This is a genomic window from Ruegeria sp. THAF57 (assembly GCF_903914075.1).
Classification (GTDB): Bacteria; Pseudomonadota; Alphaproteobacteria; order Rhodobacterales; family Rhodobacteraceae; genus Ruegeria.
Genome location: NZ_CAIWNQ010000008.1, coordinates 1 through 210,695, shown reverse-complemented (window position 1 = coordinate 210,695; position 210,695 = coordinate 1). Strand labels below are relative to the sequence as shown.

At 57.5% G+C, this 210,695-nt stretch carries 201 protein-coding genes, 1 tRNA gene and 1 pseudogene; 121 read left to right on the top strand and 82 right to left on the bottom strand.

Features of this window, described 5'->3' with window-relative positions:
• The first annotated feature begins 667 nt into the window (after positions 1-667).
• From RUESEDTHA_RS17695 to RUESEDTHA_RS17670, 6 genes are all read left to right on the top strand, one after another.
• Entirely contained in the window at positions 668-1,168 is a 501-nt protein-coding gene (locus RUESEDTHA_RS17695; protein WP_255431811.1) for a hypothetical protein, read from the top strand.
• A 111-nt stretch (positions 1,169-1,279) separates the two neighbouring features.
• Positions 1,280-2,011 (top strand): metallophosphoesterase family protein, encoded by a 732-nt coding sequence (locus tag RUESEDTHA_RS17690; RefSeq protein ID WP_255431810.1) that lies wholly within the window; start codon positions 1,280-1,282, stop codon positions 2,009-2,011.
• Between the two features lie 232 nt (positions 2,012-2,243).
• Positions 2,244-3,692, top strand: coding sequence for a mannose-1-phosphate guanylyltransferase/mannose-6-phosphate isomerase (locus tag RUESEDTHA_RS17685; protein WP_180887994.1), 1,449 nt, complete (start codon positions 2,244-2,246; stop codon positions 3,690-3,692).
• A 5-nt stretch (positions 3,693-3,697) separates the two neighbouring features.
• The gene (locus RUESEDTHA_RS17680) at positions 3,698-4,792 is read left to right on the top strand and encodes a glycosyltransferase (protein ID WP_180887993.1); all 1,095 of its coding nucleotides are present in this window, start codon (positions 3,698-3,700) and stop codon (positions 4,790-4,792) included.
• A gap of 85 nt (positions 4,793-4,877) precedes the next feature.
• Positions 4,878-5,144, top strand: coding sequence for a hypothetical protein (locus RUESEDTHA_RS17675; protein WP_180887992.1), 267 nt, complete (start codon positions 4,878-4,880; stop codon positions 5,142-5,144).
• Positions 5,141-6,028, top strand: coding sequence for a hypothetical protein (locus RUESEDTHA_RS17670; RefSeq protein ID WP_180887991.1), 888 nt, complete (start codon positions 5,141-5,143; stop codon positions 6,026-6,028). The genes RUESEDTHA_RS17675 and RUESEDTHA_RS17670 overlap by 4 nt, the downstream gene beginning before the upstream one ends.
• Here the strand turns inward: RUESEDTHA_RS17670 and RUESEDTHA_RS17665 are convergent.
• From RUESEDTHA_RS17665 to RUESEDTHA_RS17635, 7 genes are read right to left on the bottom strand one after another with little or no spacing between them, the layout of a single operon-like run.
• On the bottom strand, positions 5,987-7,192 hold the full coding sequence (locus RUESEDTHA_RS17665) for a hypothetical protein (protein WP_180887990.1): 1,206 nt from the start codon (positions 7,190-7,192) through the stop codon (positions 5,987-5,989). The genes RUESEDTHA_RS17670 and RUESEDTHA_RS17665 overlap by 42 nt on opposite strands.
• Positions 7,193-7,200: 8 nt before the next feature.
• Positions 7,201-8,265, bottom strand: a complete 1,065-nt coding sequence (locus RUESEDTHA_RS17660) for a glycosyltransferase (protein ID WP_180887989.1) — start codon at positions 8,263-8,265, stop codon at positions 7,201-7,203.
• On the bottom strand, positions 8,262-9,182 hold the full coding sequence (locus tag RUESEDTHA_RS17655) for a sulfotransferase domain-containing protein (protein WP_180887988.1): 921 nt from the start codon (positions 9,180-9,182) through the stop codon (positions 8,262-8,264). The genes RUESEDTHA_RS17660 and RUESEDTHA_RS17655 overlap by 4 nt, the downstream gene beginning before the upstream one ends.
• Positions 9,179-10,492, bottom strand: a complete 1,314-nt coding sequence (locus RUESEDTHA_RS17650) for a lipopolysaccharide biosynthesis protein (RefSeq protein WP_180887987.1) — start codon at positions 10,490-10,492, stop codon at positions 9,179-9,181. The genes RUESEDTHA_RS17655 and RUESEDTHA_RS17650 overlap by 4 nt, the downstream gene beginning before the upstream one ends.
• 41 nt (positions 10,493-10,533) lie before the next feature.
• Entirely contained in the window at positions 10,534-11,949 is a 1,416-nt protein-coding gene (locus tag RUESEDTHA_RS17645) for a polysaccharide biosynthesis/export family protein (RefSeq protein WP_180887986.1), read from the bottom strand.
• Positions 11,939-12,580, bottom strand: a complete 642-nt coding sequence (locus RUESEDTHA_RS17640) for a YjbF family lipoprotein (RefSeq protein ID WP_180887985.1) — start codon at positions 12,578-12,580, stop codon at positions 11,939-11,941. The genes RUESEDTHA_RS17645 and RUESEDTHA_RS17640 overlap by 11 nt, the downstream gene beginning before the upstream one ends.
• The gene (locus RUESEDTHA_RS17635; protein WP_370456812.1) at positions 12,577-14,679 is read right to left on the bottom strand and encodes a YjbH domain-containing protein; all 2,103 of its coding nucleotides are present in this window, start codon (positions 14,677-14,679) and stop codon (positions 12,577-12,579) included. The genes RUESEDTHA_RS17640 and RUESEDTHA_RS17635 overlap by 4 nt, the downstream gene beginning before the upstream one ends.
• A 322-nt stretch (positions 14,680-15,001) precedes the next feature.
• Here RUESEDTHA_RS17635 and RUESEDTHA_RS17630 point away from each other — a divergent pair, with 322 nt between their 5' ends.
• Positions 15,002-15,274, top strand: coding sequence for a hypothetical protein (locus RUESEDTHA_RS17630; RefSeq protein ID WP_180887984.1), 273 nt, complete (start codon positions 15,002-15,004; stop codon positions 15,272-15,274).
• Positions 15,275-15,354: 80 nt separating this feature from the next.
• On the opposite strand, the gene RUESEDTHA_RS17625 is transcribed toward RUESEDTHA_RS17630, so the two are convergent.
• Positions 15,355-17,490 carry a polysaccharide biosynthesis tyrosine autokinase gene (locus tag RUESEDTHA_RS17625; RefSeq protein WP_180887983.1) on the bottom strand — a complete coding sequence of 712 codons (2,136 nt, stop codon included), beginning with the start codon at positions 17,488-17,490 and terminating at the stop codon, positions 15,355-15,357.
• Between the two features lie 96 nt (positions 17,491-17,586).
• A complete protein-coding gene (locus RUESEDTHA_RS17620; protein WP_180887982.1) occupies positions 17,587-18,273 on the bottom strand; it encodes a sugar transferase in 687 nt (228 codons plus the stop codon).
• Between the two features lie 498 nt (positions 18,274-18,771).
• On the opposite strand from RUESEDTHA_RS17620, the gene RUESEDTHA_RS17615 reads away from it, so the two are divergent.
• The 19 genes from RUESEDTHA_RS17615 (at position 18,772) to RUESEDTHA_RS17525 (ending at position 41,633) form a co-directional block, all read left to right on the top strand.
• Positions 18,772-20,343, top strand: coding sequence for an acyl CoA:acetate/3-ketoacid CoA transferase (locus RUESEDTHA_RS17615; RefSeq protein WP_180887981.1), 1,572 nt, complete (start codon positions 18,772-18,774; stop codon positions 20,341-20,343).
• Positions 20,340-21,107: an enoyl-CoA hydratase/isomerase family protein gene (locus RUESEDTHA_RS17610; protein WP_180887980.1), complete on the top strand. Its 768-nt coding sequence runs from the start codon at positions 20,340-20,342 to the stop codon at positions 21,105-21,107. The genes RUESEDTHA_RS17615 and RUESEDTHA_RS17610 overlap by 4 nt, the downstream gene beginning before the upstream one ends.
• A gap of 4 nt (positions 21,108-21,111) precedes the next feature.
• Positions 21,112-22,635, top strand: coding sequence for an aldehyde dehydrogenase family protein (locus RUESEDTHA_RS17605; protein WP_180887979.1), 1,524 nt, complete (start codon positions 21,112-21,114; stop codon positions 22,633-22,635).
• A gap of 59 nt (positions 22,636-22,694) precedes the next feature.
• Positions 22,695-23,945 carry an ABC transporter substrate-binding protein gene (locus RUESEDTHA_RS17600; protein ID WP_171125772.1) on the top strand — a complete coding sequence of 417 codons (1,251 nt, stop codon included), beginning with the start codon at positions 22,695-22,697 and terminating at the stop codon, positions 23,943-23,945.
• A 91-nt stretch (positions 23,946-24,036) separates the two neighbouring features.
• Positions 24,037-24,930: a carbohydrate ABC transporter permease gene (locus RUESEDTHA_RS17595; protein ID WP_171125774.1), complete on the top strand. Its 894-nt coding sequence runs from the start codon at positions 24,037-24,039 to the stop codon at positions 24,928-24,930.
• Entirely contained in the window at positions 24,930-25,811 is an 882-nt protein-coding gene (locus RUESEDTHA_RS17590; protein ID WP_171125776.1) for a carbohydrate ABC transporter permease, read from the top strand. Before RUESEDTHA_RS17595 ends, RUESEDTHA_RS17590 begins: the two co-directional genes overlap by 1 nt.
• 6 nt (positions 25,812-25,817) lie before the next feature.
• Entirely contained in the window at positions 25,818-26,930 is a 1,113-nt protein-coding gene (locus RUESEDTHA_RS17585; RefSeq protein WP_171125778.1) for an ABC transporter ATP-binding protein, read from the top strand.
• A complete protein-coding gene (locus RUESEDTHA_RS17580; protein ID WP_180887978.1) occupies positions 26,930-28,426 on the top strand; it encodes a GMC oxidoreductase in 1,497 nt (498 codons plus the stop codon). Before RUESEDTHA_RS17585 ends, RUESEDTHA_RS17580 begins: the two co-directional genes overlap by 1 nt.
• Entirely contained in the window at positions 28,414-30,015 is a 1,602-nt protein-coding gene (locus tag RUESEDTHA_RS17575; protein WP_255431808.1) for a GMC family oxidoreductase, read from the top strand. The genes RUESEDTHA_RS17580 and RUESEDTHA_RS17575 overlap by 13 nt, the downstream gene beginning before the upstream one ends.
• On the top strand, positions 30,012-30,320 hold the full coding sequence (locus RUESEDTHA_RS17570; protein ID WP_180887977.1) for a Dabb family protein: 309 nt from the start codon (positions 30,012-30,014) through the stop codon (positions 30,318-30,320). Before RUESEDTHA_RS17575 ends, RUESEDTHA_RS17570 begins: the two co-directional genes overlap by 4 nt.
• A gap of 66 nt (positions 30,321-30,386) precedes the next feature.
• A complete protein-coding gene (locus RUESEDTHA_RS17565; RefSeq protein WP_255431807.1) occupies positions 30,387-31,364 on the top strand; it encodes a LacI family DNA-binding transcriptional regulator in 978 nt (325 codons plus the stop codon).
• A gap of 35 nt (positions 31,365-31,399) precedes the next feature.
• On the top strand, positions 31,400-32,563 hold the full coding sequence (locus RUESEDTHA_RS17560; protein ID WP_180887975.1) for a Gfo/Idh/MocA family protein: 1,164 nt from the start codon (positions 31,400-31,402) through the stop codon (positions 32,561-32,563).
• A gap of 22 nt (positions 32,564-32,585) precedes the next feature.
• On the top strand, positions 32,586-34,670 hold the full coding sequence (locus RUESEDTHA_RS17555) for an FAD-binding protein (protein WP_180887974.1): 2,085 nt from the start codon (positions 32,586-32,588) through the stop codon (positions 34,668-34,670).
• Positions 34,664-35,596, top strand: coding sequence for a sugar kinase (locus RUESEDTHA_RS17550; RefSeq protein ID WP_180887973.1), 933 nt, complete (start codon positions 34,664-34,666; stop codon positions 35,594-35,596). Before RUESEDTHA_RS17555 ends, RUESEDTHA_RS17550 begins: the two co-directional genes overlap by 7 nt.
• 191 nt (positions 35,597-35,787) lie before the next feature.
• Positions 35,788-36,777, top strand: coding sequence for a BMP family protein (locus RUESEDTHA_RS17545; protein WP_180887972.1), 990 nt, complete (start codon positions 35,788-35,790; stop codon positions 36,775-36,777).
• 39 nt (positions 36,778-36,816) lie between these two features.
• Entirely contained in the window at positions 36,817-38,334 is a 1,518-nt protein-coding gene (locus RUESEDTHA_RS17540) for an ABC transporter ATP-binding protein (protein ID WP_180887971.1), read from the top strand.
• Positions 38,331-39,404, top strand: a complete 1,074-nt coding sequence (locus RUESEDTHA_RS17535; RefSeq protein ID WP_180887970.1) for an ABC transporter permease — start codon at positions 38,331-38,333, stop codon at positions 39,402-39,404. Before RUESEDTHA_RS17540 ends, RUESEDTHA_RS17535 begins: the two co-directional genes overlap by 4 nt.
• On the top strand, positions 39,404-40,345 hold the full coding sequence (locus tag RUESEDTHA_RS17530) for an ABC transporter permease (RefSeq protein ID WP_180888000.1): 942 nt from the start codon (positions 39,404-39,406) through the stop codon (positions 40,343-40,345). Before RUESEDTHA_RS17535 ends, RUESEDTHA_RS17530 begins: the two co-directional genes overlap by 1 nt.
• 1 nt (position 40,346) lies before the next feature.
• A complete protein-coding gene (locus RUESEDTHA_RS17525; protein ID WP_180887969.1) occupies positions 40,347-41,633 on the top strand; it encodes an amidohydrolase family protein in 1,287 nt (428 codons plus the stop codon).
• Positions 41,634-41,635: 2 nt separating this feature from the next.
• Here RUESEDTHA_RS17525 and RUESEDTHA_RS17520 read toward each other — a convergent pair whose 3' ends face one another.
• Genes RUESEDTHA_RS17520 through RUESEDTHA_RS17500 form a run of 5 tightly spaced genes read right to left on the bottom strand, consistent with a single transcriptional unit; the run spans position 41,636 to position 45,842 of the window.
• Positions 41,636-41,926: a hypothetical protein gene (locus tag RUESEDTHA_RS17520; RefSeq protein ID WP_180887968.1), complete on the bottom strand. Its 291-nt coding sequence runs from the start codon at positions 41,924-41,926 to the stop codon at positions 41,636-41,638.
• The gene (locus RUESEDTHA_RS17515; RefSeq protein WP_180887967.1) at positions 41,916-42,962 is read right to left on the bottom strand and encodes a hypothetical protein; all 1,047 of its coding nucleotides are present in this window, start codon (positions 42,960-42,962) and stop codon (positions 41,916-41,918) included. Before RUESEDTHA_RS17515 ends, RUESEDTHA_RS17520 begins: the two co-directional genes overlap by 11 nt.
• A complete protein-coding gene (locus tag RUESEDTHA_RS17510; RefSeq protein WP_180887966.1) occupies positions 42,959-43,369 on the bottom strand; it encodes a DUF4383 domain-containing protein in 411 nt (136 codons plus the stop codon). Before RUESEDTHA_RS17510 ends, RUESEDTHA_RS17515 begins: the two co-directional genes overlap by 4 nt.
• On the bottom strand, positions 43,366-44,853 hold the full coding sequence (locus RUESEDTHA_RS17505; protein ID WP_180887965.1) for an FAD-binding oxidoreductase: 1,488 nt from the start codon (positions 44,851-44,853) through the stop codon (positions 43,366-43,368). Before RUESEDTHA_RS17505 ends, RUESEDTHA_RS17510 begins: the two co-directional genes overlap by 4 nt.
• Positions 44,850-45,842 carry an alpha/beta fold hydrolase gene (locus RUESEDTHA_RS17500; RefSeq protein ID WP_180887964.1) on the bottom strand — a complete coding sequence of 331 codons (993 nt, stop codon included), beginning with the start codon at positions 45,840-45,842 and terminating at the stop codon, positions 44,850-44,852. The genes RUESEDTHA_RS17505 and RUESEDTHA_RS17500 overlap by 4 nt, the downstream gene beginning before the upstream one ends.
• A gap of 352 nt (positions 45,843-46,194) precedes the next feature.
• Between RUESEDTHA_RS17500 and RUESEDTHA_RS17495 the strand changes: the two genes are divergently transcribed.
• The 8 genes from RUESEDTHA_RS17495 (at position 46,195) to RUESEDTHA_RS17460 (ending at position 58,678) form a co-directional block, all read left to right on the top strand.
• Positions 46,195-47,775: an ABC transporter substrate-binding protein gene (locus RUESEDTHA_RS17495; RefSeq protein WP_180887963.1), complete on the top strand. Its 1,581-nt coding sequence runs from the start codon at positions 46,195-46,197 to the stop codon at positions 47,773-47,775.
• A 128-nt stretch (positions 47,776-47,903) separates the two neighbouring features.
• On the top strand, positions 47,904-49,469 hold the full coding sequence (locus RUESEDTHA_RS17490; RefSeq protein ID WP_180887962.1) for an ABC transporter substrate-binding protein: 1,566 nt from the start codon (positions 47,904-47,906) through the stop codon (positions 49,467-49,469).
• 4 nt (positions 49,470-49,473) lie between these two features.
• A complete protein-coding gene (locus RUESEDTHA_RS17485) occupies positions 49,474-50,421 on the top strand; it encodes a glutathione S-transferase family protein (RefSeq protein ID WP_180887961.1) in 948 nt (315 codons plus the stop codon).
• Between the two features lie 48 nt (positions 50,422-50,469).
• On the top strand, positions 50,470-51,450 hold the full coding sequence (locus RUESEDTHA_RS17480; protein WP_180887960.1) for an ABC transporter permease: 981 nt from the start codon (positions 50,470-50,472) through the stop codon (positions 51,448-51,450).
• Positions 51,447-52,397 (top strand): ABC transporter permease, encoded by a 951-nt coding sequence (locus RUESEDTHA_RS17475; protein WP_180887959.1) that lies wholly within the window; start codon positions 51,447-51,449, stop codon positions 52,395-52,397. Before RUESEDTHA_RS17480 ends, RUESEDTHA_RS17475 begins: the two co-directional genes overlap by 4 nt.
• 4 nt (positions 52,398-52,401) lie before the next feature.
• The gene (locus RUESEDTHA_RS17470; RefSeq protein WP_180887958.1) at positions 52,402-54,111 is read left to right on the top strand and encodes an ABC transporter ATP-binding protein; all 1,710 of its coding nucleotides are present in this window, start codon (positions 52,402-52,404) and stop codon (positions 54,109-54,111) included.
• Positions 54,112-54,234: 123 nt separating this feature from the next.
• Complete coding sequence (locus RUESEDTHA_RS17465) at positions 54,235-57,504, top strand: adenylate/guanylate cyclase domain-containing protein (protein WP_180887957.1); 3,270 nt, start codon at positions 54,235-54,237, stop codon at positions 57,502-57,504.
• Positions 57,505-57,514: 10 nt separating this feature from the next.
• Positions 57,515-58,678 (top strand): hypothetical protein, encoded by a 1,164-nt coding sequence (locus tag RUESEDTHA_RS17460; protein WP_180887956.1) that lies wholly within the window; start codon positions 57,515-57,517, stop codon positions 58,676-58,678.
• Here the strand turns inward: RUESEDTHA_RS17460 and RUESEDTHA_RS17455 are convergent.
• Entirely contained in the window at positions 58,671-62,303 is a 3,633-nt protein-coding gene (locus RUESEDTHA_RS17455) for a flavoprotein (protein ID WP_180887955.1), read from the bottom strand. The genes RUESEDTHA_RS17460 and RUESEDTHA_RS17455 overlap by 8 nt on opposite strands.
• A gap of 373 nt (positions 62,304-62,676) precedes the next feature.
• On the opposite strand from RUESEDTHA_RS17455, the gene RUESEDTHA_RS17450 reads away from it, so the two are divergent.
• Both RUESEDTHA_RS17450 and RUESEDTHA_RS17445 read left to right on the top strand, forming a co-directional pair.
• The gene (locus RUESEDTHA_RS17450; RefSeq protein WP_370456813.1) at positions 62,677-63,840 is read left to right on the top strand and encodes a saccharopine dehydrogenase family protein; all 1,164 of its coding nucleotides are present in this window, start codon (positions 62,677-62,679) and stop codon (positions 63,838-63,840) included.
• 18 nt (positions 63,841-63,858) lie between these two features.
• Positions 63,859-65,355, top strand: coding sequence for an aldehyde dehydrogenase family protein (locus RUESEDTHA_RS17445; RefSeq protein ID WP_180887953.1), 1,497 nt, complete (start codon positions 63,859-63,861; stop codon positions 65,353-65,355).
• Positions 65,356-65,393: 38 nt separating this feature from the next.
• Here the strand turns inward: RUESEDTHA_RS17445 and RUESEDTHA_RS17440 are convergent, their stop codons facing one another.
• Positions 65,394-66,971 carry a DUF5928 domain-containing protein gene (locus tag RUESEDTHA_RS17440; RefSeq protein ID WP_180887952.1) on the bottom strand — a complete coding sequence of 526 codons (1,578 nt, stop codon included), beginning with the start codon at positions 66,969-66,971 and terminating at the stop codon, positions 65,394-65,396.
• A gap of 142 nt (positions 66,972-67,113) precedes the next feature.
• Here RUESEDTHA_RS17440 and RUESEDTHA_RS17435 point away from each other — a divergent pair, with 142 nt between their 5' ends.
• Entirely contained in the window at positions 67,114-67,932 is an 819-nt protein-coding gene (locus tag RUESEDTHA_RS17435; RefSeq protein ID WP_180887951.1) for a sulfotransferase family protein, read from the top strand.
• Between the two features lie 198 nt (positions 67,933-68,130).
• Here RUESEDTHA_RS17435 and ilvD read toward each other — a convergent pair whose 3' ends face one another.
• Positions 68,131-69,963, bottom strand: a complete 1,833-nt coding sequence (gene ilvD, locus RUESEDTHA_RS17430) for a dihydroxy-acid dehydratase (protein ID WP_180887950.1) — start codon at positions 69,961-69,963, stop codon at positions 68,131-68,133.
• Between the two features lie 106 nt (positions 69,964-70,069).
• On the opposite strand from ilvD, the gene RUESEDTHA_RS17425 reads away from it, so the two are divergent.
• From RUESEDTHA_RS17425 to RUESEDTHA_RS17415, 3 genes are all read left to right on the top strand, one after another.
• Complete coding sequence (locus RUESEDTHA_RS17425; RefSeq protein ID WP_180887949.1) at positions 70,070-70,615, top strand: helix-turn-helix domain-containing protein; 546 nt, start codon at positions 70,070-70,072, stop codon at positions 70,613-70,615.
• A gap of 82 nt (positions 70,616-70,697) precedes the next feature.
• Positions 70,698-71,552, top strand: a complete 855-nt coding sequence (sseA, locus tag RUESEDTHA_RS17420) for a 3-mercaptopyruvate sulfurtransferase (protein ID WP_180887948.1) — start codon at positions 70,698-70,700, stop codon at positions 71,550-71,552.
• Positions 71,552-72,736: an amino acid aminotransferase gene (locus RUESEDTHA_RS17415; protein WP_180887947.1), complete on the top strand. Its 1,185-nt coding sequence runs from the start codon at positions 71,552-71,554 to the stop codon at positions 72,734-72,736. Before sseA ends, RUESEDTHA_RS17415 begins: the two co-directional genes overlap by 1 nt.
• 116 nt (positions 72,737-72,852) lie before the next feature.
• Here RUESEDTHA_RS17415 and RUESEDTHA_RS17410 read toward each other — a convergent pair whose 3' ends face one another.
• Together RUESEDTHA_RS17410 and RUESEDTHA_RS17405 are read right to left on the bottom strand one after the other, a co-directional pair.
• Positions 72,853-74,163, bottom strand: a complete 1,311-nt coding sequence (locus RUESEDTHA_RS17410) for an ammonium transporter (protein WP_180887946.1) — start codon at positions 74,161-74,163, stop codon at positions 72,853-72,855.
• A 33-nt stretch (positions 74,164-74,196) separates the two neighbouring features.
• Positions 74,197-74,535, bottom strand: coding sequence for a P-II family nitrogen regulator (locus tag RUESEDTHA_RS17405; protein ID WP_171125856.1), 339 nt, complete (start codon positions 74,533-74,535; stop codon positions 74,197-74,199).
• Between the two features lie 258 nt (positions 74,536-74,793).
• Between RUESEDTHA_RS17405 and RUESEDTHA_RS17395 the strand changes: the two genes are divergently transcribed.
• Positions 74,794-76,980, top strand: a complete 2,187-nt coding sequence (locus tag RUESEDTHA_RS17395; protein ID WP_180887945.1) for a transglycosylase domain-containing protein — start codon at positions 74,794-74,796, stop codon at positions 76,978-76,980.
• A 60-nt stretch (positions 76,981-77,040) separates the two neighbouring features.
• Here the strand turns inward: RUESEDTHA_RS17395 and leuB are convergent, their stop codons facing one another.
• Positions 77,041-78,144, bottom strand: coding sequence for a 3-isopropylmalate dehydrogenase (leuB, locus tag RUESEDTHA_RS17390; RefSeq protein WP_170388668.1), 1,104 nt, complete (start codon positions 78,142-78,144; stop codon positions 77,041-77,043).
• A 153-nt stretch (positions 78,145-78,297) separates the two neighbouring features.
• A complete protein-coding gene (locus RUESEDTHA_RS17385; RefSeq protein ID WP_180887944.1) occupies positions 78,298-79,152 on the bottom strand; it encodes a LysR family transcriptional regulator in 855 nt (284 codons plus the stop codon).
• 194 nt (positions 79,153-79,346) lie between these two features.
• On the opposite strand from RUESEDTHA_RS17385, the gene RUESEDTHA_RS17380 reads away from it, so the two are divergent.
• Entirely contained in the window at positions 79,347-79,838 is a 492-nt protein-coding gene (locus RUESEDTHA_RS17380; RefSeq protein WP_180887943.1) for a hypothetical protein, read from the top strand.
• Between the two features lie 92 nt (positions 79,839-79,930).
• On the opposite strand, the gene RUESEDTHA_RS17375 is transcribed toward RUESEDTHA_RS17380, so the two are convergent.
• The 6 genes from RUESEDTHA_RS17375 to RUESEDTHA_RS17350 form a co-directional block, all read right to left on the bottom strand.
• Positions 79,931-80,959 carry an endonuclease/exonuclease/phosphatase family protein gene (locus RUESEDTHA_RS17375; protein ID WP_180887942.1) on the bottom strand — a complete coding sequence of 343 codons (1,029 nt, stop codon included), beginning with the start codon at positions 80,957-80,959 and terminating at the stop codon, positions 79,931-79,933.
• On the bottom strand, positions 80,956-81,786 hold the full coding sequence (locus tag RUESEDTHA_RS17370) for a hypothetical protein (RefSeq protein ID WP_180887941.1): 831 nt from the start codon (positions 81,784-81,786) through the stop codon (positions 80,956-80,958). Before RUESEDTHA_RS17370 ends, RUESEDTHA_RS17375 begins: the two co-directional genes overlap by 4 nt.
• 328 nt (positions 81,787-82,114) lie before the next feature.
• A complete protein-coding gene (leuD, locus tag RUESEDTHA_RS17365) occupies positions 82,115-82,720 on the bottom strand; it encodes a 3-isopropylmalate dehydratase small subunit (protein ID WP_180887940.1) in 606 nt (201 codons plus the stop codon).
• Positions 82,721-82,762: 42 nt separating this feature from the next.
• Positions 82,763-83,317, bottom strand: coding sequence for an HdeD family acid-resistance protein (locus tag RUESEDTHA_RS17360; protein WP_171126650.1), 555 nt, complete (start codon positions 83,315-83,317; stop codon positions 82,763-82,765).
• A 38-nt stretch (positions 83,318-83,355) separates the two neighbouring features.
• The gene (gene leuC, locus RUESEDTHA_RS17355; RefSeq protein ID WP_180887939.1) at positions 83,356-84,759 is read right to left on the bottom strand and encodes a 3-isopropylmalate dehydratase large subunit; all 1,404 of its coding nucleotides are present in this window, start codon (positions 84,757-84,759) and stop codon (positions 83,356-83,358) included.
• Between the two features lie 43 nt (positions 84,760-84,802).
• Positions 84,803-84,898, bottom strand: coding sequence for an isopropylmalate isomerase (locus RUESEDTHA_RS17350; RefSeq protein WP_254428854.1), 96 nt, complete (start codon positions 84,896-84,898; stop codon positions 84,803-84,805).
• 115 nt (positions 84,899-85,013) lie between these two features.
• On the opposite strand from RUESEDTHA_RS17350, the gene RUESEDTHA_RS17345 reads away from it, so the two are divergent.
• The 4 genes from RUESEDTHA_RS17345 to RUESEDTHA_RS17330 all read left to right on the top strand — a co-directional run bounded on the left by RUESEDTHA_RS17345 (position 85,014) and on the right by RUESEDTHA_RS17330 (position 87,881).
• Positions 85,014-86,363 (top strand): mechanosensitive ion channel family protein, encoded by a 1,350-nt coding sequence (locus tag RUESEDTHA_RS17345; RefSeq protein WP_180887938.1) that lies wholly within the window; start codon positions 85,014-85,016, stop codon positions 86,361-86,363.
• 155 nt (positions 86,364-86,518) lie between these two features.
• Positions 86,519-86,878 (top strand): ribosome silencing factor, encoded by a 360-nt coding sequence (gene rsfS, locus RUESEDTHA_RS17340; RefSeq protein ID WP_180887937.1) that lies wholly within the window; start codon positions 86,519-86,521, stop codon positions 86,876-86,878.
• A gap of 44 nt (positions 86,879-86,922) precedes the next feature.
• The gene (rlmH, locus tag RUESEDTHA_RS17335; RefSeq protein ID WP_171212460.1) at positions 86,923-87,393 is read left to right on the top strand and encodes a 23S rRNA (pseudouridine(1915)-N(3))-methyltransferase RlmH; all 471 of its coding nucleotides are present in this window, start codon (positions 86,923-86,925) and stop codon (positions 87,391-87,393) included.
• 2 nt (positions 87,394-87,395) lie between these two features.
• Positions 87,396-87,881, top strand: a complete 486-nt coding sequence (locus RUESEDTHA_RS17330) for a flavodoxin family protein (RefSeq protein WP_180887936.1) — start codon at positions 87,396-87,398, stop codon at positions 87,879-87,881.
• A gap of 2 nt (positions 87,882-87,883) precedes the next feature.
• On the opposite strand, the gene RUESEDTHA_RS17325 is transcribed toward RUESEDTHA_RS17330, so the two are convergent.
• Both RUESEDTHA_RS17325 and RUESEDTHA_RS17320 read right to left on the bottom strand, forming a co-directional pair.
• Entirely contained in the window at positions 87,884-88,231 is a 348-nt protein-coding gene (locus RUESEDTHA_RS17325) for a hypothetical protein (protein ID WP_180887935.1), read from the bottom strand.
• A gap of 35 nt (positions 88,232-88,266) precedes the next feature.
• Entirely contained in the window at positions 88,267-88,965 is a 699-nt protein-coding gene (locus RUESEDTHA_RS17320) for a DUF599 domain-containing protein (RefSeq protein WP_180887934.1), read from the bottom strand.
• 81 nt (positions 88,966-89,046) lie between these two features.
• Here RUESEDTHA_RS17320 and RUESEDTHA_RS17315 point away from each other — a divergent pair, with 81 nt between their 5' ends.
• The 7 genes from RUESEDTHA_RS17315 to RUESEDTHA_RS17285 all read left to right on the top strand — a co-directional run bounded on the left by RUESEDTHA_RS17315 (position 89,047) and on the right by RUESEDTHA_RS17285 (position 96,121).
• The gene (locus RUESEDTHA_RS17315) at positions 89,047-90,486 is read left to right on the top strand and encodes an FAD-linked oxidase C-terminal domain-containing protein (RefSeq protein WP_180887933.1); all 1,440 of its coding nucleotides are present in this window, start codon (positions 89,047-89,049) and stop codon (positions 90,484-90,486) included.
• A 65-nt stretch (positions 90,487-90,551) separates the two neighbouring features.
• Positions 90,552-91,652 carry an FAD-binding protein gene (locus RUESEDTHA_RS17310; RefSeq protein ID WP_180887932.1) on the top strand — a complete coding sequence of 367 codons (1,101 nt, stop codon included), beginning with the start codon at positions 90,552-90,554 and terminating at the stop codon, positions 91,650-91,652.
• Positions 91,653-91,656: 4 nt separating this feature from the next.
• Positions 91,657-92,979 carry a glycolate oxidase subunit GlcF gene (gene glcF, locus RUESEDTHA_RS17305; RefSeq protein WP_180887931.1) on the top strand — a complete coding sequence of 441 codons (1,323 nt, stop codon included), beginning with the start codon at positions 91,657-91,659 and terminating at the stop codon, positions 92,977-92,979.
• Between the two features lie 159 nt (positions 92,980-93,138).
• Positions 93,139-93,888 carry a serine protease gene (locus RUESEDTHA_RS17300; protein ID WP_180887930.1) on the top strand — a complete coding sequence of 250 codons (750 nt, stop codon included), beginning with the start codon at positions 93,139-93,141 and terminating at the stop codon, positions 93,886-93,888.
• Positions 93,885-94,697 (top strand): serine protease, encoded by an 813-nt coding sequence (locus RUESEDTHA_RS17295; RefSeq protein ID WP_180887929.1) that lies wholly within the window; start codon positions 93,885-93,887, stop codon positions 94,695-94,697. The genes RUESEDTHA_RS17300 and RUESEDTHA_RS17295 overlap by 4 nt, the downstream gene beginning before the upstream one ends.
• A gap of 121 nt (positions 94,698-94,818) precedes the next feature.
• Entirely contained in the window at positions 94,819-95,286 is a 468-nt protein-coding gene (locus RUESEDTHA_RS17290) for an Hsp20 family protein (RefSeq protein WP_180887928.1), read from the top strand.
• Between the two features lie 202 nt (positions 95,287-95,488).
• Complete coding sequence (locus RUESEDTHA_RS17285) at positions 95,489-96,121, top strand: hypothetical protein (RefSeq protein ID WP_180887927.1); 633 nt, start codon at positions 95,489-95,491, stop codon at positions 96,119-96,121.
• Positions 96,122-96,208: 87 nt separating this feature from the next.
• On the opposite strand, the gene RUESEDTHA_RS17280 is transcribed toward RUESEDTHA_RS17285, so the two are convergent.
• Positions 96,209-98,392 (bottom strand): esterase-like activity of phytase family protein, encoded by a 2,184-nt coding sequence (locus tag RUESEDTHA_RS17280; protein ID WP_180887926.1) that lies wholly within the window; start codon positions 98,390-98,392, stop codon positions 96,209-96,211.
• A 123-nt stretch (positions 98,393-98,515) separates the two neighbouring features.
• Positions 98,516-99,991: an NAD-dependent succinate-semialdehyde dehydrogenase gene (locus RUESEDTHA_RS17275; RefSeq protein ID WP_180887925.1), complete on the bottom strand. Its 1,476-nt coding sequence runs from the start codon at positions 99,989-99,991 to the stop codon at positions 98,516-98,518.
• 249 nt (positions 99,992-100,240) lie between these two features.
• Here RUESEDTHA_RS17275 and RUESEDTHA_RS17270 point away from each other — a divergent pair, with 249 nt between their 5' ends.
• The 8 genes from RUESEDTHA_RS17270 (at position 100,241) to RUESEDTHA_RS17235 (ending at position 107,913) form a co-directional block, all read left to right on the top strand.
• Positions 100,241-101,320, top strand: coding sequence for a hypothetical protein (locus RUESEDTHA_RS17270; RefSeq protein WP_180887924.1), 1,080 nt, complete (start codon positions 100,241-100,243; stop codon positions 101,318-101,320).
• Positions 101,321-101,328: 8 nt separating this feature from the next.
• Positions 101,329-101,823: a DUF4279 domain-containing protein gene (locus RUESEDTHA_RS17265; protein ID WP_180887923.1), complete on the top strand. Its 495-nt coding sequence runs from the start codon at positions 101,329-101,331 to the stop codon at positions 101,821-101,823.
• Complete coding sequence (locus RUESEDTHA_RS17260; protein ID WP_180887922.1) at positions 101,823-102,950, top strand: hypothetical protein; 1,128 nt, start codon at positions 101,823-101,825, stop codon at positions 102,948-102,950. The genes RUESEDTHA_RS17265 and RUESEDTHA_RS17260 overlap by 1 nt, the downstream gene beginning before the upstream one ends.
• A 75-nt stretch (positions 102,951-103,025) precedes the next feature.
• Entirely contained in the window at positions 103,026-104,957 is a 1,932-nt protein-coding gene (locus tag RUESEDTHA_RS17255; protein WP_180887921.1) for an ATP-binding protein, read from the top strand.
• 154 nt (positions 104,958-105,111) lie between these two features.
• Positions 105,112-105,408 (top strand): hypothetical protein, encoded by a 297-nt coding sequence (locus RUESEDTHA_RS17250; protein ID WP_180887920.1) that lies wholly within the window; start codon positions 105,112-105,114, stop codon positions 105,406-105,408.
• Positions 105,409-105,649: 241 nt separating this feature from the next.
• The gene (locus tag RUESEDTHA_RS17245; RefSeq protein WP_180887919.1) at positions 105,650-106,987 is read left to right on the top strand and encodes a DUF6638 family protein; all 1,338 of its coding nucleotides are present in this window, start codon (positions 105,650-105,652) and stop codon (positions 106,985-106,987) included.
• The gene (locus tag RUESEDTHA_RS17240; RefSeq protein ID WP_171125914.1) at positions 106,988-107,254 is read left to right on the top strand and encodes a hypothetical protein; all 267 of its coding nucleotides are present in this window, start codon (positions 106,988-106,990) and stop codon (positions 107,252-107,254) included.
• A gap of 11 nt (positions 107,255-107,265) precedes the next feature.
• Positions 107,266-107,913 (top strand): DUF1523 family protein, encoded by a 648-nt coding sequence (locus RUESEDTHA_RS17235; protein WP_171125916.1) that lies wholly within the window; start codon positions 107,266-107,268, stop codon positions 107,911-107,913.
• A gap of 41 nt (positions 107,914-107,954) precedes the next feature.
• On the opposite strand, the gene RUESEDTHA_RS17230 is transcribed toward RUESEDTHA_RS17235, so the two are convergent.
• The 6 genes from RUESEDTHA_RS17230 to RUESEDTHA_RS17205 form a co-directional block, all read right to left on the bottom strand.
• On the bottom strand, positions 107,955-109,049 hold the full coding sequence (locus RUESEDTHA_RS17230) for a flagellar basal body P-ring protein FlgI (protein WP_180887918.1): 1,095 nt from the start codon (positions 109,047-109,049) through the stop codon (positions 107,955-107,957).
• The gene (locus RUESEDTHA_RS17225; RefSeq protein ID WP_180887999.1) at positions 109,046-110,053 is read right to left on the bottom strand and encodes a flagellin; all 1,008 of its coding nucleotides are present in this window, start codon (positions 110,051-110,053) and stop codon (positions 109,046-109,048) included. The genes RUESEDTHA_RS17230 and RUESEDTHA_RS17225 overlap by 4 nt, the downstream gene beginning before the upstream one ends.
• 2 nt (positions 110,054-110,055) lie before the next feature.
• A complete protein-coding gene (gene flgK, locus RUESEDTHA_RS17220; RefSeq protein ID WP_180887917.1) occupies positions 110,056-111,507 on the bottom strand; it encodes a flagellar hook-associated protein FlgK in 1,452 nt (483 codons plus the stop codon).
• Positions 111,508-111,540: 33 nt separating this feature from the next.
• Positions 111,541-112,836 (bottom strand): flagellar hook protein FlgE, encoded by a 1,296-nt coding sequence (locus tag RUESEDTHA_RS17215; RefSeq protein ID WP_180887916.1) that lies wholly within the window; start codon positions 112,834-112,836, stop codon positions 111,541-111,543.
• A 97-nt stretch (positions 112,837-112,933) separates the two neighbouring features.
• Positions 112,934-113,770, bottom strand: coding sequence for a flagellar motor protein MotB (locus tag RUESEDTHA_RS17210; RefSeq protein ID WP_180887915.1), 837 nt, complete (start codon positions 113,768-113,770; stop codon positions 112,934-112,936).
• An 84-nt stretch (positions 113,771-113,854) separates the two neighbouring features.
• On the bottom strand, positions 113,855-115,195 hold the full coding sequence (locus RUESEDTHA_RS17205; protein WP_180887914.1) for a FliI/YscN family ATPase: 1,341 nt from the start codon (positions 115,193-115,195) through the stop codon (positions 113,855-113,857).
• A gap of 87 nt (positions 115,196-115,282) precedes the next feature.
• Here RUESEDTHA_RS17205 and RUESEDTHA_RS17200 point away from each other — a divergent pair, with 87 nt between their 5' ends.
• Genes RUESEDTHA_RS17200 through RUESEDTHA_RS17160 form a run of 9 tightly spaced genes read left to right on the top strand, consistent with a single transcriptional unit; the run spans position 115,283 to position 119,840 of the window.
• Positions 115,283-115,669, top strand: coding sequence for a FlgB family protein (locus tag RUESEDTHA_RS17200; protein ID WP_180887998.1), 387 nt, complete (start codon positions 115,283-115,285; stop codon positions 115,667-115,669).
• Positions 115,670-115,681: 12 nt separating this feature from the next.
• Positions 115,682-116,068, top strand: coding sequence for a flagellar basal body rod protein FlgC (flgC, locus tag RUESEDTHA_RS17195; protein WP_180887913.1), 387 nt, complete (start codon positions 115,682-115,684; stop codon positions 116,066-116,068).
• Positions 116,069-116,079: 11 nt separating this feature from the next.
• Positions 116,080-116,370: a flagellar hook-basal body complex protein FliE gene (fliE, locus tag RUESEDTHA_RS17190; RefSeq protein ID WP_180887912.1), complete on the top strand. Its 291-nt coding sequence runs from the start codon at positions 116,080-116,082 to the stop codon at positions 116,368-116,370.
• A 4-nt stretch (positions 116,371-116,374) separates the two neighbouring features.
• Entirely contained in the window at positions 116,375-116,647 is a 273-nt protein-coding gene (locus RUESEDTHA_RS17185; RefSeq protein WP_170353788.1) for a flagellar biosynthetic protein FliQ, read from the top strand.
• Complete coding sequence (locus RUESEDTHA_RS17180; RefSeq protein WP_180887911.1) at positions 116,647-117,357, top strand: flagellar hook-basal body complex protein; 711 nt, start codon at positions 116,647-116,649, stop codon at positions 117,355-117,357. Before RUESEDTHA_RS17185 ends, RUESEDTHA_RS17180 begins: the two co-directional genes overlap by 1 nt.
• 19 nt (positions 117,358-117,376) lie before the next feature.
• A complete protein-coding gene (gene flgG / locus RUESEDTHA_RS17175; protein WP_180887910.1) occupies positions 117,377-118,162 on the top strand; it encodes a flagellar basal-body rod protein FlgG in 786 nt (261 codons plus the stop codon).
• A complete protein-coding gene (gene flgA, locus RUESEDTHA_RS17170; protein WP_180887909.1) occupies positions 118,162-118,572 on the top strand; it encodes a flagellar basal body P-ring formation chaperone FlgA in 411 nt (136 codons plus the stop codon). Before flgG ends, flgA begins: the two co-directional genes overlap by 1 nt.
• Positions 118,572-119,303, top strand: coding sequence for a flagellar basal body L-ring protein FlgH (gene flgH / locus RUESEDTHA_RS17165; protein WP_370456810.1), 732 nt, complete (start codon positions 118,572-118,574; stop codon positions 119,301-119,303). Before flgA ends, flgH begins: the two co-directional genes overlap by 1 nt.
• Before the next feature lie 9 nt (positions 119,304-119,312).
• Positions 119,313-119,840 carry a flagellar basal body-associated FliL family protein gene (locus RUESEDTHA_RS17160; protein WP_180887907.1) on the top strand — a complete coding sequence of 176 codons (528 nt, stop codon included), beginning with the start codon at positions 119,313-119,315 and terminating at the stop codon, positions 119,838-119,840.
• Positions 119,841-119,874: 34 nt separating this feature from the next.
• Here RUESEDTHA_RS17160 and RUESEDTHA_RS17155 read toward each other — a convergent pair whose 3' ends face one another.
• The 7 genes and pseudogenes from RUESEDTHA_RS17155 to RUESEDTHA_RS17125 form a co-directional block, all read right to left on the bottom strand.
• Positions 119,875-120,255, bottom strand: a complete 381-nt coding sequence (locus RUESEDTHA_RS17155; RefSeq protein ID WP_180887906.1) for a hypothetical protein — start codon at positions 120,253-120,255, stop codon at positions 119,875-119,877.
• Positions 120,255-121,340 carry a flagellar biosynthesis protein FlhB gene (locus RUESEDTHA_RS17150; RefSeq protein WP_180887905.1) on the bottom strand — a complete coding sequence of 362 codons (1,086 nt, stop codon included), beginning with the start codon at positions 121,338-121,340 and terminating at the stop codon, positions 120,255-120,257. Before RUESEDTHA_RS17150 ends, RUESEDTHA_RS17155 begins: the two co-directional genes overlap by 1 nt.
• Complete coding sequence (locus RUESEDTHA_RS17145; RefSeq protein WP_180887904.1) at positions 121,337-122,110, bottom strand: flagellar biosynthetic protein FliR; 774 nt, start codon at positions 122,108-122,110, stop codon at positions 121,337-121,339. The genes RUESEDTHA_RS17150 and RUESEDTHA_RS17145 overlap by 4 nt, the downstream gene beginning before the upstream one ends.
• Positions 122,107-124,134 (bottom strand): annotated as a pseudogene (gene flhA, locus RUESEDTHA_RS17140) (flagellar biosynthesis protein FlhA). Before flhA ends, RUESEDTHA_RS17145 begins: the two are co-directional and overlap by 4 nt.
• Before the next feature lie 69 nt (positions 124,135-124,203).
• A complete protein-coding gene (locus RUESEDTHA_RS17135) occupies positions 124,204-124,890 on the bottom strand; it encodes a transglycosylase SLT domain-containing protein (RefSeq protein ID WP_180887903.1) in 687 nt (228 codons plus the stop codon).
• A gap of 73 nt (positions 124,891-124,963) precedes the next feature.
• Entirely contained in the window at positions 124,964-125,392 is a 429-nt protein-coding gene (locus tag RUESEDTHA_RS17130; RefSeq protein ID WP_171125918.1) for an Lrp/AsnC family transcriptional regulator, read from the bottom strand.
• 34 nt (positions 125,393-125,426) lie between these two features.
• The gene (locus RUESEDTHA_RS17125; protein WP_180887902.1) at positions 125,427-126,659 is read right to left on the bottom strand and encodes an MFS transporter; all 1,233 of its coding nucleotides are present in this window, start codon (positions 126,657-126,659) and stop codon (positions 125,427-125,429) included.
• A gap of 186 nt (positions 126,660-126,845) precedes the next feature.
• Between RUESEDTHA_RS17125 and RUESEDTHA_RS17120 the strand changes: the two genes are divergently transcribed.
• The 7 genes from RUESEDTHA_RS17120 to RUESEDTHA_RS17090 all read left to right on the top strand — a co-directional run bounded on the left by RUESEDTHA_RS17120 (position 126,846) and on the right by RUESEDTHA_RS17090 (position 131,633).
• Positions 126,846-127,460 (top strand): ribonuclease D, encoded by a 615-nt coding sequence (locus RUESEDTHA_RS17120; RefSeq protein ID WP_180887901.1) that lies wholly within the window; start codon positions 126,846-126,848, stop codon positions 127,458-127,460.
• Complete coding sequence (locus RUESEDTHA_RS17115; RefSeq protein ID WP_180887900.1) at positions 127,457-128,425, top strand: SIS domain-containing protein; 969 nt, start codon at positions 127,457-127,459, stop codon at positions 128,423-128,425. Before RUESEDTHA_RS17120 ends, RUESEDTHA_RS17115 begins: the two co-directional genes overlap by 4 nt.
• Positions 128,426-128,437: 12 nt before the next feature.
• Positions 128,438-129,037: an LPS export ABC transporter periplasmic protein LptC gene (lptC, locus tag RUESEDTHA_RS17110; protein WP_180887899.1), complete on the top strand. Its 600-nt coding sequence runs from the start codon at positions 128,438-128,440 to the stop codon at positions 129,035-129,037.
• 3 nt (positions 129,038-129,040) lie between these two features.
• On the top strand, positions 129,041-129,532 hold the full coding sequence (locus tag RUESEDTHA_RS17105; RefSeq protein WP_180887898.1) for an LptA/OstA family protein: 492 nt from the start codon (positions 129,041-129,043) through the stop codon (positions 129,530-129,532).
• Positions 129,532-130,290, top strand: coding sequence for an LPS export ABC transporter ATP-binding protein (gene lptB, locus RUESEDTHA_RS17100; RefSeq protein ID WP_171125929.1), 759 nt, complete (start codon positions 129,532-129,534; stop codon positions 130,288-130,290). The genes RUESEDTHA_RS17105 and lptB overlap by 1 nt, the downstream gene beginning before the upstream one ends.
• A gap of 253 nt (positions 130,291-130,543) precedes the next feature.
• On the top strand, positions 130,544-131,107 hold the full coding sequence (hpf, locus tag RUESEDTHA_RS17095) for a ribosome hibernation-promoting factor, HPF/YfiA family (RefSeq protein ID WP_171125931.1): 564 nt from the start codon (positions 130,544-130,546) through the stop codon (positions 131,105-131,107).
• A gap of 61 nt (positions 131,108-131,168) precedes the next feature.
• Complete coding sequence (locus RUESEDTHA_RS17090) at positions 131,169-131,633, top strand: PTS sugar transporter subunit IIA (RefSeq protein ID WP_180887897.1); 465 nt, start codon at positions 131,169-131,171, stop codon at positions 131,631-131,633.
• 68 nt (positions 131,634-131,701) lie between these two features.
• Here RUESEDTHA_RS17090 and RUESEDTHA_RS17085 read toward each other — a convergent pair whose 3' ends face one another.
• Positions 131,702-132,217, bottom strand: a complete 516-nt coding sequence (locus RUESEDTHA_RS17085) for a CAP domain-containing protein (protein WP_171125935.1) — start codon at positions 132,215-132,217, stop codon at positions 131,702-131,704.
• 169 nt (positions 132,218-132,386) lie between these two features.
• Between RUESEDTHA_RS17085 and RUESEDTHA_RS17080 the strand changes: the two genes are divergently transcribed.
• A complete protein-coding gene (locus RUESEDTHA_RS17080) occupies positions 132,387-132,986 on the top strand; it encodes a L,D-transpeptidase (RefSeq protein ID WP_171125937.1) in 600 nt (199 codons plus the stop codon).
• Positions 132,987-133,125: 139 nt separating this feature from the next.
• Complete coding sequence (locus RUESEDTHA_RS17075; RefSeq protein WP_108861641.1) at positions 133,126-133,308, top strand: hypothetical protein; 183 nt, start codon at positions 133,126-133,128, stop codon at positions 133,306-133,308.
• A 75-nt stretch (positions 133,309-133,383) separates the two neighbouring features.
• Here RUESEDTHA_RS17075 and hemH read toward each other — a convergent pair whose 3' ends face one another.
• Together hemH and RUESEDTHA_RS17065 are read right to left on the bottom strand one after the other, a co-directional pair.
• Complete coding sequence (hemH, locus tag RUESEDTHA_RS17070; RefSeq protein WP_180887896.1) at positions 133,384-134,433, bottom strand: ferrochelatase; 1,050 nt, start codon at positions 134,431-134,433, stop codon at positions 133,384-133,386.
• Between the two features lie 57 nt (positions 134,434-134,490).
• The gene (locus RUESEDTHA_RS17065; protein WP_180887895.1) at positions 134,491-135,321 is read right to left on the bottom strand and encodes a methyltransferase domain-containing protein; all 831 of its coding nucleotides are present in this window, start codon (positions 135,319-135,321) and stop codon (positions 134,491-134,493) included.
• On the opposite strand from RUESEDTHA_RS17065, the gene RUESEDTHA_RS17060 reads away from it, so the two are divergent.
• The 5 genes from RUESEDTHA_RS17060 to RUESEDTHA_RS20925 all read left to right on the top strand — a co-directional run bounded on the left by RUESEDTHA_RS17060 (position 135,302) and on the right by RUESEDTHA_RS20925 (position 138,268).
• Positions 135,302-136,066: a ComF family protein gene (locus RUESEDTHA_RS17060; protein ID WP_219635879.1), complete on the top strand. Its 765-nt coding sequence runs from the start codon at positions 135,302-135,304 to the stop codon at positions 136,064-136,066. The genes RUESEDTHA_RS17065 and RUESEDTHA_RS17060 overlap by 20 nt on opposite strands.
• 37 nt (positions 136,067-136,103) lie before the next feature.
• Positions 136,104-136,361, top strand: coding sequence for a glutaredoxin 3 (gene grxC / locus RUESEDTHA_RS17055; protein ID WP_180887894.1), 258 nt, complete (start codon positions 136,104-136,106; stop codon positions 136,359-136,361).
• The gene (locus RUESEDTHA_RS17050) at positions 136,361-137,191 is read left to right on the top strand and encodes a carbon-nitrogen hydrolase family protein (RefSeq protein ID WP_180887893.1); all 831 of its coding nucleotides are present in this window, start codon (positions 136,361-136,363) and stop codon (positions 137,189-137,191) included. Before grxC ends, RUESEDTHA_RS17050 begins: the two co-directional genes overlap by 1 nt.
• A gap of 16 nt (positions 137,192-137,207) precedes the next feature.
• Positions 137,208-137,648 (top strand): MarR family winged helix-turn-helix transcriptional regulator, encoded by a 441-nt coding sequence (locus RUESEDTHA_RS17045; protein WP_170353764.1) that lies wholly within the window; start codon positions 137,208-137,210, stop codon positions 137,646-137,648.
• A 431-nt stretch (positions 137,649-138,079) separates the two neighbouring features.
• Positions 138,080-138,268 carry a hypothetical protein gene (locus RUESEDTHA_RS20925; RefSeq protein WP_255431799.1) on the top strand — a complete coding sequence of 63 codons (189 nt, stop codon included), beginning with the start codon at positions 138,080-138,082 and terminating at the stop codon, positions 138,266-138,268.
• Positions 138,269-138,298: 30 nt separating this feature from the next.
• Here the strand turns inward: RUESEDTHA_RS20925 and ubiG are convergent, their stop codons facing one another.
• Entirely contained in the window at positions 138,299-139,045 is a 747-nt protein-coding gene (gene ubiG / locus RUESEDTHA_RS17035; protein WP_180887892.1) for a bifunctional 2-polyprenyl-6-hydroxyphenol methylase/3-demethylubiquinol 3-O-methyltransferase UbiG, read from the bottom strand.
• Positions 139,046-139,093: 48 nt separating this feature from the next.
• On the opposite strand from ubiG, the gene pip reads away from it, so the two are divergent.
• The 6 genes from pip to infB all read left to right on the top strand — a co-directional run bounded on the left by pip (position 139,094) and on the right by infB (position 146,374).
• On the top strand, positions 139,094-140,071 hold the full coding sequence (gene pip, locus RUESEDTHA_RS17030; protein WP_180887891.1) for a prolyl aminopeptidase: 978 nt from the start codon (positions 139,094-139,096) through the stop codon (positions 140,069-140,071).
• Complete coding sequence (locus tag RUESEDTHA_RS17025) at positions 140,068-140,889, top strand: ABC transporter substrate-binding protein (RefSeq protein ID WP_180887890.1); 822 nt, start codon at positions 140,068-140,070, stop codon at positions 140,887-140,889. The genes pip and RUESEDTHA_RS17025 overlap by 4 nt, the downstream gene beginning before the upstream one ends.
• A 147-nt stretch (positions 140,890-141,036) precedes the next feature.
• Positions 141,037-141,627 (top strand): ribosome maturation factor RimP, encoded by a 591-nt coding sequence (rimP, locus tag RUESEDTHA_RS17020; protein ID WP_171126679.1) that lies wholly within the window; start codon positions 141,037-141,039, stop codon positions 141,625-141,627.
• On the top strand, positions 141,627-143,243 hold the full coding sequence (gene nusA, locus RUESEDTHA_RS17015; RefSeq protein ID WP_180887889.1) for a transcription termination factor NusA: 1,617 nt from the start codon (positions 141,627-141,629) through the stop codon (positions 143,241-143,243). Before rimP ends, nusA begins: the two co-directional genes overlap by 1 nt.
• A 24-nt stretch (positions 143,244-143,267) precedes the next feature.
• Positions 143,268-143,891: an RNA-binding protein gene (locus RUESEDTHA_RS17010; RefSeq protein ID WP_180887888.1), complete on the top strand. Its 624-nt coding sequence runs from the start codon at positions 143,268-143,270 to the stop codon at positions 143,889-143,891.
• Positions 143,892-143,899: 8 nt separating this feature from the next.
• Complete coding sequence (gene infB / locus RUESEDTHA_RS17005; RefSeq protein ID WP_180887887.1) at positions 143,900-146,374, top strand: translation initiation factor IF-2; 2,475 nt, start codon at positions 143,900-143,902, stop codon at positions 146,372-146,374.
• Between the two features lie 110 nt (positions 146,375-146,484).
• Here the strand turns inward: infB and RUESEDTHA_RS17000 are convergent, their stop codons facing one another.
• From RUESEDTHA_RS17000 to RUESEDTHA_RS16975, 6 genes are all read right to left on the bottom strand, one after another.
• Positions 146,485-147,534 carry a GFA family protein gene (locus tag RUESEDTHA_RS17000; protein ID WP_180887886.1) on the bottom strand — a complete coding sequence of 350 codons (1,050 nt, stop codon included), beginning with the start codon at positions 147,532-147,534 and terminating at the stop codon, positions 146,485-146,487.
• 160 nt (positions 147,535-147,694) lie between these two features.
• Positions 147,695-148,522, bottom strand: coding sequence for an alpha/beta hydrolase (locus RUESEDTHA_RS16995; RefSeq protein ID WP_180887885.1), 828 nt, complete (start codon positions 148,520-148,522; stop codon positions 147,695-147,697).
• 3 nt (positions 148,523-148,525) lie between these two features.
• Positions 148,526-149,404 (bottom strand): tryptophan 2,3-dioxygenase, encoded by an 879-nt coding sequence (locus RUESEDTHA_RS16990; protein ID WP_180887884.1) that lies wholly within the window; start codon positions 149,402-149,404, stop codon positions 148,526-148,528.
• Positions 149,405-149,467: 63 nt separating this feature from the next.
• Positions 149,468-150,496 carry an L-threonine 3-dehydrogenase gene (gene tdh, locus RUESEDTHA_RS16985; RefSeq protein ID WP_180887996.1) on the bottom strand — a complete coding sequence of 343 codons (1,029 nt, stop codon included), beginning with the start codon at positions 150,494-150,496 and terminating at the stop codon, positions 149,468-149,470.
• Between the two features lie 14 nt (positions 150,497-150,510).
• Positions 150,511-151,695, bottom strand: a complete 1,185-nt coding sequence (locus RUESEDTHA_RS16980; protein ID WP_180887883.1) for a glycine C-acetyltransferase — start codon at positions 151,693-151,695, stop codon at positions 150,511-150,513.
• A 108-nt stretch (positions 151,696-151,803) separates the two neighbouring features.
• Positions 151,804-152,367, bottom strand: coding sequence for a helix-turn-helix domain-containing protein (locus RUESEDTHA_RS16975; protein ID WP_180887882.1), 564 nt, complete (start codon positions 152,365-152,367; stop codon positions 151,804-151,806).
• A gap of 118 nt (positions 152,368-152,485) precedes the next feature.
• Here RUESEDTHA_RS16975 and RUESEDTHA_RS16970 point away from each other — a divergent pair, with 118 nt between their 5' ends.
• Positions 152,486-153,661, top strand: coding sequence for an acetyl-CoA C-acyltransferase family protein (locus tag RUESEDTHA_RS16970; protein WP_180887881.1), 1,176 nt, complete (start codon positions 152,486-152,488; stop codon positions 153,659-153,661).
• 98 nt (positions 153,662-153,759) lie between these two features.
• Here RUESEDTHA_RS16970 and ubiB read toward each other — a convergent pair whose 3' ends face one another.
• Both ubiB and ubiE read right to left on the bottom strand, forming a co-directional pair.
• Positions 153,760-155,289, bottom strand: coding sequence for a 2-polyprenylphenol 6-hydroxylase (ubiB, locus tag RUESEDTHA_RS16965; protein WP_180887880.1), 1,530 nt, complete (start codon positions 155,287-155,289; stop codon positions 153,760-153,762).
• Entirely contained in the window at positions 155,289-156,041 is a 753-nt protein-coding gene (gene ubiE / locus RUESEDTHA_RS16960; protein ID WP_180887879.1) for a bifunctional demethylmenaquinone methyltransferase/2-methoxy-6-polyprenyl-1,4-benzoquinol methylase UbiE, read from the bottom strand. Before ubiE ends, ubiB begins: the two co-directional genes overlap by 1 nt.
• An 86-nt stretch (positions 156,042-156,127) precedes the next feature.
• On the opposite strand from ubiE, the gene mutM reads away from it, so the two are divergent.
• From mutM to recF, 6 genes are all read left to right on the top strand, one after another.
• Positions 156,128-156,979 (top strand): bifunctional DNA-formamidopyrimidine glycosylase/DNA-(apurinic or apyrimidinic site) lyase, encoded by an 852-nt coding sequence (gene mutM / locus RUESEDTHA_RS16955; RefSeq protein ID WP_180887878.1) that lies wholly within the window; start codon positions 156,128-156,130, stop codon positions 156,977-156,979.
• A gap of 66 nt (positions 156,980-157,045) precedes the next feature.
• On the top strand, positions 157,046-157,822 hold the full coding sequence (locus RUESEDTHA_RS16950; RefSeq protein WP_180887877.1) for an enoyl-CoA hydratase: 777 nt from the start codon (positions 157,046-157,048) through the stop codon (positions 157,820-157,822).
• Between the two features lie 225 nt (positions 157,823-158,047).
• Positions 158,048-158,311 (top strand): 30S ribosomal protein S20, encoded by a 264-nt coding sequence (gene rpsT / locus RUESEDTHA_RS16945; protein WP_152459792.1) that lies wholly within the window; start codon positions 158,048-158,050, stop codon positions 158,309-158,311.
• A gap of 554 nt (positions 158,312-158,865) precedes the next feature.
• Complete coding sequence (gene dnaA, locus RUESEDTHA_RS16940) at positions 158,866-160,251, top strand: chromosomal replication initiator protein DnaA (protein WP_180887876.1); 1,386 nt, start codon at positions 158,866-158,868, stop codon at positions 160,249-160,251.
• Positions 160,252-160,477: 226 nt separating this feature from the next.
• On the top strand, positions 160,478-161,599 hold the full coding sequence (dnaN, locus tag RUESEDTHA_RS16935) for a DNA polymerase III subunit beta (protein WP_180887875.1): 1,122 nt from the start codon (positions 160,478-160,480) through the stop codon (positions 161,597-161,599).
• 59 nt (positions 161,600-161,658) lie between these two features.
• Positions 161,659-162,756 carry a DNA replication/repair protein RecF gene (gene recF, locus RUESEDTHA_RS16930; protein WP_180887874.1) on the top strand — a complete coding sequence of 366 codons (1,098 nt, stop codon included), beginning with the start codon at positions 161,659-161,661 and terminating at the stop codon, positions 162,754-162,756.
• Here recF and RUESEDTHA_RS16925 read toward each other — a convergent pair.
• On the bottom strand, positions 162,753-163,319 hold the full coding sequence (locus RUESEDTHA_RS16925; protein ID WP_180887873.1) for a carboxymuconolactone decarboxylase family protein: 567 nt from the start codon (positions 163,317-163,319) through the stop codon (positions 162,753-162,755). The two genes, recF and RUESEDTHA_RS16925, sit on opposite strands and share 4 nt — an antisense overlap.
• A 100-nt stretch (positions 163,320-163,419) precedes the next feature.
• On the opposite strand from RUESEDTHA_RS16925, the gene RUESEDTHA_RS16920 reads away from it, so the two are divergent.
• The 3 genes from RUESEDTHA_RS16920 (at position 163,420) to RUESEDTHA_RS16910 (ending at position 167,500) form a co-directional block, all read left to right on the top strand.
• Positions 163,420-163,992 carry a TetR/AcrR family transcriptional regulator gene (locus tag RUESEDTHA_RS16920; RefSeq protein WP_180887872.1) on the top strand — a complete coding sequence of 191 codons (573 nt, stop codon included), beginning with the start codon at positions 163,420-163,422 and terminating at the stop codon, positions 163,990-163,992.
• 102 nt (positions 163,993-164,094) lie between these two features.
• Positions 164,095-166,512, top strand: coding sequence for a DNA topoisomerase (ATP-hydrolyzing) subunit B (gene gyrB, locus RUESEDTHA_RS16915; protein ID WP_180887871.1), 2,418 nt, complete (start codon positions 164,095-164,097; stop codon positions 166,510-166,512).
• A 34-nt stretch (positions 166,513-166,546) separates the two neighbouring features.
• Positions 166,547-167,500 (top strand): hypothetical protein, encoded by a 954-nt coding sequence (locus RUESEDTHA_RS16910; RefSeq protein WP_180887870.1) that lies wholly within the window; start codon positions 166,547-166,549, stop codon positions 167,498-167,500.
• A gap of 193 nt (positions 167,501-167,693) precedes the next feature.
• Here RUESEDTHA_RS16910 and RUESEDTHA_RS16905 read toward each other — a convergent pair whose 3' ends face one another.
• Positions 167,694-168,242, bottom strand: a complete 549-nt coding sequence (locus RUESEDTHA_RS16905) for a TetR/AcrR family transcriptional regulator (protein WP_180887869.1) — start codon at positions 168,240-168,242, stop codon at positions 167,694-167,696.
• Between the two features lie 99 nt (positions 168,243-168,341).
• Between RUESEDTHA_RS16905 and RUESEDTHA_RS16900 the strand changes: the two genes are divergently transcribed.
• Genes RUESEDTHA_RS16900 through RUESEDTHA_RS16885 form a run of 4 tightly spaced genes read left to right on the top strand, consistent with a single transcriptional unit; the run spans position 168,342 to position 171,162 of the window.
• Positions 168,342-169,241: a S9 family peptidase gene (locus RUESEDTHA_RS16900; RefSeq protein ID WP_180887868.1), complete on the top strand. Its 900-nt coding sequence runs from the start codon at positions 168,342-168,344 to the stop codon at positions 169,239-169,241.
• Between the two features lie 9 nt (positions 169,242-169,250).
• Positions 169,251-169,775, top strand: coding sequence for a nuclear transport factor 2 family protein (locus RUESEDTHA_RS16895; RefSeq protein WP_180887867.1), 525 nt, complete (start codon positions 169,251-169,253; stop codon positions 169,773-169,775).
• A 5-nt stretch (positions 169,776-169,780) separates the two neighbouring features.
• On the top strand, positions 169,781-170,674 hold the full coding sequence (locus RUESEDTHA_RS16890; RefSeq protein ID WP_180887866.1) for an alpha/beta hydrolase: 894 nt from the start codon (positions 169,781-169,783) through the stop codon (positions 170,672-170,674).
• The gene (locus RUESEDTHA_RS16885) at positions 170,674-171,162 is read left to right on the top strand and encodes an SRPBCC domain-containing protein (RefSeq protein WP_180887865.1); all 489 of its coding nucleotides are present in this window, start codon (positions 170,674-170,676) and stop codon (positions 171,160-171,162) included. The genes RUESEDTHA_RS16890 and RUESEDTHA_RS16885 overlap by 1 nt, the downstream gene beginning before the upstream one ends.
• 383 nt (positions 171,163-171,545) lie before the next feature.
• Here RUESEDTHA_RS16885 and RUESEDTHA_RS16880 read toward each other — a convergent pair whose 3' ends face one another.
• The 5 genes from RUESEDTHA_RS16880 to RUESEDTHA_RS16860 form a co-directional block, all read right to left on the bottom strand.
• A complete protein-coding gene (locus tag RUESEDTHA_RS16880; RefSeq protein WP_180887864.1) occupies positions 171,546-172,997 on the bottom strand; it encodes a DUF2779 domain-containing protein in 1,452 nt (483 codons plus the stop codon).
• Positions 172,998-173,126: 129 nt separating this feature from the next.
• Complete coding sequence (locus RUESEDTHA_RS16875; protein WP_180887863.1) at positions 173,127-173,942, bottom strand: 2-keto-4-pentenoate hydratase; 816 nt, start codon at positions 173,940-173,942, stop codon at positions 173,127-173,129.
• Positions 173,943-174,026: 84 nt separating this feature from the next.
• Entirely contained in the window at positions 174,027-174,704 is a 678-nt protein-coding gene (locus tag RUESEDTHA_RS16870) for a GntR family transcriptional regulator (RefSeq protein WP_180887862.1), read from the bottom strand.
• Positions 174,701-175,732: a Gfo/Idh/MocA family protein gene (locus RUESEDTHA_RS16865; RefSeq protein WP_180887861.1), complete on the bottom strand. Its 1,032-nt coding sequence runs from the start codon at positions 175,730-175,732 to the stop codon at positions 174,701-174,703. The genes RUESEDTHA_RS16870 and RUESEDTHA_RS16865 overlap by 4 nt, the downstream gene beginning before the upstream one ends.
• Positions 175,729-176,817 carry an isocitrate/isopropylmalate dehydrogenase family protein gene (locus tag RUESEDTHA_RS16860; protein WP_180887860.1) on the bottom strand — a complete coding sequence of 363 codons (1,089 nt, stop codon included), beginning with the start codon at positions 176,815-176,817 and terminating at the stop codon, positions 175,729-175,731. The genes RUESEDTHA_RS16865 and RUESEDTHA_RS16860 overlap by 4 nt, the downstream gene beginning before the upstream one ends.
• A 136-nt stretch (positions 176,818-176,953) precedes the next feature.
• Here RUESEDTHA_RS16860 and RUESEDTHA_RS16855 point away from each other — a divergent pair, with 136 nt between their 5' ends.
• From RUESEDTHA_RS16855 to otnC, 7 genes are read left to right on the top strand one after another with little or no spacing between them, the layout of a single operon-like run.
• Complete coding sequence (locus tag RUESEDTHA_RS16855; RefSeq protein ID WP_180887859.1) at positions 176,954-177,961, top strand: tripartite tricarboxylate transporter substrate binding protein; 1,008 nt, start codon at positions 176,954-176,956, stop codon at positions 177,959-177,961.
• A 57-nt stretch (positions 177,962-178,018) separates the two neighbouring features.
• Positions 178,019-178,768: a hypothetical protein gene (locus RUESEDTHA_RS16850; RefSeq protein WP_170694208.1), complete on the top strand. Its 750-nt coding sequence runs from the start codon at positions 178,019-178,021 to the stop codon at positions 178,766-178,768.
• A gap of 4 nt (positions 178,769-178,772) precedes the next feature.
• Positions 178,773-180,284: a tripartite tricarboxylate transporter permease gene (locus RUESEDTHA_RS16845; protein ID WP_170804843.1), complete on the top strand. Its 1,512-nt coding sequence runs from the start codon at positions 178,773-178,775 to the stop codon at positions 180,282-180,284.
• Positions 180,284-180,571 carry a putative quinol monooxygenase gene (locus RUESEDTHA_RS16840; RefSeq protein WP_170804842.1) on the top strand — a complete coding sequence of 96 codons (288 nt, stop codon included), beginning with the start codon at positions 180,284-180,286 and terminating at the stop codon, positions 180,569-180,571. The genes RUESEDTHA_RS16845 and RUESEDTHA_RS16840 overlap by 1 nt, the downstream gene beginning before the upstream one ends.
• A complete protein-coding gene (locus tag RUESEDTHA_RS16835) occupies positions 180,568-181,365 on the top strand; it encodes an N-acyl homoserine lactonase family protein (RefSeq protein WP_170804841.1) in 798 nt (265 codons plus the stop codon). The genes RUESEDTHA_RS16840 and RUESEDTHA_RS16835 overlap by 4 nt, the downstream gene beginning before the upstream one ends.
• Positions 181,362-182,639 carry a 3-oxo-tetronate kinase gene (otnK, locus tag RUESEDTHA_RS16830; protein WP_180887858.1) on the top strand — a complete coding sequence of 426 codons (1,278 nt, stop codon included), beginning with the start codon at positions 181,362-181,364 and terminating at the stop codon, positions 182,637-182,639. The genes RUESEDTHA_RS16835 and otnK overlap by 4 nt, the downstream gene beginning before the upstream one ends.
• A complete protein-coding gene (otnC, locus tag RUESEDTHA_RS16825; protein WP_180887857.1) occupies positions 182,636-183,277 on the top strand; it encodes a 3-oxo-tetronate 4-phosphate decarboxylase in 642 nt (213 codons plus the stop codon). The genes otnK and otnC overlap by 4 nt, the downstream gene beginning before the upstream one ends.
• 366 nt (positions 183,278-183,643) lie before the next feature.
• Here otnC and RUESEDTHA_RS16820 read toward each other — a convergent pair whose 3' ends face one another.
• Positions 183,644-184,438, bottom strand: a complete 795-nt coding sequence (locus RUESEDTHA_RS16820) for an SdiA-regulated domain-containing protein (protein WP_180887856.1) — start codon at positions 184,436-184,438, stop codon at positions 183,644-183,646.
• Positions 184,439-184,791: 353 nt separating this feature from the next.
• Here RUESEDTHA_RS16820 and RUESEDTHA_RS16815 point away from each other — a divergent pair, with 353 nt between their 5' ends.
• Positions 184,792-185,550, top strand: a complete 759-nt coding sequence (locus tag RUESEDTHA_RS16815; RefSeq protein WP_180887855.1) for a hypothetical protein — start codon at positions 184,792-184,794, stop codon at positions 185,548-185,550.
• Here the strand turns inward: RUESEDTHA_RS16815 and RUESEDTHA_RS16810 are convergent, their stop codons facing one another.
• The 5 genes from RUESEDTHA_RS16810 to RUESEDTHA_RS16790 all read right to left on the bottom strand — a co-directional run bounded on the left by RUESEDTHA_RS16810 (position 185,551) and on the right by RUESEDTHA_RS16790 (position 190,907).
• Positions 185,551-186,420, bottom strand: coding sequence for a metallophosphoesterase (locus RUESEDTHA_RS16810; protein WP_180887854.1), 870 nt, complete (start codon positions 186,418-186,420; stop codon positions 185,551-185,553).
• A 61-nt stretch (positions 186,421-186,481) separates the two neighbouring features.
• The gene (locus tag RUESEDTHA_RS16805) at positions 186,482-187,915 is read right to left on the bottom strand and encodes a hypothetical protein (RefSeq protein WP_180887853.1); all 1,434 of its coding nucleotides are present in this window, start codon (positions 187,913-187,915) and stop codon (positions 186,482-186,484) included.
• A gap of 1,359 nt (positions 187,916-189,274) precedes the next feature.
• The gene (locus RUESEDTHA_RS16800; protein WP_180887852.1) at positions 189,275-189,889 is read right to left on the bottom strand and encodes a hypothetical protein; all 615 of its coding nucleotides are present in this window, start codon (positions 189,887-189,889) and stop codon (positions 189,275-189,277) included.
• Between the two features lie 55 nt (positions 189,890-189,944).
• Complete coding sequence (locus RUESEDTHA_RS16795) at positions 189,945-190,364, bottom strand: hypothetical protein (RefSeq protein WP_180887851.1); 420 nt, start codon at positions 190,362-190,364, stop codon at positions 189,945-189,947.
• Between the two features lie 243 nt (positions 190,365-190,607).
• Positions 190,608-190,907, bottom strand: coding sequence for a hypothetical protein (locus RUESEDTHA_RS16790; RefSeq protein ID WP_180887850.1), 300 nt, complete (start codon positions 190,905-190,907; stop codon positions 190,608-190,610).
• 549 nt (positions 190,908-191,456) lie between these two features.
• Here RUESEDTHA_RS16790 and RUESEDTHA_RS16785 point away from each other — a divergent pair.
• The 3 genes from RUESEDTHA_RS16785 to RUESEDTHA_RS16775 all read left to right on the top strand — a co-directional run bounded on the left by RUESEDTHA_RS16785 (position 191,457) and on the right by RUESEDTHA_RS16775 (position 193,336).
• Positions 191,457-191,972, top strand: coding sequence for a DUF805 domain-containing protein (locus RUESEDTHA_RS16785; RefSeq protein WP_180887849.1), 516 nt, complete (start codon positions 191,457-191,459; stop codon positions 191,970-191,972).
• 73 nt (positions 191,973-192,045) lie between these two features.
• The gene (locus tag RUESEDTHA_RS16780; RefSeq protein WP_180887848.1) at positions 192,046-192,816 is read left to right on the top strand and encodes a hypothetical protein; all 771 of its coding nucleotides are present in this window, start codon (positions 192,046-192,048) and stop codon (positions 192,814-192,816) included.
• Entirely contained in the window at positions 192,800-193,336 is a 537-nt protein-coding gene (locus RUESEDTHA_RS16775; RefSeq protein WP_180887847.1) for a hypothetical protein, read from the top strand. The genes RUESEDTHA_RS16780 and RUESEDTHA_RS16775 overlap by 17 nt, the downstream gene beginning before the upstream one ends.
• 466 nt (positions 193,337-193,802) lie before the next feature.
• Here RUESEDTHA_RS16775 and RUESEDTHA_RS16770 read toward each other — a convergent pair whose 3' ends face one another.
• The 7 genes from RUESEDTHA_RS16770 to RUESEDTHA_RS16740 all read right to left on the bottom strand — a co-directional run bounded on the left by RUESEDTHA_RS16770 (position 193,803) and on the right by RUESEDTHA_RS16740 (position 200,158).
• On the bottom strand, positions 193,803-194,222 hold the full coding sequence (locus RUESEDTHA_RS16770; RefSeq protein WP_180887846.1) for a hypothetical protein: 420 nt from the start codon (positions 194,220-194,222) through the stop codon (positions 193,803-193,805).
• 184 nt (positions 194,223-194,406) lie between these two features.
• Positions 194,407-195,798: an alpha/beta fold hydrolase gene (locus tag RUESEDTHA_RS16765; RefSeq protein ID WP_180887845.1), complete on the bottom strand. Its 1,392-nt coding sequence runs from the start codon at positions 195,796-195,798 to the stop codon at positions 194,407-194,409.
• 95 nt (positions 195,799-195,893) lie between these two features.
• Positions 195,894-196,259: a cupin gene (locus RUESEDTHA_RS16760; RefSeq protein ID WP_180887844.1), complete on the bottom strand. Its 366-nt coding sequence runs from the start codon at positions 196,257-196,259 to the stop codon at positions 195,894-195,896.
• Between the two features lie 48 nt (positions 196,260-196,307).
• On the bottom strand, positions 196,308-197,840 hold the full coding sequence (locus tag RUESEDTHA_RS16755; RefSeq protein WP_180887843.1) for a phospholipase D family protein: 1,533 nt from the start codon (positions 197,838-197,840) through the stop codon (positions 196,308-196,310).
• 117 nt (positions 197,841-197,957) lie between these two features.
• Positions 197,958-198,476, bottom strand: coding sequence for a GNAT family N-acetyltransferase (locus RUESEDTHA_RS16750; protein WP_180887842.1), 519 nt, complete (start codon positions 198,474-198,476; stop codon positions 197,958-197,960).
• Positions 198,473-199,027, bottom strand: coding sequence for a helix-turn-helix transcriptional regulator (locus RUESEDTHA_RS16745; protein WP_180887841.1), 555 nt, complete (start codon positions 199,025-199,027; stop codon positions 198,473-198,475). Before RUESEDTHA_RS16745 ends, RUESEDTHA_RS16750 begins: the two co-directional genes overlap by 4 nt.
• A gap of 114 nt (positions 199,028-199,141) precedes the next feature.
• Positions 199,142-200,158 (bottom strand): Fe(3+) ABC transporter substrate-binding protein, encoded by a 1,017-nt coding sequence (locus RUESEDTHA_RS16740; RefSeq protein ID WP_180887840.1) that lies wholly within the window; start codon positions 200,156-200,158, stop codon positions 199,142-199,144.
• A gap of 251 nt (positions 200,159-200,409) precedes the next feature.
• Between RUESEDTHA_RS16740 and RUESEDTHA_RS16735 the strand changes: the two genes are divergently transcribed.
• Entirely contained in the window at positions 200,410-200,733 is a 324-nt protein-coding gene (locus RUESEDTHA_RS16735) for a SemiSWEET transporter (RefSeq protein ID WP_171126128.1), read from the top strand.
• A gap of 60 nt (positions 200,734-200,793) precedes the next feature.
• Here the strand turns inward: RUESEDTHA_RS16735 and ykgO are convergent, their stop codons facing one another.
• On the bottom strand, positions 200,794-200,919 hold the full coding sequence (gene ykgO, locus RUESEDTHA_RS16730; RefSeq protein ID WP_008755722.1) for a type B 50S ribosomal protein L36: 126 nt from the start codon (positions 200,917-200,919) through the stop codon (positions 200,794-200,796).
• A 91-nt stretch (positions 200,920-201,010) separates the two neighbouring features.
• Positions 201,011-201,085, bottom strand: a tRNA-Val gene (locus RUESEDTHA_RS16725).
• A 147-nt stretch (positions 201,086-201,232) separates the two neighbouring features.
• Between RUESEDTHA_RS16725 and RUESEDTHA_RS16720 the strand changes: the two genes are divergently transcribed.
• Complete coding sequence (locus tag RUESEDTHA_RS16720; RefSeq protein WP_180887839.1) at positions 201,233-202,093, top strand: N-formylglutamate amidohydrolase; 861 nt, start codon at positions 201,233-201,235, stop codon at positions 202,091-202,093.
• A 2-nt stretch (positions 202,094-202,095) separates the two neighbouring features.
• Here RUESEDTHA_RS16720 and RUESEDTHA_RS16715 read toward each other — a convergent pair whose 3' ends face one another.
• Together RUESEDTHA_RS16715 and pyrF are read right to left on the bottom strand one after the other, a co-directional pair.
• Positions 202,096-203,349 carry a DNA polymerase IV gene (locus tag RUESEDTHA_RS16715; protein ID WP_180887838.1) on the bottom strand — a complete coding sequence of 418 codons (1,254 nt, stop codon included), beginning with the start codon at positions 203,347-203,349 and terminating at the stop codon, positions 202,096-202,098.
• 430 nt (positions 203,350-203,779) lie between these two features.
• Positions 203,780-204,469, bottom strand: a complete 690-nt coding sequence (gene pyrF, locus RUESEDTHA_RS16710) for an orotidine-5'-phosphate decarboxylase (protein ID WP_180887837.1) — start codon at positions 204,467-204,469, stop codon at positions 203,780-203,782.
• Between the two features lie 141 nt (positions 204,470-204,610).
• On the opposite strand from pyrF, the gene RUESEDTHA_RS16705 reads away from it, so the two are divergent.
• A complete protein-coding gene (locus tag RUESEDTHA_RS16705; RefSeq protein ID WP_255431794.1) occupies positions 204,611-204,943 on the top strand; it encodes a hypothetical protein in 333 nt (110 codons plus the stop codon).
• A 125-nt stretch (positions 204,944-205,068) separates the two neighbouring features.
• A complete protein-coding gene (gene clpB, locus RUESEDTHA_RS16700) occupies positions 205,069-207,687 on the top strand; it encodes an ATP-dependent chaperone ClpB (protein WP_180887836.1) in 2,619 nt (872 codons plus the stop codon).
• A 166-nt stretch (positions 207,688-207,853) separates the two neighbouring features.
• Here clpB and RUESEDTHA_RS20920 read toward each other — a convergent pair whose 3' ends face one another.
• The gene (locus RUESEDTHA_RS20920) at positions 207,854-208,015 is read right to left on the bottom strand and encodes a cyclase family protein (protein WP_255431793.1); all 162 of its coding nucleotides are present in this window, start codon (positions 208,013-208,015) and stop codon (positions 207,854-207,856) included.
• 318 nt (positions 208,016-208,333) lie between these two features.
• On the bottom strand, positions 208,334-208,525 hold the full coding sequence (locus RUESEDTHA_RS16690; RefSeq protein ID WP_171126118.1) for a hypothetical protein: 192 nt from the start codon (positions 208,523-208,525) through the stop codon (positions 208,334-208,336).
• 383 nt (positions 208,526-208,908) lie between these two features.
• Here RUESEDTHA_RS16690 and msrP point away from each other — a divergent pair, with 383 nt between their 5' ends.
• Positions 208,909-209,811, top strand: a complete 903-nt coding sequence (gene msrP, locus RUESEDTHA_RS16685) for a protein-methionine-sulfoxide reductase catalytic subunit MsrP (RefSeq protein WP_180887835.1) — start codon at positions 208,909-208,911, stop codon at positions 209,809-209,811.
• Between the two features lie 4 nt (positions 209,812-209,815).
• Complete coding sequence (gene msrQ, locus RUESEDTHA_RS16680; RefSeq protein WP_180887834.1) at positions 209,816-210,430, top strand: protein-methionine-sulfoxide reductase heme-binding subunit MsrQ; 615 nt, start codon at positions 209,816-209,818, stop codon at positions 210,428-210,430.
• Positions 210,431-210,695 lie beyond the last annotated feature (265 nt).

Below are 210,695 nucleotides of genomic sequence, written 5' to 3'. Positions count from 1 at the left end.
GGGATGGAGCAGCCCGGTAGCTCGTCAGGCTCATAACCTGAAGGTCGTAGGTTCAAATCCTACTCCCGCAACCAGGTCGGAAACCTTCAAAGCAGCCCGCATCACTAAAATTGATCCACTCGATCAATCGCCTAACGATCAAACCGCGTCAGCCTCTTAACCTCAAGGGCAGACGAGGAATAATGATCCATCCAGCAGATCAATCACCCGACGAACGCGCAACGCGCCGGGCCGAAGGTGAAAAGACAAATCTCTGAAACCAACTTTAGCGAACCAGCCGCCACAGGGCGGCGTTTGTCGTTCTGGGCCTATCCCGCTGTAAGCACTGTGGAAGCACCCCGGGTAGGAAATCCAGCCTTGATTGCCACAGTTGCAAAGTATCTCACCAGATACCAATAACCGATCAAATCGCCAAAACGAAAATCTGTCCAACGGATAGTCGTAAAGCCGATCGTAACAGCGATTTCTCATGTTCTCGTTATACGCCAGCGCGTTCGTAGCAACGGGCTGTGAAACATTTGCCGTTGCCAAGAAATTTATTCATTTATTAGAAAAAATCAAATTAAATAATTGATTTAAAACATAAAAATGACACGCTCAGCCCGCGTGATCTGCAATACATCTTTCTAGTTCCACCCAGACCGCAACTGGAGCTGGAGATGTCGTTATGTCGGGATTGGGTGTTTCGCCGCGCTTAAGTGTAAGAGGATCTCGTGCACGGATATTGGTGATTTTTCTGGTCATTAGTGCCTTGGTTTTTGGTATGGATTTCCAGGCCGCTGCTAATACCCAAAATCCGTATGTTGTCGGCAACGATCGGGGTGGATACTTGCACGACCGGTTGATCGAGTTGGAGAACTTACAGCGGAACCGTGTCTTGGTTGAAATACGCGGCCGGGTCTGTTTTTCAACATGTACGATGTTTCTTGGGTTGCCGGGCACTTGTGTCGATGCCGAAACAATCTTTGGTTTTCACGGACCATCGCGAACTGGTCGCAAACTTCCAAAGAAAGATTTTGACTATTTCAGCCGCGTTATGGCGGACTATTATCCCGAACCGTTGAAGTCATGGTTCATGAACAAGGCTCGGAACCGTATCAGTGGTGTGTATAAAGTTAAAGGCGCCGAGCTTATTCGAATGGGGATATCCCCTTGTAGAGAGGTGTGATCGGTCCTTGCTTGCTCATAGGCGTACGCGCGGCTATCACTCACAAGCCGGAGCGCGTACCGGCCAAGCCCACAAGTTTGTGCACTAAAGGTCAAAGGGAATGCTGCGATAGTGCTGTCTTCGTTGCTCAAACGATTTAATCGACCAGCGGCTTTTTCGACGCCCGATCCGAATACTCCGGTTTGCATAATCGGGGACGTCCATGGGTGCATTGCCCAGTTGGAAAAAATGCTATTCCAAGTTCCGCAGGATCATCGCGTCATCCTTGTAGGGGACTATGTAGACAGGGGAGAGCACAGCGCCGAGGTGCTGCGTCTTGTCAGCGAGCGTTCAGACTTTACCTGTCTCAAGGGAAATCACGAACAGATGTTGCTGAAGTTTCTGAACGATCCCACCAGTCATGGACCACGGTGGTTGCGGTATGGTGGATTACAAACACTGTCCTCTTTCGGCGTTCGCGGCGTGAGATCAGAAATGAACGATGCCGAGTTGCAGGACTGCCGCGATAGGTTGGAAGACGTCATGGGCCAAGACATGCGCCGTTGGCTTGAGCAACTTCCCACATCGGACTTGTCGGGCAACGTCCTTGTGACCCACGCCGGTGCGGACCCTAATGTTCCGGTCGATCAGCAAAAAGAAGAAACTTTGATCTGGGGGCACCCGTCTTTTCAGAAGTCGGATCGCAGCGATGGGGTCTGGGTCGTGCATGGCCATACAATAGTTGATGCGCCGAGCGCTAAACGTGGTCGCATTGCTGTTGATACCGGAGCATTTGCAACTGGCACCCTTAGCGCCGTATGCCTTGACGGAAGTGAACCCAGGTTTGTTTCGGTAGCTCACTGATGACAGAAGCAAACGACGCAATTGGCCGCTAGTTTCCTGTTTACCTTTGGCGACAGAAAGACCCACCGCATTGTAAAACTGCACTGAAGACGCAGCGCAGGCTCAAAGATTGGGCGGTGCTTATTGTTTCATCCTGATTGCGCGTGAATTCTACCTCCTGCAATTCATACCCTTGTCAGCACCAGCCTCATTTATTAGGACCACCCCAAGTAAATCAAATTTCGAGCTTTTTATGTTGATAACACCTGTCCTTCTCTGCGGTGGTTCCGGTACTCGGTTGTGGCCTTTGTCCCGGAAAAGCTATCCAAAACAATTTGTTCCGCTTGTTGGCGAGGAAACTTTGTTTCAAGCGTCGGCGCGGCGTCTGTCTGGGAAAACCGCAGATTTGCAATTTGCGGCACCAGTCGTTCTTACCAATTCGGACTTTCGATTCATCGTTGCCGAGCAACTGCAATCAATTGGTATTGATCCAGGCAAAATTCTGATCGAGCCGGAAGGGCGCAATACCGCCCCTGCAGTTTTGGCCGCTGCGATTCAGACATTCAACGAAGACGAGAATGCGGTTCTTTTGGTCGCTCCGTCCGATCATGTGGTGCCAGACTCCGATGCATTTCAGGCCGCCGTCGCCCGTGGATTGGATGCAGTGGCAAAGGGTCAACTGGTGACGTTTGGCATTACTCCGACGCACGCGGAAACAGCCTATGGGTATCTGGAGCTTGCCTCGGCGCCGGACAGTGATGGATCACCGGTCCCGCTGAAACAGTTTGTCGAAAAACCGGATTTGGCCCGCGCGACCGAGATGCTGGCCGCCGGGAATTTCAAATGGAACGCTGGTATTTTCCTGTTCCGCTCTGCCGACATCATAGCGGCATTCCGGCAGTACGCCCCAGAGCTTATAGAGCCTGTTCAGGAATCGGTTGAAACCGCAACGCCCGATCTTGGCTTTTTGCGTTTGAACCCGGAGCATTGGCAAAAAGCCAAGGATATCTCCATCGATTATGCCGTGATGGAAAAAGCCGACAACCTGTCTGTTGTTCCTTTTGACTCGGCGTGGTCTGATTTGGGTGGCTGGGATGCGGTCTGGCGTGAAAGCGGCCCCGACGAACAGGGTGTTGTCACGAATGACGGCGCCACAGCGATTGACTGTCACAACACGCTGTTGCGGTCGGACAGTGAACAGCTTGAAATCGTCGGTATCGGCCTGGAAAATATCATCGCGGTTGCGATGAATGATGCGGTTCTAGTGGCGGATGCTTCGCGGGCTCAGGACGTAAAACAAGCGGTGTCTGCGCTGAAGAAGAAAAACGTTCCTCAGGCCACCGCATTTCCAAAAGACCACCGTCCCTGGGGATGGTTCGAAAGCCTTGTTGTTGGCGATCGTTTTCAGGTGAAACGCATTTGTGTGCATCCGGGCGCATCCCTTAGCCTGCAAAGCCATTTTCATCGGTCCGAACACTGGATCGTGGTTGAGGGCACGGCGCGTGTCATCATCGACGACACTGATCAATTGGTGACTGAAAATCAGTCAGTCTATATCCCGCTGGGTGCTGTCCACCGTATGGAAAACCCGGGCAAGGTACCGATGGTCCTGATCGAGGTGCAAACGGGCGTGTATGTCGGCGAGGACGACATCGTCCGGTACGAGGACAAATACGCGCGCGGCCAGGGCGCTAAGGGCTGACCCTCGTGAAAGTCGCGATTGTTCATTATTGGCTTGTCGGTATGCGCGGCGGCGAAAAGGTGCTTGAGGCGTTCTTGGACATGTATCCGGACGCCGTCATCATCACCCATGTCTACGACCCCGAAAAAGTCAGTGCAAAGGTACGGCAGCACGAAGTTCGCGAGACTTTCATCGGCCGGTTGCCGGGGGCGAAGAAGCACTATCAAAAGTACCTTCCGTTCATGCCCATGGCGCTGGAGCTTATGGACATGCAAGAGTTCGATCTGATCCTGTCCAGTGAGTCCGGACCTGCAAAGGGGATCATCCCGCGCCCTGATGCGACGCATATCAGCTACTGTCATTCACCGATGCGATATATCTGGGATCACTACCATGTGTACCGCGCGCAGGCCGGACGTGTCACGCGGCTGGCAATGCCTATCATGGCCCATAAACTGCGTATCTGGGATGTGTCGACTGCCGCTCGGGTCGATCAGTTCATCGCCAACTCGTCCTTTATCCGTCAGCGTATCGGCAAATACTACAGGCGGGATGCGGACGTAATTTTTCCTCCGGTCGATACCGAAGAATTCCAGATCTCGAATAAGGTTGGTGAGCACTATCTGCTGGCCGGGGAAATGGTGTCGTACAAACGGGCTGATCTTGCGATTGATGCGTTCAACCAATCGGGCAGAAAGCTGGTCGTCGTGGGCGACGGCGAGATGCGAGAAACGCTTGAGCGTAAGTCGGGGCCGAACATCACCTTCTTGGGACGGGTCCCGTTTCCTGAGCTTAAGAAGCAATTCGCAAATTGCCGCGCGCTGATTTTCCCCGGTGAAGAGGATTTTGGGATCATCCCGGTCGAAGTCATGGCCAGCGGGCGTCCGGTGATCGCTTATGGGCGCGGTGGTGCGCTGGACACCGTGGCCGAGGGCGTCAGCGGTTTGCTTTTCAATGACCAGACCGTCGAAGCACTGAATGCCGCGATCGACAGGTTTGAAAAGGATCCGTCCCTGGTTGGTTCGCCACAGGACATTCGCGCGCTTGCGCAAGGCTTTGATACCTCCGTTTTCAAGGAAAAGATGTCGGGGCTGATTACCCGAACCCTACAGGATGCCTGAACCCGCAACGCACGTAGTGCTTTGAGGTCGTTAACTGGTCTTCCCTAGTGTCCCGCTGATTGAATAACACAGCGAGATCTGAACCATGACGAACCCCTTCACCAACCGCGTCTCCAGCTTGTCCGGTCCCGCGCGCGATATTGCGCCGGTCACGCCTTCCGACACCGCAGACCTGCCGGATGCGGCCATCGGGCTGTATGTCGAAGCGGGCGGCACTGTGGTGTTGACCACCGTTCGCGGGCAGATGCGCACGGTTGATGTGGCGGATTTCACGATCCTGCCGGTCGGTGTTCTGCGCGTCCACGCAACCGGCACGACGGCGGCAGGCATCCACGCAATGGTGCTGGCATGAAGCTGACTCAGGATATTTCCGTGACGTCGCATCCGTCCCGCAGAAGGCCCGCCGCGGCCCTGTCGCTTGATTTCAAGCGGCAGGTCTATCGGCGGTCCGGCACGCCTGTCGCGCTGGGGTCGGTCCTGACCTTTGCGCGGGGAACTGCGGCGCTGCAGGTGAACGCGTCGGGCGCTTTGGAAACCGTTGCCGCGGACGTGTTGCGGCGCGAACACGCGTTTAGCACAGGGGAATTCCAAGGGGCGCTGTTCGAGCCTGAGGCGACGAACCTCCTGCTCTATTCAAATGACTTTGCCCAGCCCTATTGGGCTGGCTACGCCGCCAAGCCCAGTTTCACCGGGGGGCAACCGGCGCCCGACGGGTCCCTGACCGCGATGAAGTGGAACTGCGCGGATACGACCGGAGGGGCGGGCGGCAAGCGCGGGGGCATTCTGAAACCCGACACCGCCCCGGCCGGAGTCGCCACGGCCAGCGTCTGGCTACGCGCCAGCGCGCCGGTCACGATGCGCTTTGGACATTCGGATGGGACGTCAAAGACCATCTCGGTCACGACCCAATGGCAGCGGTTCACCTATACTGAAACGCTTCCCAACAACCAAAACCGCATATTCATGCTGTATGAGGACGTGAACGCGGATATCGACGTCTATATCTGGGGCGCTCAGGTGGAATACGGCAGCGCGGCCACATCGAACATCGCCACCAACGGCAGCACCACCACCCGCCTAGCGGATCAGCCCGGCCTGACCGGATTGACCGGCGTGTTTGACCTAACCGTCACCTATGATGATGACAGCACGGATCGGTTTGATGGAGAAGGTGTGAACGAAGGGTGGTGGCCTCTAATGCGGCGCATACGTATCAAACGTATTTTGTTGTCGTAAGTTAGTTTGGCGTCGTGACTTGGCAATTGCCTGTCTGCTTTCCACCGTCGTTGAAAGACCAAGCAGCAGCCAGACATAGGGCCGAAATATCGAACTCATCCCCATCATTACCAACATCATGATTACGAGGCTTGACGACAGTTCCCAATGGCCGCGGCTATGAACGCGCCAAATTGTTCTGAGGAAGAAGGCAAAAAGAAACGCGGTTGGAATAACGCCAACATCAACGGCAAGTTCCAAAAAGACGTTCGTTATGGGCTTGTCGTCAAGTCTCATCCACCAACGGTCGCCAATGTACTGCGCCAGATCGCGTTCAGATAGGACTTGGGATACTTGGCCGGGTCCAATTCCCCAAAGCAAATTTTCGGTCAACAAGTCCCAGCCGATCAAGAGGCGAGGCCAACGGTTTCCTCCTCGTTCAAGGAAAAATCGAATTTTGTCGGGGCTTTCGATAAACCCGAAGATTGTTGAAGAAAGTAAGTTGTCGCTGCCAGTAACAAGAATTGAAGGCAGAAACAGAATAACTGGGAGAAGGCACAACAGAACCAAAAGCGCGGAATTTGGTCTTTTGATGAAATTGGCAGCGAAAGCCAAACCAACCGTAGCCAGTAGAGTTGCCGACTGAGTAATTATCAAAAATGCGAGTATGAAAAGAGCGTCAACTGAAGTTACTTTTCTCAGAACATTTCGCGCGGCTATCACCAAGTAAGGCACTGAGGCCAGAACGAAGTAGGAAGGCTCGTAATAAAAAAGATCAATTCGACCGCCAACTAACAGCCAGAGTAGAAGTCCAACTCCAATTTGGACCCGGAATGCTATCGCGTAACCTTCGTACACTGCGGGCCAAGAAATTTTCTTTCCAACAATCTGTCCAGCAAAATAGAAGCTGACGATTATCGAGATCCAGTGGCCATACTCCAGCACTGATCGAAAGCTGAAGTGCACCGCGCAGGCAAGGAAAGACAACAACAGAAAAACAAGTAAAAGACGGCTGGGGTTAAAAACCTCCTTCTGCAGAAGGACAGGCAAACGAGTTATAACGAAGCCCAGCAATACCACGATGCTCAAACGAAGGCTTCCGCCGCCGACTGAAACGGCGACAACGTCAAAGCCAGCGGCAATGACAAAAACGACTAAATAAGCCTTCCACTTATATAGTGCCATTCTTCTATTCACTTCGCTTGCTCAAAATAGCCAATCGTCTTCGCGGCTGCCTCAGACCATTGATAAGCCTGTGCAGCTTGCATGTTCGCCCGTATCTCGGGCGTTTCTGCCGTTGGCAGGGGTAACGCCTGCGTCTTGCGTATCGCCTCTGTCCAGGCGGTCTTGTCGTCGGGGTCCAGAAAGGGCACGTCCATGTCCTTTGCCACTTCGCGCAGGGCATCCGCTGTCGAGGACAGGATACGCGCGCCGTTCAATGCGGCCTCGATGATGGGAAAGCCAAAGCCTTCGTATTTCGTTGGAAACAGGACAATCGACGCCTCACGGTAAAGGCGGGCGAGCTCTTGGTTTGGGATGGCCGAGCGGAACTCTACCGTCCCGGTGGCCCTGCCCAAAGCGACCGAGCTGCGCAGCTCGTCCCCGGGGGACACCACGATCAGGCGCCATGGCGAGGCGGGGCTTGCCGCCGCCCATGCCTCGATCGCCAGCTCCATGTTCTTGTGCAGCTTGGGCGCGCCCACAATCAGCGCGGTTTTGGTTTTCGTGAAGGGCGGCTGCGCCATCGGGAAATGGTCAGAGCCGTGGTGGATGACCTGAATGGATTTCGGCGTTCCGATCTGGCGCAGGAATTCTTGCCGGGTGAAATCCGAAACACAGATAATCCCGCGTGCGTTCCGGCGCAGGTGTTCCATCATCAACCGGCTTGCCACCCGCTTGGGGCCCGGTGTCGGAAACAGGTCTTTCCTCAGGTGCAGCAGATCGTGCACGGTCACCACGAAAGGGCCGCGCCAGACGAACGGAACCCAGTAATTCGTGAACCAAGCCAAGTCACATGGACCGACAGCGCGCCTGAGATGCCGCTGTTCGTCCAGACTGAACGGCGCGATTTCCAGCCGCAACAATTCGACGTTTTCATAGGCGGCTAGCAGGTCAAGATCGGGGTGATCGTTGTCGGACCGCACACCCAAAACGAAGGTCCAGCCCGGTCGGTTAGCCACCATATGCGGCAGGATCGATGCGATATATCGGCCAATGCCCGATCCCCAAGGCAATCGTGCGTCTATATAAAGCCTCATCCCGTCGACCCCTTCCACGCGGACAGATCGCGGTTCAGCAGGGCCTCGAGCCGGTCAATGTCGGGGCGGAAGGCGGTTGTCATCTCGGCACGCAGTTCGGGGCTTAGCTCGGCGCGGGGGCGTTTGACGTTCAGAAACCGTTTGAGGGAGGCGACCAGCTTGCTGTCACGGGCCAGCAGGGTCTTTCTGAGCGACGTGACAAGCGGCGCAATGGGTTTCGGCGGCGCCAGAAGGAAGTGCGACAGGCGCGGAAACCGTTGGGCGTGGGCGGCATTGCGCGGGGAAAAATCAACCCGCTCGTCATCGTCAAGGCCGAGGAAGCCCAATACCTCAAGCCAGACAGTGCGCGGGTCATCGCGGAAGTCGTCAAAGATGATCACCATGCGCTGTTCCTCGGGGATGAGCGCGAAGAACCTGTCGATCTGATCCGCGAAAGACGCGATGCGCCGATAAAGTAGACTGTCGGGGCGGTCGTCGCTGGCCGCGTCCCAATCGGCCTCGCGCCGGGTCTGATCCGCCCAAGCGGTTGCGAAATCCTTTTGCTTTTCCAGACCGGTATAAAGTTGCTCCATATGAAAGGCGTGGGCGACCTCGACCGGGCTGCGCAGGATGGCGATGTATTTGGCGTCTGGGGAATAGGCCAGGCTTTGCCGGATTGCCTGTTCCGACCTTAGATAGGATGTCGTCCCCTCGGCGATGATGCGGTGTTTGGCGGGGTCAGCCGGGGCAAACAGCGCCTCGTACTCCTCGACCGTTTCCGCGCGCAGGGCATGTGGTTCGATGCCCAGGTCGGTGCACCAGAACAAGGGCTCCTTGGGTTTCGAGAAATAGACATCCGCGCGTTCGGACAGGTATTCGGCAATGGCCGTGGTGCCGCATTTGGGCGCGCCGATCAGAAACAGGTTGGGTTTGGTCATCTTGCTTTTTGCCAAAGGGAAAATATGGACGGATCAATTCCAAGTCGGTTTTTAACCGTGAAAAGAAGCGTGATGTGGCCGGCGGCGCGCAATCCGGCCGAGCACACGGCAGCGCCCATCATGCCAAAATACTGGGTCGCCGGAACAAGCGCGATCAGGCACACAAGGTTGAACCAGATTAGGCGTCGGAACAGCAGGTTTTCCTGTCCGGCAAGCTCTAGGATATTTGGAGCGGGGCCGCACAAAACGGCAATTAGAAAACCAAGACCAAGGACCGTCAGGGCCGGGGCTGCGCTGGCGAAATCCGGGTTCATCAGCGTAAGGATATCACCGCCAAAGAATACGATGATCAGGAAACAAGCCATCGTCGCCGCGCTGACCAGAAAGACTGAGTACCGCAGCGATGCCTGCATATCTTCGTATTGGCCGTTGGCGTGGCCTTTGGCGACCAGAGGTGCCACAACCATGGCCGAGGCCAATGTGAAAAGATCCAGCACAAGCGCAATGCGAAAGGCGGCAAAAAATGGGCCGACCGCGTCTGGGGACATCATAACGCCCAGAATGACCGGGGCCAGTACTGGCCCGCTGACGGTCTGGATCATGGACGTTCCCCAAAACGGTAGTCCGTTTCGCACGCGTCGGCGGGATTCTGACATCAGACTGCGAAAGGAAGGTCTGCGGCGTAGAATTGGATCGCTGACCAATTGCGCACCGATCAAACCCAAAAGCGGCAGTCCAAGTATCCACAAAGCAGCCGTGGCTGAAACGGTGAAAGACGCAATCAAGGCAATCGCGCACAGGGTCATTACCGCTAGCCGCCAGATTAAGTCTCTCGGGATCAGGGCAAAGGCTATGGACCGGTACCCGCGAAAAAAGTGAACCGTGTTTTCCGCCAGGGCAAGGGTGACAGCCAAACCCGCCATCGCGACAAAAACCTTCGGATCAAGCTCGATCCATCCCATGTTTCGGGCTGGCCAAAGCAACAGCACGAAAAGAAACGTACCAAGGCAGACAATCACCGTGCTGGATTGCCCGGTCAGGGCTAGCCTTGAATCATCAGCATTGCCATGAGCAATTGCCGCGTCTTTCAGCGACATCATGCGCTGACCAAATGATCCGGCGACGGCCAGCAGGGTTGCCAGCGAAAAGCAAAACCCGATGATCCCGAAACTTTCGGTGTCGGTGACCCACGCAAGGACGGCGAACATGGCTAAAGACAACCCAGCGGCCGAGCCTTTGATCAGCACTCCGACAAAACCGCCTCCGAGAAGGCGCATCAGTCGTTTGTTGCCATTGATCCGCTTAAGCATTGACATATCCGTCGTTCTTTACCCCTTGGAATTCGCGTTGCTTAATCCACGGCCGCGACCAGAGGTGTGGTGATCAGCGAAGGTGTAATCTGGCTGATGGTACGGCCCCAACGCGTGACAGGGTTTTCGGCGATGAAGATGATGTCATTGTTGCGCAGCTCGAACTGCGCCGCCATCGTCAGTTGTGCCGCGTTGCGGATATCAAGGTGCCAGGCGGTTACAGCGCCGAATTCGCGGGCATCCTGCGAGGCGCGCAGGACATAGACCTCGGACGCATCGCCGGTTTCTTTTGCGATCCCGCCGCCGGTATCAAATAGGGCATCCGCCAAGGTCGCAGAGTGACCGAACGGCAGCGCGTACCGACCCTGGGTTCTCACCTCGCCGCTGAGATAGACATAGTCGCGGTCCACGGCGTCCAGCTCAACCGATTGGATGAAGTTGTCGCGGCGCTCGTCCAGATCGTCCCGGCGCAGATTGACGGCAGTCGACAGTTCCTGCAACGCGGTTTGACGCCCTTCCAGAACCGTTTCCCGCAGTTGGATCTGCTGCGCAAAATAGCGCTCGGCGCGGTCCAGATCATAGTCGGTATCCACAAAGACCGAGTCATCTGCGATCAGGTTCAGGTTCTGCAGATCGGTGCGGGTATAGAGATCCTCCATCGGGATCTGATACATGCGGCCATCGCGGTAAATCCGCACTGAGCTGTTGTCGATATCGCTGACCGAGACCGATCCCGCAGCAGACAGTGCCTCGTTCAACGTCAGTTGTGTCAGGGTGATCGGTTGCACGCCCGGCTGACCGACAGCCCCCCCGACTGAGACACGGCGGGAGTTGAACTCGGCAATCTCAAGGCTGAAGGTCGGGTCGATCTGGTTTTCGACCAGACGCTGGAACAACAGCGCCTCGGCTTCGTCCACCGTCAGACCAACCAGCCTGACGCGGCCGACGTCGGGGATGTTGATCGACCCGTCGTCCTGTACGGTGTAGCCATTGCGGCTGTTCTGGGCGGCAAGCAGGCCCGACAACTCACCCGCCGTGCCTTGTGTGGAGGGGGTCGACAGAACCAGAACGTCGCCAATCCCGATAGTATAGGGGCCCGGGTTTACCTGCGGGGGCGGGTCCAGTTGCAGACCGGCACGCGATCCGTCTTGCGTTGACGGTGCGTCGGGCAGGGGCCCGAGACCGCGCTGGCTGGCGCTGGATCCCGACCCGGCCGAAAGCTGAAAGACCGATGGCAGGGTCTTTGGCGAATAAGGCGACCGGTTGGCAACAAGAACGGTCTCGGGTGTGACTGGCACCACCCGCACTTTGCCGTTGTCTGAGACACCGGCAGTCACAGATGAACTGCGATAGATGGTCGAGCATCCTGCGATCAGACTGCCAAGCGCCAATGCGCTGAGGATGAGTGGAAAGCGACGCACGCTGTGTCCTCCGCTGTTCAGGGGTTTACGTTTCATCCGGCACGACCTTCATGACTAAGTTTCCAAGAAATGCGCCCGTCCATTGCGAAGACTGGACGATTGTGCCGCTGCTGTTTTGCACCCAGTAGGTGTTTGTGAAGTTGTCTGCCAGCCCATTACAGCGCTCTTGTTTCTTTATTGTGGCAACTGGAACGCCAAGCAGGAAAATCTCTTCGGACCGGATCGTCGTGACCTGGCAAACATAGGCATGAAGCTCGATCTCATCGTTGCCATTCAGAAAGCTGTGGAAACGCTCGGCCTTGCCGTCGACGCCACCAAGGATCAAGTCGGCGCTTTGGCGGATGTCCGACCCCGCCATGCCAGAGCCAAACCCTTTGGTCGAGGTCAGAAACCCTTGTTCCAAGGTGATCGTGGCCCCGTCTGCCGTCAGCCATGTTTGAACGCCATCCCGTTCAATCTCAAGCAACATGACACCGCTGAGGTCGCGCGACGGGAACCCAACTTCAAGCCGGGGTGGGATTGGACGGCGGGCTGCTAGCGTGTTGGCGCGGGGGTGGAAGCGGGGTGCGTTGGGTTGCAATGCGCCAAGCAACAGATCCATATCCTGTTGCGCTTCACCGCAAGAGGTCAGAAACAGCCCGGCAAGGACGGCGCGCAATACCTTCATCGCCAGAACCTTCCCCAGCCGCGGGACAATTGTTGCGAGCGGGCCTCGCGTGTCACCTCGTACAAACGGTTGCGCACATGCAGCCGTGCGCCGCCATCCCGCAGAACCGGGCGGATCGTCTGGCTGAGCTTGTTACGAGAGGGGCGGCCTGTCAGCCACGAAACGGGAATTTCCAGCCGGACGCCCTTGTCGAACGAACCCTCGCCGAAATCCTCGAAACTGACGTCGGTTAAGGTAAAGAAAGCGCCGACGGTGAAGCCGTTGTTGAATTCCCGGTCCAGGGTGAAGGTCGCGCCGTAATCACCGGCCAAATAGCGGCCGGCATCCACCTGCGCGTGGAATTCTCCGGGCAGGTCGTAATAGGCAGACACGTGTCCGGTCGCGACCGAGTAGTCCTGAAACCCAAACAGCACATCAAAGTCGCGCTGCGCCACGTAATTAGCCTCGACCCCAAGGGCCAGACGGCTGTCGGTTGGATACCACAGCAATTCCGCCGACACGCCACCAAACATGGTTTCCAGATAGCCCAGCGTGGTGCGCGCATAGAGGTTTTCAGCGGGGCGCCACAGGTATTCAGCGGTCATATGTTCGACGCGCAGATTGGATTCCTGTGCATAGATCGGCCAGTCGGACCGAACGCGCGGCAGCACCGAATCCGAGACGCGGGTGGTGTCGTCAAGCGTACTGATGATCGGTTGCCGCAGCCCCGTCGACAGGGTGAAGCCGGGAGACAGAGTATAATCCAGCCCCAGTGCCGCGCCGATTTCATATCTCAGCGGGTCATCGGGATCAAAAAAAGAGAAGTTCAGGTAAGGTCCGAAGCGATAGGAAAAATGCGGGTAGGCGTCGGTGATAACGCCCCCTTCGACCAGCGGAATTGTGTCCGAGATTTCGGCCCGCGAAAAACTGCGCCAGGCGTTGTCGGGATCATGCTCAAGTTCGTAAAGATCGTCCCTGTCGACCCGCACGGCACTGAGTGGCACGCCGTTGGACATCAGCGCAATATCGAAGTGTTTGGTTTGGGCGGGTTGTTCGTTGGCCAGAACCCGTGCCGTTCGTCCAAGTGCCTGCGCCGCCTGACCATAGGCTTTGTTCTCGACCCCAACCTGAACGGTCTCGCCCGTTTCAGATAGGTAGACCAGCCTCAGCCCTTCCTTCTGCAGCGCAGATTGCAACTGGTCTCGGACATCCGTCTGATTGCGTGGCGCGCGCGCATTTACCTGTTCGGGCGGCAGCAAAGGCGGCGGTGACGCCCCTTGCCCACCCGGCGCGACAGTTTTCCGAGGGTCGATGAAATAGCTATAAGTCAGGCCCAGTGTGGTGCCGTAAAGAACAGAGGTTGTGAGCTGCGAACCGTTTCGAAACCTGTATTGAACACCCAGATTGATCGGGGATCGGACCTTGAAGTCAATCCGGTCCCGTTCCTTCTGGTAAAGGTCCGGAGAATATTCCGCCAGAAACGTCAGCCGGTCATTGTATTGCCAGCTCGCCCCTCCGAACAGTGCCGCGTCCCCCTGAAACCAGTTGCCGAAATCCAGACGACCGGTTTCCTCGATCGTTCCGGCGCGGGGATCGTCACGGGTATCAAATCGGCTGCTGATCAGACTGAGTGGGTTTTCAAAACTGCCTCGGCCCGCTAGTCGGCCCCAGCCGATCCCGCCGGTCAGCTTGAACCGATCGCGTATCGTCTTGGTTGCGACAAGATATTCAGCGGCGTAAATGCCGGTGCCGCCAAAATCCCTTAGACCGACGACAACGGCGGGGCTGTGCCTGCTTTCTTCTCTCAGACGAAAATGAAGGTCGAAACTGCGATCATAGCGATCGCCCTGTTCGCCATCATACCCCTGAATATAGGCGTAGCGGAAACTGCCGTGGACCCACGGCAGGATCTGAAAGGTCATCGTCGCCCTGAACGTGTCACGTAACCCCGCACCAGTGAACACAAGGCTGCCGTCGTCAAACATTTCGGCGGTCGGAATCTCAAGCAATCCCGGGGTTCCATAGGTCGAAACCGACTGCGCTTGTGCCACGCTTGCGACGCCAGCACACACCAAAGCCAACAGGCCGGATCGTCCTTGTGAAACCGCTCGAATCTTCACGTCAATGAATCGCTTTTTTCTCTGGCTCTGCTTAGCCGCTTTTAAATACAGGGTCTTTGTTCAATTCTATTTCGGAAGAATTCGTTCGCCTTTATCGGGAATCTGCAAATTCCTTGGCCGGTTAGCGTAGTTTTTGAGCACTTAAAAGCGCCTATTGATCACTTTACGTTACGCAACCTTCGTGTGTTGGTGGCAAATTTTGTACAAGTAACTGAAAAAGTATCATTCTTTTTGATTTTGATATTATTTGTGTAACGCGGCATTCTCAGCGCCGATTGGGTGTGATAGCGTCCGCTCAACAGTTTCTTTAAGGAGATTCACGATGATCAGAATGTCTCTTCTGGTACTAACCCTCTCAACCACAGGGCTGTATGCCCAAACTGCGACCCCGACCCCACCAGCAGCCGAGGCTGCAGGCAACGATGCAGCGGTGGTAGGTGATGCAGCCGACGCTGCCGAGGAGGCCGGTGTGACCGGTTTCGTCCCTCTTGTCGCTCCTGCGCTGGGTGCGCTGGCTGCTGCGGCAGGATTGGCAGCAGCGGCTGGCGGCGGAGGTGGGTCTTCTCCGTCGACAAGCACCACGGGCACCAACTGACCAACGGCCCTTATTGATGAAAAAGCGCGCGAAATTTCGCGCGCTTTTTTCGTTTGCAGCGGTATCGCTGATCTAATGCGTCAATTGCTGTAATATTTCGATGCGTAGTTGCCGTATGAATAGCCATAGTGCTTGGCGCCACGGACATTGATCTGGCCCAATACAATACCGGTCAAACGCTGATTGTCGGTGTGGAACAGGCGCATGGCCTCAGCGACGTCCTGCTCGGCGGTGTCATTCCACTTGATTGTCAAAAGCACAGCATCCGCGCTTTTTGCGATCAGCCTTGCATCCGAAACCAGAAGGGTCGGCGGTGTGTCGATCAGGATGACATCATAGATGTCCCGCATGTCTTCAAGAAAATTACGGAACCGTTCCGAGGCGAACAAGTCCGCGGCGTTTGCCGAGGTTTCCTCGCCCGCGAGGATGTCACAGCCAAGAAGCGGATCCTGAAAAATCGCCTCTTGCGCCGTTGCGTCCCCGGCCAAAACCGAAACGATGCCTTTGGATGGCACGTTTTTCAGTTGCGCGGTCATGGTCAGACGACGGATATCTCCTTCGACCAGCAGAACTTTCTTGCCGATTCCAACGAAATTCTGCGCCAACGCCAGTGAGTTGGTCGTTTTCCCCTCGCCCGGCAGCGATGATGTCATCACGACCACTTTCGGGGGGCGGTCAACGTTGGACAGCATAAGGGATGTGCGCAGGTTGCGCACGGCCTCTGCCGTTGCCGAGGAAGGCTTTGAGGCAAGGTATTCCAGAACCTTGCGACGCCCCTTTGCAGGAAAGATCGGTATCTGGCCAAGAACGCTGTACCCTGTCTTGCGCTCAAGCTCCTGAGCAGACCGGAACCCTTTGCGCCTTGCTTCGATCAACAGAACGATAGCCGTTCCCAGAAAGACACCGAGGATGGCCGAGATCGCAAGGTTCAACGCGTTCTTCGGCGATGACGGATCCGTCGGAATTACAGCTTGCGAAAGCTGACGGCTGTCGGCCTTCTGAATGCCTTCCTGTGCCGAAGTCTCTTTCAGGCGCGCCAGAAAATACTCGTAAAGCAGGCGAACCGCTTCAGCCTCACGCGCCAGTTGCTGCAGCGTGATCAAATCCGCGTTCTGCTGCGCAATCTGTTGCCCCAACTCTTCGGATGACCGTGTCAAAGCCTGAACCTGCTGCGTCGCGCGCTGTGCCTCTAATGCGGTACGGGCCAGCAGCCGTTTAAACGCGGTGTCGAACGCGGCCTCGTTTGATCCACTATCCTTGAACTGTGCGTACAGACGCTGAAGCTGGGGGTCCTGGCTGATTTCAGCCTGCATCTTTCGGTCTTCTGCGCCGTTCAAAGCGTCAAACCGGGTTTGTGCTGCTGCCCGAGTTGCTTCGGCGGACACCCTGCGTTCGCGCAGATCCTTGAGCTGAACTTCCTGAAGCTGAAGCGCCTCGGGCGAGATCAGGGCGGTAGATGCGTTGAATTCCGTGACTTTGGCCTCGGATGTCTCTAATTCGATCTGTAATTCCGCGACGCGTTCAGTCAGCCACGTGGTTGCCTGTTCGGTGGCGTCGAATTTCACTTCGATCTGGTTCAGGATGTACAGTTCGACAATCGTATCCGCGATCAGCGCCGATTTGCGTGCGTTCTCCGTCTCGGCGGTCACTTCGAAGACAAGGCTTTGCGGAACATTGCGTACCGATACCTGTGACAGCAGGGCTGAAATAACATCATCGCGGGTCTGTTGCCGCGCGAGTTCGGAGGAAAGGGCCTCGGGCTCATCCGCGCCGCCAAACACGGATTTCAGGCCCTGCTTCAACGCGGCAAGCGTCGAGGCTGGCAGAAGCGCTTCGTTGAATTCGGGGTCAGAGGTCAAGTCCAGCCTGTCCACGACCTTTCCCATCAAGCCGCGGGACTTCAAAACCTCCAGCTCGGAATTGACTTCGGTTGTATCGCCAGCCAATCCACCGACCACGCTTTGCAGGTCGATGACACTTTCCTGTTTGGTTTCCAGCATGACCACGGCACTGGACCGATACATTGGAACAGCGGCAACAAAACTGTAATACGCGCCCAGCAAGACCGTGACAGCGGTGGCCAAAGCAATAATCCACTTGCCGCGCCACAGCGTTCCCAGCAAGGCACCCAGATCAAGGATGTCGTCGTCGGGCGTTTCAGCCACGGTGCCTCGGACCGAGTTGAACTGCGCGTCGTGTATCGGAGTTTGCTTCATAATCAGCCCGGAATCCTTTTGCCCCGCGCACGTCAGACGGGTGCGCAGGCGCTCCTTACATGCCATTTTACCGACATTAAAGGGCTGCGGACCCAGTTATCGGCCAGTTCTTAGAAAAACCGCAGAAGCGGTAAGCGAGATGATTTTAACGTCCTTCAGAAAGCTTCTTGCGGCCAAATATGCTACGTCCATTTCTACCCGCTCGCGATAGCTGATGTCGTTCCGGCCCGAAACCTGCCACAACCCGGTGATGCCCGGTTTTTGCGCAAGATAGGCTGATGCCGAGCTGCCGTATTTGATCAGTTCGACAGCAACTACGGGCCGTGGGCCGACAAAGCTCATCTCACCCTTCAGGACGTTCCAGATCTGAGGAAGCTCGTCCAAACTGGTCTTGCGCAGAATGTCACCCAGCCGGTTGATTCGCGGATCGATTGTCAGTTTGTGATCCCGCTCCCACTCGGCTGCCGCGTCGGGATTTGCATCCAGATAAGCCTGAAGCTTTTCTTCTGCGTCTACGACCATGCTGCGGATTTTCCAGCATTTAAAGGGTTTACCCCCTTTTCCGATACGCGTATGACCAAAAAAACCCGGCCCACCGTCGCGGCGGACCAGACACCAAAGAACAAAGATGACGGGTGCAAGGGCCGGCAGAAGCAGAAGGGCAAGGGAAACGTCAAAAACACGTTTGCCAATGCCTGTATAAAACCCGTTTGGGGTTGTCTGCGCCGCGGGTTCTTGGGTCTTGCTGCCTTGGAAACGGGACGGGTGAGAAAAATCAAGCATAAAAACAAACCCTGAAACTTAGTCAGCGCTAGTTAATGCAGCGCTAAGAGGAGTGACTGGGTCTTCTGTTAAACTTAGAAGGTCAAAACTTTAATATTAAAAATGATATTTTTGTGAATTTTTTAGCCCCCTGTTTATTTGTTGAGCGAGGGATATGAAATAGTCGCAAAAAGAAAAAGTTACCTAACGTTATTTTACACGTATAAGACGATCATTACCGCTCCCCTTCATACCGCGCAATTAGGAGAGAGCCAACACGCTTCGTTGCGTTCAGTGTGTCGACCTGACGTAAAGCGACTAGGTGACTTGTGGCACCCACGTGGGCAACCTCGTGGTTTCGCGCTGCGCGAAATTGCAGTGTGCTTCCCCTTGTTGAAGATGGTGTTGGACTTGGTGCAGGCGCAGGGTTGGTTTTTCCTGTTGCAAGTTTTGGATCGTTCCAGTAACGATTGGATCGTTCCAGTACATCCGTGAATCGCTGGAATCGGGGAGGTCGTCATGAAGAAACTGGTATCAGCCGGGCAAGCTGCCGAAGTGGTCCCTGATGGGGCTGTTGTCTCGGTTTCGTCCTCGTCGGCCTTGGGCTGCCCCGACGCTGTCCTAAAAGCCATTGGCGACCGGTTTCAGCAGGACGGCCATCCGCGCGACATCACCTCGCTTCACCCTATCGCGGCTGGCGACATGTATGGTGTAAAGGGGATGGAGTATCTGGCGCAGGACGGGTTGCTGACGCGGGTATTGGCGGGGTCATATCCGTCGGGGCCGTCCAGCCTTGAGATGCCGGAAATCTGGAAAATGATCGTCGAAGATCGCGTCGCGGCTTATAATGTGCCGTCCGGTATCATGTTCGACATGCAGCGCGAGGCGGCGGCGCATCGGCCCGGCGTGCTGACGCAAGTGGGTCTGGATACTTTTGTCGACCCGATCCGCGAAGGATGCGCGATGAACGCGCGCGGGGCTGCGGCCCCGATTGTCGCGCGCGTCGAGTTTGGCGACCAGACATGGCTGCATTTTCCGAATATCATTCCCAATGTCTGTATTCTGCGTGCCACCACAGCAGATGAATTTGGCAACCTGACCTATGAGCACGAGGGTGCTTATCTGGGTGGGTTGGAGCAGGCAATTTGCGTGCGAAATCACGGCGGGATCGTGATTGCTCAGGTTCAGCGGGTAACAGCGGAAGGCAGCCTGCGCCCCCACGATGTCCGCGTACCGGGGCATCTGGTGGACCTGATCGTCGAAGATCCGGACCAGAAGCAGACCACCGAAACGCCCTATGATCCCGCGATTTCGGGTCAGGTCATGCGGCCCTGGGACAGTTTCTCGCTTGCCGAGCACGGCGTTGAAAAGGTTATCGCACGCCGGGCGGCCATGGAGTTGCGCTCGGGCATGAGCGCAAATCTGGGGTTCGGGATCAGTGCCATGGTCCCCCGGATCTTGCTAGAGGAAGGGCACCCCAAAGCCGTGACTTGGGCGATCGAGCAGGGCGCGGTGGGCGGCGTCCCCCTGACCGGGTTCGCATTTGGCTGTGCATCAAACGCTCATGCCTTTGTGCCGTCGCCGCAGCAGTTCATCTATTTTCAAGGGGGTGGGTTCGACATGTCGTTCCTCTCGTTCCTTGAGGTCGATGTGGACGGCAATGTGAACGTGTCGAAGCTTGGCAAAAAACCCTATCTGACCGCAGGGTGCGGCGGTTTCGTGGATATCACGGCGCGGGCCAAGCGGATCGTGTTCTCGGGCTGGTTCGAGGCTGGCGCGAAGATTGATCTGGGAAGTGACGGCATCCGGGTCACCGCGCCCGGTAAGTTTACCAAGATGGTGGACAAGGTTGAACACGTCACCTTCTCGGGGCGTCGTGCGCGCGAAACCGGGCAAGAGGTGATCTATGTGACCGAGCGCTGTGTGATCCGTCTGACGGATGAGGGGCTGGTTGCCACTGAAATCATGCCGGGGATCGACGCGCAGCGCGACATTGTTGCGGCCTCGGGCGGGCGCGTGACAGTGGCTGAAAACGCAACGCTGATGCCTGCCTCTCTGTTCCTTGAAGGACCGATGGGACTGCAGCTGTGAGCAGTGTTGCCTTTGATATCCAGGGCCACGCGGCGATTGTCACTTTGGACAATGTCGCCAAGTTGAACGCCCTGACGATCCCAATGCTGGACGCGTTGGAGGCCCGCGTGCGCGAGGTTGAGCGTGATGCAGCAATCCGGTGTCTGATCCTGACCGGAGCTGGCGAAAAGGCGTTCTGTTGCGGGGCCGATATCGGCGCGTGGGGTGGACTCAGCCCCGCCGAATTCGCGCGTCATTGGGTGCGGGACGGGCATCGTATCTTTGACCGGTTGGCGCGGTTGGGCAAACCCACCATCGCGGCCATGAACGGGCACGCCTTTGGCGGCGGCCTGGAACTGGCAAGCTGCTGTGATCTTCGCCTACTGGCCCCAAGTGCAACCCTCGCCCTTCCCGAAGCAAGGGTCGGCATTGTTCCGGGGTGGTCCGGCACGCAACGCCTGACCCGGCTCATCCCCGAAGGGGCTGTTAAGGAAATGGCCCTGTTTGGACGTCGGATCGGGGCAGACCGCGCGGTGTCGCTGGGTTTTGCAGCTGAAGTGGCCGAAGACGTATTGGGCCGCGCGCTGGAACTGGCTGCTGATCTGGCGGGCCTGTCACCCCGCGCCACTGAAATCGCCAAGAACATGATCCACGCGGCCGTAGGCGAAGACCGGGATGCAGCCGTCGAAGCGCTTGGAAGCGCGGCCATTGCCGCCTCAGCGGACCGTGACGAAGGCGTGAATGCCTTTTTGGAAAAACGTAACCCTCAATACTCGGGCCTGTAGCGTAATGAAAGATATGACGATCAACCCAGCCATCCCGTTCGACCTGCCGCCGCTGTTCGAAGGCCAGCATATGATCAACGGAACCTGGCAGGACAGCGCGTCGGGCGAGACGTTCGAGCGTCGCTCACCCTCGCACGGGCACACCGTCAGCCGGTCCGCCCTAGGGGGCGAGGCCGAAGCTGAGGCGGCCATTCAAGCCGCCCGCACTGCGTTCGACAGCGGGGCTTGGAGCCGCGCATCGGGCAAAGAGCGTGCCACTGTTCTCTTGAAGGTCGCTGACCTGATTGAACAGAATGTAGATCGGATCGCCGTTATCGAAACGCTGGAAAGCGGCAAGCCGATCAGCCAAGCCAGAGGTGAGGTCGGTGGAGCGGCCGACCTCTGGCGATATGCCGCGTCACTGGCGCGCAGCACCCATGGCGACAGTCACAACACGCTGGGCGCCGACATGATGGGTGTGGTTCTGAAAGAGCCTATTGGTGTGGTGTCGATCATCACCCCTTGGAACTTCCCGTTCTGGATTCTCAGCCAGAAACTGCCCTTTGCACTGGCGGCGGGATGCACGGTTGTCGTGAAACCCTCGGAAATGACCCCCTCCACCACCCTGATGCTGGGCGAGTTGCTGATCGAGGCCGGGCTTCCGGCAGGCGTGTGCAACATTGTTCTGGGCCATGGCGTGCCGGTCGGCAGCGTATTGTCCACGCATCAGGCGGTAGACATGGTCAGCTTCACCGGCTCGACCGCAGTCGGCAAGACAATCAGTTCGGTGGCCTCGGATACGCTCAAGAAAGTTGCGCTGGAACTGGGCGGCAAGAACCCTCAGGTGATCTTCCCGGACGCGGATCTGGAATCGGCGGCGGACGCGGTCGTGTTTGGGGTCTATTTCAATGTGGGCCAATGCTGTAACTCGAGCAGCCGCATCATCGTGCACGAGGACATTGCCGAAGCCTTCACCAAGCGGGTTGTGGACTTGTCCCGCAAGGTGAAATTCGGTGATCCGATGGACCCGACAACACAGGTCGGTGCTATCGTCACGCCGGAACATAACGCCAAGATCGACGCCTATGTCAAAGACGCGCAGGCCGCCGGTGCCGAGATTGCCATGGGCGGCGATCGCCTGCAGGTCGAGGGGCTTGGCGATCAGTTCTACCAGCCTACCATCGTCACCAATGTTCAACCGGACATGCCGATTGCGCGGGATGAGGTGTTTGGCCCGGTTCTGACGGTCCTGACATTCAAAACACTGGACGAAGCCGTCGCACTGACCAATGATAGCATTTACGGTCTGTCGGCTGGGGTCTGGAGTACCAACGTCCACACCTGCCTTGAATTCGCCCGCCGCGCAGAAGCGGGAACGGTCTGGACCAATACCTGGATGGACGGATTCCCCGAGGTTGCGTTCGGTGGGGTCAAGCAATCCGGGCAGGGGCGGGAAATCGGACAATATGGGTTCGAGGAATTCTTCGAAGTGAAATCCGTGGTTATGCGCATCGGCGACAGCCGTGCGCCATGGGTGTCGCAAGACTGAACGGCGCATCAAACATCAATAAGCGCCAGAAAAAGATCGCATTTAGGGAGGAAACAACAATGCGTAAACTTTTGAAAACGAAATCGGTAATTGTGGCAGGGCTGCTGTGCACCACCAGCCTGGCGCATGCCGAAGAGGTTGAGGTTCTGCACTGGTGGACCTCGGGCGGTGAAGCCGCGGCGCTGAATGTTCTGAAAGACGACCTTTCGGGTCAGGGCGTTGGCTGGACGGACATGCCGGTCGCCGGCGGCGGCGGTGAGCAGGCAATGACTGTTCTGCGCGCGCGTGTCACCGCAGGCAACGCTCCCACAGCCGTTCAGGGTCTGGGGTTCGATATTCAGGACTGGGCCGCGCAGGGCGCGCTGGCTGATCTGAACGACGTGGCGGCCAAGGAAGGCTGGGACGATGTGGTTCCGGACGCGCTCAAGGCATTTGCAAAGTTTGACGGCAAATGGGTTTCGGCTCCGGTCAACGTGCATTCGACCAACTGGGTTTGGGCGAACAAGTCGGTGCTGGACGCAAACGGTATCGCCCAGCCGACCAACTGGGACGAGTTCGTTGCCGCTGTTGAAGCGCTGAAAGCGGCAGGTGTGACACCGATTGCGCATGGTGGTCAGGCGTGGCAGGACGCGACCGTTTTCGACGCCGTGGCAATGTCGACGCTTGGCCCGGACGGATACAAAGCTGCCTTTATTGATCTGGATGAGGGCACTTTGGGCGGAGACGCCATGAAAGAGGCGTTCGATCGCATGGCCTTTATCCGCGACAATGTTGACGAGAACTTCTCAGGTCGCGACTGGAACCTGGCGACGGCGATGGTCATCAATGGCGAAGCTGGTTTCCAGATGATGGGTGACTGGGCCAAGGGCGAGTTCCTGAACGCAGGAAAAGTTCCGGGTCAGGATTTCCTGTGCTTCCGCTTCCCCGGTACCGCAGATCAGGTGACCTTCAACGCCGACCAGTTCATGATGTTCGATCAGGGTGGATCGGTTTCGGCAGAGCAGGCAGCGCTTGCGAGCGCGATCTTGTCACCCTCGTTCCAATCGGCGTTCAACGTGGTCAAGGGCTCGGTCCCGGCGCGGACCGATGTCAGCGATGCGGATTTCGACGACTGCGGCAAGCAGGGCATGAAAGATCTGGCTGCGGCTGCGGCTTCGGGCAATCTGTTCGGCTCGATGGCGCATGGCCACGCGGCGCCCGCATCGGTCAAAAACGCGGTTTATGACGTCGTAACGGCGCATTTCAACGGCGAATATGACAGCGAAACCGCAGTGGCCGAACTGGTCGACGCGGTGTCGATTGCCAAGTGATCAGTGATCCTCGTGACGGGGCGGCGGTTTAGCCGCCCTGTCCAAAGAGGGCGCTCAACGCCTTAAAACACAACTCGCAGGAGGGCGCGCCATGGCTGCTTCAGCCGACGCGGATTTCAAGACTCGCCTTCAGAACTGGATACCCAAGCTGGTCCTGTCACCGTCGCTGGCGATGATGCTGGTCTTTGTGTACGGGTTTATCCTGTTCTCGGTCTACCTGTCGTTTACCGACAGCCGCATCCTGCCGACCTTTGGCTGGGTCGGATGGGAAAACTACGACAAGCTGTGGCGTCTGAGCCATTGGGAAACCTCGCTGATCAACATGGGGATTTTCGCAGGTCTCTATATCGTGATCTGCACCTGTATCGGGCTGGGACTGGCGATCTTCCTTGATCAGAAGATCCGCGGCGAAGGGCTGTTGCGCCCGATCTACCTGTACCCGATGGCGTTGAGTTTCATCGTCACCGGCACGGCGTGGAAATGGTTTCTGGATCCGGGTATCGGGCTGGAAAACGTCATGCACACATGGGGTTGGACCAGTTTCGAATTCGACTGGATCAAGAACCGCGATTACGCGATCTACACGGTCGTCCTGGCGGCAGTCTGGCAGACCAGCGGGTTTGTCATGGCGATGTTTCTGGCCGGTCTGCGCGGCATCGACAATGAAATCCTGCGCGCGGCACAAATGGATGGGGCGTCGAACTGGAACCTATATCGTCGGATCATCATCCCGCAGCTGCGGCCTGCATTCCTGTCGGCCTTCGTGATCCTCAGCCACCTTGCGATCAAGACCTTTGACCTTGTAATCGCGCTAACGGGTGGCGGACCTGGACGGGCCACCGAACTGCCCGCAACCTTCATGTATTCCTATACGTTTACGCGGAACCAGATGGGGATCGGCGCGGCCTCAGCGACGATCATGCTGATGACCATTGCGGCAATCATGATCCCCTACTTGTACGCCGAATTGCGGGAGAAACGCTGATGTCTCAGGCCTCGCAAGATACCGCGATCCGAACGGGCCGCGTTGCCCGCACGCTGATCTATCTGGTGCTGCTGCTGTTTGCGCTGTTCTACCTGCTGCCGCTTTACGTGATGCTGGTGAACTCGGTCAAACCGCTGGAGGAAATCACCGGTGGCGGCATGATGAATCTGCCGCAGGTGTTCACGCTTGAGCCGTGGTTCAAGGCGTGGTCCTCGGCCCAGATCGGGGTCGATCCTACGGGATTGAAGCCCTACTTCTGGAACTCGATCAAGATGGTGGTTCCGGCTGTTATCGTGTCGACCGTCCTTGGCGCGCTGAACGGTTATGTGCTGACCAAGTGGCGATTTAAATACGACACCATCCTGTTCGGGCTGATGCTGTTTGCCTGTTTCATCCCGTTCCAGATCGTGCTGATCCCGATGGCGCGGATGCTAGGCATTATTGGGCTGGCGGGCACGACTTGGGGTCTGGCGCTGGTGCATGTGGTCTATGGGATCGGTTTCACCACGCTGTATTTCCGCAACTACTATGCCGTGTTCCCGACCGAGCTGATCCGCGCGGCGCAGATCGACGGGGCGGGGTTCTTTCAGATTTTCTGGCGCATCCTGCTGCCCAGCTCGGGCCCGATTGCGGTGGTGTCGATCATCTGGCAGTTCACCAACATCTGGAATGACTTCCTGTTCGGCGCGTCGTTTGCCGATGCCAATAGCCAGCCGATGACTGTCGCACTCAACAATCTGGTGCAGTCATCGACGGGTGTTAAGGAATACAACGTACATTTTGCTGGCGCCATTCTGGCCGCCATGCCAACTCTGCTCGTCTATATCGTGGCCGGTCGTTACTTCGTCCGCGGCCTGATGGCGGGTTCCGTGAAAGGATAAGGCGTCATGGGCTTTCTCGATATCGACAACGCGACCAAGTCATACGGCTCGGTTGAAGTGCTGCACAAGGTCGACATCTCGGTGCAGGAAGGAGAGTTCCTCGTTCTGGTCGGGCCCTCGGGCTGTGGCAAGTCCACCTTGCTGAACATGATTGCAGGGTTGGAAGAGATCACCAGCGGTGAGATCCGCATCAAGGATCAGGTGATGAACGGGGTGCACCCGTCAAACCGCAACATCGCCATGGTGTTCCAAAGCTACGCGCTGTACCCCAACATGACCGTGGGCCAGAACATCACCTTTGGACTTGAGATGCACGGTGTCCCCAAGCCCGAGCGAGAAAAGGCCATGGCCGAGGTCGCCAAGCTGTTGCAGATCGAACAGTTGCTGGACCGCAAGCCGGGGCAGCTTTCGGGCGGTCAGCGGCAGCGCGTGGCCATGGGGCGGGCCCTGGTGCGTGAGCCGGATGTGTTTCTGTTCGACGAACCCTTGTCCAACCTTGACGCAAAGCTGCGCGTGGACATGCGGACCGAGATCAAGAAGCTGCACCAGAACCTTGGCACCACCATCGTCTACGTGACCCACGACCAGATCGAGGCGATGACCCTGTCCAGCCGTATCGCCGTGATGAATGGCGGCTACGTGCAGCAACTGGGCACCCCGCAAGAGATCTATGACACCCCCGCCAATATCTTTGTGGCGACCTTCATGGGCTCGCCCGCGATGAACGTGCTGCCTGCAAAGGTGGTGATGTTGAACGGGCGGCCCCACGCCGAAGTCGCCTTGTTTGACGGGTCGATGGCGCAACTGCCCTTCAGTCAGGACAACCTGTCCCATTGGGACGGGCGTGACATCCTGTTGGGCATACGGCCCGAGACCATCACGGATATGGATGGCGCGGATCGAAAATCCTCGAACATTGCGACAATGACCAACCGGATCGTAGTGACCGAGCCGGCCGGGTCAGACACATTTGTCTCAATGCAATTGGGCGGGCGCGATGTGATTGCGCGGATGCGCTCGGATGCAGAGGTTGCGCCGGGGCAGGATTTCACCTTCGCTGTGAACATGGAAAAGGCTGTGGCCTTCGATCCTGAAACCGAGAACCGCATTCAGGGGTAATGCAACCCGACATCCTCATAATCGGGTCCGGCATGGGCGGCGCGACCCTTGCGGCTGCGTTGGCCCCGTCCGGTCGCCGCATCCTGATCCTTGAGCGCGGCGACAGGTTAGAACCGTCTGCGCAGGACCGGGATGCAAAAGCGATCTTTGGTGATGGCGTGTTTCGTCCTGATGAAACCTGGTTGGACGGACATGATCAGCCGTTCAATCCCGGAAACTATTACTTTGTCGGCGGCAATTCGAAATTCTACGGCGCGGCCTTGATCCGGTACCGGGCCGAAGACTTTGCCCCAATGCGGCACCGCGACGGTACGACACCGGGCTGGCCGGTCACGTATGATGATCTGGAACCGGATTATCAGGCCGCCGAAGACCTGTATTGCGTACGTGGTGATCCCAGCCAAGACCCGACCGAGCCACCGCATTCCGGCGCTTACCCGTTCGGTCCGGTGGCGCATGAGCCGGATATACAGGATTTGTTTGTACGGCTCCGGTCCGTTGGCCTGTCGCCGTCCACCATCCCGCTGGGTCTGGATCTGGACAGATGGCTGGCCGGAGGCGACACAACGTGGGACGCTTTTCCCAACACGTGCGGCGGCAAGATGGATGCCGAAACCTGCGGACTGGCCGAGGCGCTGAAACATGAAAACGTGGCCCTGAAGACCAACGCCCGTGCGCTGCGACTTGTTGCAGAAGTGGATGGTAGCGTGAGCGGGGTAGTGGTTGAGGTGGATGGCGGGCAGGAAACTCTGACCGCGTCGGTTGTGGTGCTGGCGGCGGGCGCGGTTCAGACCGCATCTTTGTTGTTGGCTTCGGCGGATGCTTCGCGCCCTTCGGGTCTGGCCAATCGTTCGGACCAGGTGGGGCGGAACTTTATGAACCACAACTGCTCGGCCGTGCTGGCCTTACATCCGCTGCGTCGCAACAGGTCGGTCTATCAGAAAACCCTGATGGTGAATGATTATTACCTGACAAACGGTCAGGGCGGGGCACCGCTGGGTAATATCCAGATGCTGGGCAAGATCACCGGCCCGATCCTTGCGGCGACGACGCCTTTGCCGGATTGGATTTCCACCTTGATTGCGGACCGCAGTTTCGATTTCTACGCCATGTCCGAGGACCTGCCCAACCCCGACAGTCGCGTGACGCTGAAGGATGGGCAGATCAGGCTGGACTGGCAGCGGTCAAACTGGGACGCGCATTCGGAGCTGGTGCGCGTGCTGAAGCGCAAGCTTCGTAAGGCCGGTTTTCCCGTTGTTTTGTCCAGGCCCTTTGACCGTCGCACCCCGTCGCATCAATGCGGCACCGCACGGATGGGCGCGGACCCGGCCACAAGTGTGGTGGACACGTTCTGCCGCAGCCACGATCACCCGAACCTGTTCATCGTCGACGCCTCGGTCCTGCCGACCTCGGCCGCTGTGAACCCCGCATTGACCATCGCGGCGCTGGCCTTTCGTGCCGGACGCCACATCCAGGAAAGAGAATGGGCCGCATGACTGCTGGTTACGACTTTATTGTTATCGGAGGCGGTTCGGCCGGATCAGCCATCGCCGCCCGCCTGTCGGAAAACCCCGACGCGCGCGTTCTGCTGCTTGAGGCCGGCGGTGGCGACCGCAACCCCCTGTTTCACCTTCCTGCAGGGTTTGCCAAGATGACCAAAGGCATCGGGTCTTGGGGGTGGAGCACGGTTCCGCAACGCTCGATGCAGGACAAGGTTTTCACCTACACTCAGGCCAAGGTGATCGGCGGCGGCTCGGCCATCAATGCGCAGATCTATACGCGGGGCGCGGCGCAGGATTATGACGAATGGCGTCAGATGGGGTGCGAAGGGTGGGGCTACAAGGACGTTCTGCCCTATTTCAAGAAGTCCGAAGACAACGATACCTATGGCGGGGAATTTCACGGTCAGGGCGGTCCGTTGGGCGTTTCGATGCCCGCCGCGCCGCTGCCGATCTGTGATGCATTTATCGAGGCCGCTGGGCAGGTGGGCATTCCTAAAACCACTGATGTGAACGGGGAAAGGCAGGACGGGGCAGGTTATTATCAGCTAACCCAGCGCAACGCGCGCCGATCATCCTCGGCCATGGCGTTTCTTGCGCCCGCGCGGTCGCGGTCCAACCTGACGATCCAGACCAATGCACAGGTGCGCCGGATCACCGTCGAAGGTGGTCGGGCCACAGGGGTCGAGATGGCCGATGGCAGCAAGATCACCGCGGATCAAGAGGTGATCCTGTCCTCGGGCGCGATCGGTTCGCCGCGCCTGCTGCAACTGTCGGGGATTGGCCCGGCGGACGGGTTAAGGGCGCTGGGGATCGACGTCGTGTTCGACCAGCCCAACGTGGGCGCGAACCTTCAAGATCATCTGGACCTGTATGCGATCTGCGAAGTCACGGGCCCGCACACCTATGACCGCTATGCCAAGCTGCACCTGTCGGCGCTGGCGGGTCTGCAATATCTGCTTACACGTAAAGGGCCTGTCGCCTCGAGCCTGTTTGAGACTGGCGGGTTCTGGTACGCGGACGAAAACGCCCGTTCGCCCGATATTCAGATGCATCTGGGTCTGGGTACGGGGATCGAGGCCGGAGTCGAGGCGATGCCCAATGGCGGTGTGACGCTGAACGCGTGCCATCTGCGGCCACGGTCCCGAGGTTCGGTCCGGCTGCGCAGCGACAACCCGGCAGATATCCCCTTGATCGACCCCAATTACCTGTCGGACCCCTATGACCGCGAGATGTCCATTCGTGGCCTGAAGCTGGTGCAGCAGATTTTGGCGCAGGACGCGCTGAAACCCTATGTTTTGGCCGAGCGTTTGCCGGGGCCGGATGTGCGTACCGACGAAGATTATTTCAACTTCATCTGCGTCCACTCCAAAACCTCGCACCATTGTGCCGGAACCTGCCGCATGGGGAGCGACGATCAGGCGGTCCTGGACCCGCGCCTGCGGTTCAACGGGATCGAGCGATTACGGGTCGCCGATGCCTCGGTGATGCCGACGGTGAACTCGTCCAACACCAACGCGCCGTCGATCATGATCGGTGAAAAAGCGGCAGACATGATCAAACAGGATAACGGATACGCGACATGATCCGACATATCGTACTGACCAAATTCAAACCCGACGTACCGGAAGACACTATCCGGGGCATTTATGACGGTTTGGCCGCCGTGACCGAAAAATTGCGCGGCGCGCGGAATTTCACAGGTGGCCGCTCGGAAAGCCCCGAGCAGATTGAGCGGGGCTATATGCACGGCTTTGTCATCGACTTTGACGACTGGGATGCGCTGCAAAATTACACCGACAATTCCGAGCATAAGGCATTGGGCCGTCAGCTTGTTGAAAACGCGGTCGGAGGGATTGACGGCATTCTGGTGCTGGATTTGAACGTGTAGGCAAATATTCGGGGTAAACAGAACAGGGCGACATAGAATATGGGCCAGAGACCAACGATCTTAGACGTGGCAAAGCAGGCAGGCGTTTCAAAGTCGACTGTCAGCCTTGTTTTGCAGGGCAGCGACTCGGTCAAGGCTGAAACGCGCGACGCCGTCCGCAAGGCGATGGCTGAGATTGGCTATGTCTACAACCGTTCTGCCGCAACGCTTCGATCATCGTCATCCGGTTTGATCGGATTGGTGATCAATGATCTGCGCAACCCCTTTTTCACCGAGTTTGCGGCCCTGTTCCAGATGGAATTGGCGCGAAACGGCTTTGCCACGGTCATGGCCAACACCGACGAAGACCCCGAACTGCAAAAAAGCATGATCTCGACCCTGACCGAGCATGGGGTTTCGGGGTTTGTGATCTCTCCGGCGTATGGCGATGTTGAACACACGCTGGCCCTGTTTGCTGCGTCCGGTACACCGACGTTGCAAGTGTTCAGAACCCTTGATGCGCAGGCGCAAAGCCTGCCGTTTTTCGCGCCGGATTATCATCTTGGCAGCCGTATGGCGACGGAACATCTGTTAGAGAAAGGGTGCAAACGCATCGCCTTTCTGGGTGGTTTGGAAGGGCGTCCTGTCACGCAGGAACGCATGAGCGGCTATCTGGAAATTCTAAACGAAAAGGGTTTGCCGCCCTTGGTTCTGACCGGCGAGGCCACACGCTCTTTCGGGAAGTCCATTGCGGGTCAGTTGCGGCGCGACCATCCGGATGTGGATGCCGCGATCTGTTTCAACGATCTGGTGGCTTTGGGCGTTATGTCTGCGTCGCACCAGTTGGGGGTCGAAATTGGCACCGATCTGCGTGTGGTTGGGTTTGACGATATCGAAGACAGCAGGGACAGCCACCCCCCCTTGTCGTCAGTTTGCTGTGACATTCCCGACTTTGCCAAGTCCACGGCGGAACAGATCCTGAATTGGGTCAAGAACGGAACGAAACCCAGCAGCCTGAATCGCAGCCCGGTGCGCCTGATCGCGCGCGCCTCAAGCGATCTTTAGTCAGGCGAGACTTGCTGAAGAAAAAGGAGAAGATCATGTCTGAGGTAAGAGTTGCTGTTCTGGGTGCATCGGGCTGGATGGGCCGCGTTCATACGATGGCGTTCCAGACCTTCCCGCATTTCTTTGGCAATAGCTTTGGTACGGCCCGTGTTACGGCGCTGGTGTCCTCGAATCCCAACGCCGGGCAAGAGCTTGCGTTTCGCGCCCCTGACGCCAAGATTCTGAAGACTTGGCAAGAGGCCGTGGCCGACCCTGAGATCGACCTGATCGACATCTGCCTGCCTGACAATCTACATTACGAGGTGGCCAAGGCTGCGCTCTTGGCGGGCAAGCACGTGTTTTGTGAAAAGCCCCTTGCCGACACCGCGGCCGAAGCGCTGGAGTTGGCCCAGATCGCGCGGGAAAAGGGCGTGATCACCCGCGTTGGCCACGCCTTTCCCCGCAACCCGGTGCATGACCGCGCGAAAGAGATTATCGAGGCGGGCGAGATCGGAGAGATTACCCTGTTCAAGGGCTGTCAGCATGTCGACATGTACGGCAATCCGCAGACGCCTTATATGTGGCGCGCCGACGGGGAACTTGCGCCCACCGGGATTGTTGGGGACACGGGCTCTCATGTCTTCAGCTTCATGGATTTTCTGGTCGGGCCGGTAACAACCTTGATCGCGGACACTTATGTCGTGACCGACAAACGCCCGGTGGTGGAAGGTCTCGGCCTTGGTGAAGTTCCCGAACTGACCGGGAATGAAGAATGGAAGCCCATCACCAACCCGGACGGCGCGAATGTCCTGTGCCATTTCGCCAACGGAGCCCGCGGCATGGTCGATTTCAGCCGCACCGCAACGGGCCGCAAATTCATGCAAAGCTATGAGGTTTACGGCACCAAGGGCAGTCTGGCTTACAATTATGACGAACTGAGCCGTCTGAGATTCTACACTAATGATGATCCGACCGGTCGGCGCGGCTATCGCGAGATTGATGTTGGTCCCGAGCACGACACTTATGGCGCGTTTCTGCCGCTGCCCAATTTTGGGCTGGGCTATAACGAAAGCAAAATCATCGAAGCCGCCGAAGTCATTAAATCCATCACCACAGGCGAACCGATGTGGCCCACTTTCGATGCGGGTCATCGCATTTGCCAAATCGTCGACGCCTGCATGTCATCATCGCGCCTGAAGCGCTGGGTCGATATCGACTGATACGCCATAAGGACCGATCTTCATGAGCACCACTGTCCCTCAGGATATTCTAGATGCGCTGACCGATGTGGCCATGCCGCGCCTGCGGCCGGAACCGGAATTGTCGAACACAGTCCAGATCGGCGGGTATGACATTCCGGTCCACGCCTGCGGAGGTCTTGTGATCGGCAGCGGAGCCGCCGGGTTGCGCGCAGCCGTCGAGATGAAAAGGCGCGACGTGGACGTGACCATCATTAGCCAAAGCGCGTGGGGCGGGACCTCGGCCTGTTCTGGTTCTGACAAGCAGACTCTGCACACGGCAAATACGAAAGATCATGGCGATGACTTTCAGGATATGGCGGCGTCGATTGGGGCAGGCGGGGCAATGGACGAGGACACGGCTTATATCGAAGCCGTCGGCTCGATCCGCGCGATGGCATCCCTGCAATATCTTGGGCTGCCCCTGCCGCAGGATGCGCTGGGCGGTACGTTGCGTTACCAGACGGATCATGACGAGGTCGGGCGTGCCACAAGCTGCGGCCCCCGCACCTCGCGATTGATGGTGCAGGTGCTGGCGTCAGAGGCGATCCGGCTGGATATCCCCTTCTTTAACCATACGACGGCCGTAAACGTTCTGACCCAAGATGACCGCGTGGTTGGCCTGTTGGCGATCCGCCCCAAGGCCAGTTCTGACGCAAACCCCTATGGTCTGATGCTGTTCACCTGCAATGCACTGGTCTTCGCGGCCGGAGGGCCCGGAGAGCTGTACCGCGACAGCGTATTCCCCAATGGCTGTTTCGGCACTTTGGGGCTTGCGCTTGAGGCCGGTCTGGAACTGGTCAACATCACCGAAAGTCAGTTCGGCATCGGTACGCGGCGCGAGGGGTTTCCCTGGAACCTGTCGGGCACCTATGTGCAAGTGATCCCGCATATCTATTCGGTGGATGACAGCGGGGCCGAGCATCACTTTCTGGCTGACTACTATCGCACCACGCAAGAGATGGCCTCGAACATCTTCCGCAAGGGCTATCAATGGCCGTTCCACGCCACGCGGATGCTGGATTTTCAGTCCAGCCTTGTCGATCTGGCGATCGTGCGGGAAAACCAAAAGGGTCGGCGGGTGTTCATGGATTTCAACCGCAACCTTCTGCCTGTGCCGGGTGATCAGCCGTTCAGTCTGGACCGTTTGGATGACGATGTGCGCAGCTACCTGCGACATGCCGGGGCCGTTCACGATCAGCCAATCGACCGACTGCGCCATATGAACCCGCTCTCGATCGAGCTGTATAAGCGCTACAAGGTGGACATCACCACCGACCCGCTGGAATTCGCGGTGAACAACCAGCATATGAACGGCGGCATTGCCGTGGATATCTGGGGCCGCACCAACGTCGCCGGGATCTATGCGGTGGGAGAGGCCGCAGGCACCCACGGCGTCACGCGCCCCGGTGGATCGGCTTTGAACGCCGGACAGGTTTTTGGCACCCGTGTCGCGGAACATATCGCGGCCAGCCGGATGGCGCATGAGGCGTCGAAACTGGACGCCACAACCTTGGCAGAACGCGCGTTGACCCGGATTGAGGCAACTCTGAATACCAACAGCTCCCGCGACGCTGCCGATATTCGTTCCGAAGTTCAGGCCCGCATGAGCGATCACGCCGGCATCCTGTGCACGCCCAAGGACGTATCGGCCGCGCACAAGGCAGCCAGCGACCTGAACGCGCAAATCCGGCGCAACGGGATCTCGTTTAAGCGCAGCGGCGAGGTCGGGCGCGTGTTGCAATGGCAGCAAATGGCGCTGGCCTCAGAGGCGGTGCTGGCGGCGCTGGATCACTATATTGCCAAGGGCGGCGGCAGCCGTGGGGCGCGTGCAATCTGCGATCCAAACGGGGATGCTCTACCCCAAGCGGCGCATGGTCCGATACCGGAGGTAAGGTTTCGATCCGAACGAGACGCAGACAAAAGCGAACAACTTCTCGTTCATATGGACGGCGAGGATATGGTCGTGACGCACCGAAAAATACGCAGGTTTGATCAAGACGCCCGCACCTTTTTCGAACGTGACTGGCCCGCGTGGTTAACCGGGGCCATCTACGATCAAAACGATGGGGAGACGGTGCCTTGCTGAGTTTCGCGTCAAACAAGGCCGTCGCGATTGGTGAAGCCATGATCGAAATGGCCGATCTGGGCGACGGTACATACAAGCGCGGCTTTGCCGGGGATACGTTCAACACCGCCTGGCATATGGCGCATATGCTTGGCGAGAAGGCGTCGATTGGCTTCGTCACGAAGGTCGGAACCGACACGGTCTCGTCCGCGTTTCTTCAGCAGTTGGACGAGGACGGTCTGGTAACGGATGGTATAGGCCGGGTCACCGGTCGAACCATGGGTTTGTATATGATCGAGTTGGATGGCGTCGAACGTAGTTTTCAATACTGGCGCGAGACTTCGGCGGCGCGGTTGCTTGCAGAAGATCGCGATTGGTTGCAGCAGGTGGTTAAGGGCGCGGGCCTGATCCATCTGTCCGGGATTACGCTGGCCATTCTATCGGCCCAAGCACGCGCGGTTTTATGGGATGTGCTGGCCGAAGCACGCTCGGCCAACGCCTTGGTTTCTTTCGATCCGAACATACGACCGCGGCTTTGGACGTCTGCCGAAGAAACACGTGAGACGATCGCCAGATTCAACCAGATCACCGACATCGCATTCCCCAGCTTTGATGACGAACAAGGTCTATGGGGCGAAGCGTCCCCGGCGCATACGGTTGAACGGCTGAGGGCGGCAGGTATTTCGGAAATTGTCGTCAAGAACGGCCCGGCCCCCATGATCGCGCTGGCGGAAGGTCAGATAACGACGACTGAGACCCCCAAGGTCGAAGGAATTCGTGACACTTCCGGGGCTGGCGATGCGTTCAATGCGGGTTATCTGTCGGCACGCTTGAGCGGGCAGCCTCAGGCGGCTGCAATCGCGTGGGGTCAAAAGCTGTCAGGTGAAGTTATTCGGCACTATGGCGCGCGCATTCCCAAGGCCGCGATGCCTCGTTTTGAAAACTGACCAATGTACTGGATCGGGCCACCCGAGCGGCCTAGATCAGGTCCGGGGCGCGTTGGTTTTGCCCAAAACAAACGCCCCGATTTCAGTGCCCAAAAATTGCTCATCCGGCTGTTTCATACACCGCTGTTGATCGGAAAAAATTTGACTGAAAAGTAAAAAAATGCTGCCATCCCTGAAAACAGGAGAGTGTGATGGCCAAAAATAACATGACAAGAAGACTGTTGCTTGCCGCTGTTGCGGCGGCGTCAACGATATACTCTGTCGGCGTGGCTGCGGCTGAAACGGTCAAGGTTGCAGCGATCTATACGCTGCCCGTGGAACAGCAATGGATCAGCCGTATCCACAAGGCGCTTAACGCGGCGGCTGAAAGGGGCGATATCGAATACGTCTTTTCCGAGAATGTGGCCAACACCGACTATGAGCGCGTGATGCGTGAATATGCCGAACAGGGCTCGCAACTGATCGTGGGTGAGGTGTTCGGGCTGGAGCGCGCCGCGCGCAAGGTGGCCAAGGATTATCCGGACACGGCCTTTTTGATGGGTTCGTCCTTTGGGCCTGTTGGTCCGAACTTTTCGGTCTTTGACAACTGGATTCACGAGCCGTCCTACCTGACCGGTATGGTTGCTGGTGCGGCCACGGAATCGAACGTTATTGGTATGGTCGGCGGATATGCCATCCCCGAGGTGAACCGCCTGATGAACGCCTTCATGGATGGCGCGCGCGAGGTGAACCCGGATGTCAAATTCCTCGTGACCTTTATCGACAGCTGGTATGACCCGCCCAAGGCCAAAGAAAGCGCGATTGCGATGATGGATGCAGGCGCGGACATCATGTATGCCGAACGCTTTGGTGTGTCGGATGCTGCGGTAGAGCGTGGCGTCAAAGCCGTTGGTAACGTGATCGACACGTCGGGTGATTATCCCGGTACGATCATGGCGTCGGCCCTGTGGCACATGGAGCCTACCATCGACAAGGCCATTACCAATGTCGCCAGCGGCTCGTTCGAGGCTGCGGATTACGGCCAGTACAGCTTTATGGGATATGGCGGCGGTTCCATGGTTCTGGATGAAGAACTGGTGCCCGCCGACGTGGTCGAAGCGGTCAACGCGCGACAGGCCGAGATTATGGACGGGCTTTTCCGCGTCAACGTGAACGACGACCGACCCGTTTCTGACAACTGATCTTATTCGGGCCGGTCCACAAACCGGCCCGTTTTTCCAATGACAGATTCCATAGTTCTGAAACTCAACGGGTTGAGCAAGCACTTCGGCCCGGTCATAGCCAATGACAATGTCAGCCTGACCCTGAACAAAGGCGAGGTTCTGGCGCTGCTGGGCGAAAACGGCGCGGGCAAGACCACGCTGATGAATATGCTGTTCGGGCATTACTTGCCCGACGCCGGTTCAATCGAGGTCGCTGACGAAGGCGGGGTGTTGCGCCCTCTGCCGCTGGGCCACCCGCAAGTGGCGCTGGCTTCGGGCGTGGGGATGGTGCACCAGCACTTCACATTGGCCGAAAATATCTCGGCCCTCGATAACATAACCTTGGGATCGGAGCCTCTGTTGTCCCTGCGCCGTAATCGACGCGCGGCACGGCGCAGGATCGAAGGCATCATGGCGCAAAGCGGCCTGTCTGCCCCCCTTGATACGCCGGTTGGCCGTTTGTCGGTGGGCGAGAGGCAAAGGGTGGAAATCCTCAAGGCGCTATACCGCAATGCCCGCATTCTGGTGCTGGACGAACCAACCGCCGTTCTGACCCCGCAAGAAGCGGATACATTGTTCGAAAACATCCGCCTGATGACCGATGAAGGTCTGTCGGTGATCTTCATCAGTCACAAACTGCGCGAAGTGCTGGCCTTTTCGGATCGCATTGCTGTCCTGCGGCATGGGCGGAAAGTCGGAGAGATGGCCACATCCGAAGCGGATGAGAAGTCGATCGCGCAGATGATGGTTGGCGCTGAGACACCCGAGCTTGCCGGCTCTTATCTGACGCCCGGTGATCCGGTCCTGACCATGTCGGGCGTATCGGTCGCGGGGCGGTCCAAACGCGACACGCTGACGGCGATCGACCTGACGGTACACGCGCATGAAATTCTGGGGATCGCCGGGGTTTCTGGTAACGGTCAGAGCGGGCTTGCCAATGTCATCGCAGGTCTCGTGCGCCCTGAGCAGGGTCTAATCAAGGTGGATGGGGTCGAGATTGCGTCTCCCACCCCGGCCAAGATGGTGCGTGCGGGGGTTGGTCGCATCCCCGAAGATCGCCACCACGAGGGCATCGTCGGCGCCATGAGTGTGGCCGAAAACATGGTTATCGAACGGCTGAAAGATCCCGAGGTTCAGTCATACGGTCTGTTGCGCCGCGAGGACATCCAGGACAACGCCGAGCGTTTGTCCAAAGCCTATGACGTGCGCGGGCCGGGCGTGGATGCGCCTGCGCGTCTGTTGTCCGGGGGCAATATCCAGAAACTTATTCTGGCACGTGTCTTCGATCTTTCGCCCCGCCTTATCCTTGCGAACCAGCCGACACGCGGTCTGGACATGGGTGCCGCAGCGGAAGTGGGCAAGCGCCTGCTGAACGCAAGGGCGCGAGGGGCGGGTGTGGTGCTGATTTCCGAGGATCTCGACGAATTGCTGAGCCTCGCCGACCGCATCGTGGTGATCCGCGACGGAGAACTGCACGAGGCACCGGGGCGCGACCGTGAACAGATCGGGCTGATGATGGCAGGAGAACCGGCATGATCCGCATCGAACTACGTCAGACGCAGTCGCGGGCTTTCACGTTGGGCGTTCCCATCCTGTCGGCCGTGATCGCACTGGGCTTTGCCGCAATCCCGCTGCTGGCGGCTGGGGCAAACCCGATCGCCGCCTATGCCGAGATGTTTCGCGGCGTTTTCGGTTCGGTGTTTGCGTTCTCCGAGGTGCTGACACGCGCCACGCCGCTGATATTCACCGGGCTGGCCGCCGCTTTGGCCTTTCGCGCAAAGCTGTGGAATATCGGGGCCGAGGGTCAGTTGTATCTGGGCGCGATGGCTGCGGTGGCCATCGGGTCAGGGGTACTGGATATCACGGGCATTCTTCTGTTGCCGCTGATCGTTCTAATGGGTGCTGCTGCAGGGGCGGCGGGGATGGTCGCCCCAACCTATCTGAAAACCCGCTTTGGCGCGGATGAGGTGGTGACGACGCTGCTGTTGAATTTCATCATCCTGATCTTTGTGCAGATGATGTTGGAAGGGCCGCTGCAGGATCCGATGGGGTTGGGCTGGCCACAATCGGCACCGGTTTTGGATCAGGGGATGCTGCCCCCACTGATGGAGCGAATGCGGGTGCATTCAGGGCTTGTTTTGGCTCTAATACTGGCGGGATTGGCCCAATTCATGCTGGCGCGTTCCGTCTGGGGCTTCAAGCTGCGCGCTGTGGGTGAAAACGCCGCCGCCGCGCGCCACGCAGGGATCAACGTCAACCGGTCGCTGTTCGGCGTGGCCATCCTGTCGGGTGGCCTTGCGGGGCTTGCGGGCGTGAGTGAGGTCGCGGGTCTGAAGGGATACCTGACCGCCGACCTGTCGCCCGGCTTTGGCTATACCGGCATTGTTGTGGCGATGCTGGCGGGGCTGTCGCCGGTGGGCGTGGTGATTGCGGCGCTGTTCATCGCATCGGTCTTTGTGGGTGCAGACAGCATGAGCCGTGCGATGGGCGTGTCGTCTTTCTTGGCGGATCTGGTCGTCTCGGTTTCGCTGCTTTGCGTTCTGGTCGGCGGGTTTGTCGCCCGATATCGCATTGTCCGGGCCAGCACCGCGAGGGCCGTGTCATGATGGATATTCTCAATATTTTGCTTTCTGAAAGCTTCTGGGCGGCCTCTCTGCGCATCGCGACACCGTTGATCTTTGGCGTACTGGGGGCGCTGATCTGTGAACGCGCAGGCGTGCTGAACCTTGGGATCGAGGGGATATTCGTCGTCGGTGCCATGTGCGGCTGGATGGCCGTCTGGCTGGGCGCGGGTCTGTGGGGTGGCGTGCTGGTCGCGGCGCTGGCAGGAGCGTTTTTTGGGCTGCTCCATGCGATCCTCACAGTGCCTTTGGGATTGTCACAACACGTTTCGGGGTTGGGGATCACGTTGTTCGCGACCTCGGTCAGTTACTACACCTATCGCACGGCGCTGCCGAACGTGTCGTCGCCGCCAAGGATCGAGCCATTCCAACCGCTGGACCTGCCGGTTCTGTCAGATTTGCCTTTTTTAGGCTCTGTATTGTTTCAGCAGACGGCGCTGACTTGGCTGGCGCTGCTGCTGGTGGCGTTGGTCTGGTATGTGCTGAACCGCACTGCGCTGGGCGTGGCGATCAAGGCCGTGGGCGACAACCCCGACAGCGTCGATGCGCAGGGTCTGTCGGTTTACGGCCTGCGGATCGGGGCCATCGTGGTCGGTTCGGCACTTATGGCGCTGGGGGGCGCTTTCCTGACCATGAGCGCCTTTGACGCTTTTTTCTTCGGCATGGTCAACGGACGCGGCTGGGTCTGCATTGCGTTGGTCATTTTCGCCAGTTGGAGGCCAGGCAAGGCGCTGCTGGGCGCGCTGCTGTTTGGTGCGTTCGATGCGCTACAGGTAAGATTGCAGACCGAGGTCGGCGCGCTGGTCCCCGGTCAGGTCTTTCTGATGGTGCCCTATGTCCTGTCGATCATCGCCCTTGTGATCGCCGCGCGCTCGGCCGATTATCCGCGCGCATTGCTTACCCCATGGTTCAAAGGTCAACGCTGATATGGTCGATCTGCTTATCAAAAACGCCACTCTGACGGACGGTCAGACCGGGATGGATATCGCCTGCAAGGGCGGCAAGATTACAGCGGTCGAGGCCGGGATCACCGCTGACGCCGTCGAGGTCATGGATGCCGAAGGTCAGTTAGTTTCACCCCCCTTCGTCGACCCACATTTCCACATGGATGCGACCCTATCATTGGGCAATCCGCGCATGAATGTCTCAGGCACTTTGCTTGAGGGGATCGCGCTGTGGGGCGAGTTGAAGCCGCTGCAATCCGTTGATGACATTGTTGCCCGTGCGCTGCGCTATTGCGAGTTGGCGGTGGCCAAAGGGATCGGTGCGATCCGCAGCCATGTGGATACCTGTGACGATGAGCTAAAGGGCGTGCAAGCGTTGTTGCAGGTGCGTGAACAGGTGAAGGATTACCTTGACCTGCAACTGGTGGCCTTCCCGCAGGACGGTGTACTGCGCGACCCGACTGCGAAGCAGAATACCATCCGCGCGCTGGATATGGGCGTAGACGTGGTGGGCGGCATTCCGCATTTCGAACGAACCATGGCGGACGGGGCGGAATCCGTGCGTTTGCTGTGTGAAATCGCGACCGAGCGCGGCTTGATGGTCGATATGCATTGCGACGAAAGCGACGATCCACACAGCCGCCATATCGAAACGCTGGCCTATGAAACGCAGCGTTTGGGTCTGAACGGGCGGGTTGCGGGGTCGCATCTGACCTCGATGCATTCGATGGACAATTACTATGTCTCGAAACTGATTCCGCTGATGGTCGAGTCAGGGGTTCATGCGATCCCGAACCCTTTGATCAACATCATGCTGCAAGGCCGCCACGACACCTATCCAAAGCGCCGGGGTCAGACCCGCGTGCGCGAGCTGCGTGATGCGGGGATCACGGTGGGCTTTGGGTCTGATTGTGTGATGGACCCGTGGTATTCGCTGGGCAAGGCCGACATGCTGGATGTGGCCTTCATGGGGCTGCATGTGGGGCAATTGTCCAGTCGAGCCGATATGACATGGTGCTTTGACGCGGTGACGCAGAACTCGGCTAGGATCATGGGGCTTGAGGGGTATGGCGTCGCCAAGGGGTGTGACGCGAATTTCGTGCTGTTGCAGGCCGCCGACCCGATCGAGGCGATCCGCCTGCGCGCCCATCGTCTGGCAGTGGTGCGCAAGGGGCGGGTGATCTCGCGGTCAGCCCCGGTGACACATGCGCTGAACCTGCCATCTGCTCAGCGAACTTTGGACGAGGCGCGCGTGCCGTTCGAAGGGTAACCTCAGACCTTGGGCAAGGGCAGGCATCCCGGCAGGCCCGCAGGCAGAACCAACCGGGCACCGCTGGAATAGAGTGCCTTGGCAAAGCCCGGCCTGTCCGAGGCCACTGTTACGCTAAACCGCGACGCGGCTAGAACTGCCGTGTCACCCGGCAACCCGTCCAGCAACCTGTCCTGCGGCAGCACGACCACATAGGCTGGCGCCTCGTCCGTTAGCAAAGCCACGACCACAAGTGTCGATAGCCAGCCCAGCACCAAAAGGGGCAGGGCGATTAGAATGGACCTAATAGTCATGGATGTGTTCCAGCGTCAGGCCTGAGCCGTCCAACTGGCGCAGTCGTTCGGCAAGCTGCGGAACCTTGACCACGAGCAGGTGACGGTAATCGTCAAATCCCTGGCGCGGAGCGCTGAAAATTGCATCCTCTTCGGTTGGTTGATCGGACAGGGCCGTAAACATGATGTCATCATTCCCAGCGATTTCGACCAGATCAACGCCATCACGCGCCATGTCGGCCAGAAGGTTCGTCAATTCACGATACCGGGGCGTTTCAATCTCGGTCCCTTCGGGTCTGGAGCCGATGACCTGCACATCCGGGTAAGCCGGAAGCGTTTCGGGCGCGGTGATAATCATGCGCAGAGTCAGTTCATCCGTGCCCACCTGAGCGACCGCCTGTTCGATAAAGCCGGCGTAACCGTCTTTGACCGTGTTTTCGAACCCCAAGGCGATTGCGCGTTCGCTGTCACGCAATGACCCGCTGGATTCGCTCAACAGGTCTTGCGCATTCTCTGCGAAGGGCCATTTGTACCAAGGCACCTGTTGCAGAAACTGGGCGTATTCCGCGGCCTGCTGCGCCGACAGATCATCCAGCGGTGCACGTTGCGGCCCACGCAGGGCCGTGAACAGGCGGCCCAGTGTCTCTTCATAGGCGGCCTTCAGTGCAAGCTCGACCGTAAAACTGGTGCCGATGACGTAGATCATCTGCTTGGTCCCTGCATCAACCTCGCCATGGGCCGATGCGCTTTGCGACAGCGCGCAGAGCGAGCTCCAGAACCCGGTGATTCCCTGCCAGAAACCATAGTCATGCGGATCGCCCTGCCGCAGAACCTGGGCGTAGTCCTCATACGCGTGCACGATGTGCCATTCCGGATAGGTCATCAGTGTCCGGGTTTCGGGACGGTGGTGTTCGGGTGGCAGCAGGGCGTCATAGGGTTGAAACTGCGCCGTTCCCTTGCAGCTTGTTTCGACATAGATAATCGGGGCAACCAGACAGATCGCGACGACCACAATCAGCAGAACCAGTCGGCGCATCCAGCGCAGAAGAAATCTCATGCCGTTCTCCTGATATCACGCAGACCCGCCCAAGCCGCGATACCGCCCAAGGCCAGATGTGGAAGGTTTGCAAAAATACGTCCCATCGACAGCTCAATTCCCGCGGACGCGTTGGTGAAGATGCCCAGATCCAGATAGCCATAGCCCGTGAAGAACCCGAAAACGCCATCCCCCAGATAGGCAAGACCGAACAATATCAGAAAAGTGCGAGCGGCCCTGTGTGACCACAGCCCGGCCACCAGCGCCCAGACTGCCGAGGCGACGTGTAGCGCGTCGTCGTAGATATCGAGTGCAAAGATCCCGAACGCCAGCCCGTTTTCATCCGTCAGGCCGGGGACATAGTTCAGCGATGCCGCGATCATCAGCGCGACGAAATATACAAGGCAGAGTTTTTGCAGATTGGTCATAGTTGCCCCAGATAGCTGTCCCAAAGGTTGTTCCGAAGCACAAGCCGGGGGTCCAGTTGGCGTTTGGCCTGTGCAAATTCCGGTGCCCGCGCATAGGCCGAGGTCAATTGATCCAGCCGCGCATGCGGACGGTAGGGCAGGTAATATGCCCCCCCGATCTCGACGATCCGGTCTATCAGAGCCTGCGTCATCCGAGCCATGTCCGCCTCGGCGCGTTGGGTCATTTCCTGGCTGAACGACATTACGGCGGCGATCCGGGGCTCGGACGCGAAGGACAAAACCGCCTGATCATCCTGCGCGACATAGCGCAGGGTGACGTTTAGAAACTCCTGATACGAGGCGGGGATCACCTCGCGGCAGGCGGTCAGGAGATCGTCGAACGCATCGAAGCCCACGAAGTATTCGTGCAGGATATCGGTGCGGTCCGGGTTGCGGTCGTCCAGTGTGACGACAGGTTCGTTGATCAGGGAATTACGGGTTGCGTCGCCGCCGCCCAGTGCGGGCCCAAGCGTCGTTTCGTTCCACCAGCGGAAGCTTTTGAACGCTTCGCTTCCCAATTGCGCCCGATACAGGCGGCTGGCCGCGTGCGACATCCACCCCGATCCTGTGGCTGGCGGTAATTCGGTCTGGTCATCCGCCTCGCGATACGTGATCAGCAGCGCTTTTTCGAAAAACGTGTCGCGCTCCACGTTCAGTCGCCCATAAGCCATCGTGACCGCAGGGTCGTCGATCGCGGATTGAAAGGCCGCCGCAAAGCCCTTTGCCTCCATCACCTCGAAAGATGGGGACAGGCGGGTGTTTGGGACCATTTCCACGTCCATATCGACGATGATCCCAATCAGGCCGTACCCACCCATGCCAAGATTGAACAGGTCGGTGTTCTCGGTGGGTGAGCATGTCACCAGCTCTCCGGTTGGTAGAAGCATCCGCAGCGACCGAACCGTCGAGCCCATCGGACCAAACGGCACGGGCCAACCATGGGCGTTGACCGAATAAGTGGCCGCAACGCCGAAATCATGGTTCGATTGCATTACCTTGGGCGACCACCCCGCCGGGTCCAGCGCGGCAATTACCTGTGACCAGCGCGCACCCGCATGCGCGCGATAGGTTTTGGCTGCGCTGTCGATTTGCAAAGCGCCATTGTCAAAGGTTATTGCCGTCCCGTCGCGCGGAATGGCCTGCCCGCCCATTGAATGACGCGCTGCGCCCACGTTGACAGGGCGACCTGCGGCGGTTGCTTCGGCTAGTTCGTTGCGAAGCACTGTAATCAGCCTGTCCCCTGCGTCTTCGGTCAGAACCAGATGCTTGTTGATCGGTGTCGGTGACAGCCCGCTGGCGTCATTCATGATGGTATCGGACGTCGGGGCAAAGGTTCGGTCGGTCCCGTCATAGACCGGCAGATCCGAGCCTAACCAACGCGAAAGCCCCCATCCTGCAACGCCCCCTGCGGCAAACAGGGCGGCCCGTCTGGTGAAATTCGTCATGACTCGGCCTCATGTCCCTGCGAGTTGGCAATATTTGTCAGCATTTTGATCAATGTATCCTGAAATTCCAAAGGGCTTTCGATTTGCGGAATGTGCCCGACCCCGGCGAGGGCATCATATTGGGCGTCGGGTATCAAAGCTCGCAAGTCTGCGGCTTGATCCAGCGGTGTTACGGTATCCTCGACCCCCCAAATGATCCCAACAGGTAGATCGAGCGCCCGCCAGTTATCTGGCCGGGTGCTGAGTGCATCCTGAGGCGGAACTAAAAGATGCGGCAACCACTGTGCCACGGCTGCGGTATAACCTTCACGCTGCATCGGGGTTTGTAACAGGGTCACGCGTTCGGGCGTTGCCGCGGACTTGTTGTGGATAAACCCGCGGAGAAATGTCCGGGTCAGCAAAGGGTTGGATATGGTTGCGGCCACAATGTGCCTATTTAGGGTCTGATTCATCAGAAACACGGGTGTTTCCGTTGCGGATTCATGAGTGCCCAGACCAATGGCCCCGTTCACGATGATCATCCCCGAAACAAGGTCGGGCCGCCGCATGACGGCCTCTGCCACCGGACCTGCGCCGATCGAATGGGCAACGACAATAGGCGGCTGATCCAGCGCCTCAAACATGGCGACGACGCGCTCTGACTGTTTTACCCGACCATACTCGGGTTTTTGCGGGTATTCCGACCAACCGAACGGTGGCATGTCAAAGGCGATTGCGCGAAACCCGGCCTCAGATACCGCGTCAAGAGTTGGCTGCCACAAGCCTGACCAGGCGGCTGTACCATGCGCGAAAACAACAGGGATATTCTGGGGCTGTCCGCGTTCTAGCACGAAAATAGCGCCCTCGGACGTATCAATCAGCCGTCCACCATCCGGTAAGCCGTGACCGGCTGCGATGGTTTCACGAACGTCCGCTGCCAGACGGAAACAGATCAGAACCACGGCAACAAGCAATAAGCCTGAAACAAAAAACCTGAAAAATTTCTTCATTGGAACGATAGTTGTGTGCCTGCGGAAATAAAACAACCGCTGGAAAACCCTACTGCGTAATAGTGCGGCTCTTGGGCCATACTGGGTAACCCACCCGATATTTGTAGCAGTTACCTTTTATTAGAGCCTGTTTGATGCTCAGATCCTCCCTCGCCCGAAACTGTCGCAACACCCTAGATATCGAGGTGAGGACTTGTTCTTTGGCAAAACGGGCGTTGAAACGGCTTCAATTCGGTTTGGTCACAATCAGGTGTTGCAACTGTGAAAATGATCTGGATGATCAAGGCCACCACGACCGAAAAAACGGTCGGCCGTTGAAAGGCGGCATCAACAAAAACCCGGGGAGACTAAAATGATCCTAAGAAACCTGATGATTGCTGCCAGTGCGACTGCATTGATGGCGGCAGGCGCATCGGCTGAAACCTTGCGCTGGGCGCGTGCTGGCGATGCGCTGACGCTTGACCCGCATTCGCAAAACGAAGGTCCGTCGCACACCATTCGCCACCAGATGTACGAGCCGCTGATCATCCGCGATGTGACCGGTGCGTTTGAACCTGCGCTTGCGACCGAGTGGGGGCCCAAGGCCGATGATCCGAATGTCTGGGTCTTCAAGCTGCGCGAGGGTGTAAAATTCCATGACGGCGCGGATTTCAACGCCGAAGACGTGGTGTTCAGCTTTGAGCGCGCCAAGCAGCCGAACTCGGACATGAAAGAGCTGATCGGCTCGATCACCGAAGTGCGCGCGGTCGATGACTATACCGTCGAGATTGTCACTGATGGCCCGAACCCGATCCTGCCGTCGAACCTGACCAACTTGTTCATTCTGGACAAAGGCTGGGCCGAGGCGAACAACACCGTTAACGTGCAGGATTTCGAAGGTGGCGAGATCACTTATGCGACCACCAACGCTAACGGCACGGGACCATATAAACTGCAAAGCCGCGAGCCTGACGTGAAAACTGTGATGGTGCGCAACGACGACTATTGGGGCATCGACCAGTTCCCGATGGAAGTGACCGAAATCGTCTATACACCCATCCAGAACGCTGCGACCCGTGTGGCGGCGATGTTGTCGGGTGAGGTGAACTTCCTTCAGGACATGCCCGTGCAGGATATTGAGCGCGTAAACGGCGCCGATGGCCTGATGGTCAAGCAAGCCCCGCAGAACCGCGTCATCTTCTTTGGTATGAACCAGGGTTCGGACGACATCGAAGCGGATAACGTTGATGGCAAGAACCCTCTGGCCGACGTGCGGGTGCGTCAGGCGATGTCGATGGCGATCAACCGCGATGCGATCCAACAGGTCGTGATGCGCGGCCAGTCGCAGCCTGCGGGTATGATCGCACCGCCATTCGTCAACGGCTGGACCGCTGATATGGACGGTGAGTCCTCGACTGATCTGGAAAAAGCCAAGGCACTGATGGCCGAGGCAGGCTATCCTGACGGTTTCTCGCTGCGGCTGGACTGCCCGAATGACCGCTACATCAACGATGAGGCGATCTGTCAGGCGGCCGTTGGGATGCTGGGTCAGATTGGCGTGACCGTGAATCTGGACGCCAAGCCCAAGGCGCAGCATTTCCCGCTGATCACCGACAGCAAGACGGACTTCTACATGCTGGGTTGGGGTGTGCCGACATATGACTCGGAATACATCTTCAACTTCCTTGTACATGGTCGCGAAGACGATATCGGCACGTGGAATGGTACCGGCTATCAGGACGATGCGCTGGACGCGAAGATCAAGTCGTTGGCCTCGAACACCGATCTTGACGCACGGAATGCCGACATCGCCGACATCTGGCGCGTGGTTCAGGATGAGGCACTTTACATCCCCATTCACCATCAGGTTCTGAACTGGGGTATGGCCGACGGTGTAGGCATCGAAGTAGATGCCGAAGACCAGCCCAAGGTCAAATACTTCACTATGAACTAAATCGGTTCCATCAAGTATCAGGCAGGGCGCGAGTTTCGCGCCCTGTTTTTTTGTGTCGACCTGAGAATTCCTTGCGCGGGCGCGAAAAACCAAGAACACTCGGCAGCAGAAAACAGGGAGACATCACAATGATCCTCAGAAACAGCGCCATTGGCCTGGCTCTTTTGGCTGCGACCAGCGTTCATGCGGCCGAGTTCAAATGGGCCTCCACCACTGATCCGCAGACAATGGATCCGCACGCCGTCAACTCGGCCCCGGTCCTGGGCTTTCTCAACAATGTCTACGAAGGGCTGGTGCGCCGCGACAAGGACATGACGGTCGAACCCGCACTGGCGGTCAGCTGGGAGCCGATCGGTGAAGGCGATGGCTGGCGGTTTAAGTTGCGTGAGGGTGTGACCTTTCATGACGGCAGCAGTTTTGATGCGCAGGACGTGCTGTTCAGCTATCAGCGCGCCTCGGGTGAGGCCGCCGATACCCGCAGTTGGTTCGCGCCGGTCAGTGAGGTGATCGTGGTTGACGATTATACCGTCGACATCATGACCACAGCACCCAACCCGCTGTTCCCGTCCTCGATCGCCAACTGGATGATCATGGATCAGGGCTGGACCGAAGCCAATGACGCCGCTGTGCCCGACAAGGAATCCGGCAACTACGCCACGATCAACGCAAATGGCACCGGGGCCTTCAAGGTGACAGCGCGTGAACCGGGGTTAAAGACTGTGTTAGAGCCGCATGACGACTGGTGGGGCGAGGTTGAGCACAACATCACCCGCGCCGAGTTCAACCCGATTCAGAACCCTGCGACCGCTGTGGCGGCGCTGCTGTCGGGCGATGTGGACATGATCAACCCTGTCCCCATTCAGGACGTTGCGCGCCTGAAGGAAAATGGCGATGTCGACGTCATTCAGGGGATCGAGGCGCGCGTGATCATGCTGGGCTTTGATCACGAAGCCGAGGCGCTGAAATACACCGATGACGCAGGCAATCCGAACCCGTTTCGTGACGTGCGGGTCCGTCAGGCCATCGCGAATGCGGTGAATGTCGACGCCATTCTTGCCACGACCATGCGTGGCAATGCCGAGGCCGCCTCGCAATTGGTCAGCCCAGCCATGAGTGGTTATTCCGAGGCCAATGCCGAACGCCCTGCTTTTGATGTCGAAGGGGCCAAGGCGCTGCTGGCCGAGGCCGGTTATGCCGATGGGTTCTCGTTCGGTCTGAAATGCCCGAATGACCGTTATCTGAATGACGAAGCCGTTTGTCAGGCGATTGTCAGCATGTTGGCGCAGATCGGGGTGACGGCGGAACTGGATGCCATGCCTGTCCGCAACTATTGGCCGGAACTGCGTGAAGACAATTACGACATGTATCTACTGGGCTGGAGCCCCGGAACCTTTGATGCCGAACATCCCGTGCGTTTCCTTGTCGCCACGCCGAACGAGGAAAAGAAACTGGGCAGTTGGAATTTCGGCGGCTATTCGAACGAGCGGGTAGATGAGCTTTTGCCGATGATTCAATCAGAGCTGGACGCCGCAAAACGTCAGGCCATGCTGGATGAGGTGACGGCAATCTATCAGGACGACCATGTGTACGTTCCAATGTATGTGCAGCCCCTAGTCTGGGGGACCGGCAGCAATATCGACCTGACACAACGCCCGGACAATTTCTTCATCCTACGTTGGGTGACGGTGAACTGACCGCATGGGTGTGATGATTGCCGGGGTCTACCATTTGGAAGACCCCGCCCCGGACACAAAGCTTGACGGCGCATACCGCCGTCAGGTGTCGACCGTCCGCAATGCATTGCCGGACGGTCCTTTTGAGGCAGGTCGGTTCCACCTTTATGCCGCGTGGAATTGCCCTTGGGCGCATCGGGTTTTGCTGACCCGCGCGGTCAAGGGTCTGGAAGACGCGATCACGGTTGCCTATGCCCGTCCGCGTCGAACGCCCGATGGTTGGGTCTATGACCTCGAGGGTGAGTATTCCGATCCCCTGTTCAACGTCACCGCGCTGCATCAGGTCTATGAAAGGGTTGATCCCGCCTATACCGGGCGTATCACTGTTCCCTTTCTGTGGGATCGTGTCGAAAACTGCGCTGTGTCCAATGAATCCGCCGATCTGGTGCGGATGCTGGGTACGCTTGAAGGATATGGCCCGAACCTTGCCCCGCCGGACAAGGTGGAGCAGATCGACGACTGGAACGCAAAGATTTACCCGCGCCTGAACAACGGCGTCTATCGCGCCGGGTTTGCCCGCACGCAAGAGGCGTATGAAGCCGGGTTTCAGGACGTCTTCACCATGCTGGACGAGATCGAATCGCATCTGGAAACCAACCGCTACCTTTGCGGTGACGTCCTGACCGAAGCTGATCTGCGCCTGTTTCCGACGCTTGCGCGCTTTGATGTGGCGTATCACTACGCATTCCGCTGCAATTTGCGACGACTGGTTGACTACCCGAACCTGTGGGGATATGCGCGCGATCTCTATGCACGACCCGAGATCGGGCGGACAGTCAAGCCAGACATCTATAAGGCAGGGTATTTCTCACCATCCGAGCTGAGAAATCCTCTGGGTATTGTCCCGCTGGGGCCAGAGGTCGACTGGACGGCTCCGCAGGATAGACGGTCGCTGTCACCCGCGACATCTTGACCATTCGGTCAGGGCGTGCGTAGACACGAAGATCAATGGGGAAAGTGAATGTTCGCATATATCGTCCGAAGGATGTTCCAATCCGTGATCGTGTTGCTGGTCGTGGGTCTGGTCGCGTTTTCGATGTTCCGGTTTGTTGGCGATCCGATCGACAACATGCTGGGGCAAGAGCGCACGCAGGCTGACATCGACCGCCTTCGCACCGAGCTTGGTTTGGATCAACCGTTTCCAGTTCAATACTTCAAGTTCTTGCAAGGTGCCGTGCAGGGCAATTTCGGCGTTTCATACCGTCAGGGCCGCCCCGTTTCGACCATCATCGCAGAACGCGCGCCCGCGACGCTGGAACTGGCCTTCGTGTCAGGCTTTCTGGCGATTACACTGGGCATTGCACTGGGTGTCTTCACCGCGATCCGACGACAAGGGGTGGCTGCGAATATCATCATGACGGTCAGTCTGATCGGGGTTTCGCTTCCAACCTTCCTGATCGGGATATTGCTGATCTATATCTTTTCGGTCGAACTTGACCTTCTACCCAGCTTCGGGAGGGGCGAGACCGTTATGATTGGAAACTGGTGGTCCACAGGTTTTCTGACGACCTCGGGGCTTAAGGCACTGATCCTTCCGGCGATCACGCTGGGCCTGTATCAGATGACACTGATCATGCGGTTGGTGCGGTCTGAAATGCTTGAAGTGATGCGCGCTGACTATGTCCGCTTTGCCCGTGCGCGCGGTTTGTCGGATCGGGTGATCAATTTCCGCCATGCGCTGAAGAACACGCTGGTGCCAGTGATTACCATCACAGGTTTGCAGCTTGGGTCGATCATCGCTTTCGCCATCATCACTGAGACCGTGTTCCAGTGGCCGGGTGTCGGCCTATTGTTCATCAACGCGATCCAGTTCGTCGATATTCCCGTCATGGCCGCCTATCTGATGCTGATTTCGGTCATGTTCGTGACGATCAACCTGATTGTCGATCTTCTTTACTATGCCATTGACCCGCGCCTGCGTGTCGACGCGAGGGCCACATGACCGATACTCTCGATACACCCAAAGCCCCGGAAAAGACGCGGTTTGCCAAGTTCTGGGACAGCGATTTCGCGTGGTCCTTTAGGCATTCGCCTGTGGCGATCATTGCGACGCTGGTTGTCGTTGTTCTGGTCCTGTCGGCGATCTTTGCACCGCTGATTGCACCCTATAACCCGTTCGATCCTTCGTCGCTGAACCTGATGAACGGGTTTACGCCGCCCGGCACGCCCAACGCGTTCACGCAGGAAACCTTCCTTCTGGGCACCGACGATCAGGGGCGCGACGTGTTCTCGACCATCCTGTACGGAATGCGGATTTCCTTGTTCGTGGGGGCCTCGGCGGTTCTGTTGGCTTTGATCATTGGCGTCGTTTTGGGGCTGGTTGCGGCCTATTTCGGTGGCTGGATCGAGACACTGATCATGCGGGTTGCCGATGTACAGTTGACCTTCCCGGCCATTCTGGTCGCCATGCTGATCTTTGGGATCGCCAAAGGTGTCACTCCGCCGGAATACCGCGATGAGATGGCGATCTATGTTCTGATCGTCGCGATTGCCTTGTCCGACTGGGTGCAATTCGCGCGCGTGGTACGCGGCGCGGCGCTGGTTGAGAAAAACAAGGAATACGTTCAGGCCGCGCGCCTGATCGGTCGTGGATCCTTCCCGATCATGTTCCGCCACATCTTGCCCAATGTCCTCAGCCCGGTTCTGGTGATCGCCACCATCTCTCTGGCGCTGGCGATTATTGCCGAAGCGACGCTGAGTTTCCTGGGTGTTGGCGCGCCTCCGACTCAGCCGTCGCTCGGGACACTGATCCGCATTGGGCAGGGCTTCCTGTTCTCGGGTGAGTGGTGGATTCTGTTCTTCCCGGCTTGCACCCTTCTGGCGCTGGCCTTGTCCGTAAACCTGCTGGGCGACTGGCTGCGCGACGCGCTGAACCCCAAGCTGCGGTGATTTCATGAGCCTTTTGACGATCAATGACCTGACGGTCGAATTCCCGACCCGCCGCCAATTGTTCACTGCCGTGGACCATGTTGACCTGTCGGTTGAACCGGGTGAAATCCATGGGCTTGTGGGCGAATCCGGTGCTGGTAAATCCACGATCGGCGCCGCCATCATGGGGCTGCTGGACCGCCCCGGCCGTATCGCAAGCGGGACGATCAAGCTAAGCGGCGACCAGATTAGCGGTATCGACGCCGAGGCGATGCGCGGGCTGCGCGGCAAGAAGATCTCGATGATCTTTCAGGACCCGCTGACCTCGCTCAACCCATTGTTCACCGTGCGCGAGCAACTGGTCGAAACCATTCAGGCGCATCTGGGTGGCTCGGATGCCGAGGCCAACAAACGGGCTCGCGATCTGATCGACCGGGTGGGCATACCCGACCCTGATACGCGGCTGGATCAATACCCGCACCAGTTTTCGGGCGGGATGCGGCAGCGCGTGGTGATTGCGCTGGCGCTGTGCACGGAACCGGATGTGATCATCGCGGATGAACCGACAACGGCGCTGGACGTGTCCGTTCAGGCGCAAATTCTGGACCTGATCAAGGAACTCGCGACCGAACGGCAGGTGGGGGTCATTCTGATCACGCACGACATGGGTGTGATTGCAGACACCACCGACAAGGTGACGGTGATGTATGCGGGTAAGGTCGTCGAAAGCGGCCCGACATCGCAGGTCATGGGCCAGCCGACCCACGAATATACCAAATCCCTGATCGCCGCCGTGCCGCGCCCGACGCTGAAACTGCATCGCTTTCCCCAGATCAGCTATGGTGGCCGTGAAACTCGCTTTGCGATCGAGGATATGGCCCGCCACTGGCCCAAGGTCGACAATGACACCAGCAAGCCGGTGTTCGAAATTCGAAACCTGACCAAGAAGTTTCTGCAAAAGCGTGGGCTTTTGCCATGGGACCGCACCTATTTCACCGCCGTCGACGATGTCAGCTTTGATATCCGCGCGGGCGAGGTATTTGGCGTGGTGGGCGAGTCTGGCTCGGGCAAGTCCACAGTCGCGCGAATGATCGCAGGGCTGTATCCGGTTGATGGCGGGTCGATCACTTTTGATGGCAAGGTGGTCAGCGACCTGACCGACAAAGCCGCCCTGGATGCCTATCGCAAAAACATCCAGATGATCTTTCAGGACCCGTACTCCTCGCTGAACCCGCGGATGCGCGTGGATGAGATCGTGGCCGAACCGATCCGCCATCACAAGTTGATGGACGGAACCGACATCAAGCGCCGTGTGGATGAGTTGTTGGATCAAGTTGGGCTGGGTCATGAGGCTGGGCTGAAATACCCGCATGAATTCTCGGGCGGTCAGCGTCAGCGGATTTCGATTGCGCGCGCCCTTGCCACGCAGCCGCGTTTCCTGATCTGTGACGAACCGACTAGTGCGCTGGACGTGTCTATTCAGGCGCAGATCCTGAACATCCTGAAGGATTTGCAGGAACATCTTGGCCTGACCCTGCTGTTCATCAGCCATGACCTTCCGGTGGTGCGCCAGATGTGCGACCGGGTCGCGGTTATGAAACAGGGCAAGGTGGTCGAACTGCAAGAGACCAACGATCTGTTTGCCAACCCGCAAACCGAATATGCAAGCGAATTGCTGCGCCTGATGCCCAAACTTGACGACCTGTCGACCGAGGGGTTGGAGGCTGAAACCTGAACCCAACGCCCGATATTCGGGCTTTGGGCTATGCCAAAAAATTAAATTAGTTAACGATTGCAGACTCGGAAGGGTCTGCTGTGCTACGCCTATGTCTGAAGTTGGGGGCTTCAGAGGGGCGATATGTCTCAGGACCTTAGGGACTGGCTAAGCGCACTTGGTTTGTCTGACTATGCGCAGGCCTTTTTGGATAATAAAATTGATTTCGCAATTTTGCCCGATTTGACGGGCGAAGACCTGATCGAAATCGGAGTGACTGCCGTCGGTGACCGCCGGCGTCTTTTGCGTGCGATTTCCGAACTTGAGCCGGTCGACCTTGTTCAACCTTATGAACCGCAAACCTCGCTTGAGCCCGCAAAGCGACAGGTCACAGTCATGTTCGCGGACCTTACAGGGTTTACGCGGCTATCCAGCGAGTTGGACGCCGAGGACATGCACGCGCTGCTGAACGAGTTCTTTCACAAGGTGGATCACGTCGTTGAAAAATTCGGCGGACGGATCGACAAGCATATCGGCGACGCGGTGATGGCCGTATTCGGCGCGCCGATTTCACACACCAACGATACCGAACGCGCAGCGCGGGCCGCGTTGGAGATTCATGCGGCTCTGCCTACCCTGACGCGGCCCCTGTCCTGCCATATCGGAATCGCATCGGGGCAGGTCATCGCCAGTACAACCGGCAGCGAGGCCCATACCGAATACACTGTCACTGGCGACGGGGTGAACCTTGCTTCGCGTGTGACAGACATGGCTGCGCCGGGTGAAACGCTTGTGTCACACGACATTCAGCGCGCGTTGGGGCCGCTTTTCGTGGGCGAGTCCATGGGGGCCAAGGCCATCAAGGGCCTGAACGAACCCATCGAGCTTTGGCGGCTGGATCGGATGGCGCGGAACATCCGTTCGCGCCGTCACCGTTTTGTGGGGCGCGAGCGCGAGATGTCGTTGTTCTCGGCCACGTTCGACCGGTGCCAGCGGCACGGCAAGGGCGAGGTTCATATCGTTCTGGGTGAACCGGGTATCGGCAAGACGCACCTGTCTGAACAGGTTGCCGAACTTGCCGACAGCTTGTCTTATGCCGTACATACTGGCGTCGTCATGGATTTCGGCGCGCGCGAGGGGCATTCAGCCATTCAATCCGTGGCCCGCAGCATGTTGGGGCTTGAGGCAACCGATAACGCCGAAACCTGCGCAGAGGTGGCCAAAAGCGCAATTGGCAAGGGTTGGGTGTCGCCGTCCAATGCCACGCATCTGAATGCGCTGCTAGAGCTTGAGCAGGACCCCGGATTGGCCGAAGTCTATGCGGTCATGGACAATGCCACCCGCCTGCGCGGGCGGCGTCAGGTGATTGACGAGTTGATTGCCGCCTGCAGTCAGGACAGCCCGCTCTTGATCCAGATCGAGGATATCCACTGGGCGACGCCCGACATCCTGACGGCTTGCGCCCATATCGCGGCCGCTACGCGTGACCTGCCTTGCGTGTTGCTGATGACCAGCCGTGTCGAAGGTGACCCGATTGATCGCGATTGGCAGCTTGGCACCGAGGGCGCGCTGGTTTCGAAACTGGAACTGGCACCAATGGGGGACGATCAAGCCCGGCAACTGGTCGAGGAATTCACCGGCATCGACCCCGAACTTCTGGACGCCTGCGTACGCCGGGCAGGTGGCAACCCGCTGTTTCTGGAGCAGTTGCTGCGGAATATCGACGTGCTCAAGCGAGACTCGGTTCCCGGAAGTATCCAAGGCATCGTTCAGTCGCGACTGGATGCGCTGGATCCGTCCAGTCGATCCGCGATTCAGGCGGCCTCGGTTCTGGGGCAGCGTTTCTGGCCCGAGGTTCTGAACTTTATTCTGGGAAAAGGGCATCTGGATACCTCGACCCTGATCCGCTCGGCCCTGATCCGCGAGGCAGGGACAGATCTGATGTTTGCGCACGCCCTGATCCGGGACGGGTCCTATGCCACGCTGGTAAAGTCCGAGCGTACACGGCTGCACCGCGAGGCTGCCAAATGGTTTGAAGAGCGGGACGCGACCCTGCGCGCACAGCACTTGGATCGCGCCGGGGCCAACAACGCGGCGCAAGCCTATCTTGAAGCCGCCGAGAACCTCATTCAGGGCTTCCAATATGATGAAGCCAGCCCCCTGATCGAGCGCGCTTTGGAATTACCGGCCCCGGATGGTGTTCGGTTCGACCTGTTGTGCGCGCGCGGGGAAACGCACCGGTTGCAGGGATATTCAGAAGACGCGCTGCGCGAGTTCAAAGAAGCAGCCAGTCTCGCCGAGACCGATGAGCAGACATGCCGCGCCTATATCGGGTTGGCGCAAACCGACCGACAGGCGAGCCTTTACCAAGAGGCGCTGGATAGCCTTGAAATCGCCGAGGCCGCCGCTGAACGCTGCGGATCGGAAAGGGACATCGCGCAGATCAACTATGTGCGCGGCAATATTTATTTCCCGCTGGGTCAGGTTGAAAAGGCGATGGCCAGCAATGAAAAAGCGCTGACTTTGGCCCGTAAATTGCAATCGGCGCGGTTGGAGGTGGGCGCTCTTAGCGGGTTTGGTGACGCCAATTTCATGAATGCCACCATGCGGTCGGCGACCGGGTTTTACACGCAGGCCGTCGAGCGCGCGCGCGAAGAAGGATTGGTGCGGGATATGGCTGCGAACCTGCACAATCTCAGCGTTGCGCGCAGCTATTCCGGCGACGTGGCGCAAGGCAAGGCGGATGCGCAGGAGGCGATAGAAATATCGCAGAAGTACTTTGCCTTTGTGCCGGAATGTGTGGCCCAAACATGTCTTGGTGTTGCGCAGACCTTTTTGGGTGACCTGGACGGCGCGCTGGAGTCCTTTACCCTCTCGGCCGAAATCGCCGCCCGTGTAGGGGCCAAACGGCTTGAGGCGCAGGCGCTGGAGCATCTGGCGCGGACACAGGTTTATGTCGAGCAGATGGGTCAGGCGCGCGAAACCGGTCAGCGGGCCGTGGAGATCGCGCTGGAACATGGGCGCAACTTTGTGGGGCCAAAGGCACTGTCGGCGTTGGCCTTGGCGGAAACAAACCCCGACAAGCAGGACCAACACCTGAAACTGGGCGCACAGATTATTGCCGAGGGCTGCGTCGGGCACAGCCATTTGCATTTCTATCCCGACGCAAGCGCCGTTATGCTGGCGCGGCAGGAATGGGATAAGGCCACCGAATATGCCGACGCATTGGCCCGGTTTACCGCCGATGAGCCTTTGCCAATGGTCGATCTTTCGATCCAGCACACCAAGGTTCTGGCCGCGTGCGGTGGTTGGGGCATCCCGTTAAGCGCACATGAAGAGTTCGAGGCGCTGGGCGCTGGTTTCTCTGAGATGGGCATCACACAGTCCCTGGTCGGACGTCTGGACCAAGTTTGAAAGGGACTGAATGAGTATCGAAAAGAAGGTTTGGTTGATTTCCGGTGCCCTGACGCTTGGGCTGCTAGTCTTGTTGTTCAAACTGTTGGTCGCGCTGAATCATTTCGAGGGCGATCCAACGCAACTTCCGGATCAGGCATCGGTCGACGACTACCTGCAAGACTTGGAAAACCTGCCGGAGTATCAGGTCAGGACCGGAATTTTCATCAAGTCGTTTGTTTTCACCGATGCCAGCGATGTCCATGTCACCGGATATGTCTGGCAGCATTACGAAGACGGTGTGCATGACGCGATCAAACCAACCGGCGATGCGGTCGGGTTCGTGCTGCCCGATGCCTCGGACGCGGCCAGCGGGATGATCGAAGAAGCCTATCGCATGGATCAGGACGGCGAAGAACTGATCGGCTGGTATTTTGAACAGACCCTACGGCAGAATTTCGACTACACCAGCTATCCCTTTGACCACAAAACCGTATGGGTCCGGTTCTGGCCCGCCAGTTTCGACACCGCCGTGGCCCTGATCCCCGATTTCGCGGCCTATCCAGCCACGGGCCCCGATGACATATTCGGGATCGACAGCCGCATCGTCATGGGCACGTGGGAGCGTGAGAATACCTATTTCGACTATCGCCTGTCCGATCTGGGCACCACGCTGGGCATCAGCGATACCAAATTCCAGACCAACCTGCCCGAGTTGCACTATAATTTTGTCATCAAGCGCAACTTTGGCAACGCTTTCGTCGTTCACATGATCCCCCTGATCGTCGTTACGATGCTGCTGTTCGGCGCAGTCATGACCGTGACGCGCCGACCCGAGTTGATCGAGCGGCATGATTTCAGCACCTCTAGCGTGATTGGCACCTGTTCGGTTCTGTTCTTCGTGATCCTGCTGGCGCATGTGCAACTGCGTGAAGGCTTTGCCGGATCGCCGGTGATCTACATGGAGTCGTTCTTTTTCCTGATGTATTTCCTGCTGCTGGCCGTGTCCGTGAACACCTACCTGTTCGCGTCCGAGGCCGTGCCGTCCCTTCGGTTCATCCACTATCGAGACAATCTGATCCCAAAGGCCGGGTTCTGGCCTTTTGTATTGCTGTGCACGGTGGCGATCACGGCCTACAACCTCAGCCTCAAGGCTGACCCCGAGGATGCAGTCGTGATCGAGATGCTCAACTAGGCGTTGGCTGAAACCCCGGTTTCGGCGTACCCGTGGCCATGTCCAGCGTGTATTCCGCCACGATGCCCGACGTACCATCGGCCCATTGGTCCAGATACTTGGTCGGGTGGGCGATGACGTAGACATAGGCAGGCTTCTTGACCCCGTCCATCAGCACGTTGATCCGCTTGCGGACATAGACGTTCTCGGGCGAGCCGGGGCCGTGATAACCTTCGAGCTTGTCCAACTCCTTCAGTCCCGAGGATGAAACGCGATAGACCTCACCCCGGATGGGTTCGCCGCGCCCTTTCTGATCGACCAGCGTGGCCATCCGGTGCAGGTAGCCGCAATTTGGATTGTCGCAATGTGGCTCGTGCGGGACGATCAGGGGCATACGTTGCCGGGTAACGGCCTCCCCCACGAAATCGTCCAGCACGTCTGCATGGGCATCGTGGTTTGGGAATCCTTTCTTGAGCGACCCGTAGGTGAAATACAAATAGGTCCGTTCGCGGTCGTCTATCAGGTCGTTGTCGTGGTCTTCCTCGGGCGCAATGACGGTATGGGCATTAGCCCACTCATCCAGCATATCCCTTATCTCGGGTTTGACCTGCTTCACGTCTTTGGCGTTCTTCGGGTCCCGCAGGAAGTTGATGCAGTTGCTGGCGTCGATACCTGGCGCGCTCAGAAGCACTTCGACCATTTTGGACGAGTTGTTCATTACCGCCACATGAAGGCTGGTAAACCCGTGATCGTTGGTGGCGTTGACGTCGATGCCCCGGATAATCAACTCCTGCGCGGCCTCAAGGTCGGGCTTGCCAAGGTTCTGGCCGTTTTCATGCAGCTCGCCTTCGCCCCCCGCCGCATAGTGCAGAAGGGTGTCGCCGTTGGTGTCATCTACGATGTCGATCCCGGCCATGCCTTTGTCGATTGCGTCAAAAACACGGGTCCATTGCGCGAACTCGTCCGAGGCCGCAGCCTCCTGCGCCCATTTGCAGATGTTGTGTTCCTGATCGGCCAGTTCTTCGAAGGCTTCGTCTAACACTTCCATGATCTGATCCGGGGTGGCCATCATGCCGATCCCCATCATGCCGTTGGACAAACGGCCCTTACGCGGGCCGACGATATCGACGCCCAGATCGCGCAGTTTTTCGACGTTGTTCTGGGTGGTGACATTGTTCCACATGTTCGTGTTGCACGCGGGGCAGAGGATCACCGGCTTGTTCCGGTATTGCCATGCCACAAAGACCGAGGTCAGCAGGTTGTCGGCGATCCCATTGGCGATCTTGCCCATCGTGTTGCAGGTCACCGGCGCCACGATCACGCAGTCGGCCCAATCGCACAGCGCCAGGTGCGAGGCGCGCAGGGGCATCCCGAACTCGGTATAGCGGAAATTCCACTCATCATCGTCGCGGTAATAGTCGTGATGCGAGATATAATCCTCGATCGTCTTTGGCTTGGTTTTCTTGATATTGCCGGTTTCTTCTTCGACTTCGATATCGCGGAAAAACTTCTCGGCCGAGACCGAAGGGATCAGCTTGACGTTATGCCCCGCATCTTTGATCCGCTTGACCAGATCGGGAACCTTGTCCGCCGCCGACGACCCGCAGGCACACAGAAGCACATTGCGCTTTTCGCTGGGCGCATCGGTCAACCCGCCCTTGGGGTAGCCAAAGATGTTCTTGTCCAGACTAGGCGATTCATGGCGCAGCAGCACCGGCAGGCCGGCTTCCTTGACGCTTTGCTGAAAGCTGCCATCCAGCACCACATCGACAATGTCTTTTCTGCGACCCAGGCATTCACCCTTGAAGAACAGGTAGGGCGGGTTTTCCTTCCCGGTAATAATCGTCAACTGCCGACGCATCTTCATCACGTTGGACCCGTGGCCTTCTACGTCGATCAGCCGGGCGGAGGTGATGCCGATATTGGCCAGCATACTGCGCAGCATATAAGACCATGGGTCTTCGTCCGCATAGAACAGCACGATCGGGTTGGTGTTGACGATGCGTTCGACATCCGTGGGATCTTCGGGCGGTTCATGTTCTTCGATCACCAGCATTGCCGGGTTCCCGAGATCCCGCAGCCCACGGAAGATATGCCCGCGCGGGGCCTGCCAGACTTGCGAGGTTGCCGGGCTCATATCCACGACCGTTACCAGATCGGTCTTTTCGTCATAGGCGATGCAAAGGCACCAAAACTCTTCCAGCAGGGCCGTTTCGCGAAAGACATTTGCGGGGGGGCGGATGACCTCGAACCCCAGCACGCGGTTGAAATCAATATTGATCATCAAGTGGCGATCGTCGTGCGCCTTCAGGCTGTGCAACTGATCGCGGAACCAGTCCTCGGGCGATTTGTCGTCCTTTTTTGGGCGTTCTGCATAGCTTCGGAAAGTGCTGCCCAGGTGCACGTCAGGTGTCTGGCTGAGGTAGCGCTGCGCCAGCGCGTGCATCTCTTTGGCCGTGGAAACCCGGCTGAGCGCGTCTGTCAGATTGGTTTGTGTCGCGATCAGCAGCTTGTCTTCGTCGACCTGCTGGTTGCCCAGAATGTTCAGGCTTTCGGCCAAAACCCCCATCGAGTTCATGTTCGGGCTGGCCCTGCGGAACAGGTTTCGGCGTTTCTTGGGGTCTTTTGCCAGATATTCAGTGCTGTCCACGTAATTGCAATCCTGTTGCAGCGTTTGCAGCGTGGTCTTCACCGCATCCAATGCCGAGAACCGCAAAATCCCCCGCGACCGCATCGAGGTTCCGTCGCGGTCGGACATACCTGCCCATAGCCGGTCAATCGTCGTCACCCACAGCTTGCCGTATTTCTCGGGGTGGACATCCATCATATGCACCAATCCGGTGCTGGGGTTGCATTTTGCGATGATCGCAAAATGACCGCCGGGCATGTTCTGTTTGCCATGTGCCACGCCGACCTGAAAATTCGCCACCAGAATGTCGTTATCCCCACCAACCCGGTTGGATTCGTCAATCGCCGCAAGCAGCAGATCGACCGAGGTCGTGGCCTCATCCATGAAATAGGCCTGCACCTGTATCTTCTTACGCAGGCCCTGCGTGTGGATGAATGTGCAGGCGACGTCATAAAGCTCGCCCAAGGAAATCCCGTCATTCACAACAAAGGATGTGGGCAAAGCGCATTCGCGGAAGATGTCGTTGACTTCGCAACTGAAGCCCAATGCCGACATACTGAGCGCGGCCGCCGTGACGCTGCAACAGTTGATCGGTTGCTGGAAGTTCTGCAAATGCACGCTGACCAGATCGCCGAACAGGGTTGCGTAACAGGCTTCGCGGATTTTGACCGGGATTTCGAACCATTGGTTGCTGGACAGGTAAGCCAGCTTGGTGCCGGGCGTGGCCACGGCCTCGAGGCTGACGGGAATGTCAAAGATCTCAAGATGCTCTTCATAGAAATAGTCGCCGGTATCGGCGGTGGTCAAAGTTGTTCCGTCCTGCCGTAGCTGGACGATGCCGGACAGAACGACATACATGCCCTGCGGAGGCAGAACCGTTTCTTCTGCAATGTCGAAGAATTCGAAATGCGCGTTAATTGCCGCGCTGTCGCTGGATGAAAGAATGGAATGAATCAGTTTCCAATCCCCATCTGTTGGCTCGAATGGTTTGGAATTATCAATCGGATCTTTTGGCACGCTTATTCCCCCTAAACTCGTCTTGAAACTATCACTGACCAACACCGGCTCATTGCTGGTAACGGGCCCCAAATCGGTTAGCTGGAAACGAAACCGCCCCTCATAGCGCCCGGCGCTGGATGGGCCGGAATATGCAAGGAATTAGTGCGCAAAACCGGCCCAATAGAGCGCACATTATCGTATTTGTTGACGAAAATCACTGATCCAGTTAGCGCGGCGCCCCCTGTCTGCGGCATGGGGTACGGCGGTTGATTACGCTTAGGGCACAACACGCAAAAGGCGTCAGTCGCGGCGGGCGGTGCTAAGTTGTCGTCGTTATGATGAAAAATCCGACATTATGACGGATCATTCCGTGTTTCCGACAAGATAACCCCTGCGAGCCGGACAAGCGGCCCGTCATACTTTCAGAAAACGAAAGAGGAGGCGCGTTTTGAGCTGGAATATCTGTGTTATCGGAGCAGGCAAGATCGGTCAGATGATCGCGGCCCTGTTGAAGTCTTCGTCCAATTACTCGATTACGGTTGCGGATCGTGATTTGTCGGCCCTGTCGGTTCTGAACCGCCAAGGCATTGCGACCCGGCAGATCGATGTCAGTGACGCGGCGCAATTGGCCAAGGCGCTGACGGGCTTCGATGCCATTATCTCGGCCGCTCCGTTTTTTTTGACCCCGCAAATCGCCAAGGCCGCCAAGGCTGCAGGCGCGCATTACTTTGACCTGACCGAGGATGTTGCGGCCACAAATGCCGTGCGCGAATTGGCCAAGGACAGCGCAACAGCCTTCATGCCGCAATGTGGTCTGGCACCCGGTTTTGTCGGAATCGCCGGGGCAGCGCTGGCGGCAGAGTTCGATACGCTGGACAGTTTGCACATGCGGGTTGGCGCTCTGCCGCTCTATCCGACCAATGCGCTGAAATACAATCTGACATGGTCCACTGACGGGCTGATCAACGAATATTGCAACCCCTGCGATGCCATCGTGAACGGTGAACGGGTCAAGACCGCGCCGCTGGAAGATTACGAGGTACTGGGCCATGACGGGGTCGAGTATGAGTGCTTCAACACATCCGGCGGCTTGGGCACATTGCCCGAAACGCTGGACGGAAAGGCGCGGGCGGTATCCTATCGCTCGATCCGCTATCCTGGCCATTGCGATATTCTGAAACTGCTTCTCAAGGATTTGGGGCTGGAACGTCGCCGTGATCTGCTGAAGGACATTTTTGAGACCGCCCTTCCACGGACGGATCAAGACGTGGTGCTGGTCTATTGCACAGCCAAAGGCATGATCGACGGAAGCCTGCGTGAGAAATCCCTGATCAACAAAAGCTATGCCCGCAAGATCAACGGACAGGTTTGGAGCGCCATTCAGGTCACCACCGCCGCAGGCGTTCTGGGCGTGGTTGATCTGATGCGCACCGGGGCGCTGCCTACCCAGGGCTTTGTCCGGCAGGAACAGGTGGCCCTGTCCGATTTCCTGAACACCGAATTTGGCCGGCTTTACCGGGCTGGCGATGCAACCCAACAGAACAAGGCGGCCTGAGAAATGAAAGACATCGTGATGACTGCGCAAACCACCCTCGCCAATCTGGACCTGACAGCGGCTGAGCTGACCGGCGGCCCTCTGCAGGTGCATTCCCCCATCGACGGCAGCCTGCTGGCTGAGGTGCATGAAACCCCGGCGGGCGACATGGAGACGGTCTTTGCCAACGCCAAAACAGCATTCAAAGCCTGGCGCACCGTACCCGCCCCGCGCCGGGGCGAGTTGATCCGCCTGCTGGGCGAGGAACTGCGCGCCGCCAAAGAAGATCTGGGCGCGCTGGTCAGTTGGGAGGCGGGCAAGATCACCTCTGAAGGGCTGGGCGAGGTGCAAGAGATGATCGACATCTGCGACTTTGCCGTGGGTTTGTCGCGGCAGCTATATGGCCTGACCATTGCGTCCGAGCGCCCCGGCCACCGGATGATGGAGACATGGCACCCGGCGGGGCCGGTCGGCGTGATCTCGGCCTTCAACTTCCCGGTTGCGGTCTGGTCGTGGAACGCGGCGATTGCGCTGGTTTGCGGCGATACGGTGATCTGGAAACCGTCCGAAAAGACGCCCCTGACCGCGATGGCGTGCCAGAAGATTTTTGAACGCGCGCTGGCCCGGTTTGGCGATGCGCCCGACTACCTGCTGCAAACCCTGGTCGGCGGTGCCGCGCTGGGCGAGGCGCTGGTGGCCAGCGAGGATGTGCCGGTGATTTCGGCCACCGGTTCCACCCGCATGGGCCGCGCGGTTGCCCCCGTAGTGGCATCCCGCTTTGGTAAGTGCATTCTGGAACTGGGCGGCAATAACGCGATGATCGTTGGCCCCTCGGCCGATCTGGAAATGGCGGTGCGCGCGATTGTCTTCTCAGCGGTGGGCACGGCAGGTCAGCGTTGTACTACGCTGCGCCGCCTGATCGTGCATAACTCGATCCGCGAGGAACTGGTGGGTCGCCTGAAAAAGGCCTATGCCGGTTTGCCTATCGGCAACCCGCTGACCGAGGGCACTTTGATCGGACCGCTGGTGGATGAGGCATCTGGCGCGGCCATGACCGCCGCGCTCAAGGCCGCTGAGGCCGAAGGCGGCACTGTGTTTGGTGGCCAGCGCGTCACCAAGGGTGTGCCGGACGGCGTCTATATGCAGCCTGCCATTGTCGAAATGCCCGGCCAGACAGCCACGGTAAAGACCGAGACCTTTGCGCCGATCCTCTATGTGATGGGTTACGACGATTTCGACGACGCCATCGACATCCAAAATGACGTGCCCCAAGGCTTGTCGTCTTGCGTGTTCACCCTGAACATGCGCGAGGCCGAGCAATTCCTGACCGCAGCCGGATCGGATTGCGGCATTGCCAACGTCAATATCGGACCATCAGGGGCCGAGATCGGCGGTGCCTTTGGCGGTGAGAAAGAAACAGGCGGTGGGCGCGAAAGCGGCTCTGACGCGTGGAAAGCCTATATGCGGCGGCAGACCAATACGGTGAACTACTCGGCTGAATTGCCGCTGGCGCAGGGCGTCAAGTTCGACATCTGAACATCCAGCCCGGCGATGCCTCAAGCGTCGCCGGGTTTTCAATCGGCGAACAGGTAGTCCAACTGCAAGATTGCCCGGGCCTTGTCTGGTGAGACACCCAGAAACGCTGTAATCGCCGCTTCCTTTTCAGCAGGAGTATCGGTTTCCCGAATACGCTGGTAACTGCCAAGACCGGCCCCCTGTATCAACTCTGATTCATAGGCAAGCGCGTTGCGTAAGGTTGGCACAAGGTCGGCTACGGTTTCGTCGGGGCTGTTCTCACCGGCCAGACCTATGCGTCGGGCGTGGCCGACCAGGTAAGCATCTGAATACGCGCACTCAATCTCCAGCACATGCGTATGGGACTGGTCGGCATTGAAATCCTCGATGATCTCAAGGTTGGCTGGGTCGACGCAAATAACCAGCTTGTCCGTTTCGAAATTGTCGAACAGCATACGTAAGACCGCGCGCCGGTGCCGAGACCGTTTGCCTAGCGTGGTTTCGATGCCGCCCAGATCGGGCAGGGCCGTGTCTTCTTCGCTAAACAGGTATTCAATACAGGGGATGTCTGTCTCGGACATGATCTGATCGACGAGCCGTTTGGCCACATGCCATTTCTTACAGACGATCAGATACACTTCGCGGTTCGGTCCAAGGGTATTGCCCGCCTCCCAGAACCGTTGACCATACCGGCGCCCAACGCGGCCGCGCCCGGTCAGGAACCTGTGCAGGTTTCGCCCTTCATCCGATATCCGGAACGTGACGCCTTCGGTGGCATAGAGTTTGCCCAGCCGGTCTTTCAAATCATGAGCTTCAGAGCTGATCTTGCGGGCAAACAGATAATCCTGCCCCAGCAACATATCATAATGGTCGTTGTAAAACGTGACCGGCATTCCATAATCCGAGAACATCAGGAATGTGGGCGTGCGGTTCTCGATCTCTTCTTTCGAAACAAGATGGCGAACCAGGGTCTGAAAGAAAGTCTCATCCGGAATCCAGGTGGTTGAGAAAAAGCGGATCACATCCGGGCGCTTCTTCAGGAATTCCAGAATCATCTCGATCGTCCGCCGGCGCAGGCACCACCACTGGCTGCCGATCATGACCTGAATGTCGTCGGGAACATCGCGGGTCAGGCCAAACCGCTTTTGCAGTCCGTAGGCGGCATAGAACCACCGGCTTTGTGTCCGTTCGTTGAAGTAATGCCGATAGATCAGCCGGTCTTCTTTCATCCCGGTCTTGATCCACTTGCTTTCAAAGAAGTCGTGGCTTTCGATGAAATCCATGTCGCGTTCGTCCAGAAAACGATGCGTGTATTCCGCCGTCTTGATTGCCATGCAGTCGCCCGACAGCATGTAGAAATGGGTGGCGCGTGGAAACGCGTCCACTGCCGCTTCGATGGCGTGCAGCGTGGCCTGAACCAAAGACCACTCTCCCCAGCCACACCTGATCCGCTTGGTTGCGAAAGTGACGTTTGGGTTGGGTGCAAGGGCCTCGCGAATGCGGGCATAGGCCGCCGCGCTTGCGCGGGCATCAAAGTGGATGGCCATGCAATCCCCGGCGGCGGTCAATTGCTCGGCTTGTGCAATGATGGCCTCGGGGTCTTTGTGGCACAGCAATATATAGGCAATCCTGGCCATTTCAGTTCTGTGAATTCCGTTTCTGCCCGTTTCCAACCGTGATACTGAGGATGAGCGATTGAATAAACATAATATTTTTGGTTTTTTGATCTCAAAAGCGGGCAGAAATTTCAGGTTCTGACTTGCGGAGGAGGCAAAGCAGATGGGTTTTCCCGGCACATGGATGACCGAGAGCGAAAGCATGGTGTATCGGGTGGTGCCGAAATGCGCCTGCTCGACCATTGGACAGATCATGTATTATTCGGATCATGGTCAGTTTTTCGACGGTGACATTCACGACGCAGATGACGGAATGCACAAATGGGCGTTCGAGAACAGTCAGGATGCGATTTCCCAAAATGTCCGAAATCACTCGTCTTATACCTTCACCTGTGTCCGCAACCCATACACGCGTATCCTCAGCTCATTTTTTGACAAGATCTGCGGCATTCAGCGAAACGGCAAACGGTACCGGGGCAATCTGGTTCCCACGCTGATCTATAACTACGGGATCGAGGTTGGTGGGGATGACGGGAAGGGCGAGTTCGACCAGATCGCCAGCTTCCGCCGGTTTCTTCTGTTTGCACGCGACACGATCCGCTGGCGCAGGCCGATGGACCCAGACATTCATTGGTCGGCCATGTCGGGGCATGTCTCGACCTTCATCGTCAATGGTGGGCGGTATGACCGGATTTTCTGGACCGAAGCATTCAACGACGGAATGCAGGGCGTTCTGGATCATCTGGACACACCTCATTCCGTAGATCTGAAAGGCATACCCCGGTTCAACGAATCCGAAGGCCATGGCCCCAAACGCGCCCATCCGGTTGAGGATTACTTCGACGATCTGTCGATGCATCTGGTCTATGAAATCTACAAACAGGATTTCGAGTTGTTCAAATACGATTTCGAGAACCCGGCGAACAAAATGCCAATTGGCGAAATTGATCTGGACGAGGTTCATGCCAAACTTGGCGACTGAGTAAGGAGTAGGTTCTCCCGCCCATCGTCAATGTCTCTGACGAGACATCTCCTCTGGTTGGGCCCGGCGCTGCGCACCGCGCGGCGCCGGGCCCAAGACCGAATGGGATAACGGCGCAGCCGATAGCGCAGTTCGAGCGCGGGAGGTTTGGGTGGTTGGAAAACCCGGCCCGTCATAGTCGCCGCCGGGTTTTCACAGTCACAACTGACGCACAGCCCCTTTGGCCGCGCTTGTGGTTAGCTTGGCATAGGCCTTCAGCGCCGTGGACACCTTGCGCTTGCGCGGGGCGGCGGGTTCCCAGCCTTTTTCGTCCTGTTCTTCCCGGCGCGCGGCCAGTTCTTCGTCGGACACTGCCAGATGGATCGTGCGGTTGGGAATATCGATCTCGATCTTGTCGCCTTGGCGCACCAGGCCGATCTCGCCGCCTTCTGCCGCCTCAGGCGAGACGTGGCCAATCGACAGGCCCGATGTGCCGCCCGAGAACCGACCGTCAGTCAAAAGGGCGCAGGCTTTGCCTAGACCTTTGGATTTCAGATACGAGGTCGGGTACAGCATTTCCTGCATCCCCGGGCCACCGCGCGGGCCTTCGTATCGGATGACGACCACGTCGCCCTCTTTCACCTTGCCGGTCAGAATGTCGTTCACCGCCTGATCCTGGCTTTCGCAGACATAGGCCGAGCCGGTGAAGGTCAGGCTGGCCGGGTCCACTCCGGCGGTTTTCACGATACAGCCGTCGCGGGCGATATTGCCGAACAGAACGGCCAGACCGCCATCCTGACTGAACGCGTGTTCCTTGGATCGGATCACACCGCCTTCACGGTCGGTATCCAGCTCTTTATACCGGTTCGACTGGCTGAACGCCTGCGTGGTGCGCACACCACCGGGGGCGGCCTTGAACAGGTCTTGCGCCTTGGGGTTATTGGCGACCTTGATGTCCCAATTGGCAATTGCTTCACCCATCGTCGCCGAATGAACGGTGCTGCAATCATCGTGCAGCAATCCCGCGCGGCTGAGTTCGCCGAGGATCGAGAAGATGCCGCCCGCGCGGTGGACGTCCTCCATATGCACGTTCTCGGTGTTCGGCGCGACCTTGCACAAACAGGGTACTTCGCGGCTGAGACGGTCCATGTCGGACATGGTGAAGTGCACCTCGCCCTCATGCGCGATGGCCAGCAGGTGAAGAACGGTGTTGGTGGACCCGCCCATGGCGATATCCAGGCTCATGGCGTTCTCGAATGCGTCAAACGTGGCGATTTCGCGCGGCAGGAAGCCTTTTTCGTCCAGATCATAGTGACGCTTGGTGATTTCAACGATCCGGCGACCGGCCTCAAGGAACAGCTCCTTGCGGTCCGAGTGCGTGGCCAACGTTGAGCCATTGCCCGGCAGAGCCAGACCCAGTGCCTCGGCCAGACAGTTCATCGAGTTTGCGGTGAACATGCCCGAGCACGACCCGCAGGTGGGGCAAGCGTTTTCCTCGATATGCTGGACCTGTTCGTCGGTGTACTTGTCGTCGGCCGCGGCGACCATCGCGTCCACGAGGTCGATCTTTTTTACATCCAGATCGGCGATGTCGATTTTTCCGGCCTCCATCGGCCCGCCCGAGACAAAGATAGCGGGGATATTCAGGCGCATGGCGGCCATCAGCATACCGGGCGTGATCTTGTCGCAGTTCGAGATACACACCATCGCATCGGCACAATGCGCGTTGACCATGTATTCGACCGAATCTGCGATCACCTCGCGTGAGGGAAGCGAGTACAGCATGCCGTCATGGCCCATGGCGATCCCGTCATCCACGGCGATGGTGTTGAACTCTTTGGCGACACCACCGGCGGCCTCGACCTCGCGGGCAACCATCTGGCCGAGGTCCTTCAGGTGAACGTGGCCCGGCACAAACTGCGTGAACGAGTTGACGATTGCGATGATCGGCTTGCCGAAATCGTCATCCTGCATCCCGGTGGCGCGCCACAGGCCGCGGGCACCGGCCATGTTACGGCCATGGGTAGAGGTTCTGGATCGGTACATTGGCATGATGCTGTTTCCCTTATGCCCCGGTTGCGATGGCGGGGTGTGTGCGTTATAGCGCACGTAACACATGTGCGCTATAACGCACAAGAGGATTCGAAAGACGAACGATATGGCACCGGATGATATAACGCTGAAACTGCGGGATGTGCGCGCGGCCTCGGGGCTGAGCCTGTCCAAGGTGGCCGAGATGACAGGCGTCAGCAAGGCCATGCTGGGCCAGATCGAGCGGGGCGAATCCAGCCCGACCATCGCGACCCTGTGGAAGATCGCCAAAGGATTCCAACTGCCACTTAGTGCTTTGATCGGGTCGTCGGCGCTGCGCGACCCTGCCGATTCCAGCCTGTTCCACACAGTGACCTTTCCCGGCAGTATCGAGGTCAAGATCGTCTTCCCCTATGATCCCGCACTTGGCGCGGAAACCTTCCACGTCGATCTTGCCCCAAACCAGAGCCACGAATCCGCCGCCCATGCCGCCGGCGTAACCGAAGAAGTGTTCGTGCTGAAAGGGGCGCTGGATATCTTGCGCGATGGGGAATGGGTGCCGTTGCAAGCCGGGCAGGGCCTGCGCTTTGCTGCAGACATTCCCCATGGTTATCGGGCGGGTGATAAGGGTGCCGCATTTCTGAACATGCACCACTATGGTCAGGCCGGATAAGCGGACCCGCGACCTTATCCAGCCTTGAACCCGCATCCCCGCGCGTATAGGGAAAACCCAAGCTCGCTTTGGGGAGGCTTTGATGCAGGACGATCCGAAAACCCTCGTTTCAACCGAATGGCTTGCAGCCCATCTCAAGGACCCGGACCTGCGGGTTCTGGACGGTTCATGGTATTTGCCGCAGCAAGGGCGGGATGCAAAGGCCGAGTATGACGCGGCCCATATTCCCGGCGCGCGGTTCTTTGACATTGACGAGATCTCGGATCGCCGCTCGGATTTGCCGCACATGGCGCCCCCGGTTGAAAAGTTCATGTCGCGCCTGCGGGCGATGGGGGTTGGGGATGGTCATCAGGTGGTGGTCTATGATGGCGCCGGGTTGATGTCCGCCGCGCGGGTCTGGTGGCTGTTCCGTCTGATGGGTCAGGAAAACGTCGCTGTTCTGGATGGCGGTTTCCCCAAATGGCAGGCTGAAGGGCGTGAGATCGAAGACCTTCCTCCGGTCATTCGTGACCGTCACATGACGGTGCGCGTGCAAAACCATCTGGTGCGGGACGTCACGCAGGTATCTGCTGCGGCGAAGTTGGCCGATCACGAGATCATTGATGCACGCTCTGCCGCCCGATTTGCAGGGACAAGCGCCGAGCCGCGTGAAGGCTTGCGTTCGGGTCATATTCCAGGCTCGCGCAATGTGCCGTTTGATACGCTGCTGAACAAGAACGGCACGATGAAGTCGCCCGATGAATGCCGCACCGTGTTCGAGGCCGCTGGCGTGGACCTTTCGAAACCCGCCATTACCTCATGCGGGTCGGGTGTAACTGCCGCGATCCTCAGCCTTGCGTTGGAACGCTTGGGCAAAAAAGACCATTCGCTTTATGACGGCTCCTGGGCTGAATGGGGTGCGTTCCCCACCCTGCCCGTCGCAACCGGAGAGACCTGATGTTCGAAAACCTCAAACCGCAGCCCGCCGATAAGATCCTAGCGCTGATGCAGATGTACCGCGAAGACCCGCGCGATCAGAAGATCGACCTGGGTGTTGGCGTCTACAAGAATGCTGAAGGCGTGACCCCGGTCATGCGCGCGGTGAAAGCGGCTGAAAAGCGCATTCTGGAAGAACAGGAGAGCAAGGCCTATACCGGTCTGGCGGGCGATCCGGCTTTTGCGGATGCGATGATCGGCCTGATCCTTGGCACCTCGGTTCCGCGCGGCAACATCGCGGCTGTAGCGACGCCCGGTGGCACCGGCGCGTGTCGGCAAGCGTTCGAGATGATCCGCATGGCCAACCCTTCGGCGCGCGTCTTTGTGTCGAACCCAACATGGCCGAACCACCTGTCGATCCTGAACTATCTGGGGATGGAGACCGTCCCGTACCGCTATTTCGACGGTGAGACCCGAGGCGTTGATTTCGATGGCATGGTCGAAGACCTGAAAACGGCCAAGGCGGGCGACGTGGTTCTGCTGCATGGCTGCTGCCACAACCCGACCGGAGCCAATCTGAACATGGTTCAGTGGCAAGAGGTCGTGAACATCATCAACGAGCTTGGCCTCGTGGCGATGATCGACATCGCCTATCAGGGTTTCGGTGATGGTCTTGAGGAAGATGCGCAGGCTACCCGCCTTGTTGCCTCGTCGGTCAAGCGTTGCCTGATCGCGGCGTCTTGTTCCAAGAACTTCGGTGTATATCGCGAACGCACTGGCCTGTTGATGGCGATCAGTGATGATGCGGCGCAGACGGCGCTGAACCAGTCGACGCTGGCGTTTCTGAACCGCCAGAACTATTCCTTCCCGCCCGATCATGGCGCGCGGGTTGTGACGACGATCCTGAATGACGACGCCTTGCGCGCGGATTGGGCGGCCGAGCTGGAAGAGGTTCGCCTGTCCATGCTGGGTCTGCGCCAACAACTGGCCGACGAATTGCAGCGCCTGAGCGGATCGGACCGGTTCGGCTTTGTCGCTCAGCATCGCGGCATGTTCTCGCGTCTGGGGGCGGCACCTGAACTGGTCGAGAAGCTGCGTTCTGATCACGGCATCTACATGGTCGGCGACAGCCGGTTGAACATCGCGGGTCTGAACGCCAACACGGTGCCGATTCTGGCACAGGCGATTGTCGACGTCGGCGTCTGAGTTATCCATAACTACCCACAAAGCCGCGCAGCATTGCGCGGCTTTTTTGTTTTTGGGCAATTCCAAAAGATAAGGCCGGGCGCGAACGCCCGGCCTTTGAGTGGTGAACTCAGGTCTTAGCCTTTGGAGAATTCGGGATATGCTTCCATCCCCAGTTCTGCCATGTCGAGGCCGTTGATCTCGTCCTCTTCGCTGACGCGAATGCCGACAACGGCTTTCAGGATGCTCCACAGGATCAGCGCGCCGACAAAGGTGAACACGCCGTAGGCTGCGATACCGAGAAGCTGGGTGCCCAAGGATGCTTCGCCGTAGAAGATCACGGCGATGGTGCCCCAGATGCCTGCGAACAGGTGAACCGGAATTGCACCAACAACGTCGTCGATCTTGAACTTGTCCAGCATCGGAACCGCGAAGACCACGATGATACCGCCGACAGCACCGATCCACAGTGCACCGAACAGGGTCGGGGCCAGAGGTTCGGCCGTGATCGACACCAGACCAGCAAGCGCGCCGTTCAGCACCATGGTTAGGTCAGGCTTTTTGTACAGCAGTTGTGTCAGGATCAGGGCTGTAACAGCGCCCGAAGCGGCGGCCATGTTGGTGTTGGCGAAGATACGCGAGACGTCTGTTATGTCGCCCACGGTGCCCATCGCAAGCTGCGAGCCGCCGTTAAAGCCGAACCAACCCAGCCACAGGATGAACGTACCCAGGGTCGCCAGTGCCAGGTTCGAACCGGGCATCGGATGGACCTTGCCGTCCTTGTACTTGCCGATCCGTGGGCCAAGGATGATCGCGCCTGCCAGCGCTGCCCAGCCACCGACCGAGTGTACGACGGTCGAGCCAGCGAAATCCGAGAAGCCAGCTTCAGACAACCAGCCGCCACCCCACTGCCAGGAACCCGAAATCGGGTACATGATACCGGTCAGCACAACGACGAAGATCAGGAAGGGGAACAGCTTGATCCGTTCGGCAACGGCACCTGACACGATGGAGGCGGTTGCAGCCACAAAGACCAACTGGAAGAAGAAGTCCGAACCGATCGAGGCATAGTCCAAAGCAGCCTCGGCAGGGTCGACGCCGACCGGGTCAAGCACGGTTGGGCCGCCAATGGCAAAGAAACCATTGAAGTCGCCCGGATACATCGTGTTGAAGCCAACCAGCCAGTACATGATCGCGGCTATGGAAAACAGCGCCACGTTCTTGATCATCTGCATGGCGACGTTCTTGGAACGCACCAGACCGCCTTCCAGCATGGCAAAACCTGCCGCCATGAAGAAGACTAGGAACCCTGCCATCAGGAACAGCAGCGTGGTGAAGATATACTGGGTATGGAGCGCGGCTTCGCCGTCGGCGGCCTCTTGCGCCAGACCCATCTGCGGCAGCGCGACGATCGCGGCAGCAGGGATGAGAGATTTCATCAGGTTCATTGTCAGTCCTCGAATGATTGTGAGTGGGGGCGCTTACAGCGCCTCTTCGTTGGTTTCCCCGGTCCGCACGCGCAGGGCCTGCTCGACATCGAGGACGAAAATCTTGCCGTCACCGATCTTGCCGGTCTTGGCGGTTTTGGTGATGGTCTCGACGATCTGGTCGGCCATCGCAGCGGGCACCACGATTTCCAGTTTGATCTTGGGCACGAAGTTCACGGCATATTCCGCGCCGCGATAGATTTCTGTGTGACCCGATTGCGAGCCGAAGCCCTTGATTTCGGTCACCATCATGCCGCGCACGCCAGCTTCGGTCAGTGCCTCGCGCACCTCCTCCAGCTTGAACGGCTTGATTGTCGCAATGATCAGTTTCACGTTGATCCCCTCTGCTTCCCGGTCTGTCCGGCTTGTTTGCACTCGCAGCAAAAAAGCGCGGCTGACGGTTTTAAGGAACTCCGAGTGCGACCGGACGCTGGGGAAATTTGCAGCTAGGTGCACAATTTTTGCACAGTTTGAGATATATGCTTAAAAAATGTGCGAATTAAGGAAGCAATTTACCGGAAATTCGGACCTCAACTTCACGGGTGTGGCAGGGTATGGTGCCTCAAAACGATAACCGGGCAGAGTTCGGAAATGACAGATTCCAAGCGCCGCAAAACTCCTTTGGTGGCGGATAAAAGACACCCGTCCAAGGGCCGGAAACCCAAGGCGACCAAACGCACCGCGAAACCTGCGGGAAAGAAGGCTGTCGCCCGCAAAACCTCCACACGAAAGCCCACCCGCAAGAAAACACGCAAGAAATCGGCCGGGGGCGGCGGAGGAATATTCCGCCGTATGTTCCGCTGGCTATGGCGGATGATCTGGGGTGTGACATGGCGCGTCGGGGCCGTTTGCGCGCTGTTGCTGGCGCTGGCGATTGGCGTTGTCTACACCTCGCTGCCCGATGTCGATTCGCTTTTGGACGGCCGCGCGCGCGGGTCGGTCACGATGCTGGACCGCGACGGTAAAGTGTTTGCATGGCGCGGTGATCAGTTTGGCGGTGTCATTACGGCTGATACGGTGTCCCCGCACCTTAAACACGCGGTCATCGCGACCGAGGACAAGCGGTTCTATCGCCATTTCGGTGTTAGCCCGCGCGGGGTTGCCAGCGCCGTGCGCATCAACCTGAGCGAAGGCAGGGGGCCGCTGTCGGGCCATGGCGGTTCGACCATCACGCAGCAGACGGCCAAGTTGCTATGTCTGGGCGTTCCTTACGATCCGGCTGAGTGGGAGTCCGAGGCGGCCTATGAATCTGATTGCCGTCAGGGGTCGTTGTGGCGCAAGGCCAAGGAAGCCGTTTACGCGATGGCGATGGAAGTCAAATACTCCAAGGACGAAATCCTTACCATCTATCTGAACCGGGCGTTCCTTGGCGCAGGTGCGCGAGGGTTCGAGGCGGCCAGCCAGCGGTATTTCGGGATTTCAGCCGCCGAAGTATCTCCGTCCGAGGCCGCGATGCTGGCGGGCCTTCTGGTTGCGCCGACCCGGTATGCGCCGACGAACAACCTGCAACGCTCGCAGGATCGGGCGCGTCTGGTGGTCGGATTGATGGAGGATCAAGGATATCTTTCCCCCGCGCAGGCGAGCGAAGCCCGCACCCGCCCCGCAGAATTGTCCGAAGCCGCCGCCGCGCGTGCAGGCGGATATTTCGCCGATTGGGTCATGGCCAGCGGGCCCGAGTTCTTCACCCGCAACACGACCGAGGACGTGGTGATCCGGACTACTTTGGATCAGCGCCTGCAAAAATCGGCTGAAGAGGCGCTGCAATATATCTTTCAGGAAAAGGTCCGCGAAGGGTCCAAGGCGCAGGCTGCGATTGTCGTGATGTCCGCAGATGGGGCTGTGCGCGCCATGGTCGGCGGTCGCAAGACGCGCGTATCAGGTGCGTTCAATCGCGCGACGCAGGCATTGCGGCAGACCGGATCATCCTTCAAACCCTTCGTCTACGCGACAGCGCTGGAGCTTGGGTATTCCCCGCTGGATACGGTGGTGGACGAGCCCTATTGCATCAATATTCCCGGTTCGGGTCAGTGGTGCCCCAAAAACTATACCAACAAGTTCTATGGCCGGGTCACGCTTGCGGATGCGCTGAAGAACTCTTTGAACATCCCGGCCGTTAAAGTGGCCGAGGTTGCGGGGCTTGAAAACGTCCGCACCGTCGCCAGCGGTTTTGGAATTGCCAATGATCTGGCCGAGGGCCCCGCCCTTGCCCTGGGCGCGTCGGAAAGCACGCTGATCGAGATGACAGGGGCTTATGCGGGTATCCTGAACGGTGGCTCGTCCGTGGAGCCTTATGGCCTGACCGAGTTGAAGCTGCTGGGGGACCAGACGCCCGTCATGGTGACGACGACCGGCATCGGAGAGCGTGTCATCAACGACAAGGCGGCCAAGCAACTGACATGGATGATGGAGCGCGTGGTCTCGGAAGGCACCGGCGCGCGGGCGCAGCTTCCGGGCTGGCAGGTGGCGGGCAAGACCGGCACGACTCAGGCCGCGCGCGATGCGTGGTTCATCGGATTCACGGCGGATTACGTGGCGGGTGTCTGGATGGGTTATGACGACAACACGCCGCTTTCCGGTGTCACCGGCGGCGGGTTGCCTGCGGAAATCTGGAAGGAAACCATGCTGCGCGTGACCGAGGGGATGACGCCGACGCCCTTGCCGATGTTGGCCCCGGACCCGCCCGTACGAACCGCGCAGCCCCGGCAGCAACGCCGCAAGCAGGGCAACGGGTTCGAAAATGCCATCAACAACCTGTTGAACAATATTTTCGGCAACTGATCGGGCAAAGAAAAAGGCGGTGCGCTGGGCACCGCCTTTTGCATCTGTATGGCTGTGTGATCAGACGGTTTCGTCCAGCGCCGCCAGAATTGCGTCACCCATTTCGGTGGTCGACACAGGCTGCACGCCCTCTTCGGCCAGCAGGTCGGCGGTGCGGACGCCATCGGCCAGAACCTTCTCAATTGCGGCTTCCAGTCGGTCAGCCTCGGCGCCTTGGTCAAAGCTATAGCGCAGCGCCATGGCGAAGCTGAGGATACATGCGATCGGGTTCGCCTTGCCCTGACCCGCGATATCAGGGGCCGAGCCGTGGACCGGTTCGTACATCGCCTTGGGACGGCCATTGGCCATCGGTGCACCCAAGCTGGCTGAGGGCAGCATCCCTAGCGATCCGGTCAGCATCGCCGCGCAATCGGACAGGATATCGCCGAACAGGTTGTCGGTGACGATCACGTCAAACTGCTTGGGCGCGCGAACCAACTGCATTGCGCCATTGTCGGCATACATATGGGTCAGCTCAACCTCGGGGTAATCCTCGGCGACACGGTCCACGACCTCGCGCCACAGGATGCCCGATTCCATGACGTTGGCTTTTTCCATCGAGCACAGCTTTTTGTTCCGGCGCATCGCCAGTTCAAAGGCCGAGCGTGCGGCGCGTTCGATCTCGGATTCGGTGTAGCGCTGGGTGTTTATGCCCACGCGTTCGTTGCCTTCTTCGAAGATGCCGCGCGGCTCGCCGAAATAGACGCCCGAGGTCAGTTCGCGCACGATCATGATGTCCAGACCGGCAACGATATCCTTTTTCAGCGACGAGAAGTCGGCCAGCGCGTCAAAGCATTGGGCTGGACGCAGGTTGGAAAACAGGTCCATTTCCTTGCGCAGGCGCAGAAGGCCGCGTTCAGGTTTTACACTGAAATCCAGATCGTCGTATTTCGGGCCACCAACCGCGCCTAGCAGCACAGCGTCAACCTCTTGCGCCTTGGCCATGGTCTCATCCGACAGGGGCTTGCCATGGGCGTCATAGGCGGCACCGCCGACCAGATCCTCGCTCACGTCGAACGCCAAACCGCGGTTCGCGCCGAACCAGTCGATGATGCGGCGGACTTCGGCCATAACTTCGGGGCCAATACCGTCTCCGGGCAGGATGAGGAGCGAGGGGTTGGACATGAAGGATCTCCTTGCGTTTCGTCGCAATGGCCCTAGCGCCTGCGCAGCATGGGGTCAATGCGAGGAAGCTGTAAGCTGCAGGTAAAACCCGTATCTGTGCCCGGAACGACGAATTCCTGAAGGAGTGCTTGCCGCGCGCGGCCCAGCCGACGTTCAGGTTTTTGGTAGAAACGCGGCGTTGAACGCCTTGCGCACCCACTCAACAGTGACCTGCACGCGCTTGTACCCAACAGTATCCGGGTTGAGATAGAGGTACAGGGTGCGGCTGAAATCCGGACGACCTGTGCCAACAGGCACCAGATCATCGCGCCCTTCGGCAAGGCACATTGGCAGCAACCCTTTACCTGCCCCCGCAGCAACGGCCGAGACCAGCACGCTGGCGTCCGTTGCGGTTAATCTCACTTTTTCGGCGTGTTTGCTCAGGCGTCTGACCGCGCGGTTGATGATAGGGCGGCTGGCCTCTTCGTCAAAAAAGGCAACCCAGCTTGCGGGTGCTTCTTGCAGGTGGGCGGCGTGGTAAACGGCGTAAGGGACCTGACCCAGTGTGACCGTGTATTCCGCAGATTCGGGCGGAACTTCGAACCACATCTGAATTGAGGCTTCGCCCGAGATACGCGTTGTTGCGGCGCGGGTCATGAACCTCAGGTCCAGTCCGGGGTTAGCGGCAAGAAACCGATCCATCCCCGACAAGGCGAGGCGCTGCATTGTCCACGAATTCCCGACGATACGCATCATCCCCACAGCGCTGGCGTGTGATTGAGAGATTTCGTCGGTCATTCGGTGATAGCTTGCTTCGATCTGCAGCGCACGTTCGATTGCAATTGCCCCTGCTTCGGTCGCCACAAACCCTGACTTAGAGCGAACAAACAGGATCACCCCAAGCTCTTGTTCCAACGCGGTCAACCGACGGCCCATTGTGGTCGCGTCTACATCAAGGAAGTGTGCCGCGCCTGTCAAAGAGCCCGCCCGACTAATGGCCAACAGCACTTTCAGATTGTCCCAGTTCATTTTCAAATGTCCTGCAAATTTGCATGATCTTGATGCGGATTAGCGGCTTTTTGTCCGCAGATTTCAATTCTAAAGTTCCGGCGTTCCGAAAGAGAGACAGCACTTTCCATATTTCACAGTGGGTTACGAGTACGCTTTTTTGGATGGTTTGGGCCGGTGCGGGTGTGCGTCGGCCCGTGAAAAAGGACAAGTGAATGCAAAGATACTCAACATTATGGGCCGCGACCGCGTGTCTGGCTTTTGTCGCCGCCTGTAGTCAGACAGAGGCCCCGGAGCCGATCCAGCCTGAGCCTATATTTAATAAATACGGAGACGTTGTCGGCTGCACCGGCGGGGCCAGCCCCAGTGGTGCGAACCCGGACCAGCCCTGTCTGCCACCGCCACCACCGCCCCCCGGAGGGTGCGATGACTCGGCGGTTGCTGGAACGGCATCGGTTCCATGCTCGCCAACGGGTGAAGAGCGTGAGCCCGAAGATAGTTCAACCTCGGGCGGGGGCCGTGACCCGGGCGACAGCTCGACTTCGGGCGGGGGGCGTGACCCGGGCGATAGCTCAACTTCCGACGGTGCCCGTGATCCAGGGGGAAGTTCAACATCTGGCGGCGGCAGCGATCCAACCGGAAGTTCGTCGACCGGCGGAGGCCGTGATCCTGCGGGCGGAGGGTCATCCTCTGCGCCGCGGACCTGACACCGCACGTTTTGGGTAACGAGTTCTTCAGGGTTTGAAGACGATCCTCGGCAAAGGACAGGGCAGCCAACCGGTTGCCCTGTTTTCCCGTTTCACTCCATTTCCAGATCGACCCAAACTAGCCGATGGCGGCTTGCTGCTTGCGCCGCCTTTCGTCCTTCGGTCCCTGTGTCAGGCCAATAAACACCGCTGTCCCGAACCGTCCAACGGGCCGAGGGCAATACGTAATCCACCCGCATATCACCCGTTGCTTTCCAAGTGACCGTCGCCAAGTCGCCTGTCGCGTCACGCGGCTGGGGGTCTTGTAGCAGGGGATGGGACAAAAGCGCCTTAATCGCCTGTTTACGCCCCTCTCCGCGGGTCGGGTCCTGATTGGCATCCCCGGCGATCACATAAGGGCCTTTGGGGGCGCTGCCTAACCGACCATCCAGAACGTGCGACCACACCTGTATTTCATCGTGATTGCGGAGCCCGTTCCGATCTTCTGGTCCGTCAAAAACAGGGGGTGCCGCGTGAAAGGTCATCAGGTCGACCGGCCCAAAAGGTGTTTCAACCGGAACCACCCATTGTGCGACCGAAGGCAACCGCTGTACCTGCTGCGCATCTTCGGACGGATAAGGCTGTCCGTCTAATACCGGCAATTGCGCATCCGGCAGGTCCCGCCAGAGCAAAGGCGAAAAATCCTGAACCTCGTCTTGGTTGATGGGATAACGCGACAGGACCGCCATGCCGCCATGCCCGGTGTATTTGCCCCAACCCTGCGCGTCGCCCGGACCATCGGTGCGACCGTCGCCGTCCATATCCAGGCCTGTCTCCAAACCCGAATTTGGCCGAGCGGCAAACTGATGGGGGTAATCCAAACCGGCCTCTCGCAACTGTTCAGTCAATGCGGCAAGCGTTTGGCCACCAAAATCCCAGTCGACACCCTGCAACGCCACAATATCCGGGTTCACCGCGGCCAAAACCTGCGCTACAGCCTGAACCTGTGCGTCGCCGCGCCGAATATCCCTGAGCAACAGACCCGGCCCATCGCGGCTGAGTTCGGTGTTGAAGGTTGCCACGCGCACGGTCTCGGCCTGCGCCATAAGGGGCAGCACTAGCAGGAATAGTATTCGGATCATGCGGTCTGAGTGGACTCGGCCGTGGAATAGGCGCGCCGTTTTTCAACGATCAGGTTCGCGATACGAAGGGTGGCCATGCCGCGCATGATCATGCTGGCGGGCAGGAAAGCCCATGCGCTCATGGTCCAGATCAGGGTCTGCGGATTGCTGAGTGAAATGGGATCCACATAATTCGTCAGCATCTTTATCATCGCCGGGATCAGGAACGGCAGCAGCACCCCGATCGAGATGTTGAGCCGCCCGTCACGCTGTAGGCGCGTGACCACATCGCCGCCTTTGGTCGGATCGAACAAGGGCAGGTTGGTCCAGACGTTGAACGCACCGTTGCCCGTAGGCCAGCCGCGCAACTTCACGGCGTAGGCAAAGCTGCCCACCGTAACCAATGCCGTCAGATATGCGACACTGGCCGATATGCGAACCAGTTCGATCAGCGGCGCACTGGCGTCCACTGGCAGCATCAGCACGATCAGGCGAACTGGCGAATAGGGAAAGTCGACGATATTGGCCACGCTCAGGCCGACCGAATAAAAGACAGTTGTCAGATGGGTCGGCGCATAGGCGTTCTTACAGATCAGCGTCAGAAACATGATCATTGTGACCAGACCAACAAATCGTAGCCGGTTCACCGGCGGCGCGTCACGGAACTCAATAAAGCTGGGGAAGGCCGAGTTGTATTCGGCAAAGGTCAGGAAAAACGCAAGAATGGCGAGAAACACGACGATCTCGGTCCCATTCGTTGACGATGCGGGCAGATACAACGCGGGGGTCAGCACGATCAACGCAACCAATATTCCCCGTATTGCCGCCCCTGTTGTGCGCGCAATCACTATCCGAACCCTTTCAAACTGGACCGGTCGGTTCTGTGCCGACTTCATTCCAACTTGTGCCCGCCGTTTGTTTTTTGACGGATGCCTCTTTAGCGCCAACACTGGCTGCCTCAGGCACTCCACTCAAGCCAAGGTGCAGAAAACACGTGATTTTGGGCAAAATGATGGCAAAACTGGTGCGGGTTTGCATCATTGCTGACGCAAATCCGACGTGTAATTTAGCATTGCCCCTACATGTTGTGGTTGCCGCGAATTCAACCCCTAGAATGCGAAAGGGGCCGCTTAAGCGACCCCTTTAAGTTGAGTGTTCACAGAATCATCCACAGAATCATACCCAGGGGCGGGCCTGACTCGCGTGATCCTCGAATTTGTCTATGTGATGTTCTTTCTCCATCGACAGGCCGATATCGTCCAGACCGTTCAGCAGGCAGTGCTTGCGGTGCGGGTCGATGTCGAACGCGATTTCGACGCCATCCGATGTTGTAATCTTCTGATCCTCCAGATGCACAGTCATGCGGGCGTTTTCGCCTTTATGCGCGTCATCCATCAGGATCGCATGATGCTCTTCCTCGACCACGATGGGCAGGATGCCGTTCTTGAAGCAGTTGTTAAAGAAGATGTCTGCAAAGCTGGTCGAGATCACCACCTTGATGCCGAAATCCTTGATCGCCCAGGGCGCGTGTTCGCGCGACGAGCCGCAGCCGAAATTGTCACCGGCCACCAGAATCTCGGTGTTGCGGTAGGCGGGTTTGTTCAGAACGAATTCTTCGTTCTCACCGCCGTGCTCGTGATAGCGCATCTCGTCAAACAGCACGACGCCAAGGCCGGACCGTTTGATGGTTTTCAGGTGCACTTTGGGGATGATCATATCGGTGTCGATATTGATCAGTGGCATTGGGGCGGCCACCCCGTGGACTTTGTCAAACTTTTCCATGTTCACACTCCTGCGGGAGAGGGCCGACCCCTTGCCCCGCGTTTAAGCTTGTTTCGCTTCCGTTGTTGCGTCGTTGGGTGCGTTCTTGACGAAGAACGCCATGAAGACCAAACCGAACCCATTGAACAGCATCTCGACCCCCAGGAAGATACCCAGAATGCTCATCAGCACAGCGGGTTCACTTCCTACATAGGTCCAGATGATACCCGCGAGCACGATCGACAAGATGCCCGAGATCATTGTCGGCCAGAAATACTGTGTTCCGCGCATTTGGAACGACAGGATAACCCGCGCGATGCCGCCTGCCATGAACAGGATCAACATGACCACCGCCAGGGTGAGCGTTCCTGCAAGCGGCTGGGACATGAAGTTCCAGCCGAGGAACAGCATCACGGCACCCATGATGAATGACAGAATCTTGTTGCCGGTCCCTTCGACAGAAAATCCGCCGACAACCTGCAACGCGCCCGATATCAGCAGCAACACGCCAGTTACCACTGTCACAGCTATCGAAGCCACCACCGGTGCGCCCAGCACAAAGATGCCAAACGCAATCGAAAGTAGCCCCAACAAGAGCCATTTGACCCAATCACTCATTTCAGTCTCTCCCTCAAATATTCAGATATGAGGGTAGCTTACATCATTTCGCGGACGTCTGTCAGCCGTCCTGTGATTGCTGCCGCGGCAGCCATCGCCGGGCTAAGAAGATGGGTGCGTCCACCCCGCCCCTGACGGCCTTCGAAGTTGCGGTTCGAGGTCGCGGCGCAGCGCTCGCCCGGTTGCAACTGGTCGGGGTTCATCGCCAGACACATGGAACATCCCGCCAGACGCCATTCGAAACCGGCCTCTTTGAAGATATCCGCCAGACCTTCTTCCTCGGCCTGCAGGCGTACAAGGCCCGAGCCGGGCACGACCATGGCGCGCATCCCGTCCTTGATCTTTTTGCCTTTCAGGATTTCAGCAGCGGCGCGCAGATCTTCGATCCGGCCATTGGTGCACGACCCGATAAAGACGGTGTCGATTTCCACGTCGCTGAGTTTCTGACCGGCTTCCAGGCCCATATATTCGATCGAACGGCGCGCCGCGTCGACCTTGCCGCCTTCGAAATCTTCGGGATTCGGCACGGTTGCGGTGATCGGCAGCACATCCTCGGGACTGGTGCCCCATGTGACGACCGGCGCAATGTCTTCGCCGCGCAAGGTGATGACCTTGTCGAAATGTGCGCCTTCATCGGTATAAAGCGTTTTCCACCAGTCCATCGCCGCTTCCCATTGGGCACCTTTCGGGGCGTGCGGGCGACCTTTGACATATTCGAACGTGGTCTCATCGGGGGCGATCAGACCCGCGCGGGCACCACCTTCGATGGCCATGTTGCAGACGGTCATGCGACCTTCCATCGACAAATCGCGGATCGCTTCGCCGCAATATTCGATGACATAGCCGGTGCCGCCTGCGGTGCCAGTCTCACCGATCACGGCCAGAGTGATATCCTTGGCGGTCACGCCCGGCTGCAATTTGCCGGTGATTTCCACCTTCATGTTCTTGGATTTCTTTTGGATCAGGGTCTGGGTGGCCAGAACGTGTTCAACCTCAGAAGTGCCGATGCCGTGGGCCAGCGCGCCAAACGCGCCGTGGGTGGCTGTGTGGCTGTCGCCGCAGACAACGGTCATGCCGGGCAGGGTCCAGCCTTGCTCGGGGCCGACAATGTGCACGATGCCCTGACGGACGTCATGCACCGGGTAATAGTGAATGCCAAAATCCTTGGCGTTCTTGTCCAGTGCCTCGACCTGAATACGCGATTCTGGGTTTTCGATCCCGTTCACCCGGTCTGGCGTGGTGGGCACATTGTGATCCGGCACCGCGATGGTCTTTTCCGGCGCGCGCACCTTGCGGCCCGCCATGCGCAGGCCTTCGAACGCCTGCGGGCTGGTCACTTCGTGAACCAGATGGCGGTCGATATACAGCAGGCAGGTGCCATCATCGGCTTCGTGGGCGACATGGGCATCCCAGATCTTGTCATAGAGCGTTTTGGGGGACATCGGTCCTCTCCCGTATGTAATGAGAAATAGCTGGCGAGGTGGCTTAGGCTGCGCGTAGGCGCGCCAGAACCGTGCGGGCAGCCCCATAGAACCGTTCGCGCAGACGCGCGCGATCTTCCAGATTCTGAAGTTGGGCCACATTGAGTCTCATGCGCACCAGATATATCGCGCGATCCCGGCAATCAAGGTTCAAAACCGCCGCGGACTTGCATCGTGGGGCTTTGGTCTTCAATCTGGCCGTCAGGAGGCGCTGCATGAACCAAGACCTGATCCCAAGTTCGGTGTCAAAGCTTTATGACGATATGGTCGCGGCCTTCTCCTCTCAGTTTGAAAATTTTGCCGAACTGATCGTCACACCGGGCTGGCGGCAGTACCAGATTATTATCATCCTTTGTCTGTGGGGAGCGGCATTTGTACTAAAGCTGCTGACCCAGGGCCGTTGGGACACTTGGGCGCGCTCGCGCAGCGGGTGGCCCAAGTGGCGTTTGCGGGTTCTTGTGCAACTGATGCAGCGCCTGACGTTGGTCTATTTCGTGGTGCTGTCATGGGCGCTGTATCTGGTGATGCAGCAGATCACATGGCCTTCGCGCAGTTACATTATCGGCGTGATCGCAACCTTGGCCGCTGCGTGGCTGGCGATTGCGCTGGTGGCGCGGTTGGTGCGGAACCGCACGCTGCGACGCATCTTCAAATGGGCAATGTGGGTCTATGCAACGCTTGTTGCCCTGAACCTGACCGACGACGTGGCCGGGTTTCTTGACGGAGTTGCGATTTCCATCGGGGATCTGCACATCTCGGCCCTTGGGATTCTCAAGGCTGTTCTGCTGATCGGCATTCTGTTGACGCTGGCGCGCGTGGGAACCCGTGCCGCCGAGCGCGGCTTGATGAGCAATGACGATATCACCCCGTCGATGCAAGTGCTGCTGGCAAAAGGCATTCAAGTTCTGATTTATGGCGGGGTTTTTCTGGTCGCGATCCGTACGCTGGGCTTTGACCTGACCGGTATCGCGCTGTTGTCCGGCGCAATTGGTGTGGGGATCGGATTCGGGCTGCAAAAGGTGGTGTCGAACCTGATTTCGGGGATCATCATCCTGATGGATCGGTCGATCAAGCCGGGGGACGTAATCTCGCTGGGGGACACGTTCGGTTGGATCAACGCACTGGGCGCACGCTACGTCTCGGTCGTAACGCGCGACGGGCGGGAATATCTGATCCCGAACGAGGACCTGATCACCAATCAGGTTGTGAACTGGTCGCATTCCGACAAATTCGTGCGGCTGGATCTGGAGTTCGGCACCAGCTATTCGGACGACCCGCACAAGGTTCGTTCAACGGCCGTCAATTCCGTTAAAACTGTGTCGCGGGTCTTGAGCGGCGGGTCTCATGAGCCGGTCTGCCATATCACCGGGTTCGGTGACAGCAGCGTTGATTATGTCCTGCGCTTTTGGATCAGTGACCCGACCAAGGGGCTGACTAATATACGCGGCAATGTCTATCTGGCGCTGTGGGATGCGTTCCACGCCGAGGGCATTTCGATACCCTTCCCGCAGCGCGAGGTGCGGCTGCTGCCCGACGCAGGCTCGCAACAGATCGCAGAGGATTGAGCCTGCGTTGCGTGGCGCTTCATTGAAATGTTGCAATCCCCTTGTTACCTTATTAGTACCCCGGCGCCGGGATTGCATGGCGCGCAGCAAAGGAGGACTATGTCCTGTCTCTACATACCCAGGCGGGTTTGCCCGCCGATGACGGGGCCAGCGTGATGGCCCACTCTCAGTCAATCAGCGACAAGCTGCTTGAGCGTATCCTTTCCTCACTTTCCGATGACAAGGCCGAAGACGTCGTGCAGATCAACCTGCAAGGTAAGTCTTCTGTTGCGGATCACATGGTGATTGCCTCGGGTCGGTCGACCCGTCAGGTGGCGGCCATGGCGGAAAAGTTGACCGATCGCATCAAGCAGGAATTCGGTTTCACCTCGAAGGTCGAAGGCAAAGATACCGGCGACTGGGTGCTGATCGATACGGGCGATGTGATCGTCCATATCTTCCGCCCCGAAGTGCGCGAATTCTATCAGCTGGAAAAGATGTGGCTGCCCGCGGGCGGCAGCGCCTCAGCCAACTGAGGCGCTATCCCGGCCTGAATTAACAGGCCGGAGGCGAGAGAGATATGCGGATCAGCATAGTTGCGGTCGGGCGATTGCGCGCCGGACCCGAAAAGACCCTGCTTGACGATTACCTGACACGCTTTGATCGGACCGGGCGCGCTTTGGGCCTTGGTCCCGCGCGGGTGATCGAGGTTGAGGATAAGAAAAACGCGGGCATGGGGGCCGAGGCGACTTTGCTGCGCAAGGCGCTGCCCAAAGGGGCTGTGATCTGTACGCTGGACGAACGCGGGCGGGTGATGTCCTCACCTGATTTTGCGAAAAAGCTAGGCAGTTGGCGTGACGCCGGGCGGCAGGATCTGGCGCTGATCATTGGTGGAGCCGACGGAATAGACCCTAATCTGCGTTCGCAGGCGGATTTTTCCCTCTCATTCGGGTCGATGGTCTGGCCTCATATGCTGGTCCGTGTGATGCTGGCCGAGCAACTCTATCGGGCCGCAACCATATTGTCTGGCGGTCCCTATCACCGGGTCTGACCATGGCGCAGCTATTGATCGTTTACCACTCGCGCACCGGCGGAGCCCGGCAGATGGCCGAAGCTGCGGCCCGGGCCGCGCAGGGCGAAGCGGATGTTATCCTGAAAACCGCTAATCAGGCTGGACCCGATGATCTGCTGCAAGCCGACGGCTATATCTTCTGCGCGCCCGAGAATCTTGCTGCGATTTCGGGTCTGATGAAGGAATTTTTCGATCGCAGCTATTACCCGGTGCTGGGCCGGATCGAGGGCCGCCCCTATGCCCAGATGATCTGCGCCGGGTCCGATGGCGAAAACGCGGCCCGCCAGATCGCCCGCATCGCAACAGGCTGGCGGCTGAAAGAGGTGCAACCGCCTTTGATCATCTGCACCCATGCGCAAACGTCCGAGGCTATATTGGCCGCGAAAACCATCCCTTCCGGCCAGCTTGAAACCTGTCGAGAGCTTGGACTGGCCATGGCCGCCGGGTTGCAAATGCGCGTCTTCTGACCTCAGTCCAGATCGACCACATAGGTATCTTTGGCCCAGCCATCCGTATTGGTGCGGGCCTGTACCTGAACCTGCGTGACGCCGTCAGGAATCGCCACTCCGCTAAGGGATCGGGTAAAGGGCTGTTCATTCTCATGCGGGTGATGCAGCACGCGCATTCCCAGCTCTTGCCCCTGCATATCCAGCACCCGCCAGCCATCGGCATAATCGTCCCAACCCGTTTCGGGGTGAAGGACAGTCACGTCGAATCGCCATGTCTCACCGCTCTGTTTCGCGGTGACGTTTTCAATTACGGGATCGTCGGCAAAGGCGGGTGTGGCCAAAAGGGCGGTCAGAACAAGATATCTCATGATGTGAACCTAATCGTTTTGGTGCGATCCGGCGATCACGATCCAGTGTTGAGCAGAACCGTGCGCGAATGCGATGCGAACTCACGCCGATACAGCATGGCGAGTGTCGTTACCGTACCGGCAATCAACGCCAGAGGTCCCAATATCCACGCCACAGCAGCCAGCGCGAAATAGGTCGCCCGCAGGCCGCGATTAAAGCTGCGCGCGGCGGTGACGCAAATCTCGGCCGCTTGGGCGGCGCGGGGATAAGCGGAGGGGTCTTCGGGTTCATTGGGGACAGCGGCCATCAGCACGGCGCAATAGCCAAACAATCGGTGTGCCCAGACGTATTTCAAAAAGGCATTGGCCAAAAACAGCAGGATGATCAGAATCTTGACCTCCCACACCATCGCGGGGGCCGTTCCCAGCGCTAGGTCCTGCGCCAGCCCGGCCAGCCGTTCCGTATTGCCCAACAGGGCCAATCCACCCCCGATTGCAATCATCGTGGTCGAGGCAAAGAACGTGCTGCCCTGCCGCATCGTGCCCACCACCTGCGCATCAAACATGCGTGGCTGGCGCGTGACCATTTCCTTCATCCAGTCGCGGCGATAGTCATCCATAATCATCCCGACCGAGGGTTTGCCAGGCGACGGATTTTCGATCCGCCAGCCGATCCACAGCCATGCGCCGATCAGCAGGGCAATGCCGACAAAGTCCAGTGGCGCGAAGGGCAATGTTTGATCAATCCAGGACATAGGCGCGACACTAAGTCGTGACGTCGCAACTTGCCAGATCGGAAAATTGGTAATATTATTTTACCAAACGGAGGGCCAGCCATGGAAATGCCAAAGCCAAACCCAGACATTCTGCGCCGCAAGGATGTGGTCCTGCGACGCCTGTTACAGGTTCTGCCCGACGACGCCGTGATCCACGATCCGACTGAGACGCGCGCTTATGAGTGCGATGCGCTGACGGCCTATCGTTGCCCTCCGATGCTGGCTGTTCTGCCATCCACGACCGCCGAGGTCTCGGACGTGCTGCGCATCTGCAACGAAGAAGGCGTTCCGGTTGTTCCGCGCGGCTCGGGGACATCTCTGGCCGGTGGCGCATTGCCCACGGCGGACAGTGTCATTCTGGGTGTCGCACGCATGAATGAGGTGTTGGAGGTCGACTATGACAACCGATTTATCCGGGTCCAGACCGGGCGCACCAACCTAAGCGTGACCGGGGCCGTGGAAGAAAATGACTTCTTTTATGCGCCCGACCCTTCGTCGCAACTGGCCTGCGCGATTGCGGGGAATATCGCGATGAATTCGGGCGGGGCGCATTGTTTGAAATACGGCGTGACCACGAACAATCTGCTGGGCGTCACGATGGTCATGATGGATGGCAGCGTGGTCGAGATCGGCGGCGCGCATCTGGATGCGGGCGGGCTGGACTTGCTGGGTGTGGTCTGCGGTTCCGAGGGGCAGTTGGGCGTCGTGACCGAGGCCACCTTGCGCATCCTGCGCAAGCCCGAGGGCGCGCGGCCCGTGCTAATGGGGTTCGATGACAACGAAGTCGCCGGGCAATGCGTGTCGGATATCATCAAATCGGGCATTCTGCCGGTGGCGATCGAGTTCATGGATACGTTGTGCATCAAGGCGTGTGAGAACTTTGCCCATGCCGGCTATCCCGATTGTCATGCGCTGCTGATCGTCGAGGTTGAAGGGTCCGAGGCCGAAATCGACTATCAACTGTCGAAAATCGTTGAGATCGCGAAACGTCACAACCCGGTCGAGTTGCGCGAAAGCCAATCCGCCGAGGAAAGCGCCAAGATCTGGCTGGGACGCAAGTCGGCATTTGGCGCGATGGGGCAGATGAACGACTACATGTGTCTGGATGGGACGATCCCTGTGTCTGCTCTTCCGCAGGTGTTGCGCCGGATCGGAGAGTTGAGCGAGGATTACGGATTGCCTGTGGGCAACGTGTTCCACGCAGGTGATGGGAATATGCACCCGCTGATTCTGTTTGACGCCAACAAGCCCGGCGACCTTGAGAAATGCGAGGCGTTCGGGGCAGATATCCTCAAGCTGTGTGTGGATGTGGGCGGATGTCTGACCGGTGAACACGGAGTCGGTATCGAAAAGCGGGATTTGATGTCGCATCAATACGCGCCTGCGGACCTTGAGGCGCAGATGGCGGTAAAGGATGTGTTCGATCCAAACTGGCTTTTAAACCCGGCCAAAGTGTTCCCGCTGGATGTATCCGAAGTTCGCAGGATCGCTGCTGAATAGGGGGCGCTGCCCCCATCGCGGCAGGCCGCGATTCCCCCGAAGTATTTTTGAACAGAAGAAGTGTCATGAGACCTGAAACAGAGGCCGAGTTGGCCGAGATAGTGGCTGGACTGCAAGGGCCCGTGCGAATTGCCGGTGGTGGAACCCGAGGGATCGGCGGGCCGGATGACCTTGTTGAAACTGGCGGTTTGAGCGGGATTACCTTGTATGAGCCAGGCGCGCTGACGATCGTGGCGCAAGCCGGGACCTCCGTGGCTGAGATCGAGGCCGCGCTGGACGCCGAAGGTCAACAATTGGCGTTCGAACCGATGGATCATCGCGGCCTGTTGGGTACCAATGGCACACCGACGATTGGTGGCGTCGTGGCCGCCAATATTTCGGGGCCGCGCCGGATTCAGGCGGGGGCGTGCCGCGATTTCCTGCTGGGCGTCCGTTACGTCGACGGTCGGGGTCAGATCGTAAAGAATGGCGGGCGGGTGATGAAAAACGTGACCGGGTATGACCTGGTCAAGTTGATGAGCGGTGCCTGGGGAACGCTGGGCGTGTTGACCGAGGTTTCGCTGAAAGTCCTGCCCAAGCCCGAGGCGATCGCAACGCTGCAAATCCCGGTCGCGGATGCAGGAACGGCAATTCGGGTGCTCTCTGCTGCATTGAAATCCCCGTTCGAGGTAAGCGGAGCGGCCTATGACCCCCAAACAGGCCGTGCCTTGCTGCGGCTGGAAGGGTTTGCGGATTCGGTGGCTTACAGGGTGGAGCAGTTGAAATCCACGCTGGCCGGTTTTGGCGCGCCAGAAGAGATCGAGGGTTTGCCTGACTTGTGGCGCGGCATTCGGGATGCCGCTGTGTTCCATGACAAGGAGGGCGATGTTTGGCGTATCTCGGTCAAACCGACGGACGCGCCAGAGGTGTCCGCGCGTCTGGACGCAAGCCAGACTCTGCTTGATTGGGGCGGCGGATTGATCTGGGCGCTTGTTCCCAAGGGCACCGATCTGCGCGCACGTCTAGGTGCGTTCGACGGTCATGCGACGATTGTCCGAGCGGATACAGAAACCACCGGAAATTTGGGCCGTTTCCAACCCGAAACTGCTGGTATAGCGGCTCTAACACATGGACTTCGGCAGAAATTTGATCCGCGTGGTTTGTTCAACCCGGGACTGATGGGGTAGAAAAATGCAGACGACGTTTTCCGAAGAGCAACTACGTGATCCGGGCATCAAGCGTTCGAATGAAATCCTGCGCAATTGCGTGCACTGCGGGTTTTGCACTGCGACCTGTCCCACATATCAGGTTCTTGGGGATGAGTTGGACAGCCCGCGGGGACGCATTTACCTGATCAAGGACATGCTGGAGAACGAGCGTGTTCCGGATGAAAAAACCGTCAAGCATATTGACCGCTGCCTGTCCTGTCTGGCGTGCATGACAACCTGTCCCTCGGGCGTGCACTACATGCATCTGGTGGATCATGCCCGCGAGTATATCGAACAGAATTACAAACGGCCTTTGTCAGATCGTGTATTGCGCTGGGTTCTGGCGCAAATCCTGCCCTATCCGATGCGGTTCCGCTGGGCACTGATTGGTGCGAAACTCGGTCGGCCGTTCAAATTCCTGATGCCCGACGCGCGGTTGCGCGCAATGCTGGATATGGCGCCGAAACATATCCCGCCGGTGAGTCGTAACGATGATCCACAAAGCTTTGCGCCGAAAGGCGCGCGCAGAAAGCGCATCGCATTGATGACGGGTTGCGCGCAAAAGGCTCTGAATACGGACATCAACGATGCCACCATTCGTTTGTTGACCCGTATGGGCTGTGAAGTTGTCGTGGCCGAGGGGGCCGGGTGCTGTGGTGCCCTGACCCATCACATGGGCAAATCAGACGACAGCCATAAGGCCGCTGCCGCGAATATCCGCGCCTGGACAGCCGAGATGGACAGGGACGGGCTGGATGCGATTGTCATCAATACCTCTGGCTGCGGCACGACCGTCAAGGATTATGGCCACATGTTCCGAAACGATGCATTGGCCGAAGACGCGGCGCGGGTATCCTCGATCGCAATGGATATCAGTGAGCTGTTGGTGCAGCTTGAACTGCCGGAAGGCACCGGCAAAGATATGACGGTCGCCTATCATGCAGCATGTTCCCTGCAACACGGCCAAAAGATCAAGACGCACCCCAAAGATTTGCTCAAACGCGCGGGTTTCACCGTGGTCGAGCCTGCGGACAGCCATTTGTGCTGTGGCAGCGCGGGCACCTATAACTTGATGCAGCCTGAGATTTCTGGAAAACTCAAACAGCGCAAGGTCAGGACTCTTGAGGCGAAGAACCCTGATGTTATCGCCGCTGGCAACATTGGTTGCATGATGCAGATCGGTTCGGGCACCGACGTTCCGATCCTGCATACGGTGGAATTGCTGGACTGGGCAACCGGAGGTCCCGTGCCCCGAGCCATGCAACAGGATCGGAAGTTAGACCACGAGGTCCCGATCCTTAGATAGGTGTTGATGCGGTAACGCATCTCGGTTTCGGTCAGGAACCGCCTGTCATGTCAGCGCCCTATTTTCGCCTCACCCGGTGCGTAGAAAGATACGTAGATAGCAACGCCGGAGAACCGCTTGCGAAACTGGATCAAGGCTCTAGTGCTGGCATGTTTGCCTATGACCGCCAACGCACAGGATTCCAGACTAAAAAGTCTGGACACCACCGATGCGGGGCGTGCCTGGATGGCTGTGGGTCGCCTTGATATCGGTGGCGCAGGGTTTTGCACGGGCACGCTGATATCCCCGACCTTGGTTTTGACTGCGGCCCACTGCCTGTTCGACAAGGTCACAGGTCAACGTGTGGAACTGGCCCAGGTCGAGTTTTTGGCGGCTTGGCGGCTGGGGCGCGCGTCTGCATACCGCGCCGCACGCAGGGCCGTAATCCACCCTGACTACCAATACGGCGAAGAAGCATCTGCTGCGCGTATTGGCAGTGATATTGCGCTGATCGAGCTTTGGCAGCCAATTCGCAACACGACCGTCATTCCCTTTGAAACAGGAAACCGCCCGGCAAAAGGGGAAGAGGTTGGCGTTGTGTCTTATGCAAAAGACCGGGCCGAGGCGCCTTCGTTGCAAGAAGTGTGCTCGGTCATGACCCGCAAATCCGATGTGTTAGTCATGTCCTGCGATGTCGAGTTCGGATCGTCTGGCGCACCCGTCTTTTCCTTTGACGGGGATCGGCCCCGAATCGTGTCTGTTGTTGCGGCCAAGGCCGAATTCAACGGGCAGCGCGTGGCCGTTGGAACAGCGGTAGAAGAATCGCTGACCTTGTTGCAGGCTGAATTGTCGGCAGGGCGTGGGTTTATCGCCTCTACAAATTCTAACGGATCAGGCAGCAACGTGGGCGCCCGTTTTATCAAACCATGATCCAATTTCTTTTTTCTATCCTTTGCCTTCTTACGGTGGCTACCGCCGCGTCTGCCCAAAGTGCGAAGCGCACACTGAATGACCGTGACGATCTTTATGGTTGGGAAGCTGTCGGTCGGTTGGATATTGGTCAAGACGGGTTCTGCACAGGCACCTTGATCGCGCAGGACCTTGTGTTGACGGCGGCGCATTGCGCTCTGAACCGGGCAAGCGGGTCTCCTTATGAACCTGGTGAGGTTACCTTTCGCGCAGGTCTGAGCGATGGGAAGGCCCTGGCGGAACGCAAGGTTGTCCAGATCGCTGTGCATCCCGATTACGCTCGACATCCGAACCTCTCGGCTGAGGCGGTTCGGGTCGACGTCGCGCTGATGAAGCTAGAGCAGCCGATCCCATACTCGGTTGCAGATCCCTTTGCATTGCACAGTGGCCGGGTTGCTGGGAACGAGGTGAGCATCGCCTCATACGGGCGCGGTCGGTCCGAGGCGATCACCCGGGAACGCTCTTGCCGTATCCTCCAGCGTCGACAAGGCTTGATCACGTTCAACTGTGACATCACCTTCGGGTCGTCGGGATCGGCACTTTTGGCGCGAAACGGCCCGCGCTGGCAAATCCTCTCGGTCGTATCCGCAGTCGGGACAGATGGGCGTCAAAAAGTCGGGTTTGGCATGGAACTGTCTGGAATCGTGGCGGAATTGAAGTCGGCACTTCGCCGTGACGCCCCCCAACCCAAAGCTGCGATACGCCGTTTGCAGGTGGGTTCGGGCAAGTCCAGTTCAGGCGCTAAATTCATCAGCCCCGGCGGGGGTTGAACTCGGTCAAATCTCTACCCATGTGAACTGTATCGGGTCGCCACAAACGGGGCCTGATATCTCATCGCCCGTCCGAGTTGGAGGGCACATCATAAATCGCTCAGACTTGAGGATATGACACATGCGTAGTTTTGACTTTGCACCGCTGCACCGCGCCACCATTGGTTTCGACCAGATTGCCGACATGATGGATCGCGTTCTGACAAATGACGTGGCCCAGCCTAGCTATCCGCCTTACAACATTGAAAAAACCGACGCCGACGCGTATCGGATCTCCGTCGCTGTCGCCGGTTTTGCCGAGGCCGATTTGTCGGTTGAAGTGAAGGAAAACGCCCTGATCGTGGCTGGCAAGAAAGCCGCCGAAGAAAAGGATCGTTCCTACCTGCATCGCGGCATCGCCACCCGCGCTTTCGAACGCCGCTTTGCCTTGGCCGATCACGTGCGCGTCACTGGCGCAAGCCACGAAAACGGTATGCTGAACATCGACCTGAAACGCGAGGTGCCCGAAGCGCTGAAACCGCGCCGGATTCAGATTTCGTCCGGTCAGGCCATCGAAAAGGATGTGGTTGACGCCAAAGCCGTGAACTGAGGCCATCCAACCAAACAGCGATAATCGCGCCTCTCTCGATTATCGCACCATACGCCCCGCGTTCCTCCAGACGCGGGGCGTTGTTTTGGGCGGGGCTTCAACTTGGAATAAACCGCTGCGACCAAAGATACGTGTCGCTTGCACCCTTGTTTCCCTTCATCCGTGGTGCCAAGGTGGAAACACAGGCTATTCCGCGATTTTTATGTTTCGTTATTTCATCTCGACAGTGATTGTTCTTTGGCCGATCGCAACCAAGGCGGACGTTCTTCCTCCGGCCCTGAGCAGCGACTATTCCCATATGATTGCCACCGGTCCAACAACGAAAATCGGGCTTGTTCGAAACGGAAACTCTGCCGACAACACGCTTGGTGGAACACGTCTGGTGGACTCATTTCGGGGTGCAGGGGGAAATGACGTTCTGATTGGGTACGACTCGGTTGATACCTATACTTTTGAATTGGGCGACGGTGCAGATATCGTTGTCGATCACAGCGCTGACGGAAACAGGATCAAGTTCATTGATGTACCCGAAGGTGCGGTCCGGCGGTTCGAAACGCCCGGACGTGACGGAGAAACCGACCTATTGATTACCTATGGAAACAATGATGCGATCCGCATTGTCGGGTGGTCGGAGTTGTCCGAGAATACGAAATCAGGCTGGACCTTCGACCATGTCTTCCGCCCCAAGCAGGAACCAGTCAAGGGTCCGCCAAGCTCTTTGATGCTTATTTTAACGGACCCCATTTCAGCGCTAAAGCTGTTCTTGTTGCTTTTTCTAAGCTTTTTCCCGCTGGCCCGTGTTCTTTGGGTCCGGCGACAGAAATCGAAGGAATAGTGCCCAGAGCGGCCTGTCTGACAGCCAGTCTCTTCAACAAAGTAACCCTGCGCAACGACTGCGCAGGGTCACTTTTTAGGTTTTGGCTTAATTACCAGCCGTTACCGACCCGATCGACCAGAACATCGTCTCGCCCGAGGCATCGTCGACGCCGTCATTGTCGGTCACCACAAACGCCTCGCCCGAGGGCAGGATCGCCAGACCTTCGATCTTGTCCAGAACATAACCTCCGGTCGAGGTCAGATCAGGCAGCAGGTCGCGGACCTCTTGCTTGCTGACGACAGGCAGGGGGCCTTCCAAGGGGGCAGGCACCATCTCGGACAGCGGGATGCGGTAGATTTTCTTGGTCGCGGCGCGGTGGTCGTGCTGGTTGTCGCGTTCGATCACATAGACATGGTCCCCGAAGGCCACGATTTCCGACAGGCCGACCCAGCCGGTTTCCGGGTCTGCTTTGGGATAGTGGACCGCACCCCATTCCTGTGTCTCAAGATTGTAGGCCACCAGTTTTACGTGGTTTTCCGGATCGTCTTTCCATTCGCGCTGAACCGCCATCCACAGAGTGTCGCCAACCTTGGTGATGCCTTCGAAGCCAAAGCGTTTCTCGACCGCCAGCAACTCGGCAGGTAGGCCGATCTCGCCCTTGCGGTCCTTGATCTTGCCGTCGGCGCTGACGTGATAGATCGCGTGCGGGATAACACGGTCAGTGCGGCCTTCGGACGCGACGTAGAATCCGCCTTTGCCGTCCAGCGTGATGCCTTCAAGGTCCAGCTTTTGTGCCGGGTTGCCGTCTTGGCGGTGGATGCGGATCACGTCCACAATACGGGCGGGTTGCTGGCTGGGGTCAATCTTGAAGATTGAGGGCTGGAAGCCGTAAAAGCTGTCATTGACCGCATAGATCATGCCGTCCTCGTCGGCTACCAGACCGGACAGCGCACCCCATCCGATCAGCTCATCCGCGCCTTCCGACGTTAGATGCGGATAGGCGGCGGGGGCGTCCTGATATTCAAAAATGCTGACATGCGCACGCGGGCCGCCGTCCTCGATCAGGTCTTTTTCATTGGCCGAGATCAGCAGGTTGCGTTCCGGGATCGCCACATAGCCTTCCGGGCCAACGCCTGAGGGCAGCAGTTGTTTCAAAACCGGGTTCGCGGGGTCAGTGGCGTCATAGACCCCTACGACCGAGGCGCGTTCGGCCCCCACAAAGATCATCGGCGTACCGCCAAAGGTGGCTGCGGTCACGCTTTCTGGCTCAACTCCTTTGCTATCCGAGCGTTTGTCGGGGTAGTGGCCGATCTGAATGATGGCTTTCTCGAACTCGGTGCCGTTCTCATACACAACGGTGCCGTCCTTGTGGAAGATCGTCCAGCCGCGCGAGCCGCCTTCATAGTCGCCCTCATTGGCGGTGGCGAAATTATTGTCGTCGATCCATTTCACCGCGTCCGGTTCGCGCAAGCGGCCGGGCTGGTTTTCGGTAAAGATCAGCGCGCCGCGCTCATCAGTGGCGTCGATGCCTTCCAGATCAACCGCTCCGGCCGAGAAATGGCTGATCACGGTGCCGTCCCCGGCAACGACCGCGATGTGGTTGTTTTCCTGCAAGGTGACGACGGTTTCGCCAAGGCCGTTGATGTCAACGAATTCAGGCTCGGGATCGGTCGGCGCAACCTCCGCCAGTCCGGTCAGAGAGGCCATTCTCATGCCCGAACAATCTAGTGCGTCGTCTTTCAGCGGCACCAGTGCCAGCGACCCGGCGGGTAGCTGCGGGATGACGCCGTCATTCAGATCTTCGTCGCGTTCGTTCTCGATGGCGATGGCAACAAAGCTGCCATCCGGGGCAATGGCGACGCTGTCGGGCTGACCGCCTAGATCGCAAGCACCGGTTTCCGCCTTGCCCGAAATATCGACCGAGATCAGCTTGCCCGATGGGGCGGCGTAGCTTTCGGAGGTATTCACACCCACAAAAGCCGTTGCATCAATGATGCCCACGGATGTCGGCTCACCGCCCACCTCCATCGCACCCAAAGGCGCCGGGTTCGCCGGGTCAGTGATGTCGACCATGCCGATCACGCCCAGCGGGCTGTCGGTATAGACCAGCGTCATGCCATCTGCGGTGGCCGCGATGATCTCTGGCGAGGTCTCGCGGGTCGTGTCCGCGCCGTCGGCCATGTTTTTTACCACGGGGAAGGACGCAATTCGGTTGAAATTCATTTCTGCCATGGCCTGACCGGCGGTCAGGGCAAGGGCAGATGTCAGGCAGACAGCGCGCAACGACATCGGTTGATTTCCTCTCACTGTTGGATGACAGGGGGGATGAACCGGGATCGTTGCGGTGTTGTGACAGTTTGGCTTCACTTTTGTGACAAACGCGACCACCGTAGAAACGGTGGCCGAAAAAGATCAGACCGACATGCAGATGTATTTCATCTCAAGATAGTCCTCCATCCCGTGATGGCTGCCTTCGCGGCCCAGACCGGATTGCTTGACGCCGCCGAACGGCCCCAGCTCGGTCGAGATGATGCCCGTGTTCACGCCGACGATGCCATATTCCAGCGCCTCGGCCACTTTGTAGACACGGCTGAGATCCTTGGCATAGAAATAGGACGCCAGACCAAAGATCGTGTCATTGGCCATGGCAATCACGTCATCCTCGTCCTCGAACTTGAACAGCGGGGCCAGCGGGCCAAAGGTTTCTTCCTGCGCGACCTTCATGTCCTGCGTCACGCCGGTGACGATGGTGGGTTGAAAGAAAGTACCGCCCAGATCATGCGGCAGGCCACCGGTCACAACCTGCGCACCCTTTGCGGTGGCGTCCGCGATATGGTCCTGCACCTTGGCCACGGCTTTGCCATTGATCAGTGGCCCAGTGGTCACGCCATCTGACAGGCCATCCCCCACCGACAGGGCTTCGGTCGCGGCTTTCAGCTTTTCGGCAAAGGCATCATAGACACCGGCTTGTACATAGATTCGGTTGGCGCAGACACAGGTCTGACCGTTATTGCGGAACTTGCACATCATCGCGCCTTCGACGGCTGCATCAAGATCGGCGTCGTCAAACACGATGAACGGCGCATTACCACCCAGTTCCATCGAGCATTTCATGACCTGATCTGCCGCCTGCCGCAGCAGGATGCGCCCCACCTGGGTCGAGCCGGTAAAGGTCAGCTTGCGCACGCCGGGGTTTTCGCAGAATTCCTTGCCAATCTCGCTGGCATTGAGGGACGGCAAAACGTTGAACACACCCGCCGGGATGCCCGCCTGATCGGCCAGAACCGCCAGAGCCAGCGCAGACAGGGGTGTTTCCTCGGACGGACGAGCGACAAAGGCACAGCCCGCGGCCAGCGCAGGTGCAGCCTTGCGGGTGATCATCGCATTGGGGAAGTTCCACGGCGTGATCGAGGCCGCCACGCCAATTGGCTGTTTCAGCACTGTGATCCGCTTGTCGCGCTGATGGCCGGGAATCGTTTCGCCGTAAACCCGTTTCGCCTCTTCCCCGAAAAACTCGATGAACGATGCGCCATAGCCGATCTCTCCTATGGCTTCGGCAAGCGGTTTGCCTTGCTCGGCTGTCAGAATACGGCCCAGATCCTCGGCGTTTTCCATCATCAGGTCATACCAGCGGCGCAGGATCGCTGCGCGCTCTTTTCCGGTCAGTTTGGCCCATTCCTTTTGCGCGGCCTCGGCCTGTGCGATCGCCCCTGCCACCTGTGCACGGCTAAGGTCTGCAACTTCGGCCACCACATCACCGCGCGCGGGGTTGGTGACGGCAAAGTTGCCATTGTCGCCATCCACCCACTGCCCGCCAATATAGGCTTGGGTTGCCAGCAGATCAGGGTTCTTGAGGATGGATTTCAGGTCGGTCGTTGCGTCCAGCATGGGTCAGCCTCCGGCAGGAATTTAGGTCGTCGCACCCAAACAGGTGGTACGCTGAATGTCTATGTCCACTGCCCGGCGCAGATCAATCCAGATTTGATCAAAAACTTCGGCATCTGCTGCACTTGTCGCGCCTATCTTTTTCAGGTGGAGTTTGCCAAAGTTCCGGGGAATTTTGGACGCGAGGGGATGTAAATGGTCATAACATTCCCTATCTTATTGGGTAATTGAACAAAAAAGGGGATAGTGCAGATGTCGAACCATCAATTTGACGCATTGATCGAAGAGACGCAGGCGAAAGTGCGCGAAAGCCAGTCGCAGATCGAAGGGCTGACGTCGCGGATTGACGAAGCGCGAGCCAAGATCGGCACCGCCGAGGCCGATATCGACATCGAGAACGCCACGCTTGAGGACGTACACGCCCATACCGAGGTGATGAACGCAAATATCGCTGAGCTGATTATGGGGCTGGACGATGTGACAAATGCGTTTTCCAAGGATTTTGACGAGATGCGCTCGAAAACCGGATGGGAGTCGTTTGTCGGTGTCTTTGCCAAGGCTAAATCCGAGTCGATGCGGCAGGAGCGGATGCGCACCGCCAATATTGATGACAAGTTGCAGGATTTGATCGCCAAATCCGATGTGATCGTAAAGCTGCTGGAAGGGCAGCTATCCGTGCTGGAAGAACAGCGCGTCAAGGTTGAGGACAACCTGACCGGCACGCTGGACGACCGTGAGGCTACGGTGGCCGAACTGGAAGCCCTGCGCGCCGAGATTCAGGACATGGACCCGACGATCATCACGTTGGAGAACAAGATCAGCGTCGAACAGGACGCCGCCGCACGCACCCAGTTGGAGACTGAATTGGCCGAGCTGAACAAGCAATATAACGCCAAGGTTCAGGACGAGCAGGTCAAGCTGGCCAAGTCTCAGACGCTGGAGCGCTATATCGAAAAGGGTAAGACCTGGGTCGATTCACTCCAGAACCAAGCAGCGACGCAGATGGTGCTGATCAACAAACTGCAGACAGACACGCAACAGCGCGTGGTTCTGTATGACGCCCTGACCAAGTCGCTGAAAACCGCGCAGCAGCAGGACGTGGCTCACCGCATCAACGAGATCGGTGTGCAGACCGACCAAGAGGCGCAAACCGCCATGGCCGCCATCGGCACCGCGACCAACCAAAAAATGGCCGACATGCTTGAGGCGCATGAAGGCCACATGGTCTTTGCCCGCGACGTGTTGGAGAAAAAGGCTAAGGCGGATGAACGCTTTGCCCGTCGGTTCGCCTCGATTGTCGAGAAGCATGATAAGAATTTGTATGGTGGGTGACGCCACGGATGAGCGGACAAAAACAGAAATTTACGAGTCAGGATTTTGCTTTGAGTTCAACGCAGGACCGACAATATGCCTACTTTGCGGTGACGTCCAATGAGCCGATTTCAGATCACGTCAGCAGTATCCCGCTTGAACCGAGCAGATACTGGAATGTCGGGGAAATAGTTGTCCGAGGCGACCGTGAGTTTGCGCGACGTGGTTCAAGATGGGTAATTGAAAGCGGTTTGCCTGAATCTGAACCATTAGAGACCCATATTGAAGCCGTTATTGAGACCGTCACGCCGGTGTTAGTTCGCCTGCAGGAGCTACCGAAACACTGCATTCAATCTGTTGTATGTGTAGCCTTCTCGGTCCAGAGTTCAGGTTTTGTGCTGCCCCCGAAGCTCTTGGGGCAGATTTCCGATCTTGGTGTCAATTTGGAGTATGACTTCTACTCCAATATTGATCCACATGACGAGTTGGCGGAGTTGCGGTCACTTATCGCACGAGACAGATAATGATAGAGTCTAGCAATCCCACCCAGGACCATGTCGGTCTGACCGATACCTTCGCCTCGCGCCGCTATTTTCGCAAATTTGAGGTGATCACCGTCCACCTCCTGCGCGTGGCTGCGACGATGGAGGCGGAGGGCGCGATCTCAAAACAAGAGGTGCGGATCGTGTCGCGCTACCTCTCGGGGTTGCTCTACACGTTCCGCGCGCTTTCCATGAAATACCTGCTGGTCGGGCGTGATACGGGGCGGTTCTTTGGCAGCCTCGCCATGGACAAGCGCGACAGTGGGTTTCCTGTAGCGGCCGAGCTGCTGACCATGGCCAATGACGCGCAGCAGGCGCAGGTGCATCTGGCGAATATGCCCTCCGAGGACGATCTGAAAACCGACATGGTGCGGACGATTATTGGCGACCGGGAAATCCCAACCAAGCTGCAATTCGCGCTGTCTCAAAGGCTCTATTATGAGGAATTGCTGAAAGGTCAGCTGTTCTGGGCGCGCAATGATCCCGAATGCCATTGGATCGGGAATGAGGGCGAGCGGCGCAAGTTCCTGCTCCATTGGGCGGTCTATGACAGCCAGATCAACCTGCCGGTGATTTACCTGATGCAGTTGGAAGACAGCGGTCGGACAGCCCTGCCAAAAGACCAACGCCGCTGGCCTGAGGTACAGGCGCACCTGATGGCGCAGTCCTTGGGTGGCCTGAAATTGGTGACAATCGCCAAAGGCTTCGATCAGGATTTCGACGACCTGCACCCCAAACATCTGCGCCGCATCCACGTGGGGCCGATGTATTCTTCGGCCTATACCGAGCAATCCGGCCCCCTGCGGCAGGTGCTTGAGGATGCGCAGGCGCCCGAGGGTCAGGACTGGGCGCTGGCCTGGACCACCGAGGAACTGGAGAGCGAGGACGTAATCGAAGAGCGCACCGGATGGTTCTCGACCGTTGAGCGTGAGGTGTTTGCGCTGGACCCGTTCGGTGGGCAGGGGGCCGAGACCGGGGCCACGCGCACGCAGCGCTCGATCATCCTGCCTCAGCGCCCGTTTCAGGTGCTGGCCGAGCGCAACCCGCCGGGGTTCGCCGATGTGCGCAAGTTTGTCGTCAGCAAGAGCGGGCAGGTGTTGAGGTATTGAAGCGGGTGGCGGGCCGAAGCCCGCCTGACGGAGTTTGAGTTGGCCGGGCCTCAGCCCGGCATTGCGAGGAATAAGATGAGTTTGACGTCAGATCAGATGGAATTGCGCGAAGACGATATTCGCAAACATTATCCCGCAGCGACCGCCATGCTGAACGGGTTCGAACACGCGCCGCGGATTGCGAAACCAGTTGATATGGCGGTCGAGCGGTCCTCGGGCGTGTCGACGGGGCGGCGTTTCCGGTCGACCACGCCGGGGCTGGTGACACGGCGCACCGCGCGCGCGGACGGAGTGCATCTGGTTGAACGGATCGAAGCCTCGGACGAGGGCGACACGCTGGTCTCGCCCCCTCAGGCCACCACGCAGCAGGCCATTCGGCGCGCCATCGCCATCGCTCTGGCCGTGGCAGAGACTTATGCCGAGCAGACTCCGTTGGCTGATCTGAAACGGGCCAATTTGGCGGGCGACCTGCCCGCTGCCCGCAAGACCGAGTTTTCCGAATTGTTGACGGCTGAAGCGTTGATCACATCGCATACCTTCGGGAATGCGCTGGCCTATTTGATGTCCTCGCATCTGGGCGAGACCAGTGTCGATATCGGCGAAATCGAGGAAGTTCTGACCGACAACGGACAACTTGCCCTGCACGGCGCGCTGTGGGAGTTGGACCAAACCTTTGCCAAACACGCCCCGGACGACGCGCATCTGATCGCCGCCATCAGCGCCTATGCCGAGCAGCTGATGGACAAGGTCGCCCTGCGTGCAGGGTCCGCTGGCCATCTGGCTCCGTTCCAGAACGCGGCCTGGCATATCGAGGCTGACGACCTGACGATCCGGGGGTTCGAACCCGCCTCGAAGGCGAAATCCACTACGCTGACCATGTCGTTCAAGAAGCCGAACGAAGTGGTGGGCAACCATATCGCCAAGTATCAGGCCATGAAGCTGGCCAAGATGCTGATGGCCTATGATTTCGACCGGCGCCTGAACCCGTTTGCGGAACTTGGCGGGTTCATCTTTACCTTCATGGGCGACGGTAAACCGGGCACCGGCAAGACCACCCTTATTCAGATGATGGCCGGGCTGATCAACGACTATTGCCAGAACGCGGGCTATCCGTTCCGCTATCAGAACCTGAGCACCGACAATATCGACAGCTATCAGGGTAAATCCGGCCAGAACGCCAAGGCGTTTATTAACACGATTGTCGACCCCTCGGTCATTGGATTCGGCACCATCGACGATATTGACCAACTGGCGGGTAAACGTGGCGACCGGCAGTCCAGCGCAGGCCAATTGGAAATCACCGCTGTGCTGATGGAGAGCTTTGCGGGCGCCAACACCGTCGTGCGTGGCAACTGCACCTTTGGCATGTTCTCGAACTACCCCGAGAATGTGGACGACGCTCTGCGCCAGCGGGCAGGCGCGCGGTTCCTGGTGGATGGGCCGCAGACGCGCGAGGACTATATCGACATCCTGCATCTGCTGATGGGCCGTAATCACGACATCCCGCTGGGCGAGCACGACGCCTATGCTGCGCAGGAAATCAAAAAGGCCGTCGCCGCCAGTTTCGAAAGCCACGCCCGCCCGCATGAGGATGCGCTTCTGCAGGTCTATGATCGGGTTTCGGGTCAGATCGGCCAGATGGACACGATCGCCAAGCTGGGCACCTACCTCAAGGCGATTCAGCAGGCGGATGAGCGTTTCACCGGCCGCGCGATCAAGAACATCACCGACGCGGTCAAAGTCCGTGCGATGGATTTCGAACTGCCCGACGAGTGGATGGAAAATCCCGACCTGTTCCTGTTCCGCGACTACGACACCAAGAAGGCCATGATCGAAGACCTGCGCCAGCCGATCACGGTTGAGATGGTGATGCAAGAGATCAACCGCTACGCCGACAGCGAGTTCCGCTATGCCGACAAGAGCGATGAGGTCGCTATCGAGAACGCGGTGCGTGAGATGGGCCGGATGGAAGAGGCCAAGCGACGCTATCTGGAGGGGAAGGGATGATGGGCAGGTTTCACCCATCTTCAAGAGAGTGGAAACAGTTGATTGACCTGCCTTCACATTTCCTTGTTCGGGCGTTGTTCAGGTTCGTGCTCGCGATGATTTTGACCGGAGGTGCGTATACAACAACGCATCGTCGGAAAAAGGAAGCAATGACATGACTTTAATGCTTGCAATCTCTGGTCTGGCCCTTGTTCTTGGCCTGATCCTGCCCTTGCGCTGGGGCGTCTTCGGGTTTCTGGGTGCCGTGGCGGTTTTGTTTCTGACTCAGTTCGGCGTGAACACAGGCGGCGGGTTCGAGAGCACCACGTGGGAGGAAACGCTGATCCTGTTTGAAGGGAGCGTGGTGTCTTACATCGGGTTCAACCTGCAGATTACCGCGCGGGCGTTTGCATTGCCGCTGTTGGTGTTGGCGGTTGTGGTTGTTGGTCGTCTTAACAGAATGGCGAGGTGATTAACTTGAGATTGATCATCTCAGCAGCCTTATTTGCAGCCCTTTTGGCTGTATTCATGACAGTCACAATTTGTGGTTGGCAAGGGCAACTGCCTGAGGACTTCGATATCATTCGCACGCGTGGCGCTACCGATTCACCGCGCGAAGTCTTCTTTAGCTTCTTAATGCTGGGGTGCATGTTGGGCGCAATCTTAACATCTCTGCTTGTTGTTTGGCGGTGGGTATCGAAAAGGCAAATCTCATGATCCGCCTCATCGAAAAAGGCCTGATGTTCGGCAACCTCGTCCACATCTCTAGCCCGGCTCTGGTCGAGCGGTATAATCGCGCATTGCAGCATCTGGCGGGCAAGACTACGGCGCTGACGGATTTTCATGTCGATATCTCGGGCTATTCGCCGGAGGTGGGGATTGAGTTGGAGGACGAGCTCTACCTCAACCCCAACGGGGTCAATCGGCAGTTCATCCTGCTGACAACCGAACAGAAACGCGCTCCTTTGCTGAACGTCAAATTCTCGACCTCGCGCGATATCCTGCGTGAATTCATCGAGATGAACGAGGCGCAGCTTTTTGCCCTGACCGCCACGGATGCCGTGGCCGGAGAGTTGGTGAACTCTGTCTTTGAACTCACCACGCCTGCTGATCTGCTGAGCCTGCGCAGGATCGAGGTTGAGGCAGATACGGTCGGGGGCACCCTGCGCAAGGCTGAACAGTTGGCCGGTATGGTCGAGCGTTTCAAGTCCGAGGAAGACGCATGGTTTGACGATGTCCTGATCGCACAGATGATCGAAACCGCACGGGACACCGGTGATGTGACCCGCAACCCGGTGCGCCTGCGCCACACGGCTTTTGATCAGCGCAATTTCTGGACGGCACATTTCGGCGGGCTGTATCTGTTTGCGGATGTGGATCATCCGGCGACGGTTTATATGGGCGACAGGCCGGATGGGTTGCCGATGGAGTATTTGCTGCATCAATCGCAACGCAACGGGATCGCGCAGTTTCTGGAAAACAACGCGTTGGTCGAAACGATCATCGAGGCTCGTGGGTTGAACTCGGCCGCTATTTTGCAACAGAAGATGGATTTCTTAACGATCGCTGCGGCGGCAGATGCCGGTGTCGATCTGACTGGGCTGGACCGCGGCGATATGCGGCGTCTGGCGCGCAACCACTCGGATCGCTTGCCTGAGGCGTATCATGGCCTTGCTGAATTGTTGCGCTGGGCGACGGATGGCGGGCCCTGGCCGCGCATCACCTCGGATCATCCGGCCTATTTCTACACGCTTCGCGCTTCGGATACGCCCAACCGCGATCTTGTGAACATGCTGCTGGCTGAACTGGCCCCGCTGGACCCGCGCCAGTTGTTCATCTGCCATAAGGAACTGTTCTACAGCACCTACAAAACCTGGCCCGAAACCAAGAAAGCCTTTGTTGCCGACTTCCTCGCGCGCGAGTATCAGGTGGACAAAGCCGGTGCGCGCGCGGCTCTGTTCGGTCACGAACCGGATATGAGCGGCGAGGACCGGGTGAGCGATGATATCATCGCTCGCGTTGGCCCCTGGGGCGCAGTAGGAAGAGGTTGAATGTTCGTCGCTCTGCGATTTCTGATCCCTTTGCTGATCATTCTGACGGTGATCTATTTTGTTCTGTCGCTTTATTCCCGCTGGGTCCGACGCGGCAAATTGATTGCGCATTGGGAAAAGAAGGGAATTACCGGTGATCGTGAAGCCTTTTTGAAGCGAGGCATGAGGCAATATGACAGGTCTTTCCGCAAGAAACTGCTACTGGGTGTCTATGTCGTCCCGCTTGGGGCGATCGCCCTGTTGTTATATATTACAAATTTCATGTGAGGGCCGGACAGATGGTCTATGTTAAATGGGCGTTTATCATACTCTTTTGGGGGTCTGTTGCGGCAGTACTGGAGTATACTTTGCCGCAACAGGACGTTGTCCGGGTCGTCAAGACCGAGGTGCGCCGGGTCGATTTTGGCGAGAATTCGATTTTCTGGGCGCAGCAGGATACTGGTCAGGAAGGCGCGCAGACTGTCAACCGTGATGTGCGGTTCGTTGAAACGTTCCGCCCCAACGGAACCCCGCGCGTTTACCGCAACGAGGATACAGGGTGGGGATGGCCGCCATATTTTAAGCTCGACAGCTCTAACCTGCAGGCGGAGTTGACCAATCTGGTTTCAACGGCAGCAGATCCGCAATGGGTGGTGTTGCGCCACTATGGCTGGCGCAATCAGCTTATGTCGATCTTTCCCAATGTGGTGTCGGTACGCCCGGTAGACAGTCCGGATGTGCGGTTGATCCCGTGGTTCAATATCATTTTCCTGACAGTATTCTTTTCGATACTCTGGGCAATTTGGGTGCGGTGGCGCAGGTTTCGGCAACGCCGTATCGACCCGATGCTTGAGAATGTGGAAGATGGGTTTTATGCCGCTGGCGACGCGATCGAAGAAAAGAGCAGCAGCTTCAGGAAATGGCTGGATACTTGGAAATCGAAATAGGGGTCGCTGGGACGCGGTGACCCTGGCCGTGTCTGGTAAACTCAACGGACGACGAATTCCGCATGCAGGGCACCCGTGGCCTTGATCGTTTTCAAGATGTCTATCATGTCCCGCGGGGACACCCCAAGTGCGTTCAGCCCTGCCACAACCTCGGATAGGGTTGTGGCTTCGGGTATCTCTGCCAGGCCGGTGCCTTCGTCTTCTTCGATGCCGGCGATGGTCCGGGGGACCACCACGGTTTCGCCGCGTGCGAACGGGTTGGGCTGAACGGCGATCGGGGCCTCTTCTACAGTAAGGGTCAGGTTGCCTTGCGAGACCGCGACCCGGGAAATCCTTACCTCTTGTCCCATGACAATCGTTCCCGAACGTTGGTCAACCACAACCCGCGCCTTGGCCTCTGGTTGCACGAGGATGTTCTCGATCCGACCCAGAGCATGTGCCGTAGAAACGGACTGCGTGGCAGTGATGTTCAACTCGACTGTACCGGAATCGCGCATGATGGCGACGGGGCGGTTGAATTCCCTGTTTATTGCCGTTTCGATCCGTCCCGCCGTCGTAAAATCAGGTTCCCGTAGGGCCAGCCGCATCTGCGTCAGGGACGAAAGCTCAAAGTCAATTTCCCGCTCGACCCGCGCGCCTGATGGTATCACGCCCGAAGTCGGAACACCCCGGACTACCGATGCGGCTTCGCCTTCGGCTACAGCGCCCCCGGCCAGAACCGTCCCCTGGGCAACGGCGTAAATCTGACCATCTGCGGCGTTCAGAGGCGTCATGATCAGCGTCCCACCCAACAGACTCTTGGAGTCGCCAATTGCTGAAACGGTGACGTCGATCTGGCCGCCAACCCGGGCAAAAGCGGGCAGGCTGGCAGTCACCAAAACGGCCGCCACGTTCTTGGGGCGAAAATCCTCACCCGTGACATTAACGCCGAGGCGCTCAAGAATGTTCGACATAATCTCTTCGGTGAAAGGGGAATTTCTGAGCCCGTCCCCGGTTCCATTCAGGCCCACGACCAGCCCGTACCCGACCAGATCATTGCCACGTACACCATCGAAATCTACCAAATCCTTGAGGCGGATCGCGCCCGCGAACGACATGCCGGGCAAAAGGACCAACAGAAAAACAAGCGTCTTCATCTCAGGAAATTCACCAGCGACAGGTTCGCGTTGCGAACGGTTACAGAATACAGGCTCTCCAATTGAAACTGGACAGTCTGCAATTGCGCGGCGGTCTGATATGGATCTGCTGCGATCAGTTCATTGCGACTGTATTCCAACGAGGTACGCGCTGCGCTGTTGCGCGTTGACGCCTGTTCAACCCGCGCCTGCGCCGCACCCAACTGGGCGCGCAGGTTAATCGTGTCGTTCTGGGTATTTGCCAGATCGACGCCTAACTGGGTGAACAAAGCCGTGCGCTGTGCTCGCGGCAGGGCCAGCGCGCTGTCAGATACAACCGCCGCGACAGCAATATCGCGTAAGGCCGCCTTGATGGCTGGATCAATCGCGGTGATAGGGATGGTGACGCTTTCATTCTCGGAAATTTGCATGGGGACAAGCGTGCTGGCGGACCCCTGATAAATGACCGCGTCGAACCCGGCGGCATCGTTGAACCAGTCTTCGGCTGCTTGGCGTATATCCGTGACTGTCGCTAACCCGGTCAATTCCGTCTTTAACGCAGATAAAAGTGCGTCTGCTGACAGCAGCGGAGAAACGTCAGTCGCCGTCCCGGAAAACAGGCTGCGCCCACCGGCCCGAGTATTCAGCGCGGAAATGACCGTATCCAACTCGTTCTTGGCTTGAACAGATGCGTTTTCATGCGTCACGGCCTGATTGGAGGTGCCAAAAGACAAGAGCGCGCCCGTGATTTCGCCCACAGATTGATCAATGGTTGTCAGGCTTTGTTGCATCGCGTCCGTGAATAGAACAGCCTCGGCAGTTGAGACCCGAAACGCATTCAGCCTTGCCAAGTTGCGATCCAAATCCAGAAGGTGCGAGTAATCTCCGTCGAGCCGCCCAGACACATCCTGAACCTTGCCTGTAGACATTTCGTAAGACAGGGTTTCGATCTGGCTTTTGATATCTGTGGCGCGGGATTTGAGTGTCAGCCCCCGGGCATGATCACCGATAGACGTCAAGTTCATCATCACAACCTCAATAGTGTGTCCATGAGTTCATCCACGACCGAAATCAGCCGCGCGTTCGCGGCGTAGATTTGTTCGACCTGCATCAAGCGCTGCAATTCCTGATCGGTGTCCACGCCCTGTTCCGCTTCGATCCTGGTCATTTCCAACTGGTTGCTATTTGCAAAAACTAGACGTTGGCTGGCGGCATGCGCCTTGGCCCCAAACTTGGACAGAAGCGCTTCGGTCAGGTCGGCCGCGCGCATGTCGCCGCTGCCGAAAATTGAACCCGGTATTGGTCGCGCCTCGTTGAGGGTGGCACCAAAAGCACGCAGTTGAGTGGCATCTCCGGGATCGCCCGCGGTTGCGGCCGCCAAACCAGTGCGCAAACGCCAGCTTTGACCGCCAGCGTCCGGACCAACGATTGCGTTCAAGCTGATGCGCGAGGCAAGACCATCCGGGGCAGCAGGGTCAAGGCGGTTTCCGGCATCCGTGAACAGGCCGGGATCTGTGGCCGTTACCGTCGGGTCCAGACCGGGAACCTCGAACCGTTCGATCAGATCGCGTGCGACCGTGTCGAGGTTGGTTTGCGCTTCAGCGGACAGTTCATCGCGGATGTGAAACTGCGCCGCCAACGAACCACCACGAATTTGCGCGCTGTCGCCAAGCGTTCGCACCGGATTGCCATTCATAGTCAGACCAGACAGCAAGCCATTCGCCGCTGTCATATGAGGTTTTGTGTCCCCGGTGGTCGTAAATGAAAACTCAGCCGCTGTCCCCTCCAGCAGGATCAATCCGCCATGCGAGTAAATCGACACCTGATCATTTGCTCGGGGAACGACATTGACCGAGATAAGCGTATTCACCTGGTCGATCAGGACTTGGCGCTGATCCAGCAACGCTCCGATCTCTGCGCCTGCGTGTTTCACGGCAGGTATCTTGGCGTTTAGCTTTTCTATGTCCTGAAGGGTTTGATTCAGGGTGTCCACGTTTTTGCCGATTGTGCGATCCGCGTCTGACCGCAACTGTCGCAACCCCTCGGACGCAGCGTTGAGGCCATGCACAAGATCATTCCCGGTCCGCACGACCTGATCCAGCCGTTCGGAAGAGTCCGGCAAGCTGGCGGCTGTGATCAGGCTGCTGTCAAACTCTGCCAGCCTGACAGCAAGAGAGGTTGGATCATCCGCACCGCCGACCAGACTTTCCAGCCTGGTATGAAAGTCCGAAATCTTTGCCTGGTGCGCCAGGTCTGCGTCCGCAGTGCGACGGTTGGCTGTAAGGACAGGGTCATGGTGGCGAACCACCCCGACCGAGCGCACCCCGTGACCCGAGATCGTGTTGGTCGCCAGTTCAAGGGACCGCCGGGCATATCCGGGGGTCAGTGCGTTCGCGATGTTCTCGGACACCACAGACGCACCGCGGCTGGCAGCCGTCAGCCCCCCGATGGCGTTGTTCAAGGCCGTCGACATGTTCATGATTCAGGTCCTTCCTAAATGTTCACGCCCAAATCAGCGTTTGATGTTGGTGGTTTCCTGCAGCATCTCATCGACGGTCTGGATCACCTTTGCGCTGGACGAATAGGCTCGCTGTGTCTGGATCATTGATGTCAGCTCGGTCGCTACATCTGTTGTCGATTCTTCGCGCGCAAAAGACACAAGATCACCGGTCGGGCCTTCGCCTGCGTTCCACAGAAAGAATGTTCCGCTTTCACGTGATGGCGCGTATGTCTGGCTGTCCAGAGCAGTCAGGCCATTTGGATTTGGGACATCCGCCAGCGGGATTTGGAACATGCGGCGGCTGACCCCGGTGTCGTAAAAGGCGTAGACATAGCCATTCTCATCAACCTGAACACTCGTCATCGTGCCGACCGCAGACCCGTCACGGGTGATGGATACCGGCGCAAACGTATCGGAAAGCTGGGTGATCCCGTCTGCATCGCCGATCTGGCCGATGTTGATTTCCATAGGGCCGCCAGCCACGTTCACGACCAAACTACCGGTCGCCGGGTCATAGGCGCCACCAGATACGGCGGCAACGCTTGCCAGCGTTCCACCTGCGGTTCGGTTATCCGTAAAGGTCAGAGTGTATTCGCCGATCACAGCGCCCCCCGACGCCGAGTCGCGCAGGATCATCATCCACTCATTGCTGGACCCGACTGCTGGAACGGCTGGCACCAGTTCGATATCAACGCTTTCTGATTTGCCGAGATTGTTGAAATACTCGACCGAAAGCGGCTGAGTGTCTCCGGGCGCGCCGGCATCCGTTGCCGTTGCGGGCAGGTTCATGCGGAGGTTCATCTGAGTGGTCGGAGCGCCAGACAACTGATTCACGCTGAGCTGGATTGGCTCAAGCGCGGCAGGCGTGTCGCGCGGCACGGCCGGGATCGTGCCATTCGCTGCAGCGCGCCACCCCAACAAGACAAGACCGGACTCGGTTACCAGATATCCTTCGTCATTCGTGCGAAACGACCCCGTGGTCGTCAGAAGCATCTCGTTTGATCCCCCCGCGATCTGCGAGCTTGGTCGCACGGGCAACATACCGCGTCCGCGCACGGCTAGGTCGGTCGAATTATTGGTTGTGACCAGCGAGCCGCGCTGGTCGATCAGACGCTGGCTTGTCGTCCGCACGCCACCTGCCGAGTAGCTTCCGCCCTGACCTGACGTGACCATCGAGTGAAAATCGGTTTCAACCCGCTTGTATCCGAAGGTCGACGAATTCGCGATGTTGTCGGATATGGTCGCAAGCCGGTTGGCGTTCGCCTTCAATGCGGCCACACCAGCGTTCAGCGATGAGGAAATGGTCATTGGCACGCCCTTCTGTTGCGTCAATCGTTCATGCAACAGCTAACGCGCCATGCCTTAACAACGCGCTAACAGGTAAAATGCGTCCTATCCTTTTGCTTTATGGGGTTCGGAGAAAGATGATCTCTATGCGGTTGTTGCGGGCGGTCATTGGGTTTTTGTGAACCAGTTCCCGGTCGGCATGCCCGGTGACGCGGTCCAACCGAGTCGCTGAAACGCCCTTGCTCTGCAACATTCTGCGCACCGTTTGCGCGCGGGCCGTGGACACGTCCCAAACCGGGTTATGCGCCAAAACGATCGGCCACGCCCTGACATGCCCTTCGACCGCAATGGCGTTTGTGACCAGATCCGAGGATCGCGCCACCTGCAACATAAGTGCCCGCATTATGGCCGTCGGGGTATCGGTGCCCGGCTCGAACAACCGCTGGTCTTCGGTATCGAAAAGCTCGACCACCAACCCTTCGTCGGTGACGCGCGTCACGATGTGCTGTAGGGCTTTCAGGGACACCATGCTTTCGCCTGTGCGCCCCAATAGGTGATCCTCAAGGGTCGAGAACTCCTCGGCTGCTTCCCTGCCGCCCTCCGCGTCCACCCCAATTGAACCGCGTGCCTGTCGCGCGACGGTTGGGCTACGGTTGCTGGCTCCAGACCCGTCCATGACCATCGTCTTTTCCGAGAACATGTTGTTGCCGCCAAACGCGCCGTCGCCTCCGCCTGACACGGGGTTCACGGGAACGGTCGGCGAAAAGTAATCTGCCAGCCCTTTGCGTTGTTTTTCCGTCGTTGCATTCAGCAGCCACATCAACATGAAGAACGCCATCATGGCCGTGACAAAGTCGGCATATGCGACTTTCCACGCGCCGCCGTGGTGGCCATCGCCACCTGACACACGTTTCTTCTTGATGATGATTGGCGCCGCATTGGATTGCGCACCCATCTCCATCACCTTTTTTTATCACCCGATTACAGGGGTAGCCGGGCAGGTCTTAAGGTGGGCTTAACACTTAAAACTGTTCAGATTTCATTGCCGCGTCAGCGTGGACCCGGCCCGTTGCAGGATCAGTTGCAAATGGTTGAAGCTGTTCTTGATTCCATCCGGTTCGGGTTTGGCAAAGAAGGCATCCAATTCCTCATGCACGCGCACGGCCCGATCCAGCAGCGGGTCCGCGCCCTCGGAATACAGCCCCGCCTTGATCATCACCTCGGATTGCTCATAGCTGCCGACCAGCTTGCGGGCCTCCGCGATCATGCGGTTTTCATCTTGGGTCGCGGCACCGGGCAGGCTGCGCGAGACCGAGCGGCTGAGGTCGATGGCCGGGAATCGCCCGCGCTCGGCAATGTCGCGGCTCAGAACAATGTGGCCGTCCAGCACGCCGCGCAGGATGTCGGCCACGGGCTCGTCCATGTCAGATCCGGCCACCAGAACGCTGAACACGGCGGTGATATCGCCTTGATCCGCTGTCCCCGGTCCGGCCCGTTCGCACAGACCGGCGATCAGCGGCGTGACCGACGGAGGAAAACCGCGCAGCGACGGGGATTCGCCCATGGCAACGGCGATTTCGCGGTGGGCCTCAGCAAATCGAGTGACCGAATCGGCCAGGAACAACACGTTCAGCCCCTGTTCGCGTAGACATTCGGCCACCGCCATCGCCGACCAGGCACAGCGCCGGCGCGCCAAGGCCGACTGATCCGAGGTTGCGGCCACCACAACCGACCGCTTCATCCCCGCGGCCCCAAGCGCGTGTTCGACGAATTCATTCACTTCGCGCCCACGCTCACCAACCAGCGCAACCACCACCGCATCCGCCTGCATCGACTTGGCCAGCGTGGCCAGCAGCGTCGATTTGCCGACACCCGATCCCGCGAACAGCCCCACGCGCTGCCCCTGAACCACCGGCAACATTGTGTTTAGCATGGCCAATCCGGTCTCCATCCGCGCGCCCAGCGGTTTGCGGGTGACGGCGGGAGGCGGTGCCTGCATGATGTCGCGCTCCTGCGTGCCGGGAAGCAGAGGCTTGCCGTCCAGCGGATTACCGAACGGATCGACCACCCGCCCCAACCAATGCATCGCAGGCGCAAAGGCCGGGGTTTGATCTAGAATCACCCGGTCGCCCAGACAAACACCATCGGGCGCGGTTGCGGGCATCATATGAATCAGATCCGATTCGACATGCAGCACCTCTCCGGCCAGATCAGGGCCTCTGCGCCGCCGCAAGGTCAGGTGATCTCCGATCCGCGCCGGCCCCTCAAGCCCTTGAATTTCAACGACTCCACGCGCCACGCTGGACACGCACCCCATATGGCGTACGGCGGAAAGACGGTCGAATTCGCATTTCAGAAGCATCGGGTCGAGATCAGACATCGTGGGTTCTCCAACGGGTTTCTGAAAACGGTTTCTAAAGGAATCGGGGTTAAGCCTTGATTGAAATTGATCGAGGGAGAAGCCCCGATGTTCTATGACCTGAACGTCTTTAAGACAGCGCACGCAATGGCAACCCATGCCGGGCAACGGCAGGCTGTGATTGCGCGCAACATGGCCAATGCGGATACGCCGGGCTACCAGCCCCGCGACCTTGAGGCCTTTCAAAAAACATTTGAAATGACCGGGCGCGTGGGGGCGATGACTGTCACGCGCGCTGGGCATCTGAACGGAAACAACGCGTCACAGCCCTGGGCTGAATATGACGTCGCGCCCTCGGGTGATCCAAATGGCAACGGTGTTTCTGTCGAGGAAGAGATGTTCAAGGCGGTCGAGGTCAAGCGCCAGCATGACCGCGCGCTGACCATCTACAAATCCTCGATGAACATCCTGCGCACCAGCCTTGGCCGGTCATAAGGAGGCAGTGAGATGAGCGATTTTTCCCATTCCCTTGCTGCCTCGACCAGTGCCCTGCGCGCGCAATCGGCGCGTCTGCGGCACGTGTCCGAGAATATCTCGAACGCCGATACGCCGGGCTATCGCCGCAAGACTGTGCCGTTTGAAACCGCTCAGAAAGACGGGCGCGAAGTGGTTCAGACCGGGCGGGTCAAGCTAGACCGCCGCGACGCGTCGCGCGTCTATGATCCCGGTCATCCGATGGCGGATGAGACCGGTCATTATCGTGGCTCGAATGTCGACCTGATGATCGAGATCGCCGACGCCCGCGAGGCACAGCGCAGTTACGAAGCCAATCTCAAGATGTTCGACCAGACACGTCAGATGTCGTCGAGCCTGATGGAACTCCTCAGAAAATAAAGGACACCAGAATGGATATCCGAGCCCTCAATGCCGCCCAGAATTATGCCGGCGCACGCCCCGCAACGCAGGCTGATCCCGATCACGCCGGAATGGCGCAGGGATTGCGCAGCACGTTTCAGGATTTTGCCGCGACGCTGAAACAGTCCGAGGCTATTTCGCAGACCGCCATGACCGGTCAGGCCGACCCGCATGCGCTGGTGCAGGCGCTGGCGCAGACCGAACTGGCGGTCGAGACCGCCGTGGTGGTGCGCAACAAGGTGGTCGAAGCCTATCAGGAAATCCTGCGAATGCCGGTCTGACGAGATGCTGAGCGAAGGTCTGTTCTATGACATCGTGCGTCAGGCGCTGTGGGTCGCGGTGATCACCTCGGTCCCGATCCTGGCGGTGGCGCTGGTTTCGGGCCTGATTGTGGGCCTGTTCCAGGCGCTGACCTCGGTGCAGGAAATGACGCTGACCTTCGTGCCCAAGCTGATCGCCATCGTCATCGTGTTCTGGATTTCCATGGGCTTCATGACCCAGACGCTGGTGACGTTCTTCACCACAACCCTTGTCCCGCTGATCGCCGGAGGTCGCTGATGGATACCGCCTATACCACCTTGTCCCGCCAGTCGGGGCTGATGAATGAAATGCGGCTGGTGGCGAACAATATCGCCAGTGCCAACACCACCGGATATCGCGCACAGGGCTTGGTGTTTTCCGAGTTCGTGCGCGACATGCCCGGCAATCCCTCGCTGTCGATGGCACGGGCCGAAGTGCGCAATACGTCCCTGCAACAAGGGGTTTTGACTGAGACCGGAGGGGATTTCGATTTCGCCATCGAAGGCGATGGATTCTTCATGGTCGAGACCCCTAACGGCAATCGTCTGACGCGGGCGGGGGCGTTTTCCCCCAATGCGGATGGCGATCTGGTCACGATGGATGGCTACCGCGTATTGGACAGCAACGGCGCACCGGTTTTCATTCCGCCCGATGCGACCTCGATTGATGTGGGCAGTGATGGAACGCTCAGCGTGGATGGTCAGTTGCTGGGGCAGCTTGGCGTTTACCGGGTCGAAGACGCCAAAGCGCTGACTCGCGAAGGCAGCACTCAGTTCCGGGCCGAGGGTGAGGTCATCCCAGTGGAAAACCCGGTGATTGTGCATCGTTTCCTCGAAGGATCGAATGTAAACGCGATCGAGCAGGTCTCACGGCTGGTCGAAATCCAGCGCGCCTATGAACTGGGCCAAAGCTTTCTTGAAACCGAAGACGAACGGGTGCGGGGCGCGCTCAAGGCGTTGATGCGCTGACCCAAAAGGAGGATTTGATATGCGGGCTTTGAAAATCGCGGCGACCGGTATGACCGCGCAGCAAATGCGGGTTGAGACGATCTCGAACAACCTCGCGAATATGAACACCACCGGCTACAATGCGCGGCGGGCCGAGTTTGCGGATCTGCACTATCAACAGATGGCCCGGGCCGGGTCGGTAAATGCGAATGACGGCACGGTGCTGCCGACGGGCATTCAGCTTGGGCTTGGGGTGCGCCCTGCCGCAGTAACGGTGCAACTGGCGCAAGGTGCGCTGTCGGCCACCGGAAGCGATCTGGATGTGGCGATCGAAGGGCGCGGCTATCTTGAGGTGACGCTGCCCAACGGCCAATCCGCCTTTACCCGCGACGGCAGTCTCAAAAGGTCGGCCGAGGGTTTGATCGTCACGTCGGATGGGTTCGCGGTGGCCCCTGAGATTACCATTCCCGACGATGCCCGTTCCATTTCGATCAACGCATCGGGCGAAGTGTACGCCTATTTCGACGATGCGCCAGAAGGTCAGTTGCTTGGCGAATTCACGCTGGCCAGCTTTTCGAACGCCAAAGGATTGGAATCGATCGGCAGCAACCTGTTCAAAGAGACCGAAGCTTCGGGCGCTCCGGTCGTCGGCGCGCCGGGTGAGGACGGGCTGGGCACGCTGCGGCAGGGCTATCTTGAGGACAGCTCGGTCGATGCGGTGCGTGAAGTGACCGAACTGATCGAGGCGCAGCGCGGGTATGAGATGAACGCCAAGGTTATTTCCGCCGTCGATCAGATGATGGGCGCAACTACGCAGGTGCGGTAATGCGGCTAATGATCCTCTTACTTCTGCTTCCAACGCCAATTCTGGCGGACATCGTGGTGGCAACACGCACAATTCGGGCCAAGGAAATCATCGCGGCCAGCGACCTGGAGCTCAAGGCACAGGACGTAGACGGAGCAGTCGTAAGCAAAGAGGGGCTGGTCGGGCAAGAAGCACGCGTCGCCCTTTATCCCGGGCGGCCCATTCGCAAGGGCGACTTTGGGCCACCTGCGCTTGTGAATCGCAACGATCTGGTGGTGCTGGTATTCGATCGCCGCCCTCTTTCAATCACGGCCGAAGGTCGGGCTTTGGGCCGTGGTGCGGTTGGGGAGCGTATCCGGGTGATGAACTTGTCTTCGCGCACCACCGTATCAGGGCTTATTCGGGCCGACGGGCAAATCGAGGTTAAATGATGACGCAACTTTCAAAGTGTTTCCTGCTGGGTATTTTTGCCTTGTCTGCGTGCGGTCGTGTGGATCACCTGGGCAAACCACCCAGCTTTACGCCGAACGAAGATTCACCTGAACATGTGGCCATGCTGTGGCCGGGTTTGCCGCTGCATACGCAACCCCAACGCGCGGTCGACCAGTCTTCGCTGTGGAGCGGAGGGCAGCAATCGCTTTTGGGGGATCAGCGCGCAATCAAGAAGGGCGACATTCTGACAGTTGTCATCGAACTGGACGAAAAAGCAGAGATTTCCAACGATACAAACCGATCACGCAGCGGGTCCGAAAGACTTGAAGTGCCCGGCCTGTTTGGCCTGCCGCAGCGGGCTTCGGAACATTTGCCGGACGGTGCTTCGCTGGACGAAGCAGTGTCGATTGACTCGGCCTCGGTCAGTAAGGGCAAGGGATCGGTCAAGCGAAAGGAAAAGTTGACGCTGCGCGTTGCTGCCACCGTTGTGGATGTATTGCCGAACGGGGTTTTGTCCATCTCGGGGTCGCAGGAATTGCGGGTGAATTTTGAACTGAGAGAGCTTCTGGTCGCGGGTTATGTGCGCCCTCAGGACATCTCGCGTCAGAATGAGATCACCTATGACAAAATCGCTTCGGCCCGCGTGTCCTACGGAGGGCGTGGCCAGATCACGGATGTGCAGCAGTCCCGCTATGGGCAGCAGGTCCTGGATACACTTTTACCGTTTTGAGGTTTCATCGTGCTGAACAAGCTGATCCCTGTCGTTTTTTTGCTGGCCGGACTGGGTGCCGGAGTTGGGGCGGCAATTGCCCTTGCACCCAAAGCTGATCCCGAAGAGATGGCGCCGGATGATAAAGAACCCGCTTCCGAAGCCAAGTCTACGCTTGCAAAATCGAAAGATGCAAAGCCTCAAAAGAAGACGGGCAAGAAGGATCAGCCAGGCGATCTTGAATACTTGAAACTGTCGAAGCAGTTTGTCATCCCCGTGGTCGATGCTGATCGGATTGCCGCGATGGTCACGATGTCGCTGAGCCTGGAGGCTACCTCGGGCCAAAGCGACGGCTTCTACGCCATTGAACCCAAGCTGAGAGACAGGTTTCTGCAGGTCCTTTTTGATCATGCAAATACCGGCGGGTTTGATGGTAACTTTACCAGATCTGACAACCTGAGTGTTCTGCGTGAGGCGCTGTTGGACGCGGCGCGCAGGGAAATGGGGCCTGACGTGTCGGATATTCTGATCACAAGCGTTAACCGTCAGGATACCTGAGGGAACAGGTCGGGCCTGAACCAAACTTTGATCTTCAGGTTTGTTCTTTGAAAGCCGAACGTCGACGTTCCAAGGCCAAGCTGTCTGATAAATCAGCGATAGCGCGTTTGCGCCCAAACGCCTCGCGAAGCGCCTCCATCGCTGACAGCTTTTGGGATCTGATCCGTGCAAGCTCGATATTCAGGTCACGGCGCGTGGTGGCTTCCCAGCTATTCCATACGACATCGGCCCCTGTAGCCTGATACCCGTCGGAGCGGGTTGCAGTCTTTCGGGTTTGTTGTACCTGATCATCCAACCGCGCCAATTGTTTTTGAACACGCGCTTCCGCATCAAGGACCGGGCGCAGCGTCTGATATTCCCTCTGGAACACGGCCTCGGTGATTTGAATCAGACCCGACAAATCGTTGCGTTTCATCAAATTCGCCCCTTAGCACGTTGTCTCATATTCTCGGCGAACCGGATGGCGGCGGCCACGGGGCGGTAGTGGTCTTCTGAAATTTCCTGTCCGATTTCAACCGTGGCATGTATTGCGCGGGCAGTTGGCGGGTCCGAGTGAATCGGAACACCCGCCTCACCGGCCGCAGACCGGATCGCAGCCGCGACCGCGTCAACGCCCTTTGCCACACAGACCGGCGCAGCTCCCGGGGTGCGAGACCATTTCAGAGCGACCGCAAAATGGGTTGGATTGACGATCACGACATCTGCCTTTGGAACCTCGGCCATCATCTGGTTCGTAGCGATGTCCTGGGCGCGTCGACGGCGCTGTTGTTTCATGTGCGGATCACCCTCGGCATCCTTGTTTTCGTCCTGAATCTCTTTGCGGGACATGCGGTTCTTGCGCATGTGCTCTGCGTATTGCCATAGGTAATCCAAGACACCGATCGCCAGAGCCACAGCGATGACGATGAACAGAAACCAAAACAATAGGTTCATCATGAGCATGGTCGAAGACCGCGCAGGCGCTGCGCTGGTTGACAGGATTTCGCTGAGGTTCGCGCGCAAAAATAGGGTCAGACAGATGCCGTAGATCATCAGTTTCACAAAGCTTTTGGAAAATTCGAACAGGCCACCACGCCCAAACTTGTTCTTGGCGTTCGAGATCAGAGAGACACGCGAAAGTTTTGGTTTGAGTTTGCTGGGCGAAAAAATCAACGCGCGCTGGGTAATCAGACTCAGCAACACGGCTGCGGCGGGTAGCACGAATAAGATCGAAACCGACAATAAAGCGGTCTTCAGCAACCCACCCACCGAACTGGCCGCCGGGCCTTCGGTTATCAAAGGTGCCAGTGTGTCGGCTTGGTCGATCAGAACGACAAACAGGCTGCCCAAGTGTTGCAAGCCAAACTGACCGGCTGCAAACAATGCAATGAGAAACCCGGCATAAGCCGCTACGGCTGACAGGTCGTTGGACTTTGCAACCTCACCCTTGTCGCGCGCTTTTTGCAGCTTTTGCGGTGTCGGCTCGAAGGACTTGTCGCTGACGTCTTCTGCGTCGCTCATGGCAGGCCTACAAGCGGGTTTTGCATGGAGGCGAACAGGGCGCCGGACCAGACCGACAGGATCAACGGTGTGCCCGCGAACAGAAGGAACAGACCCGCGAAAGTGATGGCCGGTGCACCAACAAAGGCCACCATTAACTGCGGCATTGCCCGATTGATGACGCCCAGAGCGAGATTATAGATCAATGAGGCGATCACGAATGGCATGGCCAGGGCAAACGCCATGCCAAAGCTGCGCGTGATTTGCTGCACCCCCCAATAGGACAGGTCCTGTGGCAATGGGGCCGTGCCCATCGGAAACAAAGCGTAACTGTGAATCAGAAACTGAGCGACACGGACATGCAATCCAAGGATCACGGCCAGAGCCAACCCCGCAAGCGTCAGCAGATAACCTATTGCCGGGACCGGGTCCGCTGCCGCCCCTCCTAAAATCTGGGACAGGGACGTCGCTTGCGCAGCGATCGACCCGGCCGTTTGCAGAGCCAGAACAAACAGGCGCAGGCTTAGTCCCAAGACAACGCCGATCAAGATTTCGGTCAGGATGAAGCGCACCGCCAGGAACAGGTCCGGCTGGTTAAAATGGGCTGGCGCTGCAGGTGTGATGATCAGGGTAAAGGCCACCGAGATTCCCAGTTTGACGCGGGTTGGTATGCTGCGTTCGCCAAAGGCAGGCAGCAGCGAGACCATGGCGGACACACGCAGGAACACAGCAAACAGGTGCCACAGGCCGTCGCCCAGTTGCGGCAGCAGTTCGGGCGGCAGCGTAATCACGCGGGCACCGTGCCAACCAGCGCAGGGCGCGCTTCAAGACCGATCTCCTCGAAGGACAGAACGGGGTTGGAAACACCGCGCGCATGCATGATCGTGCGCAGCAGCCGCCGCCGTCTGGTCGAGGTCACGACTGCAGGGAAAAGCCCGTGATCGGCGGATTGCGAAACCGTGTCGACCACCCCATCGGCCAGCTTGTTGAACAGGTTTGGCGGCAGCGCCACATCCAGCCCCGCATTCGGCGTGTCGATCTGGTAGCTCGAGAACGTATCCTCCCACTCTGGGGCAAGCTGGATCAGAGGGATCGAGCCATCTTCGCGTTTCATTTCGGCCACGAGTTGAAAGCCCAGCCGTTGCCGGACCAACTCGCAAATACCTTCTGGCTGGGTGGTAGACAGGCGGGCTTCGGCCACGCTTTCCAGGATCAGCGCCATGTTGCGGATCGAGACACGCTCATCCAGCAACAACCGCAGCACCGCGTGCAACGTGTCGATCGGCACCTTGTCGGGGATCAGTTCATCCAGCAGTTTGCGGTTGGCCTCGGCCCTGACCGGATCGCTGAGGCGCGCCATCTCGGACAGCAGTCGTCGCAGCGATTTCAGCGTCAACAGGCGCGAGAAGTTCTGTTTGATGATCTCAAGCAAATGGGTGGCCAAAATCTCGGGTGGGGATACGATGGTGGCCCCGCTCATGGCCGCGGCCTCTTGATCTTTGGGCAGAATCCAACGGGCGGGGGCGCCATAGACAGGCTCGGTCACGTCGGTGCCTTCGGGCAGCATATCGCGGTCGTCCTGCACCAGTGCCAAAACCAGATCGGGGTTCAACTCGCCGCGCGCCTGTTCGACGCCGTGGACCTTGACGACATACGTGCCCATGGGCAGATCGGCGCGGTCGGTCAGGCGTATATCGGGCAGGATCAGACCAAAGGTCGAGGCCACATAGGCCCGCATATTGGCAATCCGCGCGTCCAGCCCGGTGCCGGGATTCAGAACCATGCTGACAAGGTCCGGTGAGAATTCCAAATGCACATCGTCAAGATCCAGAATGTCGCCTATGGCTTGGGAAACAGGCGTTTCATCCGAGGATTCGGGCGCGTGCGCCGTAGCCTCGTCTGCCTGTTGCTTGCGAAACACCGCATAAGCCGCATAGCCCAGCACGCAGGCCCCCAGGATAAAGGGCAGGAATGGCAGGCCTGGCACCAGCGCGAACAGCACCATTAGCATCGCCACCGTCGCCAACGCTGCCGGGTGCTTGCCCAGTTGCGAGAAGATCGCGTTGTCCGTCGCCCCTTGCGTGCCGCCGCGCGCCAGCAACAGGGCCGAAGCGATGGAGATGATGACTGCCGGGATTTGCGAGACCAACCCATCGCCCACGGTCAGGATGGCATAGGTTTCAAACGCCGAGGAAATCGGCATCCCATGCACGATCACCCCCATGATCAGACCCATCACAAGGTTCAGCAGGGTGATCAACAGACCGGCTATCGCATCGCCCTTGACGAATTTCGATGCCCCATCGAGCGAGCCAAAAAACGTCGTTTCCTGCTGTTCACGCTCGCGCCGTTCCTTGGCTTGATTGTGGTCAATCGCCCCTGCGGACATGTCGCTGTCGATAGCCAGTTGTTTTCCGGGCATACCATCCAGAGCAAACCGGGCGCCGACTTCGGCCATTCATGCCGCGCCTTTGGTGATCACCATGAAATTCACGATCAGCAGAACGCCAAAAACCACCAGTCCCAGAAAGATGCTGCCGCCCATGACGAAACTGGCGAACCCTTCAATCACGTCCCCGGCGGCATTTGATCCAGTGTGCCCCTGACCGATGATCAGCTTGGTCGAGGACACATTCAACGACAATCGCAACATCAACGAGGCCAGCAGGATTGTCGGAAAAGATGAGAAATCCAGGGGCCGCTCGATAAACAGCGTCAGGGTAAAGATCAGGATGGCAAGCGCAAAGGACGTCGCCAACCCCACATCCAGCACCCATGCGGGCATCGGCAGGATCATCATCACGATGACTGCCATTAAAGCAAGCGCCAGCAATACGGTCGGGGAAAACAGGGAGCGGACGTCAATTCTAGGCACGGTGCGCTCCTAGTTGAACGAGATAAAAGCGGCTGGAGCGCCGTTTGTGGGAACTAAAGACCCAAGCGTGTTTGGTGCGGGGTTGCCAACAGGCATCGGGATCAGCGGTGCCGCAGCCCCCAAGAGAGGATCGTTTGCTGCCAGAACGGTTTCCGGGTCGTGTTTCAGTTCGGCGCGCATTTTCCTGAACCGACCGGAATAGGCCGCGGCCAGATCAGGTGTGCGAGAATGATACGCCCCGGCTGCGGCGGTCCAGGATCCGAGTTCAGCGTATAAGTCCTTGAGGAAGCGGGCGGCGTAGTCGGCGCTTTCCCGGGGATCGAACATGGCGTCAATGGATCGGAACGCCTTGCCGTGCCAGCGATAGTTGATTTGGAAGCATCCGATATCAAAGCTGCGTTTGCCTGCTTTGAAGATGTTGAAAATGTAAGACTTCGCCTCAACCTCGGAATTGAACCAGAAACCCCGCCCTTCGACATTGATGGTCCACGGCCACGGGGCGATTTGGCTGTCCAGTGTGCGTCCGGTTTCGACCCGAGTTATGGCGCGCATGACGTCAATCGGGACATCGTGTGACAGCGCAGCGCGCCGCGCCGCGCGATCACAGAGCGCTGCCGTTTGGGGGGAAGCTACAGCGATCGCCGCTTGCGCAACGCACAACGCAAAAGCCAGTCCAAGGATCGTTCGATTGGGCATTCTGCCGGTCCGGGATTCTGATCAGTCCGGGCCAAGCTAGCTGTGCGAGGGTTTACAGACAGTTATCGGCTGTTCAGATTCGGTCGATCCTGCGCCCGAATACAACGCTGGTATTGGTTCGAAGGACGCCCGGGATCTTGGCGAGGTCATCGACCAGAATATCCAGATCCTCGATCCGGGGGGCCTCGGCCGACAGCAGCAGGTCGAACTCGCCATTGATTGACAGGCACAGTTTGACTTCGGGGTAGGCTTCCAGCCGCTTGATAATGCGCGTGGTTTCTTTCTGCTGCACTTCAAGCAAAACAACAACCTGAACGCGTGGGGCATCTTCGGGGGTATTCAGCACCACGGAATACCCGGCGATCACGCCGCGTTCTTCCATGCGATTGATGCGTTCATGCACCGTGGTTCGTGCCACGCCAAGCTTCGCTGCGATCCGAGTGGTTGAATCGCGAGCGTTGTGTTGAAGGGCGGCGATGATGCGGCGGTCAAGTTGATCCATGGTTCAAAGGTGTAGTGCAGAGTTGCGCTGTTGCTCAAGGCTTGTGAAGGTGTTCTTTGGAAACGGCTTTCCTGCCCTCGGTGGGCCATAACAGAACCGCCAGTGCCAGTCCCAAAATCGCAGCGAACGCCATCCAGCCCAAGGCATGAGTTATGCCTTTGACCGTCATCAGCCAGCCCGCCAGCGGATAAAGCACCAACCAGCAGGCATGGGATAGGGTGAACTGCGCGGCAAATACGGCCGGGCGGTCCTCGGGCGGGGCAGACCGTGTCAACAACCGGCCGGATGGCGTAAGGGTCGCCGAATATCCGAACCCGACGCATACCCAGGTCAGGATCAGCGTCGGCAGCGTGATTTGGCCCCCAATGGACAACGCTGCCCCCATCGCCATGGAAAAGGTGCCAAAGATTGCTCCCGTCAGCATGACCCTGCGATCCCGGAACCTGGTCAGCAGCGCAGGCAGGACAAATGCGGCCAGCATCGAACCGCCCCCGAATCCGGCAAGTGCAATGGCTACGGCGCTTTCCGATAAACCCAAATTGGCCCGGACGATCACGACCGTGTTCACGATAACCATCGCGCTTAGCGATGCAGCGGCCCAGCTCAGTGCCAGTAACCCGCGCAGGCGGGGTGTCTCCAGAAATAAACGGATGCCGCGCGTCGTGCGGTCATACACCCCGCGGGGTTTTGTCGGTTTGGGCGAGGGCAGGACAACCGAAGTTACCAGAAGGGCCGACGCGACAAACCCAAGACCCGTTCCCCAAAACAGACTGTCGAAACTTACGATTGTCAGCAATAGCGCGGCCAGCATCGGGCTGACCACGCTTTCAAGATCGTAAGCCAAACGCGAAAGCGACAGAGCTTTGGTATAGTCTTGCTCATCTGTAAGAACGTCCGGAATCGTCGCTTGAAAGGTCGGTGTGAACCCAGCAGAGGCAGATTGAAGGACAAAGATCAGCAAATAGACCTGCCAGATTTCCGTTACGAAGGGCAGGCACATCGCAACGGCAGCGCGAACCACGTCCAAGGCGACCAGCATCCGCCGCCGGTCCAGCTTTTCGGCGAAAGCGGCGGCAATCGGCGCAACCACCACATAAGCGACCATTTTGATGGTCAGGGCCGTGCCAAGCACCAAACCGGCGGCCTCACCGGCAAGCTCAAACGCCAAAAGACCCAAAGCAACGGTTGCCAATCCGGTTCCGGTCAGCGCCACGATCTGCGCGGCCAGTAAATGGCGGTAAACCCGGTTTCGCAGGATGCTGAGCATCTGCAATGCCTTTCTTTTGCGCCCAATTGCTCTGACGGTGATGATGCCCGGTAAAGAACGCCATTTTCCAGTCAAACACGCAAGGGGCAAGAAACATGCGCATATTGGTCGCATTCCATGGATGGCGTTGAGTTTACGGGCCAAACCTCCTATCTCGGGGGCGATAAGGCACAAAGGAAGACCCCCGTGGCAAACCATCTTTATAAAAACGACCTGCCAGACGGGTTGGATCTGGGCCCTGTTGTGGCCATTGACTGTGAAACCATGGGATTGAACCCGCATCGTGACCGTCTGTGTGTGATCCAGATGTCCGGGGGGGATGGTGACAGCCATATTGTACAGGTTGAAAAAGGCCAGACCGCAGCGCCAAACCTGTGCGCCATGCTGGAAAACCCCGACGTGCTGAAACTGTTCCACTTTGGCCGCTTTGACATTGCCGCGCTGTTTCATACCTTTGGTGCGCTGGCCGCGCCGGTCTATTGCACCAAGATCGCCAGCCGTTTGGTGCGGACCTATACTGACCGCCACGGGCTGAAGAACCTGTGTCAGGAACTCATCGGTGTTGATATCTCGAAACAACAACAGATGAGTGACTGGGGCGCGGAAAACCTGACCGAGGCGCAGTTGGAGTATGCGGCCTCGGATGTGTTGTACCTGCACCGCCTACGCGAGGCGCTGGACGGGCGTTTGGCCCGCGAAGGCCGGACCGAGATGGCCCAGGCCTGTTTTGACTTCCTGCCGATGCGTGCGAAACTCGACCTCGCCGGTTGGCCCGAAACGGATATATTTGCGCACTCATGACCGATACCGAAGCTTTCCTGAAAACCGCGCGGCAAGTCGTCACTGACGAAGCCCGCGCGCTGGATGTTCTGGCCGAAGGCCTGGACGAACAATTTGCCGAAGCCGTGCAAATGATATTGCAGGCCAAGGGCCGAATTATCATCAGCGGCATCGGCAAATCGGGTCATATTGGCCACAAGATCGCGGCAACGCTGGCCAGCACCGGCACGCCCGCCTATTTCGTGCACCCCGCCGAGGCCAGCCATGGCGATCTGGGCATGGTGTCCAAAGGCGACGTGGTTCTGGCCATCTCGAACTCGGGTGAAGCGCCTGAACTTGCGAACCTGCTGGCCTTTACACGCCGTTTTGGTATCCCGCTGATCGGTCTGTCCAGCAAACCCGAAAGCACCTTGATGACACAGGCGGATGTGCACCTGTTGATCCCGTCGATGGGCGAGGCCTGTGGATTCGGCATGGTGCCTTCGATCTCGACCACGCTGACGTTGGCGATGGGTGATGCGCTGGCGATTGCGCTGATGAAGCATCGCGATTTCAAACCCGAGGATTTCCGCGCGTTTCATCCCGGCGGCAAATTGGGCGCGCAGTTGTCTTCTGTGCGCGATTTGATGCACACAGGCGACGCGCTGCCTCTGGTGGCGGCGGACACCGCGATGAGCGAGGCGTTAATCGTGATCAGCCAGAAAGGGTTCGGCGTTGCCGGCGTTACAGATGCGCAAGGTCAGCTGACCGGTATCATCACGGATGGCGACCTGAGGCGTCACATGGACGGACTTCTGGACAAGACAACCGCCGAAGTCATGACGGAAAGCCCGACCACGATCAGTCCCGATGCACTGGCGGAAGAAGCTGTTGCGATCATGAATGACCACAAGATCACTTCTTTATTCGTGGTTTCGCCTCACTCCGACGGCTCGGCCGAGGGGCTGCTGCACATTCACGACTGTCTGCGCGTCGGGCTGGGATAAGAGGGCGGATCTGTGGACAGTCATTCGCGCATGGTGCAATTCCTCAAGGTGTTGCTGCCACTGGCGGCCATTGTGCTGCTGTCCACCGTTTTCCTTTTGTCTCGCAGTATCGAAACCAACGTAACCGTGCCCTTTACGCAAAGAGATATCGAGGAACGGCTGGCAGATCAGGTCGTGACCCTGCCGAATTATCGCGGCACCACCCGCAAGGGCGAAGAGGTGCAAATCGAAGCGACAAAGGCGACGCAGGGGACCAAAAATTCGGTTCCGACAGCGTCTGATTTCAAGGGTCGGCTTGGTCTTTCGGATGGTGGCGTGATCACGCTGGACTCAAATTCCGGGATGATCCGCCCGGACAAGAATACGGCGACCTTTGTTGGCGATGTGGTCATAATTACAACAGACGGTATCAAGGTCACGACGGACCTTTTGAATACCGCGTTGGACGAAATCCGTGGTGATACACCGGGTCAGGTCGACGGAACGGGCATAATTGGCAACTTTTCCGCGGGCCGGATGACATTTGGGACTGAAAAAAAGGACGGGCCGGTCCATATTATTTTTACAGATGGCGTCAAGTTGGTGTATGAGCCGGAAAAAGCAGAAAGATAACCTGTGTTCGATTTTCGTTTAGCCATTGCGTGTTGTGCCCTTGTAGCCGGTGCTGTTTCAGCGACTGCGCAAGAGACACAGGTCGCGTTCGGGGCCGTCAAGGCAGACCCCAGCCTACCGGTTGAGGTGACGTCAGAAACGCTCAACGTGAATCAGGAAAACGGATCGGCCGAGTTTCAGGGCAATGTGATCGTAATCCAGGGCGAAATGCGCCTGACGGCCGAACGTGTTCTGGTCATCTACAACGAAGACCGGTCCGCGATTGAGCGCATGGAGGCGACCGAGGATGTCGTTTTGGTCAGCCCGCCGGACGCTGCGGAAGGGGACTGGGCGGAATACACCATCGACTCGGGCGTGATCGTCATGAAGGGCAATGTTCTGCTGACGCAGGGGCTAAGTACGATCAGTGGCGACCAGATGAACGCGAACCTTACGACCGGTACAGCGACGATGACGGGCAACGTCAAAACCATACTGCAGCAGGGGGCCAATTGATGGCCGGGCCGAGCCTGACTGTTGCCGAGGGCAACTCGGGCCTCAGAATTGAAAAACTGCGCAAGTCTTATCGCAAGAAAACGGTGATCCGGGACGTTTCCATGACGTTGGACCGGTCCGAAGTGGTGGCTCTTTTGGGGCCGAACGGATCGGGCAAGACGACGACATTCTATTCTGTGGCCGGGTTGGTGTTCCCCGAAGCGGGAACCGTCACGATTGACGGGCAGGTGGTCACGACTTTGCCGATGTACCGTCGCGCGCGTCTTGGTATCGGCTATCTGCCGCAGGAAATGTCGATTTTCCGCGGGATGAGTGTTGAGGACAACATCGCTTCGGTGCTGGATATCACTGTCAGTCACGCGCATCGCCGCAAGGAACGGCTGGAAGAGCTGCTGTCGGATTTCTCGATCGAACATCTGCGCCGCGCGCCCGCGCTGGCCCTGTCAGGTGGTGAGCGTCGTCGCGTCGAAATCGCGCGCTGCCTTGCAGCAGACCCCAAATATCTTCTGCTGGATGAACCATTTGCCGGCGTGGATCCGATCAGTGTGGGGGATATCCGCCATCTGGTCGCCGATCTGAAGAAACGTGGAATCGGCGTCTTGATAACCGACCACAATGTCCGCGAAACCCTCGAGATCGTGGATCGCGCCTATATTCTGCATGACGGTCAAGTCCTTATGTCCGGCACGCCGGACGAGGTGGTCGAAAATGAAAACGTGCGCCGCGTCTATTTGGGCGAAAACTTCCGAATTTCATAGGTTTGTGCAGGTCTGTGCCGACTGCATGGCGGAAATCGCGTATATACACACCTGTTTTGATTGACTCTTCCGCCGTCTCTTGCCTCAATTGGGGTATGGCATTTCTACGGTTCAATTCTGGATCACGATGCCCCTTCCCCGAAGGGTGCGCGGTTCGGTTACTGCGGAAATTGTCGATACCCCCCACCCGATAATCAACAAGCGCGTCGCGATTTGCGGCGTCAGAATGGGTGTGAATTGTGAAGGAGATCACATGCGTTACCAAATTAGCGGAAAACAGATCGACATCGGTGAAGCACTTCAGACCCATGTGCAGACCGAACTTGGCGAGGTGGTGGGTAAATATGCCCAGCGTCCGACCGATGCCAATGTCGTCTTTTCCCGTTCTGCGCATGAATATGTGTGCGAAACTACCGTGCATCTTTCCACCGGCCTGACGGCTCAGGCCAAAGCCCACGCAACTGAAATCTACGCAGCTTTTGAGGCTTGCTGCGACAAGATGGAAACACAATTGCGCCGTTACAAGCGCCGTCTGAAGGACCACCACAAGGATCGGGCCGAGCCGGTTGAACTCTTTGGAGCATCCTCTTATATCCTCGCCTCTGACGAATCGGAGTCGGCTGACGAACCCGAATCTCTGCAGCCGATGATCGTGGCTGAGATGGAGACCAAGATCCCATCGCTGAGTGTTGGTGAAGCCGTAATGCAGATGGAACTGGCTGGTGCCCCGGTGCTGGTGTTCCGGAATGAAAACAAGGACGGATTGAACGTCGTGTACCGTCGGGATGACGGGAATATCGGCTGGATCGATCCGTAACAGGCAAGAATAGCAAGGCTAGCCCCTGCCAAAGGTGGGGGCATTGCCGTGGAGCGTGATCATGGAGCTTTCGAGCATACTAAAGCCCGAAGCAGTACGTGTTTTGTCCGCCGCTTCCAGTAAGAAGCGGTTGTTTCAGGAAATCGGCGATATTGCGGCCGGGATTCTGGGACTTGAAGCGCAAACTGTTGTGGACAGTTTGCTGGAACGTGAAAGCCTTGGGCCGACCGGCGTGGGGCATGGCGTGGCGTTGCCGCATGCTCGTCTGAACGAAGTCGAAGCGGTGTCCGGGGCGTTTGTCATGCTGGAAAAGCCGATTGATTTTGGCTCGGTCGACCGGCAGCCCGTCGATATCGCCTTCGCACTTTTTGCGCCGGAAGAGGCTGGTGTCGATCACCTGAAGGCTCTTGCGCTTGTGTCCAGAACGCTGCGTGACACTACGGTTTGCGCCAAGCTTCGGGCCAATCCCGATCCAGTCAAGCTTTATGCGATCTTGACCGAGGCGCAGTCGATGCAGGCGGCGTAAGTCTCTGACAAGAAATAAAAAAAGCCCCCGATTTTCGGGGGCTTTCTTTTTTTGGATGGATTGGCGTCTTAGCCGCCGGTTCCCATTTCAAGTGTCCACCAGATTTTGCCACCATTTTCCTGATGCCAGGCAAAACCCATCTGTGTGGCTTTCGGGTCCATGATCACGGACCGCGGGCCAGGCTCCTGCATCCACGCGGCCAGCGTCTCGGTCTCGGTCTCGTAGGTCTCCGAGATCGCTTCACCCAGGAAAGTACCGAAATACCCCACGCGTGCGGCACGGTCGATTGGCGATGAACCGTCTGATCCGAAGTGCCATGGCCGGTTCTGGCGCGCCATGTCCTTGGAATGAGTCGCCGCAGCCGCGTTAAGCTGCGAGTTCAACTGCACAGATTGCAGCCCCGACGCCTGACGCAGCGCGTTCACCGAATCAAGCATCCGGAACTGCAACTTTTCCGGGTTGCCGCGAATCTTGTATACCGTCGGCAGCGGGCGACCATCCGACCCATAGGTTGGGGTGCTGCTGGGGGTGCACGCTGCCAGCGCAACGAAGCAAACGAAAAGTAATGAAATAATACGCGTCATGGCCGACCTGATGATTGTGATGCCTTACGGCATAGCGCGCCCGACTGACTTGGGCAAACCTGCAGAAGCCGATTCTCGCGTGATTCTGCCGGTTTGATTTGCGAATGAGGTATTCTGGCAATAAAATGCGTTAGATTTTCAACTTTGGTTTAGCAAAGGACCGCCTGATATGGTCAAGAAGCTCATTCCCTCGACGACCCGCCGCGGATTTTTAACCGGCGCTTCGGCTGTTTTGGCCTCGCCCGCGATCGCGCAGTACATACCCGGCGATCCGCTTCGCCCTGCGCCGGAACCTGAACCGCAGGTCCGTAGAAACGTTTCGGGCTTCCGTGCGCTGGATTGGCAGCCTTATTTCTCGAACACGCGGAACGGGGCCATTCTGGTCGATACGGTATCGCGCGCGCTGCATTATTGGTCAGACGATCAATCGGTCTACAAACTCTATCCGTCTTCAGTGCCACTGACCGAGGAATTAACGCGCCGTGGCCGCACAAGTGTCATACGCAAGGTCGAAGGACCAAGCTGGTCGCCAACGCCATCCATGAAGAAAAGAAACCCGGAATGGCCGGACTATATCCCTCCGGGGCCGGATAACCCGTTGGGAACGCACGCTTTGTATCTAAGCTGGAAGTACTATCGGATTCACGGCACACATGACACACGTAAAATCGGGCGTAGATCATCCAACGGATGCATCGGTCTGTTTAACGAGGATATTGCCGAGTTGTTTTCAATGGCGAACGTAGGTACGCAAGTGTTGCTTATTTGACGACATTTCCGCGCACGAACCCGCTTTTGGCGCAAGTTCCATTTGCATTCCAGTCGGATAGCTGATTAGAAAAAAACACGAGGTAAGTCTTGGGTGTGCGGTTTCAATATATGAAACCGTGCGTATTCTGGAGGTTAATATGAAGAAACTCGTTCTCGCCGCTGCACTGACCGCTGCTGCATCGACCGCTTATGCTGGCAACCTGGAAGAGCCGGTTGTTGAAGCACCTGTTGTTGTCGAAGAAACTCAGGGTTCGTCGCAGGGCATCATCCTGCCGCTGGTCCTGCTGGTTGTGGTTGCCGCAGCTGTTGCAGCAAGCTAATTCGACGAGCGCAATACAAGGAAAAGGCGGTGGAGCTTTCCACCGCCTTTTTTTGTGCCCAATAGCCGGGGCGAATTAGTCCAGCCAGCCTTTTAGATTGTCCTGGATCACTTTGCCAAGCGCAGTGATGTGCGAATCGTCATCGTTCAGGCAGGGAATATAGGTAAAGGTCTCGCCGCCGGCCTCTTCAAAGCTTTCTTTGATCTCTTCGTTGATCTCTTCCAGCGTTTCGATGCAATCGGCGGAAAACGCCGGAGCGATGACGGCAATATTCTTCTTGCCCTGCCGCGCCAACTCAGCAACATGATCGACTGTATAGGGTTTCAGCCATTCTTCCGGCCCGAACCTGGATTGGAATGTCGAGACAAGCTGGTCATCCTGCCATCCCAGTCGCTCTTTCAATAGCCGGGTCGTTTTCGCGCATTGGCAGTGATACGGATCGCCCTGCTGCAAATAGCGTTCCGGCATCCCGTGGTAGGAACAGACCAGAATGTCTGGTTTGGTTTCCATTGCGGCATAGGCGTTCTGGACTGAACCGGCCAATGCGTCGATATAAGCGGGTTCGTCGAAATAAGCGGGAACCGTGCGTGACGCAGGCTGCCACGCTTCTTCCATCAGCGCGCGAAAGAACTGATCGTTTGCCGTCGCGGTCGTCGCGCCTGCGTATTGCGGATAGAGCGGAAAGAACAGGATGCGGTCACAACCTGCCGCCACCATCTCGTGCACCTTGGACTTGGTCGAAGGGTTGCCGTAGCGCATACAGAAGTCGACCATCACCTGATCGCCATAACGTGCCTGCATCGCCTCGCGCAGCTTGGCCGTCTGATCCTTGGTGATCGTCATCAGCGGGCTTTCGCCTTTGTCGTGGTTCCAGATCGACTTGTATGCCTCACCCGAGCTAAATGGCCGTTTGGTCAGGATGATGCCTTGCAGGATCGGCTGCCATTTCCATTTGGGATAGTCGATGACGCGCTGATCCGACAGGAACTCGTTCAAATAGCGGCGCATCGGCCAATAGCTGTAGTCATCCGGAGTGCCCAGATTGGCCAAAAGAATACCGACGCTGCCCATTTTGACCTTGGGGTGGTCGTTGGGGGCATGAGCGGGGCGGGTGGCGTCAAACATGGGATGCTTCCTGAAATCGTCGTGTTCCGGGCTGAGATAAACGGAATTGGTCCGCCGTCAATCGGACAGTTTGCCTTCTTTTGTTCCCAGCGCGTCGGCAAGGCGCGCTTGTGCCGATCCGGGGCGCAGGGGTTTTTGCTGGCTTTCATCGGGCGACCAGCCGGTCAAGCAGATCAATTCGAAAGTTGTCACCAGACGACCCTGCGGGGTTGCGAAGTTTTCGGCATAGATGTCTTGCGCCCGTCCAAAGACCTGCCTGCGGGTGGGGTGCTTTAACCTCTCGGAAAGGCTGTTGGTCTCGCCCATCGCGCGCAGATCGTGCATCAGGTGGACTATGTCGCGGTACTCCGCAGTTAGGCGAGCGGTATCGGCGACAGGCAGAGCGAAACCCGCCCGTTGCAGCAATCCGCCCAGATCGCGCAACTCACCCATCGGGGCTATGCGCGGGCTGAGGCCGCCGGTGACCTCGATCTCGGCCTGCCCCAGGGCTGTGCGCAACTCGTTCAAGGTTTCCCCACCTAGGCACGCAACCAGCAACAGCCCGTCGGGTTTAAGCGCGCGATGGCATTGAATCAGTTGCCCAACCGGATCGTTGGCCCAGTGCAACGCCATTGCGTGTACCACCAGATCGTGCGCACCGGGCGTCAGCCGCAGAACGTCTGCATCGGCAACAATATGCGCTTTGGGTAACACACCCTGCCAAATATGCGCAAAGGGCGTCACGATCGCCGGGGCGGTAAAGCTTTTATTAACCATGGAGAGTCGATCCTGCACCTCGTCAATCGCGGCGCGGTGCAAAAACAATGCGTCGTCTTGCGCGCGGGCGCGATGCTTTGTCAGGGCAAAGCGGTCAAACAAAGAGGGTGCATTGGAGTCAGGCAGCTTCATAAGGCGCAATTATCGCATCTGGCCGCGGATTCAAACCGCCGTCCAGTTGATCTATCCGCCGCGATGTCTGGGGTGCGGGGCGCTGACAGAATCTGACTTTGCCCTGTGCGGACCCTGCTGGAGCGACACGCCATTTATCGGGAGCATTGTCTGCGAAAGCTGCGGCGTCCCCTTGCCCGGTGATCCGGACGGGTATCGGATTGAATGCGATGACTGCATGAAAGTTCCCCGGCCGTGGCGGGATGGGCGTTCCGCTCTTTTATACAAGGGCAGGGCGCGGGCGCTGATATTGGCGCTGAAACATGGTGACCGACCGGAACTGGCGCGCCCGGCGGCGCGATGGATGGTGCAGTCAGGGCGTGACTTGTTTCGTGACAACATGCTGGTCGCTCCGGTGCCGCTGCATTGGACCAGATTGTTGAAACGACGGTACAACCAATCCGCTTTGTTGGCGCACCACGTGGGGCGGGAAACCGGATTGCAGGTGTGTCCCGACCTTTTGGTTCGGCCCGTACGAACCCCGATTTTGGATGGGAAAACTGCGGCGGAACGCGCGCGGACATTGGAAGATGTGATTGTTGCACATCCCAAGCGGCGGCACAGGATGCAGGGGCGGGATGTTTTGCTGGTCGACGACGTGATGACGTCCGGCGCGACACTGTCCGCCTGTGCAAGTGTCTGCCTTGCATCTGGCGCAAATCATATTTTCGTGTTGACCCTAGCGCGCGTTGCCAAGGATGCCTAATTCGTCGAAGATTACGTGAAACCCCAAGGGACGGATTATGAAACCTGTTGAAATCTATACCTCTCCGCTATGCGGCTTTTGCCACGCGGCCAAACGACTGCTGAAACAGAAGGGCGTTGAGTTCAAGGAAGTCGATGTTTTGATACACCCCAAACGCAAGCCCGAGATGATCAAGCGCGCTGGTGGTAAACGCACCGTGCCACAGGTTTTCATCGGCACGCAGCACGTGGGCGGCTGCGACGATCTATATGAGCTGGAGCGTCAGGGCAAGCTGGACCGGCTTCTGGCCGCGTGATGCTGACTGCGCTGCTGCAGGTCACCTCGTCGGATGATCCGTCCGAGAATCTGAAGATGGTGCGCGCCCTGATGACCGAGGCGGCCGGACAGGGCGCGCAGTTCATCCTCACCCCCGAGGTGACGAACTGCGTCTCGACCTCGACAACGCGGCAGCGCGAAGTATTGCAGCACGAAGAGGATGACCTGACGCTGGCCGGGCTGCGCGATCACGCGCAGGCGCTGGGCGTATGGCTGTTGATCGGCTCGCTGGCGGTCAAAACTCATGACGCGGACGGGCGTTTTGCCAACCGTTCCATCATGATCGACCCGCAGGGGCAGATCGTTGCGCGGTATGACAAGATCCACATGTTTGACGTGCAGGTCACAGAGACCGAGACTTTTCGGGAATCCCGAAACTACCGCCCCGGCGACCGGGCCGTGATTGCCGAGACAGACTTCGGCAAAGTTGGCCTGACCGTTTGCTACGATATCCGCTTTCCCCACCTCTATGCGGCGCTGGCTCAGGCTGGTGCGCACATCTTGACTGTTCCTGCGGCATTTTCCCCAGTTACGGGGGCTGCACATTGGGAATCGTTGTTGCGTGCCCGGGCGATTGAAAACGGTTCTTGGGTGCTGGCGCCGGCCCAAACCGGAGAACATCCCAAAACCCGTGGCAGAACGCGCTATACCTACGGTCACAGCATGGTCGTGGCCCCTTGGGGAGAGGTCATCATCGACGCAGGTACCGATCCGGGCATTCACATTTTTGATTTGGATGATAGTTCTGTGTCAGAGGCGCGCCGCCGCGTGCCTTCATTGACGCACCTGCGGGCTTTTGACGGCCCCTGACCCAGAGCCGGACCCAATGACGGACGACACCAATGCCCTTGCGGTCACGCTGTTCAGCGAGATCCTGACCGCCGACCAGCTATTGCGCAACCGGCTGAGCCGGGTGCTGCCCAAGGGCATGGAAATCTCACATTTCTCGGTGCTGAATCATCTGGTTTTCGTAGGGGATGAACGCACGCCCGCACAACTGGCCAGCACTTTCCACGTGACGCGCGGGGCGATGACCAACACCTTGGCCAAGCTGGAATGGGCCGGATACATCCACATCCGCCCCGATTGGGACGACGCCCGTCGCAAGATGGTCGCCATCAGCCCCGCCGGCCGCCGCGCGCGGGATCAGGCGATTTCCTCGATTGCTCCGTTGATTAACCGTGTGGTCGGAGAGTTGGGGCTGGAACGCGTCCGCAGCACGCTGCCCGTGTTGAGGGATTTGCGGTTGCAGTTGGAGGGGGAGTAGGGGCAGAAACTTCAGATTTGAGTAGCTAAACTGCTTGTCTGTTGTTCAGCAATTTCATTGAAGGCAAATAGAAAGAGAGCAAGTGAAAAACTTCATAATAGTCGCTCTAAGTTGCGCCGTTGCAGCATTGGTTTTCGGCTTTGAGCCTGTGCAACGAGCGATAAACGAGGCTACAAACCAGGGTAGCTTGAAGGGAGTTGAGACATGTATGTCCTATTCGGAAAGCGAACTGCTTTCCTCGGAGGCTGTCAAAGCAACTTGTGTCAGTGCATTTCAGAAGCGCCTTTTTCGGGGTGAATATGCGACAGGGCTGGCTGGGCCGAACATAAGAAAAGGAACGGTCGCTTGGGGCGGTGTGCTAGAGAACAAAACGCCTGATCACGTTACGACTTGGGTTCAGATTTCCGTTAGTACTTTTTGATGGCGAGGGCGTGGAGAAAGAGCATTCCGCCGAAACTTCAATTTGGATAGACCCGTTAGGGGAGGCTGAATTTGAAGTAGAATTGCCTGACCTTGAACCCGTTCAATTTGAGAGCATCGAGTTTTGTGAACATGACGATTCCGATCCATCTGAGTGCATGGCGTGGGGCGTGGTCGATGTGATGGGGCTTTCGATTTGAGATGGTATAGTGATGGGTTAAAAACCCATCCTACTCCGCCTTCACGCTCGCCGTCACATAATTCACGCTCAAATCCCGGTCCGAGATCGACCAACTCCACAGGATCGGGTTGAACACGAATCCCTTTCGGTCCACTGGGTCCAAACCGGCTTGGCGCAGCTGGTCGAACAGTTCGTTGGGGGTAATGAACTTGTTCCATTCATGCGTGCCGCGCGGTAGCCAGCGCATGACGACCTCGGCCCCGAAAATGGCCATCGCATAGGACTTCGGGTTGCGGTTGATGGTTGAGCAGATCAGCAAGCCGCCGGGTTTCAGCAACTGTTGCGAAGCGGTCAGGAACCCCAACGGATCGGCCACGTGCTCGACCACTTCCATGTTCAGCACCACGTCAAATTGTTCGCCAGCAGCGGCCATATCCTCAGCCGTTGTGTGGCGATAGTCGATCTCAAGTCCCGATTGCTCGGCATGGATACGGGCGACGGGCAGGTTACCCTCGGCAGCATCTGCACCCACGACCGTCGCGCCCAAACGTGCCATCGGCTCGCTTAACAGCCCGCCGCCGCAGCCGATATCCAGCAGGCGCAGCCCCTCGAACGGTTTTGCGGTCGTCAGGTCACGGTCAAATTCACCCGCAATCTGTTGTGTGATATAATCCAGACGGCACGGATTCAGCATGTGCAGCGGTTTGAATTTCCCATGGGGATCCCACCATTCAGCCGCCATCGCCTCGAATTTTGCGATCTCGGACGGGTCCACCGTGTTCGGATGCGCTTGCATTCCTGTCTCCGTGTGCTCTTTTACGTTTAAAGACTATATAGGGCCCTAATGGATAAGTACCCGGACCAAAAGCGCGCAGTTCAATATCTGTACCCGCCGATCGACCCGTTCGATCAGCGGATGGTCGATGTCGGCAATGGGCACCGTATTTATATGGAACAATGCGGTAATCCCGATGGTTTGCCAGTTGTGGTTCTGCATGGCGGCCCGGGCGGAGGGTGCAGCCCGGCGATGCGGCGCTATTTCGATCCGCGTGTGTTTCGGGTGATTCTGTTTGATCAGCGCGGGTGCGGTCGGTCGCGGCCTCATGCCTCGGTAGCGGATAATACCACTTGGGATTTGGTGGAGGATATCGAACGCCTGCGGACGCTGCTGGATATCGACGACTGGACGGTGTTTGGCGGCAGCTGGGGCGCTACGCTGGCGCTGGTTTATGCGCAGGCGCATCCTGACCGGGTCAACCGGCTGGTGCTGCGCGGTGTGTTTCTGGCAACGCAGGCCGAGCTGGACTGGTTCTATGGTGGCGGAGCGGGCAAGTTCTGGCCCGAGCAATGGGCGAAATTCACTGCTCTGCTGACCGAGGATGAGTTGTCGGACACGATTGGGGCGTATCACAAACGCCTGTTCTCGGGCGATCGGGCAACGGAAATCCTGTATGCGCGGGCGTGGTCGGCGTGGGAGAACGCGCTGGCCTCGATCCATTCGCACGGGTCGACAGGTGAAAGCCCCGGCGAATACGCGCGCGCCTTTGCACGGCTTGAGAATCACTATTTCACGCACAGTGCCTTTCTTGAAAAAGACGGGCAGATTCTGGATCAGATGGACCGGATCGCCCATATCCCCGGCCATATCGTTCAGGGGCGGTATGACATGATCTGCCCGCCACAGGCCGCATGGTCTTTGGCCGAGCGCTGGCCCAATGCCGAGCTTAAGATGGTGCGACAGGCAGGCCATGCCCTGTCCGAGCCTGGCATCAGCGCCGAGTTGGTGCGTATTATGGACCGTGTGGCGGAGGGCATCGCATGACCCGCATGGACCGTCGTGCCTTGTTTGCTTCGGGTGCTGCCGCGGCTCTGCTGGCAGCAACCGGCGCGTCATTGGCCAACACGCCCAAATCCGGCGGAACGCTGCGCTTGGCCGTGCCTCGGGACGAAAGCCTTGAACAGTTGGCGCGTGGCGCTGTGTTCGACACGCTGACCGAGATCGCGCCGGATGGCACGTTGCGCGCAGAATTGGCGACAGGCTGGCAAACCGATGCGAATGCGCGGGTTTGGCGTTTCGATCTACGCCCTGGTGTTCTGTTCCATGATGAGGCCCCGTTGGACGTAACCGACGTTCTAGCCGTTCTGGAACAGGTCGGGCGTGTTGAGGCCACCTCGCCGATATCCCTGCGGTTGGAGCTGGCGGAAGCCAATCCGGGCCTGCCGTTTCTGCTGGCCGACAGTCGATTTGTCATTACGCGCAATGGGCAGGATGTAACGCCGTTGCACGCGGCCAACGGCACCGGATGTTACCGGGTTGAGCGCGCCGAAGACGGACGGCATTTCTTGGGGCGCAAAGTCGCGGGTCACTACAAAAGCGGTCAGGCTGGCTGGGTCGAAGCGCTGGAGGTTATCGTGATCCCTGATGCGCGTGTCCGGGCTGAGGCTTTGCGGGATGGCTATGTGGACGTCGCTGCTCTGCCCGCGCAGGACGATTTAAGGGGTCAACGCGGTTTGCGCTTTTTCCCAAGCGAGACGGATATGGCGCTGGCAGTGGCCGCTCGGGTTGGAATGCCGGGTCAGGTCGGACAGGCGCGTGCGCTGGACGATGGCCGCATCGCCGAGCGGTGGTGGCTGGCTTAATTCCCGCCGGGGGTTGCAGACTCGGGAAACCCTGCGTATATGCAGTCCCAACAGCGGCGCGTTGGACTTCTGGTTCAAAGCTCCACCGGAAAATACGACGGGCCGCGCGCCCGTTTTTTTGTGCCCGATTGAAGGGTAGAGACCCGAATGACAAACGACCTGATAGCCAAAGCAGCCATCGACCGGCGACTGGCCGAGATCATCACCCCCGTGATCGAGGATCTGGGGTATGAACTTGTGCGTATTCGTCTGATGAGCGGTAAGTTGACTACGCTGCAGATCATGGCTGACAAGCCCGATGGCGGCATCGAAGTGGACGATTGCGCCGAGATTTCCAACGCGGTCAGCGCCACGCTGGATGTCGAGGACCCGATTTTGGACGCTTATACGCTTGAGGTGTCCAGCCCCGGCATCGACCGCCCTCTGACCCGTCTGAAGGATTTTGAGACTTTCGAAGGGTATGAGGCCAAGATCGAGACCGCCGAACTGATCGACGGCCGCCGCCGGTTTAAGGGCGAATTGGCCGGGATCGAAGGGGATGAAGTGTTGATCAATATCCCCGAAGGGTCCGAGACAATCACCATTGGTCTGCAATTTGACTGGCTGAGCGACGCCAAGCTGGTCCTGACCGATGACCTGATCAAAGAAATGCTGCGCCAGCGCAAAGACGCCGGTGCCCTGAATGAAAACGCTTTCGACGAGATTGAGACCGAAGGGTCCGAAGAGGAGACGAACTGATGGCAATCACCTCAGCCAACCAGCTGGAGCTGTTGCAGACCGCCGAGGCCGTGGCCCGCGAAAAGATGATCGACCCCGGTCTGGTTGTCGAGGCGATGGAAGAATCGCTCGCCCGTGCCGCCAAGAGCCGCTACGGCGCTGAGATGGACATCCGCGTGTCGATCGACCGCAAGACCGGCAAGGCGACCTTTACCCGCGTCCGCACCGTGGTCGAGGATGAAGAGCTGGAAAACTATCAGGCCGAGTTCACTGTCGAGCAAGCCAAGCAATACATGGAAAACCCTGAGGTCGGTGACGTCTTCGTCGAAGAAGTCCCGCCGGTTGAAATGGGCCGTATTGCGGCTCAGTCAGCCAAGCAGGTGATTCTGCAGAAGGTCCGCGAAGCCGAGCGTGACCGTCAGTACGAAGAATTCAAGGATCGTGCAGGCACCATCATCAACGGTGCGGTCAAGCGCGAGGAATTCGGCAATGTGATCGTCGATCTGGGCGGGGCCGAGGCTGTTCTGCGCCGCAATGACAAAATTGGCCGCGAAAGCTATCGCCCGAATGACCGTGTGCGCGCCTATATCAAAGAGGTGCGCCGCGAAGTGCGTGGACACCAGATCTTCCTGTCGCGCACCGCGCCGGAATTCATGGCCGAGCTGTTCAAGATGGAGGTGCCGGAAATCTATGACGGCATCATCGAAGTCAAAGCTGTGGCCCGCGACCCTGGTTCGCGCGCCAAGATTGCCGTGATTTCGTATGACGGTTCGATCGACCCCGTTGGTGCCTGCGTTGGTATGCGCGGCAGCCGCGTGCAGGCCGTTGTGAACGAACTGCAGGGTGAAAAGATCGACATCATCCCGTGGAATGAAGATCAGCCGACCTTCCTGGTGAACGCGCTGCAACCCGCCGAGGTTTCCAAGGTGGTTCTGGACGAAGAAGCCGGCAAGATCGAAGTGGTTGTGCCCGAGGAACAGCTGTCTCTGGCTATCGGCCGTCGCGGTCAGAACGTGCGTCTGGCCAGCCAGCTGACAGGTCTGGACATTGATATCATGACCGAGGCCGAAGAATCGGCGCGTCGTCAGAAAGAATTCGAAGCCCGCACCCAGTTGTTCATGGACAGCCTGGATCTGGACGAATTCTTCGCGCAGCTGCTGGTCTCTGAAGGGTTCACCAACCTTGAAGAAGTTGCCTATGTCGAGCTGGACGAGTTGCTGGTCATCGACGGTGTTGACGAAGGCACCGCGCAGGAACTGCAAACCCGGGCTCGTGAATTCCTGGAAGCACAGGCCAAGGCGGCGTTGGATGCTGCCCGTGCGTTGGGCGCCGAGGACAGCCTTATTGAATTCGAAGGCCTGACACCCCAGATGGTAGAAGCGCTGGCCAAGGATGACGTGAAGACGTTGGAAGACTTTGCCACCTGTGCCGACTGGGAACTGGCCGGTGGCTGGACCACGGTCGACGGCGAGCGCATCAAGGATGACGGTGTGCTTGAGCCTTTTGGCGTTACGCTGGAAGAAGCGCAGGATCTGGTCATGACTGCTCGTATCATGCTGGGCTGGGTCGATCCGGCTGAACTGGAGCAGGCCGAAGAAGAGGTCGAAGGCGAAGCTGACGAGGAGGCCGAGGCCTGATCTCAGGGCCTCGGGGTGGCGTGAATGGGTCGCGGTGGCGTCCATAAGGATCGGTCGGAAGGCCCCGAGCGCAAGTGCATCGCCACGGGCGAGGTTCAGCCAAAATACGGGTTGATCCGCTTTGTGATGGGGCCGGATGGTCAGGTCTTTCCCGATGTTGCGGCAAAACTGCCGGGGCGTGGGGTCTATGTAGCGGCGGATCGCGCCGCGCTGGAAAAGGCCGTCGGCAAAAAGCTGTTCTCGCGCGGGTTCAAGGCGCAGGCAACGGCGCAGACGGACCTGGCTGACGAGGTTGAAAAACAAGTCGCGCGGCGGGTGATCGAACTGATCAGCCTGGCGCGTAAGTCCGGCGACGCAGTCGCGGGATATGAAAAGGTCAAGACGTGGCTGGACCGGGAAGAGGCTCAGGTACTGATTCAGGCCTCTGATGGATCGGGGCGCGGCAAGTCGAAACTCAGCACGCCGCACTTCGGAAAATACATCGGTTGGCTGACAGCGGATGAATTAGGGGCGGCATTTGGGCGCCAAACCGTGATTCATGCGGCGCTGGCCTCTGGCGGACTCGCCAAACGTGTTGTAGAGGAAGCGCAGCGCCTGCGTGGCTTGCGCGAAACGGATGACGGCGGCAAGGGCCGCTCGGAAGGGTAAGAAGCTTTATGAGCGATAGTGACGGCAAAAAGACATTGGGTCTTCGTGGCGGGGCACGCCCCGGAAATGTGAAACAGAGTTTCAGCCACGGACGCACCAAGAATGTCGTGGTGGAAACCAAACGCAAACGCGTGGTGGTCCCCAAGCCGGGTGCCGGAAAGCCGGGTGGCGGTGCAACGCCCTCGGGTGATCCGTCGCGCCGTCCTGCCGGGATTTCCGACGCGGAAATGGCACGCCGGATGAAGGCGCTGCAAGCTGCCAAGGCGCGTGAGGCTGAAGAAGCCGCCGCTCGCGAAGCGCAGGAAAAGGCGCGTGAAGAAGAACGCGCCCGTCGCCGTGCCGAACAGGAAGCCAAGGAACGCGAACAGCGCGAGGCCGAAGAACGTGCCCGCGCTAAGGCCGAGGAAGAAGAGCGCAAGCGTAAAGAGGCGGAAGAAGCCGCCAAGCGCGCTGCTGCTGCCCCCGCGCCCGAAGAACCCAAAGCCGCGCGCAGCCCGGCCAGCAAGCCCGCGCCTGCTGCCGCTCCGCGCAAGCAAGACCGCGAACGCGAGCAACGTGGCCGTGGCAAGGGCCGTGACGACAACCGCCGCTCGGGCAAGCTGACACTGGGTCAGGCCACCGGCGGCGAAGGCAACCGTCAACGCTCGATGGCGTCGATGAAGCGCAAGCAGGAGCGCGCGCGTCAGAAAGCCATGGGTGCACCGGTTGAGCGGGAAAAGGTGATCCGCGACGTTCAGTTGCCCGAGGCGATCATGGTCTCGGAACTGGCCAACCGTATGGCCGAGCGTGTGGCGGATGTTGTCAAATCGCTGATGCAGATGGGCATGATGGTGACGCAGAACCAGACCATCGACGCCGATACCGCCGAGCTGATCATCGAAGAATTTGGCCACAAGGTCACCCGTGTCTCTGATTCGGATGTTGAAGACGTCATCAAAGAGGTCGAAGACAGCGATGACGAACTGCAGCCGCGTCCGCCGGTCATCACCATCATGGGTCACGTTGACCACGGTAAAACCTCGCTGTTGGACGCGATCCGTGATGCACGCGTTGTGGCAGGTGAGGCCGGTGGCATCACCCAACACATCGGCGCCTATCAGGTGAAAACCGATGGCGGCACCACGCTGACCTTCCTGGATACCCCGGGCCACGCGGCGTTTACGTCGATGCGGTCGCGCGGGGCTCAGGTCACGGATATCGTGGTTCTGGTGGTTGCGGCTGACGACGCCGTGATGCCGCAGACGATTGAGGCGATCAACCACGCCAAAGCGGCCGGAGTGCCGATGATCGTGGCGATCAACAAGGTCGACAAGCCGGATGCAAATCCGGACAAGGTGCGGACTGATCTGCTTCAGCATGAAGTGATCGTCGAGAAAATGTCGGGTGAGGTTCAGGACGTCGAAGTCTCGGCCATCACCGGTCAGGGTCTGGACGAGTTACTGGAAGCCATCGCGCTGCAGGCCGAAATTCTTGAGCTGAAAGCCAACCCCGACCGCGCCGCCCAAGGCGCTGTGATCGAGGCGCAGTTGGACGTGGGTCGTGGCCCCGTCGCCACCGTTCTGGTTCAGAACGGCACGCTGCGTCAGGGCGATATCTTCGTTGTGGGTGAGCAATACGGTAAGGTTCGTGCGCTGATCAACGACAAGGGCGACCGCGTCAAAGAGGCTGGCCCGTCGGTGCCGGTCGAGGTTCTGGGTCTGAACGGCACGCCCGAAGCTGGCGACGTTCTGAACGTGACCGAGACCGAAGCGCAGGCCCGTGAGATCGCGGAGTACCGTGAGCAAGCCGCCAAGGACAAACGCGCCGCCGCCGGTGCCGCGACCACCCTTGAGCAGCTGATGCAGAAGGCCAAGGAAGACGAAAACGTCACCGAGCTGCCGATTCTGATGAAAGCGGACGTACAAGGTTCGGCCGAAGCCATCGTTCAGGCGATGGAAAAGATCGGCAACGACGAAGTGCGCGTGCGCGTTCTGCACTCGGGCGTGGGTGCGATCACCGAGACGGATGTCGGTCTGGCCGAAGCCTCGGGCGCACCGATCTTCGGGTTCAACGTCCGTGCCAACGCATCGGCGCGGAACACCGCGAACCAAAAGGGTGTCGAGATCCGCTATTACTCGGTGATCTATGACCTCGTCGACGACGTGAAAGCCGCCGCATCCGGCCTGCTGAGCGCCGAGATCCGCGAAAAGTTCATCGGTTACGCGGAAATCCGCGAAGTCTTCAAGGTCACCGGCGTTGGCAAGGTTGCCGGCTGTCTGGTCACCGAGGGCGTGGCGCGCCGTTCCGCAGGCGTTCGCCTGCTGCGCGACAACGTGGTGATCCACGAAGGCACGCTGAAGACGCTGAAGCGTTTCAAGGACGAAGTGGCCGAGGTTCAGTCGGGTCAGGAATGCGGTATGGCGTTCGAAAACTACGACGATATCCGCGCAGGCGACGTGATCGAAATCTTCGAGCGCGAAGAGGTCACACGGACGCTGGATTGATCCTAGTGCTATAAGAGAAATCAAAAAAAGCGGTCCCATTGGGCCGTTTTTTTTGGCCTTTGTTAAGTTTCAATGACTGCTATGCGGACAAAGCAGAAATCGCTCGGTCACTAAAAAACCTCAGGCGGCTTAGCCAAAGGTCCCCAAGTTTCAGGGTCTGGTAGACCGACACTTGACCATGCTTCTTGTAAAACTCTGGAGTCCGATGACCTTGTGCGAGGCAAATCATCCAAAATGTCAAACCACGGCATTTTGCTTTCTATTCCGGAATGTACTGACGGAGCAAAGTTTTCTGGTTGGTCGAGGCTCGAAGTATGTAGGACCAGATAGGCCGTTTCTCGAGGCTTCACGAGCTTGTAAGTCAAGCTCGCCCCGCATTTGGCACAAAAGCCACGATTCGCAATTGGCGTAGTTGCGAAGTATCGAGGTTCCTCGGTGAGAAATCGAACAGAAGAGGCGGGAAAGGCCGCCCATGCATTAACAGCTGACCCAGAAAATTTTCTACAACAACTGCAATGGCAATACCCTGTGCTGATTGCGGGCGCGTTTATTTCATACCGGACCGCCCCACAGATGCAGCCACCAGTTACTAAGGTTTTGGCCAATTCATCTTCATCAAAATCCAGAAAACCTCCTTCTTCTCCGGGTTCTGAAACGGTCATGTAAACATGTATTGGACTATCAGTGCTCTTGAGTCTTTTGTGACCGCAATCCGCCAGCGGAAGATCTATCTTGCCAGCTATTTGCGCCATTACCTCTGCTGAGATCGCAATTCCACCCGGTTCTGCAATTGCTTCCAGCCGTGCGGCGGTGTTTACACCGTCTCCTAGGATGTCTTCGCCGTGTACAACGACATCACCGAGAGAAACGCCGACGCGTAAGACGAGAGGGTCGTCACCGTTCGACTGGTGTGCTTCGCGCGCGCAGGCTCTTTGGATGTTAATTGCACAATTGACCGCCTCAAAGACACTGGAGAACTCAGCTAAAAACCCATCTCCGGTAGACTTAAATACTCGCCCTCGGTTTGCTTCCACTTGCATACCGATGATTTCACGTTCCAGACGAACCAACTTACCTATTGTCCCGCTTTCATCGCGTGAAACCAGCCCAGCGAAACCAACTATATCGGTGGCTAGAATGGCCGCTAATTTGCGTTCCATCTTTGTCGCTCCGAACTAACAATCTCTACTTGGTGCCTGCTTACCTTAACATAAAACCGGGTCGCAGTGAGCGATGGTAACTTGGGTTTATATTTTCGCTTTTGCGTGACCGCTTTAGGCTCGAACCAGACGTTCCTGGCGTTGCAGAAAATGCCGTTGGCTATTTTGTCGCCGCCAAAAACGTCCCCGGATGCATGACGATGTCGAAATGATGCACCCCATTTTGCAGGTCAAAACTCACCGAATGCCCGGCCTTTCGCAAAAGTTCCGCGTAGTGTCGGCTTTGGCGGATGAACTCGGGCGTGTCGCGCTCGCCTACGGTCACGCGATAGCGTGGGCCGGGGGCCGGAAGGCGCCGGATGGGCGACAGGTCGTGGACCTCGACCGGGGTTAGTTGCAGCGGGTCGTTGACCGGTGTCAGGCTGATCGGCTCCAGATCATAGACCCCGCTGATCAGGATCACCTCGCGCACGCGCAGTCCCGCGCGCGCCAGCGCGTCGGCGGACGTTGCCATGACCATGCTGGCCAGATGCGCCCCGGCGCTGTGGCCGGACAGTGTCACGCGGGAAGGGTCATAGCCCAAGCGGGGGGCGTTCGCCGCCAGCCAGAGTATCGCAGTGCGGCATTCCTCGATCATGTCGCCGATCCGCGCGTTCGGGGCCAGCGTATAGTTCAAGGTCGCAAAGGACTGTTCGGCCTCGATCAGGGCCGGGGCCATCATCGCGGATTCGCGCTGGCTGATCGCTTGCCAATAGCCGCCGTGGATAAACACGTGCAGCGGCGCGCCGGTGCCTTTTGCTGGAAAGAAATCCAGAACCTGCGACGGGCTGTCGCCGTAAGCGAGGTTCTCGTGGCATTCCATATGCGCCCGATGCTGCGCGCTGAGTGCAGCCCAACTGTCGACATAAGGTGTCAGGTCGCCGCCGATCATCGAACGGGGTGAATATTCCTGATCCAGTTCTTCCTGTGTGAAACCCCGGTACAGCATCACTTACTCCTGCTCGGCATACATCAGTTCGGTACGTACATCGTAGAGATCATGGAAAAACCGCAATTCCAAGGCCTTGCGCAGAAAGGACACACCGCTGGAGCCACCGGTGCCGGGTTGGTTACCTATCACGCGCTCAACCGCGGTGACATGGTCAAAACGCCAGCGTTGAAACAAGGACTCCACATCCATCAGTTTTTCGGCCAGCGCATAGAGATCCCAATATGTGTTCGTGTCGCGGAAGACTTGCACCCACAGCTTCACGATGCGCGGGTCACCGGAGTATGGCTGCGCATAGTCGCGGTTCAGCAAGTCGTCCGGCACATCGAACCCTTGCCGCGCCATCATGTGGAGGACTTCGTCATATAGCGAAGGTTTGGTAAGGGCAGCGGACAGCATTTCCATTACTTCGGGATCATGCGCGTGAACCTTCAGGGTCGCGGCGTCCTTGTTGCCCAGAATGAACTCGATCTGGCGGTAGCCATAGCTTTGGAAGCCGGACGAGCTGCCCAAGGCCTGCCGGAAAGTCATGTAATCGGCAGGAGTCATGGTCAGAAGTGTTTCCCACGACGCGATAAACTGTCGCTGGATGGCTTTTACCCGGTCAAGGTTCTTCATCGCGGGGCCAAACTCGTCCTGCTGCAGAAACCGGCGCACCTCGACCAGTTGGTGATGCATCAATTTCAGCCACAACTCGCTGACCTGATGGATGATGATGAACAGCATCTCATCGGGTTGGGCTGGGTCCTGAAAGGTCTTTTGCAGGTTCAGCAGGGTCTTGAGCTGCAGGAAATCCCCGTAACTCTTGCGGTGGGTGTCCGCGAAATCGGTGACCAGAGAGTCCTCGATCCCGCGTTCCAGATACCTGTCATTGTCGCTCATGTGCTCCTCCAACCGCCGGGTTCGCCCTATGTTTAGGGTCAAATTTCGTGCGGTGCCAGAGCGTCAGGTCCAGTCCAGCACCACCTTGCCGGATTGCCCGGATTTCATGGCGGCAAACCCTTGGGCAAAGTCGACGACCCTGAACCGATGCGTGATGACCCGGCTGACATCCAATCCGTTCTGCAACATGGCGATCATCTTGTACCATGTCTCGAACATCTCGCGGCCATAGACACCCTTGATGGTGATGGCCTTGAACACGATGCGTGACCAGTCCACAGGCGACTTGCCGGGCGGTATCCCCAGCAGTGCGATCTTGCCGCCCATCACCAGTGCCTCGACCATCTGATCCAGCGCGGCTTGCGAGCCTGACATTTCCAACCCCACATCAAACCCCTGCGTCATGCCAAGGTCTGAAATGACGTCCTGTAGGTCCTCGCGGGAAACATCGACTGTTCGCACGGTGGGCACCACATGTTCGGCCAGTTTCAGGCGGTCGGGGTTGATGTCGGTGATCACTACGTGTCGCGCACCGGCATGGCGGGCGACAGCGGCTGCCATGATACCGATTGGCCCCGCGCCAGTGATCAGAACATCCTCGCCCAGCAAATCAAAACTGAGCGCGGTGTGAACAGCGTTTCCCAGCGGGTCAAGAATGGCACCGATTTCGTCTGGCACGTCGTCAGGCAGAGGGACCACGTTGAAGGCAGGCAGCTTAAGATACTGCGCAAAGGCCCCCTGCTCATTCACACCGATACCGCGCGTGCCGGGGTCTAGGTGGAACTTTCCGGCGCGGCTTTGACGGCTGTCATTGGTGATCAGATGGCCCTCGCCCGAGCAACGCTGGCCAACCTCAAGCCCAGCCACATTGCGCCCGATCTCGACGATCTCGCCGGCGAATTCGTGGCCAGTGATCATGGGTACCGGAACGGTAGCTGCGGCCCATTCGTCCCAGTTCCAGATGTGAATGTCTGTACCGCAGATGCCCGTCTTGTTGACGCGGATCAGAACCTCGTCCGGGCCGATCTCGGGGACCGGGGCTTGCACCATCCAAAGACCTTCTTCAGGCTTGGATTTCTCAAGCGCTTTCATGGTGTTGGGGTGCATCAGATCACTCCCAGTTCGCTGCCAACCTTGCCAAAGGCGGCCAGCGCGCGGTCCAACTCGTCACGGGTCAGAGCGGCGTTCATCTGGGTTCTGATCCGGGCCTGTCCGCGTGGGACGACCGGGAAGAAAAAGCCCGAGACATAGACGCCCTCATCAAATAGTCGCGCGGCCATATCCTGTGCCAGCGTCGCTTCGCCCAGCATCACCGGGATGATCGGGTGTTCACCGGGCAGCAGGTCAAATCCCAGTTTTTCCAGACCGGCCCGCCAGTAGTTTGCGTTTTCGAACAGCCGGGCGCGCAGGTCTGCGCCGTCGTTGACAAGGCGAATGGCCTCTAGCCCAGCGGCCACAATGGATGGCGGCAGCGAGTTCGAGAACAGATAGGGCCGCGCCCGCTGCCGCAGCAGGTCGATCACTGGCTGCGGCCCAGCGATGTAACCGCCGATTGCCCCCCCAAGTGCCTTGCCCAGGGTTCCCGTCAGGATGTCCACATCAACACCGAAATGATCCGGCGTCCCCGCGCCGTTCGGTCCCATGAAGCCGGTGGCGTGGCAATCGTCGACCATGACGATGGCGTCGTACTTGTCAGCTAGTTCGCGGATCTTCGGAAGGTTGGCCAGATAACCATCCATCGAGAACACGCCGTCCGTGGCAATCATGATATGCCGCGCCCCATCCGCGCGCGCCTGTTTCAGCCAGGCCTCAAGATCGTTCATGTCATTGTTCATGTACCGATAGCGTTTCGCCTTACACAGGCGCACCCCGTCGATGATTGAGGCATGGTTCAGACTGTCCGAGATAATCGCGTCATCGGGGCCCAGAAGGGGTTCAAACAACCCGCCATTTGCGTCGAAACAAGCGGCAAACAGGATCGCATCATCCTTGTTCAGGAACTGTGCCAGCTTCTGCTCCAATTCGCGGTGAATATCCTGCGTGCCACAGATAAACCGGACCGAGGCCATGCCGAACCCTTTGGGCTCCATCGCGCCTTTGGCCGCGTCGATCAACGCCGGGTGATCGGCCAGCCCCAGATAATTGTTGGCGCACAGGTTGATGACCTGCTTGCCACCTACCGTGATTTCTCCGCCCTGAGGTGAGGTGATCATGCGCTCGCGTTTATACAGACCTTCCGCTTCGATCTGCGCGAGGGTGTCCGTGACGTGGGACAGGAACGTATCAGCCATGGCGATCTCCTTGCTCTGAGTCGCGTATCTAACATAGCGGATGAAATTCCCAAATAGGGGATCGACATAATGACGGAAAAATTTCCGTGAAGGCGGATTTTTGCCAGTTCAGGCGTTTTTGACGATAAGAAAAACTCTGGCGGTACCTTCGGCGGTGATCGAATGGGCAACGTCCGCGGCATATCGTGCCGTGTCACCCTGTTTCAGATCGCGGGTGGCGGACCCGGATGTGATGCGAACCGCGCCTTCCAGCACTGTCAGTTGCTCGCGCGCGCCCCGCGCGTGGGGCTGGCTGGTCAGCCCGCCATCTTGCTCAAAGTAGATATCATAGACCTCGTGGCCGCCTGCTTCTTCGGGCGGCGAGAGGATGCGAATACGGCAGTTCTGGCCCATATTGTCGATGCTGGGCACCTCTGCGCTGCGCAGAACTTCGATTTGATCGGCGCTGTCAGATTCCTCCAATAAACCTGCAAAATCTACCTGAAGGGCCCGGGTCAAATTCCACAGGGTCGATATTGTTGGGCTGCTCTCGCCCCGTTCGATCTGACTGACCATGGACCGGGACACACCGCTGAGGTTGGCGACCGCTTCGAGGGACAGGCCCTTGGCGCGGCGCGCTTCTTTCAGGCGGGTGGGCAGCCGTGTCAGGATACCGTCTGATTTTTCCGTCATGGCGGAATCTGATGCGCTTTTCAGGATGGCTTGTCAATTCTGCTTGTGACGGTACGTCCTATGGGACAGCTTTGTGCTGCAGATGCATAGTGGCGCCAATTCCAAGAGGAGAAGACACATGAAAGATATCGTCATTCTGGATGGGGCCCGTACGGCTGTTGGAACGTTCGGCGGAGCGTTGTCCTCGACCGCGCCGATTGATCTGGCAACTGTAGTGACCGAAGCCGCGATGGAGAAGTCGGGCGTCGAGGGTGGCCAGATCGGCAACGTGGTTTTCGGCCATGTGATAAACACCGAACCGCGCGATATGTATCTGTCTCGTGCGGCGGCGAAGCAGGCGGGTATCCCGGTCGAAACTCCGGCGATGAACGTGAACCGCCTGTGTGGTTCGGGTGCGCAGGCGATTGTGTCGGCGGTGCAATCGCTGATGTTGGGCGATGCCGAATTCGCAGTCGCTGGTGGCGCCGAGAGCATGTCGCGCAGCCCGTACATCGTGCCGCAGGCACGTTGGGGCGCGAAAATGGGCGACGTTACATCGTTGGACATGATGCTGGGAGCGCTGAACTGCCCGTTTGGCACTGGGCACATGGGTGTGACGGCCGAAAACGTGGCGGACGAACATCAGGTGACACGCGAGCAGATGGATGCGTTCGCACTGACCAGCCAAACCCGTGCTGCGGCGGCCATTGAGGCCGGATATTTCCAAAGCCAAATCACGCCGGTTCAGGTCAAGGTCAAGCGCGACATGGTGGACTTCATGGTTGATGAGCACCCCAAGGCGACCTCGATCGAGGCGCTGGCCGGGTTGCGTCCGGCGTTCAAGAAGGACGGTCGTGTGACGGCAGGCAATGCCTCGGGCATCAATGACGGCGCAGCCGCGATGGTTTTGGCGACGGCGGAGGCGGCTGAGAAAGCCGGTCTGAAGCCGAAAGCGCGTATTCTGGGCTATGGCCACGCGGGTGTGCGGCCCGAAGTGATGGGCATCGGTCCGGTGCCTGCGGTGCAGAACCTGCTGGCGCGCACTGGCTTGACGGTCGAGGATTTTGACGTGATCGAAAGCAACGAAGCCTTTGCGTCGCAGGCGATTGCCGTCAACAACGAACTGGGGCTGGATACTGCCAAGGTTAACCCGAACGGCGGCGCGATTGCATTGGGTCACCCTGTCGGGGCGACTGGTGCAATCATCACGCTGAAAACACTGTATGAACTGGAGCGGATCGGTGGGTCCAAAGGTCTGGTGACGATGTGCATCGGCGGTGGTCAGGGGATCGCCATTGCCTTTGAACTGCTCTGATTTGAGAAGTTGGCGGGGGGCTGTCTGCCCCCCCATCGCACCTTTGGGCGCGATTCCCCCCGAGGATATTTTGGGCCAGATGAAGGGGCCGATCGGTTTTAGCTGAGCGCGTTCACGATCAGAACGAGAACCGCGCCCGCGGCTGCGCCGATGGTCGCTGGAAGCGCCATTGACCAGAAGCGGGGGGGTCTCGGTTCGTCCTTCTGGGTTTGTGAGATCAGTGCGTTTTCCACCAGAGCCGGCAGGCGAGGGCCAAAGCGGGCCAGAACCATGGCCGTTTTTCCGAAGTCGCGCAGGGCCGCGCGCGGGCCGATGGATTGCTTGATGTAGTCCTCGACCACGGGGCGGGCGACTTCCCAGATGTTGACTTGCGGGTCAAGCGAGCGCGCGACACCTTCGACCACCACCATTGTGCGCTGCAACAGGATCAATTCGGTGCGGGTTTCCATGCCGAACCGTTCGGTGACTTCGAACAGGTAATTCAGCAGGCGGCCCATTGAGATATGGGTGGCGTCCATTCCAAAGATGGGTTCTCCGACCGCGCGCAGGGCGCGGGCAAATTCGTCGACATCCCTGTCGGCGGGAACGTAGCCCGCTTCGAAATGGACCTCGGCCACGCGTTTATAGTCGCGACGGATGAAGCCAAAGAGGATCTCGGCATAGACCCGGCGGGTGTATTCGTCGATATGGCCCATGATCCCGTAGTCATAGGCAATGATATCACCATTGGCGGCGACCTTGAGGTTGCCCTGATGCATATCGGCATGAAAAAAACCGTCGCGCAAAGCGTGCAGCAGGAACAGACGCAATACGCGCTCGCCAAGATCGCGGCGGTTATGATTGGCCGCATCCAGCGCGTCATTGTCGCCTAGCGGTATGCCGTCGGCCCAACTGAGGGTCATGACCCGACGCGCGGACAGGGACCAGACCACAGGGGGCAGCCAAAACCCGGTATCGTCCTTGGTATTGGCGGCGTATTCCGAGGCGGCGGCGCTTTCGAGACGCAGATCAAGCTCACCCCGCACGACGCCGTCGAAATGTTCGATCACTTCCATGGGTCGCAGGCGGCGCGCGCCTGGGGCAAACAGTTGTACGATGCGTGCCGCGAAATAGAAGGCGTCGACGTCCCTGCGGAAGGCGCGCTCGATCCCGGGGCGCAGGACTTTGACGGCGACATCTTCGCCGGTGCTGGTCAGCTTTGCCTTGTGAACCTGGGCGATGGATGCGGCAGCAATGGGTTCGCTGAATTCGTCGAATATATTCGAAACGGGTTGTCCCAATTCCTTTTCGACTTCGGCCATGGCCTCGGCCTTGGGAAAGGGGGGCAGTTTGTCCTGGAGGACGCGCAGTTGTTCGGCCAATTCGTTGCCGACGACATCGGGGCGGGTCGAGAGAACCTGGCCAAATTTGATATATGCCGGACCCAGCGCCGTGAGCGCGCGGGTGGCCGGTGGCATCGACGGATCGCCCTTATACCCGAGCCACTGGAACGGTTTGCCTAAAGTGTGCGCAAGAACGCGCAGAGCTTTTGGAGCCTCGAATGCGTCAAGCACCACATTCATCGCACCGGTGCGTTCGAACGTGGCACCTGTGCGGATCAGGCGGATGATGTTATGGGGGCCGCGCATCAGATCTTCCAACCGGAATGCAAGGCGGCGATACCCATGCTCAGGTTGCGGTATTTCGCGTTCTCGAACCCTGCGGCGCGGACCATGCCCAGAAACGTTTCCTGATCGGGGAACTTGCGGATGGATTCTACCAGGTACTGATAGCTGTCGTAATCATTGGCGATCAGTTTGCCCATGCGAGGGATCACGTTGAAGCTGTAGAGGTCATAGAGCTTTTGCAGCCCGTCATTCGGCAACTGGCTGAATTCCAGCACCATTAGGCGGCCACCGGGTTTCAGCACGCGGAACGCCTCGTTCAGTGCCTCCTGCGGGCGGGTGACGTTTCGGATGCCGAATGAGATCGTGTAGACGTCGAACGTGTTGTCCTCGAACGGCAGGGACATGGCGTCGCCCACCACCCAGTTCAGACTGTCCGACATCTGATCGGCTTCGGCGCGCTGGCGGCCTTCGACCAGCATCGGCTCGGTCAGGTCCAGCACGGTGGCGTGGCCGTGGCCCGCGCGTTTGAGGAAGCGGAAGGAAATGTCCCCCGTGCCGCCCGCCACATCCAGCAGGCGTTGGCCGGGGCGCGGGGCCAGCCAATCCATCATCGCGTCTTTCCAGACCCGGTGGATTCCCATCGACATGACATCGTTCATCACGTCATATTTCGAGGCGACCGAGTTAAACACGCCCTGCACGCGCCCGGCCTTTTCAGCCTCGCGCACGGTTTCGAACCCGAAATGTGTGGTCTTGTCGTTGGTGTCGGACATTTGCCTTGCCGTTTGTCGAATTTCGCCTCTGTTATAGGGCCATTGGTATTGGGCACAATGCGGCCCTTTGGAATAGGAGCCAAGTAATGCCCGAATTGCCCGAGGTCGAGACAGTAAAACGCGGTTTGACCCCGGCGATGGAGGGTGTCGTTATCGGACGCGCCGATGTGAACCGCCCCGATCTGCGTTGGCCTTTTCCCGAACGGATGGCCGAACGGTTGACCGGGCAGCGGGTGGATCGGCTGCGACGACGTTCGAAATACATTCTGGCGGATCTCAGCAGCGGTGAGACCTTGCTGATTCATCTGGGCATGTCCGGCCGGATGACGGTGTCGGGCGATCCACTGGGGCAGTTCGTGCATGATCACCCGATGCCGGCAAAGCACGACCACGTCGTCTTTCACATGGAAAATGGCGCGCGGATCACCTTCAATGACCCGCGCAGATTCGGCGCGATGGACTTGCTGCCCACGGCCACCGCTGAAGAACACAAGCTGCTGTCGGTTCTCGGGCCGGAACCCTTGGGCAATGACTTTCATGAGCAACACCTGATTGACGCGTTCAAAGGCCGGAACACTCCGGTCAAATCCGCGCTGCTGGATCAGGGAATCGTTGCCGGATTGGGAAATATCTACGTTTGCGAGGCGCTTTATCGCGCCAGAGTGTCGCCACGTCGAAAAGCTGGTCAAATTTCTGCACAGCGTGTCGGTGCCATGGTTCCCATCATTCGTCAGGTGCTTCTCGAGGCGATTGATGCGGGTGGTTCATCGCTGCGTGATTTCCGCCAAGCCGATGGAGAACTTGGATATTTTCAGCACAGCTTTGAAGTCTATGGCCGCGAGGGTGACCCCTGCCGCACCGAAGGATGTGGGGCTGCCATAAAAAGAATCACCCAGTCCGGTCGCTCATCCTTCTATTGCGCGCAATGCCAAAGATAACTTGATCCAACGTTTTCGCGTGATAATGAATCGTTACTGAACGGAACAACCGGAAGCTTACACCTCATGGCTTTTGAGACGATCATCGTCGAAATCGAAGACCACGTCGCCCTTATCAAGCTTGATAGACCAGATGCTCTGAATGCGCTGAACTCGCAGTTGACGCAGGAATTGTGCACAGCACTGGAAGAGGCGGATCAAAACGACAAAGTGCGCTGCATCATCATCACCGGCTCGGAAAAGGCTTTTGCCGCCGGCGCGGACATCAAAGAGATGTCCGAGATGGGTTTTGTCGATGTCTACACCAAAAACCTATTCGGTGATGTAAATGACCGGATAACGGCCATCCGCAAACCAATCATTGCCGCAGTTGCAGGTTACGCGCTGGGCGGTGGATGCGAACTGGCGATGATGTGCGATTTCATAATCGCGGCAGATTCGGCCAAGTTCGGTCAGCCTGAAATCAATCTCGGAGTTATTGCGGGTCTGGGTGGCACGCAGCGCCTGACCCGGTTTGTTGGCAAGTCCAAATCAATGGACATGAACCTGACCGGGCGCTTCATGGATGCCGAAGAAGCAGAACGGGCGGGCTTGGTCAGTCGGGTTGTCCCTGCAAAGAAACTTTTGGATGAGGCGACGGCCGCAGCCCAAAAGATTGCTGAAAAATCCCAGTTGAGCGCAATAGCAGCAAAAGAGGCTGTGAATCGCAGCTATGAACTGCCGCTGAGCGAAGGGATGCTGTTTGAGCGTCGGGTGTTCCATTCGATGTTTGCAAGCGAAGATCAAAAAGAAGGTATGGCTGCATTTCTTGAAAAGCGCGCGGCCCAGTTCCGCGACAAGTAAGCGACCTTTCAGATCGGGTCAGGCGGGTACATGCCCGCCTTTTTCATACCTGCCTTGCAGCAATAAGAATCTGCTTGGCAAACCCTTCCAACTTGGATAGTAAGCGCCGCTATACATGCGCGTGCGGCCCGCTTTGGCCCGACTCACACTCGTGATTTCTGATCCGGTGCGGATTACCCGTGGCGCGCAATTCATAGAACCGTACCGTACAAAGGTCAGAGACACATGGCTAACTCGCCCCAGGCAAAAAAACGCGCTCGTCAGAACGAGAAGCGTTTCGCAATTAACAAAGCACGTCGTTCGCGCATCCGCACCTACCTGCGCAAGGTCGAAGAAGCGATCGCATCCGGCGACAAGGACGCAGCAACCGCCGCTCTGCGCGCGGCACAGCCCGAGCTGATGCGCGGCGTCACCAAAGGCGTTTTCCACAAGAACACCGCAGCGCGTAAAATGTCGCGCCTGTCCTCGCGCGTGAAGGCGCTGGGCTGAGTCTTTCTCTGACCTGGGGTCACGTAAGAAAGGCTGAACTATTTTGAAGGGCGTCGCGCATCGCGGCGCCCTTTTTGCTGTTGCCAGAATACCGCGCTTCACCAAGCCAAGAGATTCTTTCGCGCTCAGAGGCGAGTCAATATCAGAGTTTCGTTGCCGGGGACCTCGCCATCTTGTTACCACTGATTCAGCGATTCACTCGCTTGGGGGGACAGGCTGTTCCAGGGATCAAACTGACGGGCATCAGGGCGATCGGGAACGAATGTTGGCAACCGGGACTGCTGGTTTGCTGATCTGCTTTGGGACCTGATGCATTCAGGCTTCCTAGCCCTGTCTAAAAAAAAGAAGATTGCGACACGCAACCCGGTTTCCGGGGCGGTTCCGTTATTTGGAATGCCTTTGTGCCAGGTAGTGTCGACATTCAAAAACAAGGCGTCAGGCTATTTCAGTTTGGCGGATGGGTACCCTTTTGCGTGTGAGTGCGCGTACCGGGCAACCGGGACTTAGAAATAAGGCCGACAGGCCAATAAAGAATGGGATGCGTGAGGCGCTTAATGACACAAGAAAAATGGGGACTACTGCGTAATAAACTGCTCAAGGCTATTGGAAAAAATAACTACACCACCTGGATCGAACCTCTGGAGTTCCAAGAGGTTCAGGATGGGGTAGCTGTATTTTCGGTGCCTACGAATTTTATGGGCAATTACGTCAGCCAAAATTTTGCAGATCTCATCTTGTATGAGTTGAATACGGCAGGTGAGCCCGTTCAACGCCTTGCGTTCCGGGTCGCAGCAAATTCACCGACGCGCCCGTCAGTCGAGGCAGAGCCGGTGCAAGCGCCCGGGCCAGAGGCCGCTGTGCCCCATTTGACCGAAGTAGCAAATGATGCGTTGGAATCCTTGCAGGCCGCGCCTCTGGATGCCCGTTTCACATTTGACACTTTTGTGGTTGGTAAGCCCAACGAATTGGCCCATGCCGCTGCGCGCCGCGTGTCCGAAGGTGGCCCCGTGACTTTCAATCCGCTGGTTCTGTACGGTGGAGTTGGCCTGGGTAAAACGCACCTGATGCACGCCATTGCATGGGAACTGAAAACCAAACGGCCCGACCTGAACGTGCTTTACCTGTCAGCGGAACAGTTCATGTATCGCTTTGTGCAGGCTCTGCGCGAACGCCGCATGATGGATTTCAAACACCTATTCCGGTCGGTCGATGTGCTGATGGTAGACGATGTGCAATTCATCGCAGGCAAGGATTCTACGCAGGAAGAGTTCTTTCACACGTTCAATGCGCTGGTGGATCAGAACAAACAGATCATCATCTCGGCCGACCGCGCACCGGGTGAGATCAAGGATCTGGAGGACCGTGTAAAATCGCGCCTGCAATGTGGTCTGGTCGTGGATTTGCACCCGACTGACTATGAACTGCGTCTGGGTATTCTTCAGAACAAGGTGCAACAGTACAGCAGCACCTATCCCGATCTGAAAATCGCAGACGGCGTGCTGGAGTTTCTGGCCCATCGCATCTCGACCAATGTTCGTGTGCTGGAAGGCGCGCTAACGCGGTTGTTCGCCTTTGCGTCGCTGGTGGGGCGCGAGATTGATATGGAACTGACGCAGGATTGTCTGGCCGACGTGTTGCGCGCATCCGAGCGCAAGATCACCGTCGAGGAAATCCAGCGCAAGGTTTCAGAATACTACAACATCCGCCTGTCCGACATCATCGGCCCCAAGCGCCTGCGGTCTTATGCGCGTCCGCGTCAGGTGGCGATGTATCTGTGCAAGCAACTCACCAGCCGGTCCCTGCCCGAGATCGGGCGCCGTTTCGGCGGGCGTGATCACACAACGGTCATGCACGGCGTCAAACGTATCGAAGAGCTGAAAACGACCGACGGCCAGATCGCCGAAGACGTCGAGATGCTGCGCCGGTCGCTGGAAGCCTGATTTCCAGCCTCAGTCATTTGAAAGCGCCCCGGTCCTTTGGTCCGGGGCGCTTTCTTGTGGGCTTTAACCCACGGTTGGGTGGGAACTGTGCCCGCTTGGTCACGCCCCTCTTGACGCTTTGGTCAATCCGACTCAGAAATCCATAAAAAATCCTTGTGCCTCAGGGTGGAACCGCTAACGTGCCAGTCCCGCCCAAATCGGCACGCAAGTCAAAGGAATTGAGGGTATGAAGATCAGCATCGAACGCGGCACCCTTCTTAAGGCCGTCTCGCAGGCCCAATCCGTTGTGGAACGTCGCAACACCATTCCAATACTTGCCAACGTGCTGATCGAAGCCGAAGGCGATGTGGCCTTGTTCCGAGCCACCGATCTGGATATCGAAGTGGTTGATAAGGCGCCCGCACAGGTCGAAAAAGCCGGTGCGACCACCGTAGCGGCGACGACCTTGCATGAAATCGTGCGGAAGCTGCCGGATGGGGCTTTGGTGACGTTGACCGCTGACAGTGCCGCAGGTCGTCTGACGGTTGAAGCGGGGCGGTCGAACTTTTCGCTGGCGACCCTGCCGAAAGAGGATTTCCCGGTGATGGCGTCCTCGGAATATCAGTCGAACTTTACCGCCTCAGCGGCGCTGTTGCGGCGTTTGTTTGACAAGTCGAAATTTGCGATCTCGACCGAAGAGACACGCTATTACCTGAATGGCGTTTATATGCATGTGGCCGATGGATCCGAGGGCGGTAAGGTGCTGCGCTGTGTGGCCACAGACGGGCACCGTCTGGCGCGGATTGATGCGGATCTGCCTGATGGGGCGGCTGATATGCCGGGCGTGATCGTACCGCGCAAGACCGTGGGTGAGCTGCGCAAGCTGCTGGACGATGACGAGATGGATATCGCGGTTTCGGTCAGCGAAACCAAGGTGCGCTTTGCGACGCCTGATATCACGCTGACTTCGAAAGTGATCGACGGCACCTTCCCCGACTACACTCGTGTGATTCCGCAGGGCAACACGCGCCAGTTGGAAGTGGATGCCGCCGAATTCGCGCAAGCCGTGGATCGGGTGGCGACCGTATCGTCCGAGCGCTCGCGCGCGGTGAAGTTGCAGTTGGATGCCGATAAGCTGGTTCTGTCGGTCAATGCCCCTGACAGCGGTGCCGCCGAGGAAGAGCTGGCCGTGGCTTATGGCGACGAGCGGCTTGAGATTGGATTCAATGCGAAATACCTGCTCGAGATTGCCTCTCAGGTGGATCGCGAGAATGCGGTGTTCCTGTTTAACTCGGCCGGTGATCCGACCTTGATGCGCGAAGGCAATGATCAGAGCGCGGTTTACGTCGTCATGCCGATGCGCGTCTGATCGCGCTGGCGCGCGATGCCTCCGGCGGAAGTATTTTTGAACAGAAGAAGGGTGGGGTCATGGGATTGGCCCTGACCGAGCTGACGGTCTCGCATTTTCGGTCGCATAAGCTGGCGCGGCTGGCTTTGGATGGGCGGCCGGTTGCGCTGCATGGGCCAAACGGGGCCGGTAAGACCAACATTCTTGAGGCGGTGTCGTTGTTCTCGCCCGGACGTGGGATGCGGCGGGCGAGTGCGGCTGAGATGACGCGGCGGCCCGAGGCGCTGGGCTGGAAGCTGTCTGGTGTGTTGCAGGCGCAGGGGCAAAGCTATGAGATCGAGACGTGGTCCGAGGGTGGCGCGGCACGGCAAGTTCGGATTGATGGCAAGGCGGCCAGTCAGATTGATCTGGGCAAGCTGGCGCGGGTGGTCTGGCTGATCCCATCAATGGACCGGTTATGGATCGAAGGGGCTGAAGGGCGGCGGCGGTTTCTGGATCGCATAGCCTTGAGTTTTGATCCGACCCACGCTGAGGCGTCCCTGACTTATGAGAAGTCCATGCGCGAGCGGAACCGCCTGCTGAAAGAGCAGGTGCGCGATGCCCATTGGTATGCCGCGCTGGAAGGACAGATGGCCGAGACCGGATATCGTATCCACGCAGCGCGGCTGGCGGCATTGGATTGTTTGCGCGCGGCGCAGGAGAGGGCGGAAACCGCCTTTCCATCGGCTGATCTGGAGCTGGTGCAAACCGAAGGTGCGATGCCCGAAACAGCAGACGATCTGCGCGAGGCACTGGCCGAAAGCCGGTTCCGCGATTTGGCTGCAGGGCGGACATTGGTGGGGCCACATCGTTCTGACGTGTATGGGGTATTTGCAGCCAAGGGCGTTCCCGCCAGGGATTGTTCAACCGGAGAGCAGAAGGCGCTGTTGGTGTCGTTGATCCTGTCGAATGCACGTGCACTGGCTGAGACAGTGGGTGCGCCGCCGATCGTATTGCTGGATGAGGTTGCGGCACATCTGGATGCCGGGCGGCGGGCTGCGCTTTATGATGAGATTTGCGCGCTGGGGGCTCAGGCCTGGATGACAGGCACCGGGCCTGAGCTGTTTGCAGAGTTGGGGGACCGGGCCCAAACGCTGGTTGTTACCGAAAGCGATAAGGGCTCAGTCGTGACGGCTTAGGCCGGTTCGCCGACTTTGCGTTCCCACAAGAAGCCGCGCATCACCTCATCAACGGGTGTTTGGGCCATGTGGTTGACGTAGTTCGACATGGTTTTCTGTGCCAGGCCCAGCACCACATCCAGAACGGCGCGGTGCGAATACCCGGCGTCAAAGAACGCCTGAAGCTGTGCATCGGACGGGTTGCCACGGGTTTCCATCATTTGCAACGTGAAGGTCCGCAGGGCCTCAAGCTTGGCCGACGGGAGCGGAGTTTCGTTGCGCAGGGCCTCGGTGATTTCGTCCGAGACCTTCATCATCTTGGCGATGCCGGTATGGGCAGGCACACAATAGTGGCATTCGTTTTCCACGTTGATTGTCTGCCAGACAACAGTCTTCTCGTCATTGTCAAAGTCGGTCTGCAGGAACAAATGATGCAGAACCTGATAGCCCTCCAGATGCTGCGGGCTTTCCGCCATCACTTTATGTAGGCCGGGCAGGCGGCCAAACGCGGCCTGAGACTTTTCCAGCAGCGGTTTGGACCCTTCAGGGGCGGTTTCAAGGTCATGAGAGGGGAAGTTTGCCATGTCAAAACTCCTGTTTCTGGCGCTGTGAGTCGTATTTAGGCTTTATTGAGTGATCACTCAAGTATATATTTGAGCAAACGCTCAAGAATTGGTGAACCCGATGCCTCGCAAACCTTCATACGACCGCGATGCGCTGATCGCGCAGGCCAGGGATATTTTTTGGCGTCAGGGGTGGGCTGGAACGTCGCTCAAGGATCTTGAGCGCGAACTGAATCTGAAACCTGGCAGTTTCTATGCGGCCTTTGGATCCAAGGATGCGCTTTATGCTTTGGCGTTGGAGCGGTACGCGCAGGATGGCGTGTCGCGATTGACGGCCATGGCGGACGAGGTTGGGCCATTACAGGCGTTAAAAACGCAGCCGCAGATCGTGATAAGCGCCAAGGAAATGCCAGCGCGTGCTTGTATGCTGGCCAAGACATTCGCTGAACTGCAGGCCAAGGGGCATGGATTAGCGGACAAGGCAGGCGCTCATCTGGAGGAGATGAAAGAGTGTTTCGCCACCCTTTTCCGACGTGCGCAAGCGGCCGGAGAAATTGGCGCACATCATGACCCGGATCGGTTGGCCGCACGGTATCAATCGGATCTTTTGGGGTTGCGGTTGTCAGCCGAGCGTGACGATGTGAATGCGATAGAATTGGCGTCGGATATTGCGGCCGATCTAGATCGGCTGTGATCTGCTGAAAAAGACACTGACCGACACAAAATCTGGTGGGATCGCGTGACATTCCCCACCAGAAAACGTATAAGTTACCAAAATAATATAGGTACTAACCGAATGTCCGAAGACGCACAGGCACCACAGGAATATGGCGCTGATTCCATTAAGGTTCTCAAAGGCTTAGAGGCTGTTCGAAAACGTCCCGGTATGTATATCGGTGACACTGACGATGGGTCGGGCCTGCACCACATGGTGTACGAGGTTGTGGACAACGGAATTGATGAGGCGCTGGCCGGGCACGCTGACCATGTGACCGTGAAAATCCACGCCGATTCCAGTGTTTCGGTCAGCGATAACGGCCGTGGGATTCCGGTGGATATTCACCCGGAAGAAGGTGTGTCAGCCGCTGAAGTCATCATGACCCAACTGCATGCGGGTGGTAAATTCGACAGCAACTCGTACAAGGTGTCAGGCGGCCTTCACGGTGTGGGTGTCTCGGTTGTGAATGCGTTGTCCGATTGGCTGGAGCTGCGCATCTGGCGCAACGGCAAGGAACACGTGGCGCGCTTTGAAGGTGGCGAAACGGCGGAACATCTGAAGGTCGTGGGCGAATGTGGGGATCGCACCGGAACCGAGGTGCGGTTTTTGGCCTCGACCAGTACGTTCTCGAACCTTGAATACTCGTTTGAAACGCTGGAAAAGCGCCTGCGAGAGCTGGCTTTCCTGAACTCGGGTGTGCGGATCATCCTGATCGACGAACGCCCCGCTGAACGGCTTGAGACCGAGTTGTTCTATGAGGGTGGCGTCAAGGAATTCGTCAAATACCTCGACCGGTCGAAGACGCCCGCGATGCCCGAGCCGATCTATATCAAGGGCGAGCGTGACGACATTGGGGTCGAAATCGCGATGTGGTGGAATGACAGTTATCATGAGACCGTTCTGCCCTTCACCAACAACATCCCACAGCGGGATGGTGGCACGCACGTGGCCGGTTTCCGGGGCGCTCTGACCCGGACGATCAACAACTATGCGCAGTCCAGCGGGATCGCGAAGAAGGAAAAGGTCAGCTTCACCGGTGATGACGCGCGCGAAGGCTTGACTTGTGTTCTGTCGGTCAAAGTGCCCGATCCGAAATTCTCCTCCCAGACCAAGGACAAGCTGGTCAGCTCCGAAGTGCGCCCGGCGGTCGAAGGCTTGATGAATGAAAAACTGGCCGAGTGGTTCGAAGAAAACCCGAACGAGGCCAAAGGGATCGTCGGCAAGATCATCGAGGCTGCTCTGGCCCGTGAGGCCGCCCGCAAGGCACGCGAACTAACCCGCCGCAAGACGGCGATGGACGTTAACTATCTGGCCGGTAAGCTGAAAGACTGTTCCGAGAAAGACCCGTCCAAAACCGAAGTCTTCCTAGTCGAGGGGGACTCGGCCGGTGGGTCCGCCCAAACCGGTCGGGACCGTTTGACTCAGGCCGTCCTGCCACTGCGCGGCAAGATTCTAAACGTGGAACGGGCGCGGTTTGACCGGATGCTGTCGTCGCAGGAAATCGGTAATCTCGTGATGGCGCTGGGCACCGGCATTGGCCGGGACGAGTTCAACATCGAAAAGCTGCGCTACCACAAGATTGTCATCATGACCGATGCGGATGTCGATGGCGCGCATATTCGGACGTTGTTGCTGACCTTCTTCTATCGGCAGATGCCGGAGCTGATCGAGGGCGGATACCTCTATATCGCGCAACCGCCGCTCTATAAAGTTTCGCGTGGTAAATCAGAGGTTTACCTGAAGGACCAAGCCGCGCTGGATGACTATCTGATCAATCAGGGGGTCGAGGGTGCTGTTCTGAAACTGGGCTCGGGCGAGGAAATCGTCGGCCAAGATCTGACCCGCGTCGTCGACGAAGCGCGCCAGTTGAAACGCGTGTTGGATGCCTTCCCGACACATTACCCGCGTCACATTCTTGAACAGGCTGCTGTCGCCGGGGCCTTTGTTCCGGGTGCGGTGGATGCCGACCTGCAAGGCGTGGCCGACAAGGTGGCCGCCCGCCTCGACCTGATCGCGCTGGAATACGAACGCGGTTGGCAAGGCCGGATTACACAGGATCATGGCATCCGTCTGGCCCGCATCCTGCGCGGCGTGGAAGAGGTGCGCACGCTGGACGGCCCCATGCTGCGTTCCGGCGAGGCGCGTAAGACGGGTAGTTTCACCCAAAGCCTGCAAGATGTTTACAACACCCCGGCCACTCTGGTCCGCCGCGATCGGATGCAAGCCATCCACGGCCCGCTGGACCTGCTGCGCGCCATTCTGGAAGAGGGCGAAAAGGGTCTGTCCCTGCAACGCTACAAAGGACTGGGCGAGATGAACCCCGATCAGCTGTGGGAGACCACGCTGGACCCGGATGCCCGCACGCTGCTTCAGGTGCGCGTGGACGACATGGTCGAGGCCGATGACCTGTTCACCAAGCTGATGGGTGACGTGGTCGAGCCGCGCCGCGAATTCATCCAACAAAATGCGTTGAGCGTCGAAAACCTGGATTTCTGAAATTTTGTGCAATTTTACAAACCAGGACATCACCATGGAAATTCCACGCTCTTCGCTTTGCCTGCTTGTCGCCAGTATGCTCGGGACACCCGCGTCGGCGCAGGATCAATCAATCGACCTGGACGGCACATGGGAGAGCATCGCCTGTGAACTACGCCCACAGGCCGGGCCGGACGGGATTGCCTCTTGGTATCTCAAGCGTTCTATCAACTTCGCTCCAGGTCGCATTGACGCTCACTTCACGACATTTGCCGATCCGGCGTGTTCCGCGCCCCTCGTGGAGCTTAAATTCGGCGGCGACGTGAACGTCGTTGGGGCTTCGGACGTGGCGCCGGGGGCTAAAGAAGTCGATCTGATCGTGAACGATTACCTTACCGTCACGCCCAAGATGGAGGGGTTCGCCGGATTCCTAAACAGCGCTGATCCGGGAGCATGTGGCGCCGAGCAATGGGTGGTCGGTGTCGAGCAGGACATCTTTGAAAGCGGTTGCTCTGTTTTGGGCGTGGCCGCGAACGCACCAACGACAGAATACGAAGTGCTCCATTTTTCGGCTGGGCACCTATATTTCGGTGCGCGCCCAGTTGATGGTCGGCCTCTTGCGGCGCCTGAGGATCGTCCGACGACCCTACAAATGCCGCTCAAGCGGCTGGAGGGCGGTATGACTCAGAAAGTTGGCGCAGATGACCCAAGGGTCCCCAAACATGTCGAGATCGTATTATTCGAACAGGCCGACGGTGCAGACCCGGAGAAGGTGCGCGCATTCTTCGAGGCGATCACCCAAAAGATGAACCAGAACGACACGCTTCTCTACCGAACGGTCGGGCAAGGCGAAGGCGGGGCCTGGCTTTGCGTCAACTATTGGACAAACCGCCCGGACATGGAGGCTTTGAACGCACAAGCACAAAACTGGGCCGAGGAGTTTGCGGCGATGGGGGCGTTGGTGAAGCCAAGTAGCGTTCGTCTGACCAGCTACGACACTGGTCTTTGATACCCGCAACTCAGACTACTCAGAAGCGGTCGTTCATGCGAAATGCAGCGGATAACTGCGTTGAGCCGTTACTACCGAATACTGCGACCTGCCCGAAGGTCAGCTTTCTGGCATTTAAGTGCGACGACTGAACGCATGTTGCGCGCTGGCATTCACGCCGCGCGCCTTGCCTGTGCAGCCCTCCAGAAACGGTCTAACCTGCGACGGTCAAAACACATTTCTTCAAAGTTTCCAGAAAGTCGACTAGGTCTTCCCGGTGCGTTGCCTGCCGCTTTTCGTTCATTGCAGCATTTACCGTGAAACGGGCAAAGGCCTCAGGACTCAGCCCGTTTCTTGCCAAACCCGCGCTGTCTTTCATGGCTTCCGCCAAGGCAAGGATTTCAGCCTCTCTCGTCTCAATAATCGCGGCAGAGCTTGCATCGCCGACAGCATTTTCAAATGCGCTTGCATCGGGTGCGCTATGCAACATGTCAAACCCACTAATAACAAGTTTCTCGAAAAAGATGTCCAGTTTGGGGCCGAGCCCCGGTGTTGATTTCCAATCTTCACGCACCTTGCCCAGCAACGCGCCCTGTGAAAAGCGAATTGCCCCGGCCAGAGCCGCATCCTTGTTGCGGAATGTCGCGTAGAGCGTCGGCTTCGAAACGCCTGCCTCCGCTGCGATTTCCTCCATCGTGGCCTTCCGCGCGCCAAATCGTTTGAACACGGCCAGCGCGGCACGGGCGAATCTCTGCTCGTTCACAGTGTTTTCCATATTGACGATTTTCGTTTTTTCGTTAAATACCATCTTTACGAAATTCATAAACTCGTAAAACTGTCAGCGCAACCGGATGAGGACAGAATGATCTCGCCTGAACAGAACAATATGCTCGAAGTGCTTGCGAGCGGATTGTCAAAGCCGCCCCGCCTGCCAATTCTCAGGAAACCGGCCGAATATGACATGGCCTTTGAAGAGGTGTCATTTGTTACCGAGGATGGTGTCGAAGTGTCTGCGTGGTTCATGCCGGGTGCGACCGGGCATGTGATCCTCAGCAACCATTTTTCGCCCGGCAACAAGTATGGGTTCGCGGGACACCTCGATGGTCTGGAATTTGCCGGAGGGTTCGAAGTGAATTTCCTGCCCCGTTACAAGGCGCTGGTCGACGCAGGCTATAGCGTGCTGGCCTACGACCTTCGGGGCCATGGTGGCAGCGGGGATAGCGCTGAAGGCATTTCCGGCGTTGGGTACTATGAATGGCAAGAAGTATTGGCCGCGTTGGACTATGTCCGGGGCCGCAAAGACATTACTGAAATCTCCCTATACACCATGTGTATGGGCGCAAACGCGACCCTGAATGCCATGGACAAACGCCCTGAAGCCTTCGAGGGCCTAAAGTCGATGATCTGCATCGCCCCGCTCAAGGGTCGCACCACGATTGAACGGCAGTGTGAAAAGATGGGCATCAATCCCGAAGAAGGCGTTGCCACCTTCGCGCCGATTTATAATGAAATCACCGGTCTCACTGTGGACGACCACAACATCATCCCAAAAGCCAAGGCCATTACCCTGCCGACTTTCTTCGTGCAGGTCCGCGATGACATGAACTCACGTTGGCAGGACGTGCAGCAGATGTATGAGCTGGCGACCAACGCTGACAAGAAAATCCACTACATCGAAGACACGCCTTGGCGGTTCAAAGGCTACCAATTCTTCAGTGACCATCCACAACAGATGATCGATTGGTTTGACGCGCACAAGTGAGGATAAACAATGAAACCCTTGTTCCCCACCATTCTAACCTTGCTGGCCTCACCGGTCTTGGCCGAAAACACCGGGATGATCGTCGCCTGCCAACAACTGGGTGCCGACTACGCTTGGTATCTGGATCACCCTGACGAGGATATCGACACCACCGCCCTGAACTTTGCCGATCTTTTCACCTCAGATGGTTCTTGGCAGGTAAGCAACATGGAGTTGCAGATGGAAACACACACGGGCGCCAAAGAAATCATGGCTGGTTATAAGCAGGGGCGCGATCAGTTCCGGTTCATGCACCTGATCACCAACCATCGTGTGAACCCAACCTCGGAAACCACTGGCACCGGCACCAGCTATGTGGAGTTTTATATCCACCCTATTGGCGCCGACATGACCCACGACTTCGGCGTCACCGGCGTCGCCGAATACCGCGACACCTATGAGTTCAAGGATGGCATCTGCCGCCTCACGTCTCGCGAAGGGGTTCCGCGCTTCATCAGCCTTGAAAACAAGATCCACGACCCAATCCCGGAGTAAACTTGATGTTCGGCAATTTGGTTTCAAACATGCTGTTCAAACCGGGCCAGGCCCCGCTCTTTGACAGCCCGTCCAACTACGGCCTGGCCTACGAGGACGTGGAATTCAAAGCAAGTGACGGGATTACCCTACGCGGCTGGCTCATTCCCGGCGACACTGACAAGGTGATCATTCAAAGCCACTTCGGCACAATGTGCTGTCGCGCCGGATACACCAACGAAGGCAAGGGATGGCTCAAAGGATACGACGAAGACATTCACTTCCTCAATCAAGCGAAATACCTGCATGAGGCAGGTTTTACAGTGCTGATGTATGACTTTCGCGGCCACGGTGAGAGCGACACCAATAGCCCGCCCTGGATCACGTGGGGGACACATGAAGCAAAGGACGTGGTGGCTGCGGTGGACTTCATAGCCACACACCCGGAGTACAAGGACGCCTCTATCGGTCTTTTTAGTATTTGCATGGGACAAGGCGCTTCGACGGAAGCCTTTGGTCTGGAAAACGGCTTGCGGACTTATCCGCAAATCAAGGCCATGGTGTCAGAGCAGCCGCTGGATTATCCAACCTTTGCCAAGGCTATGGGCCTGCCCAGCTTTGTTAGGGGCAGTGTTCGCAAGGTGATGCAAAAGAGAACTGGGCTTGATCTCGAAGCAGCAAGCTGGTTCCCGCATACCAAAGACATCTCGGTGCCGACGCTGGTGATACAGAACCGCAATGACGGCTACTTGGATGAGGCGTTCGTAGAGAGCTTTTTCGACAAGTTGAACGTCGAAAAGGAAATGGCCTGGATCGAAATCCCCAAAAAGAAGAACGCTAACCAGAACCGAATGGCAGCATATGAGTGGATCGGAAAAAACCCAGACCAGATCCTAATCTGGTTTGGCAAATATCTGTGATGACTTGGGCGGTCCTAAAGTGGACGCTGCCGTCGCTAGTGGCCCTTCTGGCTGCGGCGGCCGTGTTCACCAAGAAGACCTTTCATGTAGAAACTATCATCCCCGCACCGCCGGAGACGGTCTGGGCGGTGTTGATGGACACTGAAAGTTACCCCATCTGGAACCCGGTTTTTGTCGCAGTAGATGGGCAATATCGCGAAGGCGCCACTGTCACGAATTCCGTACAATTCCCAGACGGGTCAGTCGTAGACATGAAAGCCAAAATCCTAACCCTGACTGACAACCGTCAGCTACACCAAAGCGGGGGCGTACCGGGTTTCATGACCTTCGATCACCAGTGGCTCCTTGAGCCTGTCAAAGGTGGAACCCGTGTCACTCAGCACGAAGTTGACCGAGGCATTTGGCTCTGGTTCTGGAACTCGGATTGGGTCCAACCGGCCTATCAAAGAGTTTTGGACGCACTTCTTGAGCGTGCGGTTGATCAGTAGACATCACTTGCATCAGGTTCATATTGCGGACATTGGAGCATTCGCGGCGAAATCAAAATTTGTCCCGCATCTCGGAGTATACAAAGCTTGGCAATGAAGGTCCGCTTCGGGCTGCGACCCCCCAACCATGCAAACCGCAGAGAGCGGCAATATTTAGCCCAAACTAGCCGTTTTCTGCATTGCGATGAACGTCCGCTTTCGAGACGCGGTTTTGTCTTCGAACTGCGCCGATTAAAGCGGGCGCGATGCAAGCAGCGGATAGTAGTGCAATGACCGAAAAGCCAAACAATTCGTAAACGATTTTGAACACTGTAGTGCCAGTAAACATCGCCGCATAGGTAGGGGAGCAGCACCGCCAGTTGTTTTGAGGTTCGCGGCTCACCTCACATCGCCAGCAATTCCCGATGAATTGCGACCATCGCCCAGGTGTCGCGCGTGCAATACGCCACAAGATCAGAATAGACCTTCTCGCGCGCTGGATCATCCGGTTCGGTCAGTGTTACGTCCTTCCAAAGGCGAGACGCGCTCGCCCCCTCTTTGATGTCCAGATCATCGTATGAAAGTTCTGGCAAAAACGCTGGAAGAACGGCCTTGATAGAGGCGCTTCCCTTGAACGCGGGATCGTTGATCACTTCATCCGCAAACGGCTTCATCAGATCTACAACGCGTGCATTTAAGCCTTCCAGAAACTCTGCATGCTCTGGATAAGTTTCCGCCATTTCCGTATTGCGCGATTTCTCGAACGGAGCATACCAAACCACTACAGAGCCAACGTTTCCTATGTCCTCACGAAGCCTTTTCAGCAAGGCCGGCATTGGGTTACTGATGTCTCGGTGGAGATACTCCCTGTGCTCAATTTCTCCGTCAGGCTCATGCTGAATATGCAAGGAATACTGGAAAGCCACTTGCTGATAGGGACGCGTTCCGTCCCAGGGTGGCAGCAAACTCTGAGACGTCTCGTAGTCAAAGTAATAAACCGGATACACAATCTCGCTCAGAAACCTGCTTAAGTCCTGATGATCGATTGTGCGCCCACCATTCGCCGTGGCTCTCAAGTAGCGTTGCGTCGACTTGCCCACCACAGATGTATCGCTGATCTCGTCTATCTTTGTGATCCCATTTGCGATGAGTTCCGAGGCTTTTTCCGCATTCATGAACGGAAGGCGGTGGATACTGTCCTGCGCGAGAGGTGGGTCGAGTTTTTCGCGAATGTCCAGCCATTCACCGTAGGATTTAAGGCGCGCGCGTTCGGGGGACGGGTCAGGCATCGTACCAGTGGCAACGATGCTCAATGCCTGATCGATACGCGTGCGCGTTTTTTCGAGCTGCTCAGTCACCGCATCCGTGATGTCAGTGATGCTGACAAGCTCTTGCGGATTGATTTCGCCGTTTCTGACGTAGTCACGGTTCACATGTGCCACTTCGCAGCGCGTAATGGGGAACCCGGCTGCCTCAAGCACGACACGTTGGAATGCGAGATCAAAAGTGTGTTCGGGCTTTGCAGATGTCCCGCTCTTGATCTCTGTCAGAACGTACCCATCGCCACCGCGGCTCACGATGTCGGAGATGCAAGTTATAGTTCCATCTTCATAGCGTCCCTGCGCCACGGCGTCTGCACCGTCCCTCCAGGTTTCTAACGTGCGCGCGGGCAGAGTCTGGTATTCTGAAAAATCTGAAAAACCGAGGTGAATGAGATCACCAAATAGCTCTTCAGCATAAGGCTCAAACGCGTGCCCCTCGTCAAAACGCGCTTGCAATGAAGGGTCAATCGGCGGCAACAGATGCCTGGCGTGTTTCTTGATCCATAGCCAGGCAGGGTGCCTAAGAAACATCATGTAATCTGATTTGGATAGCATCGTTTAATTTGCAACCCAGAATTGACGAAACCAGTGGAAGACCATCATGGTCAGCTATTGAGAGCAACTTTTCTTTGGTGCAGTCGGCGTCACCACTCTACCAAAGCCTCATGTAAATCGTACCGATAGCTCGGTGTCCATCACGCCACCAAAACCAGCTGACCATTCTGCACCCGGAGACACTGGCCATGCGTCTGTCAAAGTACCGGTTGTAACCAGCTCGCCTCCCTGAAGCTGGTCGGCTTCGGAGAGCAGAGACACAAGATGAGCCAGGACTTCGATTGGGCCTCCAAGCGCGTTTTCACCCTTACCGGACTCGATAGCCTCGGTGCCCTTGAACAATGCTAGTGGCACTTCGGCCAAGCCGATCAAAACATCATGCGTCGCCGCGATTTTGTCGCCAAGAACAAGGCAGCCATGCAATCCTTGTGCTGCGATTGAATCTTCGACTGAGAATTTCCAGTCGGGATAAATTGATTGAACAATTTCAAATCCCGGGGCAACCCAATCCACGCAACCTGCCAACTGTTCATTGTTCATTTCAGCCGTTGGCGCATAACCAAGGCCTAGTACGATTTCTGGTTCAATCCTCGGTTCTGAGTACCTTGCCAAGTTTACCGGCTGATCAGTCGAAAACAGTCCATCTGAGTGAACCTCTCCCCAAATGGGTTGGTCCACACCGTAAACAGGCCAAATCGTGCGGTTCGTGAAGCCGACTTTTCTGCCAACTCTTTCTTTGCCCAGAATCTCGCGGACACGACTAGCAATCGAATATGCGTCATCCAGCGATAGCTGTCCTGCCTCTGAAGACAGTTTAGGTATCTGCTGGGCAGAGGTCAGGGCATCAGCAATTTTCTGAGCGTTAGATTCAATATCTCTTGTCATATTCGCATTATACGCGCCGACGGCTGGATTGCGATGCACGCGAGGTTTTGAAGGGCCATCGTCGCAGGCACGAAGGCTTGTACTGAAAGTGTCGATGCAATCTGCATCAAATGGGCAATTAGATCAAAGACTGTTGAGGCGATGCTTTTCGAGTATCCCGCAAAGCATAGCCTGTGCTTGCAGCCTGTGTTCTCGATGGCGTTCACGGGCGACATCCGGTCGACCTTCACTAATCGCTTGGAAAACCACTCGGTGATCTTCATTGGACTTGATGGGCAGGGGCCTGATGAACAACGTCGTTGTGCGCGCGCGACTTACCTGGTCGCTCATCATGGCGACAATCGCTTCGACCCGTTTGTTGCCGCCCAACCGAACAAGCTCCTGATGAAACAACTCGTCGGCCTCGGCCCAGGCTTCAAGGTCTTCGGCCTCGATGGCTTGGTCCATCTTTGCAATTGATCCAGCAAGGACCGCCAGTTCATCTTCTGAATAACCCGCTTCGGCAGCGCGCTGTGCTGCGAGGCTCTCGAGTTCCGTCAGTATGTCGTAGATTTCACGCATATCATCTGATGAAACAGGCAGTATTCGCACGCCCTTTCGGGGCCGCATTTCAAGCAAGCCCTTACTTTCCAGCATCAGCGCAGCTTCCCGTATCGGGGTGCGGGACATGCCAAGGGTCTCGGCGAGTTCCGATTCCAGATGGTCAGTTCCGGCTGCAAGTTCGCCGGACAGGATCATCTGTCGCAAATCCCTAACAGCGCGTTGCGTATTGGAAAGAGTTTTTGCGTCTTGACCCTTCACGGCGTCTCCAGGTTGATCTTTCGTCCCTCCGCAGCCGAGAGATAGATGCTCTCTTCGATTCGGATCACTTCCAAATAGTCGCGAGCCGTGTTTTCCAGCGGCGTGCCCTTTACAAGGCCTGAAACGACGTGACTTTGCAAGGCGTGTACGCAGTCTCCTCCAAACCCATCATGATCGCTCGGAGGTAAAATCTGCTGTCGCTCCTGTTTTCCAAAAGCGCGGAGGTCAACTGAACCGTCGCCGTTAAGAACCAGTGATCCTTCCGTTCCCTCTATGAGAGCTTCGCCCATGGTCTGACGCAAGTTTTCCGCACTGTGGTCAAGGCATCTGTTGCCATCGAACAGAGCTTTCAAACCGTTGGGGTGGTCAAACAGGATGAAACCTGCATCCTCCCCCGCGATAACGGGGTTAACTTGGCGCAAGTCCGCATAAACTGCGCTGGGCGCATCGAACAAAAAACGGAATGTGTCTACCCAGTGAACTGCTGTTTCATGAACGAGGAAACGCGGCATGTTCTGAAAGTATGGCTGCCGGTCAAGGTAGGCGCGTGGTCCCTGTCCGTCGCCGGGCCGAAGCCGGAAAGTCGCTTGTAGAGGTGTTCCAATTCGACCCTCGGTCATCGCCACCTTGATCGCACGATACCAAGGCTGGAAACGAAAGTTCTCGTGTACGACAATAGTTGCGCCTACCGCTTCAGCCTCGGACACGATCTTCTCTGCTTCATCCAAAGACGTGCAGAAAGGCTTCTGGCAGATCAGCCATTTGATGCCAGAGCGCAGTGCCGTTCGGATGGCGTGGGCCTGCGCCAACGGTGGAAGGATGATGTCCACGAGATCTGGTTTTTCCACCTCCAGCATTTTTGACAGATCATCGTAAGCGGCCAGCCTTGTTTCCTTCGCCTTGTTGATATCACGGTTGCAGGATGCAATCGGAACCGCTCCGGGCATTCGGGACCAACTTTCGTAGTGGAACCTACTGAAATATCCCGCACCTACACACGCGACCCTGATGGCTTGTTGAGTATTCATGCCCGCAATGCTTCCAATACCGATGAGGCTGCGTCCTGCGTTCCGGCGGTGCCACCTAGGTCACGCGTCAGGTTCTGTCCGTTCGCGGTCACCTTTTCCACGGCTTCACGCAATCGTTCTCCGTCGTTGGACAGGCCTGGGTGAGCATGGGTCAAACCCAACCATTCAAGCATCATTGCTGCGGACAGGATCATCGCAAAGGGGTTGGCAATACCCTGTCCTGCGATGTCTGGAGCGGAACCATGGCAGGGTTGGAATACAGCGTGATTCAACCCGATATCCGCTGACGGAGCCAGTCCAAGACCACCCATAAGACCTGCACCAAGGTCGGAGAGGATGTCTCCGAACATGTTCTCGGTCACCAAGACATCAAACTCCCAAGGCTTCTGGACCATCCACAGTGCGGTGGCATCAACATAAGCATGGTCTGCCTGCAAATCGGGATGGTGGGCGGCTTCTGCATCAAACATCGATCTGAAGAATGCAAAGGCGCGGAATACATTGGCTTTGTCGACACATGTAACTCGACCCTGACCGCGCCCGGTTCTTTTGCGGTTCTGGGCGAGTTCAAACGCGAAACGGAACAGTTTTTCGGACACCTCACGAGTGATCAGCAGAGTTTCACGTGCTTCGTGTTCGGTAACTTCTCCAGCGCCTTGAGTGAAGAACAGTCCTTCTGTGCTTTCGCGTATCAAGACAAAGTCGATCTCTTTTCCGGGAGGCAGCGCCAAGGGGGTCATTTGTCCGCTGCTTACCTTTACTGGACGTACACCAGCGAAAAGTCCCAGTTGCTTTCGCAGATCAATCTGCGGTGAAATCTCGGTTCCGTCAGGGTATCGAACATCCGGCAAGCCCATTGCAGACAGCAGAATCGCGTCAGCGTTGCGTGCAGTTTCGAGTGATTCAGCCGGAAACGATTCTCCAGTGTTGGCGTAGTGGCCTGCGCCCGCCGGAGCGTCTGTAAACACCAACTCGTAGGAGGGATTGCTGTGTGAGAGCTCACGCAGGATTTCAAGCGTAGGGGCCATAATTTCCGGGCCGATCCCGTCCCCGTGGAACACTGCAACATCGTATGTCTTTTTCATTTTGGCCCGCTTCCTTCCTGTTTCGCATTCATAGCGCGATAGCAGCTTCCACTACAGTCCGTTGACAATGCATTCTTTAATGTATACGCAAATAAATGCAACAATAAACGCGAAGTCATTTTGGGAGGACTTGGAGATGAAACTAAAGCTAGGGCGGTTGGCGGCCGCAGCCGTGATGGCGACCGGGATAGCAGGGACTGCCGCAGCGCAGGATTACCCCTATCGTGATATCACCACAGCTGTGGTCTGGGGGGCCGGTGGCGGGACGGACACGATCAACCGAATGATCATGGCCGAGATGGAAAAACACCTTCCCGTCTCGATCAATGTGATCAATCAAACAGGTGGTGTCGCGGGCTCCAACGGGATGGTCTATGTCATGAACCAACCAGACGATGGTTATACATTGGTTGGTCTGTCAGAGTCGAACGTCACCGCTGCTGTGCAAGGTGGTTGGGATAAGAAATTTGATTTTTGGTATCCGTTCATTGTTGGCGGATCACCTGATCTGATCTCGGTCCCGGCAGACAGCCCTTACAATACTCTGGAAGAACTCGTCGACGCTGCAAAGGCTGCGCCCGGCACTATTCCAGCGGCGGCTTCCGGCGCAGGTTCGATCCACCACTTGAACCTTCTGGCCATCGAAAAAGGGTCCGGTGCAGAGTTCAAGTTTGTTCCATACAAAGGCTCAGCGCCAGGGCAGGAAGCAGCGATTGCGGGTGAAGTTGCGTTGGTTGTGACTTCTCTAGCTGAACAGGCCCCGTTGATCGAAGGCGGTCAACTTAAACCGCTTGCGATGTTGACGCCCGAAGATGCGCAGATTGCAGGGGCAACAGTTCCTTCTGCCTTTGGCATATATGACGGTCTCGATCAGTATTTGCCGCTCAAGCAGGCCATCGGGTTTGCAGTTCACAGTTCAGCCGGGGACGACGTAAAGGCCGCGCTTGGTGATGCCTTCGAGCAAGCGATTGCCTCCGACACCGTCGCTGAATGGGCTTCTGCAAACAATTATGATGTCGGTGGTCAACACGGCGAAGAAGCTCAAGAGCTGTTTGCGAACCTCGAAGCTACCTTTGCCTATACCTTGCAAGATCTGGGCGCAGCGACCGTCGATCCGGCGTCGCTGGGCATCGAGAAGCCATAATCCGATCACTTTTGAAAGGGCGCGTCTGATCGCGCCCTTTCCGACAAGAGGCAGGCAATGGACGAATCTGACGATACACTGATCATGCGGGCGCGCGATTTCTGGGCATCGATTGGTCTGATAGCAATTTCCACCTTTTTCCTTTGGAAGACGTCGGACATCCCGCTTTGGGGTGAAAACCGCGCAGGTGTAAGTGGATCTGATTGGTACAACTCGGCTGCAATTGTACCGCTGTCCATCTTCGGTGGATTGCTTGGCTTGTCCTTCGTCTTGCTGGCTATTTCGATCCGTTCAGGTGGAGCCCAAAACGCGCTCAGTGCTTTGGGGATCGGATGGGATAAGTCGGAAGCCTATCGAGCATCAACAATCGGCCTGATGCTTCTTGCATATGTCGTCGGACTGGTCCCCAGAGTGGACTTCATTCTGTGTTCTGGGTTGCTGATTACAGCTTTGACTTACGGCTACTACGGAGGTCATGCGCGACGTGCTTTGGTGGCCTGTGTCGCAGTTGTCGTCGCCGGTTTGTTTGCGTTCGCCGCGTTTCCTGCTCAGGCGGATTGGAATGCACGCGGTGATGATTGGTTCACACTGGCCTTGTGGGTCGCGTTAACACTAGTGGTGTTGACCAAAGCGGCTTCCGAACGCGTTTTGCGGTTCGTTCCATTGGTGGCAATACTTGCCCCGCTCATCCTTGTTTGTGCGATGGCCTTTGTTTTCCGGCAGAACGTGCCCGCGCGCGGCGGGCTGATCTTCAAGCAAATCGAATACCACTACTACGTGACGCTTCGTCCGCTATGGAAAGACTGACCGGATGGACTTTATTCTCTCGCAACTGGCTGGATTTGGGACTGCATTCGTGGGCCTGGCAGTGGACCCGCTGACCTATCTGTATTTGATTGCATCCGTGTTCCTGGGCATCACGTTCGGCGCATTGCCCGGCCTTACGGCAACCCTGGCCGTGACGATCCTGACGGGTTTCTTCGGCAACAAAATCCCGCTCGACTATTCGCTCATCGCATTGCTCGGGGCCTATGTCGGCGCGATTTACGGCGGCTCTTACCCGTCTATTTTGCTGAACATTCCGGGCACGGCAGCCAGCGCGGCGACGGCCATGGATGGCTACCCTCTGGCCAAAGCGGGTCGAGGGGGCGAAGCACTAGGGCTGACCACGACGGCCAGTTTCATTGGCACAGTTATCGGAACCATCACGCTTTTGATTTTTGTCTGGGCGCTGCTTTTGGTTTCAAAGAACATCGCAAGCCCGGAGAAAGCATTGCTGGCCCTGTTCGGCATTCTGCTTTCTGGTACTTTGATGAGCGAAGACCTGGTGATTAAGGGATGGATCGCCGGTTTGATCGGGCTTGCGATGTCCATGGTGGGCCTCGACCCTTTGTTGTCTGAGCCGCGCTATACTTTCGGCTGGTCTTACCTGATGAGCGGGTTTCAGGTCGTGCCAGTTTTGATGGGGGCCTTTGCCATTCCCCAAATCATTGACGGTTTGAGGCACGTTGAGGCCGGGAAAGTTCTGGCCCTGAAAGGCCGCATTCTTCCGAACCTTCGCTCTATTCGGCGCTACCTGCCCACCATTGGCCGGTCAGGAGTGATTGGGACTGGGGTAGGAGCGCTTCCCGGAGTTGGCGAAGATGTCGCAGGTTGGGTCAGCTACGGTGTCGGTAAGACTGTATCTGCCGAGGGCAACAAGTTTGGAAAAGGTTCCTTGGAAGGTCTGCTGTGCTCTGAGACTGCAAACAACGCCTGTATTGGCGGCGCGCTAATCCCACTTTTGGTGTTGGGCATTCCTGGCTCACCACCAGCCGCCGCTTTGATGGGGGCTTTCAAGATTAACAATGTGATCCCGGGGCCGACGATTGATCCCGAGATCATTCTGCGCGTGGTTGCGATCTTGGTTCTAGCATCCCTGACAATGTTCCTGATGGGGCTTTTCACCGCTCGGGTATTTATCAAAATCCTTGCCATCCCGCAGACCATCTTTTTGCCCGTCGTTATGGTTCTGACAACAATTGGATCTTTCAGCGTTGGTGGGGGCATCAATGATCTCTACCTGATGCTCGGCGTCGGTGCCGTTGCCTATTTCATGAACCTGATGAAGTACCCAATCGCGCCGCTGGTGATCGGGGTTATTCTGGGCAGCCTGTTTGACGAAACCTTCCGTCGGTCGCTGTTCTTGTCGGACGGGGATCTTTCGGTCTTCTTTTCACGACCCGGTGCGGCCATTCTGCTGGTGCTCAACATTGGTCTGATCCTCAGCCAACTGCCTGTCGCAAAGCGCGCTTTCTCACGTCTGAAAGGACTTTCTGTCTGATGTTTGTAGTCACTGTCACTTTCACTCTCAAACCCGGTAAGAGAAGCGCTTTCTTGCCGCTGATGGTAGAAAACGCTTCAACTTCTTTGCGTGGAGAACCCGGATGCCAGCAGTTTGACGTTTGCCTCGGCGACGATCCCGAGACAGTTTTTCTCTATGAGGTTTATGATGACAGCATGGCGTTCTCTGCCCACCTAGAAAGCGCGCACTTTCAGTCCTTTGATACGGCAGTGGCTGATATGATCGCCACCAAGGTGGTTCACCAGTATTCCGAGGTTATTCGATGAACGATTGGGAAATCCACGCTGTGAAATACGCGGATCGCAACGCCCGGACGCGCGCTGATAGTTTCATTATCGATGATAATCATGACGCGCCTCATGCGATGGATTATTTCGTTTGGGTGCTCAAACGCGGCAACAAAGTCATTCTGGTCGATACCGGTTACGACTCCGATGAGGCCGCCGCTCGTGGCCGCCCAATCGCGATGGACCCTCGCGAAGCTTTGCGGCCTCTAGACATCGCGCCGGAAGCGGTGACTGAGGTCATCGTGACCCACCTTCATTATGACCATGCAGGGGGGCTGCACATGTTCCCGAATGCTAAGTTGCACATGCAATCGGCGGAAATGGCCTTCGCTACAGGTCCCTGCATGTGCCATGACCATCTGCGTGCACCTTTCACGGCTGACCATGTCTGCGAGGTCGTAAAGCGTCTCTATTCAGGCCAGGTCATATTCTACGACGGAGAAGCCGAGATTGCAGATGGGGTTACGGTACACTGCATCGGTGGGCATTCGCGCGGGTTGCAATGTGTTCGCGTAAGAACGGCAGCCGGGTGGATGGTGCTCGCCTCTGATGCCTCGCATTACTACGAGAATTTCATGGCGCGCAAAGCCTTTCCCATCGTCGTCGATTTGCAGGACATGATGGATGGTTTCAAGACCCTGGAGAGGTTGGCTTCGCATCCTCGACTTATCGTGCCCGGCCATGATCCACTTGTGCGTGAGATTTTTCCCGTAGGTGCTGCACCGCATATCCATAGGCTGGATCCAGGACCGACGAGGGAAATTTTTCTATGAAAATCGGTGTCATTGCAGACGACTTCACTGGTGCGAGTGATATTGCGAACACCTTGGCCAAGGGCGTTGAGCCGGAAGGTGGATTACTTACGGCTCAGTTTCCGGGTATTCCCACGACCCCAGCCAACGAAGAAATCGAGGCGGGTGTGATCTCGCTCAAAAGCCGCACTGCTCCGGTCGCGGAAGCCATTGCAGACAGTTTGAGTGCTTTGCGGTGGCTCGCGGATCAAGGATGCCAGCAGTTCATCTTCAAATATTGCTCGACATTCGATTCCACAAAAGAAGGGAACATCGGCCCCGTCGCGGAAGCGTTGGCCAATGAACTAAGTGCGCAAAAGGTGGTTTTCTGTCCGGCCTTTCCCACCACGGGGCGTACGGTTTATCAGGGCCATCTATTTGTGCTCGGCAAGCTGTTGAACGAGTCCGGGATGGAAAATCACCCTCTTACTCCGATGACGGATGCCAACATCAAGCGCTGGTTGCAACATCAGACCCAAGAAGCTGTTGGGTCGGTGTCAATTGACGCCGTGAAGCAGGGACCAGAGGCGATTTCTGATGCGTTGCGGAACGCAGACGGGCGCTTTGTGATCGGTGATGCGATTTCGGACGAGGATTTGCTGGCTTGGGGTGAGGCTCTAAAGGATGCCAAGCTCGTTACTGGCGGTTCGGGGATAGCATTGGGTCTACCCAGAAACTTTGTCAGAAAAGCTTCCTCCAAAAGAGGTGGCAGTGCGTTCACTGGTATCGCAGGGCCCGCCGCCATCCTTGCTGGGTCTTGCTCGGGAGCGACCCGAGGGCAGATTGATGTTCACGCGAAGTCCAATCCGACGTTCGCCATCGATGTTCCGGGTGTCATGTCGGGGGGTGTGACCACGCAAACGCTTCTGGATTTCTTTGAAAAGCATTCAGGTGAGGCCCCTCTCGCGTATTCTTCAGGAAGCCCGGAAGAGGTGCGCGCGATCCAAAAACAATTCAGTCAAGAAGCTGTGGCGGAAAAGCTGGACAATCTCTTTGCAGATACAGCACGAGCACTTGCCAAAACTGGGTACAAGCGCCTTGTCGTGGCCGGAGGAGAGACGTCGGGAGCTGTTGCCAAAGCCGTCTCTGAGGCACTGGGATCACCGGCCATGTCAATTGGGCCAGAGATCGATCCGGGCGTGCCAGTCCTGAGCGTTGGAAAAACTGAACCCGTTGCGCTGGCACTAAAGTCTGGAAACTTCGGCGCTCCGGACTTTTTCGCGAAGGCGCTCAGAATGATGGAGGCAGGCAAATGAGTTCGGATGAATCGGCTTTGCGGCAGCAGATGTCGGAACTGTGTGCTTCGCTGTTTGCGCGTGGCTTTTCCGTCGGCACAGCGGGCAATGTCTCCGCGCGCCTTGATGACGGAATCCTCATGACGCCAACCAATTCCACCTTGGGTGATATCGACCCAGAGCGCATTGCCAAGATTGATTTGGATGGAAACCACGTTTCAGGAGACAAGCCGACCAAGGAAGTTTTTCTGCATCAAGCCTTCTACGAGACGAGGCCACAAGCTGGTGCAGTGGTTCATCTACATTCGACCTGGGCCACCGCACTGTCGTGTTTGGAAGACACCGATCCCAATGACTGTATTCCGCCGCTTACACCATACGTGGTCATGCGCGTCGGCACGGTCAAACTGGTTCCATACGTCAAGCCGGGTGACCCGAAAATTGGTGATTTGATCCGCGAATTGGGCGGGAAATATAGTGCTGTTCTAATGGCCAATCACGGACCCGTCGTATCGGGAAAGGATCTCTTCTCAGCGGTCTGTGCAGCAGAAGAGTTAGAAGAAACAGCCAAGTTACTCTTGGCACTGCGAGGTATGCCAACCCGAATGTTGGATGTAGCTCAAGTCACAGAACTCAAAGAGACTTTCGGAAGGATTTAATCCAGCACCGAAAAGGGGAGTGCGCAGACTTTTGGGCAAATCGTGCAGAGTTATGAGAGCACCTACATCTTTTGTGTAGGTGTGCCAATAGCTTTGCATTTCGCCCAAAGAATTGCATTTTTTGGCCCAAAACCTTGGGCGTATTAACCTTCAACTTTCTTAGTTCGAGGCTCCATATCTTCGGGTCTCATTCTTTGCTTATTTCGCGCCATCGCCGTATTGCCGGGGAAGGTTTTCTGATGGCCGCTTCCAGCACAAAGAGGAAATTCGATACTGGGATTCGCAACTCCCGAGATGCGGGAAGAGGTGGCCATCTCGTTTTTCTAAAATTGAATGCGACAAGCCAGTGCAAGCTTCTTACGGCAATCAAACCTGCGGTAAAACAAATGCGTAGAGGCGTGACTTTTTTCCATCATCGGTCAAGATGTATAGAACGCCACTACTTTCATCCAAAGCTATCCCCTCAGGGTTCTTCACTTCCTTTACTTCATCCTTTTTGGAGTAAATTAAGTCGATAGTTTTGACCGTCAGAACTTCAGGATCAAAAACGAATATTCGGCGCCCTTCATCGCTGAGTACCCATAAAGACTTGGTCTTGCCGGACCAGGCGATCCCGCTGATGTCTAATTCGTCATCGTCGGCACGAGATGAAACGAAACCAGCCTCAGCCGTCAATGGAACTACTCCAATAATCTCATCAATCTCTGGCGAAATGATGAGCAGCAGTCTTGGTTGACCCTCTATGACCAAGAATATTTTCCCAGAGTCTTGATCTACAGTGATCCCTTCCGGCCCCTTGTTCAAAGGGTTCTCAGCAAGCATTTCAGCAACTTTGCCGTAGCCCCTGAGTGAAGAAATTGGAGTAGAGTTGATTTTAATTGGGTCTGTAGGTTGGACCGTTACGATTGATCGGTCAGTTTCTTGTAACAGCAATACAGACCCATCCTTTCTTCCCGCGACACCTTCCAAGTCTGCGCCTAGATATTCTGGAAGTCTGAACGAACTCTTTAGCTCTCCATCTACTCCTAGAAGGTGCAGCTTCGATGCTTCATCGCTTACTGCCCATAAGAATCCATCAACGCTGGAAAGCGATAACCCAGATGGCTCAGAAAAGCCCTCAGATTTATCTGCCACTTTGTGAGACTTAATAAGTTCCAACATATCAATCTGCGCTCTCACATGGCTCGTCGACGCTAAAGTGTTGGCGAGCAGAGTCAGGCTCGCGCAAATTACCTTCGCTACTCTTCGTTTGTGCCGATCATTTGGCTGGTTCATTCGAGATAAATCTGCGCTCGTGTGGACTTTGTTCATATTCGATCAAAAATCGATGTTGTCCAACCTAACACAGTATTTGGCGGAAGTATGATGTTTGACCCCACAAGGCTTTACCGGAACTAAATTCATAAGGTTGAATTGGTCCATGGGAGTTCGGCTTAATCGCGAGATGTGGAGGATTGAGCCAAGTTACTCACTACAGAGCGACTATTCGACGTTTCAGCGGGAGGGAAAGTCTGTTGAGTAAGCTATTTTCGATTGCATCGGTCCTTTTGGCGGTGCTTTTACCTAGTGTTAGCTATTCTCAGATCGATCCAGCTTCCTTGCTTGCGGGAACATCCGAGTCAGAGATAGTGATTGAACGAGGCTGGACTCAGTTCCGCGGCAAGCAGGAGCTCTACTTCTTCACTCTAGACGTCATTGTAACGATCATTTTGACCGCTTTGATTGTTTATCATCCCGTACGACGTAAATCACGCCGAAGTGTCAACGATCTGGTTATGCCCAGACTGTTCTTCCTTTACGCGCTAATTGGAATGGCTGTGGGATTCCTGGTAGTCCAGCACGGGTCAATGATTGGTTTCGTTATTTTTGGCATCGGTGCGTTGCTCAGGTTCCGCTCCAATCTGGATGATCCGGTCGATACAGTCGAAATGATTATAGTGACCGTGCTTGGGCTGGCGGTAGGGCTGGGCTTACCGCTGATGGCCACACTGGTGGCGATTGTGTGTTGGTGCTTCATTTGGCTCGGAGGGCGAAACAAGGGCGTGGAAGTTTCACTCAAGGCTTCAGATGAAGAACACTCATTGAAAGTCAGCGGAGACATTGAAGCCATGGCCGCGGACGCTGGCTGGAAGCTTGTCAGAAAACACCACGTCCCTGGAAAATCTCGCGTTTCATTGCTTTTCATCACCTCGGGAGGACTTTCAGAAGCCCGGATCGAAGAGATGATAAACGATCTGGTCCCTGAAAAAGTTGAGCTGAAACTCAACCTCTAATTATTTCACAAGGTCTAAGCGTTTCAACACCGCATTCGGGGATCTGATCTCTTTCGGGAGCGATTTGAAGTTTACTGACCTTTCGAAATCAGGCCCTCGATATACTGCTATCCCAAACTCTCCGTTTGGTTGGAACGTAACATGAGTGAAGCTGTGAGGTGATTTGACATTGTCACCAATAAGCCGTCGCGGGCCACCTCCCAAACAAGCTTGGGAAACATAAGCCACACCGTCTTTCCAGCCTGGGTAGAAGGCATGATGGTGGCCTGACAGATGCAGAACGACACCGCTTTCTAGATAGATTTTTTCAAGTGTTGGGTCACCGATAATTTCGCGTTCGCGCTGGATCGCGAAGGGCCAAAGCGGGAGGTGACTGAAAGTGACAACCGGATTTCCATTTGCACCCAGTTCCACAAGTCGGTCCTGCTGATCACCGGATAGCGGCCCTAAGGTCGTAGCATCCAAAGATGCAAACGTTACGCCCTGCATCTCAAACGCGTAGAAGAACGGGTAGTCATCCGAAACCTGGAAATCGACATCTGGCTTTCTTGGTGCCCATTCCTCTGCGTATATTTTTCTTTCACGCTCGAACCCTCGGTAGGCGGAGGCATCATGGTTTCCAGGCGTGACCGCAAATGGAATTCCGGCAGCCGCTAAAGGATCTGATACGGCCTTGTGAAACGCCTTCCACATCTCCCTGACCTGTTTGTCTGACAGATTGGGAATTCGTTGTCCCGCGACCATATCGCCCGTCGAAATCACCAGATCGGGATTAATCTCGATTATCCGCTTAATCGCCTTGTCGACGCGCGCATCGTATTTTACCGAGCCATAGCTTCCGTTCAGATCCGATATGACGATGACATCCAATGCCGCCGCTTTGCAGGTTAGCAGAGCGGTCCAAATGAACACCGCAATAAGAGCAGACCACCTACGGTTCATAACAGTCCACAGCCTCTACCTCGGTGCCGTTTCTCAAAAAGAATGCGACAGGATCCAAGTCGAACATCAAATCGCCATTTGAACAATTGTCCTGGAGGATGGACGTTGCCAGCTGGGTGTTTTTTACAACTTGTGCAATCTGCCTATCTGACAACCCAAGGCTCTGCGACAGCCAGCCGTAGACGGGACCTTGAGATTTAAGATCGTTATTCAAAGAAACCAAGCGTCGATACGTACTTGGAGAGAAGTGTCGCATTTTCTCCAGCATTTGAGTGGACTTCGCGAAGTTGGCATACGCTACCCGCCCACCAGCATCGTTGTCGTTTAGATTGCTGCGACGGATCAATCGTGCCTCGGCGGGAATGTCTCCATCGTTTGGCTCATGGTGCTTGGCTTTCTTATGCTTCAGTTCTCCGTCTTCGACCCAATACCAATAGGGTGTGAAGTCTATGTTTCCCACGCGGTCTTGCTGGCTAAAGATGAAGTCGAGGAGCACGATCTCGGTAAGCTCTTGCATCCAAAACGCCATCTGTTGGTCACTGACATCCGGGCCGAGATCCTTGTTGATCATCCGGTCTTTTCGGCCTTCACTAACACCCTCTGCAATTGCCTCTGGCATGGGTTTTGAAGAACGCAAAGCTAGGAAAGCGGGGGTTTCCTGAAAATCGCGGTTCTGACCCTTCCCCCATCCAGACTTGCGGGTGCCGTTGATTTCCGAACCGTATCGATGCCCAGGACTATCAAGCAGTACACCGTATATTTGCGTTCGATCCGAGGTGAACAGATCATCGGTTGGTTGGTATGAGTTTGGGTCGGCATCCGCAGCCGCGAAGACCCGCCAGCCTTCGTGGTTCATGCGCCCGCCATGAGAGCCGCCAGAAATCGCAAGGCCAGGCTCTGCAACCTCGGAAAAATGCGTCTGGGCGTCCATGCTTCGCCAAACGGCGACTGGAACTTTTACAGTCGCGTCGAAATATCTGGAGAAATGATAGTAAAGCAGCGACGAGGTAGAAAAGGTTCCACTGGTGCCCTTTTGGTTCATGGTGGATTTGAATTTGGCCACCCTGTCCTTGGCTAGATCTTTCGCCGCCTTCCCCTCTTTGCAAGCGTTTCTCTCGAACTCAGAGCGCTTCCCCACGTAGGGACCTTCCGAAATATCGTAGACGGCCATTCCTGGGCTGGTGCTCCAGGTTTTTGGGCAAATGGCAAATTCGGACGCATAGAAATCGATCTCGCAATAGGCTGTCTCTTCCTCAAGATCGCTTTTTTGATACGCGCCCGTTGGAACTTTTTCGATCCGAATGCAGCGTTCCGTAACGCCGTTGGGACTATCAAATGTCGTGGCTTCACCTAGAACATCGTCGTTCGCCCACACGACGGTGGGTGCAATGAAAGCAAGTGACCACAGAAGAATGAACTTCATTTGGATAGTTCTCCCAATATCATTTGGGGCAAATCGCTGCCTGTTGTTCGGTAGAGATCGTCAAATTGGGGTCGACACTGAATTTGGAGAACTTTGAGTCAATCCACTGGTCACACCCGCCTGAACATGGGGCCCCGTTTCGGGCCTCATTCCAATAATCCTTGGCCCTTTCTTCCGTCCAACCGCAAAACTGAACGAGCGCCATTGCCGACAAAACTCCGGAGGAATGAACGCCCCACATGCAGTGCACCAGAACAGGGCCTTTTCCAGGGTTTTCAATCACCTCGTGTATGGACGCCATGACAGCACCGGGTCGGGAGGATCTGGCACTTTGATAGTCAAAGGATCCGTTTCCACAACTGGTGCGACCGTATTCAGTGTTTTTGCCAAAGTCGGCATAAAACCCGGTTGAAAACCCTTCACCGCACAGAGTTTCGCGTTGACCTTCACTCAGGCCCGTTCGCTCCTTGTCGCCGCCCTTGAAACCGGATCGATACAAGACACCGCTCAAGACCGGGCGAAAGAAAGCGACACCATCGACGCCACCGTCACCACCCTTTGAGAGCATTTGACTGCTGCTTGGACCGCCATTTCGACTGGTCACGTCAGAACTCGCAGCGGTTGCGAGAACACCAATGAATATGAGGGATATCAAAAACCGCATGCCAGCTCCTTTCTATTTTTCAGCCTGTTATGCTCACACTTTTCCCACTTGGCAGTCTATTGAAGCGGCTCATTCTCGGCAGCCGTATCAAGTGCGCGATAGACTTTCCGACCTGAAGCTTTAAATCGGCCACACCAGATTGATGATAAAGACAACCACGAAGTAGGCCAAAAAAACTTTCCAGTTCAATTGGTGTTTGTTTTCTTCGTTTATCACGCCGGCCGATTTCAATGCCAGGTTTGTTACAATTAGAGCGACGATGGTAACCGCCGCATGTGCCAAGTCGAAATGCAAACTAAAGCTCCCTTTTGCAGATATTTGATTGATGAAAAATGTGTCAGCAGTCACCTGATGGCAGCATAGTTACATCTGAGTACCTTCCCTCAGACGTCGTGATCCGAGCACAAGCACCAGTATCCTTGTTAAACCAGTACGAGGTCAGCCCTTCGCTGCGGACGAGTTCAAATCCGAGACTCTGGATGCCCATTTCAGCTTGGCCCGCTCTTGCCCCTTCAAATGACGAAAGATCGCTAGAGCTGCCCACAGTTGGTGCACTCGCATCCACTGATCCACCACTGTCGTCGCATGCTGCAAGCGCAGTAATACACGCTGTGCCGATCACCAATAGGACCTTGGGTTTCATCTGTTTTTCCTTCGCTTTTTGGACTTGCGTTCCAGGGTTTCTGATTGATCACCTATTCAATTCCGAAAATTACGTTGTAGCCGACGGAAGAGTTGCTGCGATTGATGACCTCCACAACATGATCACCAGATTGCCAAAGCTGTCCTCGATACTCCTTGTCCGCCGACATCAATCCCAACAGTTCAGAACCATCGGGGTTGCGAATAACGTAGTCCAAGGAGCCATTTCGCGGAGCAACGCGAACGCAGAGGAACTGTTCGTTTTTGGCACCCAGAACGTATTGATGCGACGCTCCGGGCGCGAGTTCACCAACAAGTTCTGCGCCAGTGGAACCAGAATCAAATTTGACACGTTGGCTACCAGTAGACCCGGCGGCGCCTGCCATGGCTCCACTGCCATCATCCATCGCTTCGACAACCGACATCTCGCCGATGCTTCCATCCTTGTACGCGATGCAGCGCCAAAGTGTTCCACCTGCATCTCGCAGCATGACGAGCGTGCCCGCTTCTGAGAACTCTGAGCTTTCAATCGTACCGGACTGACCGTCTGGTCCACCAACCTGCCGCAAATGGTCGATACACGCGTCGTCGGCTTCTGACATTGCAAAGGCAGCTGCGCCCGCGATTGCGAACATGGGCGTGAGGAGTTTGAATAAAACGAGTTTCATCAGATGGTTCCCTGTTGGCTTGTCCTTAGAGATTTGTTCCTTACAAAGCGAAACCTCACTTCGCTTCTCGTAACTTTGACAGAAATTCATCGCACGCCTGTGCGCTGCCGACGATCTCGCCCGTCGTTTCAATTCCTTGCAGTGACGCCATTTCGGAGTTTACGCGGTTGAGGATCTGATCCGCTTGCTCGGCGGTGATAAGGTTCTCAGCTTGTGCTCCTTTCAATGTGGTGCAGACACCGGCGGACAAGCCTGTCGCAACGCCGACACCCACTGCGGCCCCGCCACCCAAGGTCATCGCCCCAACCACGCCGAGGACGAGCCCGATCACAATACCCAAGATCATTTTTCCCATGTTTTCCTCCCTTTTGGTGAGAAAGTGTTCAGCCACCACTACTGGCGCAATCTGCGTGCCCATCTGGAAATCAAAACCAGCGCTAACAGGTTGAGCGCCGGTGCAATCGCCGCGAACCACGGCTTGGCGGACTCCGAAACTAAGTCCGCAACAAATATCCAAGGTAGTCCCAACGGCAGTAGGAACACTCCGGACAAAGGGTCTCGTTCCTGTCCAAACCAGCCAAATGTACCCGTCAAAAACGCAACCAACGCCAACAGGTACAGGACCGCGAATACGATGGTGGTTATTCTACAAACCAAGTCGAGCCTCAGCAGATCAAGCCAGTGCTGCGCAGCCGTTATCGGCTACGCATCAGACTGCTTACAATGCGCCTTCGTCGCCCAGGAACTCGATACCAGCTGTCGCGCCATCACTGTAAGCAATGCAATTCCAAGGAGCACGATCCTCGCCAACGCCGACAGTGACTTGTGTTCCCGCCTCGCTAAACGCGGATGAGAGTACTACGACTTGCGAGTTGTTCGTCGCGCTGGCTACATCTCGCAAACACGCCTGCTGAGCCGGCGTGAGCTCGGCGGACGCGCTTGATGTACTCGTATCGTCGCAGGCCGCAAGCAGTGCGAAACATGTCGCGCCTGCAATCATCACCATCTTGTCAGACATTTTCTTCTCCCTCTGGTTCCCTTGAAATTAGTGAAATTGGATGGCTTGTTGGAAGTTCTCGCGTCAGAGCAGGCTATGAAACATACTTCGGCCCTGTAACTTCCCTTCCCAATAACTTGTCGCGGGGGGCGGAGCGATATTACTTTGACAACCGAAACCGCCGACAACGTGTGAAGGCTGAATGACGACACTGGCATAAGCTCGAGCGAATTCTGGAGGGAGGCCGAGTACACTAAGTCTAAGCATCGCGTCCTCCCAACGCTCAATCATTGTAAAGTGCCTTCCGACCGCCAGCACTCACTCCAGCAGTTGGAAGGGCCGGCACAGCGAGCAGCAACGACAACAACGGGGGTAACGTAAGCTTATGTCGAATTCGCATGTTTGAATCTAATTTTTAATAAATCAATATTTTTTCCGCGCGTAAATTTCTCTACGCTCTCGTACGATAGGCCTCTGCGTTCAAACAAAAAAGTAAGTGGGAGCTGCGAGTGTGTTCCCCTGAGCGGCGAAGCGTTTGAGGCCGCAAAGAAACAATTAAGGGATTGAAAGATGGGATTTGGTGAAGCCGTTAAGACGTGTTTCTCGAAATACTTCCAGTTCTCCGGTCGGGCCATACGCTCAGAATACTGGTGGTTCTTCTTGTTTGTGGTTCTCATGAGTGCTGCTTTAGCTGTGCTGGATACGATCATATTCGGGACCAACCCCGAAACAGGGCAGGGATCTCGGGTTCTGTCCTCTGTTTTCCAACTGGCTGTTCTCGTACCTATGCTGGCCGCCGGTTGGCGAAGGCTGCATGATACAGGACGACCTGGCTGGTATTTGCTGCTGCCGATGGCGCTCAGCATTACAACGCTTTTTGTTATGCTGGGTGGGGTAGCGTTCTTTTCGGTATTGGAGCAAGGGACCGAAAACCCCGATGCATTGCGAGGACCAGCGGCAGTCCTGGGCGTGACCGGTATTGTTGTTGTCTCAATTCTTCAATTGGTTCTGTCCGTCCTGATGATCTGGTGGCTGACACGACCTTCTCAAGAAGGCGCAAACGAATACGGCGAACCTGTTTTCTGACCTGGCTGTCCGGGCAATTGGCCGGAATCTCTGCCGAATGACAGTGCGAACCGTAACTCAATGGAGAGAAAAAATGAGCTTAAAAACCATTTCCATTGGAATGCTACTGATGGCAGGAGCGACCACAGCATCAGCGGAGTGGTCGTTCAACTCCGGGCCTAATCCCAATGCATTTATTCAGACAGGAAACATGACCCTGGAGCTTCAGTGTAACCGTATCCGCTTTGCTCCGGCTGGATATGAGGACAGCCGGGACATTGTGGAGAAGCAAGGGCTCTCCATTCGTTTTTTGAAGAACGGCACCACCGAAGTTGGGGCATTTCAGGTTGGCGCAGAAAACGCTGCCGTGCAAATCGTCGACAATTATCCGGTCGAGGTCAGCTTCAACAGTCAGCAGGACTATGGTTTTGTACTAGACCAGCTTGCGGCCAATGCATCGGTAAACTTGTCGATGGTTGATCAAGATATCAGCTATGGAATCTTTGACTTAAAAGGTTCCGGCGCGGCAATTCGGTCCCTTCGTTCCGCGTGCGATTCAGATGATGGTCAGGGGGCCTCCTACGAAGCACCCGAAGGCATCGTCTATTGTGGTGGCGGGGCGATAGAGCGCGTGATCGAACCCGTAATTTTGGACAATCCAGAGGGGGAGTGGGACGCGCGAGTGACGGTCAACGGCGAGTCGATCAGAGCCATGACCGCCTACAGCTACTTCGGAAACTCTGAGCCGCCGACCGGATTTTTCGTCGCCCTGCTTGGGGAAGACAGGTCCGAGTTTCTGATTTTTAGCGACGGCTCGGAAAACTGGCTGGAATATGGGGACTACAGGTATGATCAGTGCAATTGATACCTCCTGCCTACCAGCTTTCCAAATAGCGCGTCAGATGAAATGTTTGGTCGCCGGGATTGTGCTTGCTTCGGGCCTTGTTTGGACCTCACCAGCTGTTGCGGCTGATGTTTCGCAACTTCCGCCCGGTTTGCGGGCAAAGGTTGATCTGGCGGAACAGGCCTGCGGGGAGTTCAACGACGGTCAGTTTGACATAGCCTGGGGTGCGGTTGAGAGGGTCGATCTCGACGGAGATCTTCAACACGACTGGGTTCTGAATGAGTCTGGATTCGCGTGTTCAAGCGCCGCATCTCTTTATTGCGGTACTGGCGGATGCATGTCGCACTTTTGGATTAGTGAAGAGGTGCACTCCTTGCTTAACCAAGGCTGGACGGTCGTTGATTTTGGGCGTCAACGCGTTGTTGTGGCAGATATTCATGGATCCAATTGCGATGGAATAAACCCGACGCCTTGCGTCACCGCCAGTGCTTGGGATGCGGACGCTAAGACGTGGCGCTCGTCTGCTGGCGATTGGGAATAAGTTGCATTTGAGAATTGCAGATAAGCCATAGGAGCTGGTTTGTTCGATGGGTTCTCTGTGGCACGCAAACTTATGGGCAAATCGTGCAAAGTTATGCGCAAATACCGCGCAGAGTTATGGACAAGCTTCCAAGATTTTCTTCAATGAAATCAATGTTGGGAATGCATCGTTATGAGCGTCCCTACAAATTTTTAAGCAATGGAATTCCAGATCCTCTTGTCCGCCGGCTGTGGCCTGCAGCCCCGTGACTTCGAAGCTGTCATCCTCCAATACGGTCAGGTCCTCGCTCCGATCTAAACCTCGTTCGGGAGGCTTTTGGGTATGGTCGAAGCTCACCTGCTTGCGGGCTTATATACGGTCGCGTTGGCAGCCGTCATTCCGCGAGTTGCGCATCGAAACAGCCAAAGCACGACGGCTTAGCGTGAATATACGGCTAAAAGCTGCGTTCTGAGAGGTGGGCCACAGCTTACTCGCGCGGAACGCCTTTGGTGCGTCCGGCGGCGTCGATCACGCGTTCGTCTCCCGCTCTTATGCATTGTGCCGGGAATTGGCCCCCGAGTTCCTTTCTGGGGGATGTCATCCAATAAGCCCGTTGCCAGGGCGTCATTTCACAGGGCAGCGCCTTGAGGACTTTTTCCATCAGGGGCAATGGGGTCCCGTCCTCGGCGAACTGAAACGAGGGGAAAGCATCCGTCCCGTCATGAGGTACGGACATTATTTTTCCCGTTCTCTTCCAGATATCTCCGATCCTCGTGATCTGCCAGGATCCGTTCTTCCATTGCGCATGAACCGATGCGTCATCCAGCAAAGGGTATTTCTGCGCGAACTCGTTTCTTTGAACGTCAGTGGTGGCGCTGCAATGCGCGCCAATATGCGAAGGGTACATCTATCAACTCATAAAACTCATTAAACATTCTTGGATCATAATGCCCGAAAGTGATTCCCGGCAAAATGAAACTGATCACTCAGCAGACTCAATTTCTTGGCGTGGCGCGGGAACACAGTTTGATCGGGCGCCCAACGCAGCACCCTGACAACAGGTTAAGTCTTTGGCGCGTTCGAATTGGGCCCTAGCTGCCGTGTTCTTTCAGAAAGGGTCCGATTTCCTGAAAGAACTCATTAAATCCCGCATGACCCCGGATCATGCAATGGTTCGAACCGGGAAGTTCGACGAACTCCGCTGTGGGAATTTCACGCGCAGTTTCGCGGCCTTCGCTGATTGGGGCGGCCAAATCGCCCTTTGCGTGCAGGACCAGCGTTGGGACACGAATGCCCTGCGCATCGGCGCGCGCATCTACATGGGCGTTCATTTCCATGATGCGAAGCGCCGTTTCAGGGCTGGCGGAAATGCGTTGCATTTCATCAAAGCTGGCCCCTTCTTCCGGCGTGGCATCAGGCATATAGCATGACGTAAAGAAGTGGCGGTAAACCGGATTGGGTGACCCCCAGCCGGTCGATACCATGGCGCGTGACGCTTCGTAGAATTGCTCGGCCTCTGCGTCACCGCGCGACATGCGCCCTCGGACGTAACCTCCGAGGAGGACAAGGAATTTGACTCGCTCGGGGTATTTTGTGGCAAATCGGACGGAAAACGCCGATCCCTGACTGATCCCCAACAGCCCGAAACGCTCCAGCCCGGCGGCGTCGGCAACGGCGACCATGTCATCAATCATCCGGTCCTCGGATATGTCGTCAACGTCCCAATCGGACAGGCCATTGCCTCGCTGGTCGAAACGAACCAGTTGGCACAGTTTCGACATCTCGGACAGGAAATCGCCCCAGACCGGGCTGGTCCATTCGTATTCGATGTGGTTGAGCCAGTTCGGAGCCTTCAGTACAGGCGTTCCCTGTCCGGTGCTTGCCCATGCAAGGTTGACCCCGTCCTGTGACCGGCAAAACTTGACGCGCTGCTGCAGCGAGATGTCAGGCGCTTTTCGTTGCCGGGGTGCTTGTGGCGACCAGTGCCAGACACGGATCGGACGGCTGATATTCTTAACGCGCTGGCCGCCCATGTCGCGAAACGGGGCATCGACCCTGTCTTGGACGGCTTGATGCACGATATCGGAAACGCAGACACCGCCCGGTTCCGCAAGACCTTCCAGCCGCGCGGCCACGTTCACCCCGTCGCCGAATATATCACCGTCATCGAAAATGACGTCGCCCAGATTGATACCGACGCGAAACCGAATTCTCTGATCGTCCTCCAGTTCGGTTTCGTTTTGGTTCATAGCTTTCTGGATGTTGACGGCACATTTGACCGCGTCTTGCACAGACTCGAATGTGGCAAGCATACCGTCACCTGTGGTTTTCACGATACTGCCACGGCTGCGTGCGATTTCGGGGTCGATCAATTCCCGGCGATATTTTTTTTGACGGGTCAGAACGCCCAGTTCGTCAAATTCCATTAGCCGCGAGTAACCCACCATATCGGCGGCAAGGATGGCCGAAAGCCGCTGTTCCATATCCGTCTCCTCCAGAACGCCCGCGAGAAGGTGCAATTCATCGGGGCCAGTATACCCGAAATCTGCCCGCGCGGGGTTTTGATTGAGGTAGAGAGCTATCCGTACTGGATAATGACGGCTTCAAAATCGTCGGCGCTGGTGACAACGGTGTGGTGACCTTTGCCGTGGGTATCTTCCATATGCCAAACGTCCCCCGGACCCACATCGCGCATGTCGCCATCGCTTGCGGTGACCCGCACAGACCCGGACAGGCAGACAAGTTTCTGCGCGACAGGCGTTGGGTGAACGGGTTCGTCCCACCCGGATTGCAACCGCAGAAACATGAATTGAGTGGCAGGCTCGGGGTCAGATATTTCGATGGCTTTGGCGGGCGGGGCAAAGCTGCGTTCACGCAGCGGAACGTCGATGTCGGTCCAATGGCTTTCCCCGTCGGCGTCGGCATACAGCTTGAAATACTTCATGGCCTTGCTCCTTCCTGAAGTGGGCTAGCGTGCCGGGTCGTTCTTTCCCTAAAGCTGTGATCCGATGGGCAGAACCGCAAAGAAACCGGCCAGAATATGATCCCAAACGGACCCGGTTGGTTCCGCATCATATTCCGCTATGGTGCCGTCCTCGTTCTGGGTGGTCCACTTCAACTGACCGGCCCTTTCGAGTGTGACGCTGTAGGTATAAGCCGGCAAAGCATTATCAAGCGCGGCCATAGTCTGCGTGGTCAGCGCAGGCGAGTCGATCAAGATACCCATTTCTGTGTTGATATTGACCGATCGCGGATCCCAGTTGAATGACCCCACGAATAGGTAACGGTCATCAACAGCAAACGCTTTGGAATGCAGGCCCGAACGCGATTGCGCCCAGTTTATGCCCCGCCGTTGAACCTGATAGGCGTCGGGGCGCAGCTCATAAAGTTCGACCCCGCCGCGCAACAGGGCGCGGCGTTTCTTGGCATAGTGGGCATAGACCGGGGCCACATCGTTGGAGGCCAGCGAATTGGTCACGACCTTCACCTCGACGCCGCGGTTTTCCATCTCGGTCATCCACCTGACGCCATTGGTGCGCGGCACGAAATAGGCCGAGATGATGTTCACTTCCCTTTCAGCATCTTCAAAATAAGGTAGCAGTTGCGAGGCAAGAATGGGGTCCGCGCTGTCTGCACCGGCCGCTTTGGACGGCGGGTCGGCGTAAAGCTGTGCGGGAACCCAATCCAGCCTCAGTGCCCCATCTGCAAAGTTTTCTTTCGCTGATCTGCGCAAGGCTGATCCATAAGGCGTCGGCTTTGCCTCCTCCACAAGCTCGGTCAGGCGGATACGGGCGTCGCTTAACGAGATGGTTTCGGGGTCTTCGATGACAACGCTCGCTGGGACGGCAAACTCGCTGTTCCAGTAGGAATCAAAGCTGTCCGAGACCTGACGCACGACAGGGCCTGTCGCCAGCACATCAAGGTCTGCATAGTTCATTTCTTTGCGGGCCAGAAAGTACTCGGAGCCGATATTGCGACCACCTACGATGGTAAACACATTGTCGGCCGTCATCGACTTGTTGTGCATGCGGCGGTTGATGCGTTTGAAGTCGGTCAGTCCGGCGACCAGCAGGCTTTGATCGCGCCAGAATGGGTTGAAAAGGCGGATCTCGATATTCTCGTGCTTGTCCAACGCGGCTGTCATCGCATCATAGCTGGACGTGTCCATATCATCCAGCAGCAGTCGGACCCGAACTCCTCGGTCGGCGGCCTGCAGCAGGCTGGCGGCAAACAGGTGCCCCGTCGTGTCGTTGTGCAGAAGGTAATACTGCGCGTCGATCGTCTGTTCCGCTGCGGCGGCAAGCAAAAGGCGCGATACAAGCGCCTCTTCTCCGTCACTGATGAGCTTGACGCCGGACCGGCCGTCCCTTGGGTCGCCCAGTCTTTGCGCCGTTTGTGACAAGCCGCTGTTCGGGCGAGCCGAAACCGAAGTTGTTACGGTCTTTTCATATGATCGTTGCGTCTGCGCACAGGCGGCCAGAACCACGGCGCACATAAACAGACCCCCAATCAATCGCGGCTTCATGCAGCTTCTCCAACCATCCTGTTGATAGTGACACCGCGAAGCGGAGGTGTTGCAAGCCTGTTCCGGTTGTTGCCCGGCGTTTCTGGTGCCGTTGTCGCCTAGGCGCAATGCCTAGGTTTAGGACAGGTCCTTGAACATATAGGTTGTCGGCTCTAACCGGTTTTCGAACGGGTTCCGGCAATAATTCGGTATTTCCCCGGCGATCTGAAAGCCAAGGGATTGATAGAGGATAAGCGACGGGTCCGTGCTGCGCGTATCCAGAACCAGCATCGTTCGACCCAGTTGTCGCGCCCGTTCCTCAAGGGCGGTCATCAATGCGCGACCCAGCCCTTTGCGCTGGGCTTTAGGGTGAACCAACAGCTTGGCCACATCTGCCCTGTGTGGCTGGTTTGGCATGGTCGCGGGTATCAGTTGCACGGTCCCGACAATCCGGCCCGCGTCCCGTGCGGCGAACATGTCCAAGGCACCCGATTGCGCGCTGGGCCACACGTGCGTTCGCCAATACTCGCGTGCCTCATCCGGTGAAAAGGGCAGGACGAATCCAACGCTGGCACCATTCTGCACGCAGGTATGTAGGATGTCGGACAAATCGTCCAACGCATAGTCGAGCTCACTTTCCACAAGCCGTGAAATCATATCAGCACCAATAAATATCGCGCACCTCGGGTCGCAGGCGTTTCAAATCGCGTGGGGCCGGACAGGTGATACCGCAGGCAGTCCCCCCCGGTGAGCGTATGTGCAACGCCATCCACGCTCAGGGTCAGGGCACCATCAAGAAGGATCAGGTGATGTTCCTGCCCGGGTTTGGGCGGCGTGTCATAAGTGATCTCGGTGTCGGGTGGTAGGTGCCCCTCCAGCACTTCGCCACTTAGCCCAGCGGCCGGAGGCGAGACAGACCGGCGCGTAAACCCGGTGTCCGGATCACGCCATTCCGGTTGACTTTCAAATGGCACGCGAGGTTCAAAACTGTCCTCGACCATCATCAGCAGGCGCGACATCGGCAAGCCGTAGGCGGCGCAAATCCGGCCAAGCGTTTCTGCAGAGGGGCTGACATCACCCTTTTCCATGCGGGACAGCGTTGCCCGGCTGACCCCGCTTTGATCTGCCAATTGGTCCAGCGATAAACCCCGCGCGCGGCGCAGCTCATTCAGCCTGTTGGCGAGGCGATGCGATATGTCATGCATCATTGTCAAAAGTGAGAAAAATTTTCATATATGAGAAGTATGCGAAAAACACATCTAAAATCAACAAAAAAGGGCGCAGAATTCTCTGCGCCCAGGTTCGTGACTTTGTTGGGTTGATTACTTCCAACCAACTTCGTTGAAGATTTTCTGCGCCTCGGGGATGTTCTTGGCGACTTCGGACAGGTTCACCTTGTCTGCCTTGAACGCGCCCAGCGATGCGACGTTGTCGGCCAGCGCCACACCTTCCACGGCGGGGAATTCATCATTGCCGTTCGAGAAATAAACCTGCGCTTGCTCACCGGCGAGATATTCCAGGAACTTTACCGCGTTCTCTTTGTTCGGCGCATGGGCCGCGACGCCTGCGCCCGACAGGTTCATATGCGCGCCCTCGGCGTCCTGTGCGGGGAACTGCACGCCGATCATGTCGATATCTGCGCTCAGGCCCTTCACATCTTTACGCAGCGCGCGGGCGAAGTAGTACGAGTTGGAAACGGCGATCTCACATTCACCCGAGACGATCCCGCGTAGCTGGTCGGTATCACCGCCCTGCGGTTCGCGTGCCATGTTTGAGACAACGCCTTCGGCCCATGATTTTGCGGCCTCGGCACCGTGATTGGTGATGATCGACGCCAGCAGGGTCTGGTTGTAGGTGTTGCTGGACGACCGGATGCAGACCAGACCTTTGTATTCCGGCTTGGCCAGATCCAGATAGCTGGCAGGAGGGTTTGCGACATCGGCCTTGTCATAGAAGATGATCCGCGCACGCTGCGAGAAGCCGTACCACTGGTTGTCTTCGTCCTGGAGGTTGGCCGGGATGCGTTCTTCCAGAACCGCGCTGTCGATCGGTTGCAGGATGCCGGCGTTCTTGGCGCGGGCCAGGCGCGAGGTATCCACAGTCAGCAGGATATCGGCGGGTGAGTTCGCGCCTTCGGCCTCCATACGGGCGATCAGCTCATCGGCCTTGCCTTCGATACGGTTGATGGTGATGCCGGTGGCGTCTTCGAAATCGGAATAGAGGCGCTCGTCGGTGTCGTAATGGCGCGAGGAATAAAGGTTCAGTTCCCCCTCGGCCACGGCGGAGGTTGAAATCAGGGCCGTCAGAGCGGCGGCAACGCATGTAGAGGATTTCAGCATCATATGTCCCAACAGTGAAATTTCGTGCCGGGCTGTAACCCGACTGATTTGGTCAATTAAACGATTCTCAGAGGGATGCAAGATAATCTGACAAATTTACTTGGGAAAATGATCGCTGATACGGGAATTTACCGTGCCCGGGTTCTTCGTTTTTCTTGGTGGCGGGCCCGGAAACGGCTAAATTGCCGGGAAGCTTCCGGGCGATGACTGCGGATTGTTTGTATTGAGTGCCATGCGAAAGGACACATCTGATGACGGAAACGCTGGCTGAAAAACTGGAGAAATCAAACCTCGGCCACTGGATGGCCCGGTTCGAGGGATTCATGGTTTTCATTGGCGTCGTCGGTCCGTTTGCAACGCTGCCGCAACTCATGAAGCTGTATTTTACGCATTCCCAGCATGCAAGCGGTCAGTCCCTGTTGTCATGGTCTCTTTACGCCGTGCTTTCGATGCTGTGGTTTTTCTACGGTCTGGTTGTTGGAAAATTACCGATCTATGTGGGCAACGGAATCTCGATGGTACTCAACATTCTGATGGTCATCGGTATCTTGATCCATGCAGGGATCACTTTCTGACCTGCCAATAAAAAAACCGCGCTCGGAGGCGCGGTTTTCTCTATTCGAATTAAGCGGTTCTTAGCCCTGGCGAGCTTTGAACTTGCGCTGCGTCTTGTTGATCACGTAGACGCGGCCTTTGCGACGCACAATCCGGCAATCACGGTGCCGGTTCTTGAGCGAGCGGAGCGAGTTCTTGACCTTCATGGGTCTGTCTCCAATCTGCGGCGCCTTCATCAAAGACGTGGCCAGCGCCTGGGTTAATCGGGTGCCCCGGAAAACCGGGACAGTGAAATCATGGTGGGCGGTACAAGGATCGAACTTGTGACCCCTTCGATGTCAACGAAGTGCTCTACCGCTGAGCTAACCGCCCACTTACCTTTGCGTGCCCTGCCCCATAACGAAATGGGGCGCGGAACCCCGCGCCGGTAGCGGGGTCTATAAAAGGAGTCGCAAAGGGGTTCAAGGGGTTTGGAAGAACTATTTTCCGGTCTATGTTGGGCGCGAACAAGGAGTCGTTATGCAGAACACAGCCTATGTATTGGATTTGCCCGCCAAGCGCACGTCTTGTGTTGTGTTTTCCTCTCCTCATAGCGGTCGGAATTACCCGCAATCGTTGCTGCAGCGGACGGTTCTGAGCCGGGATGTGATTCGATCCTCGGAAGATGCCTTTGTGGATCAGTTGTTTTCGCCCGCAGCCGAATGCGGCGCACCGCTGATCTCGGCGACCAAGCCCCGCGCCTATCTGGACCTCAACCGCAGTGCCGAAGAGCTGGACCCGGCTTTGATCGAAGGCGCGCGCCGTCAGGGTCACAATCCTCGGGTTACATCGGGGTTGGGTGTGATTCCACGCGTCGTTGCGAATGGGCGCGCGATTTATCGTGGCAAGTTGACGATGGATGAAGCGCGCCTGCGTATCGACACTTGTTGGCGCCCATATCATGCGCGCCTGAAGTCCTTGCTGAAGGAATCGCTGGATTCTTTTGGACAGGCGATTTTGATCGACTGTCATTCAATGCCGCATGAGGCGGTTGCAATGGCAGGGACCAACAGCACCCGCCGACCACAGATTGTTTTGGGGGATCGGTTTGGGGCGTCTGCCTCGCCCGAGATCGTGGATCGGATCGAAGCGGCGTTTGTCTCAGCCGGGCTGACGGTCGCCCGGAATGCGCCGTTCGCGGGGGCCTATGTTACGCAGACGTATGGTCGGCCCGGACGCAATCAGCACGCAATTCAAATTGAGATCGACCGGTCGCTATATATGGACGAAACGCGGATTACGCCAAACGCCAATTTCGCCCCATTCCGGGACACTCTGCGGCAGGTCATCATGGAAATCTCACAGATCGGCGACGAGTCTGTGCGACTGGCCGCAGAATAGCGTCACCGCAAGGCGCGACCCTTGACGATGGCGTCGGTTCCGAAGCGACGCCGGATTTCGTCCGTGGCGCGTTCGGCCTGCGATCGCTGGGATGCGCCCGGATCCAACAAGTCGCCCGAGATATCAGCCTGATCTTCAGAGCAGAGATCGGAAATGCCACATCCCAACAAGCGATACGGACCTTGATCGCCCACCTGATCGAACAGCCCACGCGCGGTGCGGTAAATACGATCCGCGATCTGAGTTGCGTCCCGGAGCGACACGCGCCGGGTTAGTACTTTGTGGTCGGCTTTTTTCAGCTTCAGGGTCACGACGCGCCCCGCCAGCCCTTTGGCTTTGGCCCGGTCAGCCACCTTTTCCGCCATGCGCCACAGGTGGCCATCCAGAATGTCCAAATTGGCCGTATCTTCAAAAAACGTTGTTTCGTTGCTGATGGACTTCATCGGTTCATGCGCGGAAACACGGCGTTTGTCCTGCCCGCGCGCCAGGTGCCAAAGCCGATAACCCATTGACCCAAAGCGCGCGGTCAGCGCCTCTTGGTCCCAGCGCAACAAGTCCGAGAATGCGCGGATACCGGCGCGATCCAGCGACTCTTGCGCGGCGGGGCCGATGCCCCAGATCAGGCGGACGGGCTTGTCGTACAGAAAGGTCGCCGTTTCCGCCTGTCCGATCACAGAGAACCCGCGTGGTTTGTCCAGATCCGAGGCAACCTTTGCCAGGAACTTGTTATGCGACAGCCCGATCGAACCTGTGACGCCCAGTTCATCCTTCATACGCTTTACGAGGCCTGCCAACATTACAGCAGGCGGCGCACCGTGCAGGCGTTCCGTGCCAGACAGGTCCATGAACGCCTCGTCCAAGGACAAGGGTTCGATCACCGGGGTGAGCTCATCCATCATGGCGCGTATCTTGCGCGAAACCTCGGCGTAAACTGACATGCGGGGCTTTATCACGACGGCATCCGGGCAGAGTTGCAGCGCCTTGAACATCGGCATCGCAGACCGCACCCCACGGATGCGGGCAACATAGCAGGCGGTTGACACAACACCGCGTTTGCCCCCGCCGATGATCACCGGCTTATCCGCAAGTTCCGGGTTGTCCCGTTTTTCGACCGAGGCATAGAAAGCATCACAATCCATATGCGCAATCGACAGGTCGAACAGCTCTGGATGCGATTTGATCCGGGGGCTACCACAGGCACCGCATCGGTGAGCATCCGAGGATATGGACAGGCAATCTCGGCAAAAGCCGGGCATCGGGCACTTTCCCCTAAACGTCAGTGCAAATCGGAGGGACACTTATAGCACTCTGTCTCGTCGGGCAAAGCGCGGACAGGTGAAAATCGTGAAAATTGTTTTCGAAAGAAGACCCCCCGCAAGTGGGCGGGGGGAGGTAACGGACCTCAGGAAGATACGGTCCGCGGGGAGTATCACAAGTCTAGAATCGCGCAAAAACCCGCGTTTCGATAGAACCTAGATCACATAACGAATTCTCGTATTTTTCATGTGTGTTTTGGGGCACAGGGACGATTTGGCGCGGAGCGCGGGAAAAGTGACGTAAGGTCAAGTTGTTGTTAGCCGTTTTTGTGCGATTTTCCGGGTGGTTCACGCGGTCCGTGGCCGTGGCTCCAAAGAAATTAACGTGCCAATTTTTTAGTCAGCCCCGGTTGGACTTGGCTTCCTGAGGCTATGAAAGCTCGTTCAGAATCGCGTCAACGGCGGTTTTAGGATCGTCGGCGCGATAGATCGGGCGGCCAACCACGACGTGATCTGCCCCGTCAGCGATGGCGTTTGCGGGGGTGGCCACACGCTTTTGGTCGCCAAGCTCGGCCCCAGCGGGGCGGACACCGGGTGTTACGATCAACCGTCCCTCGGATTCGGGCAGGGCGCGGATCAAAGCAGCCTCTTGCGGGCTTGCGATGACGCCGTCCGCCCCGGCCTCAAGCGCGCGCGCGGCACGTTCAACCACCAGGTCCTGCACGTCGCCGTCTTTCAGCAGGCTCGCATCCAGATCGTCGCGGTTCAGCGAAGTAAGGATCGTGACAGCAAGGATCTTCAGGTCCTTGCCCGCAGCGCCTTCTTTTGCGGCGCGCACTACATGGGGATCTCCATGCACCGTCAGAAAGTCCAGATCGAACTGCGCCAGACCCCGAACGGCATTTTCGACGGTATTGCCGATATCGAACAGTTTCATGTCCAGAAAGATGCGTTTGCCATGATCCTGCTTCAGCTCATTGGCCAGCGCCAGCCCGCCACCGGTTAGCATACCCAGACCGATTTTGTAGAAAGATACCGAGTCACCAAGGCGTTCGGCCATGGCCAGACCCTGCAGCGCATTCGGGACATCGAGGGCAACGATCAGGCGGTCATCGGACATGGGGCGCTCCTTTTTGGCAAACGTCGGCGTCCTACCGGGTTTGGTGGCTTCTGTCCATGCAGGATAGAGGAGTGACTCAGATCACGGCATAGAGTGCTTAATGTGATATCATGCCCCTGAATTGCAGGAGCGGATTTGAGAATGAAACAAAAAATACAACGACTAATCATGCTGGGTTCAGCCCTGGCATTGGCAGCGTGTCAGGACATGCCACTGGAGGAGGAGGCGGCTGACATGGTGATCAAGACCCCGACCAACGATAACCTACGTTTGGTTGGGGGCTATCGCTCGACCGACGACGATTGTCAGTTGACCGGGGAAACGGCCTTTACCATCGACTTCCTGGATGATGCGGCTGATCTTGTGTCTTGCCCGACGGGTAGCGACGCAGCCCAATCGTTGGTTGCAATGTACAACGCGCGGAAAGTGGCCCAGACCGGAGGGTACACGGTTTACACTATACCGCGCAGATAGGGGCTGAATCTGTGTTCAGCCTCTTGAACGGGGGCAGATATTTCCCAGATTGAATGTGAGGCTCTGACCGACGCATGCCGCCAAGCGGGTGCATCAAAACAGGGCGCTTGGAAAAGGAGATTATTATGGACTTGAACAAGTTCACCGAGCGGGCACGGGGTTTCGTGCAAGCGGCGCAGACCATTGCGATGCGGGAAGAGCATCAGCGCCTGACGCCCGAACATTTGCTGAAAGCATTAATGGATGACGATCAGGGACTGGCCAGCAACCTGATCACCCGCGCCGGGGGCGCGCCCAGCCGCGTTGTAAACGCGCTGGACGCATCTATGGCACGCATTCCTAAGGTCAAAGGCGATACCGGGCAGGTCTATCTGGATGGCCAGACCGCCAAGGTTCTGGCTGAGGCCGAAAAGCTTGCCACCAAGGCAGGGGACAGCTTTGTTCCTGTTGAACGCATTCTAATGGCGTTGTGCATGGTGAAATCCAAGGCCAAGGATGCCTTGGAAGATGGCGCTGTGACGGCGCAGAAACTGAACGAAGCGATCAACGACATCCGTAAGGGCCGTACCGCCGACACTGCGTCTGCCGAGGACGGATATGACGCATTGAAGAAGTACGCGCGCGACCTGACCGAGGCTGCGGCTGAGGGCAAGATCGACCCGATCATCGGGCGGGATGAGGAAATCCGACGTTCGATGCAGGTTCTGTCGCGCCGGACCAAGAACAACCCGGTTCTGATCGGTGAGCCCGGCGTGGGTAAAACCGCGATTGCCGAGGGCATGGCCCTGCGTATCGTCAACGGCGATGTGCCGGAATCGCTGAAGGACAAGAAGCTGCTGGCGCTGGATATGGGCGCGCTGATTGCTGGTGCGAAATACCGGGGTGAGTTCGAAGAACGCCTCAAGGCCGTTCTGACCGAAGTCACCGAAGCCGCGGGTGAGATCATCCTGTTCATCGACGAGATGCATACGCTGGTCGGCGCCGGGAAATCCGACGGCGCGATGGATGCGGCCAACCTGATCAAACCCGCTTTGGCGCGGGGTGAGTTGCATTGTATCGGCGCGACCACGCTGGATGAATACCGCAAATACGTTGAAAAAGACGCGGCCCTTGCACGCCGGTTCCAGCCCGTCATGGTGCAGGAGCCCACGGTCGAGGACACGATCAGCATCCTGCGCGGCATCAAGGAGAAGTACGAGTTGCACCACGGTGTGCGCATCTCGGACTCGGCGTTGGTGTCGGCGGCGACGCTGTCGCATCGCTATATCACCGACCGTTTCCTGCCCGACAAAGCCATCGACCTTGTCGATGAGGCGGCGTCGCGTTTGCGGATGGAGGTAGACTCCAAACCCGAGGAGCTGGACCAACTCGACCGTCAGATTCTGCAAATGCAGATCGAGGAAGAGGCGTTGAAGCTTGAGGATGACGCGGCCTCCAAAGACCGTCTGGAAACCTTGCAAAAGGACCTGGCCGATCTGCAGGAGAAATCCGCAGAGATGACCGCGCAATGGCAAGCCGAACGCGACAAGCTGGCCGGTGCGCGTGATCTGAAAGAACAACTCGACAAGGCACGCGCCGATCTGGAGATCGCCAAGCGCGAAGGCAATCTGGCCAAGGCCGGGGAACTCTCCTACGGCGTCATCCCCGAGCTTGAGAAAACGCTGACCGAGGCCGAAAACGCCGAAAGCAACGCCATGATGGCTGAGGAAACCGTGCGTCCGGAACAGATCGCCAGTGTTGTCGAGCGCTGGACCGGAATCCCGACCTCGAAAATGCTGGAGGGTGAGCGCGAGAAGCTGCTGCGGATGGAAGACGATCTGCATTCTCGCGTGATCGGTCAGGATGCCGCCGTGACCGCCGTTGCCAACGCCGTGCGCCGTGCGCGCGCGGGCCTGAACGATGAGAACCGCCCGCTGGGCTCGTTCCTGTTCCTCGGGCCGACCGGCGTGGGTAAGACCGAGCTGACCAAGGCTGTGGCCAACTTCCTCTTTGACGACGACAACGCGATGGTGCGCATCGATATGTCGGAGTTCATGGAGAAACACGCGGTCGCCCGTCTGATCGGGGCCCCTCCGGGCTATGTCGGCTATGACGAAGGCGGTGTGCTGACCGAGGCCGTGCGGCGCAGGCCCTATCAGGTCGTGCTGTTCGATGAGGTCGAAAAGGCGCACCCGGATGTGTTCAACGTGCTGTTGCAGGTTCTGGACGATGGTGTTCTGACCGATGGTCAGGGCCGTGCCGTGGATTTCAAGCAGACGCTGATCATTCTGACGTCGAACCTCGGGTCTCAGGCGCTCAGCCAACTGCCGGAAGGTGCCGACAGTGCGCAGGCACGACGCGATGTGATGGATGCAGTCCGGGCACATTTCAGGCCCGAGTTCCTGAATCGTCTGGACGAGACCATCATCTTTGACCGGCTCAAGCGGGCAGATATGGATGGCATCGTTGATATCCAGATGGCACGTCTGCAAAAACGTCTGGCCGCCCGCAAGATCGAACTGGCGCTGGACGACGGGGCCAAGGAATGGCTGGCGAACGAAGGCTATGATCCGGTTTTCGGCGCACGTCCGTTGAAACGCGTGATTCAGCGAGCGCTGCAGAACCCGCTGGCCGAGGCTTTGTTAGCCGGAGAGATCAAGGATGGTGAGACTGTCCCCGTGACCGCCGGATCGGATGGGCTGATCATTGGGGATCGGCTGGGAACGTCTGAACGACCCAGACCAGATGACGCCGTGGTTCACTGACCTAAAGAACAAGAAAGACCCTCCCGATCGGAGGGTCTTTTTTGTTGCCCGGATCAAAATGCACAAGTTCACTTTTCAGATGGGGTGGGACACGCAGGAATAGGTTGGTTCCATCCCGACTTCTTCAGATCATCGCGAATATCCGCGCAGGCCCGCACCCCCCCCTCTATGTTTCGGCGCACAGTGGTGCGATCAGATCCGATAACGAAATTTCGTCGACGGAAGCCCCGTCAGCCGAAAAACGCAACGGCGCATCAATATGAGTACCCGTATGTTCGTTCACCGACAGGCGTTGCAGGTTGAAACCGTGTTCAGAAAACTTGAACATCGGCTCTGGGGCGTAGCCGGGTTCGCCCACTAGGTGGGAAAGTTGGGGCGTATGGTATGGGTCATGTCTTGGATCTTGCTATGACCCGCGGCCATAGTCATAGGTGTCGACGCGCTGGCGGCTGTTGCAGCCACCCCAGACGCAACCGCCGCTTTGAAAATCAACCTGCATAGCCTTTTGGTGTGAACGTGTCCCCACGGCGACCCAATGTATCTGCTTGTCGGAATGCGCAGCCCCAACAAAAAACCCGCCAGAGAAGGCGGGTTTTTCCAGGGCCGGTTGGGGCTGGTACAGCCCCGTGTTTTGGATCAGGTGCCGTCAGGCGCCGGTCGGCAATGCGTTCAGGTCCTGTGCGTTGTTTTCATCCAGGTTCGTGTCTTCTCCGATTTCCTCGCAGGTCACGGGGAAGGTTTCATTCGAGTCGCACCCGGAGATGGGGTAGGTTTCTTTCTCTGCGCATGCAGCGATAAACAGAACCAGCGACAGGCCCGCAACCAGTTTCGTTTTCATAATTCGTCCTTTCCGATCAAATTTGCCGTTTCATTCAAAGCGCGACCTCAGCGACCGATGTCCATTGGTCGTAAACTCCGTCCCTTCGCGCCTAGAAAAACGTAAGCGCAGGAACTGTGCGCTGTATGGCGTCAATATCAAGCATGACGCTAGGTCCCCTATGTAAACAAAGCGAAAAAAACAAAGCGGAATGGCCTGTATGCGTCACTAGACCCGAAATTTGCAGGTTGTCGGGCGTGATCCGCTATTGGATCATGGCCAAGCCCTCGGTCGGCGGCCGTTTTCGTTACAGTCACTTCTCCCAATCGTGACGCATGTTGCCTTGGTCCTGTGATAAGACCGACCTACCTGTTCCTTAACACTGGCCAATGACGGAGACATAAATGGCGCATCGCTGGACCAACACATTGACGCGGGCAGATATCACCCCGCGGGCGGCCTTCTTGAATCGTCGCCAGGTGATGGCGGGGCTGGCCGGAGTTGGTTTGGCCGGGATGTCGCATAAAGCCAGCGCGCAGGAAGCGCTGGAGCCGAACACTTGGGAAGAAATCACCTCGTACAACAATTATTATGAGTTCGGGACGCGCAAGGATGATCCGGCCAAATATGCCCATTCCCTGGTGACGGAGCCCTGGAGCATCAAAATCGACGGTCTGGTCGACAGACCGGGTGAGTACGACTTCAAGGATGTAATGTCCGAGATGACCGTGGAAGAACGCATCTATCGGTTTCGCTGTGTCGAGGCATGGTCAATGGTCATTCCATGGAATGGATTCGAACTGTCGGATTTGTTGAACATGGCCGGTGTGCAAGAGGGTGCCAAATTCGTGGCGTTCGAGACGGCATACCGTCCGGATGAAATGCCCGGTGTCCAATATCCGGTTCTCGACTGGCCCTATCGTGAGGGGCTGCGGCTGGATGAGGCGATGCATCCGCTTACGATCATGGCAACCGGTATTTATGATCGCCCAATCCCGAACCAGAACGGGGCTCCTTTGCGTCTGGTGGTGCCGTGGAAATACGGGTTCAAGTCCATCAAGTCGATCGTGCGCATTACTCTTTCGGATGTTGAGCCGCCGACCAGTTGGAACATGGCCAATCCGCGCGAATACGGGTTCTATAGCAATGTGAACCCGAACGTAGATCATCCGCGCTGGTCTCAGGCGTCAGAGCGCACCATTGGCGGCGGGCTGTTCTCAAAACGTATTCCGACGCTGATGTTCAACGGCTATGAGGCCGAGGTGGCAGGTCTTTACGACGGCATGGATCTGTCGGAATACTACTAAGCGTATGCAGACCGTGAACCAGATACTCCGCCGGGTGCCTGTATGGGCCGTCTACCTGCTGGGCCTGATCCCGGCACCGTGGCTGTTCTATCAGGGTCTGACCGGAGGGCTGGGTATTGATCCAATCGAGGCGCTGGAGCACCGGTACGGAGAGTTGGCGTTGCAGCTTTTGATCGCAGTGCTTGCTGTTTCTCCACTAAGGCGCTTTGCAGGCCTCAATCTGTTTAAGTTTCGACGTGCACTGGGTGTGCTGACATTTACCTATGTCAGCCTGCACCTGCTGGTGTGGCTTGTTCTGGATGTGCAGCTGCCGAGTCAGATTTGGGCGGACATCCTCAAACGTCCATATATTACGGTGGGCATGGCCGGGTTCTTGTTGCTGTTGCCCTTGGCCCTGTCTTCCAACGATCTGTCGGTACGCCGTTTGGGTTCACGTTGGCGCGTCCTGCAGCGCCTGGTCTATCCGGCTGCGATTTTGGGGGGGTTGCATTACGTGATGCTGGCAAAAGGGTTCCAGATCGAACCGCTGATCTACCTGAGTGCGATTCTGGCCCTTCTGGCCCTGCGTTTGCCCCTGTCGAACCCGTTCAGCCGATTCCGACAAGTCGATTCCGCCTGATCGCTGACTGAGTCTGTGGGTAAGCTTGTGCAAAACCTGAGTCGCACATGAAAACGGTGGCCTGGGGTGTTCGTTTTGTCAGGTGAGTTTTGTACAATAATCTGTAATTAAACAATAAATTATAAATCCTGAGTTTTTTCGAATTTTTCTGAATTTTCCACTTGCGGCTTTGTGGGGTAAACCTTAGAACCCCCTTCACCGGCGCAGCTGAGGTTGTGCTGACGGATCGGAGAGACGGTCGGACGGGCTGGAGAGACAGTTGAGA

Coding starts and splice junctions, on each gene's coding strand:
- RUESEDTHA_RS17695 (WP_255431811.1), top strand. CDS start 668: ATGTCGGGATTGGGTGTTTCGCCGCGCTTAAGTGTAAGAGGATCTCGT.
- RUESEDTHA_RS17685 (WP_180887994.1), top strand. CDS start 2,244: ATGTTGATAACACCTGTCCTTCTCTGCGGTGGTTCCGGTACTCGGTTG.
- RUESEDTHA_RS17675 (WP_180887992.1), top strand. CDS start 4,878: ATGACGAACCCCTTCACCAACCGCGTCTCCAGCTTGTCCGGTCCCGCG.
- RUESEDTHA_RS17670 (WP_180887991.1), top strand. CDS start 5,141: ATGAAGCTGACTCAGGATATTTCCGTGACGTCGCATCCGTCCCGCAGA.
- RUESEDTHA_RS17665 (WP_180887990.1), bottom strand. CDS start 7,192: ATGGCACTATATAAGTGGAAGGCTTATTTAGTCGTTTTTGTCATTGCC.
- RUESEDTHA_RS17660 (WP_180887989.1), bottom strand. CDS start 8,265: ATGAGGCTTTATATAGACGCACGATTGCCTTGGGGATCGGGCATTGGC.
- RUESEDTHA_RS17655 (WP_180887988.1), bottom strand. CDS start 9,182: ATGACCAAACCCAACCTGTTTCTGATCGGCGCGCCCAAATGCGGCACC.
- RUESEDTHA_RS17650 (WP_180887987.1), bottom strand. CDS start 10,492: ATGCTTAAGCGGATCAATGGCAACAAACGACTGATGCGCCTTCTCGGA.
- RUESEDTHA_RS17645 (WP_180887986.1), bottom strand. CDS start 11,949: ATGAAACGTAAACCCCTGAACAGCGGAGGACACAGCGTGCGTCGCTTT.
- RUESEDTHA_RS17640 (WP_180887985.1), bottom strand. CDS start 12,580: ATGAAGGTATTGCGCGCCGTCCTTGCCGGGCTGTTTCTGACCTCTTGC.
- RUESEDTHA_RS17630 (WP_180887984.1), top strand. CDS start 15,002: ATGATCAGAATGTCTCTTCTGGTACTAACCCTCTCAACCACAGGGCTG.
- RUESEDTHA_RS17625 (WP_180887983.1), bottom strand. CDS start 17,490: ATGAAGCAAACTCCGATACACGACGCGCAGTTCAACTCGGTCCGAGGC.
- RUESEDTHA_RS17620 (WP_180887982.1), bottom strand. CDS start 18,273: ATGCTTGATTTTTCTCACCCGTCCCGTTTCCAAGGCAGCAAGACCCAA.
- RUESEDTHA_RS17615 (WP_180887981.1), top strand. CDS start 18,772: ATGAAGAAACTGGTATCAGCCGGGCAAGCTGCCGAAGTGGTCCCTGAT.
- RUESEDTHA_RS17605 (WP_180887979.1), top strand. CDS start 21,112: ATGAAAGATATGACGATCAACCCAGCCATCCCGTTCGACCTGCCGCCG.
- RUESEDTHA_RS17600 (WP_171125772.1), top strand. CDS start 22,695: ATGCGTAAACTTTTGAAAACGAAATCGGTAATTGTGGCAGGGCTGCTG.
- RUESEDTHA_RS17595 (WP_171125774.1), top strand. CDS start 24,037: ATGGCTGCTTCAGCCGACGCGGATTTCAAGACTCGCCTTCAGAACTGG.
- RUESEDTHA_RS17590 (WP_171125776.1), top strand. CDS start 24,930: ATGTCTCAGGCCTCGCAAGATACCGCGATCCGAACGGGCCGCGTTGCC.
- RUESEDTHA_RS17585 (WP_171125778.1), top strand. CDS start 25,818: ATGGGCTTTCTCGATATCGACAACGCGACCAAGTCATACGGCTCGGTT.
- RUESEDTHA_RS17580 (WP_180887978.1), top strand. CDS start 26,930: ATGCAACCCGACATCCTCATAATCGGGTCCGGCATGGGCGGCGCGACC.
- RUESEDTHA_RS17575 (WP_255431808.1), top strand. CDS start 28,414: ATGGGCCGCATGACTGCTGGTTACGACTTTATTGTTATCGGAGGCGGT.
- RUESEDTHA_RS17570 (WP_180887977.1), top strand. CDS start 30,012: ATGATCCGACATATCGTACTGACCAAATTCAAACCCGACGTACCGGAA.
- RUESEDTHA_RS17560 (WP_180887975.1), top strand. CDS start 31,400: ATGTCTGAGGTAAGAGTTGCTGTTCTGGGTGCATCGGGCTGGATGGGC.
- RUESEDTHA_RS17555 (WP_180887974.1), top strand. CDS start 32,586: ATGAGCACCACTGTCCCTCAGGATATTCTAGATGCGCTGACCGATGTG.
- RUESEDTHA_RS17545 (WP_180887972.1), top strand. CDS start 35,788: ATGGCCAAAAATAACATGACAAGAAGACTGTTGCTTGCCGCTGTTGCG.
- RUESEDTHA_RS17540 (WP_180887971.1), top strand. CDS start 36,817: ATGACAGATTCCATAGTTCTGAAACTCAACGGGTTGAGCAAGCACTTC.
- RUESEDTHA_RS17535 (WP_180887970.1), top strand. CDS start 38,331: ATGATCCGCATCGAACTACGTCAGACGCAGTCGCGGGCTTTCACGTTG.
- RUESEDTHA_RS17530 (WP_180888000.1), top strand. CDS start 39,404: ATGGATATTCTCAATATTTTGCTTTCTGAAAGCTTCTGGGCGGCCTCT.
- RUESEDTHA_RS17525 (WP_180887969.1), top strand. CDS start 40,347: ATGGTCGATCTGCTTATCAAAAACGCCACTCTGACGGACGGTCAGACC.
- RUESEDTHA_RS17520 (WP_180887968.1), bottom strand. CDS start 41,926: ATGACTATTAGGTCCATTCTAATCGCCCTGCCCCTTTTGGTGCTGGGC.
- RUESEDTHA_RS17515 (WP_180887967.1), bottom strand. CDS start 42,962: ATGAGATTTCTTCTGCGCTGGATGCGCCGACTGGTTCTGCTGATTGTG.
- RUESEDTHA_RS17510 (WP_180887966.1), bottom strand. CDS start 43,369: ATGACCAATCTGCAAAAACTCTGCCTTGTATATTTCGTCGCGCTGATG.
- RUESEDTHA_RS17505 (WP_180887965.1), bottom strand. CDS start 44,853: ATGACGAATTTCACCAGACGGGCCGCCCTGTTTGCCGCAGGGGGCGTT.
- RUESEDTHA_RS17500 (WP_180887964.1), bottom strand. CDS start 45,842: ATGAAGAAATTTTTCAGGTTTTTTGTTTCAGGCTTATTGCTTGTTGCC.
- RUESEDTHA_RS17495 (WP_180887963.1), top strand. CDS start 46,195: ATGATCCTAAGAAACCTGATGATTGCTGCCAGTGCGACTGCATTGATG.
- RUESEDTHA_RS17490 (WP_180887962.1), top strand. CDS start 47,904: ATGATCCTCAGAAACAGCGCCATTGGCCTGGCTCTTTTGGCTGCGACC.
- RUESEDTHA_RS17485 (WP_180887961.1), top strand. CDS start 49,474: ATGGGTGTGATGATTGCCGGGGTCTACCATTTGGAAGACCCCGCCCCG.
- RUESEDTHA_RS17480 (WP_180887960.1), top strand. CDS start 50,470: ATGTTCGCATATATCGTCCGAAGGATGTTCCAATCCGTGATCGTGTTG.
- RUESEDTHA_RS17475 (WP_180887959.1), top strand. CDS start 51,447: ATGACCGATACTCTCGATACACCCAAAGCCCCGGAAAAGACGCGGTTT.
- RUESEDTHA_RS17470 (WP_180887958.1), top strand. CDS start 52,402: ATGAGCCTTTTGACGATCAATGACCTGACGGTCGAATTCCCGACCCGC.
- RUESEDTHA_RS17465 (WP_180887957.1), top strand. CDS start 54,235: ATGTCTCAGGACCTTAGGGACTGGCTAAGCGCACTTGGTTTGTCTGAC.
- RUESEDTHA_RS17460 (WP_180887956.1), top strand. CDS start 57,515: ATGAGTATCGAAAAGAAGGTTTGGTTGATTTCCGGTGCCCTGACGCTT.
- RUESEDTHA_RS17445 (WP_180887953.1), top strand. CDS start 63,859: ATGACTGCGCAAACCACCCTCGCCAATCTGGACCTGACAGCGGCTGAG.
- RUESEDTHA_RS17440 (WP_180887952.1), bottom strand. CDS start 66,971: ATGGCCAGGATTGCCTATATATTGCTGTGCCACAAAGACCCCGAGGCC.
- RUESEDTHA_RS17435 (WP_180887951.1), top strand. CDS start 67,114: ATGGGTTTTCCCGGCACATGGATGACCGAGAGCGAAAGCATGGTGTAT.
- ilvD (WP_180887950.1), bottom strand. CDS start 69,963: ATGCCAATGTACCGATCCAGAACCTCTACCCATGGCCGTAACATGGCC.
- RUESEDTHA_RS17425 (WP_180887949.1), top strand. CDS start 70,070: ATGGCACCGGATGATATAACGCTGAAACTGCGGGATGTGCGCGCGGCC.
- sseA (WP_180887948.1), top strand. CDS start 70,698: ATGCAGGACGATCCGAAAACCCTCGTTTCAACCGAATGGCTTGCAGCC.
- RUESEDTHA_RS17415 (WP_180887947.1), top strand. CDS start 71,552: ATGTTCGAAAACCTCAAACCGCAGCCCGCCGATAAGATCCTAGCGCTG.
- RUESEDTHA_RS17410 (WP_180887946.1), bottom strand. CDS start 74,163: ATGAACCTGATGAAATCTCTCATCCCTGCTGCCGCGATCGTCGCGCTG.
- RUESEDTHA_RS17395 (WP_180887945.1), top strand. CDS start 74,794: ATGACAGATTCCAAGCGCCGCAAAACTCCTTTGGTGGCGGATAAAAGA.
- leuB (WP_170388668.1), bottom strand. CDS start 78,144: ATGTCCAACCCCTCGCTCCTCATCCTGCCCGGAGACGGTATTGGCCCC.
- RUESEDTHA_RS17385 (WP_180887944.1), bottom strand. CDS start 79,152: ATGAACTGGGACAATCTGAAAGTGCTGTTGGCCATTAGTCGGGCGGGC.
- RUESEDTHA_RS17380 (WP_180887943.1), top strand. CDS start 79,347: ATGCAAAGATACTCAACATTATGGGCCGCGACCGCGTGTCTGGCTTTT.
- RUESEDTHA_RS17375 (WP_180887942.1), bottom strand. CDS start 80,959: ATGATCCGAATACTATTCCTGCTAGTGCTGCCCCTTATGGCGCAGGCC.
- leuD (WP_180887940.1), bottom strand. CDS start 82,720: ATGGAAAAGTTTGACAAAGTCCACGGGGTGGCCGCCCCAATGCCACTG.
- RUESEDTHA_RS17360 (WP_171126650.1), bottom strand. CDS start 83,317: ATGAGTGATTGGGTCAAATGGCTCTTGTTGGGGCTACTTTCGATTGCG.
- leuC (WP_180887939.1), bottom strand. CDS start 84,759: ATGTCCCCCAAAACGCTCTATGACAAGATCTGGGATGCCCATGTCGCC.
- RUESEDTHA_RS17345 (WP_180887938.1), top strand. CDS start 85,014: ATGAACCAAGACCTGATCCCAAGTTCGGTGTCAAAGCTTTATGACGAT.
- rsfS (WP_180887937.1), top strand. CDS start 86,519: ATGGCCCACTCTCAGTCAATCAGCGACAAGCTGCTTGAGCGTATCCTT.
- rlmH (WP_171212460.1), top strand. CDS start 86,923: ATGCGGATCAGCATAGTTGCGGTCGGGCGATTGCGCGCCGGACCCGAA.
- RUESEDTHA_RS17330 (WP_180887936.1), top strand. CDS start 87,396: ATGGCGCAGCTATTGATCGTTTACCACTCGCGCACCGGCGGAGCCCGG.
- RUESEDTHA_RS17325 (WP_180887935.1), bottom strand. CDS start 88,231: ATGAGATATCTTGTTCTGACCGCCCTTTTGGCCACACCCGCCTTTGCC.
- RUESEDTHA_RS17320 (WP_180887934.1), bottom strand. CDS start 88,965: ATGTCCTGGATTGATCAAACATTGCCCTTCGCGCCACTGGACTTTGTC.
- RUESEDTHA_RS17315 (WP_180887933.1), top strand. CDS start 89,047: ATGGAAATGCCAAAGCCAAACCCAGACATTCTGCGCCGCAAGGATGTG.
- RUESEDTHA_RS17310 (WP_180887932.1), top strand. CDS start 90,552: ATGAGACCTGAAACAGAGGCCGAGTTGGCCGAGATAGTGGCTGGACTG.
- glcF (WP_180887931.1), top strand. CDS start 91,657: ATGCAGACGACGTTTTCCGAAGAGCAACTACGTGATCCGGGCATCAAG.
- RUESEDTHA_RS17300 (WP_180887930.1), top strand. CDS start 93,139: ATGACCGCCAACGCACAGGATTCCAGACTAAAAAGTCTGGACACCACC.
- RUESEDTHA_RS17295 (WP_180887929.1), top strand. CDS start 93,885: ATGATCCAATTTCTTTTTTCTATCCTTTGCCTTCTTACGGTGGCTACC.
- RUESEDTHA_RS17290 (WP_180887928.1), top strand. CDS start 94,819: ATGCGTAGTTTTGACTTTGCACCGCTGCACCGCGCCACCATTGGTTTC.
- RUESEDTHA_RS17285 (WP_180887927.1), top strand. CDS start 95,489: ATGTTTCGTTATTTCATCTCGACAGTGATTGTTCTTTGGCCGATCGCA.
- RUESEDTHA_RS17280 (WP_180887926.1), bottom strand. CDS start 98,392: ATGTCGTTGCGCGCTGTCTGCCTGACATCTGCCCTTGCCCTGACCGCC.
- RUESEDTHA_RS17275 (WP_180887925.1), bottom strand. CDS start 99,991: ATGCTGGACGCAACGACCGACCTGAAATCCATCCTCAAGAACCCTGAT.
- RUESEDTHA_RS17270 (WP_180887924.1), top strand. CDS start 100,241: ATGTCGAACCATCAATTTGACGCATTGATCGAAGAGACGCAGGCGAAA.
- RUESEDTHA_RS17265 (WP_180887923.1), top strand. CDS start 101,329: ATGAGCGGACAAAAACAGAAATTTACGAGTCAGGATTTTGCTTTGAGT.
- RUESEDTHA_RS17260 (WP_180887922.1), top strand. CDS start 101,823: ATGATAGAGTCTAGCAATCCCACCCAGGACCATGTCGGTCTGACCGAT.
- RUESEDTHA_RS17255 (WP_180887921.1), top strand. CDS start 103,026: ATGAGTTTGACGTCAGATCAGATGGAATTGCGCGAAGACGATATTCGC.
- RUESEDTHA_RS17250 (WP_180887920.1), top strand. CDS start 105,112: ATGACTTTAATGCTTGCAATCTCTGGTCTGGCCCTTGTTCTTGGCCTG.
- RUESEDTHA_RS17245 (WP_180887919.1), top strand. CDS start 105,650: ATGATCCGCCTCATCGAAAAAGGCCTGATGTTCGGCAACCTCGTCCAC.
- RUESEDTHA_RS17240 (WP_171125914.1), top strand. CDS start 106,988: ATGTTCGTCGCTCTGCGATTTCTGATCCCTTTGCTGATCATTCTGACG.
- RUESEDTHA_RS17235 (WP_171125916.1), top strand. CDS start 107,266: ATGGTCTATGTTAAATGGGCGTTTATCATACTCTTTTGGGGGTCTGTT.
- RUESEDTHA_RS17230 (WP_180887918.1), bottom strand. CDS start 109,049: ATGAAGACGCTTGTTTTTCTGTTGGTCCTTTTGCCCGGCATGTCGTTC.
- RUESEDTHA_RS17225 (WP_180887999.1), bottom strand. CDS start 110,053: ATGAACTTGACGTCTATCGGTGATCATGCCCGGGGGCTGACACTCAAA.
- flgK (WP_180887917.1), bottom strand. CDS start 111,507: ATGAACATGTCGACGGCCTTGAACAACGCCATCGGGGGGCTGACGGCT.
- RUESEDTHA_RS17215 (WP_180887916.1), bottom strand. CDS start 112,836: ATGACCATTTCCTCATCGCTGAACGCTGGTGTGGCCGCATTGAAGGCG.
- RUESEDTHA_RS17210 (WP_180887915.1), bottom strand. CDS start 113,770: ATGGGTGCGCAATCCAATGCGGCGCCAATCATCATCAAGAAGAAACGT.
- RUESEDTHA_RS17205 (WP_180887914.1), bottom strand. CDS start 115,195: ATGTCTGATCTCGACCCGATGCTTCTGAAATGCGAATTCGACCGTCTT.
- RUESEDTHA_RS17200 (WP_180887998.1), top strand. CDS start 115,283: ATGTTCTATGACCTGAACGTCTTTAAGACAGCGCACGCAATGGCAACC.
- flgC (WP_180887913.1), top strand. CDS start 115,682: ATGAGCGATTTTTCCCATTCCCTTGCTGCCTCGACCAGTGCCCTGCGC.
- fliE (WP_180887912.1), top strand. CDS start 116,080: ATGGATATCCGAGCCCTCAATGCCGCCCAGAATTATGCCGGCGCACGC.
- RUESEDTHA_RS17185 (WP_170353788.1), top strand. CDS start 116,375: ATGCTGAGCGAAGGTCTGTTCTATGACATCGTGCGTCAGGCGCTGTGG.
- RUESEDTHA_RS17180 (WP_180887911.1), top strand. CDS start 116,647: ATGGATACCGCCTATACCACCTTGTCCCGCCAGTCGGGGCTGATGAAT.
- flgG (WP_180887910.1), top strand. CDS start 117,377: ATGCGGGCTTTGAAAATCGCGGCGACCGGTATGACCGCGCAGCAAATG.
- flgA (WP_180887909.1), top strand. CDS start 118,162: ATGCGGCTAATGATCCTCTTACTTCTGCTTCCAACGCCAATTCTGGCG.
- flgH (WP_370456810.1), top strand. CDS start 118,572: ATGACGCAACTTTCAAAGTGTTTCCTGCTGGGTATTTTTGCCTTGTCT.
- RUESEDTHA_RS17155 (WP_180887906.1), bottom strand. CDS start 120,255: ATGAAACGCAACGATTTGTCGGGTCTGATTCAAATCACCGAGGCCGTG.
- RUESEDTHA_RS17150 (WP_180887905.1), bottom strand. CDS start 121,340: ATGAGCGACGCAGAAGACGTCAGCGACAAGTCCTTCGAGCCGACACCG.
- RUESEDTHA_RS17135 (WP_180887903.1), bottom strand. CDS start 124,890: ATGCCCAATCGAACGATCCTTGGACTGGCTTTTGCGTTGTGCGTTGCG.
- RUESEDTHA_RS17130 (WP_171125918.1), bottom strand. CDS start 125,392: ATGGATCAACTTGACCGCCGCATCATCGCCGCCCTTCAACACAACGCT.
- RUESEDTHA_RS17125 (WP_180887902.1), bottom strand. CDS start 126,659: ATGCTCAGCATCCTGCGAAACCGGGTTTACCGCCATTTACTGGCCGCG.
- RUESEDTHA_RS17115 (WP_180887900.1), top strand. CDS start 127,457: ATGACCGATACCGAAGCTTTCCTGAAAACCGCGCGGCAAGTCGTCACT.
- lptB (WP_171125929.1), top strand. CDS start 129,532: ATGGCCGGGCCGAGCCTGACTGTTGCCGAGGGCAACTCGGGCCTCAGA.
- hpf (WP_171125931.1), top strand. CDS start 130,544: ATGCGTTACCAAATTAGCGGAAAACAGATCGACATCGGTGAAGCACTT.
- RUESEDTHA_RS17090 (WP_180887897.1), top strand. CDS start 131,169: ATGGAGCTTTCGAGCATACTAAAGCCCGAAGCAGTACGTGTTTTGTCC.
- RUESEDTHA_RS17085 (WP_171125935.1), bottom strand. CDS start 132,217: ATGACGCGTATTATTTCATTACTTTTCGTTTGCTTCGTTGCGCTGGCA.
- RUESEDTHA_RS17080 (WP_171125937.1), top strand. CDS start 132,387: ATGGTCAAGAAGCTCATTCCCTCGACGACCCGCCGCGGATTTTTAACC.
- RUESEDTHA_RS17075 (WP_108861641.1), top strand. CDS start 133,126: ATGAAGAAACTCGTTCTCGCCGCTGCACTGACCGCTGCTGCATCGACC.
- hemH (WP_180887896.1), bottom strand. CDS start 134,433: ATGTTTGACGCCACCCGCCCCGCTCATGCCCCCAACGACCACCCCAAG.
- RUESEDTHA_RS17065 (WP_180887895.1), bottom strand. CDS start 135,321: ATGAAGCTGCCTGACTCCAATGCACCCTCTTTGTTTGACCGCTTTGCC.
- grxC (WP_180887894.1), top strand. CDS start 136,104: ATGAAACCTGTTGAAATCTATACCTCTCCGCTATGCGGCTTTTGCCAC.
- RUESEDTHA_RS17050 (WP_180887893.1), top strand. CDS start 136,361: ATGCTGACTGCGCTGCTGCAGGTCACCTCGTCGGATGATCCGTCCGAG.
- RUESEDTHA_RS17045 (WP_170353764.1), top strand. CDS start 137,208: ATGACGGACGACACCAATGCCCTTGCGGTCACGCTGTTCAGCGAGATC.
- ubiG (WP_180887892.1), bottom strand. CDS start 139,045: ATGCAAGCGCATCCGAACACGGTGGACCCGTCCGAGATCGCAAAATTC.
- pip (WP_180887891.1), top strand. CDS start 139,094: ATGGATAAGTACCCGGACCAAAAGCGCGCAGTTCAATATCTGTACCCG.
- RUESEDTHA_RS17025 (WP_180887890.1), top strand. CDS start 140,068: ATGACCCGCATGGACCGTCGTGCCTTGTTTGCTTCGGGTGCTGCCGCG.
- rimP (WP_171126679.1), top strand. CDS start 141,037: ATGACAAACGACCTGATAGCCAAAGCAGCCATCGACCGGCGACTGGCC.
- nusA (WP_180887889.1), top strand. CDS start 141,627: ATGGCAATCACCTCAGCCAACCAGCTGGAGCTGTTGCAGACCGCCGAG.
- RUESEDTHA_RS17010 (WP_180887888.1), top strand. CDS start 143,268: ATGGGTCGCGGTGGCGTCCATAAGGATCGGTCGGAAGGCCCCGAGCGC.
- infB (WP_180887887.1), top strand. CDS start 143,900: ATGAGCGATAGTGACGGCAAAAAGACATTGGGTCTTCGTGGCGGGGCA.
- RUESEDTHA_RS17000 (WP_180887886.1), bottom strand. CDS start 147,534: ATGGAACGCAAATTAGCGGCCATTCTAGCCACCGATATAGTTGGTTTC.
- RUESEDTHA_RS16995 (WP_180887885.1), bottom strand. CDS start 148,522: ATGCTGTACCGGGGTTTCACACAGGAAGAACTGGATCAGGAATATTCA.
- RUESEDTHA_RS16990 (WP_180887884.1), bottom strand. CDS start 149,404: ATGAGCGACAATGACAGGTATCTGGAACGCGGGATCGAGGACTCTCTG.
- tdh (WP_180887996.1), bottom strand. CDS start 150,496: ATGAAAGCGCTTGAGAAATCCAAGCCTGAAGAAGGTCTTTGGATGGTG.
- RUESEDTHA_RS16980 (WP_180887883.1), bottom strand. CDS start 151,695: ATGGCTGATACGTTCCTGTCCCACGTCACGGACACCCTCGCGCAGATC.
- RUESEDTHA_RS16975 (WP_180887882.1), bottom strand. CDS start 152,367: ATGACGGAAAAATCAGACGGTATCCTGACACGGCTGCCCACCCGCCTG.
- RUESEDTHA_RS16970 (WP_180887881.1), top strand. CDS start 152,486: ATGAAAGATATCGTCATTCTGGATGGGGCCCGTACGGCTGTTGGAACG.
- ubiB (WP_180887880.1), bottom strand. CDS start 155,289: ATGCGCGGCCCCCATAACATCATCCGCCTGATCCGCACAGGTGCCACG.
- ubiE (WP_180887879.1), bottom strand. CDS start 156,041: ATGTCCGACACCAACGACAAGACCACACATTTCGGGTTCGAAACCGTG.
- mutM (WP_180887878.1), top strand. CDS start 156,128: ATGCCCGAATTGCCCGAGGTCGAGACAGTAAAACGCGGTTTGACCCCG.
- RUESEDTHA_RS16950 (WP_180887877.1), top strand. CDS start 157,046: ATGGCTTTTGAGACGATCATCGTCGAAATCGAAGACCACGTCGCCCTT.
- rpsT (WP_152459792.1), top strand. CDS start 158,048: ATGGCTAACTCGCCCCAGGCAAAAAAACGCGCTCGTCAGAACGAGAAG.
- dnaA (WP_180887876.1), top strand. CDS start 158,866: ATGACACAAGAAAAATGGGGACTACTGCGTAATAAACTGCTCAAGGCT.
- dnaN (WP_180887875.1), top strand. CDS start 160,478: ATGAAGATCAGCATCGAACGCGGCACCCTTCTTAAGGCCGTCTCGCAG.
- recF (WP_180887874.1), top strand. CDS start 161,659: ATGGGATTGGCCCTGACCGAGCTGACGGTCTCGCATTTTCGGTCGCAT.
- RUESEDTHA_RS16925 (WP_180887873.1), bottom strand. CDS start 163,319: ATGGCAAACTTCCCCTCTCATGACCTTGAAACCGCCCCTGAAGGGTCC.
- RUESEDTHA_RS16920 (WP_180887872.1), top strand. CDS start 163,420: ATGCCTCGCAAACCTTCATACGACCGCGATGCGCTGATCGCGCAGGCC.
- gyrB (WP_180887871.1), top strand. CDS start 164,095: ATGTCCGAAGACGCACAGGCACCACAGGAATATGGCGCTGATTCCATT.
- RUESEDTHA_RS16910 (WP_180887870.1), top strand. CDS start 166,547: ATGGAAATTCCACGCTCTTCGCTTTGCCTGCTTGTCGCCAGTATGCTC.
- RUESEDTHA_RS16900 (WP_180887868.1), top strand. CDS start 168,342: ATGATCTCGCCTGAACAGAACAATATGCTCGAAGTGCTTGCGAGCGGA.
- RUESEDTHA_RS16895 (WP_180887867.1), top strand. CDS start 169,251: ATGAAACCCTTGTTCCCCACCATTCTAACCTTGCTGGCCTCACCGGTC.
- RUESEDTHA_RS16890 (WP_180887866.1), top strand. CDS start 169,781: ATGTTCGGCAATTTGGTTTCAAACATGCTGTTCAAACCGGGCCAGGCC.
- RUESEDTHA_RS16885 (WP_180887865.1), top strand. CDS start 170,674: ATGACTTGGGCGGTCCTAAAGTGGACGCTGCCGTCGCTAGTGGCCCTT.
- RUESEDTHA_RS16880 (WP_180887864.1), bottom strand. CDS start 172,997: ATGATGTTTCTTAGGCACCCTGCCTGGCTATGGATCAAGAAACACGCC.
- RUESEDTHA_RS16865 (WP_180887861.1), bottom strand. CDS start 175,732: ATGAATACTCAACAAGCCATCAGGGTCGCGTGTGTAGGTGCGGGATAT.
- RUESEDTHA_RS16860 (WP_180887860.1), bottom strand. CDS start 176,817: ATGAAAAAGACATACGATGTTGCAGTGTTCCACGGGGACGGGATCGGC.
- RUESEDTHA_RS16855 (WP_180887859.1), top strand. CDS start 176,954: ATGAAACTAAAGCTAGGGCGGTTGGCGGCCGCAGCCGTGATGGCGACC.
- RUESEDTHA_RS16850 (WP_170694208.1), top strand. CDS start 178,019: ATGGACGAATCTGACGATACACTGATCATGCGGGCGCGCGATTTCTGG.
- RUESEDTHA_RS16845 (WP_170804843.1), top strand. CDS start 178,773: ATGGACTTTATTCTCTCGCAACTGGCTGGATTTGGGACTGCATTCGTG.
- RUESEDTHA_RS16840 (WP_170804842.1), top strand. CDS start 180,284: ATGTTTGTAGTCACTGTCACTTTCACTCTCAAACCCGGTAAGAGAAGC.
- RUESEDTHA_RS16835 (WP_170804841.1), top strand. CDS start 180,568: ATGAACGATTGGGAAATCCACGCTGTGAAATACGCGGATCGCAACGCC.
- otnK (WP_180887858.1), top strand. CDS start 181,362: ATGAAAATCGGTGTCATTGCAGACGACTTCACTGGTGCGAGTGATATT.
- otnC (WP_180887857.1), top strand. CDS start 182,636: ATGAGTTCGGATGAATCGGCTTTGCGGCAGCAGATGTCGGAACTGTGT.
- RUESEDTHA_RS16820 (WP_180887856.1), bottom strand. CDS start 184,438: ATGTTGGAACTTATTAAGTCTCACAAAGTGGCAGATAAATCTGAGGGC.
- RUESEDTHA_RS16805 (WP_180887853.1), bottom strand. CDS start 187,915: ATGAAGTTCATTCTTCTGTGGTCACTTGCTTTCATTGCACCCACCGTC.
- RUESEDTHA_RS16800 (WP_180887852.1), bottom strand. CDS start 189,889: ATGAAACTCGTTTTATTCAAACTCCTCACGCCCATGTTCGCAATCGCG.
- RUESEDTHA_RS16790 (WP_180887850.1), bottom strand. CDS start 190,907: ATGTCTGACAAGATGGTGATGATTGCAGGCGCGACATGTTTCGCACTG.
- RUESEDTHA_RS16785 (WP_180887849.1), top strand. CDS start 191,457: ATGGGATTTGGTGAAGCCGTTAAGACGTGTTTCTCGAAATACTTCCAG.
- RUESEDTHA_RS16780 (WP_180887848.1), top strand. CDS start 192,046: ATGAGCTTAAAAACCATTTCCATTGGAATGCTACTGATGGCAGGAGCG.
- RUESEDTHA_RS16775 (WP_180887847.1), top strand. CDS start 192,800: ATGATCAGTGCAATTGATACCTCCTGCCTACCAGCTTTCCAAATAGCG.
- RUESEDTHA_RS16770 (WP_180887846.1), bottom strand. CDS start 194,222: ATGTACCCTTCGCATATTGGCGCGCATTGCAGCGCCACCACTGACGTT.
- RUESEDTHA_RS16765 (WP_180887845.1), bottom strand. CDS start 195,798: ATGGAACAGCGGCTTTCGGCCATCCTTGCCGCCGATATGGTGGGTTAC.
- RUESEDTHA_RS16760 (WP_180887844.1), bottom strand. CDS start 196,259: ATGAAGTATTTCAAGCTGTATGCCGACGCCGACGGGGAAAGCCATTGG.
- RUESEDTHA_RS16755 (WP_180887843.1), bottom strand. CDS start 197,840: ATGAAGCCGCGATTGATTGGGGGTCTGTTTATGTGCGCCGTGGTTCTG.
- RUESEDTHA_RS16750 (WP_180887842.1), bottom strand. CDS start 198,476: ATGATTTCACGGCTTGTGGAAAGTGAGCTCGACTATGCGTTGGACGAT.
- RUESEDTHA_RS16745 (WP_180887841.1), bottom strand. CDS start 199,027: ATGATGCATGACATATCGCATCGCCTCGCCAACAGGCTGAATGAGCTG.
- RUESEDTHA_RS16740 (WP_180887840.1), bottom strand. CDS start 200,158: ATGCTGAAATCCTCTACATGCGTTGCCGCCGCTCTGACGGCCCTGATT.
- RUESEDTHA_RS16735 (WP_171126128.1), top strand. CDS start 200,410: ATGACGGAAACGCTGGCTGAAAAACTGGAGAAATCAAACCTCGGCCAC.
- ykgO (WP_008755722.1), bottom strand. CDS start 200,919: ATGAAGGTCAAGAACTCGCTCCGCTCGCTCAAGAACCGGCACCGTGAT.
- RUESEDTHA_RS16720 (WP_180887839.1), top strand. CDS start 201,233: ATGCAGAACACAGCCTATGTATTGGATTTGCCCGCCAAGCGCACGTCT.
- RUESEDTHA_RS16715 (WP_180887838.1), bottom strand. CDS start 203,349: ATGCCCGGCTTTTGCCGAGATTGCCTGTCCATATCCTCGGATGCTCAC.
- pyrF (WP_180887837.1), bottom strand. CDS start 204,469: ATGTCCGATGACCGCCTGATCGTTGCCCTCGATGTCCCGAATGCGCTG.
- RUESEDTHA_RS16705 (WP_255431794.1), top strand. CDS start 204,611: ATGAAACAAAAAATACAACGACTAATCATGCTGGGTTCAGCCCTGGCA.
- clpB (WP_180887836.1), top strand. CDS start 205,069: ATGGACTTGAACAAGTTCACCGAGCGGGCACGGGGTTTCGTGCAAGCG.
- RUESEDTHA_RS20920 (WP_255431793.1), bottom strand. CDS start 208,015: ATGTTCAAGTTTTCTGAACACGGTTTCAACCTGCAACGCCTGTCGGTG.
- RUESEDTHA_RS16690 (WP_171126118.1), bottom strand. CDS start 208,525: ATGAAAACGAAACTGGTTGCGGGCCTGTCGCTGGTTCTGTTTATCGCT.
- msrP (WP_180887835.1), top strand. CDS start 208,909: ATGGCGCATCGCTGGACCAACACATTGACGCGGGCAGATATCACCCCG.
- msrQ (WP_180887834.1), top strand. CDS start 209,816: ATGCAGACCGTGAACCAGATACTCCGCCGGGTGCCTGTATGGGCCGTC.